Origin of the sequence: Blautia sp. TM10-2 (assembly GCF_003480845.1) — a bacterium.
In the GTDB taxonomy this organism is placed as follows: Bacteria; Bacillota; Clostridia; order Lachnospirales; family Lachnospiraceae; genus Fusicatenibacter; species Fusicatenibacter saccharivorans.
The window spans coordinates 1-204,291 of the sequence record NZ_QUJZ01000002.1 but is presented as its reverse complement, the minus strand read 5'-3'; the positions used below and the strand labels follow the sequence as shown (position 1 = coordinate 204,291).

The 204,291-nt window shown below is 48.7% G+C and carries 185 protein-coding genes, 2 tRNA genes, 5 pseudogenes and 1 riboswitch; of the genes and pseudogenes, 34 read left to right on the top strand and 158 right to left on the bottom strand.

Translation table 11 applies throughout. The features are described 5' to 3' along the window. The 31 genes and pseudogenes from DXD92_RS18880 to DXD92_RS02855 all read right to left on the bottom strand — a co-directional run. Positions 1–445: pseudogene (locus DXD92_RS18880) on the bottom strand (VirD4-like conjugal transfer protein, CD1115 family); the annotation flags it as partial. Beyond that, entirely contained in the window at positions 442–912 is a 471-nt protein-coding gene (locus DXD92_RS03000; RefSeq protein WP_015567070.1) for a PcfB family protein, read from the bottom strand. The gene DXD92_RS03000 and the pseudogene DXD92_RS18880, both read right to left, overlap by 4 nt. A gap of 91 nt (positions 913–1,003) precedes the next feature. Beyond that, a complete protein-coding gene (locus tag DXD92_RS02995; RefSeq protein ID WP_118640021.1) occupies positions 1,004–2,053 on the bottom strand; it encodes a hypothetical protein in 1,050 nt (349 codons plus the stop codon). A gap of 14 nt (positions 2,054–2,067) precedes the next feature. Beyond that, positions 2,068–2,781, bottom strand: a complete 714-nt coding sequence (locus DXD92_RS02990) for an antirestriction protein ArdA (protein ID WP_118640020.1) — start codon at positions 2,779–2,781, stop codon at positions 2,068–2,070. A 4-nt stretch (positions 2,782–2,785) separates the two neighbouring features. Beyond that, complete coding sequence (locus DXD92_RS02985; protein ID WP_117854411.1) at positions 2,786–3,871, bottom strand: DNA cytosine methyltransferase; 1,086 nt, start codon at positions 3,869–3,871, stop codon at positions 2,786–2,788. Then, on the bottom strand, positions 3,858–4,214 hold the full coding sequence (locus tag DXD92_RS02980; RefSeq protein ID WP_199696567.1) for a DUF7768 domain-containing protein: 357 nt from the start codon (positions 4,212–4,214) through the stop codon (positions 3,858–3,860). Before DXD92_RS02980 ends, DXD92_RS02985 begins: the two co-directional genes overlap by 14 nt. A 309-nt stretch (positions 4,215–4,523) precedes the next feature. Then, positions 4,524–5,897, bottom strand: a complete 1,374-nt coding sequence (locus tag DXD92_RS02975) for a ParB/RepB/Spo0J family partition protein (protein ID WP_330427561.1) — start codon at positions 5,895–5,897, stop codon at positions 4,524–4,526. A 51-nt stretch (positions 5,898–5,948) separates the two neighbouring features. Further along, a complete protein-coding gene (locus tag DXD92_RS18875) occupies positions 5,949–7,532 on the bottom strand; it encodes a helix-turn-helix domain-containing protein (RefSeq protein ID WP_243104822.1) in 1,584 nt (527 codons plus the stop codon). Then, complete coding sequence (locus DXD92_RS18870; RefSeq protein WP_243104821.1) at positions 7,492–7,638, bottom strand: PucR family transcriptional regulator ligand-binding domain-containing protein; 147 nt, start codon at positions 7,636–7,638, stop codon at positions 7,492–7,494. Before DXD92_RS18870 ends, DXD92_RS18875 begins: the two co-directional genes overlap by 41 nt. A 134-nt stretch (positions 7,639–7,772) precedes the next feature. Beyond that, positions 7,773–8,249 (bottom strand): RrF2 family transcriptional regulator, encoded by a 477-nt coding sequence (locus tag DXD92_RS02960; protein WP_082424891.1) that lies wholly within the window; start codon positions 8,247–8,249, stop codon positions 7,773–7,775. Between the two features lie 156 nt (positions 8,250–8,405). Next, positions 8,406–9,095, bottom strand: a complete 690-nt coding sequence (locus DXD92_RS02955) for a Spy0128 family protein (RefSeq protein ID WP_055227179.1) — start codon at positions 9,093–9,095, stop codon at positions 8,406–8,408. Next, entirely contained in the window at positions 9,082–9,984 is a 903-nt protein-coding gene (gene srtB, locus DXD92_RS02950; protein WP_199671264.1) for a class B sortase, read from the bottom strand. Before srtB ends, DXD92_RS02955 begins: the two co-directional genes overlap by 14 nt. 100 nt (positions 9,985–10,084) lie before the next feature. Then, the gene (locus DXD92_RS02945) at positions 10,085–11,290 is read right to left on the bottom strand and encodes a DUF7601 domain-containing protein (RefSeq protein WP_118640017.1); all 1,206 of its coding nucleotides are present in this window, start codon (positions 11,288–11,290) and stop codon (positions 10,085–10,087) included. A gap of 56 nt (positions 11,291–11,346) precedes the next feature. Continuing rightward, positions 11,347–11,889 (bottom strand): signal peptidase I, encoded by a 543-nt coding sequence (lepB, locus tag DXD92_RS02940; RefSeq protein ID WP_118640016.1) that lies wholly within the window; start codon positions 11,887–11,889, stop codon positions 11,347–11,349. Positions 11,890–12,071: 182 nt separating this feature from the next. Next, positions 12,072–18,149, bottom strand: coding sequence for a Cna B-type domain-containing protein (locus DXD92_RS02935; RefSeq protein WP_243037537.1), 6,078 nt, complete (start codon positions 18,147–18,149; stop codon positions 12,072–12,074). A gap of 33 nt (positions 18,150–18,182) precedes the next feature. Beyond that, positions 18,183–19,250, bottom strand: coding sequence for an HD-GYP domain-containing protein (locus DXD92_RS02930; protein WP_118600675.1), 1,068 nt, complete (start codon positions 19,248–19,250; stop codon positions 18,183–18,185). A gap of 220 nt (positions 19,251–19,470) precedes the next feature. Continuing rightward, complete coding sequence (locus DXD92_RS02925; RefSeq protein WP_158579541.1) at positions 19,471–19,953, bottom strand: PucR family transcriptional regulator; 483 nt, start codon at positions 19,951–19,953, stop codon at positions 19,471–19,473. Then, on the bottom strand, positions 19,950–20,978 hold the full coding sequence (locus DXD92_RS02920; RefSeq protein WP_118640014.1) for a hypothetical protein: 1,029 nt from the start codon (positions 20,976–20,978) through the stop codon (positions 19,950–19,952). The genes DXD92_RS02925 and DXD92_RS02920 overlap by 4 nt, the downstream gene beginning before the upstream one ends. Before the next feature lie 385 nt (positions 20,979–21,363). Then, the gene (locus DXD92_RS19615; protein ID WP_242856687.1) at positions 21,364–21,714 is read right to left on the bottom strand and encodes a hypothetical protein; all 351 of its coding nucleotides are present in this window, start codon (positions 21,712–21,714) and stop codon (positions 21,364–21,366) included. Further along, positions 21,711–21,929, bottom strand: coding sequence for a hypothetical protein (locus DXD92_RS02910; protein WP_055227196.1), 219 nt, complete (start codon positions 21,927–21,929; stop codon positions 21,711–21,713). Before DXD92_RS02910 ends, DXD92_RS19615 begins: the two co-directional genes overlap by 4 nt. Continuing rightward, on the bottom strand, positions 21,922–22,149 hold the full coding sequence (locus DXD92_RS02905; RefSeq protein WP_008705329.1) for a hypothetical protein: 228 nt from the start codon (positions 22,147–22,149) through the stop codon (positions 21,922–21,924). The genes DXD92_RS02910 and DXD92_RS02905 overlap by 8 nt, the downstream gene beginning before the upstream one ends. A gap of 594 nt (positions 22,150–22,743) precedes the next feature. Next, positions 22,744–23,214 carry a type III toxin-antitoxin system CptIN family toxin gene (gene cptIN / locus DXD92_RS02900; RefSeq protein ID WP_118640013.1) on the bottom strand — a complete coding sequence of 157 codons (471 nt, stop codon included), beginning with the start codon at positions 23,212–23,214 and terminating at the stop codon, positions 22,744–22,746. A 251-nt stretch (positions 23,215–23,465) separates the two neighbouring features. Continuing rightward, positions 23,466–23,801, bottom strand: a complete 336-nt coding sequence (locus tag DXD92_RS02895) for a hypothetical protein (protein ID WP_118640012.1) — start codon at positions 23,799–23,801, stop codon at positions 23,466–23,468. Between the two features lie 49 nt (positions 23,802–23,850). Next, complete coding sequence (locus DXD92_RS02890) at positions 23,851–24,267, bottom strand: YjdF family protein (protein ID WP_118640011.1); 417 nt, start codon at positions 24,265–24,267, stop codon at positions 23,851–23,853. Positions 24,268–24,483: 216 nt separating this feature from the next. Continuing rightward, complete coding sequence (locus DXD92_RS02885) at positions 24,484–24,798, bottom strand: hypothetical protein (protein ID WP_199696566.1); 315 nt, start codon at positions 24,796–24,798, stop codon at positions 24,484–24,486. 13 nt (positions 24,799–24,811) lie between these two features. Next, positions 24,812–26,161, bottom strand: coding sequence for a plasmid recombination protein (locus DXD92_RS02880; protein WP_118640010.1), 1,350 nt, complete (start codon positions 26,159–26,161; stop codon positions 24,812–24,814). 169 nt (positions 26,162–26,330) lie between these two features. Further along, positions 26,331–26,570, bottom strand: a complete 240-nt coding sequence (locus DXD92_RS18675) for a hypothetical protein (RefSeq protein ID WP_015515202.1) — start codon at positions 26,568–26,570, stop codon at positions 26,331–26,333. A gap of 108 nt (positions 26,571–26,678) precedes the next feature. Further along, positions 26,679–27,659: an AAA family ATPase gene (locus DXD92_RS02870; RefSeq protein ID WP_118640009.1), complete on the bottom strand. Its 981-nt coding sequence runs from the start codon at positions 27,657–27,659 to the stop codon at positions 26,679–26,681. A 100-nt stretch (positions 27,660–27,759) separates the two neighbouring features. After that, complete coding sequence (locus DXD92_RS02865) at positions 27,760–28,137, bottom strand: plasmid mobilization protein (protein WP_118143265.1); 378 nt, start codon at positions 28,135–28,137, stop codon at positions 27,760–27,762. After that, a complete protein-coding gene (locus DXD92_RS02860) occupies positions 28,134–29,219 on the bottom strand; it encodes a site-specific integrase (RefSeq protein WP_118640008.1) in 1,086 nt (361 codons plus the stop codon). Before DXD92_RS02860 ends, DXD92_RS02865 begins: the two co-directional genes overlap by 4 nt. A 15-nt stretch (positions 29,220–29,234) precedes the next feature. Further along, a complete protein-coding gene (locus tag DXD92_RS02855) occupies positions 29,235–29,423 on the bottom strand; it encodes a DNA-binding protein (RefSeq protein ID WP_118640007.1) in 189 nt (62 codons plus the stop codon). A gap of 205 nt (positions 29,424–29,628) precedes the next feature. On the opposite strand from DXD92_RS02855, the gene DXD92_RS02850 reads away from it, so the two are divergent. Genes DXD92_RS02850 through DXD92_RS02840 form a run of 3 tightly spaced genes read left to right on the top strand, consistent with a single transcriptional unit; the run spans position 29,629 to position 32,248 of the window. Then, entirely contained in the window at positions 29,629–30,102 is a 474-nt protein-coding gene (locus DXD92_RS02850; RefSeq protein ID WP_118014012.1) for a GNAT family N-acetyltransferase, read from the top strand. Between the two features lie 24 nt (positions 30,103–30,126). Further along, positions 30,127–30,705 (top strand): helix-turn-helix domain-containing protein, encoded by a 579-nt coding sequence (locus DXD92_RS02845; protein WP_118640006.1) that lies wholly within the window; start codon positions 30,127–30,129, stop codon positions 30,703–30,705. Continuing rightward, positions 30,602–32,248: a hypothetical protein gene (locus DXD92_RS02840; RefSeq protein ID WP_226981547.1), complete on the top strand. Its 1,647-nt coding sequence runs from the start codon at positions 30,602–30,604 to the stop codon at positions 32,246–32,248. Before DXD92_RS02845 ends, DXD92_RS02840 begins: the two co-directional genes overlap by 104 nt. An 81-nt stretch (positions 32,249–32,329) precedes the next feature. On the opposite strand, the gene guaA is transcribed toward DXD92_RS02840, so the two are convergent. From guaA to DXD92_RS02760, 18 genes are all read right to left on the bottom strand, one after another. After that, positions 32,330–33,874, bottom strand: a complete 1,545-nt coding sequence (gene guaA / locus DXD92_RS02835; protein WP_055218727.1) for a glutamine-hydrolyzing GMP synthase — start codon at positions 33,872–33,874, stop codon at positions 32,330–32,332. Positions 33,875–34,033: 159 nt separating this feature from the next. Next, complete coding sequence (locus DXD92_RS02830) at positions 34,034–34,912, bottom strand: aldose 1-epimerase family protein (protein WP_055218725.1); 879 nt, start codon at positions 34,910–34,912, stop codon at positions 34,034–34,036. Positions 34,913–35,002: 90 nt separating this feature from the next. Beyond that, positions 35,003–35,482, bottom strand: coding sequence for an S-ribosylhomocysteine lyase (locus DXD92_RS02825; RefSeq protein WP_022462125.1), 480 nt, complete (start codon positions 35,480–35,482; stop codon positions 35,003–35,005). Positions 35,483–35,510: 28 nt separating this feature from the next. Further along, the gene (locus DXD92_RS02820; RefSeq protein WP_022462124.1) at positions 35,511–36,011 is read right to left on the bottom strand and encodes a GreA/GreB family elongation factor; all 501 of its coding nucleotides are present in this window, start codon (positions 36,009–36,011) and stop codon (positions 35,511–35,513) included. 150 nt (positions 36,012–36,161) lie between these two features. Next, positions 36,162–38,171, bottom strand: a complete 2,010-nt coding sequence (locus DXD92_RS02815; protein ID WP_118640005.1) for a carbohydrate-binding domain-containing protein — start codon at positions 38,169–38,171, stop codon at positions 36,162–36,164. Continuing rightward, positions 38,171–38,419 carry a hypothetical protein gene (locus DXD92_RS19610; protein WP_330410107.1) on the bottom strand — a complete coding sequence of 83 codons (249 nt, stop codon included), beginning with the start codon at positions 38,417–38,419 and terminating at the stop codon, positions 38,171–38,173. Before DXD92_RS19610 ends, DXD92_RS02815 begins: the two co-directional genes overlap by 1 nt. Then, positions 38,391–38,624, bottom strand: a complete 234-nt coding sequence (locus DXD92_RS19605; RefSeq protein WP_330420985.1) for a hypothetical protein — start codon at positions 38,622–38,624, stop codon at positions 38,391–38,393. The genes DXD92_RS19610 and DXD92_RS19605 overlap by 29 nt, the downstream gene beginning before the upstream one ends. Before the next feature lie 287 nt (positions 38,625–38,911). Next, positions 38,912–39,685: a polyphosphate polymerase domain-containing protein gene (locus DXD92_RS02805; protein ID WP_118640004.1), complete on the bottom strand. Its 774-nt coding sequence runs from the start codon at positions 39,683–39,685 to the stop codon at positions 38,912–38,914. A 277-nt stretch (positions 39,686–39,962) separates the two neighbouring features. Beyond that, a complete protein-coding gene (locus DXD92_RS02800; RefSeq protein ID WP_055218718.1) occupies positions 39,963–41,060 on the bottom strand; it encodes a glycoside hydrolase family 172 protein in 1,098 nt (365 codons plus the stop codon). After that, a complete protein-coding gene (locus DXD92_RS18430) occupies positions 41,053–41,229 on the bottom strand; it encodes a hypothetical protein (protein ID WP_158581100.1) in 177 nt (58 codons plus the stop codon). Before DXD92_RS18430 ends, DXD92_RS02800 begins: the two co-directional genes overlap by 8 nt. 66 nt (positions 41,230–41,295) lie before the next feature. Beyond that, entirely contained in the window at positions 41,296–41,709 is a 414-nt protein-coding gene (locus DXD92_RS02795; protein WP_118640003.1) for an ATP-binding protein, read from the bottom strand. Continuing rightward, entirely contained in the window at positions 41,679–41,975 is a 297-nt protein-coding gene (locus DXD92_RS19245) for a response regulator (protein ID WP_118640087.1), read from the bottom strand. Before DXD92_RS19245 ends, DXD92_RS02795 begins: the two co-directional genes overlap by 31 nt. A 185-nt stretch (positions 41,976–42,160) precedes the next feature. Next, positions 42,161–42,412 (bottom strand): hypothetical protein, encoded by a 252-nt coding sequence (locus DXD92_RS02785; RefSeq protein WP_022462118.1) that lies wholly within the window; start codon positions 42,410–42,412, stop codon positions 42,161–42,163. A 12-nt stretch (positions 42,413–42,424) separates the two neighbouring features. Continuing rightward, a complete protein-coding gene (locus DXD92_RS02780) occupies positions 42,425–43,006 on the bottom strand; it encodes a xanthine phosphoribosyltransferase (protein ID WP_055218716.1) in 582 nt (193 codons plus the stop codon). A gap of 97 nt (positions 43,007–43,103) precedes the next feature. Next, positions 43,104–43,721: a nucleotidyltransferase family protein gene (locus DXD92_RS02775; RefSeq protein WP_055218714.1), complete on the bottom strand. Its 618-nt coding sequence runs from the start codon at positions 43,719–43,721 to the stop codon at positions 43,104–43,106. Then, positions 43,712–46,051 carry a xanthine dehydrogenase family protein molybdopterin-binding subunit gene (locus tag DXD92_RS02770; protein WP_082424482.1) on the bottom strand — a complete coding sequence of 780 codons (2,340 nt, stop codon included), beginning with the start codon at positions 46,049–46,051 and terminating at the stop codon, positions 43,712–43,714. The genes DXD92_RS02775 and DXD92_RS02770 overlap by 10 nt, the downstream gene beginning before the upstream one ends. Then, positions 46,048–46,518: a (2Fe-2S)-binding protein gene (locus DXD92_RS02765; RefSeq protein WP_022462114.1), complete on the bottom strand. Its 471-nt coding sequence runs from the start codon at positions 46,516–46,518 to the stop codon at positions 46,048–46,050. The genes DXD92_RS02770 and DXD92_RS02765 overlap by 4 nt, the downstream gene beginning before the upstream one ends. After that, positions 46,518–47,327, bottom strand: coding sequence for an FAD binding domain-containing protein (locus DXD92_RS02760; RefSeq protein WP_118640002.1), 810 nt, complete (start codon positions 47,325–47,327; stop codon positions 46,518–46,520). The genes DXD92_RS02765 and DXD92_RS02760 overlap by 1 nt, the downstream gene beginning before the upstream one ends. Positions 47,328–47,519: 192 nt before the next feature. Here DXD92_RS02760 and DXD92_RS02755 point away from each other — a divergent pair. Beyond that, positions 47,520–47,601, top strand: a tRNA-Tyr gene (locus tag DXD92_RS02755). 3 nt (positions 47,602–47,604) lie between these two features. Then, positions 47,605–47,690, top strand: a tRNA-Leu gene (locus DXD92_RS02750). Positions 47,691–48,091: 401 nt separating this feature from the next. Here DXD92_RS02750 and DXD92_RS02745 read toward each other — a convergent pair. The 11 genes from DXD92_RS02745 to DXD92_RS02695 all read right to left on the bottom strand — a co-directional run bounded on the left by DXD92_RS02745 (position 48,092) and on the right by DXD92_RS02695 (position 58,944). Continuing rightward, the gene (locus DXD92_RS02745) at positions 48,092–50,182 is read right to left on the bottom strand and encodes an alpha-glycosidase (protein ID WP_118640001.1); all 2,091 of its coding nucleotides are present in this window, start codon (positions 50,180–50,182) and stop codon (positions 48,092–48,094) included. A gap of 416 nt (positions 50,183–50,598) precedes the next feature. Next, on the bottom strand, positions 50,599–52,461 hold the full coding sequence (gene ftsH / locus DXD92_RS02740) for an ATP-dependent zinc metalloprotease FtsH (RefSeq protein ID WP_022462111.1): 1,863 nt from the start codon (positions 52,459–52,461) through the stop codon (positions 50,599–50,601). 9 nt (positions 52,462–52,470) lie between these two features. Beyond that, entirely contained in the window at positions 52,471–53,007 is a 537-nt protein-coding gene (gene hpt / locus DXD92_RS02735) for a hypoxanthine phosphoribosyltransferase (RefSeq protein ID WP_022462110.1), read from the bottom strand. Continuing rightward, positions 53,004–54,425 (bottom strand): tRNA lysidine(34) synthetase TilS, encoded by a 1,422-nt coding sequence (gene tilS / locus DXD92_RS02730; RefSeq protein WP_118640000.1) that lies wholly within the window; start codon positions 54,423–54,425, stop codon positions 53,004–53,006. The genes hpt and tilS overlap by 4 nt, the downstream gene beginning before the upstream one ends. A gap of 15 nt (positions 54,426–54,440) precedes the next feature. Next, positions 54,441–55,922, bottom strand: coding sequence for a SpoIIE family protein phosphatase (locus DXD92_RS02725; RefSeq protein WP_055218705.1), 1,482 nt, complete (start codon positions 55,920–55,922; stop codon positions 54,441–54,443). 74 nt (positions 55,923–55,996) lie between these two features. Continuing rightward, a complete protein-coding gene (locus DXD92_RS02720) occupies positions 55,997–56,326 on the bottom strand; it encodes an FtsB family cell division protein (RefSeq protein WP_118639999.1) in 330 nt (109 codons plus the stop codon). Between the two features lie 100 nt (positions 56,327–56,426). Next, positions 56,427–56,834 carry a spore cortex biosynthesis protein YabQ gene (gene yabQ / locus DXD92_RS02715; protein ID WP_118639998.1) on the bottom strand — a complete coding sequence of 136 codons (408 nt, stop codon included), beginning with the start codon at positions 56,832–56,834 and terminating at the stop codon, positions 56,427–56,429. A gap of 2 nt (positions 56,835–56,836) precedes the next feature. After that, the gene (gene yabP / locus DXD92_RS02710; RefSeq protein WP_022462105.1) at positions 56,837–57,115 is read right to left on the bottom strand and encodes a sporulation protein YabP; all 279 of its coding nucleotides are present in this window, start codon (positions 57,113–57,115) and stop codon (positions 56,837–56,839) included. 87 nt (positions 57,116–57,202) lie between these two features. Further along, on the bottom strand, positions 57,203–57,442 hold the full coding sequence (locus DXD92_RS02705) for an RNA-binding S4 domain-containing protein (protein WP_022462104.1): 240 nt from the start codon (positions 57,440–57,442) through the stop codon (positions 57,203–57,205). Between the two features lie 10 nt (positions 57,443–57,452). After that, positions 57,453–57,725 carry an HU family DNA-binding protein gene (locus DXD92_RS02700; RefSeq protein ID WP_022462103.1) on the bottom strand — a complete coding sequence of 91 codons (273 nt, stop codon included), beginning with the start codon at positions 57,723–57,725 and terminating at the stop codon, positions 57,453–57,455. A 241-nt stretch (positions 57,726–57,966) separates the two neighbouring features. After that, positions 57,967–58,944 carry a CotS family spore coat protein gene (locus tag DXD92_RS02695; RefSeq protein ID WP_022462102.1) on the bottom strand — a complete coding sequence of 326 codons (978 nt, stop codon included), beginning with the start codon at positions 58,942–58,944 and terminating at the stop codon, positions 57,967–57,969. 247 nt (positions 58,945–59,191) lie between these two features. On the opposite strand from DXD92_RS02695, the gene DXD92_RS02690 reads away from it, so the two are divergent. Then, positions 59,192–61,057, top strand: coding sequence for a beta-N-acetylhexosaminidase (locus DXD92_RS02690; RefSeq protein WP_118639997.1), 1,866 nt, complete (start codon positions 59,192–59,194; stop codon positions 61,055–61,057). Positions 61,058–61,129: 72 nt separating this feature from the next. On the opposite strand, the gene DXD92_RS02685 is transcribed toward DXD92_RS02690, so the two are convergent. Beyond that, complete coding sequence (locus DXD92_RS02685; protein WP_243104820.1) at positions 61,130–62,458, bottom strand: CCA tRNA nucleotidyltransferase; 1,329 nt, start codon at positions 62,456–62,458, stop codon at positions 61,130–61,132. Positions 62,459–62,599: 141 nt separating this feature from the next. On the opposite strand from DXD92_RS02685, the gene DXD92_RS02680 reads away from it, so the two are divergent. Continuing rightward, the gene (locus DXD92_RS02680) at positions 62,600–64,009 is read left to right on the top strand and encodes an AI-2E family transporter (protein WP_055227267.1); all 1,410 of its coding nucleotides are present in this window, start codon (positions 62,600–62,602) and stop codon (positions 64,007–64,009) included. A 75-nt stretch (positions 64,010–64,084) separates the two neighbouring features. Here the strand turns inward: DXD92_RS02680 and DXD92_RS02675 are convergent, their stop codons facing one another. The 8 genes from DXD92_RS02675 to DXD92_RS02640 all read right to left on the bottom strand — a co-directional run bounded on the left by DXD92_RS02675 (position 64,085) and on the right by DXD92_RS02640 (position 70,380). Then, positions 64,085–64,615, bottom strand: coding sequence for a glycoside hydrolase family 30 beta sandwich domain-containing protein (locus DXD92_RS02675; protein WP_118639994.1), 531 nt, complete (start codon positions 64,613–64,615; stop codon positions 64,085–64,087). Between the two features lie 94 nt (positions 64,616–64,709). Continuing rightward, positions 64,710–65,198, bottom strand: a complete 489-nt coding sequence (locus DXD92_RS02670) for a deoxycytidylate deaminase (RefSeq protein WP_118639993.1) — start codon at positions 65,196–65,198, stop codon at positions 64,710–64,712. Between the two features lie 43 nt (positions 65,199–65,241). Next, positions 65,242–65,871: a uracil phosphoribosyltransferase gene (gene upp, locus DXD92_RS02665; protein ID WP_117509471.1), complete on the bottom strand. Its 630-nt coding sequence runs from the start codon at positions 65,869–65,871 to the stop codon at positions 65,242–65,244. A gap of 24 nt (positions 65,872–65,895) precedes the next feature. Next, complete coding sequence (gene rpiB, locus DXD92_RS02660) at positions 65,896–66,339, bottom strand: ribose 5-phosphate isomerase B (protein WP_055218692.1); 444 nt, start codon at positions 66,337–66,339, stop codon at positions 65,896–65,898. Continuing rightward, positions 66,336–66,794: an arsenate reductase/protein-tyrosine-phosphatase family protein gene (locus tag DXD92_RS02655; RefSeq protein ID WP_055218690.1), complete on the bottom strand. Its 459-nt coding sequence runs from the start codon at positions 66,792–66,794 to the stop codon at positions 66,336–66,338. The genes rpiB and DXD92_RS02655 overlap by 4 nt, the downstream gene beginning before the upstream one ends. Before the next feature lie 2 nt (positions 66,795–66,796). Further along, the gene (locus DXD92_RS02650; RefSeq protein ID WP_022462093.1) at positions 66,797–67,846 is read right to left on the bottom strand and encodes an L-threonylcarbamoyladenylate synthase; all 1,050 of its coding nucleotides are present in this window, start codon (positions 67,844–67,846) and stop codon (positions 66,797–66,799) included. A gap of 100 nt (positions 67,847–67,946) precedes the next feature. Then, positions 67,947–69,896, bottom strand: a complete 1,950-nt coding sequence (locus DXD92_RS02645; protein ID WP_118639992.1) for a fructose-1,6-bisphosphatase — start codon at positions 69,894–69,896, stop codon at positions 67,947–67,949. Positions 69,897–69,924: 28 nt separating this feature from the next. Next, positions 69,925–70,380: a putative ABC transporter permease gene (locus tag DXD92_RS02640; protein ID WP_158554976.1), complete on the bottom strand. Its 456-nt coding sequence runs from the start codon at positions 70,378–70,380 to the stop codon at positions 69,925–69,927. 150 nt (positions 70,381–70,530) lie between these two features. Between DXD92_RS02640 and DXD92_RS02635 the strand changes: the two genes are divergently transcribed. Beyond that, positions 70,531–70,758 (top strand): hypothetical protein, encoded by a 228-nt coding sequence (locus DXD92_RS02635; protein ID WP_117509474.1) that lies wholly within the window; start codon positions 70,531–70,533, stop codon positions 70,756–70,758. A 45-nt stretch (positions 70,759–70,803) separates the two neighbouring features. Then, positions 70,804–71,121, top strand: coding sequence for a hypothetical protein (locus tag DXD92_RS02630; protein WP_243104819.1), 318 nt, complete (start codon positions 70,804–70,806; stop codon positions 71,119–71,121). Positions 71,122–71,216: 95 nt separating this feature from the next. Here DXD92_RS02630 and DXD92_RS02625 read toward each other — a convergent pair whose 3' ends face one another. From DXD92_RS02625 to DXD92_RS02580, 9 genes are all read right to left on the bottom strand, one after another. Beyond that, positions 71,217–72,437 carry an ATP-binding protein gene (locus DXD92_RS02625; RefSeq protein ID WP_118639991.1) on the bottom strand — a complete coding sequence of 407 codons (1,221 nt, stop codon included), beginning with the start codon at positions 72,435–72,437 and terminating at the stop codon, positions 71,217–71,219. Next, complete coding sequence (locus DXD92_RS02620) at positions 72,434–73,381, bottom strand: glycosyltransferase family 2 protein (protein WP_118639990.1); 948 nt, start codon at positions 73,379–73,381, stop codon at positions 72,434–72,436. The genes DXD92_RS02625 and DXD92_RS02620 overlap by 4 nt, the downstream gene beginning before the upstream one ends. After that, the gene (locus DXD92_RS02615; protein WP_118639989.1) at positions 73,378–74,352 is read right to left on the bottom strand and encodes a 1-aminocyclopropane-1-carboxylate deaminase/D-cysteine desulfhydrase; all 975 of its coding nucleotides are present in this window, start codon (positions 74,350–74,352) and stop codon (positions 73,378–73,380) included. The genes DXD92_RS02620 and DXD92_RS02615 overlap by 4 nt, the downstream gene beginning before the upstream one ends. A gap of 359 nt (positions 74,353–74,711) precedes the next feature. Continuing rightward, positions 74,712–75,830 (bottom strand): M20/M25/M40 family metallo-hydrolase, encoded by a 1,119-nt coding sequence (locus tag DXD92_RS02605; protein ID WP_243104818.1) that lies wholly within the window; start codon positions 75,828–75,830, stop codon positions 74,712–74,714. 35 nt (positions 75,831–75,865) lie between these two features. Next, positions 75,866–76,624 carry an amino acid ABC transporter ATP-binding protein gene (locus tag DXD92_RS02600; RefSeq protein WP_022462084.1) on the bottom strand — a complete coding sequence of 253 codons (759 nt, stop codon included), beginning with the start codon at positions 76,622–76,624 and terminating at the stop codon, positions 75,866–75,868. Beyond that, positions 76,611–77,363, bottom strand: coding sequence for an amino acid ABC transporter permease (locus DXD92_RS02595; RefSeq protein WP_022462083.1), 753 nt, complete (start codon positions 77,361–77,363; stop codon positions 76,611–76,613). The genes DXD92_RS02600 and DXD92_RS02595 overlap by 14 nt, the downstream gene beginning before the upstream one ends. A gap of 15 nt (positions 77,364–77,378) precedes the next feature. Next, complete coding sequence (locus DXD92_RS02590) at positions 77,379–77,879, bottom strand: GNAT family N-acetyltransferase (RefSeq protein WP_022462082.1); 501 nt, start codon at positions 77,877–77,879, stop codon at positions 77,379–77,381. Between the two features lie 95 nt (positions 77,880–77,974). Beyond that, positions 77,975–78,898 carry a transporter substrate-binding domain-containing protein gene (locus tag DXD92_RS02585; protein WP_118639987.1) on the bottom strand — a complete coding sequence of 308 codons (924 nt, stop codon included), beginning with the start codon at positions 78,896–78,898 and terminating at the stop codon, positions 77,975–77,977. A 102-nt stretch (positions 78,899–79,000) separates the two neighbouring features. Further along, positions 79,001–80,239 carry a glutathione S-transferase C-terminal domain-containing protein gene (locus DXD92_RS02580; RefSeq protein ID WP_118639986.1) on the bottom strand — a complete coding sequence of 413 codons (1,239 nt, stop codon included), beginning with the start codon at positions 80,237–80,239 and terminating at the stop codon, positions 79,001–79,003. A gap of 750 nt (positions 80,240–80,989) precedes the next feature. Here DXD92_RS02580 and uxuA point away from each other — a divergent pair. The 4 genes from uxuA to DXD92_RS02555 all read left to right on the top strand — a co-directional run bounded on the left by uxuA (position 80,990) and on the right by DXD92_RS02555 (position 86,620). Continuing rightward, a complete protein-coding gene (gene uxuA, locus DXD92_RS02570) occupies positions 80,990–82,066 on the top strand; it encodes a mannonate dehydratase (protein WP_118639985.1) in 1,077 nt (358 codons plus the stop codon). A gap of 15 nt (positions 82,067–82,081) precedes the next feature. Next, positions 82,082–83,716 (top strand): mannitol dehydrogenase family protein, encoded by a 1,635-nt coding sequence (locus DXD92_RS02565; protein WP_117801473.1) that lies wholly within the window; start codon positions 82,082–82,084, stop codon positions 83,714–83,716. 17 nt (positions 83,717–83,733) lie between these two features. Continuing rightward, on the top strand, positions 83,734–85,128 hold the full coding sequence (uxaC, locus tag DXD92_RS02560) for a glucuronate isomerase (RefSeq protein ID WP_118600729.1): 1,395 nt from the start codon (positions 83,734–83,736) through the stop codon (positions 85,126–85,128). Between the two features lie 238 nt (positions 85,129–85,366). After that, complete coding sequence (locus DXD92_RS02555; protein WP_118600731.1) at positions 85,367–86,620, top strand: HlyC/CorC family transporter; 1,254 nt, start codon at positions 85,367–85,369, stop codon at positions 86,618–86,620. A gap of 79 nt (positions 86,621–86,699) precedes the next feature. Here DXD92_RS02555 and DXD92_RS02550 read toward each other — a convergent pair whose 3' ends face one another. Further along, positions 86,700–87,668 carry an AraC family transcriptional regulator gene (locus tag DXD92_RS02550; RefSeq protein ID WP_117761070.1) on the bottom strand — a complete coding sequence of 323 codons (969 nt, stop codon included), beginning with the start codon at positions 87,666–87,668 and terminating at the stop codon, positions 86,700–86,702. Positions 87,669–87,912: 244 nt separating this feature from the next. On the opposite strand from DXD92_RS02550, the gene DXD92_RS02545 reads away from it, so the two are divergent. Next, on the top strand, positions 87,913–88,344 hold the full coding sequence (locus tag DXD92_RS02545) for a MerR family transcriptional regulator (RefSeq protein WP_055227315.1): 432 nt from the start codon (positions 87,913–87,915) through the stop codon (positions 88,342–88,344). A 119-nt stretch (positions 88,345–88,463) separates the two neighbouring features. Here DXD92_RS02545 and DXD92_RS02540 read toward each other — a convergent pair whose 3' ends face one another. From DXD92_RS02540 to DXD92_RS02530, 3 genes are read right to left on the bottom strand one after another with little or no spacing between them, the layout of a single operon-like run. After that, the gene (locus DXD92_RS02540; protein WP_055227317.1) at positions 88,464–90,272 is read right to left on the bottom strand and encodes a DUF6320 domain-containing protein; all 1,809 of its coding nucleotides are present in this window, start codon (positions 90,270–90,272) and stop codon (positions 88,464–88,466) included. A 13-nt stretch (positions 90,273–90,285) separates the two neighbouring features. Then, entirely contained in the window at positions 90,286–91,278 is a 993-nt protein-coding gene (locus DXD92_RS02535) for an alpha/beta hydrolase (protein WP_117761068.1), read from the bottom strand. Positions 91,279–91,296: 18 nt separating this feature from the next. Beyond that, positions 91,297–92,415 (bottom strand): DUF362 domain-containing protein, encoded by a 1,119-nt coding sequence (locus DXD92_RS02530; protein WP_117761066.1) that lies wholly within the window; start codon positions 92,413–92,415, stop codon positions 91,297–91,299. A gap of 246 nt (positions 92,416–92,661) precedes the next feature. On the opposite strand from DXD92_RS02530, the gene DXD92_RS02525 reads away from it, so the two are divergent. Together DXD92_RS02525 and DXD92_RS02520 are read left to right on the top strand one after the other, a co-directional pair. Beyond that, on the top strand, positions 92,662–94,014 hold the full coding sequence (locus tag DXD92_RS02525) for a 5-bromo-4-chloroindolyl phosphate hydrolysis family protein (protein WP_117761064.1): 1,353 nt from the start codon (positions 92,662–92,664) through the stop codon (positions 94,012–94,014). Between the two features lie 73 nt (positions 94,015–94,087). Next, on the top strand, positions 94,088–95,236 hold the full coding sequence (locus DXD92_RS02520; protein WP_117761062.1) for a toxic anion resistance protein: 1,149 nt from the start codon (positions 94,088–94,090) through the stop codon (positions 95,234–95,236). A 79-nt stretch (positions 95,237–95,315) separates the two neighbouring features. Here DXD92_RS02520 and DXD92_RS02515 read toward each other — a convergent pair whose 3' ends face one another. The 18 genes from DXD92_RS02515 to gpr form a co-directional block, all read right to left on the bottom strand. Further along, complete coding sequence (locus DXD92_RS02515; protein ID WP_117761060.1) at positions 95,316–95,828, bottom strand: dihydrofolate reductase; 513 nt, start codon at positions 95,826–95,828, stop codon at positions 95,316–95,318. Continuing rightward, on the bottom strand, positions 95,825–96,706 hold the full coding sequence (gene larE / locus DXD92_RS02510; RefSeq protein ID WP_330376945.1) for an ATP-dependent sacrificial sulfur transferase LarE: 882 nt from the start codon (positions 96,704–96,706) through the stop codon (positions 95,825–95,827). Before larE ends, DXD92_RS02515 begins: the two co-directional genes overlap by 4 nt. Before the next feature lie 111 nt (positions 96,707–96,817). After that, positions 96,818–99,433 (bottom strand): L,D-transpeptidase family protein, encoded by a 2,616-nt coding sequence (locus DXD92_RS02505; protein ID WP_117761058.1) that lies wholly within the window; start codon positions 99,431–99,433, stop codon positions 96,818–96,820. Between the two features lie 187 nt (positions 99,434–99,620). Then, a complete protein-coding gene (locus DXD92_RS02500) occupies positions 99,621–100,721 on the bottom strand; it encodes an LCP family protein (RefSeq protein WP_158565815.1) in 1,101 nt (366 codons plus the stop codon). Positions 100,722–100,848: 127 nt separating this feature from the next. Beyond that, on the bottom strand, positions 100,849–101,949 hold the full coding sequence (glf, locus tag DXD92_RS02495; RefSeq protein ID WP_118639984.1) for a UDP-galactopyranose mutase: 1,101 nt from the start codon (positions 101,947–101,949) through the stop codon (positions 100,849–100,851). 12 nt (positions 101,950–101,961) lie between these two features. After that, complete coding sequence (locus DXD92_RS02490) at positions 101,962–102,234, bottom strand: HPr family phosphocarrier protein (RefSeq protein ID WP_022462230.1); 273 nt, start codon at positions 102,232–102,234, stop codon at positions 101,962–101,964. 11 nt (positions 102,235–102,245) lie between these two features. Further along, the gene (locus DXD92_RS02485) at positions 102,246–103,562 is read right to left on the bottom strand and encodes a CdaR family protein (protein WP_158581751.1); all 1,317 of its coding nucleotides are present in this window, start codon (positions 103,560–103,562) and stop codon (positions 102,246–102,248) included. Then, positions 103,559–104,446, bottom strand: coding sequence for a diadenylate cyclase CdaA (gene cdaA, locus DXD92_RS02480; protein WP_330410111.1), 888 nt, complete (start codon positions 104,444–104,446; stop codon positions 103,559–103,561). The genes DXD92_RS02485 and cdaA overlap by 4 nt, the downstream gene beginning before the upstream one ends. 56 nt (positions 104,447–104,502) lie before the next feature. Beyond that, positions 104,503–105,681: a hypothetical protein gene (locus tag DXD92_RS02475; RefSeq protein WP_118639982.1), complete on the bottom strand. Its 1,179-nt coding sequence runs from the start codon at positions 105,679–105,681 to the stop codon at positions 104,503–104,505. Further along, positions 105,678–106,109: a hypothetical protein gene (locus tag DXD92_RS02470; RefSeq protein WP_117509502.1), complete on the bottom strand. Its 432-nt coding sequence runs from the start codon at positions 106,107–106,109 to the stop codon at positions 105,678–105,680. The genes DXD92_RS02475 and DXD92_RS02470 overlap by 4 nt, the downstream gene beginning before the upstream one ends. Before the next feature lie 89 nt (positions 106,110–106,198). Next, positions 106,199–106,918: a ComF family protein gene (locus DXD92_RS02465; protein WP_158568322.1), complete on the bottom strand. Its 720-nt coding sequence runs from the start codon at positions 106,916–106,918 to the stop codon at positions 106,199–106,201. Between the two features lie 66 nt (positions 106,919–106,984). Beyond that, a complete protein-coding gene (gene recD2 / locus DXD92_RS02460) occupies positions 106,985–109,240 on the bottom strand; it encodes an SF1B family DNA helicase RecD2 (protein ID WP_118639981.1) in 2,256 nt (751 codons plus the stop codon). A gap of 6 nt (positions 109,241–109,246) precedes the next feature. Continuing rightward, positions 109,247–110,245 (bottom strand): rod shape-determining protein, encoded by a 999-nt coding sequence (locus tag DXD92_RS02455; RefSeq protein ID WP_118639980.1) that lies wholly within the window; start codon positions 110,243–110,245, stop codon positions 109,247–109,249. A 168-nt stretch (positions 110,246–110,413) separates the two neighbouring features. Continuing rightward, the gene (gene uvrA, locus DXD92_RS02450) at positions 110,414–113,242 is read right to left on the bottom strand and encodes an excinuclease ABC subunit UvrA (RefSeq protein WP_118639979.1); all 2,829 of its coding nucleotides are present in this window, start codon (positions 113,240–113,242) and stop codon (positions 110,414–110,416) included. Positions 113,243–113,366: 124 nt separating this feature from the next. After that, positions 113,367–114,500, bottom strand: coding sequence for a radical SAM family heme chaperone HemW (gene hemW, locus DXD92_RS02445; RefSeq protein ID WP_118639978.1), 1,134 nt, complete (start codon positions 114,498–114,500; stop codon positions 113,367–113,369). Positions 114,501–114,588: 88 nt separating this feature from the next. Continuing rightward, positions 114,589–116,403 carry a translation elongation factor 4 gene (gene lepA, locus DXD92_RS02440; RefSeq protein ID WP_022462217.1) on the bottom strand — a complete coding sequence of 605 codons (1,815 nt, stop codon included), beginning with the start codon at positions 116,401–116,403 and terminating at the stop codon, positions 114,589–114,591. 95 nt (positions 116,404–116,498) lie between these two features. Continuing rightward, complete coding sequence (locus DXD92_RS02435) at positions 116,499–117,905, bottom strand: stage II sporulation protein P (protein WP_243002019.1); 1,407 nt, start codon at positions 117,903–117,905, stop codon at positions 116,499–116,501. 23 nt (positions 117,906–117,928) lie between these two features. Beyond that, positions 117,929–118,816, bottom strand: coding sequence for a GPR endopeptidase (gene gpr / locus DXD92_RS02430; RefSeq protein ID WP_118639977.1), 888 nt, complete (start codon positions 118,814–118,816; stop codon positions 117,929–117,931). A 181-nt stretch (positions 118,817–118,997) separates the two neighbouring features. Between gpr and rpsT the strand changes: the two genes are divergently transcribed. Beyond that, positions 118,998–119,261, top strand: a complete 264-nt coding sequence (rpsT, locus tag DXD92_RS02425) for a 30S ribosomal protein S20 (RefSeq protein ID WP_118639976.1) — start codon at positions 118,998–119,000, stop codon at positions 119,259–119,261. 169 nt (positions 119,262–119,430) lie between these two features. Here the strand turns inward: rpsT and holA are convergent, their stop codons facing one another. The 11 genes from holA to argC all read right to left on the bottom strand — a co-directional run bounded on the left by holA (position 119,431) and on the right by argC (position 131,860). Next, on the bottom strand, positions 119,431–120,414 hold the full coding sequence (gene holA, locus DXD92_RS02420) for a DNA polymerase III subunit delta (protein WP_055227342.1): 984 nt from the start codon (positions 120,412–120,414) through the stop codon (positions 119,431–119,433). A 71-nt stretch (positions 120,415–120,485) separates the two neighbouring features. Next, positions 120,486–122,759 (bottom strand): DNA internalization-related competence protein ComEC/Rec2, encoded by a 2,274-nt coding sequence (locus DXD92_RS02415; protein ID WP_118639975.1) that lies wholly within the window; start codon positions 122,757–122,759, stop codon positions 120,486–120,488. Further along, positions 122,756–123,679: a GerMN domain-containing protein gene (locus DXD92_RS02410; RefSeq protein ID WP_055227346.1), complete on the bottom strand. Its 924-nt coding sequence runs from the start codon at positions 123,677–123,679 to the stop codon at positions 122,756–122,758. The genes DXD92_RS02415 and DXD92_RS02410 overlap by 4 nt, the downstream gene beginning before the upstream one ends. Before the next feature lie 12 nt (positions 123,680–123,691). Beyond that, on the bottom strand, positions 123,692–125,170 hold the full coding sequence (locus tag DXD92_RS02405) for a sensor histidine kinase (protein ID WP_022462210.1): 1,479 nt from the start codon (positions 125,168–125,170) through the stop codon (positions 123,692–123,694). Beyond that, a complete protein-coding gene (locus DXD92_RS02400; protein WP_022462209.1) occupies positions 125,115–125,804 on the bottom strand; it encodes a response regulator transcription factor in 690 nt (229 codons plus the stop codon). The genes DXD92_RS02405 and DXD92_RS02400 overlap by 56 nt, the downstream gene beginning before the upstream one ends. A gap of 17 nt (positions 125,805–125,821) precedes the next feature. Beyond that, on the bottom strand, positions 125,822–126,526 hold the full coding sequence (locus DXD92_RS02395) for a helix-hairpin-helix domain-containing protein (protein WP_118639974.1): 705 nt from the start codon (positions 126,524–126,526) through the stop codon (positions 125,822–125,824). 113 nt (positions 126,527–126,639) lie between these two features. Next, positions 126,640–127,071, bottom strand: coding sequence for a DMT family transporter (locus tag DXD92_RS02390; RefSeq protein WP_117509610.1), 432 nt, complete (start codon positions 127,069–127,071; stop codon positions 126,640–126,642). A gap of 292 nt (positions 127,072–127,363) precedes the next feature. Continuing rightward, positions 127,364–128,554 (bottom strand): aspartate aminotransferase family protein, encoded by a 1,191-nt coding sequence (locus tag DXD92_RS02385; protein ID WP_022462205.1) that lies wholly within the window; start codon positions 128,552–128,554, stop codon positions 127,364–127,366. After that, complete coding sequence (argB, locus tag DXD92_RS02380; RefSeq protein WP_118640085.1) at positions 128,541–129,437, bottom strand: acetylglutamate kinase; 897 nt, start codon at positions 129,435–129,437, stop codon at positions 128,541–128,543. The genes DXD92_RS02385 and argB overlap by 14 nt, the downstream gene beginning before the upstream one ends. 107 nt (positions 129,438–129,544) lie before the next feature. Continuing rightward, positions 129,545–130,768, bottom strand: coding sequence for a bifunctional glutamate N-acetyltransferase/amino-acid acetyltransferase ArgJ (gene argJ / locus DXD92_RS02375; RefSeq protein WP_118640084.1), 1,224 nt, complete (start codon positions 130,766–130,768; stop codon positions 129,545–129,547). A gap of 51 nt (positions 130,769–130,819) precedes the next feature. Continuing rightward, a complete protein-coding gene (argC, locus tag DXD92_RS02370) occupies positions 130,820–131,860 on the bottom strand; it encodes an N-acetyl-gamma-glutamyl-phosphate reductase (protein WP_118639973.1) in 1,041 nt (346 codons plus the stop codon). A gap of 282 nt (positions 131,861–132,142) precedes the next feature. Between argC and DXD92_RS02365 the strand changes: the two genes are divergently transcribed. Continuing rightward, entirely contained in the window at positions 132,143–133,375 is a 1,233-nt protein-coding gene (locus DXD92_RS02365) for an argininosuccinate synthase (protein WP_055218598.1), read from the top strand. Positions 133,376–133,472: 97 nt separating this feature from the next. Here DXD92_RS02365 and DXD92_RS02360 read toward each other — a convergent pair whose 3' ends face one another. From DXD92_RS02360 to DXD92_RS02350, 3 genes are read right to left on the bottom strand one after another with little or no spacing between them, the layout of a single operon-like run. Further along, positions 133,473–135,290, bottom strand: coding sequence for an N-acetylmuramoyl-L-alanine amidase (locus DXD92_RS02360; protein WP_118639972.1), 1,818 nt, complete (start codon positions 135,288–135,290; stop codon positions 133,473–133,475). A gap of 15 nt (positions 135,291–135,305) precedes the next feature. Beyond that, complete coding sequence (locus DXD92_RS02355; protein WP_118640083.1) at positions 135,306–136,490, bottom strand: iron-containing alcohol dehydrogenase; 1,185 nt, start codon at positions 136,488–136,490, stop codon at positions 135,306–135,308. A gap of 23 nt (positions 136,491–136,513) precedes the next feature. Continuing rightward, complete coding sequence (locus tag DXD92_RS02350) at positions 136,514–137,353, bottom strand: carbon-nitrogen hydrolase family protein (RefSeq protein ID WP_055218595.1); 840 nt, start codon at positions 137,351–137,353, stop codon at positions 136,514–136,516. Positions 137,354–137,996: 643 nt separating this feature from the next. On the opposite strand from DXD92_RS02350, the gene DXD92_RS02345 reads away from it, so the two are divergent. The 6 genes from DXD92_RS02345 to DXD92_RS02320 all read left to right on the top strand — a co-directional run bounded on the left by DXD92_RS02345 (position 137,997) and on the right by DXD92_RS02320 (position 144,987). Further along, positions 137,997–139,760, top strand: coding sequence for an ABC transporter ATP-binding protein (locus DXD92_RS02345; protein ID WP_118639971.1), 1,764 nt, complete (start codon positions 137,997–137,999; stop codon positions 139,758–139,760). A 67-nt stretch (positions 139,761–139,827) separates the two neighbouring features. After that, positions 139,828–141,612 (top strand): ABC transporter ATP-binding protein, encoded by a 1,785-nt coding sequence (locus DXD92_RS02340; protein ID WP_117761029.1) that lies wholly within the window; start codon positions 139,828–139,830, stop codon positions 141,610–141,612. Between the two features lie 241 nt (positions 141,613–141,853). Beyond that, positions 141,854–142,891 (top strand): metal ABC transporter substrate-binding protein, encoded by a 1,038-nt coding sequence (locus tag DXD92_RS02335; protein ID WP_118640082.1) that lies wholly within the window; start codon positions 141,854–141,856, stop codon positions 142,889–142,891. Beyond that, entirely contained in the window at positions 142,891–143,598 is a 708-nt protein-coding gene (locus DXD92_RS02330) for a metal ABC transporter ATP-binding protein (protein WP_022462193.1), read from the top strand. The genes DXD92_RS02335 and DXD92_RS02330 overlap by 1 nt, the downstream gene beginning before the upstream one ends. Next, positions 143,595–144,419 (top strand): metal ABC transporter permease, encoded by an 825-nt coding sequence (locus DXD92_RS02325; RefSeq protein WP_022462192.1) that lies wholly within the window; start codon positions 143,595–143,597, stop codon positions 144,417–144,419. Before DXD92_RS02330 ends, DXD92_RS02325 begins: the two co-directional genes overlap by 4 nt. A 43-nt stretch (positions 144,420–144,462) precedes the next feature. After that, the gene (locus DXD92_RS02320; RefSeq protein WP_118639970.1) at positions 144,463–144,987 is read left to right on the top strand and encodes a VanZ family protein; all 525 of its coding nucleotides are present in this window, start codon (positions 144,463–144,465) and stop codon (positions 144,985–144,987) included. Between the two features lie 97 nt (positions 144,988–145,084). Here the strand turns inward: DXD92_RS02320 and DXD92_RS02315 are convergent, their stop codons facing one another. The 11 genes from DXD92_RS02315 to sigK all read right to left on the bottom strand — a co-directional run bounded on the left by DXD92_RS02315 (position 145,085) and on the right by sigK (position 157,909). Next, positions 145,085–145,795, bottom strand: a complete 711-nt coding sequence (locus DXD92_RS02315) for a peptidoglycan recognition protein family protein (protein ID WP_022462190.1) — start codon at positions 145,793–145,795, stop codon at positions 145,085–145,087. A gap of 101 nt (positions 145,796–145,896) precedes the next feature. After that, positions 145,897–147,354, bottom strand: coding sequence for an IMP dehydrogenase (gene guaB / locus DXD92_RS02310; RefSeq protein WP_117509520.1), 1,458 nt, complete (start codon positions 147,352–147,354; stop codon positions 145,897–145,899). Between the two features lie 69 nt (positions 147,355–147,423). After that, positions 147,424–147,933 carry a DUF6106 family protein gene (locus tag DXD92_RS02305; protein ID WP_022462188.1) on the bottom strand — a complete coding sequence of 170 codons (510 nt, stop codon included), beginning with the start codon at positions 147,931–147,933 and terminating at the stop codon, positions 147,424–147,426. Continuing rightward, the gene (locus tag DXD92_RS02300; protein ID WP_117509521.1) at positions 147,926–148,597 is read right to left on the bottom strand and encodes a hypothetical protein; all 672 of its coding nucleotides are present in this window, start codon (positions 148,595–148,597) and stop codon (positions 147,926–147,928) included. Before DXD92_RS02300 ends, DXD92_RS02305 begins: the two co-directional genes overlap by 8 nt. Before the next feature lie 268 nt (positions 148,598–148,865). After that, on the bottom strand, positions 148,866–150,491 hold the full coding sequence (gene groL / locus DXD92_RS02295) for a chaperonin GroEL (protein WP_022462186.1): 1,626 nt from the start codon (positions 150,489–150,491) through the stop codon (positions 148,866–148,868). Between the two features lie 36 nt (positions 150,492–150,527). Next, on the bottom strand, positions 150,528–150,812 hold the full coding sequence (groES, locus tag DXD92_RS02290; protein WP_022462185.1) for a co-chaperone GroES: 285 nt from the start codon (positions 150,810–150,812) through the stop codon (positions 150,528–150,530). A 347-nt stretch (positions 150,813–151,159) separates the two neighbouring features. Then, positions 151,160–151,981: a GTP-sensing pleiotropic transcriptional regulator CodY gene (gene codY, locus DXD92_RS02285; protein ID WP_022462184.1), complete on the bottom strand. Its 822-nt coding sequence runs from the start codon at positions 151,979–151,981 to the stop codon at positions 151,160–151,162. A 260-nt stretch (positions 151,982–152,241) separates the two neighbouring features. Further along, entirely contained in the window at positions 152,242–154,323 is a 2,082-nt protein-coding gene (gene topA, locus DXD92_RS02275) for a type I DNA topoisomerase (protein ID WP_118639969.1), read from the bottom strand. Between the two features lie 367 nt (positions 154,324–154,690). Then, positions 154,691–155,560: a DNA-processing protein DprA gene (dprA, locus tag DXD92_RS02270; protein ID WP_022462182.1), complete on the bottom strand. Its 870-nt coding sequence runs from the start codon at positions 155,558–155,560 to the stop codon at positions 154,691–154,693. Positions 155,561–155,563: 3 nt separating this feature from the next. After that, complete coding sequence (locus tag DXD92_RS02265; protein ID WP_118639968.1) at positions 155,564–157,087, bottom strand: YifB family Mg chelatase-like AAA ATPase; 1,524 nt, start codon at positions 157,085–157,087, stop codon at positions 155,564–155,566. Positions 157,088–157,282: 195 nt separating this feature from the next. After that, on the bottom strand, positions 157,283–157,909 hold the full coding sequence (gene sigK, locus DXD92_RS02260) for an RNA polymerase sporulation sigma factor SigK (protein WP_118640081.1): 627 nt from the start codon (positions 157,907–157,909) through the stop codon (positions 157,283–157,285). A 136-nt stretch (positions 157,910–158,045) separates the two neighbouring features. Here sigK and DXD92_RS02255 point away from each other — a divergent pair, with 136 nt between their 5' ends. Then, complete coding sequence (locus tag DXD92_RS02255) at positions 158,046–160,097, top strand: HelD family protein (RefSeq protein ID WP_118639967.1); 2,052 nt, start codon at positions 158,046–158,048, stop codon at positions 160,095–160,097. A 58-nt stretch (positions 160,098–160,155) separates the two neighbouring features. Here the strand turns inward: DXD92_RS02255 and DXD92_RS02250 are convergent, their stop codons facing one another. Next, positions 160,156–161,700, bottom strand: coding sequence for an alpha-amylase family glycosyl hydrolase (locus DXD92_RS02250; RefSeq protein ID WP_117761016.1), 1,545 nt, complete (start codon positions 161,698–161,700; stop codon positions 160,156–160,158). Between the two features lie 206 nt (positions 161,701–161,906). Here DXD92_RS02250 and DXD92_RS02245 point away from each other — a divergent pair, with 206 nt between their 5' ends. Then, a complete protein-coding gene (locus DXD92_RS02245; protein ID WP_158581750.1) occupies positions 161,907–162,782 on the top strand; it encodes an AraC family transcriptional regulator in 876 nt (291 codons plus the stop codon). Between the two features lie 91 nt (positions 162,783–162,873). On the opposite strand, the gene DXD92_RS02240 is transcribed toward DXD92_RS02245, so the two are convergent. Next, positions 162,874–163,698, bottom strand: a complete 825-nt coding sequence (locus tag DXD92_RS02240) for a TrmH family RNA methyltransferase (protein WP_118640080.1) — start codon at positions 163,696–163,698, stop codon at positions 162,874–162,876. Between the two features lie 359 nt (positions 163,699–164,057). Here DXD92_RS02240 and DXD92_RS02235 point away from each other — a divergent pair, with 359 nt between their 5' ends. Next, a complete protein-coding gene (locus tag DXD92_RS02235) occupies positions 164,058–164,516 on the top strand; it encodes a DUF2798 domain-containing protein (RefSeq protein ID WP_022462175.1) in 459 nt (152 codons plus the stop codon). 112 nt (positions 164,517–164,628) lie between these two features. Here DXD92_RS02235 and DXD92_RS02230 read toward each other — a convergent pair whose 3' ends face one another. From DXD92_RS02230 to DXD92_RS02155, 16 genes are all read right to left on the bottom strand, one after another. Further along, positions 164,629–165,240, bottom strand: coding sequence for a hypothetical protein (locus DXD92_RS02230; RefSeq protein WP_022462174.1), 612 nt, complete (start codon positions 165,238–165,240; stop codon positions 164,629–164,631). A gap of 139 nt (positions 165,241–165,379) precedes the next feature. Continuing rightward, positions 165,380–166,684 (bottom strand): sirohydrochlorin cobaltochelatase, encoded by a 1,305-nt coding sequence (locus DXD92_RS02225; RefSeq protein WP_117761012.1) that lies wholly within the window; start codon positions 166,682–166,684, stop codon positions 165,380–165,382. A 294-nt stretch (positions 166,685–166,978) separates the two neighbouring features. Further along, a riboswitch (cobalamin riboswitch) is annotated at positions 166,979–167,172 on the bottom strand. A 63-nt stretch (positions 167,173–167,235) separates the two neighbouring features. Further along, the gene (locus DXD92_RS02220; RefSeq protein ID WP_118640079.1) at positions 167,236–168,966 is read right to left on the bottom strand and encodes an amino acid ABC transporter ATP-binding/permease protein; all 1,731 of its coding nucleotides are present in this window, start codon (positions 168,964–168,966) and stop codon (positions 167,236–167,238) included. Beyond that, positions 168,966–170,705, bottom strand: coding sequence for an ABC transporter ATP-binding protein/permease (locus DXD92_RS02215; protein ID WP_118639965.1), 1,740 nt, complete (start codon positions 170,703–170,705; stop codon positions 168,966–168,968). The genes DXD92_RS02220 and DXD92_RS02215 overlap by 1 nt, the downstream gene beginning before the upstream one ends. A gap of 13 nt (positions 170,706–170,718) precedes the next feature. Then, the gene (locus tag DXD92_RS02210) at positions 170,719–171,066 is read right to left on the bottom strand and encodes a nitrous oxide-stimulated promoter family protein (protein WP_022462170.1); all 348 of its coding nucleotides are present in this window, start codon (positions 171,064–171,066) and stop codon (positions 170,719–170,721) included. After that, a complete protein-coding gene (locus DXD92_RS02205; protein ID WP_118639964.1) occupies positions 171,063–171,467 on the bottom strand; it encodes a YbaN family protein in 405 nt (134 codons plus the stop codon). The genes DXD92_RS02210 and DXD92_RS02205 overlap by 4 nt, the downstream gene beginning before the upstream one ends. Positions 171,468–172,172: 705 nt before the next feature. Then, positions 172,173–173,882: an acetyl-CoA carboxylase carboxyltransferase subunit alpha gene (locus DXD92_RS02200; RefSeq protein WP_082424902.1), complete on the bottom strand. Its 1,710-nt coding sequence runs from the start codon at positions 173,880–173,882 to the stop codon at positions 172,173–172,175. A gap of 557 nt (positions 173,883–174,439) precedes the next feature. Beyond that, on the bottom strand, positions 174,440–175,786 hold the full coding sequence (locus tag DXD92_RS02195) for an acetyl-CoA carboxylase biotin carboxylase subunit (RefSeq protein WP_117509541.1): 1,347 nt from the start codon (positions 175,784–175,786) through the stop codon (positions 174,440–174,442). Then, positions 175,783–176,220, bottom strand: coding sequence for a 3-hydroxyacyl-ACP dehydratase FabZ (fabZ, locus tag DXD92_RS02190; protein WP_022462591.1), 438 nt, complete (start codon positions 176,218–176,220; stop codon positions 175,783–175,785). Before fabZ ends, DXD92_RS02195 begins: the two co-directional genes overlap by 4 nt. Positions 176,221–176,246: 26 nt before the next feature. Continuing rightward, a complete protein-coding gene (gene accB / locus DXD92_RS02185) occupies positions 176,247–176,762 on the bottom strand; it encodes an acetyl-CoA carboxylase biotin carboxyl carrier protein (protein WP_055218562.1) in 516 nt (171 codons plus the stop codon). Between the two features lie 36 nt (positions 176,763–176,798). Beyond that, positions 176,799–178,034, bottom strand: coding sequence for a beta-ketoacyl-ACP synthase II (fabF, locus tag DXD92_RS02180; protein WP_118639963.1), 1,236 nt, complete (start codon positions 178,032–178,034; stop codon positions 176,799–176,801). A gap of 16 nt (positions 178,035–178,050) precedes the next feature. Next, complete coding sequence (gene fabG, locus DXD92_RS02175; protein WP_118639962.1) at positions 178,051–178,791, bottom strand: 3-oxoacyl-[acyl-carrier-protein] reductase; 741 nt, start codon at positions 178,789–178,791, stop codon at positions 178,051–178,053. A gap of 28 nt (positions 178,792–178,819) precedes the next feature. Continuing rightward, positions 178,820–179,740: an ACP S-malonyltransferase gene (gene fabD / locus DXD92_RS02170; protein WP_118639961.1), complete on the bottom strand. Its 921-nt coding sequence runs from the start codon at positions 179,738–179,740 to the stop codon at positions 178,820–178,822. Continuing rightward, a complete protein-coding gene (gene fabK, locus DXD92_RS02165) occupies positions 179,737–180,675 on the bottom strand; it encodes an enoyl-[acyl-carrier-protein] reductase FabK (protein WP_022462596.1) in 939 nt (312 codons plus the stop codon). Before fabK ends, fabD begins: the two co-directional genes overlap by 4 nt. A 30-nt stretch (positions 180,676–180,705) precedes the next feature. Next, positions 180,706–180,933: an acyl carrier protein gene (gene acpP / locus DXD92_RS02160; RefSeq protein WP_022462597.1), complete on the bottom strand. Its 228-nt coding sequence runs from the start codon at positions 180,931–180,933 to the stop codon at positions 180,706–180,708. A gap of 51 nt (positions 180,934–180,984) precedes the next feature. Continuing rightward, complete coding sequence (locus DXD92_RS02155; RefSeq protein ID WP_117509543.1) at positions 180,985–181,914, bottom strand: beta-ketoacyl-ACP synthase III; 930 nt, start codon at positions 181,912–181,914, stop codon at positions 180,985–180,987. A gap of 244 nt (positions 181,915–182,158) precedes the next feature. Between DXD92_RS02155 and DXD92_RS02150 the strand changes: the two genes are divergently transcribed. Both DXD92_RS02150 and DXD92_RS02145 read left to right on the top strand, forming a co-directional pair. Further along, positions 182,159–183,580: a TldD/PmbA family protein gene (locus DXD92_RS02150; RefSeq protein ID WP_118639960.1), complete on the top strand. Its 1,422-nt coding sequence runs from the start codon at positions 182,159–182,161 to the stop codon at positions 183,578–183,580. Further along, positions 183,580–184,860: a metallopeptidase TldD-related protein gene (locus tag DXD92_RS02145; RefSeq protein ID WP_117813607.1), complete on the top strand. Its 1,281-nt coding sequence runs from the start codon at positions 183,580–183,582 to the stop codon at positions 184,858–184,860. The genes DXD92_RS02150 and DXD92_RS02145 overlap by 1 nt, the downstream gene beginning before the upstream one ends. A 90-nt stretch (positions 184,861–184,950) precedes the next feature. Here DXD92_RS02145 and DXD92_RS18425 read toward each other — a convergent pair whose 3' ends face one another. The 5 genes and pseudogenes from DXD92_RS18425 to DXD92_RS02125 all read right to left on the bottom strand — a co-directional run bounded on the left by DXD92_RS18425 (position 184,951) and on the right by DXD92_RS02125 (position 189,456). Continuing rightward, complete coding sequence (locus DXD92_RS18425; protein WP_158579545.1) at positions 184,951–185,094, bottom strand: hypothetical protein; 144 nt, start codon at positions 185,092–185,094, stop codon at positions 184,951–184,953. Between the two features lie 51 nt (positions 185,095–185,145). After that, positions 185,146–185,232, bottom strand: a pseudogene (locus DXD92_RS19440) (DNA-binding response regulator); the annotation flags it as partial. Further along, positions 185,225–187,213 carry a DUF4118 domain-containing protein gene (locus DXD92_RS02135; RefSeq protein ID WP_118639959.1) on the bottom strand — a complete coding sequence of 663 codons (1,989 nt, stop codon included), beginning with the start codon at positions 187,211–187,213 and terminating at the stop codon, positions 185,225–185,227. The gene DXD92_RS02135 and the pseudogene DXD92_RS19440, both read right to left, overlap by 8 nt. A 235-nt stretch (positions 187,214–187,448) precedes the next feature. Continuing rightward, complete coding sequence (locus DXD92_RS02130) at positions 187,449–188,096, bottom strand: potassium channel family protein (protein WP_022462603.1); 648 nt, start codon at positions 188,094–188,096, stop codon at positions 187,449–187,451. A 19-nt stretch (positions 188,097–188,115) separates the two neighbouring features. Then, on the bottom strand, positions 188,116–189,456 hold the full coding sequence (locus DXD92_RS02125) for a TrkH family potassium uptake protein (protein ID WP_117804786.1): 1,341 nt from the start codon (positions 189,454–189,456) through the stop codon (positions 188,116–188,118). A 537-nt stretch (positions 189,457–189,993) separates the two neighbouring features. Here DXD92_RS02125 and DXD92_RS02120 point away from each other — a divergent pair. Together DXD92_RS02120 and DXD92_RS02115 are read left to right on the top strand one after the other, a co-directional pair. Beyond that, complete coding sequence (locus DXD92_RS02120; RefSeq protein WP_118639958.1) at positions 189,994–190,473, top strand: PTS sugar transporter subunit IIA; 480 nt, start codon at positions 189,994–189,996, stop codon at positions 190,471–190,473. A 210-nt stretch (positions 190,474–190,683) separates the two neighbouring features. Then, positions 190,684–192,153: a PTS transporter subunit EIIC gene (locus tag DXD92_RS02115; protein ID WP_117804788.1), complete on the top strand. Its 1,470-nt coding sequence runs from the start codon at positions 190,684–190,686 to the stop codon at positions 192,151–192,153. Positions 192,154–192,523: 370 nt separating this feature from the next. On the opposite strand, the gene DXD92_RS02110 is transcribed toward DXD92_RS02115, so the two are convergent. The 3 genes from DXD92_RS02110 to DXD92_RS19435 all read right to left on the bottom strand — a co-directional run bounded on the left by DXD92_RS02110 (position 192,524) and on the right by DXD92_RS19435 (position 194,599). Continuing rightward, positions 192,524–193,465 carry a TlpA disulfide reductase family protein gene (locus DXD92_RS02110; protein ID WP_118639957.1) on the bottom strand — a complete coding sequence of 314 codons (942 nt, stop codon included), beginning with the start codon at positions 193,463–193,465 and terminating at the stop codon, positions 192,524–192,526. Positions 193,466–193,548: 83 nt separating this feature from the next. Beyond that, positions 193,549–194,463 (bottom strand): 4Fe-4S binding protein, encoded by a 915-nt coding sequence (locus DXD92_RS02105; RefSeq protein ID WP_118639956.1) that lies wholly within the window; start codon positions 194,461–194,463, stop codon positions 193,549–193,551. Next, complete coding sequence (locus DXD92_RS19435; protein ID WP_055218540.1) at positions 194,456–194,599, bottom strand: CD1871A family CXXC motif-containing protein; 144 nt, start codon at positions 194,597–194,599, stop codon at positions 194,456–194,458. Before DXD92_RS19435 ends, DXD92_RS02105 begins: the two co-directional genes overlap by 8 nt. Before the next feature lie 133 nt (positions 194,600–194,732). On the opposite strand from DXD92_RS19435, the gene DXD92_RS02095 reads away from it, so the two are divergent. Next, positions 194,733–195,380 carry a response regulator transcription factor gene (locus DXD92_RS02095; protein ID WP_022461282.1) on the top strand — a complete coding sequence of 216 codons (648 nt, stop codon included), beginning with the start codon at positions 194,733–194,735 and terminating at the stop codon, positions 195,378–195,380. Further along, complete coding sequence (locus DXD92_RS02090) at positions 195,377–196,549, top strand: sensor histidine kinase (protein WP_118639955.1); 1,173 nt, start codon at positions 195,377–195,379, stop codon at positions 196,547–196,549. Before DXD92_RS02095 ends, DXD92_RS02090 begins: the two co-directional genes overlap by 4 nt. Before the next feature lie 140 nt (positions 196,550–196,689). Here DXD92_RS02090 and DXD92_RS02085 read toward each other — a convergent pair. The 3 genes and pseudogenes from DXD92_RS02085 to DXD92_RS02075 form a co-directional block, all read right to left on the bottom strand. Beyond that, positions 196,690–196,872: pseudogene (locus DXD92_RS02085) on the bottom strand (AAA family ATPase); the annotation flags it as partial. A gap of 502 nt (positions 196,873–197,374) precedes the next feature. Beyond that, positions 197,375–197,653: a DUF4160 domain-containing protein gene (locus tag DXD92_RS02080; RefSeq protein ID WP_055227426.1), complete on the bottom strand. Its 279-nt coding sequence runs from the start codon at positions 197,651–197,653 to the stop codon at positions 197,375–197,377. Continuing rightward, positions 197,646–197,900 carry a hypothetical protein gene (locus DXD92_RS02075; RefSeq protein ID WP_330415425.1) on the bottom strand — a complete coding sequence of 85 codons (255 nt, stop codon included), beginning with the start codon at positions 197,898–197,900 and terminating at the stop codon, positions 197,646–197,648. The genes DXD92_RS02080 and DXD92_RS02075 overlap by 8 nt, the downstream gene beginning before the upstream one ends. Positions 197,901–198,133: 233 nt before the next feature. Here DXD92_RS02075 and DXD92_RS02070 point away from each other — a divergent pair. Further along, positions 198,134–198,673 (top strand): annotated as a pseudogene (locus tag DXD92_RS02070) (helix-turn-helix domain-containing protein); the annotation flags it as partial. Between the two features lie 258 nt (positions 198,674–198,931). Here DXD92_RS02070 and DXD92_RS18670 read toward each other — a convergent pair. From DXD92_RS18670 to tnpA, 4 genes and pseudogenes are all read right to left on the bottom strand, one after another. Beyond that, on the bottom strand, positions 198,932–200,857 hold the full coding sequence (locus tag DXD92_RS18670; protein WP_199696565.1) for a hypothetical protein: 1,926 nt from the start codon (positions 200,855–200,857) through the stop codon (positions 198,932–198,934). Positions 200,858–201,731: 874 nt separating this feature from the next. Next, a pseudogene (gene tnpC, locus DXD92_RS02060) lies at positions 201,732–203,348 on the bottom strand (IS66 family transposase). Between the two features lie 152 nt (positions 203,349–203,500). Then, positions 203,501–203,854: an IS66 family insertion sequence element accessory protein TnpB gene (gene tnpB / locus DXD92_RS02055; RefSeq protein WP_118639954.1), complete on the bottom strand. Its 354-nt coding sequence runs from the start codon at positions 203,852–203,854 to the stop codon at positions 203,501–203,503. After that, on the bottom strand, positions 203,847–204,188 hold the full coding sequence (gene tnpA / locus DXD92_RS18665) for an IS66 family insertion sequence element accessory protein TnpA (RefSeq protein WP_173841882.1): 342 nt from the start codon (positions 204,186–204,188) through the stop codon (positions 203,847–203,849). Before tnpA ends, tnpB begins: the two co-directional genes overlap by 8 nt. Positions 204,189–204,291 lie beyond the last annotated feature (103 nt).

Below are 204,291 nucleotides of genomic sequence, written 5' to 3'. Positions count from 1 at the left end.
CGGAGGAGCCGATGACACAGGCGTTTAGGTTCCGGGCATTGGCGGGTATCTTCGGACGGGTGTTCATGGTAAGGAACTCCGTCCCGGTCAGAATGACATTGTTCTGAAATTTAGGGTCAACAAACGGCTTTATATCCTCCTTTGTTCCAAAGCGGGCGGTGCCGTACTCCGCATCCCGCCGGAATTTTTTCGCCTGCCTGATCTTTGACTGTATCAGCAGATACATCCCAGCCGCACCGGCAAGGCCCACCAGCAGGTCAATACCTCCCAGCCCCGGCCAGTAGGTTTCAAAGGCTTTGGGGAAGGTATCAAGCATCCCCATGAGCTTTGTCCCGAAGTCTGTGCCGGGAGCGATCCGGTAGGCCGTCCCGATTTTGGAGAAAAACCAGAACACAAAGAGGTACGGCAGGTTTGGGAGCACATATTTTCTGATCTTGTCACTCAACGTCCGTCCTTCACCGCCTCTCTGGTCCGCTGCTTTTCCTTTGCCTGCGTCCTGATTTGCTCCGTGAATTTCCGAAGCTGACCGAGGATGGAAGCCTTGTCCTGCTCTTTGTTCAGCACCTTTGCGCTGTACTTCTGGAAGGCCGCCGTGATAGCGTCCGCCTGATTGGCTTTGAAAAACAGCAGGTAATGACCGGGGCTCACTTTATGGAAAGCGTAGTCCACATGGAACTCCTTCGCGATCCGGTCAAAATCCTTTGGAGCTCCCACATAGGGCATGGCACTTTTGCCGCCATAGTGGTTCATCAGCTTTTTCACGCTCTGGCGTCCCTGCGGGGTCAGCGCCTTCCGGTGGTGCTTTTGCAGCGCCCGCGCTACCTTCCCAAGAGCGGCAGCCAGCACTTTTCCTGTGAGCTTCGTTGTCCTGATCGAAAGGGCAACCGTTTTTTGGTTTACTTCTTCCTGCATAAAACCTCCTTTCCGTCGGGGTTCCCGCTATCCGGGAGGCCCCCGTACAATCTCGGGGAACAGAAAACCTCGGGCCAATGTGGCCCAAGGCTTACCGCTCGGCATCCCTGCCGGACGGAGCTTTCTTTTCCGGCTCCGTCTGGACTTTTTCGCCCTGTTCCCGCATGGTTTGCAAGATAGAGGGCTTCTTTTGAAGCTGGGAGGGCTTTTCGCCGGACAGCGGCTTGATACATTCCAAGCGGTCAGCCGCCCGGATGGCGTTGTCCGTGAGCTGCCTCTGCCATGCGCCCACGCTGGGAGCCCAGCGGAAACCGTTGCTTTTCAGCTCGGCCCGGGTGTCCGCGTCAGGCTTTCCGTCAAAGAACACCTGCAAGCGGTTGTCCTCCCGGTTCATTTCCACACGGCCCCCATCGAACTCCCAGCCGGAAAATTCCTGCTGTGCCTGTTTGGAAAGCTGTTCGATACGGGCCTTTACCCGGCGGATCTCCGCATTGTTGTTGGTAAGCTGGTAACTTTCAAAGGGCCTCGGGTCGCTCCGCCAGCTTAACGCCATGCTTGCTTTCAGCTTTTCAATCTGGTCCGGCGACAGCAGCGCACAGCCGTCCAGCTTGCCCTGCTTGCGGTAATAGGCGTTGACCTCCTTCATAATGAGCTGGGAGCGTTCCAGCCCGTCCAGCTTCTTCTGGAGCTTTTCAATCGCTGCCGGGTCATCGGCGCTGATCCCGCCCATGCCGGTGCTGCGTATCTTATCCAGCAGCCCTTGAATATACTGCCATTCCTCCATGTTGCTGTCCCGGGCCCGGTTCTGTTTTTCTTTCTTTCCCACCGGGAAATTGGCAGGTCCGGCGATCATCATAGAGGGAACCCTTGCGTCAATGGCAAAGCCCTGGTTCATGTTTTCGGCCAGCTTGCGGGCGTAGGCGTCTAACAGATGGTCGATCTTCTCATGGTACATGGGGTCCACCCGGGATTTCTGCTTTTCCGCTATGGCGGCGGCCTTGTCCACCATTGCCCGGTATTCCGCCGTTGCGCTCCCTTCCTTGTAGTCGGAAAAGCTGTTCATTTCTTTTGCCCGGCGGGCGGCCCCTTCATTGATAGGGTAATAGTTGATGGTATGCACCTCCTTCATGCTTCGGGCCATGCTGGCCCGAAGTCCTACCGTTCTTCATGGGAAGGCCCCGCCTTGTCCTTTTTCGGAGCGGGCGGGGCTTCTTGAAACCGTTTGAGTGCAGCGAGAATGGAGTGGACAGGCTCGGCCTTTTCAGGATAGGCAAATATCCGGTGTTCCGGCGGAATGTCCTGCGGCCCGTGGTAATACTCCTTGAAGCCCTCCGGGACTGCCGAGACATACCCACCGGGAGCGAATATGCCGCCCTCGTTGATACGCACATCCCGCCCGTATGCCTCATAATCGAAGTAGTTCTGAATGTGCTCCGGTATGTCGATGGTCCCAAGCTCGTCGGCGTAAAGACGGCCCAGCCCTTCATCATCGGAAATATCCGGGTAAAAGCGGTAAAGGTCAAGGTTCTGCGTCAGGTTTATCAAATCCTTCACGCTCCTTGTGTGGTTTCCCAAGACAAGAGCGGCTTCAAAGGTTTCCAGTCCGCCCTTATCCCGTACTTCCAGCAGGGCGTGGCCCAGCTCGTTCAGCTCGTCGATGTTCTCACATTCGTAGAGATGATCGTAGAGCCCCAGCACATCACTGTCAAAGCTGGTAAAGAACACTTCGCTGTACCGTTTTCCGTCTATCCCGATTTTGGCAAGGGCGGCCTGCAACTCCTGTGTCGTCATGGGGAAATGTACCGTTGTCCCTACCTCGATCCCCATCAAGGGGTACAGGGCTGTATTGGTTATATAGGCTTCAAACATGGGCTTATTCCTCCTTTCCGGCCCTGCCAGCCAGCACCTCATAGATCCCGGCCATAATGTAATCGGCGCAAGGGAGGGCAATCGCATTTCCCAGCGCCTTGTAGCGTTGCAGAGGCCGGATCTCCATGCCGTCCGCCCCGTACTTTGTCCAGCCCTCCGGCAGCCCCATCAGCCGTTCGCTTTCCGTTTCCGTCAGAAAACGGATGCAGCCGCCCTCCGGGTCGCCCTCATACCAGAAGGCAAAGGGCGTTACATCACTGGCTAAAAGAGTGGGAAAAGGGTCAGTTGGTAATCCGAAGCTGTTTCGGAAGGCCGTTTCTTCCTGCCTTTTTGCCGCTCCCCGCATACGGAAGCACTGAAAGGGGTGGATGACTGGTATCTGCCGCCCTGTTTCAAAAGAAGCTGTTCGATCTCCTTCGGCGGCGGCCCACCCGCCCTCTCCGCAAGGCGGAGGAAGTGGGAGCATTGGACGGGGCTTAAATAGTATGTCTGCGGCACGTCTGCCTCCAAAATCCGCCACGACGAAAATCCGCTGCCTTCGTGCCAGCCTTCGGGAGCCTGCCCAATACTGGGCGTCCATGAGCCGCCAGCACACATCAGGCGTTCCCCCTCGCACCATTCCGGCGTTTCCCCATCTTCCCGAAGGAGGCATTGGAACTTCGGTGTCCGAGAAGGCGGATAGGACGGCTCTAAAGTCCATCCGGTCATTTGTAGAAAACGCTCCCATGACGTTTTCCCAAACAGCGATAGCTGGATATAGGTTATCAGTAGCATCCCTCATTTCCTGTATGATACGAAACGCCTGATAGAACAGGCTTGATTTTGCCCCGGCAAGGCCGGAGCGGTTGCCGATCAGAGAAAGGTTCTGACAGGGAGAGCCGAAGGTTATCACATGGACCGGCGGGATTTTCCCGCCGTCCACCTTCGTAATATCTCCCAAATGCGCCATATCGGGAAAGTGCCTTTTGGTTATGGAGATGGGCGCTTTTTCAATCTCGCTGGCCCATACCGGACGGATACCACACCGGGAAGCAGCCAGAGGGAACACGCCGATCCCGTCAAAAAGGCTCCCCAGCTTAATGTCCGGCATAGCCCGGGGTGCCGTGTCCCTTCACGGCAAGCACCCCTTCCAGCGTTGTCGCCGCAATGCCCAGCCGTCCGGCAACCGCAATATCGTTTTTCACATCCTCGTCCACAGCGCTGCCGCAGACGATCAGGGTGTGGGAGCGCCGCAGCATATCCCGGCGCATATCGATCCCGGCCTTATGTTCCTCGGGAACGCTGTCATTTAAAAACAGCGGCAGATACAAGAGTGGGCAGATCGGGGAAAAGCCCGCCTCATAAGCAAGGCGGCAGTAGTGGGCCGCCAGCTCCATATCAATATCCGGCTCACCGCTCCATGCGGCGGTCAGGTATGCTAAAGGTCGTTTCATTGGTTGAGCCTCCATTTCTGTTTTGGTTTAGGGAAAAGCAAGGTATCGCCCAACCCCTCCGCCCCTTCCCCCGGGAAGGGGAACGGCTCTGGAGAATTTATATCCCCGTCGCTTGACCGGGAAAAAGCATAACCGGGAGAAATCCGTCAAGGGTGCCTCCGGCACCGCCTGCGGCGGCGCTGCCCTTGACTGATTTTCCCGGCTATGCTACGGAATAACTGGCGACGGGGAATAATTTATATCTCCAGAGCTTCGGGGCGCGGGGCAGAGCCCCGCAATCCTCGGGCCATGCTGACCCGAAGTTTGGGCTTACTTTTCCTGTTCGGTTTTCTTCTCCGGCTTTTCGTGTTCCTTCTGCTGACCCTTCCAGTCGTCCAGCAGCTTGATGATCTGGTCCTTCATTTCCCTCGGCGTAGTTTCCTTGCCGAAATACTTGCTCAGTTCCGCACCTGTCAAAATCACTTTGTCTACCTCCTTTTTGTCCTCCATCATAATGCCGTCGATCACATCCCCATTGAGCAGCTTCTTTTCGTCCAACTCACGCATACGCTTTGCCTGCGCCTGTGAAGGCGAGGACTGCTGGCTGTCAATGGCGACGGCGATATAGTTCTGGTTCTTCTTGCCGATATAGGAAAGCTCCACCGCCGTAGTAAAGCCCAGCTTTTTTTCATCCATCAGCTTCATCAGGTCTGGAACCAGCTCATTCAGCCGGATATACCGCTGCACCTGTTTGACGGCCATCTTATTGCGCTCGGCCACGATCTCGTTGGAGCGTTTGCCAGCGTCCTTCGGGTCAATTTGGCCCGAAGTGCGGGAGCCCTGGTGCTTGATAGCCTCAAGCTGCATTTTTAAGGCTTTGGCCCGCTCACTGGGTAGGATTTCTTCACGCTGGTTGAGATTGTCCTCGACCATCTGGGTGATGGCTTCATCGTCTGTCAGGTTTCGGACGATACAGGGCATATCCGCATATCCGGCAAGCTCACTGGCTTTCTGGCGGCGGTGGCCGGACACGATCTCATAGCCGCCATCCTCACGGGGACGGACGATAGCGGGCTGGGTAACGCCCTTGTCCTTGACGCTGGACACCATAGCCCGCATTTCTTCATCATCCCGAACCTCAAAGGGATGGTTCTTGAAGGCGTGGAGTTCATTCAGCTTGATATAGACGATCTGCTCCTTGCCCCGGCGTGGTGCATCCTGCGGCTTTTCAGGTTTCTTCGGAGTGGGAGCGGTCTGCACCGTTGGAGCCGTTTTTTTCTCCGGCTCCTTTTTGACCGTCTTTTCCGGTTTCTGTGCGGGGGCTTTGGACTTCGGGGCTGCGGCCTTGTCCTTATCTGCTTTCGGGGGACGGCCCCGGCGCTTCGGCTGTTCCGGCTCTTTGGGTTTTTCATCTGCTTTTTTCGGAGTCTCCGGCTGCTTTTCCGGTTTCTCCACTTTTGCCGGGTCAGGCTTTTCCCCGCTGGGAGCTGCCGCCCGTTCCTCGACTTTCTTTTCCTTCATAATTTCAGCGAAGTTATAGACAGAAACCTGTGGGTTCTTTACCTCCGGTTCCGTCTTTTTTTCCGGCTCCGGGGAAACGGAAACCTTCTCCGGCTCTTTTGGGGGAGCGGGAGGCGTTTCCTTGCCCGGCCCGCTATCCGTTACCGGCTGTTCCGGCGTTTTTGTGGTTTTATCATCTGCCATAAGCATTTACCTCCTGTTTTTTGGCATGAAAAAAGGGGCTCAACTTTTCAGTCAAGCCCCCGTGGGAAGTTCCTCCTTTCTCCGCCATGATACAAAAATACCGCCCGTAGTCTCGTTTGGGCGGTACTTTGTGTAAGATTGGCAGTCCATTATTAAGTTTTTTATTATGTTCCCTTTGTACACCGTTGCAACAGTTCGATAATGAATAAACATTAATTCAGAAGTCTTTTTTAAGCTTTGGTTGACATTCAGATAACATTCCAATGTATCAACCAGCTCTCCATTTTTCTGAATATCGTACTGGCGAAGTTTATTCAATGACTCCGGTATAAACGCTTGCAACTGATTTATATCTTTCATCTTTTCCAGTATCTGATAAAAGAATCCTACCTTTGTACTATCTATAACTGACTTATCCTCGTCTCCGATTATTCGTCTAATAACTTTAATATATTTAAGCGCAATTTTAGAAGATTTAAAAGACTCCTTCAATTCATGGTATCCTGTGACAGTTTTACCTATACCAATCAGAAAATCTATTTCAACTCCCCTATTAACTAGAAATTCTTGTATCGTTTTCTGCAGTTTCTCCAGTTTTTTACGAAATTCCAATCCGGTTTCCCGTTCCGTTTCTCTGTGAATATATACAATCTGGTTGGTTTGCAAAAAAATAGGCTCCCTCGGTAAATAACGTATAATTTCGTTTTCGACCAATTCTGTTTCTTTTATCTGGGCATTGGTAAATTTTTCCATATTCTTTATTGCATCCATACGGAAAGTGACAACCCGATATATCTCTGCATCATTAAGACCAAGCATACCTGCAACTTCATTTTCTTCATCATTTGACAGCGAACCATTCAGCATACGATATTCCAAATCTCTTAGATGTCGTTTTTCAAGATTCTCTTCTAATACATGTCTGATCAAACTAAACTGTAATGTAATGATAATATTCTCTAACGCGATAAAATCTAATTCCCTCAATGGTTCATTCTGTTCTGAAACAACAAAATACATTTCCTGTCTTTCAAATATATTGAGCTTCTTAATATATTCAATATAGTTAGTATTTTTTCTTTTTTGACACAAATATTGATATCTGGTTATAATTCCAGACTTATATTCCGCAATATTTTTTTCAATTCTAAAATCCTGTGTTTCCGAATTACTTGAAAAAAGACAGGTTCCATCTGCGTTATATAAACCGACCGGATTCCCGAGCATGGTACTGATCAAGAAAAATATTCTCTCTATAGATTCCCTTGAATCTATCACGTTCAGTAAAATATTACTTAAATTATCATGTGTCATCTTAAAATATTTCAGTTTTGCAGTTTCAATATCACACAACTGAAGTAGTATATGCTTAATAATCCCCCAAAAATACAAATCCTCAGAAATTTCTATCACGGGCAAATGATGTTCCTGCGAAAATTCCATTAAAATATCAAACAGTCTTTTCAGGTGTTCAGTTCTCTGACAGCACTTTACTATAAATCCACTTATCTGCTTTTTATCCAATTCTTTTAAATGATGCAAAAAAACATCTTCCTCTGTGGCTTCATAGGCTCGCATACTTGTCAGGAGCAGCTCACCCCCCCCCCAGGAATTTTTCCATATCTGGCACTTCAATGATTCGGACTCCTTTAATTTCACGACCAATTCCAGAATCATCACTTATCAGTTGCATTTCCGAGAAATTGTTTGATTCAAGCAAGTCCTTTACTGTATACCCCATTTGTATTCCCTTCCTTTTACAATTGATTTGATTTATCTTTATTTTGCCTTATTATGTTATGCTATATCTATTTTAATATATTGGTGGAGTTATTTCTATAATTGTTTTTCATATTCTCTAGTTTGTTTTCTTAGCTATTCTGATAACTCATCGGCATCTGGTTTTATAATCTCCGAGACCTTTATGCCCTTTAGTAGATTGTCATAAGTTTGCTGCACATCCAGCAATATTTTATGTACTTTACAATGCTCTGTTGCATTTCTGGAACAAAACCCATCCTCTTCTAAACAACGATTTAATTTCATGGTTACTTCCGTGGAGGATATTATGTCAAACAGAGAAATATCTTCTGTTTTTTTCACAAGTGAATACCCACCTTTTATTCCTTCGCAAGCTGTAATTATATTCGCTTCTTTTAATTTTTTTGTGATCTTTGGAATATAGCTTTCTGGAATCTTTAATTCGTAAGCTAACTCAGACGCAGTGATTACTTCACCACGACAAGCCAGATAATATACTATTCTGATCGCATAATCCGTTGTAATTTTTAATTGCATAATTGCTCCTCTCCAAAACAGGAAAAATCCCGAATTATTATCCTTGCGCTTCATCTTTTATCGCCTCAAGTCTAATAAATTCGGGATATTGTATAACCTTTCATTTCCATATCTGTGCCTGATGCTTCAACTACTACATTTAAGGATAAAAAACATATAGAAAGAATCAAAATCCAAGAACATAAAATTTTTATGTATTTTTTCCATATATTATGCCTCATCTTGTGATTCTCCCTTATTTCTTTTCTGTTTTTTATGGATTAAAACACTTAGACAAATCAGTGAACCAAACAGCAATAAGAAATATCCCATAACAGGACTGTCATCTCCAGTCTTTACGCTATTGGTTTTTCCTAATCCATCCGAATAGGACGGACCAGATGGTTGTGACGGGTTTGAGGGCTGTGTTAGATTCGGCTTTTCTTCTCCCATATAACTGTTTTTAAAAGAGATCGCTTCTATTTTCTCCCCCTTCTCATTTGCTACAATTGTGACAACTTTTAACTGATTCGATTCATTATAGTAAGCCTCGACAGTCACATAGTACCTGTTTTGATCATATTTATAATCATCCTTTTTTTCTGTCGTCTGATAAATGTTATAATGATACTGTCCTGCTGTTTTTACATTCAGTATAATCTCTGTTGCTGCATTCTTTTCCATTGTCCAGGAATACTGCATATTGCGGCTTCCGGCTGGCATTGGTGCGTCGCTTTGATCGGTTGTCATAATATAAGAAAATTCATCTGCAATGCCTTCCACTTCACTGTCAAAGATCTGTCTCACCGGAATTTTCACTACAGTACAGTTATCAGATGCAAACGCTGATATCTGCATGCTCAGAAAAAGGAGCATAGTCACCAATATGACAGCTGTTTTCTTTAAATCAAGAATTTTCATGTTTTTTCTTTCCCTTCTTCTTTAATTTTCTATCTATCAGCAATAGAACGATAATTAGCAAAAGTATCCAGTAGATAACCGGCACCTGAATCATCTTTTCTTTCAATTTATCAATTCCAGTTCCCAGATTCTTGGCTTTCTCTTTCTCAGGATAGACCTGATCCGTAAGCCTTCCTACTAATATATTTCTTCCATTTGTCATGTCTGAGGTACATGTTATCAGAAGAACCAAATGGTCATTTTCAGTAAGTTCAATGTTTCTTTTATGTAAAGCATTGTCCGATATTTCCTGCAGATACGCCTGTTTTGCTGCCGGTTCCTCTGAACTGACACTGAACAGCCGCTCATTATAAGCATCTGCCTGAATCAATGCATAAAATTCAATTCCATGATCTTTTCCATCAAAAAAAAGATTTCCGTATGGATGTTCGTCAAAATACTCCTTATCTGCGAATAGCCCCACATCTCCAAACATCATGTGTTTTTCCATATGGTGTCCATAAATCATATTGTTAAAATCGGAAAAATCCGGTTTGTTTGCACAGTGCAAAAATATGGAACCACTTAAAGAATATTTGCCTTCGGCATCCGTATTCATATAAGTATCATCATCTTCTGCCTGAAGCAGCGGATAATTAACGTTTGTTTCATTTATTCGAATCCAGCCAATAATATCCGGATTGATTTTCTGCAATTCTTCAAAAGATTTCGTATGTTTTTCTGTTGGAATATAGGCTTCGTAGTTCTTCGCATCAGCCGCCTGATATACCTGATTGGAATCCCATAACATATAGCATGACAGGAACATTACCATAAGAATCAGCAATAACGCTATAAAATTCACCATATGATCGACTATTTTGACTAAAAACTTTGCTGCTTTTTTCATATGAAATATTCCTGAAGTTTCCTTTCTTATTGCAAAAGGGAATGCGACGGAGTATCGCCGCACGCATTCCCTTTGTTGTTACTTTTATGATTTTATGTAATTATTTCTGTACTTTTTTGCGTTTGAAAGCAACGAATCCAAACAGTGCTACAGCACAAAGAGCAACCATCAGAACGTATGGAAGAGTGTTCATGATAATACCGGTTGTTGGTACGTTGTTGAATCTGTTGGTTACGTCAACAGTGTTCTTTTTCTGTCCAAGTTTATAACCAGTTGCAGCTTTGTCATCCCATACTTTAATCTCATCATTAAATTTTGTTGCAGCAACAGCTGTTTTGTTTTCATTATTAATTACAACAGCAGCACTTCCTTTGTAGTTTGCTTTTGCAGCCTCAGTTACGGTAATCTTTGTTCCTACTGGAAGCTTTGTGAACTTCATATTCTTACCAGCTTCCAGTGTAAATTTGTGAGTAGTGCCCTTTTCAAGAGTAATTTTTTTACCATTTGCATTTACACCACCGAGGGTATTCTCGTTTGTTCCTGCTGGGAAAGTAAACTCTGCTGTGAAGCTAAATGTGTCATTTGTTGCAGGTTGAGTTGTATTACCTGTCGTCACGTTCTTTTCAACCTTTTTAGATACATTTAAGGAACCAAGGTTGTCATAATCTGCATCAGGATCAGTACCCGGATTTGATGGATCTGTACCTGTACCAGCTTCCTGAACATAAGTGTTTTCGAATTTAAATCCGTTATCTTCTCCATTACCAATATCTACTTTTACAGGACTTGTTTCAGCGGTACCCTGGTCATTCTTAATTTTGTTAACAATGATATTGGAAATCTCATAGCCTCCAGCTGTTGTATTGGAAACATATACATCCATAAGATACTCTGCTTTGGACATGAGCATTTTTTCTTTCTCACCCGTATCGTCAAGACCCAATGAGTTTCCTATTTCTGTTACTTTGTAACTATACTTACCAGCTTCACTATATTCAGGAAATGTTACAGCCCATCTTCTAGTTAAAGTACCTGTTTTATCACTTGTTGTAAATTTAGCATCGTCAATTGTTACATCTGCTTTAGTCTCTACTAAGTTATCAACATCTCCTCCGTTTTTCTGCTGTTCTGCTTTAAATGTAAAGTTAACGTTCTTTTCTACTTCAGTGTTAAAAACCTTTGTAATATACGCTTCCTTTGTCGGTGTGCTTGCCCCTTCTGCAAATACCGGCATTGCCAGTCCCATTGTCATAGCACCTGCTGCGACAATAGCGAGCATTTTCTTAGTGAATTTTTTCATGCTCATTTTAGTTCCTCCCTTGTGAATTCTTTTGTTTTTTATTTGATTAACAGAGCAGGTAATTAAATTCCCCTGCTCCGAATAATCGCAATGACTTTTCCCTTGACATCTTTTATATCAATACAACCATAGATTCGGCTGTCCGATGCCTGTGGTCTGTTATCTCCAAGTATAAATACTTGGCCGCTCCCGACTGTGACCGGGAAATCCACTCCATCTTTGAATTGGGTGGTATCAAAGTAAATGTCCTGAGATATCTGTTCTGCACCATTTATCTTCAGTCCGCTTTTTGTAATGTCAACGGTGTCTCCTGCTACTGCCACAACACGTCCGGTCGTGGTTCTGCCATCAGCTTCAAACACTGCAACATCACCGGAGATAAACCTTTTATCCAATCGGTAATACATGACCAGATCACCGTCTTTGATTGCCGGTTTCATGGAGACATCATTTATTCTTACAATTCCATAGAGAAATGTAAAAATAAGAAATACTGCTAAGATAATAAATGCAATCTTCAATAACAACTGAACAATATCCTGTGCTACAGATGTTTCCTGTATTATATTGTTGTTTTTATTTGACCGTTCAGTTTCGTTCTTCATCCTATCCTTCCATAAAAATGGATGCCCATAACCCTTCTAGGGGATTTATTTGTTTTAGGTCAACTCAGACATCCACGGTACTAGTTTGTACCCTTTATTATAGTGGTTTATTTTTTTATTCCAATGCAACAAACATGTAAAAAGGCGGATGTATTTTTGCAAGTTTTGTTCCATAGCAGTGTCTATTCCATTTTCCGTCTTCTCCAGAAAAACAGAACCATAACGATACTTATAGCGAGTAATAGCCATACATGCCTGCTTGTTCCCAGACGAACCCCTGTTTCCGGTATTGATTGTGTGTTTTCGTTTGTGATTTTTAACTCAATCACATCTCCTCGTGCAGCCTCAATCCGCTGTTTCATGACAGCCGTATTTTCATTCGATGTTGCCTGAACTGGATTTGAATACTTATCATTCTCTTCTTTTTTAGAAATCGAAACAGCGTATTTTGATGTATCAACAGTTTCTGTTATTATGATATCCGAAGATATATCTACATTTTGTAATGTAACTTTATCTCCATGTTTCAAGGATGTTCTAAGTGTCTTACTACGCAGCTTTTGACCATCTTCCCAATAGAGAATTTCCATATCAAATGGCTTCTTGCGGTTTCCAAGTGGACCAGTGACTTCCTTTGTAATCTCAACCGTCACCCCGCCTTTTTGCGGATGATTGACGATATGTCTGTCCGAAACAGCTCTCCAGGTATTTGTCGTCGGTGATTTCTCATATAGGAATAAAATATCGGATTCTACATCGACCATATATAAATTAAAGTTATCCTGATACTGTGTTTTGGTTTTATCTGCTTTGTTCTTTTTGTTCGGAGTAACAGATTCTACCATCCAGTATCTGCCATCTGGTATCTCCTCCGATAACTGAAGCATTCCATTCTCATCAGTCAGTTGCAAGTCAAAATCAGGATTACACTTCTGACCATCCTTTTTCAGAACGATATCGTCCTTGCTCTGTGTATTGTCATAATCTACTGTATATCCTGTATCATCCGCATATTCTTTCGTAACATCATCATACGGTACTTTGTAGAACAGAAAACCTGCACCAGCAAGTCGGTTTCTTGGAAGATCATCCGTCTTTAAGAAACTTCGTTCAGCAAGATTGAAATGCAGATTCTGCACTTCCAGTTCCATCTTGGAAACATCCTTGAACTCATTCTCATCCTTCGGGAATATTTGTTGTCCATTTGAATCGAAATACTGAATCTCTGGATAAATAACTTCATAATATAGGAAACCATCCCCGTATTCCGAAGAATAATGTGTCTTTCCTATCTCAATTTCTTCCACCTTATATTCCACCGGATTTCTGTCCTGGAATAGTGGAACATTGTCGACTGTGTGTTCCCATCCGTTCTCTTCATTCAGCAGGAATTCCTGTCCTGTAGAAATTCCATTCTGATACAATCTGATTTTCACCTGTTTTTCCGTCAGTGCATCATTTGGATTTTCCCATGTCTTTTTGATATGCAGAGTGCCTGTTTTAGCAAAATTTCGGATATTAAGGCTGGTATCTCCTCGCTGAAACAGAACAGATTTTCCGTCTATCTTACCATCAACTGGTGCCTTAACAGCCTCCTGATTTTCGTTAGCCTCCCTATCCACCAATTTTGCATCAATGATTTTGAATGCTCCATTGGCAATCTCAACGGTGATCTGTATATCTCCTGTGTCTACATATCCCGTCGGTAAGTTTGTCTCTCGCAACAAATACGTCTCAGTTGCTGTTCTGTTCTGTTTGTTTTCATCTTGTAACGGAATGTGAAGTTGTGCGATTCCGTATTTATCAGTTGTTACCGTTTCCTCCTCAACACCGTTCTTACTGACAGCAAAATTGATCTTCTCCATTCCATGTCCGGTAGACTCATCAAATTTGTTCAGTGTGAGTATTCCCTCTTTCTGATAACGGTTCTCCAATTCAATAGTAAGAGTCTCACCACCGCGTCCAATTCCACGTCCTGTGAATTGAATTCCACTTTCTGGATATGCTTCCCATGAATTTACATTATCTCCTTGTTCATGAGAATTGCGGACATTGTACCAACCTGAAAATTTCACATTCGAATCTTTTGGCTTATAGTTGTACTCTTTTAATGTGTATTTCCAGAATGAGTCCGCCTTAACGATCCACGTACAGCTTGTATGTGTATCATCTGTCCATGTACCTACAACTTCTATTGGAGCATCCTCCGCTTGCGGAGCTTCTGCATCCGGTTTCTGGCTATCTTCTGAAGGAAGCACAAGTTTCATATGCTCATGAAATGCAGGTGGCTGAGGTTTTCCATCTAAAAGCTTTTCATCCATATCTACCTGGATATAATAATCTTTCTTGACTTTCTCTATTGCTTCCGGCATTCCGACAAAATCTTTCTTTACTGTCAGGTAACCATTTTTTGCTACAATACGTCCGTCAATATGCCACCCATCGGACATTTCACTTTTGAAAGAATACCAATAAATGGTGAAGAATTCGGTATCTAATTTCGATGGCGGAATCTCCCTGTCTCCGATACGAATCATACGTCCGCTTTCACGAATTGTCTGGAATACCTCTTCATCGGAAGGAATTCTATCTATCTTGTAGATATAGTCTCCATTTCCAATATATCCCTCATCTGGTTTAGTTCCCTGCAAAAGTTCTTGCACTCTCTTATTTCCATCCGCATACTGTTCCCACGTAGATGGATTCTTATTTCCAAGAACTGGAACATCATGCAATATACTTGCCTTCACATTACAGTTTGCCACGGCAACCGCACTTGTATAATCGTCTACATTCGTGGTTGGTAATGCTACCGAACCATCTTCCGGCATCGCTGACTTACAGATATAAAACTGTACCTGTTTTCGATTTTGGTTACTAACCTTACGCCACGCTGCATAGAGGGTGATTGGCTGTCTTGCACTATTATTTATAAGATCAGAAATAGAATCCCCTGCACCGCATTCCTGCCACTTTCCGTCTTTGTTTCTGTAATCCCAATGATCGAATTCATACTGTTCCAACTCTTTGCTGTCATTATCTTCATGATCATAAACTAGCGGATATGGTGACTTAACGTTATGTTTTCCAGCTTCTATTTCATTCTCATAATCATCTGTATGTCTTGTCTTATTCTCAACCTGAGGGGTCAACTTAGCTTCCTTAGGAAGTTTCTTCATATAACGAGTTGTATTATAGATAACCCTGACTGCCCCAGACTCCAGCGGTTTGTCTGCGATCACCTCATAAGATGAGTTAACCTTCGGAATTTCAAATTTTACCTTATCATTTCCGGACGGTTCTGGAAGAACCTCATTTTCGTCCCTGTCATTAGATGTACAACTCCAGACAATCTCCTTGCCATAATACTCACCTTCTAAACTTGCCCTCTTTGGTACTTCCAAAGTATATGCTTCCCCATGGCCTACATACTGTCTCTTAATTGCTTCTCTTTTGGTCAGATTCAGTGGATCCAACACTTCAATCAGATGAAAACTTTCCTCTACACTGAAATGTCTTCCTGCCAGCCCAACCTGAGAAGAAAGTCCTGTCAAACGATCAAAATAATTTTCGATTCTGTCTGGATTCAGTGGGTTTGGCTGTGAGAAATAATAGACAGATACATCTTTCCCGTTTTTCAGGACAGGAATATACCATGTACCATCGTTGTCCTTATAAGGGTGCTGTACAAACACACGGCTGTCTGTCGCATAACCAAACAGAATCTTCTCTTTCTGATCTGCGCCGGGCTCCAGCTTGCTCGGAGTGAAACCAAACTCACTGTAAATTTTAGAAATCGTATCATCTGGTTTAGCTCGCAAATAATAACGACTGGCTCGGCCACTGTTTGCTTTGATTATGTAATGTTGCTCAGCATTGAGGTTCTTTATCAGCTTATAATGTCCATCGATAAATACATAAAAACTGATATTTGCTTCTTTTACCGCAGCCGGCTTTTCTGTATTATCAGGAACAATCACATATGGACGTACTGCATCATCTGGCTGAATAGTAAAGCTCATGGTATGCTCTGCTTCATTTTTACTCCATGTAACCGCTGAAAGAGTACCATCTTCCTTTCTGCATTCCCAGTTTATATCCTGCGTTTGTTCTTCTACACGCGGCTTTGTACTAACTGTTCTTGTAAGTGTTGACTTTCTTGCAACAAAATCAATTGCCGGAAGATCACGCAAAGCTGTTTGGCTGTAAACCTGTCCATCTTCATCCTGTACTGTCACACTGTAAAAACCGTTATATCTATCATCGTCGTGTTCTAGTAAGGTCTTTGCACTCATTGTGGCAATATTCTGTCCGTCTGGCAGGTAATACACATCCATCGGCTCTCCGGACTTTCCTATATAAATACATTCATGACCTTCTATCGTGTATTTCCCTGCATTATGGATTGTATCGTAATCTCTCTTGGAATAATAAAAACGCTCTTTTGCTCCATTTTGAATAGAACCATCGTAATGAAATTTTTCAAAATGCTCTTTTAACTCATCATTAGAAATATAATAATAAACTGTTCCCGGCTTTGTTGTAGTATCTTTTATAACAGGAATTTCTTCGTTTAGAACATTATATCTCTCATTATTTACAAAAGTATAGAATTTAATGTTCAAGGTTGCTGGTGCAAAAGTGTTGCATGCAACCGTATATGGTTGCTCTATCTTTCCAATAGAAAAGGTTAGTTTATCGCCCTGTTTCACCGGAGCAATTGTTTTATTTTCATCCTCACTGGCACAAAGCCAGTCGCTTTCCTTCGTATCTCCTGGATCAACGGAAATTGTGACCGCAGAATCTTTCTTATAGTAACTCACAGTTCGATTTCCATCCGGATTGATCACTGTAACCGAATAGAAACTGTTCTCATTCTGCTTAATCTGGTCTGAATCATTATCCGGAATTTTTTCGCCATCAGATGCTCCTTTTGGCATATAGTAAACATCTGTCGGTACCGTTGTGTCCTGATTGTCCAGGGTGTAGGATACATATTGCTGTCCTTTATAAGTTACCACTGTCGCCTGTGCTAATGTCTTCTCACCACGGACTGTATATGGAAAATAATTTCCGGACTGTGTTTCCTCTGCATTCAAGCCGAACTCTTTATAAATCTCAGCAAGATCACTGACAGATAAATAGCATCTGCCCTGACGGTTCCATTTATACACTTTTTTCAGTGAATCAGCCGGCAGCTTTCGAACCTCATTGTCTGCATATATATAAAACTGAATATCAAAGGCTGTCTGGTCCGCTCTCTGGAGCACATAAGACTGTGTGATCTTTCCGATTGAGAACCTTGTCCGGTTCCCTGATTCCCGTACACCATCTATTACCTTATCATCTGTTCCCATACAGGTCCATTCGATCTGGTCTGTCTGATCCGGCAATTGTGGATTAAAGTCAGACACAACTTCTTCCACTACAGTTCCTGTTAATGCATAACGAATCCGATCCTGCCCTTCTCCCTTTACCTCTACGGAATAAAACGAGTTGTCCTTTTTTACAGAATCTTTTAAATTTAATGCAAGGCCTTTTCCATTTGGAAGGTAGTAAACATCTATCGCTTCCCCTTGTTTATTCTGTCCATCATTGTAAGAAACATATGTCTTTCCGGATTCTGTGTCTGTATAAACTTTTCCGTATTCTATCCTGCTTTTTCCCCGGTATGCAGATACAAACTTATTTTTTGCATCTGGATTCTGACCATCGCTGTTTTTTACAAATCCAAATTCTTCATATATCAGGAGCAGGTCCTCAATGGAAACACCATAGTAGGTAGTTCTTCCGTCTTTCCATGTTGCAATGCCGGTAATGTCATTATGCTGAAGCTTTACCTTGTTTCCATCAATAATAACATAGAAATCAATATCAAATCCTTCGGAAATCTCCTGAAGCCTTGGTGATTCCTCTTGTGCAATCTGCTCCTCAACGGCTTTTTCTTCTTCTGAAAACTCTCCCGGGGATGGAGTAATTTCTTCCTCCGGAATCTCTTCTAATGGCGGGGTGATTTCCTCTCCAGGAGTCTCTTCTGATGGCGAAGTATTTTCTTCTTTCGACGTCTCTTCCGACAATGATGTACTTTCCTCAGGAATAGATTCTTCTGTGTGCAGTTCACCCTCTTGAGTACTATTTATATTTGGAATATTCTCTTCTTCCACTGAAACTGCCAAAACTGTCGTTCCTGCGCTATTCATGCACAAAACCAATAAAAGTGTCCAGGCTATCCATCTTAGCCATCTCTTTTTCCTCTTCACACAAATTCCTCCTAAAAACATATTTTCATTTTCTTAGCTATCTGCCTTTTTTATCCATTCCTTCTGCATTGCCGCTTCCAGAAAACAATGAAGCAGCGGTTGGGAGAACGAGCCACATTCCCCGTTCAGGATCATTTGCAATGCTTCTCCATGAGTCAGTTTACTTTTATAGGGGCGAGGACTGATTAAGGCATCATATGCATCAGCCAGTCCCACAACCTGTGCACAAAGAGGAATTTCTTCTCCATGCAAACCATCCGGATACCCAGCTCCGTCATATCGTTCATGATGATGTCTGCAGATTTCATAACTAAGCGCATTTAATTTGTCTATAGTAAGACCTTTTGGAAACTTCTTTGTCATTTCAGCTCCAACCAGTGGATGTTGTCTCACGGTTTCCATCTCTTCATCTGTCAGCCTGCCATTTTTGTTCAGAATTTCAACAGGCACCCTGATTTTTCCAATATCATGAATTGGCGCCAAATGTGATACAGCTTCTACTTCTTCGTCTGTAATTCCATATTCCGGATAATTTTTCTGCAGTTGGAGATACATCTGCTTTGTAAAGAAAATAATATTGTCCTGGTTTTCCGCTTCTGATAAATTATTATGATCCAGAACTGTAGACAATAATGACACCATATTCCAATATTGCTTGGTCTTATCGCGCTCGTTCTTCTGGAGTTCTCGTTTCATTTCCATTACGGATCTGTAGGTTCTTTTTACATTATGTAATGTAATCATTGCTATATTATCTTTTATATCCACATATTTCTTAGCCCTCATCTTTATATAAGATTTTTCACTCTCTATTCTGCGGTATACGATATCCTGCTCTGCATAGCCATGAACCAGATTTTCTGTTAACTTATCGCTTAACAGGAAATCTCGTAGCTTTGATTTATCAGCATCATGAATAAATCTCTCTATATATATCTGAATAAACGTATCATAATCTTCTGTCTTCCTTGCTATTTCAAAGACCTCTTGATTATGTGAGTAAATGCATTCATACCTATTTGTTTTTAGATTTAATTTTAATGCTACATAAAACCTGTCAAAGTCCTTATCTGTGCAAACCATTGGTTTTTCCTGCTCCATAACTCCACCTCTTACGTAACTCAACCCTTAAAGGTACTAGTTTATGTCAAAAAAATATTCCTTAATACTATTTTCACATATAATAGTATATCGTTCTTTCTATTTTTTATAATGCACAAAATTTGCAAATATGGTGTGTGTATTTTGCAAGAAGTGTTCCATTATATGAATTTTTCCAAAAAGAAAAACGAACCACACTAACCATGTGATTCGTTATCTTTTATAACAATTCCAATATTTTTAATATTATAATTCCGTTTCGAACAGCTAATATCTCAGCCACATTGTCAAAATCCATTCCTGTCAATTCTACTATTTTCTGCAAACGGTATGAAACTGTTCGAGCATGCACGCACATTAACTCTGAAGTTTTTCGAATACTTTGTTTATGATTCAAATAGCATTCCAGCGTATCAATCAGTTCTCCATTTTTCTGAACATCATACTGATGAATCTCATGGACTGTATCTGGTATATATGTTCTTAATTGCTTTTCATCCTTAATATTTGTAAAAACATGAAAGAATCCTAATTTTGAACAATCCACTACTGACTTCTGTATATCACCTGTTATCTTTCTAATGACATCAATGTATTCTATTGCAGTTTTAGAATCTTCAAAAGAATCTTTCAAATCATGATAACCTTTAACACTTTTTCCTATCCCAATCAGGAATTCAAATTGTTCTTTTCTATCTGTCAATTGATCTTGCGTTTCTTTTTGAAATTTTTCCAGCTTTCTTCGAAATTCCCGTTTTCCTTCTTTTTATTTTCCTTGTGAATATATATGATTCGATTTGTATTACAAAAAATATACTCTTTAGGTAGAAATTTTAAAACTGCTTTTTCTACAATCTTTGTCTCTTTTCTTTGTTCAGCACTGAAATTTTCTTTATTGTTTCCAGATTTCAAATAAAATGTGATAACCCGATATTCATCTGTTGCATTAAGATCAAGCAGATTTGCAACATCCTCTTTCTCTGATTCTGACAGCGATCCATTTAGCATTCGATATTCTAAATCTCTATGATATTTCTTTTCAATACTCTTTACCGTTTCATTTTGAATTAAAAAATATAATAAAGCTGAAACTGCCCCCTCTAATGTTATAAAATCTAATTCCATTAATGGTTCGTTTATCTCTGATATTAGCAAATAATACTTACTCTGACCGAAAATGTCGATTTCTTTTATATATTCAACATTATTTCTTTTTTGACGTATATATTCAAGCTGCGTAATGATATTAGGCACATATTTTGGGCTATCCTTTAAAATTTTTAATTCAATTGGTTCTGATGTACTTGAATACATATTATGAAATTGTGCGTCATACAAAGCAACAGGATTTCCAAGCATAGTTTCCAGACCACAAATCAATTTCTCTATTGCTTTCTCTCTAATAGCTCTTCCAGCAAAATACTGACTGATTTCATCTCGAGTTAATTTAGAATAAATAAATTTTGCAACTACGATATTACTACATATTTGAGATAGTACATACTTAATAACCAACCAGTAACTGATATCCTGTGGAAGTTCCAAAACAGGTATATTGTGTTCTTCACAAAAACATACCAAAGTTTCAAACAACTTATTTAAATGAGCTGTATTCTGCTTTCTTTTCACAATAAATCCACTTATCTGCTTTTTATTTAATTCATTTAAGTGACTTACCATCATATGATCATCTAGTTTTTCATAAGCGGGCAAAGAAGTTAGGAGCAACTCACCCCCCCCAGAAAATTTTCCATGTTGGGAGCTACAATAATTCGAACTCCTCTTATTTCTCTATTGATTCCTGAATTGTCACTAATTAATTTCATCCCTGGGAATTTGTTTGAGTCAATAAAATTTTTTATTGTGTATCCAATTCGTGTTGTACCTCCGTATTTTATAGTATATGTTTATCTAAAACCTAAACATCTGCCAATGATATAGCGGTATTATAGCAAAAAGTAATATTATTTTCCACCTTAAGTAATCTGTATTTTCGCAAATAAATACAGCAAAACTTTATTTATACACTAAAAAAAGATGCAGGAATCAACTTCCCACACCTTCATTAGTAGCCTGGTATCCGCTATTCTAGCACCCCTGTTTATCTCACACCTCAATCAGCTCCTCTCTCCGGCTTATCTTTTCCCTGTTTTTCTTGAATAATCTTCTTATTGATTTCAAGCCGTTCATGAATGGATAATTTCTTATCTTTTCCATCTACCATCTGCTTCTGCTGTGCCGTTTTTCTATCTGTCTTTCCTGCATCCTTAACCACTGCATTCGCTTCGGTACTTGTTACTCGCTCATCTGCTCTTGGGCTTTGTCTGTACATATACATCTGATCGTTTGCTTTCAACTCCTTGTTGTACTCTCGCATCAAATTGTAGGCATACGCTTTAGAAACACCAAGAATTGCCCACACATCATCCACATCCATATACATTTTTTCCTGCACTATACTCATATCGCTTTATCCTCCTTCAAATATTGCTCAACATGTTCCAGACCATAAATCTTGTCCTCTACATAACGGGTTGGCACCCGACCGAGAATCACATAATAGTTCTTACTTGCCAGATCAGCATTCATTCTTTCCACCACCCGGTAAGCAAAAGAAACTGATAACTCAAAGAGTTCGGCAATGTCTTCCACTGATAAATACATTTTTCTTTTACGCATGAAACCATTCCTTTCCTTCTTCCTGTGGAATCTCACAGGTATCTTCTACCCCGTAGAAACGCTTCACAAAATACTTTGTCGGAACTTTTCCTCTAAGCGTCAAATATCCCTGTTCTTCCAGCTCCTTATTCAGATTGCCAATGATCTCATAAGCCGATGTCTGTTTCACCTCCAGAAGTTCACATATATCAGCTGCCTTTAAAAATAATTTGTTCTGCATAATCAGTACCTCCTGTATTTTGAATATTTATCTCTTCATATACTCTGTACTGGCAGATGCAAAATCGGACATCATTTTCCGAAATTTAGCAAATTATTTTAATTTTACAGTTTCCATATGTGTTATCTCTGAATCATGGAGTTTATATCATTGAAAAAGGGTATAAAAAAACAGTCTGCCCTGACGGAAAATATTTCCATCAAAACAAACTGTTCTTCATATTCACACTAATTATATTTTCTGAGCATAGTTACTTTTTGCGAAAATCTCAGATAACTCCGGAAAGAAAACAAAGAAAAAAAATATTTTTTAACTCCATTTGCACTCCACTGGAACATCCAGACAGCCCGCAAAGCCTTTATTTATGGGCTTTTTCGCAATTTAGTCCGCTACTCAAACTCCCTGTAACCATAACATAATCGTTAAATATATAATTGTCTTTTGCAGATTTTTATATTCATAATATCCAAATTTCACGCCTTATTCATAGTTTCCGATCAAACAGGTATCATACAGGTATCACGAATATTTCTCCTTAATTGCTCTATCTACATGGTGCTAGCACCATGTAATTATTACACCAATAAGGAAAAGCTATCGGCGCTCCCTCAACTTCTCTAATATCGCCATAACGTCTGGCTGCGTTGGAGTAAACTTAATACCTCGCTTCAACATCCCCATAACTTTTCTCGCTTTTTGCTCAATCTCTCTGGCGGTATGCTCACTCGTCAACATCAGATGATTTCCGGCGATTGTATATTCCCGTTCTATGTATTCTTCTGTTATCGGAAACATATCTTGTATCAGAAATGCGCTCTCCCGGCTGTCGTCCAGTTTGGCGATATGAAGAATGTCGCAAGATTTCCCGGTTTTTTCTTTTTTCTCCATAATCCGTCTGTATTTGTCAATGCGGCTAGACAATGGTATCATCCAGTATATCCCGGTACTTGTATCTTCAAGGCAGTAATAACGTGGTCTGTTTCCTGCCTTATTTCCTTTGAGATACGGATCTGGCATATCTTCAAAAAATTTATCCTTGATAATGTAAAAGCCTGTTTTCTTCATTTGCCTGTCCTCATTACGGAAAAGTCCCTCGCCTTGCGGCGAAGGACTATACTTTCGACCCAACCATTTATATACCGCATATCGGTCAGCGGTAAACTTTCAACCCGACCATTTATATACCACATATCGGTCAGTGGTAAACTTTCTTTGTACCTACATACTAGCAAGCGCAAAGAGGAAAGTCAATAGAGCTTTCCATTAAAATTATATGCTAAGGACCACTAATATATACTTATCCCACAGTAAAAGAATTACCGTCTTTTATTGCCTGCTGTATTCATGCCTTGCGAAATTTGTCTTTTTACCTCTGGCATCTTCATCGCCTCAGAGATAAGCGTATTCATCATATCACTACCTAATTGATTTTCAAACTGTTTTTGTTGCAACTCTAATTGATTCTTATGTTCTAACTGCAATTTATCAATTTCCATTTTATGCTTTTCTTTTTCCTTTTCCAAGTCCAACTCATAAGTCTTTTCAAGTTTTTTAATATCCTCTCTGCTCTGCTTTCTTGCAACAGCATAACTTGCAAAGCCAGAAATCAAAGCACAAACTACTGATACTATGTACGGCAAATAATTTTCCATATGGAATCCCCCTATCTCAAATGCTTCTGTAGAAAGATAGGAACAGGTATTACCTGCCCCTATGCTTCTTTTTCCTTTTCTGCTGTTTCAGTTCAAACTGCCGCTGTTTCTCTGCTTCCCGTTGTTCCCGGCTCACAGTCTTACGTTCAGTTTTTAACTGCTCCTGCTGTAATTTCAAAGCCTGTTGCGACTTCGTGCCTATCCCGGTATTCTGTACCTGTTTCCGCACTTCTCTCTGTACCCGTTTCGGATTGCGACCAGCTTCTTTTACATCAGTTGCCACAGCCGGACTAAACCGCAGCCGATAGTAATTTTTCAGGATAAAATCGTATACCTCATAATCTTTCGGCTCCGCCCCAAATGTAACCTTGCATACAGATAATTTTCCCTCCGATATGCGTTCAAACACACCTATCCAGAATGGTTCCTCAAAAAATACTGTCAATCTGCCCAATGCTTTGTCCATGACAATTCCTCCTTAAAAATTGTACTGAACAAAGAACGGACGACCCAAGGAGGGAGGGCTACTTACACCAAAGCGGTGCGACCGGACTACCTACCGGCTCTATAAGAGATGTTATCCCTTACGTTGTGTTTTTATCTCTGTACTTTGATTTTAGCATACTATCAGCGATTTTGCCACAAGAAATAAGGGGCACAGCCGCCGCCATGCCCCAAATCACTACCGTTCCAATACTCTTTCGATTTTCTGCTTTTGCCCTTTCAAATCGTTCTGCTTCTCATACAAGCTGTCACGTTCTTTACAGAGTGACTTCATGCGCTCCAACTGCGCCCGCACTCCCTCCCGGCAATCCGGCTCAATCCGCTTATATTCTCCGGTCAGACTACGTATCTCATTATTATTTGATTTTATCTGCTCCGACACGCATATCCAGTCAATCAGATTGCGTACTTCCATATCCATATCATACAAATCCGTCTCCGAAAGAATTTTCGCGCATAGCCGAACCATAACTTTTTTCTCCATATCTGTCACTCTATCAATCCCCCTATCTGTTCATTTCAAATGCACGTTTCGGGCGCTTATTTGCCTTTTCTGCCCGTTCCAGAGCCTTAGACCGCTCAACTATCGACTGCACCTGTTCTCTACCAAAATAACGCTCTAAACGCTCCAAATCTGCCGTTTTCTCCTGCAATCGGTCAATAATGTCACTCTGCTCCATGATCTTATCTGTCAGGCAGCTGATCTGCTGTTCCTGCCGGGTAACTTTATCTTTCAGTTTCTTTCCCTGTTCCGCAAGTTGAACGCATTTAATCGTCAGTACTTTTATCGTCTCTTTCAATTTCTCCACAAGTGGAGAGGCTTTTTTATCCTTATAAGCCTTTGCAGACATCAACGCCGCCGGTTCAGGCAACTGCCACTTCTCGTCCTCGTCATAGGCGTGTATGTTCCGTTCCATGACCGCCTTAGACTGAACCATTTTCTCAATATCCTGTTGCAATTTCTTCTGTTGCTTCTCCAATTTCACATTATCAGACAGCAGCTTTTTCTTGTCCTCTGCCAGCATTGTCGCCTGCTCCTTCAGCAAATCACTTGTTTCCGAAAGTTCCGACACTTCCTGCCGGATTGCTTCGCCCTTCTGCCGTATCTGCTCTGTTTCCTGCACTGCTTTTCTATGCTGAATCTGAATATCTGATAATCGCTCTTTTCCGTCAGAAATAGATTGCTCCAATTCTGCGACTTCCTTTGCCCGCTCCTTTTTCTCAAAGTCCAAAACAGATAAATGCTTTTCATGTGTGCCTTTCTTCTCCCACTCAATCCCATGTTCCAGCATGACGGCGGCAAGCTGTTCTTTCTCATAAGCCACCCACTGATTTAATTCCGTTTCCCGCCTTGTACCGCCTTTAAATCCGAGAGCAGATAACGCCTGTTTCAAAGAAACTCTTGTATCAAGTCCCCGCTTGCTTCCTGTCGTATACGGTACAAAATCTATATGCAAGTGGGGCGTTGCTTCGTCCATATGAAGATAGGCACTAAATACTCTTAACGTAGGATTTCGCCGCTGGAAATCCCGCATATATTTATCCAGCACCTTTGCCGCAAGCTGTCCGTTCTCTGTCTTTGCCCCCATGTTGTCCTTATCCCCGATTTGCAAAATAATTTCATGGAATGGCTTTTCCTGCTTGCCGGAACGGATTTTCTCATAATAATCGTCAATCCGGCGGTCACTTCTGGTCTGCTTCTCATTGTACCAGGCGAGTGCTTCATCAAATAATTCGTGATATACGTCCTTAACATTTTCATTGCAGTATTCCACGTTCAGACAGCTTCGCTCCGGGTCAGTATTCTTTGCATGGAATTTTCTGCTATTATGGTTAACAGAGCCTTTTCCTGTCATAAAGCTGATAGTTCGCTTCAATCAATATCCTTTCTCCCTTTCCGGGCAATCAGCGCCGGATACGGCGCATAAGCTTTGTTACTTTCGTAGAAAGTAACGCAAAAGCACTTTTGACAGCCGTTCCATCCATCAAAAGCTGCCTTTGCGCCCTGCCGGGGGCTTTTCCGTCCTACGGACGGGGCGGCTGTTGCCGCCGCTTTACTTCCGCCGCTATAGCTTTTCGGATAGCCGAAAGTACATTTTCTATCGTATATTCATCCCATCCGGCAAGCCATATCAGCATCCGCATTTCTGCCTCAGTCAATTCTATATCTCCGAATATTTCATTGAGTTCGGCAATCCTCCGGGCTTCACTCTCGTAAAAATATTTGTTCACATTCCGGGTTCCCCATTCTGGCTGTCGTATCATATTCGCCCTCCTTTTCAAGACCGCAACAACGCAAGGTCTATATCTTTTGCAACCTTGCAGACACCAAGCCCGCAAATTCTATATACTCTGCATTGTTGCGCTATTGCCTTATTCCGGCTTGATTTTATCCAGTTCCCAATACCACGAATTGTTTATCCGCTTTGCTCTGATACTCAATTCCTTTTTCGCATTTTCAAGCGTCCGTCTGGATATACCCTGTTCCTCTGCAAGATTGAAAATCTCATTGCTCTGCATGGCATTGTTTGTTTCTGCCACTTCCCGGAGCAGACGCTTCGCCTGTTCCAGCTTATTCGCTTTCGGAGCGATACCGCCCAACACTTCATCAGCGGTAATCTCATAATCTCCGAGCCAGTGAAAACCGTCCTCCGACAACTCAAAGGCTTTCGGGTGCCCAAACGCCGCCAGATTGTTTTTTATCTGGACTACCGCCCTTATATTCGCTTCGCCCTCCACTCTGCCGACCAGCAGGACGCTCCTTGCCACCGCAAAGAAATCAATGGAACCCATGCCCCGATATGCTGCCTTATTTCCAGCCGCTTTGTTCATGTGCCCTACAAGTACAATGGCACATTGATATTTCTCCGCCAAAGTCGCCAGCTTCTTTGTCATATCCCTTGCTTCATTTGCCCGGTTCATATCCATACCGCCGCCGAGATACGCCTGTATCGGGTCTAAAATCAGTAGCTTCGCCTTTGTCCTTATGACTGCTTCTTCCAGACGTTCATCTATCATGGAAAGTGATTTTATGCTCTCGTCAATGACGGAAATATTTTCACAATTTGCTCCTGCCGTTTCCAAACGGGGCTTAACCGTATCTGCAAGCCCGTCCTCCGCACTCTGGTAAATCACATTCAGCGGCTCCGTCAGTTTCATTTTGCTGTCCAGACCCTCGCCTTTTGACAGCTTCGCCGCTATGTTCAGCACAAGAGTTGTCTTACCGTCCCCCGGATCGCCTTGTACAATCGTCAGCTTTCCATAAGGGATAAACGGAAACCACAGCCACGCCACCTCCTGCGACTGTATCTCCGACATTTTAATCATCTGTAATTCTGTTCTCGTTTCTACCATAATGTCCTCCGTTTTTGAAAAATTCGTTGTCACCGGAAGAAACCTCTGCTATACTTGAATTGTGATTGTTGATAACAGAGGTTTTCCAGTTATCACAGCCCTAACAGTTGCCGCTGTCAGGGCTTTTTTCTTCGCCTTGCCACAGATACCTTGCACCGTCCAACATCCAAAGAATTGCTTTCAGCATATCTTCATAGGCTTCCCGCAAATCTCTGATTTCTTCGGAAGTAATCCCCGGCTTTTTGCCATCAATTTGCTCCGCCAGTTCCACCAGCCGATTCTCCATTTCCTGCAACCGTTCCACAATCTGATAAACTGTTTCTTTCTTGCCTACCACGCACACCCGGTTATAAATGCAGGAACGGACAAAATAATCTTTTTTCTTCATGCCGCTTGTGAAAATCTTTGCTTCGATTTCTTCCCTCTCTCTCGGAGAGATACGGAAACTGATTGTCGGATATTTGTGTGTGCCGCTCATTCCTCTGCGCCCTCCTTAAATTCTTCATCCAGCAATTTTGCCATTTGTGTCTGTTCCGTCGGGAACATATGAGCATAGCGATAAGTAATATCCACGCTTTCATGCCCCACCCTGTTTCCAATTGATACCGCCGAAAATCCCATGCTGATAAGCAGTGATACATGAGAATGTCTCAAATCGTGGATTCTAATGCGTTTCACTCCCGCTTTTTTCGCCCCTCTTGTCATTTCATGGTGCAGAAAGCTTTTTGTCAGATGAAAGATACGGTCAGTGGGAAGAATCCCGTATAATCTGCCGATATAATCTTTCAGTTCTTCACATAAGAAATCCGGCATACTTACATTTCGTTTGCTTTTCGGAGTTTTCGGGTCTGTAATTACATCTTTACCCTCCAATCGCTGATAAGATTTTGTTATCCGAATGACTTTGTTATCAAAATCAATATCCTGCGACGTGAGAGCTAACAGTTCGCCCACTCGTAAACCGCACCAGTACAATATCTGAAACGCATGATAGGAATATGGTTTGTCCTTTACCGCTTCAATGAATTTCAGATATTCCTCTTTTGTCCAGAACAACATTTCCTCCGCTTTTCCCTTTCCCAACGGCCCCGCCTTTACAACAGGATTGCTTTTCAGTTCATAGAACCGTACCGCATGATTAAACAGTGCACTCAATTCTGATTGCAGAGTTTTCAAATAAGTCGGAGCATAGGGCTTTCCTTTTTCATCACGATAGGAAATCTGTTCATTCTGCCACTGGATAATATCTTTCGGACGAATATCACGCATTTTCTTATCCTTGAAATAGGGCAGTAGCTTTGTCCTCAAGATATGCTCTTTCGTCAGCCAGGTATTGTGTTTCAGTTTCGGCTTCATATCTCTTGTGTATGCCTGAACAAATTCCTCAAAAGTCATATCCAAGTCAGCCGCTTCTTTCATACGGAAATGCCGTTCCCACTCTGTTGCTTCCCGTTTGGTCTTAAATCCCCTCTTAACTTTCCGGCAATTCTTACCAGTCCAGTCATAATAGTGAAAGGACACATACCATGTTCCCCGCTGTTCGTCTTTGTACGCCGCCATAATCTCACTCCTTTCCTAATTCGCCTGTGCCATGCCATAAAATTTTTCTTCATAGTATTTTCTGCTCACTCGTCCGGCGATTGTGATAAAACCTTTTGCTTCCAGTTCTTCGTTCATCTGCCGCACCAGCTTATAAGCAAATGGTTTGGAAATGCCTAATTCCTGCGCCACTTCTCCGGCTGTTACAAATAAATCATTTTTCAAATACACGTCCTCCTTTTAGATTTTTAACTTTTTTGTTAAGTTCTATATTTTCAGTATACTTAACATTTCTGCTATTGTCAATAGCTTTTTTGTTAAGTTTATCTTTTTTATTAAATTTAGCATTTCTGATAAGTTTTTGTTGCCGTATTATTTTAGGTATGCTACAATGTAGGAAACGGGATAACTATTTTCACAGGAGGGCTTTATGGAATACACGATACGAGAAATGACGGTAATGGAATATCCTCTATTGAATGAATTTCTATACGAAGCTATTTTTATTCCAGACGGTATAAAGCCGCCACCGAAAAATATTATCGCTTCTCCCGAATTACAAATTTATGTTGACCGCTTCGGGGCATCAAAAGCTGATTTCGCATTAGTCGCAGAAGTTGAACAAAAAATCGTTGGTGCTGTCTGGGTACGCATTATACACGATTACGGACATATTGATGATGAAACGCCCTCTCTTGCCATCTCTCTATACAAAGAATACCGGGGACAGGGGATAGGAACCGATATGATGAAAGAAATGCTATCTTTGTTGAAAACACATGGTTATAAACGTGTTTCACTTTCTGTTCAAAAGGCTAATTATGCGGCTGAAATGTATCGAAAAATCGGCTTTGATATTATACGGGAAAACAAAGAAGAATGGATTATGGTGTGTAATTTGTAAATTTTAAGGAAAGGACACAGAATTATGACACTGGGAGAACGAATTAAGAGAATCCGCACATTTCGGGGATTAACACAACGGGAACTAGGATTGAAGCTGGGATATGAGGAGCGCAACGCTGATGTTCGTGTAGCACAATATGAATCCGGCTATCGTGTTCCCAAAAAAGATACTCTCATGGAAATTGCCAAAATTTTGAATGTCAACTATATCAATTTTATTACCGAAGCCCCCGGCTGCGCCGAGGACATTATGCAGACTTTTTTCTGGCTTGACGAGGACAACCGCAATACCTTTCATCTGTTCCAGCTTGTCCGCAATCCCGGCAAGTGCAACGCTTCTGATGATAAGTCTGTTCGCTATAATGATAGTGACGAATGGCCTGCTCATGCCCCTGTCGCTATGTGGATTGATTACGGTCTTGTAAATGAATTTCTACGTGAATGGTGTCTGCGGAAAGAACAGCTAAAAAGCGGAGAAATTTCAGAGGACGAATATTTTGAATGGAAAATCAACTGGCCTGCTTCCAGCAGTAGCGTTGATGAAAAGGGAAATGACAAGAAAAATAACAGTTATGATTGGAGAAAATATAATGGATTATAATAATATTTATAATTTTAAAAACCCTATTCGGCATTTTATAAATATAGACAATATAATTTTCCCAACAAGTCCAGCTTCCATAGACATTGATGATACTTGTTGGACAAAACCTATCAAATTTACCATACGAAAAAATGATAATAGCTTTCGCACCTTGAAGCTTCCCAATATTATTTCTTTAACTTGTGCTTATGAACATTTTAAAACATTTCCACACTTTGATGATCCGCAACAACTTGACACTTCTCATAAACGATTATCTGTTCGATTAAATACAGGGGATTTTGCGATTGGGGAATATGATGTTCAATTAGAAAATGACTTTGAAGAGCTATGTGTCTATGACAATCTAATCAAATTAGATATAAAGGAATTCTATGGGCGATTATATACTCACTATTTAGATTTTAATGGCTTACCTGACCGCTATATTACAAATATGAATTTTGGAGCTACAAACGGCTTGATTATGGGTAACTATTTATCTCTATATTTTGCTGAACAACATTTAGCAAAAATAAGTTATGTTCTTGAAAATGCGCTTGTAGAGCAAAATATCGTTTGTGATTTTACATATTTTTCCGATGATTTTTATTTCTTTTGTAACAAAGAGGACGTAAGTAAAATAATCCAAATATTTTATTCTGTTTTAGATCAATTCGATTTGCAAGGAAACGAAAACAAATATGAAATATGGGATTATGAAAAATTTAATTCTTATAATGTAATTGCGAGATATTGGAAAAAATTAATTGCACATTGTAATACACATTACAGCAGCGAAAGTTCGCAAAATAAATTGGTTTTTATAAATCAAATTGTGTACCGTATATCTCAATTATACGATGAAAAGCAAAAAAGAGTATTTATTAACAACTTTTTTAAAACAAAATATTTCAGAACACTAAATTTAGAAAAATTCATCACAAAAGAATATGACTACCATCAATTATGTTATATTTTTAGAACTTCTCCAGAATCACTATTATATTGTATTGACAAGTTTAGCTATATGAATAACTTTGATAAAAATAAAGTAAAGAAATTTTTCAAGATACGGTTTAAGGAATCCCTAAAAACTTCGTTTCATGAAGAACAACTATACTATTTTTATGCAATTAGTGAATTAGGGCTTACAGATATATTAGCAGAAAATACTGAATTAGTTTTGTGTTCAAAAAATCAAGTGCTAATTTCATATTATCTTAGCATTCACTTATTTTCTGAACAGGATATTAATACTTTAAAGAATAACACAGATGAAGCATATTGGTTTCAAAATTATCATTTAATTCTATACACCCCTAATTTGTTAACAGATTTAGAAAATAGTATATTATCCTACCTAATTCCCGAAAAATGTCGTCCCGTACCAAACGAAAAATCATCTGCTGTCAGACGCAGAACAACCTATATGGAATTTTATAAAGAAAACTTATCTAACGGAAAAGAACTTATTCAAAATATAAATGATATAGAAATTGCTATCCATGAATATCTAGATCTAAGATTTGAAGAAGAAGAAAATCTATTTTTTCAATAAAACAGGTATCAAAAAGGTATCACGCCACATACTAAGAGCCGGAAAGTCCGCTGTTTATGCGGCTTCCCGGCTCTCTGTTTACTATTCAAACTCGATCGTTGCCGGTGGTTTTCCGGTGCAGTCGTACATGACGCGGTTGATGTGTTTGACTTCGTTTACGATTCGACTGGTTGTTCTTCCGATGACATCCCACGGGATTTCGGCGCTTTCGGCGGTCATGAAATCGGTGGTGGTGACGGCGCGGAGGGCGATGGCGTAATCGTAGGTTCTTTCATCTCCCATGACTCCGACGGAGCGCATGTTGGTCAGGGCTGCGAAGTACTGGCCGATTTCGTGGGCGATTCCGGCTTTGTCGATTTCTTCGCGCCAGATCGCGTCGGCGTCCTGTACCATTTTGACTTTCTCGGCGGTTACTTCGCCGATGATACGGATGCCAAGTCCCGGGCCCGGGAATGGCTGACGGAATACGAGGTATTCCGGGATGCCGAGCTCAAGGCCGGCTTTTCTTACTTCGTCTTTGAAGAGGTTGCGCAGCGGCTCGATGATTTCTTTGAAATCTACGTAATCCGGCAGTCCTCCGACGTTATGATGGGATTTGATGACGGTGGATTCTCCGCCGACGCCGCTCTCTACAACGTCTGGGTAGATGGTTCCCTGTACCAGGAAGTCTACAGCACCAATTTTCTTTGCTTCTTCTTCGAAGACACGAATGAACTCTTCGCCGATGATTTTACGTTTTCTCTCCGGCTCTTCTACGCCTTTTAATTTTGCATAGAAACGCTCCTGTGCGTTGACGCGGATGAAATTCAGGTCGTATGGCCCGTCCGGTCCGAAGACTGCTTCTACTTCATCGCCCTCGTTTTTACGCAGCAGACCGTGATCTACGAATACGCAGGTCAGCTGGTTTCCGACTGCTTTGGAAAGCATAACAGCTGCTACGGAGGAATCGACTCCGCCGGACAGTGCGCAGAGGACTTTTCCGTCGCCTACTTTTTCGCGGATAGCTTTGATGGATTCTTCTACGAAGGAGTCCATGTGCCAGTCGCCGGCGCAGCGGCAGACATTGTATACAAAGTTGGAAAGCATTTTCTTTCCTTCTTTGGTGTGCAGAACTTCTGGATGGAACTGGGTTGCATAGAGGTTTTTCTCTACGTTTGCAACGGCTGCTACCGGACAGTCATCCGTATGGGCGATGATCTCGAAGCCCGGAGCTGCTTTGGAGATGTAGTCGTTGTGGCTCATCCAGCAGATGGTTTTTTCGGATACGTTCTCAAACAGTGCGGAACTGGTATCTACGGTTACCTCAATTTTTCCATATTCTCTGACCGGTGCTACTTCTACTTTTCCGCCGAGCAGATGCATCATCAGCTGTGATCCGTAGCAGATGCCGAGGATCGGGATTCCAAGTTCAAAAATTTCTTTTGTATAAGTCGGGGAATCCGGCAGATATGCGCTGTTCGGGCCGCCGGTGAAGATAATACCTTTCGGCTGAATTTCTTTGATCTTTTCGATGTCTGTTTTGTAAGAATAAATCTCACAGTAAACGTTGCACTCACGTACACGTCTTGCAATTAACTGATTGTACTGACCGCCAAAATCAAGTACGATAACCGTTTCTCTTTTCAAGAACGTTCCCTCCTGTTTTTTCTTCTGTGCATGATGAACTACATGCGTTTTTTGGTTTGATGCTAATTATAGTAAAGAAACCGTAAAATTTCAACCCCTGAAGTACAGGAATCGTGTTCTTTTCGCTGTACTTCGGAGGTTTTTCTTTTTTTCGGGTCCTTATTCTCCGATGGTGATGGTGTAGCCTGCCTGGAAGGTTTCCCCGGCTTTCAGGTGCTGTTCGCCGTATTTGTCTTTTAATTCGCCGTCAAAGCCGACGTTGTCGCAGCGGCCGATCCATGGCTCGAGGCACACGAACGGGGCATCTGCTTTTGGCTTGGACCATACGCCGACGCTCGGGAAGCCTTTGCAGGTGAGAGTGACATACGGTTTTCCATCCACTTCTACGCCGACGCGCTCGACCTGGGTGTTGTCGAAGATCAGGGCGTCCTCGTCGAAAAGGGTTCTGGTGTACGGGATTCTGCCGTCCTGAAGTTTCAGTTTTCTCGGATGTGCGACATCGACGCCTGCTGTTTCCGGGTCGATCAGGACGTATTCGAGTTCGGTCTCGGTGTGGTTTTCCAGGCCTTTGTTGAAGACGATGTCATACTGTTCCGGAATCATGAATGCAGGATGTCCGCCGACGGAGAAGTACATGTCATCATCACCGGTGTTTTCTACGTTCCAGGTGATGGTCAGGGTTCTGCCGGAGAGTTCCTGGGTTACGGTGAAGGCAAAATCGAACGGGTAGACTTTTTTTGTTTCTTCGGTCGATACCAGGCGGTGTACTGTTTTGTTTTCGGTGTTTTCGATGCACTCGAATTCGTTGTCGCGGGCGAAACCGTGCTGGCCCATCGGGTATTTGACTCCTTTATGGGTGTAGAAGCCGCCGTTTACTTTTCCGACGAACGGGAACAGGACCGGTGCGTGGCGGTTCCAGAAGGCCGGATCGCCGATCCAGACTGCCTCACGGTCAGCCGCTTTATCGTAGATGCTGCTAAGTTCTGCGCCGTGATCGCTGATCTGCACGCGCAGGTTTTCGTTTTCCATGGTTCTCATACTCTGTTTCCCCCTGTTTTCTTTCATTTTTTGTAACTATTCAGAGCCATGCGAAATTGCATGGCGCTGAATAGTTACCATTTTTAGAATTTATTCCGGATAGACGAGACGGGATTCATCAATTCCGTACAAAACCTCATCCAGGTATTTTTTGCCAAGGTAATTTGCCATGGACAGATTCATATCCAGATAGTTTCCGCAGTCTTTCGGGGATGCACCCGGGACTTCGCCCTTGAAATCGCGGATAAATTCATACATTTCTATTACGAGTGAAACGATATCTTTCGAGCTGTAATCACCGGCCAACAGCAGGTAAAATCCTGTACGGCAGCCCATTGGACCAAAATATACGGTTTTATCTTTCCATTCTTCGTGATTGCGAAGGAACGTTGCGCCAAGATGCTCGATGGTGTGAACCTCAGCGGTATTCATAACAGGCTCATCGTTTGGAGATGTCATGCGCAGGTCGAAGGTTGTGATGACACTGTCACCTACGTGATCTTTTCTTGAAACGTAAATGCCTGGTTTAAGTTTGATATGGTCGATCGTAAAGCTTGCAATTTTTTCCATGACTGGTATTTTCCTTTCTTTCTGTCCTTTAATAGCTGCGGAGTTCATCATCGGTATCCGCAGTGTTTTCGATGGATTTGATGATGAGATCATAACTATAGGCATCGCTTACTTTTACAGTGACGCGGTCGCCGACTTTATGACCCAGAATGGCTTTTCCTAATGGCGAGTCGATACTGACGTATCCTTTGAGAGAATTACCACGAACGGTGGTGACAAGTTTGTAGGTTTCTGTCTCATCATCTTCTTCGATGTAAACCTGAACGGTATTGTTGATGCCGACTTCATCGTCCTTTGAGGTATCTGAAATAACGTGAGCGGTTTTAATCATTTTTTCCAGATAGCGGATGCGGCTTTCGTTGCGGTTTTTGTCCTGTTTAGCAGCTTTGTATTCAAAGTTTTCGCTGAGATCGCCCTGAGCGCGGGCTTCTTTTACAGCCTCGAGTTCTTTTGGACGGACAACCAGTTTGCGGTAGTCGATTTCTTCCTGCATTTTTTTAATATCGTTTTCGGTCAGTTTATCATACATGATTTTTCTACCTCTTTTCTTGTGAGGTTATTTTAGCACAGAATACGGCAAATTGGAAGTAGGAAGACAGCCACGGTAGAATCATGAGTAGAATCACTTTCTTACGCACCGGAACAGCAAATGTTCCGGTGCTGAATGAACTATAACGGTTCACTCAGCCGTGTCGCTTGGTTTTGAAGGCGGAGTTCCTTTGTTGTCGCTGTTATTTGGCATTTTTCCACCTTCGGGATCGCTCATTGTTTTAACAGACCGGGTTCCGGCGGTGGTGATGATGTCCGTGAGGGTGATCTCTTCGTTGTCGGTACCGGCAGCCAGAGTATACGTTGCGTCCAGTTTCATTTCTGGGCAGGTCAAAACGATGCTGGCGTAGGCTTTTTCGGGTGTGACCGTGAAGAGGGCACTTCCATCGCTGTCTGTCAGTGTGATGGTAGTGTCAGCGGACTGGGTTTCCGTACAGTAATAGGTGATAACGGGCTGGGTGGAAGCTTCGTCGAAGCTTTCCGTCATGCCGGCACTGCCGATAGCAGCTAAGGTTCCGCCGGTCACAATTGCACTTCCGTCGTAATCGAGGGCACTGTCACCATCGCTGGTCGGCCCGTACACGATCGTAGTTCCGCCGGTCACGAGAAGACCGCCGTTGGAATCAAGACCATCACCATCGGCGGATACGGTCAGGGTTCCGCCGGTAATTTTAATATAAAGCTCAGAGTTGCCTCCGCCGCCGGGGCCTCTCTGCATCATCTGTGGAGCATCGCCGTCAGACGGAGCGTTCCCCGGATCGAAGTCCTGCGGCGCATTTCCGCCAGACGGAGCGTTCTCCGGATCGAAGTCCTGCGATGGCTGCATATCGCTGCCGTTTTCTGTATCAGGCGGCATTTGCGGAGGTTCCTTTCCGTCTGCCGCACCGGATATGCTGCCATCATCACCGGAGTTTACGACAGCACTGCTATCGTCGTTTGAGCTTGCGGCATTGCTGTCATCGTCACCGGAACCGGCAGCATTGGCGCCATCGTCGCCGGAATTTGCGGCATTGATGCCATCGTCGCTGGCGTTTATGGTAATGTCACCGCCGTTGACCACGACGCGTTTTCCTTCCAGGCCTTCGTTGCTTTTTTCAACAAGGATCGTTCCGCCACGAATGACGGTGTCGAGCTCCGCATGGAAACCGTCATCACCGGAGTTTACGGTGATGGTTCCGTCATCGACAACGATGCTGCCGGTTGCATGGAATCCATCCTGTTCTGCCTTAACTGTAAAAACGCCACCGGCAATATAGATATTTCCAAGCTCTGCGTCATCCGTATTCTTCGCTTTGACCGCACTGTTTGCAGCATCAATGTCAAAGCTTCCATTCAGAATTTTAATCTGATCTTTGGCTGTGATCCCGTTGTCCGCAGCGACGATTTTGTAGGTTCCGCCGGTAATCACAAGGTCATCTTTGGATACAATCCCGTGTTTGTAGTCTGCCTCGATGGTCAGACTTCCTGTCCCGTTGCAGACAAGATCTGATTTGGAGAAGATAACGCCGTCTACCGTGTTGTCATCAATCTGAGTGTACTCGTTTCCACCGCCAAGCGTGTTGCTGCTGTTTTCAGCAAGCGTGATGAAAACTTTGTCCGCTTCGCGAACGTAGATGGCAGCATTCGTCTCACAGTTGATATGGACTCCATCGAGTACGATCTGAACCTTGTCGAAATCGGATGCGTCTACGATAATCTGGCCATCCTCAAGTGTTCCGCTTACGATGTAAACGCCTTCTTCCGTAATGGTAATTGTGCTGCCGTCTGCTTTGGCTCCGCTGCCGGAGACGGTAGCTGTCGTCTTATTAAGTGTAATTTTTACGGCTTCTGATGCTTTATAGCTTCCGCTCTTCTCACGGTCTGTGAATTCGGTATCGATGGTGGATTCGGTCAGTTCCAGATCGAAATCAATGTCGGAGGCACTTTCTATTGCATTTTCCGAAGCTATGCTCTCTGATGTGGCCGCCGCGTTGTCGGCAGATGTTTCGCCGGTTGACTCTGTACGGGCAGATTCGGCATTTACAGAGCTGGAAGATGTCACTGCTGTGCCGCATCCGCCGAAGGCCAGCAATGATACAAGAAACAGACTGACGACCGCGCCGGTCTCTTTTTTTCTGTTTTTATTTCTGTTTCGATTCATTATAATTCCTCCCTTCCGGTCTGTGCACGACTGCACAGGATTTCAAGGTTTCCGTTTCTGCAGCGGAGCTGGTCAATCATGTTTTTCTCTTCGCCTTCCTCGCGGAATACGATGCGATACTCCAGCTTGAAAAGACTTCCCATATTCGTGGTTTTTACCTGTACAAGCTCGCAACGGGTCAGATACCTGGCAAAGATATCGTCAAAAACACTGGTATAATCAAGGGACTCCGGTTCCAAGATTTCCATTGACGAGCATGATCACCATCTGTACGATCACAGGCATCAGAACAAGCGTGACAGCAAAGCTTTTGGTGCATTCACTTTTGTACCTGTAAACAGCAGCGATCAACAGTCCCAGAATCAGAGACACTGCTGTGCAGGCAAGGAACTGACCAAAGGTGAAGGCGGCGATTGTTTCTGTAAAAACGGAACTGAATATTGTGTTAAGCATAGCAAATTCCTCCCAGTATTTTTTTATTTTCTTGTCTATTCAGAGCCCCATCTCGATTCCGCTTACGCTACATCGCGATGTTGCTTCTCGCCATATGAAGTTCCAGAAAAACCGCTCATTCATGCAAGCATGATTCGCGATTTTTCTTCTATTTTGCATGGCTCTGAATAGTTACATTTTCTTTTTTTGTGAAGCAGATTATGTTTGAAAAAGGCTTTTCGCAAGCTGTAAGTCCACCCACTGCTTCTTGCTTTTCGCAATGGCCGCAGAGGACTTACCTGATTCAGCTAACGGAATGCTGTTTTTGATACGGTTTGCCGGATATCTGTGAATGGTATGAAAGCTTTTTCTTCTGATGCTTTCTGATTTTCGATCTGATAGGCAAAGCCGTATTTAGAAAATGATGCCGGATAGATTGCAAGATCATCCAGAATTTTGCTGAACCATAGGGGCACAGCACCTGGTGTTTTCACCTCCATGAGATACCAGCCTGGTTCTAAAAGTCTGGTTCCTTCCGTTGGACCGTCAAGACACAGATTGTCGGTACGCCATCGGATATTAGTGTCGAAGGTGACACGAAAGTTCCTGTCTTCCGTGCCGAAGCAGGCGATACGGTCGTAGGCGATGTACATAGCGGGAGCAAGCCCCCGGTAGTAGTTACGAAACCAGGTGATTTCGTGAAGAATCTGGCTGTCAAAGCCCGGTTCTGATTTTCCCGCAAGATAGGGAACCGCTTCTGATAATATCATGCGCTCGCGGCGTTTGTAGACGATTCCTTCATATTTTTTCTTTAGTTCTACGTAGATGGGGCTGGTCTCTTTGGCCGGACCATAACTGCGGAGTCGCAGTTTTTCTTTGTAGACGGGTTTTTCCAGCGAACGGCGGATGAGCTGGTGATCCGGGGTATCGTAATAGAGGCTGCAGATGGTATCAAGGCCGTATTCATCCATCTGCAGATGACCCGGAAGGCTCTTGCGAAGCTTGCGAGCCATGATCGGGGAAAGCATGTATTTTGTTTCATACCGTTGGAAGGTCATGGGAATCTGTTGGCTTTGCATCATAATCGATTGATCCTTTCGTTTGATTTACTTCCGGAAATGTTTTTTACATTTTTAAGTATAATGAGGAAACTTTAAAGGAACCTTAAAGAATGGACGGAAAATGTGAAAGGTTTGTGAAAAGACGGACCTCTGTAATCCGGATCGCTTTTTGAATACCATATAAAAAAAGAAAGAGCCGTTTCCGGACAAATTCGTTGGAAGCGGATTTGTTCGGAACGGACTCTTGTAGCCGATATGCAAAGTCATGAAACATATAAAATAGGAAAAGCGTCAAAAATCATCTTGGCCAGCGCTCTTTTCTGGACATGAGTGGCGCGAATGGTACATGAGGATGCGTCTGGTACCAGTAAGCTGTGGTAGCGACATCATCCTGACGTTCAAAAAGACCTCCATGACTGACGCCAATCTGCTGAAGGGTTACCTTAAGATCCTTCTCAAAAAGGATAGGATCAAGAAGGTGCCAGCGGTAGAAGCTGCGCTGTGGCATCTGATCATCATTGTGGTAATCATTATGAAGGAAGGTATCGTGGGTAGAGTAGTAAGGATAGCCAAGATACGGAGTACAGTACTGATTTTCGACGGTTTGGCCATTTTGCTGTGTTGCAAAGCTCCAGGCACCGCCGAAATAATCTTCTGTTCCGGTTCCGCAGATGGTTGGATAATCCTTGTCTCCATCGATGTAGAATTTCATCTCACCTTCTCCGTACCAGTAGCGTTCGAGGCTGGTCAGTGCAAGATAAGTTCCAACGTACTGGCCTTTCCCTTTGATGTTGTCGAGGACAACGTAGTCTTTTGCCTTTTCCGTGATACGCTGACGACGCCACTGGGCATGGAAATAGGCAGCATCTTCCGGAACCGTTGTCAGGCAATAGTCGATCTGATAAAAGAAGGCCGGAATCGGCTCATCACACTGATTTTCAATGGTAATACGGGCGTTTTTACGGAACGGCATCGGGAAATAGCTGTTGAAACCACGGGTCGGATTGACAGCAATCGGGACGGAATTTACCTGATAGGAAACACCGAAACCGCAGCAGAAGAAATCGCCAAGCGGGCATTCAACGGATGGGAATTCTTCATCGTCCCAGTACATGCGCAGAACAAGATCCCGCAGAACATAACGGTTGCGTTCACTGGTACGGTCTGTGACGGTGATCCAGATGTGCTGAATGATGCCTTCTCCCTGGATCTCACCAAGTGTTACGGTCTCTCCTGCTTCTATTTTCGGGATGCACGGGGAACCTTTTCTGGACGGACCAAGATCGCTGGATGCCATGCCGCCTTTTCCTTTTTCTCCGTTCCGGTTTTCCCAGTTGATGGAACGGGACTGTCCGCTTTTCAGCTGGAAAATGTTTTGTAAACCACAATCAAACATCATATATTCCTCCTTTTGTTTTCTTTTGTTTTCTTTTGTTTTCTTTTGTTTTCTTTTGTTTTCTTTTGTTTTTTCTCTCTTGGAAGCTTTTGATTTCTGCTTTTTTGTGTGTCTGCCTTTCCTGCCCTGCCGTCATTTTTCCGTTTTTCCGGAATTTTGTTTCTTTCATCCTTTTGCCGGAAAGACTGCTTTAAAACAGATGCCATCTCGTGTCCGCTCTGCGGTGATTTTTCCCTTATGTGCCTTTACAATTGCAGCAGCCACGGAAAGGCCGATTCCATAGCCGCCTCTTTCCCCTGGCCCGCGACGCATCCGCACGGTAGAAGAGGCCAAAGAGGCGGTTGAGATCACCTTCCGGCAGGGTATCGCAGGTATTCTGCACCGAAAATTCTGCTTTTTTGCCGTTTTTTCGCCAGAAAATGTGGATTTTTCCACCCTCCGGAGTGTATTTAACGGCGTTATCCACAAGAAGAGAAACGAGCTGGTGGATTCTTGCGGCATCCCCTTCCATATGGACTTCTTCTGCAATATCGCTCTGCAACGCGATCTGTTTCGTAACCGCAGAGGCTTCAAAGGACGTTACGGCATCCATGATGGTTTCTGACGCATTCCATGTTTTCAGCTCCAGTTCTCCGCCACCTTCCTCCATTTTGCAAGCGTCAGAAGCTGTGTTACAAGACTGTTCAGACGCTCAATCTGGTGATGAATGCTCTCCGTCCACTCGCTTAAGACCTCCAGCCCGCTTTTTCCCGGCATCATAATATCCAGGATCATGCCGTCATAGTTTCCGCTCTCTGCCCAGTCCGCAGCATCAATTCCATTATAAACAACATCTACAGAATAATGGTTATGTGTAAACACTGCTTCCAGCGCGTGCGCCATCTCTTTTTCATCTTCTGCCAGCAGCAGTCTCATATCGGTTCTCCTTATTTTGGTAATTTTCAGGATTCTCCGCCGGCGGCGGGTCGCTTCAGCGACATAATTCCCCCTCCGCCGCAGTGCGATCCTGCCCGGAGGGCTTTTTGAATTTACAGAAAAATTCAAAAACATCCGACCGGCACTTTTGCATGGGTGCTCGCAGCCGGATGTTCGGTTTGCATTCATTTTCTTTTTTTCTCTGCCCGTCTCCGCAGCAGCTCTTTTGCGCCTGCGTACAACAGAAAATATACCGTCAGAATCATGACAACTACAATCCTGTTATCTTTCAGGCTGAAAAAAGAGGTCACATTGACTGCCGCCAGAAACAGCAGCAGTGACACACTGAGATCAATTTTTTCTTTTCTGTCGGCCAGCACCATTCCTGCGGCCGCCAGAACCAGAAGAACGGCAATTCTTGCAATCAGATTTGCCATTTTGACGCCTCCTTACTGTTTCCGGAAGGTAATTTCCCCGGTTTTATCATCCATACCATCGACGATGGCAAGAGATTCCAGATGAATGCCGCGGTCACGCAGCAGTTTTCCTCCGATCTGGAACCCTTTTTCGATGACAACGCCTGCTCCTACGAGCTCTGCACCGGAATCCTGTACCAGGGTTGCCAGTCCTTCCAGCGCTTTTCCGTTTGCCAGGAAATCATCGATCAGGAGAACTTTGTCTCCTTTTCCCAGAAATTCTTTGGAAACAATGATATCATAAACTCTTCCATGGGTGAAAGATTCTACTTTTGTGGTATAAACATCGCCGGCGATATTTTTGGTCTGCGTTTTCTTTGCAAACACAACCGGAACATTAAAAATTTCAGCCACAACACAGGCAATTCCGATTCCAGATGCCTCGATGGTCAGGATTTTCGTGATCTCCTCTCCCGCAAAACGACGCTGAAACTCTTTTCCGATTTCCCGGAACAGATTGACGTCCATCTGATGATTTAAAAAGCTGTCCACCTTCAGGACATTTCCCTCGCGTACTTTTCCGTCTTTGCGGATTCTGTCTTCCAATAACTGCATTTTTTTGAAGCCTCCCGAATTTTTATTATACCCATTGTACTTACTTCTCACTGGAAATGCAAGTCCAAATCCATCAAATTTCGCACTGTCTCAAATTTTATTCATGGCAGCCGCCGGTGTCTCTGCAGCAGAGATCCTCTTTCCGGTCCAGATCCTTTAATTCCCACGCGGCTTCGACCAGGAACGGAATTACCGATTCCCAGTGCCGTTTCAGCACCTTTTTCCCGCCGCGGTCGCCGGAAAGTTCTTTTAGTTCTGAAAAATAAGGTTTTGAAAACCACGCCGGATTGCCGCTCTCGCCGCCGCAGAAAACGCAGCCAAGTGGAGCCTTCTGCATCTCCATGGATTCCAGAAAGCGCTCCGCCGTCTCTTCCTTCAGGTACGGCTGATCCGCCACAAAACACGCACAGGCATCGGCATTTTGCTTCTCCGCCGCCTCGATTCCCGCGCGGATTGTATAGGAAATTCCTTTTTCGCTGTCCGGCGAAAACACCGTCTGCAGACGCCCGGCTTTTACCAGCGGCGCAAGCTCCTCCAGAATCCTTTCATACTGCGTCACAACCAGCAGTTCCCAGTTCTCATGCCTTCCGGCAATTTGGGCCAGCCGGTCCAGCAGATGGCGGTACACCGCCTTTCCATCCAGCGGATAGAGCAGCTTATTTTCCCCGAACCGTCTGCTGTTCCCGGCTGCCAGATAAAGTATCGTTACTCGCATTCTTTTTCCGCAATTCCCATTGCAATCTGCTCGCTCGTGATCGGCAGTTCGCGGAACCACAGACCCGTCGCATTGTAGATTGCATGTGCCAGCGCCGGAGCCGGTGTGTTGATGACGATCTCGCCGATCGATTTTGCACCGAACGGACCGGTCGGCTCGTAGCTGCTCCGAAACTCGACGCGCAGCTTGCCCATATCGAGGCGGGTCGGCACTTTATACTGCATAAACGAATTATTGATCATCTGACCCTTGTCCGTGTACTGGATATTTTCAAACAGCGTCATGCCGATGCCCTGCACCAGACCGCCCTCGACCTGTACGCGCGCAAGGTTCGGGTTGATGACGGTTCCGCAGTCGACAACGGCGGCATAATCGAGAATCCTGACCTCGCCGGTCTCTTTATCCAGCTCGATCTCGACCGCACCAGCCATATAAGGCGGCGGCGATACCGGAGAGCAGTTGCTTTCCGTCGCTTCCAGCGCGATGCCGTTATTGCACATGGCCGCTGTTGCGATTTCTTCCATCGTCATGCTGCTTCCGCTCTTTTCATGCACGACGCCGGTACCGGTAAATTCTGTCTCATCTTCCGGCACGTTCATCCGCTCTGCCGCCAGGGCACAGATTCGTTTCCGAAGCGTCATGCAGGCTTTTTCCACCGCTTTTCCGGTAATATACGTCGTACTCGATGCATAGGAACCGGAGTCATACGGGGACGTATCGGTATCTGCGCCGACAACGGTAATGTCATCCACATCACACTCCAGACACTCTGCCGCCATCTGGGACAGAATCGTATCGCAGCCGGTTCCCATATCGGCCGCTGCGATCAGCATCGTATAGCCGCCGTCGTCGTTGACTTTGATTGTTGCCGATCCGACATCGAGATTGGAAATACAGGAGCCCTGCATCGCCATCGCAATGCCGACGCTGCGCACCTTTCCATTTCCCATATCACGGCACGGATATTTCTCATCCCAGCCGATCATCTCTTTCGCACGCTCCACACACTGGTCAAGCGCACAGCTGTTTGCCGTTTCGCCATAGTAAGCCGGCATGAACTGTCCCTCACGGACCATGTTCTGCTCCCGGATCCGGATCGGATCGATGCCAAGACGCGCTGCCATCTCACTGACAGCAGATTCTACGGCAAAGATACCCTGCGTCGCACCGTATCCGCGGTAAGCACCGGCTGACATTACGTTGGAATACACAACATCATACGCAAACCGGTAAGCCTCAAGAGATCCATACATCGGAATCGATTTGTGGCCGGAAAGGCCGACCGTTGTCGGTCCATGCTCGCCGTATGCACCCGTGTTGGAAAGTGTATACAGATCGATCGCACGGATTCTTCCGTCCTTCATCGCACCGAGGCGGATCGTTACTTCCATCTCATGGCGCGGTGTGGATGCTGTCTGGGACTCTTCTCTCGTAAAGATCATTTTCGACGGTTTTCCGGTTTTCCAGGTTACAAACGCCGGGAAAATTTCGGCAACCACCGTCTGCTTCGCTCCGAATCCGCCGCCGATTCTCGGCTTGGAAACACGGATCTTCGATTTCGGAATGCCGAGTGCATTGGACAGAATGCGGCGCGCATGGTAAACGATCTGGGTCGAGCTCAGCACATTCAGCCGTCCGTAGGTATCCATAAAGCAGTATGTCCGGAACGTCTCCATCATCGCCTGCTGGGCTGCGCGTACATGATACGTATGCTCTACAACCTCATCGCACTCTGCGAGCACGGCTTCCACATCTCCGTTGTGATCTTCCGCACTTGCACAGAGATTTCTCTGATTGTCCGCACCGACCGGACAGAGCGATTTCCAGCTTTCCTCCGGATGCACCAGCAGTTCATTATCCTTGGACTGATGAAAATCCAGAATGGCCGGAAGCACTTCGTACTCTACTTTCAGGAGCTTCCGCGCACGGTCCACGCATTTTTCATCTTTTCCGGCAATAATCGCCACCGGATCTCCCACGTAGCGCACATGCTGATCGAGGATCAGACGGTCATACGGGCTTGGTTCCGGGTAGGTCTGTCCTGCCATTGTAAAACGCTGTTTCGGCACATCCTCCCAGGTATAAATCGCCTCAATGCCCGGAACACGCTCTGCTGCCGTCTTTTTCACGGATTTTACGATTGCATTGGCATGCGGACTCCGCAGTACCTTGACAATCAGACAATCCTTCGGCGCCAGATCATCTACATAAACCGGCTTTCCGGTTACCAGCGCGAGGGCATCCTTTTTGATCACCGGCTTATTCACACTGCAGAGCTGATCGGTTCTTCCCGACCAGTCCGGTTCATAGATATGATTTTCTCTGCTCATGACGCACCTCCCTGCTGCTTTTTCCAGGCAAGGAAATTCAAAATTCCCCGAAGCTGTCCTTCATATCCGGAACAGCGGCAGAGATTTCCCGCCAGATATTCTTTAATTTCTTCCTCACTCGGATCCGGATTTTCCCGGAACAGCGCAATCGCATTCATAATCATCCCCGGATTGCAGAACCCGCACTGCTCGGCGCCCTGTCCGGCAATAAAGGAACCAAATTCTTCTGCTTCCTCCTGCAGGCCTTCCAGCGTATCCACCTTACATCCATTCGCCCGCGCCGCAAGCACCGAACACGACAGCACCGGTTTTCCCTCCAGAAAAACCGTACACAGCCCGCAGTTCGACGTCTCACAGCCGCGCTTCACACTGTAGCATCCCTGGCTTCTCACAAAATCGATCAGGAGCATGTCTGCATCGATCTCCGCTTCCGTCTTCTTTCCATTTAAGATCATCGAAATCTTCATCACTGCTCCTCCTTCTTCTGAATTTCTTCCATGCATCTGCGCAGCAGCACCCGTCCCAGATGATGACGATACTCTGCACTTCCGCGCATATTACTGCCATATGTAAACTGATCAGAAATCTCCGAAGCCGCCGCCTTCAGCTCCTCCGCAGATGCCTTTCCAGCCGCCAGCTTTTCCGCCAGCTCCGCCGGAAGCTCTACACGTGCCGCCTTCGCCGGTCTTGCCCCAAGCACCGCACATCCTTTTCCGTCTTCCACCCGCACCGCACACGTCAGCACCGGGAAATCCGTTCTGGAATTTCGATGACTCTGATAAACCGTAACACCCTCATGCTTCTTCACAATCAGCCTTACCAGCACATCCCTGTCTCTCTTTGAACAGGCAAACTCCGCCAGCGGCATCCGTCCCGCATAAACCAGCTCCACCTCCGTATCCAGCGCCAGAAACAGCGTCAGCACATCCGAAAATCCAAATCTGCCGAAAATACTGCCTCCCACCGTAGCCAGATTCCGGAACTGCACCCCGACAATACTCCGCACACTCTCCCGTGCCGCACCGTCGGTATAAGCATTCAGCCCCTCATGCTCCTCCATCTGCCGCAGCGTCACCATGCATCCGATGGAAAACTCCTCTTCCGACTCTTCAATCTGATCCAGTCCGAGTCCGGAAAGATCAATTGCCGTCTGCACCTGTCGCTCTCCCATCTTCGTCCAGAGCATTCCGCCTAAAATACAGGCGCTTCTCTTCTGATTCAGCTCATACGCCTCTTCCAGCGACCCCGCACGGATATAATCCTTAATTTTAATCATAGTTACCCTATGCCCTCCATTTTCAGGTTGTTTATTTCTCAATATAGAAGCCCATATATATCATATTATACCTGACCGGCTCCCCCCTTTCAACTTTTTTCTTATTTTTTCAAAAAAACACTTGCATTTTTGCTCCACATCCAGTATAATCAATCAATGTCGGAAGTCATTCTGACACAAAACAAAATACATGGACGGATTCCCGAGTGGCCAAAGGGGACAGACTGTAAATCTGCTGCAAATTGCTTCGATGGTTCGAATCCATCTCCGTCCATATGCCGCAGTGGCGGAACTGGCAGACGCCCGGGACTTAAAATCCCGTGGGTAGTGATACCCGTACCGGTTCGATCCCGGTTTGCGGCACGATTAAGAGCTCTGATTCATACGAATCGGAGCTCTTTTTCCATTCTCCCCCAAAAATCTTACGCCGATCCGCCCTAGCGGATCCAGCCCCATCTCCCGTTCCCACTACCAGCCTCGCCGCCGCGCGCCCGGTGGTCTTGCGTGATGCGCAGGGCAGCATTGGAAAAGCGGGTTGGAAAAACCAGAAAAAACGGAAGCCTTTCGAAAGACTGAAATCTGGTGCTCAACACCAGATTTCAAGGCATTCTGAGCTGGGAAATCATCAGATTTCCCGGCGAATAATGCCGGTGTCTGTCGAAAGACCTCCGTTTTTTCTACGTTTTTCCCCCGCTTTTCCACCGCTGCCCTGCGCATCACGCAAGACCACCGGGTGTGCGGCGGCGAGGCGTCCCCCAAATCCGTCACTCCTCGCATCTATGCAGTACCACTCCCGATAACGGCAGCAAATCCATCTCCAGTATGCCCGCCGGTGCCTCGATTTCTTTCTCCTCCGAAGAAAATCCCACCGCATCCGTCGCAAACACCTGCGTCAGCTTCGCCACCGAACTCCGGTTAATCCCGGTAAGCCACACCGGAATCTCCACATGCACCCTCTCATTCCGGTTATTAATTATCACAATCACCTGCTCCTCCTGATTAAACCGTCCATAAGAAAGCACATTATAATCATGGCACAAAAATTTCAGCGATCCCATCGCCAGCACCGGAAATCTCCGATGCACCGCAATCATTTCTTTATAGAATCGGATCAGCTCCTGATCCTCCTGTCCCCAGGGATACGTCCTCCGGTTATCCGGATCCGTAAACCCAACCTGGCCGGCCTCATCCCCATAATACAGCGTCGGCGCCCCCGGCCACGTCATCTGAATCACAACCGCCTCGCGCAGCACCGCCTTATTCGTATTCTCCGCAGCCGCATACGGCCCAACATTCGCCACACGCCCCACACGATGATTCGTTCTCGTGAGGAACCGCGAATGATCATGATTATCCAGCTCATTCATCGCCGTATACAGCGAAGGCGCATAAAACGCCGGCATATGATACGTCATCGCCCCGATAAAACTCTCACTGTTTCCGAGAAGTCCCTGGTTAAACTCATCACTGTGCTTCTCCATACCCGTGAGGAACCAGGAAACCGGCTCCATAAACGCATCATAGTTCATCACCGTATCCCACTCGTCGCCCTGCAGCCAGCTCATCGCATCGCCGTAGTGCTCAGCCAGAATAATTGCCTCCGGATTCGCCTCCTTCACAACGCGCCGGAACTCCTTCCAGAACTTGTGGTTAAACTCCGGGCTGTGTCCTAAGTCAGCGGCCACATCCAGCCGCCAGCCGTCCGCATTAAACGGCGGAGAAACCCACTTCGCGCCGATGCGCATAATATCCTCCATCAGCTTCTCCGAACCCTCGTAGTTCAGCTTCGGCAGCGTATCATGGCCCCACCAGCCGTCATAAAACTCATTGTACGGCCAGTTATGCTCATTATAAAACTTAAAAAACGTGTGATACGGACTGTCCTGCGCCACATACGCGCCCGGCTCATAGCCCTTTCCGGCCTCATAAATCCGCTCGCGGTCCAGCCACTTGTTAAACGAACCACAGTGGTTGAAAACGCCGTCCAGAATCACCTTCATGCCGCGCTTGTGCGCCTCCTCCACCAGGTGGATAAACAGTTCATTGCTCGCCTCCAGGTTCGCCTTGTTCGTCACACGGTCAATATACCGCGTTGCCCGCGTATTGTCCTTGTCGCCCGGCCAGAGCAGATCGCCTTCGTCGGAGACAATCTTTCCGAAATGCGGATCAATATAGTCATAATCCTGAATATCATACTTATGGTTCGACGGCGAAACAAACACCGGATTCAGATAAATGACCTGCACACCGAGATCCTGCAGATAATCCATCTTGTCAATGACGCCCTGCAGATCGCCGCCGTAGAAATTGCGGACATCCATCTGCTCCGGGAAGCGGTTCCAGTCATCCACCTTGTTGACCTGCTCACCGATGTAGCTGTACTCTCCCGTCAGCACATCGTTGGACGGATCTCCGTTGCAGAAGCGGTCCACAAAAATCTGATACATGACAGCGCCCTTCGCCCAGTCCGGCGTATGGAAGCCCGGGATAATGCCGAAAGAGTACATCTCCTGCAGCTCTCTTGTGACACCGAGCTTGTTGTAATAACAGACCACGTGGCCTGCCTGAATCTCAAAAAAATAGCGGATCGGCTCATTTCCGACCGGAATCTCGATCTCGTAATAATCAAAACCGTTCCGGACCAAACCGACCTGCATCTGTGCACGGGTGGAACCGCTGATGAAATAAACCGCATCTACATTATTTTTCAGGGTACGGAACCGGATCTTCACCGTGTCGCCCGGGTTCGGCTCAAACGGAATCTGATACTGCGGGGATTCATCGCTGTAGAGCGCATGCTTGTTGAACATCGCCCGCATCTGTGACATATACTGCTGCATTCTTGTTTTATCCATGAACTAACGCCTCTGTCTTTCTCAATCATTCATTCCTTATATTTTACCCCACACCGCCATGTAATACAACCTTTTTCTGAACACATGTAACGATTGTGTTTATTGGATTTTTATATAGTAAAAGAGCCAGCGGGGTACGCTGGCTCTTTTGGAGAAGGTATTTCTCTTATGGGGTGTAGCAAAAACTATATAATGTATTGGGGGGTTTTTACAGTTATTATAGTACCATACGTCCCTCGAAAAGTCTGCACAAATCGCGATTTTTTTTCATTTGATTCTTATTCAAAATAACGATGAATTTTTCCGGCGTTTCGGATTTTCTGTTTTAATTTGCACAAACGCCCGTAAAATCACAGAAAAAACCTGCAAAAAACTTTTTTGTTCTCTGCAGGTTTTCTATTGCAAATAAAAAGATATCAGATTTCTCCAGAAACTTCCGGTGCTGTTCCTGTCATCTGTGCTTCCTGCTCAAAAATGGCTTCGAATTCAGCACGGCTCAGCTTCTCTTTTTCCATCAGCTGCTTTGCACACTCATGCAGCACATAGGAATGCTCCAGAATAATCCGTTTCGCCTGATCGTGGCATTTCTCGATCATCTGGCGGACTTCCTCGTCGATGGCTGCGGCTACATTCTCGCTGTAGCTCTTCGTATGGCCCCAGTCGCGGCCGATGAAGACCTCGTCCGAGTCAGAATCGTAAGCGACAAGACCAAGGTTCTCAGACATACCGTACTTCGTAATCATGGAACGCGCGGTAGCCGTCGCCTGTTTGATATCCTGGGATGCGCCCGTTGTGATATCGTCGAAGATCAGCTCCTCTGCCACACGGCCGCCGAGGCATACGGTGATGTACTGCATCATTTTGCCTCTCGTCTGGAACATATCATCGTTCTCCGGCTGCGGCATCGTGTAGCCCGCTGCGCCAGGACCTGTCGGGATAATGGAGATCGTATAGACCGCCTCCATATCCGGCAGCATATGGAACAGGATCGCATGGCCTGTCTCATGGTATGCGGTGATCCGTTTTTCTTTATCCGAAATGACTTTACTGCGCTTCTCCGCACCGATGCCCACTTTGATGAAAGCAGACTTGATATCGGACTGGCGCACAAATCTTCTGCGGTCCTTTGCCGCCATAATCGCTGCCTCGTTCAGCAGGTTCTCCAGCTCTGCGCCGGTGAAGCCTGCGGTCGTCTGCGCGATCTGTTTCAGATCCACATCCTCGGCCAGCGGTTTGTTCTTTGCATGGACTTTCAGGATTTCCTCACGGCCCATGACATCCGGCGGTCCTACAACCACGCGGCGGTCAAAACGGCCCGGACGGAGAATCGCCGGATCCAGGATATCGACACGGTTCGTCGCTGCCATCACGATGATGCCCTCATTGACGCCGAAACCATCCATCTCAACGAGAAGCTGGTTTAAGGTCTGCTCTCTCTCATCGTGGCCGCCGCCCATGCCGGTGCCTCTTCGTCTTGCCACGGCGTCGATCTCATCGATGAAGATGATGCACGGCGCATGTTTTTTTCCTTCCTCAAACAGGTCGCGGACACGGGAAGCGCCGACGCCGACGAACATTTCCACGAAATCCGATCCGGAAATGCTGAAGAACGGCACGCCTGCCTCTCCTGCAACAGCTTTCGCCAGAAGGGTTTTACCGGTTCCAGGAGGGCCCACAAGAAGAACTCCTTTCGGGATTCTCGCACCGACCTGTGTATATTTCTCCGGTGCTTTCAGGAAATCGACCACCTCAACAAGGTCTTCTTTTTCCTCTTTTAAGCCCGCAACATCGCGGAACAGGACTTTTTTGTCTTTGTCGGTGGACATATGGGCGTTGCTTTTTCCAAAATTCATCATTTTGTTTCCGCCGCCTCCACCGCCGCCCATGGAGCGGTTCATCATCGACATGCCGAAAAGAAGGATCATACCGAGCAGCAGGGCCGGCAGGACGGACGTCATGAAAATGCTGTCTCTCTGGACATTCTGCACGGTGTACGTTACATCAGCATCCTCCAGAAGGCTGATAGCTGCGTTTACGTCGGTCACGTTGACCGTATAACTGTCACCGCCCTGCTCCTGTACCACGACGGAGCCGGTCGGCACTTCTTTGTTCTGGACAATCTGCGCGGATGTCACTTTGCCGTCTTTTACGGCGGTTTCAAATTTCTGCTGACTTGGGCTGCTGCCTGCGCTGATTTTTCCGGTGATGTAGAACATGGCAAGCACGATAATCACCATAAACGCCGCGTAGAGTCCAAATCCACTGCGCTGTCTGTTCATATTTTCTTTTTACTCCTCGTCTTCGTGAAACTCCACTACTCCGATGTATGGAAGATTCCGATATTTCTGTGCGTAATCCAGACCGTAGCCTACGACGAACTCGTCCGGGATATTAAAGCAGGTATAATCTACTTTGACATCGCGCACTCTGCGCTCCGGCTTGTCGAGCAGAGTACACAGGTGTACGGATTTCGGATTTCTCTTTTTCAGGATGTCGATCAGATAGTAAAGCGTTCTTCCGGAATCGATGATATCCTCCACGATCAGAACGTCTTTTCCTTCCAGCGGCTGATCCAGGTCTTTTACAATACGGACAACTCCGCTGGACTTGGTGTCATCGCCGTAACTTGATACGGACATAAAGTCAAGGCTTACCGGCACTGTGATGCGTTTTGCCAGCTCGCACATAAAGAATACGCCGCCTTTTAAAACGCAGATCAGGTGCACTTCTTTTCCTGCGTAATCGCGGTTGATCTGGTCTGCTACTTCTTTAATTCGTCTGTCTACTTCTTCTTCGCTTAATAATACTCTGATTGTCTCTTTCATCTGTTTTCCTCCTTACCAACGCCAATCTGTATCTGCAGAACTGCTTTCGTGTCTTCCCCGACACGGCCGCTCTCTCCTCTGCGATACCCCACGACCCACCAGATCTCCGGTCCGTCGGCGAGCAGCAGAATGGAATCCCGCTCCTCTTTCGGTATCTTGGCATCAATCATATAATCTTTTAGTTTCTTTTTCCCGCCTTTTGCGGTTACTCTCAGATAATCTCCGCTTCTTCTCGTGCGGAGGACAAGACCGTCTTTTATTTTATCACAGTCAAAGCATTTCGTATACTTTTTTTCTTCAATTCTTTCGGGAAAAACCGATGTTTTTTTCACAATCGTGACTGGATTTTCTGCAAATGTGAGACTTTTTTCCTCTTCCCACCCGGCCGGAACCGGAATTGGAACTTCTTCGCCGCTTTTCCTTTTCCGTTCTTCTTTTAAATGCACTCCCTGCTTTTCCAGGCGGAGCGTCTCGTATCCGCGCACGGCGGTGATTCCATACGGCAGGCAGACACTTTTTCCGACCTGCTTTTCAAAAAGTTCCCGCACAGATTCCAGATGCTCCCTGGTAAGATCCTTCCGTTTTCCCGCCAGCTGTTCCAGAACGCGCCGGATCACGTAGCGCTGCAGAAGAGGCGCTTCGCTGCTCACCGCATCACGCAGCACAACCGCATTTTTCTCTGCGGATGCATACCGCTCCATCAGCTGATCCGTCTGCTGCTCCAGATATTCCTCCGTTTCCAGCAGGTCCAGCGATGTCTGTGCCATATGCGCGGCGGCACGCGGATTGACCTCTTCGGTCAGATACGGCAGCACATGGTGGCGGATTCCGTTCCTCGTGTAAGCATCCTCTGCATTCGTGCTGTCCTCACACCAGGAACACTTCCGGCTTTCCAGTTCCTGCCGGATCTCTTTTCGTCCGACGCAGAGAAGCGGACGGATCACATTCCCCCGCACGGGGCGTAAGGAGGCAAGTCCGGCCAGCGACGTTCCCCGTGCCAGGTGATGCAGCATCGTCTCCGCAACGTCATCCTGGTGATGGGCGAGCGCAATTTTCACTGCCCTCTGCTCCTTTGCGCACGCTGCAAAAACTTCCTGCCGCGCCGCGCGTCCCGCCTCCTCCGTCGAGAGATGCTTTTCTTTTGCGATCTTCTCCACGGGACAGGAATAGAGATAGAACGGAACATCATATTCCCGGCACAGATTTTCTGCAAATGCCGCATCCCGCCCGGCTTCCGCGCCGCGCAGGTTATGGTTGACGTGGACAGCCAGCAGCGAAAAGCCAAGCGGCTCCTGCAGTTCCCGCAGCAGATGAAACAGGCAGACGGAATCCGCGCCGCCGGAGAGGCCGAGCAGCACGCGTTCGCCTGCCGTTACCATATGATACTGTTCCATAAAGGCTCTTACTTTCTCTCGCATCCTTCGTTTTTACTCCTATTTTTTCCAGATTCTGGCGACCAGAACCGTCATATCATCCCGTGCGCGGCAGCCGCCGAGGCGCAGCACGCGTTCCAAAAGCTCCCGGGCAAATTCCCGCGGCTCGCTGTTTTTCACTTCGAGAAGAAGCTGCTTCATCTGCTCCGTCCTGTCCCCGGGCAGCGCGTCCAGCACTCCGTCCGTCATCATCACAAGATAATCACCGTCGTACAGCTTTTTCGTTGTGGTATCAAAATCCGTCTGGGAAACAAGACCTGCGGCAAGACTGGTCGACTCCACAACCTCCACCCACGTATCCCGCCTAAGGAACGTCGGCGATGCACCTCCTTTCAAAAAGCTGCAGACGCCTGTGTAGAGATTAATCGAAGCAACATCAAACGTGGAAAACATCCCTTCCTTTGGCTGCAGCAGAAGCATCGAATTGATCATCCGTGCCGCCATGATCCGCGGGAATCCGGCGCGCAGGAACTGTTCAAACAGCTCCACCACCGTCTCGCTCTCCCTGTTTGCCTCGATCCCGGAACCCATGCCGTCCGACAGGCAGAGGACAAACTGGCCGTTTTCGCAGAGCACACTGTAATTGTCCCCGGAGATACTCTCCTGCTCCTTGGTGATGCGTCCCACACCGTAGAGAACCTGGAATTTCACATCCTCCTGAAACAGCACCGTCTGGTATTCTCCGCTTAAGACCTGTGCCCCGTCGCGTACCGCAACCATCGGGATTCCACACAGGGAACCGATCAGTTCCGCCGTCTGGCGAAGCGTGATCCGGCAGTGACGGCCCGCTTTGACCGTCATATAGATCTGTAAATGCTCTTTCGGCCGCTCCTGGAGCCAGATTTTCTGGACGAAAGCCCCGTTTTTCTTCATCTGGCGGCAGATTTTTTCCGAGAGCTCATCCGGCAGACTGTTGAGGCTGTACAGATCACACGCGGCGCGGTCCATAATCCCGGCGACTTCACTTAACTGTTCTGCCACCACGCGGCGGCTCTCCGCCACACGCCCCGACCAGAGCGCCGTCTGGCGTTCCTGCTGGTAGCGGTTCCAGAACAGTTCCAGAAAGCGGGAGCCGTTCAGGCAGGAGGCGTTCCATTCGCCTTTTGCACGGCTGATCTCGTCCTCATCCCCGTCGGCGATTGTCTGAAGAAGTTCCTGGCACCGCTCGCGCGTCAGGTTTCCGTACTGCTCCCAGCACCACGACGCCTTCGCACAGCGGCTACAGACTTCCTGCTGTTCTTTTTCCAGAATCTTGTCCACCCGGCCCGTCTCCGGCATCACACTTTTTGACGGCATCTGGTAAAAGCTCTCTGCCAGAACGCGGAACGAATCGGCGTAGTGCTCCATCTGCAGTTTCTGCGGATGATTGTCATAGACGGCCGCTTCCCGGCGGCTTCTTCTGGCTTCCAAAAAAATTTTAGCCATGTCCCCTGCTGACAGCAATGCGCCGATCAGGAACATGGCAATGATCCACTCCGGCATGTTCCGCTCCTCCTCTCTTTGTTCTGGACTTCAAAGGGGACTGCGAAATCATGCCCTTTCTTTATCTGTTTTGTTTATTTCGACTGGGATTCTTTAAATAAAATCTCATTATCCTTTACCATGCCAAGTTTTTCTCTTGCCGTTTTTTCTATGTACTCATCGGTCTGCATGTATTCTTTCAAGGCGGTAATATCATCGGTGCGCTGCTTCTCCTCTTCAATCTGGCTGTCCAGACTGGAAAGACGGGATGCATTTGCATTGACCTTCTGCTGAAGGCTGATTCCCTTTACGGTAAGGACTGCAACCAGGCAGCATAGGACTATGGTAATTGAGAACTCTGTTGTACGGCTCTTCTTTCTGACTTTTTTCTTTCGGCCAGAATTCTTTTCTTCCCTTTCTTTCATTCTTTTCTTTACCCTTGCTTTCTATTTTCCAACCATCTGCAGCCAAACTATCTGTTGTTTTTCGTCCGCAGACTTGTTTCTTTTGTTCTTACATGTGTAGTTACATCTTACCGTTCTCCCCATGAAATTTCAACCTTTTTCTCCGTTTTTTCATACTTTTTACCAGCCATTTTCCTGGAAAAGCGAGGATTCGCCCTGCTTTTTTGATTCCCTTTGCCAGAAGTTCCGGAAGAAAGCGTCCAAACGATGCGTGGTACAATGCAGCGCCCCCAAGGATGCCGCCAAACAGATACCCACGGAGAATGCCGCTGTTCTCTCCGTAAATCCGTACAAACAGATACAGCGCTGCCGCAATCCAGTAGCAGAGGTCCTCTGCAGATACCGCCGCATGGCTGTGGCGGATCAATTTCCGCGCTGTCTTGATCAGATCGTACCAGAACCCCAGGACTGCCCCCTGCCAGATGGAACAGGCGAGCAGAATCAGCTCCCGGGTGACATACGCACTCATTTTTACCGGAACAGCCGCGCAAGCGCAGACCCCTTCTTCTGCAGCGGCCCATGTTCCGTATAGACCAGGCTGTCGATGCTGCCTTCGATATCCGCCTCTCCCTTTTCCAGCTCCAGGCGGCCCACATGCAGCTCTTTTCCGCGGATGGTAAGAACACCGCAGACGGTCACGAGCAGAACTTCGTTCTCATCAAAGCTTTTCACATCCTGCACGCCGCCAAGAGAAAGTGTTTTCCGCTGTTCCAGCAAAAGGCGGTGCACCTGTTCGTTCATCTCCCCCATGCAAAAAACCTCCATACAATGGTCTATACACCCATTATATGAAGGTTTTCTCTTTTTATTCGCTGCACATGAATCCTGCCGCACTTCTTATAAGTAGCGGTAAAGCTCCTGTGCTTCTTCTTTTTTCACGGTTTCCTGCACATTCAGCACTTCTACCCTGACGGATTTACTTCCGAACTGAATTTCCAGTACATCTCCTGCCTTGACCTGTGCGGATGCTTTTGCCGGTCTGTCATTGACGAGGACACGGCCTGCATCACAGGCTTCATTGGCTACGGTACGCCGCTTGATCAGTCTTGATACTTTTAAAAATTTATCTAAGCGCATAGATTTTTACTTAGTTCATCATGTCCTTTAAAGCTTTTCCTGCTTTGAATTTCGGAGTTTTGGAAGCTTTGATTTCCATGGTCTCGCCAGTCTGCGGATTTCTTCCTTCTCTTGCTGCTCTTTCGGACACTTCGAAGGTACCAAAGCCTACCAGCTGAACTTTCTCACCTTTCTTTAATTCTTCAGATACTACATCGATAAATGCTTTTAAAGCAGCCTCTGCATCTTTTTTGGATAAATTTGTCTGCTCAGCCATAGCTGCAACTAATTCTGTTTTGTTCATGAGTTTTACTCCTCCTGTATCTTACATTTGTTTTTTACATGATACGCGGGCCCGCTGATACACACGACCTGCCCTGCCGGCTGTTTTTCTTCCGGATGATCAGTCTGTTACGTTGACCGGCTTTTTCGCGTAGCTGTATATATTTATATACTAATGCGTCTCTCTTGTCAAGAAAAAAGTCCCCCATACCAGCGGTTTTATGGCGATTTCTGCCAAAAACAGACTCTTTTCCACCGCACGGTTAAAAGAAGGATCCCTTAACAAACCGCAGCCAGTCTGCCTGCTGCGCATTGAGTGTTTTTAGTTTCTCCGTATTCCGCCCGGATATCCACGATTTTCTGCTTCCGTAGTAGCGGTTTGCCAGTTTCCAGTATTTCCACGGATAGGAAAGATAGAGGCGGAGTGTCTCGATTTCCCCCTCATCGAGCGGCCGTCTGGCGCTGTAGGCGTTTAAGATCCGTTCTGCCGCGCGCTCGCTCCAGCCGTGTTTTTCCAGAATTTTCCGCATAAAATAGCCAAGATCTGCCACCTGGAGATCGAAGTTCCACTTGTCGAAATTGACCGCCGTTTCGCCTCTGCCGTTTTCCAGCAGAATATTGTGCTGGCTGAATTCCCCGTGGCAGACGGCGCCTTCTTCGTCCGCCCGCTGCCGCAGTTTTTCATAGGAAGAAGCTTTCATTTCCGCGGCCGCCCGCTCTCCCTGTTCCAGATACGGACCGGCGCTTGCCAGCAGCAGTTTTTCGAACTCATTTTTCTTCTTTTTTGTCTGCAAATACTTTCGGATCTTTCGAATTTCCACATTGTGGCGGATGCACTCCTCCACGAGGGATTCCCTCCGGTATTCCATTTTCACCGGCAGATGAGCTGCCGTATGTAACCGCGCCAGCGCGTCCGAGGCGCGGATAAGATCCTCACTGTTTCCCGTCTCACATTCCCGGCCCGGGTACCAGTTCCGCACAATGTACGTTCCTCCGTCGTCCCCGCGCGTTGCAAGCGCTCCCTCTTCGTTCCGCAGAATCTGATCGCACCGCAGGAGCCCCGACTCCGTGATGCGGCACTGTAGAAGATACCGCTGCTCCAGTTTTTCCGCCGCCGTCCCGAACTCGCTGATCAGCTTATCCCCCTGTTCGGTGTGGCACAATAAAGCGCCCCGCACCCGCATTGTGCCGGAAGCCGTAAGACCGTAATGGGACAGCACACTCAATCCATAATCATACAAGAGCCTGACTCCTTTCCCTGTTGTGATCGTTTTTGGGGTCACGATTCAATGTATGCGTATCCGCCCTATTCCATGCATACTGGTTTCTGTTTTTTCTTTCATCCCAAAAGCAATGTTAAAAGTATTTTCTTTTTCTCTTATTTTATTGTTTTTAATTTCACCGCATGGTAAAATATTCCAAACTTGACAGGGTGAAAACACCTGTTATGGGGTTCTCTAAAATCATTTTATTTTAAGGAGGGTTTTTATGATTTTCTTACCACAGCCATCTTCCCTTTCCTACGGAGAGGGCACCTTTACAATTCACTATGACAGCCGCATTTTTCTCGACTCCGAGAGCCCGGCTGAGCTTTTTTCTGCAGCACAGCTTCTGCAGCAGGAGATTGAGACACAGACGGGATTCCGTCCTGCCATCTGCCGCCGTCATCAGCCGGTGGGATCACACCTGATCTATCTGACTGCCTCTCCGGAATTATCCCGTGAGGCTTATACCCTCGCTGTCACACCGGAAAACATCACGATCTGCGGATCTCTGGAAAGCGGCGTTCTCTACGGCGTGCAGACACTCCGTCAGATGATCCGCCAGGCAGGTGCTGTTCTTCCAACCGTCCTGATCTCCGACAAACCGGCCATGGAAAACCGCGGCTTCTACCACGATGCGACCCGCGGACGTGTTCCGACGCTTTCCTATCTGAAACAGCTTGCCGACACCTTGAGCTTCTATAAAATCAATCAGCTTCAGCTCTACATCGAGCACAGCTATCTCTTCGACGATCTGACCGAGATGTGGCGCGACGATACGCCGCTCACTGCAGAGGACATCCTCGAGCTGGACCGCTACTGCAAGGGACTTGGCATTGATCTCGTTCCGTCGCTTGCAAGCTTCGGCCATCTGTACAAGCTGCTCTGCACGAAATCGTATGCACATCTGTGCGAACTGGAAGGCTCTGCTTCGGCTCCGTTCTCCTTCTATGACCGCCAGGCGCACCATACGCTCGATATCACAAACCCGGAGAGCCTCTCCCTTGCCAAACACATTCTTTCCGAATATATGCAGCTCTTCTCCTCGAAGTATTTCAATCTCTGCGCGGATGAAACGTTTGACCTTGGAAAAGGGGCTTCCCGCGCACTCGCCGAGGAAAAGGGAACCACCGTCATCTACACCGAGTTTGTGACAGAGCTTGCCAACTATATCACTGAATCCGGCCGCACGCCGATGTTCTGGAGTGATGTCATCAGCCAGGAGCCGGAAGTTTACCATCTCCTGCCGAAGAACCTGATCTGCCTCCACTGGGATTATGCGTCAAATGTTTCATCGGAGCGTCTGACCCGCCTTGCCAATTCCGGTGCCGAGCATCTGTATGTATGCCCTGGCGTACAGGGATGGAACCAGCTCATCAACAAGTATCATGAGGCGTATGAAAACATTTCCAGAATGGCGCGCTACGGCCATGAACGCCATGCAATGGGACTTCTGAACACTGACTGGGGCGATTACGGCCACATCAATCACCCGGACTTCTCCCGCATCGGCATGATCTACGGCGCGGCGTTCTCCTGGAATGCAGACATTCTGCCGGAGGAGGAAATCAACCGCCAGATTTCCGTGCTGGAATTTGGTGATGCTTCCGGAAAACTCGTTTCCGTGCTCGATCTTCTCTGCCATCAGGATGCGTATCCGTGGCGCACTGCCGTTATGGTACAGGAAGCACTCGAACTGCATCAGGACAAAGAAGAGGCTGCCGAACTGCTCCGCTCCTGCGCGGAAGGCGATGCGGATGCAGCAAATGCTTCAATCGACGCGCTCTGCGCCGTTCTGTATGAGAAAGCCGGCACCGTCCGCCCGGAGAACCGTCCGATGATCTATGCGTACCTGCTCGCCGCAGACGGCCTGAAAGTGCTGAACCGCCTGCTGCCGTTCCTGCGCGCTTCCCTTCTTTCCGAGGGCACTCTGCCGGAGAAAGAAGACTGTTTTGCACTCGCCGGAGATCTCGAACGGTGGCTGCACAGCTATAAAGAGCTGTGGCGCACCGTCTCCAAGGAGAGCGAACTGTACCGCATTGCCCATGTGTTCTGCTGGTATGCGGATCTGCTGCGTGATCTGAACGCATAAAACCAGCAAAAAACAAAAGAGAGCCGGGGACGGATTGTTCTGTCCCCGGCTCTCTTGTTTGCCGTTTTGGCTTTACAGCAGTGTTTTTACGTACTCTGTCAGGTATTCTTTTGTATTCTTCGCCGGATCTTTCATCACTTCTTCCAGCGCCGCGTTCAGGCATTCGCCGATTTTCGGGCCTTTCGGGACACCGAGTTCCATCAGATCTTTGCCGGAAACGGCCAGCGTTTTCAACGTAAAGCAGTCGCCGTTATCGAGAATTTCTCTGACGCACTCCCTTACCTTTCCGATCCGTTCCAGGGTTTCCTCCCGCTGGTACAGGCTTTTGGCCATCGTATCGGCTTCCTGCACGATCATCAGTTTTCCGAACAGCTCCTGGCCGAGTTTGTTCAGAATACGGCGGATCACCGGTTTCTCCGGAGCCATGCGGCAGTCATGCCAGCGGATCAATGCTGCGACCTGGCGGATGGTTTCGTTGTCGAATTTCAGACGGCGCAGAATCGCTTTCGCCATTTTCTCCCCCGCCGGTGCGTGGCCTTTAAAATGATCGATGCCAGCCTCATCCGTTGTGCGGCACGCCGGTTTTGCAATGTCGTGGAGCAGCATCGTCCAGCGCAGAATCGGATCTGCCGGAACGTGCTGCAGAGCGGCAATCGTGTGCTCACCGACATTATAGCAGTGGTGCGGATTGTTCTGCGGCGTTTTCATCAGTTCATCAAACTCCGGCAGCACAATTTTTGTAATACCCGCCTCATAGACGGCCTCCATGTACTCCGGCCGCTTCGAGATCAGCAGTTTATTCAGTTCCACACGGATCCGCTCAGCGCTGATTTTTTCAAGCGTCGGCGCGAGTGCTATGATGGCATCCAGTGTTGCCGGATCGAGTTTGAAGCCGAGCTGTGCGGAAAAGCGGAGGGCACGCAGGATCCGCAGTGCATCCTCACTGAACCGCTCGGTCGGATTTCCGACACAGCGGATGACTTTGCGCTGTAAATCCCTGATTCCATCGAACAGATCCACAAGCCCCTCTTCGTTGTTGTATGCCATCGCATTGATCGTAAAATCACGGCGGCGCAGATCCTCGGCGAGGCTGGAGGTAAAGACCACTTCTTTCGGATGGCGGCCGTCCTCATACTCTCCGTCGATGCGGTACGTCGTGACCTCGTGCGCGCCGCTTCCGGCCAGAACTGTTACCGTTCCGTGCTCCAGTCCCGTATCCACGGTGCGGTCAAAAATTTCTTTTACCTGCTGTGGGGAAGCAGAGGTTGTAATATCCCAGTCGTCCGGCTCCCGCGCAAGAATCGTATCGCGCACACAGCCTCCGACCGCGTACGCCTCGAAGCCTTTCGCATGCAGGGAATCGATTACCATATTTACGCTTGGCGGCATTTTTATCTTCAAATTTGTTATCTCCTTTTTCTAAATCTGCTTTTCCAGTATAGCAGTTTCCTTTTTTTACCGCAAGTGTGGTTGCGGTTGTATTTTGGGGATTGCATGTGTATAATAGAGGTTAATAAAATTCGAAAGGGGATTTACATTTTTATGAAACTGGATCGTTACCGAAAATATGTCCGGGCCGGCGTTACTGCCTTTCTGGTACTTGCAGCGTCCATGATTTTTTACTACCTGCTCTTCCACCAGACTTCTGTGCGGACCGCCTTTCACAATGTCCTCAACATTCTCTCCCCCCTGATTGCAGCCCTGATTCTCGCCTATGTGATCAGCCCGATCATTAACTTCATAGAACAGCGGATCATCGCCAGACTCTTTGCCCGGCACGGAAAAACACAGTCGGTACGCTGTAAAAAGCTTGTGCGGGCGCTTTTGATTCTTCTGACGTACGTCTCCATGCTTTTCGCGCTGTACGGACTCATTGCGACCCTGATCCCGGAGCTGTTCTCAAGTATCACAAACATCGTCTCCAACTTCTCCAACTACGCAAACAACATTCAGGATTTTGCCACAAAAGTGCTGGCGAATTACCCGGAGATGCAGCAGACGGCAGACCAGTACATCTCCACGTTCTCCGCAAAGCTTTCCAACTGGCTGACCAATGACCTGATGCCGATGCTCCGTACGTTCCTTCTGAACCTCTCCGGACAGCTCGTCAACATGGTTACGTTTTTCAAAAACATTCTGCTTGGCGCGATCGTTGCGATCTACATGCTGTACAACAAGGAAAGCTACATTGCCAAGCTGAAAAAAGCAGTCTACGCGCTGCTCGGTCTGGATCACGGAAATGCCGTGATCCGCGACTGCCAGTATGTGAACCAGGAATTCAGCGGGTTCCTCGTTGGAAAAGTCATCGATTCGATCATTATCGGTGCCATCTGCTATCTTGTGACGAGCCTGATCGGCACCCCGTACGCACTGCTGGTCAGCGTAATCATCGGTGTGACGAATATCATTCCGTTTTTCGGCCCGTTCCTCGGCGCCGTTCCGTGTCTTCTGCTGATCCTTCTGATCGACCCTCTGCAGGCACTGTATTTTCTGATTTTCGTCGTTCTCCTGCAGCAGTTTGACGGAAACTTCTTAGGACCGAAAATCCTCGGCGAGACGACCGGCGTGTCCAGCTTCCTTATCATCATCTCGATTCTGATCGGCGGCGGCTTCTGGGGTGTCTTTGGCATGATCATCGCCGTTCCGGTCTGTGCCATTATCTGCACGGTCTGCCGCAACTTCGCCAACCGTCGTCTTGAAAAACATCACCTGCCGGATGACGATGCGTTTTACTTCCACATGGACCACATTGATCCGGAAACGAGACAGGCGATCCCATATCAGAAAAAGAAGATCGACGAGGCCGAAGTCTTCCACTTTCCGGGCTACCGGCTGCGCAAAGCGCTGACAAAGCTGACCACGGAAGAGTCTCCGGTTGATGCGCCGTATACACCGGCAAAGCCTTCGACCGAAGAGAAAAACTCAGATTCTTCCGATTCCGATCAAAAATAAATCGTATCTTACAAAAATGCCTTCTGTGCAGACTGTTTCCATTCTGCACAGAAGGCATTTTCTTATTTTTGCTTTTTATTTCTCGATTACAACCGTGCTGAGTGTCTCTGCCGGAAGATCGACACGCATGATATGTCCGTTGACACGCAGGAAACAGCCGGAATCCTCTTTTGTGCGGTTCAGCAGGATCACAACGTAGCTTCCGTCTGGATTGACTGCGGCCGTTACATCCAGGTTTGCTCCGTATTTGCTCCAGCCGATGCGTTTTGCACCCGGAGCAATATATTTGGAAATATGGCCGATGTAGTGGTACATGATCGGTTTGCGGTAATGGAAATCATCATCCACAATCAGACCTGAGGTGAATCCCATCGGTACGTGGCGCGGGCCGTCGTCTTTGTCTACGAGGAAGTTCCAGTCGATCCAGCGGTTCATGCCGGCGTTCAGGTTTCCGATCATATCGTGTGCATAATCTGCGGCGTCAAGGTAATCGACGTACTCTGGTGTCTGGAAGTTCACCGGTCCGTAGCCGCCGTCGTCGATGCTGTGGAAAAAGCGGATGCCGATATCCCCGTTTGCCGTAATCCATTCGAAATTGCTCTCCATGGTGCCCTCCCGTTTCTTGTCTTTTCGTGTATACAGACGAAGCGCGTCTGAACTTTCTGTTCGTTCAGGCGCGCTCCTTCTATTATCTTTTCTGCTACAGGGACATGGTAATTTCCCGCCCTGTGCGGTGGTATTTCTGAAAAGTGACTCCGGACGCCTTCATCATCCGTTTCGATGCGATCACGGACGGGCTGTCCGCGTACTTGTCGCAGTCGTAGATCACCGTTTTGATTCCCGCCTGGATAATCGCCTTGCAGCACTCGTTGCATGGGAACAATGTCACATACAGCTTGGCTCCCTCGAGGCTTCCGCCGCGGTAATTCAGGATGGCGTTCAGTTCACTGTGCGTTGTGTAAAGATACTTGTTTTCCAGCGGATTTTCACTTGTCTTTCCCCACGGGAACTCGTCGTCCGAGCAGCCTCTCGGGAAACCGTTGTATCCCATGGACAGAATCTTGTTGTCCTCGCTCACAATGCAGGCTCCCACCTGTGTGTGCGGATCCTTCGAGCGCATACCGGCAAGCTGGGCAACTGCCATGAAATATTCATCCCAGGAAATATAATCCTCTCGTTTATCGCTCATACCTATTTCCCCTGTGTTTTCTTAACGTACTTTGCTTCCGCTCTTATTTCGTACCGAAGATACGGTCTCCTGCATCGCCGAGGCCTGGTACAATGTAGCCGTGCTCGTTCAGATGGTCATCCAGTGCTCCGACGAAAACATCGACATCCGGGTGAATCTCATGCATTTTCTCGATTCCTTCCGGAGATGCGATGATGCACATGAAGTGGATCTTCTTTGCGCCTTTTTCTTTCAGCATGGTGATGGCTGCCGTTGCAGAACCGCCGGTTGCCAGCATCGGGTCGGTTACAAATACTTCACGGCTTGCGATGTCTGACGGAAGTTTGCAGTAATACTCAACCGGTGCCAGGGTTTCCGGATCACGGTACAGACCGATGTGTCCGATTTTTGCTGCCGGAATCATAGCCAGCATACCTTCTACCATACCAAGACCGGCACGGAGGATCGGCACAACTGCCATTTTCTTTCCTTCGAGCTCTTTTACGGTTGTTTTGCAGATCGGGGTTTCAATTTCAACGTCTGTGAGCGGCAGCTCTCTGGTTGCCTCGTAGCACATCAGCATTGCAATCTCGCTGATCATCTCGCGGAACTCCTTGGAGCTTGTGTCTTTCTTTCTGATAATACCGATTTTGTGCTGGATCAGCGGGTGATCCATGATGACTGTTCTTGCCATTTTCCCTTCTCCTTTGTTTAAAATTTATTCATTTTCGCCTTCATGCTCAATCAAGTGAATACGGCGTTCGTGACGCTCTTCTCCGGAAAATGGAGTGTTCAGGAAGGTTTCTACGATTTTGATTGCAAGGCCAGGGCCTACAACGCGTCCTCCCATCGCCAGTACGTTGGCATCGTTGTGCAGGCGGGTTGCCTCTGCGCAGAAGCAGTCGGTGCAGAGTGCTGCACGGATTCCTTCCATTTTGTTTGCCGTGATAGAAATGCCGATTCCGGTTCCGCAGATCAGGATTCCCTTATCACACGTTCCGTTCTGGATCGCATGGCCTACTTTTCTGGCGTAAACCGGATAATCAACTGCCTCGTTGCTGTAGCATCCGAAGTCCTGATATTCCAGTCCCTGTTTGTCCAGATATGCTTTTACCTCCTGCATCAGCTCATATCCGCCGTGGTCGCATCCTAAAGCTATCATTGTTCTTCCTCCTCTTTCAGCCGCGCAAGAACACCTTCAATCAGGAATTCCAGCGCTTCATAACATTTTCCGTATTCGGTAAGCGGTTCCCCGTAAAGGGCGGGGATGTCTCCTGCCAGCCGCAGAAATCCGGCGATCGTCTGCAGATGGGGCGCATCCGGGAAGTCCTCACGGATCTTTTCCCTCTGACTGTCCTCCATCACAAGAAGCAGCGTGTCGTCGTTGATGTCCTCCGCGGTAAGCGGTGTGGTGGTGTGGTCTTTGGCCGAAAGCCCGTTGCGCGCAAGCACTGCCTCTACCTTCTGGTTGACCGGCTGCGGAAACAGAACGACAAGCCCGCGGGAACCAATTTCCATCGGCCACGGAAGCTCTTTGCTCTGCAGAATCGCCTTCGCCATCGGTGCGCGCGCGGTATCGTCCGCGTCCACAAATAAAATCCTGCTGTAATGTTTCACTGTTATACCTCTGCTACTTTGTGGCCTGCGGCTTTTAACAGGCGGTTCATGATCGCCTGCCCCATACGCGGGGTGTCGAAAGCCTCGGAATAAATCACTTCCACGCCGTCCTCATCGAAGTCGCGCAGAATCGCAAACAGGTGATGCGCGATCGTCTCATCTTCGGCGCGCAGCCCGATGCTCTTGATATCTCCTGTGGTGTACTGCTCCCGCGTCTCATCGGTGCAGATTACGCCCACTTTCTTTCCTGCCTTTTCCTGTTCTGCGGCAAGGCGGTTGATTTCCGGAATCACCCGTTCCATCTCGCCCTGGATAATCGTAAGGTCTGCCTTCGGCGCATAATGTTTGTAGCGCATGCCCGGTGCCTTCGGACGCACATGGCTGTCCTCCGCAAGGATTCCCGGATCGACACGCACGGTTCCAAGCACTTTTTCCAGCATCTCTTTGTTGTAATAGCCCGGGCGGAGAATCGTCGGAATCTCCTCTGTAAAATCGACGATAGTGGATTCGAGGCCGATCTCGGCGTCTCCTCCGTCGATGATACAGTCAATTTTGTCCCCCAGGTCCTCGATCACATGCTCGGCTTTCGTCGGGCTCGGCCGGCCTGATGTATTGGCGCTCGGCGCTGCGATGAAGCCGCCTCCGGCTAAGATCAGTGCGTTTGCCACTTTGTTGCTCGGGTAGCGCACGGCTACGGAGGTAAGGCCTCCCGTCGTCTCGAGCGGAACGGCATTTGTTTTCTCAAAAATCATCGTCAGCGGTCCCGGCCAGCATGCAGCTGCCAGTTTGCGTGCACTCTCCGGCACGTTTGCCGCTACGGTTTCGAGGTCCTCCATTCTTCCGATGTGGACGATCAGCGGGTTGTCCGACGGACGGCCCTTTGCCGCATAAATTTTCTCGGAAGCTTTGGCATCCAGCGCATTTCCGCCAAGACCATATACGGTCTCGGTCGGGAATGCCGCCAGACCGCCGTTTTTCAGAATCTCTCCTGCTTTTTCGATCGCGCTCTGATCTATGTTATCTTCTGTCATCCTGGCAATCCATGCCCTCATATGTTTCTTCCTTCTTTCCATCTGTTCCTGCGCACAGTGTTTCCATCTGCGCACACTGTTTTGATTATACCATTTTCCGGCGCAGTTGAAAACCCTTGATTTAAAGAAGCTCTTTTAACTGAGCCGTGCGGTACGCCTCGATCAGTTCCTTTAATTCACGGATGCGCTGCCGGATCTGCCGTCCCTGATCCGTATCGCCGACTAACTGGCGCTTCATGTTGTACCGCACCGCCACCTGGCGGGAGACAATATCCTTCTCCTCCTGGATTGCTTTTTCTGTCGATTCAAACGGCTCGTGCGCGGTGAGGCTGAGGCCGTACGAGTTGTAAATCAGCGTGTAACCCGCGATGCCGGTTTCTTTGTGGTACGCCCTGCAGAAGCCGCCGTCGATGATCAGCACCTTGCCGCCGCATTTGACCGGGCTTTCACCAGCACTCTGGTGTACCGGGACGTGGCCGTTGATAATATGTACATTTTCACCGGCAAGCCCGAACTCCTGTAAGATCCGGTCCGCCGTCTCCTCTTTCTCGATCAGGCGGTAATACGCGTTTTTCACCTCGGTCCAGGTCTCTTTTTCTGCGAGGAAATACCGCTCAAATGTTGTCATCTTGTCGCGGCCGTACAGCGGGGAATTCGGCGCAGTCCACAGATACCACAGCGTATTGCGGCCCTGCTCCCGTTTTTTCGGATCGCGGCTTACAAATGCGCGGCGCACGTTGTGCTCGAGGATATCGTACAGTGCTTTTCCCTTGTATTTCTTTCCGTCGACCTGTACCTCTTTTAAGGTGCCGTCCTCATTCATCGGCATGCAGCCGTGGTACAGCAGATTTCCATTGTAGACGCGGTAGAGGCTTCCTTTTTTGAGCAGGAAATCGACGTGCGCCTGCAGTTTTTCGCTGTTTCGGAAGGCGAAGATCAGCTTATCGAGCACTTCTGCCTCTTTTTCTGTCAGCTCGTCCGGATGCGCCGGGTCGATCGTCGGAAAGCTCTTGTCGCGCAGAGCATACGTTTTCTCCCCAATCGCCACCGTTCCGTTCTGGTAATCGATCTTTTCCAGCAGACGGCGGTTTTCCATGCCGTACTCCGGGTTCTCACGGATCAGACGGTTCTCGAGCTTTAACTGCATTACGGTGATGGCCTTGTGCATGCGGCGCTCCAGCATCTGCTGGGAATTTCCGCTGTCCTCGCCGCCTTTTGCGGCAAAGCATTCGCACGGATCATCGCCGTACGTCTCGAGAGCAAAGGTGGCAAGCGGAAGCATATTGATGCCGTAGCCGTCCTCCAGCACATCGAGATTGCCGTAGTGGAGGCAGATGCGGATCGTGCTGGCCACGCACGCCGGCTGGCCGGTCGCAGCGCCCATCCAGAGCACATCGTGGTTGCCCCACTGGATATCGAGGGAATGGTAATTCATCAGGCAGTCCATGATTTTATACGGCTCCGGACCGCGGTCAAAGATGTCGCCGATGATGTGGAGATGATCAACAACGAGCCGCTGAATCAGCTCTGCCACGGCAATGATGAAGTTCTCGGCGCTTCCGATTTCGAGGATAGTCTGGATGATCGCCTCGTAGTATGCTTCTTTGTCGAGCACCTCCGGCTTTTCGGTGATCAGCTCCTCGATGATATAGCCATAATCCGCCGGCAGGGCTTTCCGCACTTTGGCACGGGTGTATTTGGAAGAAACGATTTTGCAGACGTCGATCAGGCGGTACAGCATGACCTTGTACCAGTCATCGATGTCCTCCTGCTGCTTTTTCTCCATCTCCAGGCGCTCTCTCGGGTAATAGATAAGGGTTGCAAGCGCACGTTTTTCCGAAATGCCGAGCGTGTGGCCGAAGACATCGTCAATCTTCTTTCGCACGGCACCGGAACCGTTGCGGAGTACATGAGAAAAGGCTTCGTATTCGCCATGAATATCCGAAAGGAAATGCTCCGTGCCTTTGGGAAGGTTGATAACGGACTGCAGATTGATGATTTCGGTCGCTGCTTTTTCGATGGTCGGGTACAATTCTGCGAGATATTCCAGATAATTTTTTTCGTTTTCCATGAGGACCTCCTGCCTGGGTTGTTTTTTCTTATTTTATAACGAACTCCCCTTCGGCACAACCCTTTTTCTTCTTTCGATACACCGGGTGCGTCCCCTCATGGAAGATATAATAGCTCACATAGTCCGTAAGAAAAATCCCAACCGCCGAGAGCAGATACCAGATCCCGAAAAAACACGGGCAGATTAATCCTTCGCAGATGGAAAACGGCAGCGTACCATAGTCCCACATGCGGTAATGCAGCACCCTCAGGGAAAACATCCCCGAATACAGTTCAATGGCCGTAATCAGGACGGCGGATACCATCATCTGAAACGCCAGCGGAAAGCGGCGCAGCCCGGCGTCTTCCAGCATTCCGATTCCTGCAAGGGACATTCCTCCGGCAATGCCCATCAGGCGGAAGCTGTAACCCCGGTAGGTGACTTCGATGGCAATATAAATACAGTAGCCCAAAAGAAAAAACAGCAGATACTTCTTCGCTTTCATTCGTTTTTCTCCCATTCTAATTGAGAATCTTTTCTCTTATTCCCAGTATCTCTGTCTTTTCTCTTTTTATCCGCTTGCATTTTTTCTTTTCCATGTTACAATACTTTCATGTTTCGAAAGAAGTTTCGAATAGAAAGGACAGAAAAAAGAATGGCATTTAACCCAATAAAGTTAATGGAATTAAAAAATCTGAGAAACCGTTTCGCCCAAAACCACCCGAAGTTCGTAAAATTCATGAGCGATCTCGCATCCTCGCAGATCGAGGAGGGAACGATTCTCGAAGTCACGGTGAAAAAACCGGACGGCCGAACGATGGTTTCCAATATCAAGGTGACTGCTTCGGATCTTGAAATGCTGCAGGCAATCAAACAGATGTAACATATTTTTCGTGGCAAAAAGCCGCTTTCGACGAGCGGCAGGCTTTTGGACACACGATATTCCTCGAGATACTGCGTCACCGTCTTTCCCGTCATTTTCCGGAAGCGGCGGCAGCAGACCTCGCGGGACAGATGCACCTGCTCACCAAGCTTTTCGAGCGAAATCACGGATTCTTACCATTACTCCGATGCATTCCTGACGATCGAAGCGCCGTTCTACTTCCTGCTCGGCCTTCTCGCCGTCTACCGCACCTCGATTCAGAGTACGCAGAACGGACGCACACCGTTTGCCTGGTTCGGTGCAATTGCACTGCTGATTCCAGTCTACTATCGGATGATGATGAAGCCTGTAAAAACAGTGTAATCAAAATTGGTCCACCGGATATTGATATGCCTGGCAACGCAAAACCCGGAATCCTTTCGCTCCTCTTCTGAGGTCTTGAAAAGATTCCGGGTTTTTTATTTTGCTGTTTTCTCTTCCCAGATTGTCTCCAGATTTTTTCCATCAATCCAGATACAGCGGTACACCCGCTTCATCTGCTCATCCAGTTCCGCTTCCCGGTCCGTCTTTACAATCACATGGCCGATCCGGTCAGTTCCATCTGCCATGGCAGAAACTTCATGCCCCTCCGGATAATCCAGGACAAGCTCCAGCCCTTCCTGACGCAGACGTTCGACCTGATCCCGGTCGATTTGTGTGATGGTTCCGCTTACCGGACTCAGCAGCAGTTTTGCCATGCACGGGCAGCTTTCCGTCTGCTGAAAATCCGTTTCTTCCCCGAGGGCGCTTTTGATCATCTGCTCATAAAAATCAAATCCGTAATACGTTGAAATCAGTTCCGGAATGCAGGTTGCCCCGGTTCTTCCGCCCATTTCAATGATCCAGACCTTCTCTCCGTCCACAAAGACATCCGCATTGACGGAGCACTGATCGGCACCGGATGCGGTGACGGCCAGCTGCATCTGGCGGGCAATTTCTTCCCGCAGTGCCCCGCTGCATCCATACGGAAATGCATGGCCGACCGGAACGGTCGTGTGTGCACCGCGGTATACAAATTTCATGTGCGGTGCCAGAAAGACCAGTTTGTGGTTCTGCACAAATCCATCCACGCCGATCTCCGTTCCGCGGAGGAATTTTTCAACCAGCACATAATCTCTTGCCGAACCGTTTCTCGCATTTTCATACGCTTCTTCGATCTGTCCGGAATGCTCCACCACGGTAATTCCGCGGCTTCCTGAACTGTCCACCCGTTTTACGACAACCGGGTATCCAAGCTGTTCTGCGGCTTTTTGTGCCTCCTCTGCGCTTCTTACCCGCATCCCGTCTGCCGCGGAAACGCCGCCCTGCCGGAATGCGTCTTTCATCTTTGCCTTATCGGTCAGAATTTCCGCCGCCTCATACGGAATGCCGGACAGATGCATCTTTTCACAGACATAGCCGATTGTGCTGACGGCCACATCGGTTCCCGATGTACAGATTCCGTCGATCTGTTCTTTTTCCGCCGCCGCAAGAATCGCTTCTTTATCCCGCGTATTCAGTTCATAAATTTTATCTGCAAGTGCAAACCCCGGATAATCGCCGGGAATACTCACTACGATCGTGTAAAGACCCATTCTGCGTGCAGTCCGGATCAGCGGCACCTGGTAAATACCGGCACCTAAAATCATGATTTTTTTCACTTTTTTTCTTCCTCATCAGATACGTTAATGGTTTCCCGCACAATATACTGCGGCGTGCGGTTCAGAATCAGAATCATCTTTCCGAGGTATTCTCCGATGATGCCGAGCACCATCAGAATCAATCCGGAAAAGACAACGATGGCGCAGATTGTAGAAGACCAGCCAACCATCACGTTCGGATCGATGAGCTTTCGGATGGCAATCATGATGGCTGCCAGAAAACCGCCGGCTGCAGAAACTCCGCCGAGAACGGACGATATGCGAAGCGGAATTACAGAATAGTTCCAGTAGGCAAGCCACAATTTGATCAGTTTCTTTAACGTATAGTTGGAAGTTCCCACTGCACGTTTGAAATGCTCCACCTCTACATTTCCGATTTTGTGTGTCGTGCGGTAGAAAATGCCGTCAATATAGGGATTGAAGCTGTCGTATTTTACCACCTCGTCCTTGATCTGGCGGGTAATCATCCAGAAATTGCTGGAAACGATGTCTTTTGGCCGTCCGAGAAGAATCCGGGAGGAAACTTCGTTCAGTTTGCTGGTGACATTTTTCAGGAACGAATTTTTTCGTTTCGGATAGCAGCCGTAAACCAGATCGTATCCTTCTTCCATCTTGTGGATCAGTTTGCTGATCTGGGACGGATGTGTCTGCATGTCATCGTCCATGCCGAGAATAAAGTCTCCTTCGGTGTAGTGGAGTGCCGCCATCAGCGCATTGTGCTGGCCGAAATTGCGCAGCAGGTTGATGCCCTTGACATTCTGATACTGCTCACCGAGCTTCTTGATCTCCCCATACGTATTGTCTTTCGGGGAACCGTCGTTCACCAGGACAAATTCGCAGTCATATCCGTCCATTTTCTTGAATTCTTCCATCACCATCTCTACAACTTTCCGGATCGTTGCCTCGGAATTGTAGCATGGGATGACTATTGAAATCAGTTTCATTTTTTTCCTCCATCGGTATCGTTCAGAATGCAGTCATAGAACAGCGGCGTGCCTCCGGTATGGATAAAAAGCACATCGCAGTCCTGTAACTGATGTTCTTCTATGTACTGCTTCATTCCCCAGAATGCCTTTCCGGTGTACGTCGGATCCAGCGGAAGGCCGTTCCGGCAGAACTCTTCCCGGATCACCTGTAAAATCCGCTCATCGTACTGGCCGTATCCGCCCTGGCGGTATCCCATTTCCAGATGAAGTTCACTCTCCCATCCTTCCGGCAGCACGAGATGATTCTTCGCAAAATAATCGGAAATGCCGCTCTCCATGATGCGGATGGCGCGGTCGTACTCTCGGGATGAAATCGAAAGGCCGATGATCTGCTCCGTTCCCTGCTCGAGCAGTTTTCCGCTTACCAGGCCGCACTGGGTCGAGCCGGTTCCGGATGCCGCAAAGATATGAGAAAAAGAAATGTTCTGTTCTTTCTCCCACGCAAGAATCTCGCGGTAGCCGTCCACGTAGGCCTGTACCGGTGTGCCTTCATTGCCCGTTCCGAATTTATCCCCGAAAATATAATATGGGTGATATCCCTCTTCTGTCAAACGGTTCATCGTCTGCTCGACGGTCTGTGCAATCTCTGTTTTTCTGCACGGAATGACTTCGGCTCCGAGCCATTTCATCAGACGGCTGTTGTTTGTTTCGATCGGTTGTTCCTCGTTTTCTTCGGAAGAACAGATCATATAGCATGGAATTTTCTCGGCACAGCACAGATTGGCCAGCACGCGGCAGAGGTTGGATCTGCTGTTTCCGTAGATGATCATGCAGTCTTTGTTTTTCTCCTGCATGTCACGGAAAAAGGCGCGTCCGATCCGCACTTTATTTCCGCCCAAGGAAAACGGGAGAAGATCCTCTCTCTTGCAGTACAGTCGGACATTTCTGTCGTTTGGAAATTCCAGTTTCTGAATTGGTGTATGTATCATTGTTTTTCCTCTTTTATTCTTGATTCAACTCACAGTCGGTATTTTCACGGAGTCTGACATGTCGAAAATAGTTCGACTGTGACTTGCCTCATGTCAGTGGAGGATACCGATTTTTCTCCGCCCGCCACTGCCGTTATGTTTCTTTTAACAATTCATCCCACCGCTTTAGAAGCGGGGGACTTCTTGTCTACTGGTGTTAAATTCCGGCATGCACCGGAAGCTTTTCCCTATTATAGACTATTTTTCTCTGCGTGGCAAGCCGTGCCGGAAACAGGAAAAGCCCGCCGGTTTTTGTTTTCACATCTGCCGGCGGGCTTTGGGGATTTTTTACGTATTCTGTTTTTTCGTCCGGGATCTGTTCAGGCTTCCTGCGGTGCGGCAAGATTGGCCACAATCTGCGCCACCTGGGCTATCTCCGGGATTTTTGTGTACTCGGCGCAGCTGTGTACCTGATTCATCGAGGTTGCGATGACAAGCCCTTCGATGCCGTGCTGTGCAAAGACGTTGTTGTCGCTGCCGCCGAAAGTTTTTTCGAATGCAGCGGTCAGGCCTTCTTCTGCAACGGCGCTCTCGTAATGCCTTGCGGCATCGCTTGTCAGCGGCGTCTCATACGCATGGATATTCAGTTTTTCTTCCCAGACCAGCTTCGCACCAATCTTCCCTGCTTCCTGCTGGAAGATTCTGTGATATGTTTCCAGAAGCTCCATGGCCGTCTCGTGGTTCAGGCTTCGAATTTCGCCTTCGATCACGCAGCTTTCCGAAACGATGTTGGTACCGGAGCCGCCGCCGATTTTTCCGATGTTGGCAGTGGTGCTTTCATCCACGTGGCCCTGCGGAAGCTGTGCGATTGCGCGGGCGGCCGCCTGGATGCTGTTGATGCCGTCCTCCGGGTGGAAACCGGCGTGGGCGGCTTTTCCCTGGATTTTCGCCGCGAAGGAAACGAGTGTCGGTGCCGCGTAGGCGGCTGCACCGATCGCGCCGCTTAAATCCAGAACGTATGCTTCTTTTGCCTGCACCTGGCTGTAGTCGAAGGCATTTGCGCCTTTGCAGTACAGCTCCTCACCAGTCGAGATCAGAATTTCGATCGGGCGGTGCGGTGTTTTGGTCTCGATGAGGTGGCGGACAGCTTCATAGATGGCTGTCACACCGGCGAGGTCGTCGGCGCCAAGAACTGTCGTGCCGTCGCTCGTTACGGTTCCATCCTCATGGGAGACGGCTTTTTTGCCTTTTGCAGGCTCAACAGTGTCCATGTGGGCCGCAAAGAGAACCGGGGCTCCTGCAAGGCTGCCCGGAATGCGCGCGAACAGATTGCCCGCATTGGAGCCGGTCTGCTCCTGCGTATGATCTTCTGTAAGCGTAACCCCGATTTCGGCGAATTTTATTTTTAAGGTGTCCGCCATCTCGCGCTCCTCTAAGGACGGCGAATCGATAGATACCAGCTCCGCAAAAAAATCAGCAATTCTTTTCTCATCTATCATAATCTTTTCTCCTACTCTTTGGCTGTGTCCGCAATTTAAATAACATACTCAGGCTGCGCCATAATATGCATCTTGCTGAAGAACTCCCGTGTTCTCTGATTCTGCGGATGCTCGAATACTTCTTTCGGTGTTCCGTCTTCTACTACGTGTCCTTTATCAAGGAAGATCACACGGTTCGACACATGGCGGATAAAGTTCATCTCATGGGAAACCAGAAGCATTGTATATCCCTGTGCCGCAACTTTTTTAATAACATCCAGAACCTCTCCAACCAGCTCCGGGTCAAGGGCTGAAGTCGGCTCGTCGAGCAGCAGAATCTGCGGTTTCATGGCGAGGGCTCTTGCGAGCGCCACCCTCTGCTGCTGTCCGCCGGACATATGTTTCGGATAATGGTTTGCCCATTTCTCCATGCCGACCAGTTTCAGTTCTTCTAATGCAATGGCTCTGGCCTCGTCTTTTTTCATCTTCTTGACAACAATCAGGCCTTCCATCACATTTTCCAGTGCGGTTTTCTTCTCAAACAGATTGAACCGCTGGAACACCATTCCTGTGTTCTGTCTTAAATACAGAAGCTCTTTCGGTTTCCGCTCGGAAAGGCCGATCACCTTGTCCCCGATCGTCACCGTTCCCTTCTCCGGTGTCTCAAGGCGGTTGACGCAGCGCAGAAGCGTTGATTTTCCGGTTCCGGAAGGACCGATGATTCCCACAACATCGCCCTGTTTGATCTCGAGGCTGATGTCGTCGAGCACCACGTTGTCGTTATATTTTTTTGATAAATGATCAATTTTTATCATTTTTCTTACCCTCCCCGTTTGCGGACGCCAGCTCTACCTGGTCCGGAATCCGGATTTTATTTTCAATTACGCGGATGATCTGCTCGATCACCAGCGTTACCAGCCAGTAAATGATGGCCAGTGAAACGTAAACTTCAAAGTAGCGATACGTTCTTCCTCCAATAATCTGGCCCTGTGCGGTAATCTCGACAACGGCGCAGGTAAAGGCAAGAGACGTTCCTTTGATGATACTGATAAAAGAGTTTCCAAGGGTCGGAAGCGCAACCTCAAAGGCCTCCGGCAGAATGATGCGGCGCAGTGTCTGCGGATACGTCATGCCGAGTGCATGTGCTGCTTCGATCTGGCCCGGGTCAACGGACTGCAGGGCTGAACGGATAATCTCAGCCATAAAGCCCGACTGGTTCAGTCCCAGAGCGATCATCGCATAGACGAAACCGGAAATATTGGCAACCGCCAGATTCGTTCCGAACTGCTGGTTGATTGCCTTGAACATCATGGGAATACCAAAGAACGCAACGTACAGCTGTACGATGACCGGCGTGCCGCGGAGCAGTGAAATCAGAAGATTCGTAATCTGCGTCAGCACTCTGATTTTTTTCATTTTGATGATCGCCATCACAAGTCCCAGTCCCAGTCCGATCAGCATAGAAACCACGGCCAGTTCCAGCGTGATCGGCAGCTTTGTCAGCAATTCTGGTATGGATGAAAATACCAGTGAAACGTCAAATAATTTTCCCATGATTTTTTTCCTCTCTTACACGTATTTTTCTACCAGTACACAGGTAAAGCCAAGATTTTTCTTCGGCTTTTTCGGCTCTTCGTCTTTCTTCGGTGCATGGTGGTCGTATACCGACAGGTCAGCATCCGGATTCAGTTTGTAGCCTAATTTCTCATAAAAGCCTGCGGCGCGGTCCTGGCTCGTGATGACGATGTGATCGACATCGTATTCTTTCAGCCATTTCTCAGCGGCTTCGATCAGCACGCGGCCGTATCCGCTTTTCTGTTTTTCTCTGACAACACAGACACGCTCGATTTTTCCTGTCTTTTCCGCCGGAAATGCGATGCGGCAGCCGGCTACCGGCTTGTGATCTTCTGTCAGCAGAATCGCCTGCAGATCATCTTTGCTCTCGTCCTGTCCGAATTCCAGTTCAATCGGAATGTTCTGTCCCAAGCAGAACGCATCGGTTCTGACGTAATCATATGCTTTGTATTTCCACTCTTCGCTTCCCTTTTCTACCCGGTAAATTTCTGCCATGTTTTTCGCTCCTTTTAGAATCGGGAAACGGATGTTCTCGATCCGCTTCCCGTCTGTTTTGTAATCTCTTCTGTTTTTATTTCGAAAACGATATTCTAGTTTGGTGTCTCATCAAAGTATTTCTCGTCCGGGCTGGTGTCCACGCCGAGATACTCGGTTGTGATCTTGGAAAGAGTTCCGTCTTCTTTCATCTCTTTTAAGGCTTTGTCAACATCCTCGCGGAGTGCTGCGCCCTCTTCGTTCTTTCCAAACAGGAAGTAGGTATTGTTCTGCGGGAACAGGAAATCTTCGGTCTCCTCGTCGATCTCGTTTGCTTCCAGCTGACCTTCCAGTCCGAACTGCGGAAACAGGTTGTCGATGATCGGTCCGTCGTCGATTGCCACATCAGCGGTTCCATCTACGATGTGCTGGTAGCGGACCTGGAAGTTTGCATTGGAATATACGATATTGACCTGGTGATCCGGGTTGTCTGCATTCCATTTTTCCAGTGCATTTGCGGTAAGGCTTCCTGCACTCAGCTCAATTTTGTATCCGCGGTCTGCCAGATCGGTAAGAGAAGTCAGCGGCTCATCGCCGGTTCTCTGAATGTATTCGTTGAAGCTGGTTTTATATGGTAAAGAGAAGTAGTAGGATTCTGCTCTCTCATCGGTATATCCATAGTTGTTGACTGCGATGTCGTACTGACCGCTCAGCACACCCTGCAGTGCATCTGCCTGCTCAATTTTCAGTTCATACTGCGGAAGGCGGTTGAACACTTCTTTTACGATATCGATATCGACACCGGTCAGCTCGTTGTCATCATTTACGTAAAAGTACGGTGCCAGTGTGCCGCTTGTTACAGCTTTGATCACTTTTTTCTCACCGGAATCCGATGCGGAGCTGCCTTCTGCGGAAGATGATGCTGCGGAACCGCTGCTGCTTCCTGCATTTGCTGATGCATTGCTTCCGCATCCTGCAAAGCTTGCTGCCAAAAGGCCCGCCGCTGCCAATACTGCCCATAATTTCTTTGTCTTTTTCATAATAAAATCCTCCTCATTTCCTCGTTCTTTTCAGTTCCGGCCGCACCCCGGCTGCCTGAGAGTGTTCCACCAGAGCGCTCCGGATTCTTCTGTCTTATCTCTTTATAAAAGTCCTTTCAGCGGATTAATCGATGCATCCACGGAAAGTACGCCGTTCTTCGGGTTTCTGTCTTCCCATTTCGGGCTGTTCCAGATGGTTTTTGAGATTTCTCCTGCGTAATCCTCGTAGGTCTCTCCCTCCGGATGGCGAAGGAATACTTCATCCGGTGTTTTGCTGAGTGTTCTTCTCGATCCATCGTCTTCCATCAGCTTCTCGAAATCTACTTTTGCAAGGATTCGTTCGTTGTATCCGCGGAAGAGAACCTCTCCTAATTTCTTTCCAGGTCTCGAAAGTGCCAGCACCTGCGGATCGCTTCCGTGACGGAAGGCCGGGATCGCATACAGCTCTTTTAAGTAGCACCAGATATTTTTGTAATCACGAATCGGTTTCTTCACCGGTCCTACGTTGTGGAAGTAGCTGACATCCCAACGGATCAGAGTGACGTAAGCGCGGACATCGCTGTCGGTGATGTAGTCGCCGAACAGGAAACGGTTCGTCTCCAGCCGTTTGTCCAGCTTATCGAGGGATTCATAGAAATCTTCGTATGCCTCATCGTATGCTTCCGGTGACTGGCAGAATGCCATGCGGTAATGGCCGTTGTTGACATGCGGGAAGAGCCAGTCGTTAAACTCATCGATCTCTTTCCGGAATTTTTTCGGGTACAGGTCCGGCGCATCTTTTGGCTGGAATGGACGGAACTGCACTTCGAGATAGTTCGTAAGGCGGTGATAATCGTTGTTCACAGCCTTTTTCTCTTTGACATCCACCAGGGTCGGTGTCGTTGCTCTTCCTTTGAAGTCCGGGTTTGCTCTTTTATAGAACTCACTTAAGAAGTAAGCGCCTGTCGCCGGATCCTTGAAATCCGGATACTGTCCGAATGCATGTCCGTAACGGTTTGTCTCGCCGGATGGAGAAACTCTCGTCTCCGAGATCACATCCTGCAGTCCTAAAAGCTCCCGCACGATGATCGGACGGTTGGACCAGTTGCATCCGGTTGCCCAGTAGATCCCGAAGCGGTTTGCTTCTGCTTTCAGGCCGCCTTCTTTATCGCCGAATGGCTGGATAAATGCATTTGGCTGACGGATGAAAGCGCCGCGCTCATCGATCTCTACAAGGGTTTCATTTGGTCTTGGGTCTACTCCGACTTCTGCTGCAAACTGTTCTGCCAGCGCATCTGTGTATTTGATTTCTTCGGTTTCTTTATTTTCAACTGGGGTGAAGCTGCATCCGCATCCGCTCATGTTTTTGTCCTCCGTTTTCTATGTCTGTTTATTATCTATTCTTATGTTGTTCATTCGCATTTCTTTTAAAAAAGGTTAAAAAAATAGCAGGCATTCGTTCCGGCCTGCCCGCACATGCAATTTCTGCTATGCTTTTTCTGCCTGCGAATGTTTCTTATTTTTCTTTATTCTGATTGGAGCTGCAGCAACAGCAACAACACATCTCCATCATTCTGTTCTCCTGCATTCGTCTGTTGTCTGTTTTTTTCATTTGCTGTTCTCCTTTCCTACTAAGTCGATATGTTTAATGTGTTTCTCGATTACATGGCATATTATAATGCATATTTTTTCTATGTGCAACCCCTAAAACGCCTTTTGGTAATTGTTATTTTGATGAATCGCTTATAGGTTTTTCCTATTGGTTAGTCATACCAGAAAGATATTACTTATCACACCTGTAGGCTGATTTTGCTTTTTCCCGGCCAACCGCCGCAACTTTTGCAATGTGCTCAACAATTCTTGCCATGGCTTTTTTCTTAAGAAACGATACAATAAAAAGCAAAGAACACCACTTGCAAAATACAATGTACTCTCGGAATCTTTCTGTGCTTGTTTTTGTGAGATGATTTTTTGTCAGTTGTGCCCAAATTTCTGAGGCGTACGCGGTGCGTACGTTGATGAAATTCGGGTGCAGCTGGCGGAAAATCAGCCGCAAAGGCAAGTGCAGAAAGATTCCGAGAGTACATTACAAAATAAAGGAGAGTTTTTCTTATGGAAATGACATTTCGCTGGTATGGTTCCAAATTTGATACCGTTACCTTAGAGCAGATCCGCCAGATTCCGGGCGTAACCGGAGTCATCACAACTCTGTACGACACTACCCCGGGCGAGGTGTGGACACGCGAAGCGATTCACGCGTTAAAAGAAGAGATTGAGGCCTCTGGACTTCACATCTCCGGCATCGAGAGCGTCAACATCCACGACGCCATCAAAATCGGCAGCCCGGACCGTGAGCAGTACATCGATAATTATATTGAAACGTTAAAGCACCTCGGCGAGGAAGACATTCACCTTGTCTGCTATAACTTCATGCCGGTCTTCGACTGGACCAGAACAGAACTCGCACGCGTCCGTCCGGACGGCTCGACCGTACTTGCCTACAAACAGTCCGCCGTAGACGCACTTGTTCCGGAAAAAATGTTTGAATCTATCGCAGGTGATGCAAACGGCGCAATTCTTCCTGGCTGGGAGCCGGAGCGCATGGCAAAAGTGAAAGAGCTCTTTGACGCTTACCGCGATGTGGATGATGAGAAACTGTTTGCCAACCTCAAATACTTCCTCGAACGCATCATGCCGGTCTGCAACGAGTACGACATTAGAATGGCCATTCACCCGGACGACCCGGCATGGAGTGTCTTCGGTCTTCCGAGAATCATCATTAATAAAGAAAACATTCTGCGCATGATAAAGATGGTCGATGACCCGCACAACGGCGTGACCTTCTGCTCAGGTTCCTACGGAACAAACCTGGAGAACGATCTGCCGGATATGATCCGTTCCTTAAAGGGCCGCATCCACTTCGCTCACGTCCGCAATCTGAAATTCCACAGCCAGCAGGATTTCGAGGAGGCCGCACACCTTTCCTCTGACGGCAGCTTCGATATGTATGAGATCATGAAAGCGCTGTACGACATCGGCTTCGACGGCCCGATCCGCCCGGACCACGGACGTATGATCTGGGGCGAGAAGGCAATGCCGGGCTATGGACTGTATGACCGCGCACTCGGCGCGACTTATTTAAACGGACTCTGGGAAGCTATTGACAAGAGTCACAAACGTGGAATTTAAAGGAGGTTTTTACTGATGTCTCTTAACTTAACAGCTGCCGGACTGGCAGATCAAAAAGCGTGGGAAGCCGCAGGCTATGCGCTTCCATCCTATGACCGCGAAGCAATGATCACCCGCACGAAAGAATCTCCGTGCTGGGTGCATTTCGGAGCCGGAAATATTTTCCGTGCCTTCCAGGCAAATACAGCACAGGAACTGCTGAACAACGGTACCTTTGACCGCGGTGTCATCGTTGCGGAAGGCTTCGATACAGAAATCATCCGTGATATGTACCAGCCGCACGATAATTTAAGCATTCTGGTGACCTTAAAAGCCGATGGTTCTGTCGAGAAAACCGTTGTTGGAAGCATCGCAGAATCGCTGGCTGCCGATACGGCGGATTCTCCGGATTTTGCCCGGTTAAAAGAAATCTTTACCAAGGATTCCCTGCAGATGGCGACGTTTACGATCACCGAAAAGGGATATTCTCTGAAAAACGGTGCGGGCGAACTGCTGCCGTCTGTTGCTGCCGATTTTGCTGCCGGACCTTCTTCCGTTACCAGCTATATGGGAAAAGTTGCTTCTCTTTTATATGAAAGATTTCTTGCAGGCGAAAAACCGTTTGCGATGGTCAGCACCGACAACTGCTCCCACAATGGCGAAAAACTTTCCCTTGCCCTGACAGCCTACGCTTCTGCATGGGAAGAAAACAAGCTGGTACAGCCAGGCTTCCTCTCCTATCTGCAGAACCCGGAAAAAGTCAGCTTCCCGTGGACCATGATCGACAAGATCACCCCGCGGCCGGATGGTTCCATCGAAAAGATACTCGAGGAGAACGGCCTCGCTGATGCACAGTCGATCGTCACCTCCCGCCACACCTACGTTGCTCCGTTCGTCAATGCAGAGGAATGCCAGTACCTCGTAGTCGAAGATCATTTCCCGAACGGACGGCCGCCGATGGAAAAGAGCGGATGGATCTTTACCGACCGGGAAACTGTCAACAAAACAGAGCGCATGAAGGTCTGCACCTGCCTGAACCCGCTGCACACCGCACTCGCTGTGTTCGGCTGCCTGCTGGACTATGAACTAATCAGTGAGGAGATGAAAAATCCGGTACTGAAAAAGCTCGTGGAGCGCATCGGATATATCGAAGGACTTCCGGTTGTCACCGATCCTGGTATTCTCTCTCCGAAGCAGTTTATCGATGAAGTGCTGAACATCCGCATCCCGAATCCGTTTATGCCGGATACGCCGCAGCGAATTGCAACCGATACGTCACAGAAGCTGTCGATCCGGTTCGGTGAGACGATCAAATCGTATCTTGCTTCTCCGGAGCTGTCACTCTCGGATCTTCAGGCAATTCCGGCTGTATTTGCGGGATGGCTGCGGTATCTGATGGGCGTGGATGACAACGGCGATGCATTTGATCTGAGCCCGGATCCGCTGCTTGCCACGGTCCGCCCGTATGTGCAGGATCTGAAACTCGGCGCACCGGCTGACCGCGAGACCCTTTCCAAAACTCTGGCTCCGCTGCTCTCCGATGCTTCGATTTTCGGTGTGGATCTGATTTTCGCCGGACTTTCTGACCGTGTACTGGATGCTTTTGTCTCGATGCTTCAGGGACCTGGCGCTGTGGCAGATACGCTTGCTGCTCTGACCGCTCAATTCTAAAGGGGAGGTATTTCCATATGAAACCTTTTATGGACGCTGACTTTCTGCTGCAGACCGATACGGCGAAAACACTGTACCACGAGGCGGCTGAAAAAATGCCCATTTTTGACTATCACAACCATCTGAATCCACAGGAGATTCTCGAAGACCGCCAGATGGAGAATCTGACACGCGTCTGGCTCGGCGGGGATCATTATAAATGGCGTGCCATGCGTGCGATGGGCTTTTCGGAAGATCTGATCACCGGAAACGCCGATGATTACGACAAATATCTGGCGTTTGCCGAGACGATTGAGAACGCGATCGGCAATCCTTTATACCACTGGACACATCTGGAGCTGCAGCGGTACTTCGACATCACGACACCGCTCTCCCGCGCAGCAGCGAAGGAGATCTGGGATGAGGCGAATGCAAAACTGCAGACGAAGGAGTTTACCGTGCGCAATCTGATTCTGAACCAGCATGTGTCGCATCTGTGCACCACCGACGATCCTGTAGATGATCTGCACTGCCATCTGGCATTACAGAAGGAAGACTTTGCCTGCCGCGTTCTGCCGTCCTTCCGCCCGGACCGCGCCGTTCATCTCGAGAAGCCGGATTTCCCGGAATACGTGGAAAAGCTTGCCGCTGCCGCCGGCAGGACGATTGCATCCGCGGAGGATATGGTGCGTGCCCTCTCCTGCCGCCTCGACTTCTTCCTCTCCGCCGGCTGCGTTGTTAGCGACCACAGCCTCGAGGGCTGCTTCTATGTGCCATGCACGGCTGCTGAGGCGAATGCCGTATTTGAAAATCGCATGAACGGCGGTGCTCTCACTGAAAAAGAGCTCGGCATGTACAAGGGCTTCCTTCTGACGAACCTCGGATGGCTGTATCACAAGCACAATATCGCCATGCAGCTTCATATCAAAGCGCTCCGCAACAACTCGAAGCGGATGTTCCGTGCACTTGGTGCCGATACCGGTTTTGACAGCATGAACGATTTCGCCTTTGCCCCGATGCTCGGTGCTTTCTTAAACGATATGGACGAGGATGACGCACTGCCGAAAACCGTGCTCTACTCCCTGAACCCGGGCGACAACCCGATGCTTGCAAGCATGGCCGGAAACTTTGCTGCGCCTGGCATCCGCTCAAAAGTGCAGTTCGGTACCGCATGGTGGTTCAACGATCACAAATACGGCATGGAATCCCAGCTTGCGACGCTTTCCAGCATCGGCATGCTCTCCACCTTCATCGGCATGCTGACCGACTCCCGCAGCTTCCTCTCCTTCCCGCGCCACGAATATTTCCGCCGGATTCTCTGCAATCAAATCGGAAACTGGGTGGAAAACGGGGAGTACCCGGCAAACCTGGAGTTTTTGAAAGAGATGGTGGAAAATATCAGCTACAACAATGCGGTTTCGTATTTCCTGTGATTTTCGCATGCCTTATTGACAATTATTCCCACATACCGTACAATAAAAGGGATTACTGATCAACGAAAGGATTACAGAAACATGGACGACTCAGGCAGTATGCCTCGACGATGCTTTATTTTCATCATTTGATAAACGGAGACATAATCTATCTTTGATTCCGCCAGATTCAAGATAGGTTATGTCTTTTTGTACATTTTTTGCATCGTGTCCCGGTTTCCTAAGAAAGGAAAAACAAATGAACAGCGACATTGTGTCACTCATCATCATTCTTATCTGCGTCATGCTCTCAGCCTACTTTTCGGCGACGGAGACTTCTTTCACCTCGCTGAACCGCATCCGCATGAAAAATATGGCAGAAAAAGGCGACAAGCGGGCGGAACTGGTGTTAAAGTTGCTGGAGAACTTTGACAAGCTGCTCTCCACGATTCTCGTCGGCAACAACATCGTCAACATCGGACTCAGCTCCCTTGCCACGGTGCTTTTTATCAAGCTTCTCGGCGGCGACTCCGGTGCGACGGTTTCCACGATCGTAACCACTATCGTGGTCCTGATCTTCGGCGAAGTTTCCCCGAAAAGCATTGCAAAAGAATCCCCGGAGACGATCGCCAAATTTTCCGCACCGTTTCTCCACATTCTGATGATCATGCTGACCCCGGTGACGTTTCTCTTTTCCCAGTGGAAGAAGCTGCTCTCCCGCATCTTCAAATCCTCGGAAAACCACGGCATCACCGATGAGGAACTGATGACCATCGTCGAGGAGGCGACCCAGGAGGGCGACATCGACGACCAGGAAGGCGATCTGATTCAGAATGCAATCGGCTTCATGGAGATGGAGGCCGCAGAGATTTTTACTCCGCGTGTCAACGTCATCGGCATTCCACTCGATGCGACGAAATCCGAGATCGCTAAGACTTTCTCCGACACCGGATTTTCCCGGCTGCCGGTATATGATGATGATATCGACCACATTGTGGGAATTGTGTATCAGAAGGATTTCCACAACCACATTTACCACACCAACAAACCGCTAAGCAGCATCATCCGCCCGGCGCTCTTTGTAACCGAGAATACGAAGGTCGGCCCGCTGCTGAAAAAAATGCAGGCGAAGAAATCGCATATTGCCATTATCATTGATGAATTCGGCGGCACCGACGGTATCATCACCATGGAAGATATCCTCGAAGAGCTCGTCGGCGAAATCTGGGATGAGCATGATGCGGTTGTACAGGAAATCCAGAAAGTTTCCGAAAACGAATACCTCGTGACCGGAACGGCAAGCATCGACAAGGTGTATGAAGAGCTCGATATTGACAAAGAATTTGACGTCTTTACGGTCAGCGGATGGATCATGGGGATCCTCGAGCGCGTGCCAAAGGAAGGCGATCATTTCGTCTCGGATGGCCTCGACGTAACCGTACTGAAAATGGCAGACCGGAGAGTCGACAAGGTACGGATCGTGCGGCTGCCGAAGGATGAAAATGAACAGTAAGTAATTGATACGATTTACACGCAAAAAACGGATCGAACATCTGATTTTAAAGTCAGATACTCGATCCGTTTTTCTTGTCCTATTGTATTTTCTTCTCCACCCGGTACTTCTTCGGCGATATTCCATAGCGCTCTTTGAAAATCCGATGGAAATAACTCATGTTCTCATACCCGACCCGCTCGCCGATGTCTGCCACGGAAAGTCCCGTCGTTTCCAACAGATACGCGGCCTGGGTCAGGCGTTTGTTCTGAACGAGTTCGGTGTAGTTTTTCCCGGTCAGGCGGCGGATCATGCGGCTTAAGGTGTAAAAATCGTAGTGCAGTTCTTCCGCCAGTTCCGAAAGGCTGCCCTCCCGGTAATGTTCCTCGATATAGCGGTATACGCCGAGCAGCATCTCCTGTTCAAAATACTGCTCTCCCACCTGCACGCGTTCGGTGTAGTTCATGAGTTGCAGAAATAAAAGGCCCATCGTAATCTGATTGATGCTCCGCTTATTGCTCTGGTGATGTAAGAGCGTCCAGACGAGATTTTCGATCAGATTCTGCACCGGAAGGACATCCGCGATTCTGTAATGCAGATAACAGAGCGGTACCTCCCCGCTTTTCAGACAGCCGACGATAAAATCCTTTAACTGATTCTCCTCTGCCCCGATCATTCGCAGCGTCTGGTCAAAAAACTCCGGCAGAATCAGAAAGTTGACCGCGATATCGTCACGCCCTGCCGGTTCAATTTCCTGCACTGCATTCTGATTCAGAATCAGCAGCTCACCCGTTTTCAGCTCGATCCGGTCCCCGTTGATGGTGTGCACGGTGCTTCCCTGGCACATGTAGATCATCTCGACATAATTGTGGCTGTGCGCCGGAAAACGAATAAACCGCGTGTGCGGCCGAATATCAATCAATTTTCCCCGCTCCAGCAGCTTTCCCGCATCCATCACAAACTTCTGCCCGCTCGAATACCGCTCCTTTTCCACTTCCGTCTTGCCGTCCAGAATCGCCTGTTCCTCCTCCGTAATCCGGGACAGGTCTGCTATAATTTCCTGTTTCACGATGATTCCTCACATTTTTCACGTTTTTTCTGCTTTCTATTATATTCCATTCTGGTGCAAATAAGCAATGTACTTTTTCTTCTCACTTTCTGATAAATATTCCTTTCCTACGCATCAAAACAGCAAGTGCTGCACTGCCAAGTGAAACGTAACGAAGATTCTCTCTTTACAATTTCACTTTCTTAAAGTATACTTTAAGAAGTTATTCTACTATTCAAACTCTATCGTTCAAGGAGGTTTTTCCATGGAACAGCAGACCTACACCATTCGTGAAATGTCCGAGCGTTTTGGACTTCCGGCCTCTACGCTTCGTTATTATGAGGAGATCGGACTTTTGACGGATGTCATTCATACCGAAAGTAAGAAACGAATTTACACCCAGCAGCACATTGACTGCATGACCGCAATTCTCTGCTTCAAACGCACCGGGCTTCCGATTGCGGGGATTCAGGAGTTTTTCCGGCTTGAGAACGATATCCCGGGAAATATTGACCAGATGGTTGCCATTCTCAAGGAACATGAGCAGAATACACGCGAGAAAATCGAGCGCATGGAATCTGATCTCGAACATATTCAGCAGAAAGTGCGGTATTACAGCGCGGTTCGCGATGCGATTAAAAATGGGGATGAAATGCCGTCGTGGGATTCCTGCGGCTGTGAGGAGAAGGCGCAGTAGATATCTCTCCAGGCTTTTCCGCCGCAGACACACACAAGTTTCAAAAGAGCAGGTAAGAAAAGGGACCAACATCCACTTTTCTTACCTGCTCTTCTTATTTTTTCTATCACCTTTTCCCTTCATACCCGGAATTTTTTCTGCATTTCCCGCATAAAATCTTTTCCGCGGAAAAAAAACAGCCCGATCAGATACAGCACACTAAGGCCCACGCAGATCACGGACGGCCAGGTAATGCGGACAGTTCCCGTCAACCACAAAATCGCCGGAACGATTCCTGCTGCTCCGGACTGCATCAGATAAAAAAGATATTCACTGACCTCCATTTTGTACGCTCTTGCCAGAATCTGCATCGTCGCGCCATTCATAAGAACGGCGAGCGGAATTGCGAAATCGACAGACCAGCCGATCCAGCCCGTCGCATAATCCCACAGAATCGCACCGATCATAATAAAGATCAATTGCCACATACTGTTTTTGAGTGGATTTTTCCGTTTCTGATATCCCACCCGGATCAGAAGCCAGGCGCAGAACACACCCGCTGTCGCATAACCTGCCCACCACATCTGCGGCGTTGCAAGGAAATTCATCATCCAGCAGAGTACGACAGCCGCGATGCAGGTGAAAGAAAAAATTTTCAATCCCAGTTTGGCCGTCCCGTGCGGCTGTTCTTTCTGTCCCGGAAAATCATTTTCCTCCTGTTCACAGGCGATGCCCTCTTTCTGCAGCAGATGCATCAGGTTCCGTTCAATATTGGAATCAGCGATTTTAGATGTGATTCCAAGCACCATGCTGTCACCGTAGGAACAGGAACACATCTGTACTTTGTCGGTGCTGGTGAAAAATCCGAACCGCTCAATATATGTTTCATACTCCGGCGGCATCTGAATCCGGCCGATATTGGAATAGACGGTCGTAATGCTTCGTCCGCCGAGCGTCGTGCCCGCCATCAGCGCCAGATTTTTGATTTCCAGCGGCACGGCGCGCAGCACCGGATTCCGCTCAATCCGCACCAGATCGTTCATACGTGTGGAAATCTCCTGCTTCAGCGCCTCTTTCTGCATCGCGGCTCCCGTGATCTGCAGGGCATCCTCAAACGATGCCTCCGGCCCAAGATCACAGGCAATCTCGATCCAGCTCCAGAAATTCGTCATCGATGCGGATGGGAAAAAGTTGCGGAGATTGGCTGGAACCATCAGAGAAACCGGCTTTTTCAGCCTGCTTTTCGGGATTTCTTCATATACCGCATATACCAGCGCCGCCGCAAGGTACGCCGTCACCGACACGCCATGTGCTTTTGCGCACTTATGAACTGCTTCCGCGGAAAGCAGAATCTCAGTAATTTCCATCTCCTCCTGCTCCAGATACTCGCCTTTGATCTGGTATGCCGGGCGGCTTTTTTCTTTTTCATTTTTCTTTCCGGTGTAATACTGTGAAAAGCTGTCCTCCTCGAAATCTGTCTCTGTCAGCATGTCTTCGCTGACCTTTGAAAAGATTTCCTCGGGATGACACAAGATCAGATAATTGCTCACCAGTTCTTTCAGAAACAGCATCGCACCGGTGCCGTCTGTCAGGGCATGGAATACTTCGAAATTGATTCGGGTTTTATAGTAAGAAACCTGGAAAAGAAGCGTTTTGTGGTCGGGTACGTAAATCTCACTGCACGGCGGACGCTTTTCCTCTTCTACTTTTGCTGGCAGATCGCGCTGCTCCAGATAAAACCAGAAAAGACCTTTCCGCAGTACCATGGAAAACACCGGGTAATGCTCCATTGTCTGCTCCAGCGCTTTCTGCAGCAGATCCGCCTGGATGTCCTCTTTCAGCTGGCAGTAAAACCGGAAGACTCTCGTATCCTTTTTTCCGGTGGCCGCCGGAAATGCCTGTGCCGCGTTGTCCAGCTTTCTCCAGCGCGAAGAATGTTCTTTCTTCATTTTCTATGCCTCCTTACGCCTTCCCGTGTGTCAATTGTTTCTTCACTGCTGCTATGTTTTCCAGTTCTTCGTCTGCATTTTTCTGCTGTTTTTCTTTCCTTAAAAATGCATTCATATACTGAAAACTTTCCTGCACATATAGGTGTTCAATGCCAAGCGCAAAATAGCCGTGCAATGCGCCCTTGATCCGATGATGTTCAACCAGATTGCCAGCCCTTTTCAGCTTTTTCGCATAATCCTCGCCCTCATCACGCAGCGGATCGTACTGCGCCGTCAGTACCAGCGTGTCCGGCAGTCCCTGCAGATTTTCTGCCAGTACCGGTGCAAAGTACGGATTTTTGCGGTCTTCTTCGGTCCGCTGATACAGAATTACATAATCTTCCATTTTGACACTGGTCAGAAGGTATCCGGTTCCATTGGTTTTCACGGATTTGTACGGTGATTTCTCTGTGTAACAGGAATTTACCGCCGGATAAATCAAAATCTGTTTCCCCGGCAGCAGTTCTTTTTTGTCCCTCGCCATCAGGCAGACCGCAGCCGCAAGATTTCCTCCTGCGCTGTCGCCCATGATCGTGACATTTTCCGGCGTTACCTCCGGCAGAATCTCCCCGCGCAGCATTGCCTGGGCGGCGGCGTAGCAGTCTTCTAAGCCTGTCGGGAAACGATGCTCCGGTGCAAGACGGTATTCTACCGATACAACAATCTGCCCCGTCGACTGCGCCATGCGCGCGCAGACACGGTCGTATGTCTCCACACTCTCGGTTGTCCAGCCGCCGCCATGGAAGAACAGAATCGCTTCTTTTGCACCATGCTCCTCCATTTTTTCATCCGGGAAGAACAGCCGAATCGGAACCTTGTAGTCCCCATTATATATTTCCATATCCAATTTTCGCAGAAAAATACGAATCGGATCCAGCTTCTTGATATCGGCAAGCCGACGGGCGGATTCTACTTCAATTCCGCCGTAGGACAATACATTTAAAATGGCTTTGACTGCTTTTTTCATTCGCTCTCTCCTCTGTTGCTATTTTTCTGCTTCTGTTTTTCGTCTAGTTGCAATGTACTGCTTCAAAAATTCATACATCTGCTCATCGGTCGGTGGGCAGCCTTTCAGATTGTATTTAAACCCTGAAGTACAACTTCCCACACCAAGCGCCCCGCTCTTTCCCCGGTATCCCTGCCCGATGCAGATTTTTTCGTGGAGTTCCTGCAGCAGTCCTTCCTCCTTCAGCCGGTCGAGCGCCGGGATCAGATAGCCGTAGCAGGCACTGCAGGACTCAACTTCCTCTACGGCATCCTGCAGTTCCACGATCTTCCGTTTTTCCGGAATCACTCTTTTTTCACCAATTTCGCCAATTTGGCGGATTGAAAGCCGTGTGAGATCAGCGCTGCCCACGCCCAACTCTTCTGCCATTTTGACATACGGGACATCTTCTGGCTTATAATGCAGTTCCGCGCAGACATATGCATCGATCAACACCGGATCTAACCCAGCGAAAAGGCGATTCATAATAAACGGATTACCGCCATCCTCAAAGTCAAGGTCTCCGCAGATATTATCCACCAAAATAAAATCCTGATGAATCCCCAGCCCCAGATGCGCAATTGGCCGATGAAGTCCCATGGCATGAAAATGACGTTTTTCTTTATTCGGCAAGAGACCTTTCATATTTTTCAGTGCGCAGGTAATTTTAGTCTGGCAATGGCCTTTCATGACCGGGACATTGATCATAAAATCCACCTTTTTCGCACATTCGCAAATCTGAAGTTCCATATCACCACACTGCACCGGCATGCTTTTTTCCTTCTGCGCATCGATAAGCGGAACGCCGTACTGTTCCGAAAGCATACGGTATCCACAGACCTCAAACGATTCCTCTGTCTTATCCCCGACCCAGGAACCTTCCATGATTTGAAGGTTAGTAAATCCGTTTTCCTGAAGATATTCGATGATCCCCGCAACCACCTCCGGATGTGTCGTCCCTCCAAACTCCGCCGGGACAGGTGCTACCAGATTTGGCTTAATACCGATGAGACTGACCTTCGAAGGAATGAGCGTAGCTAAGGCACATTTGTTCAAAAGCTGTTTTGTCATTTCTTTATATTCCATTCCCTGTATCTGGATAATTTCGTTTTTATTCATTTAGTATTGCGGCCCCTTTATTCTGATTTGATTTTTTCTGACATTCGATATTCTTTAGTATATAATAGTTACTGCTTTCTTTCAACTCATCCAAAAACAAAATCATTTCCTGTGAACTGTAACCATTCCCGTCAGCTCCAGCTTCATAGAAAATTAAGCACTGTATGCTTGTAAGATTTCCAATCGCATTGTATAATAAATGGAAAACGGTACACAGAAAAAGTACCTCATCAGAAAGGAACTGTCATGAGTTTTGAAGATGATTTAAAGGATGTCGGCGACAGTATTGGAAAGCTTGTGGATAACGCTGTAAATTCTCAGGATTTTCAGGAATTAAACCGGAAGATTTCAGACACCATCAACCAGTTTGTCTACCCAAACCGGAAGGGACCATTCCGTGCAAATGGCACACAGGAGCCGTCCCGCGGCTATTCCGCAGATACTTCCTACAGCAGCCAGCATTCTTCCCATAATAATACAGCGCAGCAGACCGGACCGCATCACTATTCCTACGGGCCGGGAGGCACGATGCCGGGTAAGAGCGCGAACCCGGTTCCCAAACCTTCCCATACCTGGCAGACCTCCCAGAATACGGAATGGAACAGCCGCATACAAGAACGCCGTGTACTGCGCGAGCGCTTTATGCCATCCACCGATCTTGCACTTGTCGGCGGATTTCAGACGGCCGCCGGCTGGGGTGTCACCGGACTGTTCGGCTGCTGCACAGCGCTTAGTCTGTATTCCTTATTTGCAGGTCCAGACAACAGCGCGCTGATTCCTTCTCTTATTTTTGCCGCATTTACCATCGGCGGCGGCATTCTTCTGAAAAAGGGAAGTAAAAACCGGCGTCTGGTCCGCCATTTCCGCCAGATCTGTACGCTGATCGGCACAAAGGAATATATTTCCACGAAAGAACTCTGCGACAGTATGCACTGTGAGAAAGGTGAGCTTCTGACCGATATTACGACCATGATTGATAAATCCATGCTGCGCCAGGGCCACCTCGACGAGAATGGTACCTGTCTGATGGTAACAAATGACTGCTACGACCAGTACCGCGCAATGCTCGCCAGCCAGAAGGAACAGCAGATTGCTGAGCAGAAAGCACGTGAACAGCTGGAGGCCTCCGGTGTAACGCCGGAATACCAGCAGATGCTGGAAGAATGTGAATCTTATATTCAGAAGATCCATCAGTGCAACCTGGATCTGCCGGGTGAAGTCATCACAGCCAAGCTGAGCCGTCTCGAAACGGTTGTTACCCGGATTCTCGAGGAGGCAAAAAAGCGCCCAAAAGAAGCCGCCGCCCTGCGGAAATTTATGGATTACTATATGCCGACAACCTGGAAGCTGCTCGACGCTTACCGTTCCTTTGAGAACGAACCAATTCAAAGCGACAATATCCTCCGAACCAAGAAGGAAATCGAGGACACACTGGATACCATCAATGCCGCATTCGAAAAGCTGCTTGATGATCTGTTCCAGACAACGGCATGGGATATTTCTTCTGATATCTCTGTTCTGCAGACGATGCTGGCGCAGGAGGGACTGACAAATCAGGCAGGTCCGTCAAAGCAGGATATTGAGCCGCTTCACATGTAACTATTCAAAGCTATACAATTGAAATCAAATCACCGGTTACGTTTCCGTACCGAAGAAAAGGAGAATAGAAAACATGAATGATTTTGTAAAGGACACCACTGAAATTCCAAGCTTAAGTTTCGGCGCTCCGGAGCCGGAACCGGAACTTCCGGTACAGCAGCCGGAAGAAAAGAAAGAGGTCATGGATGATTCTGTTCTGTCCGACGAACAGAAAGCCATGGTGAATGCCTTTGTTTCCCAGATTGATCTTGCCAATACAAACGGCATTCTGCAGTACGGTGCCGGTGCACAGAAGAAAATGGCAGACTTTTCCGAGAAAACGCTGGAGAACGTCAGAAGCAAAGATCTCGGGGAAATCGGCGATCTGCTCACCTCTGTTGTGACAGAGCTGAAAACGTTTGACGCAGAAGAAGAAAAGGGACCATTCTCTTTCTTTAAGAAAAGCACGAACAAAATCAATGCAATGAAAGCGAAGTATGACAAGGCAGAGGTGAATGTCAATAAAATCTGTGACGTGCTCGACGGCCACCAGCGGCAGCTTCTGAAAGACATTGCCATTCTGGATCAGATGTATGCACAGAACCTGAATTATTTTAAAGAGCTAACCATGTACATTCTCGCTGGAAAGAAAAAGCTGGAGCTGGTACGTTCCACAGAACTCCGTGATCTGCAGAATAAAGCGCAGATGACCGGAAAGGCCGAAGATGCACAGGCTGCCAAGGATCTCGAAGATCTCTGCAACCGATTTGAGAAGAAACTGTATGATCTGGAACTAACCCGTATGGTTTCGATCCAGACAGCGCCGCAGATCCGCATGATTCAGAACAGCGATTCTGTAATGGCCGAAAAGATCCAATCCACACTCGTCAACACCATTCCGCTCTGGAAAAACCAGATGATCATTGCACTCGGCGTTCATCACTCGACTGAGGCTGCCAAAGCACAGCGCCAGGTTTCGGATATGACAAATGAGCTTCTGAAAAAGAATGCGGAGAATCTGAAGATGGCAACGATCGAGACTGCAAAAGAATCTGAGCGCGGTATCGTCGATATGGAAACCTTAAAACAGACGAACCAGAGCCTGATCTCTACCCTCGATGAAGTGATGAAGATTCAGGAGGACGGCCGCCAGAAACGTGCCGCCGCTGAAGTTGAGCTGGTACAGCTCGAAAATGATATTAAGAAAAAAATGCTGGAGCTTTCTGCAGGCGGACAGCACTGATACTTTTTGTATTCTATATAAAAAAACGGAGAAGCCGCTTTTTCTGTGGTTTCTCCGTTTTTTACGTCCTGTCTTACCCTTATCTCGGGCGTTCTGCCTTTTCATTCTTTCTTCGGTATTCCGTGAAATAAAATTCAATATCAAAGCAGGTCTGCTCATCGCCCTCTTCTACCATCTCCCAATCCGGTGATTCGTCAAGATCCTCAAAGAAGGTATCCGCCTGATACGTCATGTCAATTCGTGTGACGTATGCCGTATCACAGTATGGGAGAAGCTGACAGTAAATTTCTCCGCCGCCCGCAACATAAATATCGTCGTCCTCATACGGCTTTAACACTTCCATCAGCTCTTTGATACTGTGGACAACGGTTGCGCCGCGGACATTCCATTCCGGATCACGGCTTAAAATAATATTCGTTCTGCCTTTTAAGGGCTGCCCTGCCGGGAGTGTAGCAAGTGTCTTTCTTCCCATCACGACAACGTGTCCCATCGTAGTTTCACGGAAGAACCGCAGATCAGACGGAATACTTACCAGCAGCCGTCCCTGATATCCCAGACCCCATTTGCGGTCCGCACTTAAAATTGCTTTCATTTTGTTTCCTCTTTCTGTGTTATTTTCTCATCCATACTGCCGGAACGGAACCCTTCCAGATCCATCGTCAGGTAAGAAAAGCCGAGCTTTTTCAGATATGCAATCATTTCTTCTCTCTTCTCAAGCACTTCCCCCATACGCTCCGGTGCAATTTCAAGACGCACCACATCGCCATGTACACGCAGGCGGAGATTCTCTTCCGCACCGAACAGCGTATGAAGCCATGCTTCGCCGTCCGCAATCCGATCCAGAACGTCATAGTTAATTTCTGCCCCGTAGGGAAGGCGTGTCGCCATACATGGAGTGGATGGACGGTGTGCTACGGAAACGCCGTACTTTGCGGCAAGTGCTTTTACCTCTGTTTTTGTCACATGACACGCTGCAAGCGGGCTGATAACACCATATTCTCTCAGCGCTTTTCGCCCCGGCCGGTAGACATGAAGGTCATCCTCATTTGTTCCGTCGAGTACCTGGGTGACACCGTGATCGCGGGCAAATTCCAGAAGTTTCCCAAATAGATAGTGCTTACAGAGATAGCAGCGGTTTTCCGGATTGTAACGGATTGCCTCCTGCTCCAGCTCATCAACAAAAAGGACCTCATGAACAGCGCCAACCTCCTTTGCTACTCTTGTCGCTGTCTCCAGGTCGCAGGGCGGATGCAGCCGTGTCTGAAAGGTTACTGCATAAACCTTTGTTCCATATTTTGCAGATGCATCCATGACAAGCTTCAGCAGCAGACTGCTGTCCACACCGCCGGAGAATGCCAGACAGAGATCCTGTTTTGCAATCTCGTCAAGTTGGGTAAGCAATGCCTTTTCCTTATTCTGCATATCTGTTTTCTGTTCTGTCCGGTTCTTTTTCTTTTCCTGTAATTCCATCGTATCTGTCTTCCTTTCCTGTAAAATGGCCGATGTCTTCTTATCAGAAAATCCATCGGCGGCACTGCTGCCCCGATGGATTTTCTCATACAGGTATTCCTGTTCTATTTTTTATCGATATGTCGGATCGCTTCCGAAAGCACCGCCTGTCCAGGTATAACGGGTCGGGTTTGTCAGCGGATAATCCAGATTGTCGCCAATGCGGACCGTTGTTCCGCTGCTGACGTTATCATAAATCCATTTTGCATCGATTGCAGTCAGTCTGACACAACCATGTGACATCGGTGATCCCAGGGAATTGAAGTCTACGGCAGAGATCATATTCAGATCCGGTGTGCTGCTTGCTACGCCATGGAAGTAAACAGCGTCATAAATCTGTGATACATATGGTGCCCAGCACACATAATCTTCACCTCTCATTTGCTTCTTTTTCAACTGCCAGCCGATTTTATATGTTCCTGCTGCAGTGTAACTGATTGGATTTCCTACGGAGCAGATCATTGATTTGATCGGGGTATCGTAAGAACCGGTTGCACTGTTATAGCCGTAAATGGTGACACGTCCGCGGGTTCTGTCTACTGTGATGTATTTGGATGACGGATTGAAGATGCTTGTCACATCCTCCATCAAAGAACCGTCTGCTTTGCGGTAACGGCGGTATTTTCCGATGTACTCCCATCCTTCCGTGATTCTGCGTCCGGAAGCATCGAATTTGTACTGTTTTCCATTGATCGTAGCGGTGCAGTTCTGATATCTTCCGCCCCAGCTGCGGAAATAATACTGAGAACCGTTCAGTGTCAGCCACTGATCATGGTACATGCCGCCCCAGCTCTTGAAGTAGTACCAGTTCTTATCATGAAGAATCCACTCGTCATGTGCCATGCCGCCCCAGCTCTTCATGTAATAATAGTTACCGTCATGGTAAACCCAGCCGGTCAGCATTTTTCCATCTTTATCCAGATAATAATAATTTTTATCATAGAGGAACCAGCCTTTTTGCGTCCGTTTGGTTCCATCTGCATTAAACCAGTACCAGGTATCGCCGGACTTGCCCCATTCGTTTTTATACATACCACCCCAGCTCTTGAAGTAGTATTTTCCATCGAGCCATTCATTGGCAAGCATGGTTCCATCGGATTTCAGATAATACTTATTTCCTTTGTAGGTCAGCCAGCCGCTGGTATATTTCTTTCCATTTCCGTCAAAATAATACCATACATTGTTGACTTTTGCCCATGCGTTTTTGTAGGCCGCACCCCAGCTGCGGAAGTAATAGGTGTTATCCAGCCACTCATTAAAAGCCATTTTTCCATCGGCTTTCAGATAATAGCTGTTTCCATTGTAATCCAGCCAGGAATTCGTCAGCAGTTTTCCGCCGTCTGCAGTTGCCCAGTACCAGATTGTCTGCGTGCTGGTTTTAATTTTTTTCCATCCTGTTGTCGTCGAAACGGCTCCGTCAGCACCAACGTAATAATAATTTCCATTATAGCTTCCAACATCGTTGACACACATGCCGCCCCAGCTCTTGAAGAGATACATGGTTCCGTTCACATTCAGCGCGTTGTCTTCCATATGACCGTCTTCATGGAGATAATATTTATTTCCATCGTAATTGAACCAGCCTGTCCGTACGCCGCCCCAGCTGCAGAAGCTGTACCATTTTCCATCAATCTGTGCCCAGCCGGATTTATTTTTCTGATTACCGGTTTCCATCTCGAAACTTCCATCTTTCAAATTTCCGTTTGCATCAAAGGAAGCTGGTTTCATATAGTAGATTGCTGTATCTACCTTTTGCCATCCTGAAAGAAGTTCCCCTGTTTCCGCATCCACTAAGTACCAGTTAGAGCCAACCGTCAACCAGCTTACCGTACGATCTCCCTGCTGATACGCATTGTGATTTCCAAGAGATACAGTGCTGTCTTCTGCATTCAGATAATAGGTATGCGTTACATTGTTTTCATCAACAACAGTCTGGAAACCTGCCTCTTTTACGCGGGTTCCATCATTGCCAAACAGATATGTTACATCTCCTACTTTCTGAGTTGTGCTCCAGACTGCATAGCCTTCTTCATCGGCATAGTAATCATCCACACTGCCATCCTCAAATTTGATGGTAACAAGTTCATTTTTTTTCAGTTCCGGTGCAAATACTTTTCCTTCACAAATACCCTGCTGTCTCGAACCAAGTTCATCTTTTGCAGGATCTTCCCCTTCTGTCTCAAAGTAGTAGATTCCGGTTTTTCCATCTTCATCCGTCAGCTCTACTTCACCGGTCAGCATATAGCCATTTTCGTCAAACGCATAATCGACGCCGTCGATTTCTATTGGTCCGGTAGCAGCTACCACCTTATTATTCTCATCCAGAACTCCGTACTGAAACTGTTTCTTTCCATCTTTTTCAACGCTGTTCCAGCCTTCCTTCAGATTACTTACTTCCGGAGCCGGAGTTGCGCTCGGCGTCGGTGTCTCGGAAGGGGTCTCAGTTGGTGTTACGGTTGGTGTTGCGGTCGGTGCCTCGGTTGGAGCCGGAGTCTCACTCGGTGTAACCTCTGGGGTCTCAGTTGGCGCCGGAGTCGGAGTCGTTTCTTCGTCTTCGGCCTGAGCTACAGTATCACTTTCCGAATTTACCGGTAATGGACTGGTTTCTGTAGAAGCTGCATATGCACCGGCTGGTGTAACACTTACCATGACGCCAAGTACGGCTGCGGCCAGAAACTTTCTTTTCATTCTTATTCATCCTCCCATTTTTTTACTCTTATACAATTTATAGCTTACTACATTTTTCCATCTATTTCAAGTTATCCGCCGGTAAAATACCTTACAAATTTCTTATGGTTTTTTCCTGTTTTTCGGGCAGAAAAAACCTCCTGACCCCGGTTTTCTGACCGGAAACAGAAGGCTTTTTACTGTTCTTTTATTCGTTTACCGTGGTAGATCCATAGATCTCTGTCTGAAGTCTCGAGATGGTTGCTGCGAAGTCCGGAACAAGCATCTCACCCTTGCTGGAGTACAAGTCGTCGTACGGTACACGGCTCTGTACAATCTCGTAGGACAGAATTGTCGGCAGCTCTCCGATCAATGTCATCAATGTAGACTGATCAATGTTATGGGTAACACTTGGAAGAATGGTATCCGCCAGTGCACTCAGTTCTGTTACGCTTGACGATTTCATTTTCTGCATCATCTTGCTTAAAACCTCTCGCTGACGCTCCGTTCTCTGATAATCAGAATTTCCAACGTAACGGATTCTTGCATATGCAACTGCCTGATAGCCATCCACATGCTGCTCTCCGCCTGCTGTATACTGATGGGCGGAAGCATCCACATTACGGAGTCTGCACATTTCATCAACATATTGGTTCGCTACACGGATTTCATCATCGCTCGGCGAAAGCTCGATTCCGCCGATGGCATCGATAATGTCAATCATGGAATCGAAGTCAACACTTGCATAATTGTCAATCGGCAGTTTGTAGTTGTCCTCGATGGTTCGTACAACCAGCGGACCGCCGCCATATGCGCAGGCTGCATTCAGTTTTTTCACACCGACATCCGGGATATTTGCATACAGGTCACGCATAAAGGATGTCATGTGGATCTGTTTTGTATCTTTATTGATGGACATCAGAATCATGGAATCGGAGTTTCCATACCACGTTTTGTCACGACGGTCAACACCGATCAGCAGAATGTTGTACACGTTATTGTTGTTTGGAAGTTCAATGTCCTGTGTCTCATTTAAAATCTCAGACTGCAGGGCATCCGTCTCCTCATCAGTCAACCCGGTACTTTCTGTCTCAACCTCTGTGGATTTATTGATCGTGATTTTATCATCGCTTACGTAGTTACTCTTGCTGTAATAGTGATTGATTACAGCATAGACACCGACGAGCACAACCAGTACAACTACGAGAAGGATGGTGAGCACATTAACCCAGCCGAATTTCTTCTTTTTCTTTCCTGAGGAATGGCGTCTTTCCGGGATTTCATCCTCGTCATCATATTCTTTTCTCATAACGACCTCTTTCATTTTCTTATTTTCCGGTATTTTCCAGCCGGATATCGTTTATAATATAGTCAAAAAACGGACTGCTGTCAAGTGTGCAGTCCGTTTTGATTGATTTCCGTTTGCAGTTTTTTTCCTACCGCTGCATTTTCTCCCACTGGTTCAGTGCAGCCTCAATGACTTTGTCCATATCGTAATACTTGTATTCTCCAAGTCTTCCGCCAAAGATAACCTTCTCTTCTTTTTCCGCAAGTGCGGCATATTTCTGATAAAGTTCCTGGTTTCTGGCATCATTCACCGGGTAGTACGGCTCCATCCCCTCTTTCCAGTCGGTGGAATACTCTCTGGAAATGACGGTCTTTTTCTGGGTTCCGAATTCGAAATGCTTGTGTTCGATCACACGCGTATACGGTGTCTCCCGATCGGTGTAGTTTACTACAGCTACGCCCTGATAATTGTCGGTATCCAGCACTTCTGTTTCAAAGCGCACCGTACGGTATTCCAGCTTGCCAAGTGCATAATCGTAAAACGCATCAATCGCTCCGGTGTAAATCACCGTCTCACCCATCGCCAGGTACTTTTCTTTATCTTCCAGAAAATCAATACCTGTCTGTACATCCGCTTTTTCAAAAAGCCGCTCTGTCAGAACGTTATAGCCTCCAATCGGAATTCCCTGATAAAGGTCATTGAAATAGTTGTTGTCATACGTAAAGCGCACCGGAAGCCGTTTGATGATAAAGCTCGGCAGCTCACTGCAGTCTCTTCCCCACTGCTTTTCTGTATAACCCTTAACCAGCTTTTTATAAATATCTTTTCCAACCAGTTTGATCGCCTGCTCTTCCAGATTTTTCGGCTCTCCCGGAACAGCTTTTCTCTGCTCTTCGATGATTGTTTTCGCCTCTTCCGGTGTGCGGATTCCCCACATTTTACTGAAGGTATTCATATTGAACGGCATATTATAAATTTCGCCTTTGTAGTTGGCAATCGGCGAGTTTGTATAACGGTTGAATTCTGCCAGCGAATTGACAAACTGCCACACCTCTTTATTCGAAGTATGGAAAATATGCGCTCCATACTTGTGTACATGAATTCCATCGATTTCTTCGCAGTAAATATTTCCGCCTGTATGATCTCTTCGTTCCAGTACAAGACAGCTTTTCCCTGTCTGACCGGCAAGATAAGCAATCACTCCGGAATACAGACCGGCGCCAACCAGAACATAATCATATTTCTTCATTGTTCTTTCTCCTTACAGTTCTTCCCCAAGTCCCGTCCGGATGGAATTGACAAGGAACTGCAGAGCTTCCTCCTCGTCCTCTCCCTCGCAGAACAGCTCAATTTCGTCTCCGCATTTGACGCATGCGCCAAGGACGCTTAAGACGCTCTTTGCATTTGCTGTATTTCCATCTCCGTAGTGGAATGTAATAGATGATTTAAACTGCATCGCCTGTTTGCACAGGGTTCCGGCCGGGCGAAGATGAAGGCCGGTTGGATTTTTCACGGTCACTTTTCCGCTTACCATTGGTTTCCCTCCTAATTTGTTCCTGTCGTTTTATTTGCTACTGCTTTTTCTTTGATATGAATCGTTGTCTTGACACTGTCTACGAGCTCATAGCCATCCGGCAGTGTGATTTTTACCGGTACCTCGTAATCCCCGACACCCATTCCATTCAGATCTATGGATGCGTTGATCTGGGAAGTATCTAATTTGGCCAGATTTTTGTCCGATGCTTTAATGCGGATTGCAAGCTGTGTCTGATCATACAGAACGGTATAAGTGGACTGAAGATTGCCCGTCTCGATCTGATCGACATCAAGTTCAAATTCCCTGCTCTCATTCGGCATAACCGTTACGTGAACGGTAACGGATGCAGACGAACTGGAAGATACTTTCAGATCTGTCACATCGGCGAGAACATCGCTTAAGTCAACCGTCGTCTCCACATCGGAGCGCTGTCCTGCAACGGAGGTATAGTCTTCCGGAATTTCAATCGTATTGCCTTCATCCGCCAGCTTTGCAAGTGCCTCATCGGATCCGGCAACGGTGATTTCCTCCGGTGTGGTATAGATATTTTTAATCTGATAGCCGTCTGCCGGAGTTCCGCTGTACAGTGCACTCAGCTTAATACCGGATACACGGCGCCACAGTTCAATATCCACATCCACCTGCGGGGAGCCGCTGTCGAAATTCAAAAATTCCATCTGGGATTCCGGCATCTCATCCTGGTTTTTATCAATAATCATCAGATCCGCCGTGACGGTTCCGGAATTCCGCATATTGGTTACATCTACTTTTGCCACCACACTGCTGATCTTATTGATCAGGGACGTCGGGCCGGAAATGGTGATGCTCTCCGGATCGGAAGTCATCGTTCCCACTTCGTAATCTTTTGCCGGTTTCGTATTTCCTGCGTCAATTGTGATCGGGAATTTTTCGCTGTCCACATCCTCGATTTCCACAGGGATCGTTGCTGTCACTGTGCTCAGTTTTTCCTGTTTTACCATGGAGCACGCTGCCTTGATCGGCACATAAACCGGGTTTGTATCCATCGTCACAATCTGGGTCAGATCGGCCGTGACAGTGATATCCGATGCTTTCAGCCGGCTGACAACCGAGTTGTTGTCCGTGACAGTAACCGTGACCGTCTGGTATTCCTCCGCAATCTGGTATGTTTTCTTTCCGGCTGCGATGTAGGCTTCATTGGTCACCTGCACGGGGACATCAAAGCGCTCTTTCACAATCGGGTCATTCACACTGACCACAACGTACCAGATTACAATGGCAATCAGGATAGAAAGAATTTTCAAAGGGAGATTGTTCAGAAGCTTTTTCAGAATTTTCTTTTTCATTTCTTCTCTCCCTCCACTTTCTGACGCATTCCACGGATATGCCATCCTTTCTTCTCTTCCGGTTTTTTCGCGAGCTTCTGGATTTTGTGAAGCTGCTCCCGAAGGTCGCTCGGTGTTACTGCCGTGTGGAGTTCTCCGCCGGAAGCATACGACACATTTCCGGTTTCCTCGGAGACAATAATCGTAAAGGAATCCGTCACCTCACTGATGCCGACACCTGCACGGTGGCGTGTTCCAAGATTCTTGTTCAGATCCATGTTGTCGGACAGCGGCAGGTAACATGTTGCTGCCGTGACACGGTTGTTCCGTACAATCACGGCTCCGTCGTGCAGCGGCGTATTGTGTTCGAAAATATTGATCAGCAGCTGGCTGGTCAGAACGCCGTCAATCGGGATTCCGGTCTTTTCATATTCCTCCAGGGTGATGGTCTTTTCGATGACGATCAGCGCTCCGGTCTTTACTTCTCCCATTTCAAAACTGGCCCTTACCAGTTCATTGATGGTTTTGTCACTGAACCGTTCATTTTCCTCCTGGCCGCTCGCAAAAGAAATGGCAGACAGCGGATTCTTTTCTCCAATCTGCTCGACCACTCTTCGAAGCTCCGGCTGAAAGATAATTACAACCGCTGTGATCGCCGCCCCGCCGATGTTTCCGAACAGCCACAGAATCGTCTGCATTTTCAGCACGTTTGCAATGATGACAAAGACACCAATCAGAAAAATACCTTTCATCAGCGTATAGGCCTTTGTATTCTGCAGCCAGCGGATCAGGTGATAGACGAAAAATGCAATGAGCAGAATCTGCACAATATCAATCAGTTCAATTTGTTTTGGCAGCCCGTAGTCTGCCGTTCTTGTGACAATCCAGTTCCACACGCCACGCACACTGTCACTTCCTTTCTTTTCCCACGGCCGGTTTTCTTCTGATTTTCAAAATTCTTTTAAAGATCCTTTAAGGTGTCCTCCAGCATGCTCTTATAATCCACATCCTGATAATCGCCCTCGTCCAGCGGCGGAATTTCTTCTTCCTGAATTTCTTCTGTTTCGTTTATTTCTTCTGTTTCGTTTATTTCTTCTATTTCTTCTTTTTCCTCGATCTCATCAAGATCCCTGCTGTTCCCGGATTCTTCTGTATGTCCAAGATTTGCCAGAGCATCGAGTTCCTCGTCTGTCAGATCCGGTTCTTTTTTCTTTTCATTCCGAATATAAGTCACACAGCGCTGTGCCTTTGTCACATTGAATTTTGGAACGGCTTTTACGTAGTAATAATAATCGTCGTCATCATATTCCAGGTATTCTGTCCGGGTGTAGTCTGCACCGAACAGGAAAAACTCCAGAACAAATCCAACCAGACAGCCGGCCGCCGCCCCGATCAGAACCATCGGGAGTGCAATCTGTACATCCAGTGCCAGGCTTCCGGCAATCATAATAACCGCATAGGCAACCGAACCTGCCACAATGGAAATCTGCCATGCATAGTCCGCACTGCTGTGGCGGATTGCATTGACAAGAAGTACGGTCAGTGCGCAGGCGATCAGAACCAGCAGCATTTCCTCATTGCGGAAGAGGCCGTTGAAAAATTCCTGTACGACTGCCGTGATCTCCGGTGCTTCCGCCGCATGAAGCAGCGGCTCCATTTTTCCGTGAATCATGTCGCACATATAGTAGACAACGACACCGCAGGCTGCTGAAAATGCAGAGAGCGGCGTGCCGGCAAGACCATAGGCAACCGGAACGGCAGATGGCACGTGAAGCCAGAATGCGAGCGGTGTCAAAAGGAGTGCCGGCGCATCCTTCGGCACAAAGCGAAGATATAGAAACCAGAGCACCAGCAGAACCAGCGCCGCAAGACCCGCGACTACCATGTGAAGTGCAAAGCAGTGACCGATGATCACCAGCATTGCAAGGAAAACCATTCCATTCAATGGCAGGATGGCGCAGATCAGTGACAGAATCAATACCACATACATGCTGTTCAGCATCTTCAGATAGCCGAGATTGGAATTAATACCACGAAATACAGCAAGAGCGAGCAGAAATTTCACAATCGGAAGTACGATTCCGCTGCAGGAGCCGTAAAACTCTTTTAATTTTTCTTTCAGTTCGATCAATACTGTCATGTTTCCTTCCTCCTGCGCCCGGATTTCTTCCCGCTTTTTTCCTGTTCCTCATATATGTTCTGCAGGTCATCCAGCTCTTTTCCATACCATTTCAGCTTTTTCTGTGCTCCCTGGTAACGGATCGTGCTGATCACATACACGGCAATGGAATAGACTGCCAGAAAACACAGATAGGACGCGATCAGACACCCTGCTGCAAACTGCAGGTCGATTGTGTCTATCTCGTCCACCAACCATTCAATATGATATAAGACTGCAACCGCAAGTACCAGAATGTATCCGATGGAAGCCAGAAAAAAATTTTTCAGAAGCTCTTTTCCGATGTAATCACTCCGAAAATAGCGGCCGATTCGTAAGGCATTTTTTTCTTCTTTTTTTTCAAAAAAAGCCAGTTTTGTCATCTGACGAATCCTTTTTTCGTCCAACATGCCTCTTGGTCTCCTCTTCCCGTTCTAAATTATGTTTATTTTACCATATGTTTCCGATATTGGAAAGCTATTCTCAAAATATTCACACACTATTTTACAATTGCCGCACAAACAAAATCCACCTGTTCTGCTCCATTCACTTTCAACAGTGACGCAATGGCATCAACCGTGCTTCCCGTTGTGTAAATGTCATCTACCAGAAGAATCCGGCAGTATTTCATCTGTCCCGGCTTTGCCAATGCAAAAGCTCCCTCCAGGTTTTTCCGCCGCTCGGCGGGACTAAGCTCTTTCTGGCGTTTTGTTTTTTTCACACGGCGGATCAGGCGGGCATTCATGGGAAGTTCCATTTCTTCTGCCAGCTTTTCTGCAAATACCTCCGCCTGATTGTAGCCGCGCTGCCGCTGTCTCGCCGGATGAAGCGGCACCGGAACGAGCACCTCCGGATTTCTTCTCTGGATCTGCTTTCCCACATAGAAAAACGCCGCGTGAGCATAAAATCCAGCGTATTCCTGCCGTTCATGATATTTGAACCGCATCAGGGAAGCCTCAAGTTCCCCGTGGTAACCGTACGGCGCAAAACCGCGGTCGAAGCTGTGTCTCGTTCTGCTGCAGTCCCGGCAGAACTCTTCCTCACTGCCCACGGGTTTCCCGCATTTTTTGCACCGCGCACCCAGAATCGGATGGATCTTTTCCACACAATTCCGGCATAGATACAGTTCCTCACGTGACAGCAGTCCGTCACAGATGGGACATCGTCTCGGATAAACTGCGTTTAAAAGCCAGTTTCCTGTTTTATTTTTTTCTTTCATGTAACCTGCGCTTTCCCTTATCCACTCTGCCGGATGCAGCCGCATCCATGCCCCGGAAAAACGTGTTTACGCGTTTTCTTCCTGCATTTCCCAGATTCTTCTGGCGAGCGTTGTATACCGGTTCGCCTCGATATGATTTCCGATCATTGCCTGGAATGTCACATCACTTCCGACGATGGTGACGCACTTTCTGGCTCTCGTCACGGCCGTATACAGAAGATTCCGCGTCATCAGCATGCGCGGGCCGCCGAGCAGCGGAATCACAACCGCCGGGTACTCGCTTCCCTGCGCTTTATGTATCGTTGTGGCGTAGGCGAGCTCCAGCTCGTCCGCCTGTTTGAACGTATAGTCTGCGAATTTTCCTTCCTCAAACTCCACGGTGATCACCTCGGTATACGGGTTGATACTCCGGATCATGCCGAGGTCTCCGTTGAATACACCCATACCGCGCTCCGCCACGATTCCGTTGATGCCGCGGATTTCCCACTCCATCTGGTAATTGTTGCGGATCTGCATGACCTTGTCGCCCTCGCGGAGGATATTACCTCCATTTTCCCGCTCGGCTTTGTCCGGTGCGGGCGGGTTCAGGTATTTCTGCAGAATCTGATTCAGATTTTCCACGCCGAGTGCACCTTTCCGCATCGGAGTCAGAATCTGGATATCCTGCGGGCGGGCATCCACATAACGCGGCAGTTTCTGGGACACCAGCGTCACCAGCACTTTCCAGATCACGTTGACATCGTACCGTTTCAAAAAGAAGAAATCTTTGCTCTTATTGTCCAGTATAACCTCTTCCCCATTATGGATCTTATGTGCATTGACAACAATATCGCTCTGGGATGCCTGCCGGAAAATGTGCGTCAGGCAGACAATCGGAAAGCATTCCGAACGGATCAGATCCCGGAGGACACTGCCCGGGCCGACACTTGGAAGCTGGTTCTGGTCTCCCACCAGGATCAGCCTTGTTCCCGGCACAATCGCGGAAAGAAGGGCATGCATCAGGTGGATATCAACCATCGACATCTCATCAATGATGATGACATCCGCGTTGAGCGGATTATCTGCGTTCCGCTCAAAATGCACATTTGCCGAGGAATCATCCACATTTCCCGTCAGTTCCAGAAGACGATGGATCGTGCATGCCTCACAGCCAGTTGCCTCTGTCATTCGTTTCGCCGCTCTTCCGGTCGGCGCTGCCAGGAAAATGTCGAGGCCTTCTGCCTCAAAATAATGGATCATCGCATTGATGGTCGTCGTTTTTCCGGTTCCGGGACCTCCGGTCAGGATCATAAGACCGCTGTATGCCGCCTCAACGACTGCCGTCTTCTGCATCTCATCCAGCTCGATCTGATATTTTTTCTCGATCTTTCCGATCCGCTTTTCGATTGCCTCACGGTCTTCCTCGCATGTAATATTCAGCTCATGCAGCATGCGCGCCGTACTCAGTTCCAGATAATAATACTGGCTGGCGTACACAATCCGCAGCGGCTCATCCCCTTCCCGTTCGGCCGGGAGCTCGCGGATGACCGCTTTTTTGTCGATTGCCATATCCTGCAGAGATTTCTGCATCCGCTCCGGTTCTACGCCGAGAAGTTCCTGCCCTCTCCGAAGCAGCACCGGTTCCGGCAGATAGACATGGCCTTCTGCCGTCGCCTGATTCAGCACATACGAAAGACCGCTCTTGATGCGGAATTCGCTGTCCACGGCAATCCCGATTTTTCCGGCAATCTCATCCGCCGTCCGAAATCCCACGCCTGCGATATCTTCCGCCATTTTATACGGGTTTTCCTTTAAAATCCGGTACACATTGTCCCCGTACTGCTGATAAATCTTTGCACCGAGATTCAGTGCAATGCCATATCCCGAGAGGAAAATCATCGCATTCTGCATTTCGGCTTTTTCTGCCACCTGCTGTGCAATTTCACGCGCTTTCCGCTCGCTGATTCCCTTTACCTCCGCGAGGCGCTCCGGCTCTTCCTCGATGATCCGAAGCGTATCGTCACCGAAGCGGCGCACAATTCTTGCCGCCAGCGCCGCACCGACTCCTTTGATCGCACCGGAACCGAGATACCGCTCCAATGCAACAGAATCCTGTGGAACTTTCGTCTCATAGGATTCAATGCGGAACTGCTTTCCATAGGCAGCATGTTTAATATAATCTCCGGAAGCCTCGATCAGCTCGCCCTCTCCGATCATCGGAAGCGTGCCGACGCATGTCAGCTCGCGCCCCTTCATGCTCAGATTCAGGACGGTATAGCCGTTCTCCTCATTTCGGAAAATAATGTGTTCTACGTAGCCTTCTACTTTTTCTTTTTCACTCATCTTTTATCAAAACTGGCTTTCAAATTCATTCATCACTTCGCGGTACTGGCCGGTTCCAAGGGCAACGACGCTCGCCGGATTTTCTGCTGTCACGGTATTGATGCCGGTCCGCTCCTGGATCAGCTCGTCCATTCCGGCAAGGAGACTGCCGCCTCCGGTCAGGATAATGCCGCGGTCGGAAACATCGGATGCCAGTTCCGGCGGCGTTTTTTCCAGCACGGCACAGATCGCGTCCGCAATCTGGTTTGTCGTCTGGGCAAGGGCACCTCGGATTTCGTCGGAGGAAACCGTAATCGTCGCTGGAAGTCCGGTGATGACGTTTCTTCCCTTGATCTCCATCGTTTTCTCCTCGGCCCGCGGATAAGCGGAACCAATCCGGATTTTCACTGCCTCTGCGGTCTGTTCTCCGATAAATACGTTGTATGTTTTCCGTACATAGCGGATGATATCCTGGTCAAATGTCTCACTGGAAATCTTGACCGAATTAGAAACAACGGTTCCCGCAAGCGAGATCACAGCGATATCCGTCGTGCCTCCGCCGATGTCCACGATCATATTTCCGCATGGTTTCGTAATGTCAATTCCGGATCCGATTGCCGCTGCCACCGGCTCCGGCACGATCAGCACTTCCCGGGCTCCCGCCTGGTACGTTGCCTCCTCCACAGCCTTCCGCTCTACTTCCGTCACACCGGACGGCACACAGACGCTGATTCTCGGTTTCCGGAATGCTCTTCTTCCCATTGCCTTCTGGATAAAGTAGCGCAGCATGCGCTCGGTGATCAGAAAGTCCGTGATCACGCCCTGCCGCATGGGCCGGACCGCCATAATATTGCCCGGTGTCCGTCCAATCATCTGACGCGCTTCTTCTCCAATTGCCCGTACTTTATCTGCATCTTTATCATACGCAACTACGGACGGCTCCTTTAATACAATGCCTTTTCCCTTGGCATAGACCAGGATGCTGGACGTCCCCAGATCAATTCCGATATCGGTCGTTGCAGCCATAGTAATCCCCTTTCCTGTTCTCTTTTATTTTTCTTTATTTTAATCTGTTTGAAATTTGTATAGAATAAGTTCGGGTTCAAAACACCCGAAACACAAAAGGATCGAATGTGTTCTGAACCCAACCCGCTTCTTATTATATACAATCCCTTTTAAAATGGAAAGGATTTTTTAGAGATATTTTTCGACATATTTTCCGGTGTAGGATACCGGGCTCTTGGCCACTTCCTCCGGCGTTCCGCACGCAATCACGGTTCCGCCGCCGTCTCCGCCCTCCGGTCCGATATCAATAATATAGTCCGCCGTCTTGATGACATCCAGATTGTGTTCGATAACAACGACGGTATTTCCGCCCTCGGACAGGCGGTGCAGAATCTCCACCAGTTTGTGGACATCCGCAAAATGAAGTCCCGTCGTCGGCTCGTCGAGAATGTAGATCGTTTTTCCCGTGCCGCGGCGGCTCAGCTCTGCTGCGAGCTTGATACGCTGCGCTTCTCCACCGGACAGCGTGGTGGACGGCTGGCCGAGGCGGATGTAGGAAAGGCCGACATCGTACAGGGTCTGTAATTTCCGGAAAATCGATGGTACCGGCCTGAAGAATTCCAGTGCCTCCTCGACCGTCATATTCAGCACATCGTAGATGCTCTTTCCTTTGTATTTGACTTCCAGTGTCTCACGGTTGTACCGTTTTCCATGGCAGACCTCACACGGCACATAGACATCCGGCAGGAAGTGCATTTCGATCTTCAGGATACCGTCGCCGCCGCAGGCCTCGCATCGGCCGCCCTTCACATTAAAACTGAATCTTCCCTTCTTGTAGCCGCGCGCCTTGGCATCCTGCGTTGCCGCAAACAGGTCGCGGATCTGATCGAACAGACCTGTGTACGTTGCCGGATTGGAACGCGGTGTTCTTCCGATCGGGGACTGGTCGATGGCGATGACCTTATCGAGCTGTTCCATACCGATGATGTCTTTGTGTGCACCCGGAATCGTCCGCGCACGGTTCAGATCTCTTGCCAGCCGTTTGTACAGAATTTCATTGACAAGGGAACTCTTTCCCGATCCGGAGACTCCGGTCACGCAGGTCATGACACCGAGCGGGAATTTCACGTTGATATTTTTCAGATTGTGCTCTTTTGCTCCGACTACCTTCAGCCAGCCCGTCGGCTTTCTGCGCTCGGACGGAACCGGAATTTTCAGCTCTCCGCTTAAGTATTTTCCGGTGATGGAATTCGGATTTTTCATCAGATCTTCCGCCGTTCCGATCGCCACCAGCTCTCCGCCGTGCTCACCGGCTCCCGGACCGATATCGACAACGCAGTCAGCGGCGCGCATCGTATCCTCGTCGTGCTCCACGACGATCAGGCTGTTTCCGAGGTCACGCAGATGTTTCAGCGTCGCGAGAAGTTTGTCGTTGTCTCTCTGGTGAAGACCGATGCTCGGCTCGTCGAGAATATAGGCGACACCGACAAGACCGGAGCCGATCTGCGTTGCCAGACGGATTCTCTGCGCCTCACCGCCGGACAGCGATGCCGTTCCACGCGCCAGGGTCAGATAGTTTAATCCGACATCCGCAAGGAAGCTCACACGCGCACGGATCTCTTTTAAAATCTGCTTTCCGATCAGCAGCTGCTGTTCGGAGAGTTCGAGGTTCTGCATAAACTTCTGCAGATTGTCGATGGAAAGGGATGTTACTTCAAAAATATTTTTATCTCCGACCGTCACACCAAGCGACGTCGGTTTCAGACGCTGGCCATGGCACGCCTGGCACGGGGTCACACGCATGAAGGTTTCGTATTCCTGTTTTGTAGAATCCGATCCGGTCTCACGGTAGCGGCGCTCTACATTTTTGATCAGCCCCTCAAAAGCCACATCGTACACACCGACGCCGCGCTGACCGCGGTAATGCACCTTGACGGATTTTCCGTTCGTTCCGTAAATCAGGATATCGTGGATTTTTTTCGGATATTCACAGAACGGAGTGGAAAGGGAAAAATCGTACTCCTCTGCGAGCGCATCGAGAATGGCTCTCGTATAGCTCGATTTGTCCGTGCAGGACTGCCAGCCGAGCACGGTGATGGCTCCGTCTGCGATGGATACGGTCTTGTCCGGAATCATCAGATCCTCGTCGAACTCCATCTTGTAGCCAAGGCCGGCACAGCTCGGGCAGGCGCCGAACGGGTTGTTGAAGGAAAAGCTTCTCGGCTCAATCTCCTCCATGCTGATGCCGCAGTCCGGGCAGGAAAAGCTCTGGCTGAAGTTGAGCTGATTTCCGTCCATCGTGTCGACCACCAGAAGGCCGTCCGCCAGATCCAGTACGTTCTCGACGGAATCCGTCAGACGTTTCTCAATGTCCGGTTTGACTACAAGACGGTCCACAATAATGGAAATGTTGTGTTTCAGGTTCTTATCCAGCGTAATCTCCTCGGACAGCTCATACTGGCTGCCGTCGATCATCACGCGGACATAGCCGCTGCGTTTTGCCTGTTCGAGCACCTTTTCGTGTCTTCCCTTGCGGCCGCGCACAACCGGCGCGAGAAGCTGGATTTTCGTCCGCTCCGGGAGTGCCATGATCTGATCGACCATCTGGTCCACCGACTGGCGGCTGATGACTTTTCCGCACTTCGGGCAGTGCGGAATACCGATTCTCGCGTACAGAAGACGGAAGTAATCGTAAATCTCCGTCACGGTTCCGACGGTGGAACGCGGGTTCCGGTTCGTCGATTTCTGATCGATCGAAATAGCAGGCGGCAGGCCTTCGATGCTGTCCACATTCGGTTTTTCCATCTGTCCTAAGAACTGGCGCGCGTAGGAGGAAAGGCTCTCCATGTACCGCCGCTGGCCCTCCGCATAGATCGTGTCAAACGCAAGCGAACTCTTTCCTGAACCGCTGAGGCCCGTAAATACAACAAACTGGTTTCTGGGGATATCGACATTCAGTGCTTTCAGGTTGTTCTCCCTGGCTCCCCGTATTCTGATAAACTCTTTTTTCTCTGCCATAACTGTTCCTCTTATTAATTGGAATCCCTGTCCGGACAGGGACAGGAATCTTGTCTCGTTTTCTCCCATTATAGCACACCGCCGTGCGTTATGCAAACATTTGTTCTATTTCTTTATCATCTTTTTACAGCAGAAAATCTGCCAGAATCACATTGCTGACGGAAATCCCATCGCGTGTCAGAGCCAGGCGCCCGCTGTGTTCCTGTAAAAGATGCATCGCTTCGTATTTCTTCAGAACCCCGCCGTATACGGCATGGATCTCCTTTCCAAACTTCTCCTCAAACTCCGCCGTCGAGATCCCTTGTGTCATTCGAAGGCCGAGAAACATAAATTCTTCCATGGCATCCTGCCGGGAAAGAATTTCCTCATCCTCACGGATCTTTTCCAGTGCTCCGCACGCTTTCAGATACAAAGATCGATCTGCAGTGTTCGTCCACCGGCGGTTTCCGAATAACGATGCCGCGGAAGGCCCGAACCCCAGATAATCCGTCCTTTTCCAGTAGCCGATATTGTGGCGGCATGCGAAGCCCGGCTTTGCATAATTGGAAATCTCATACTGGAAAAAGCTGTATTCTGCGAGGATTTCCGCCGTTCTGGCATACATTTCGCGTTCTGTGTCCTCATCCGGCAGATCCAGTTTCTGCTCCGCAAACGGGGTTCCCGGCTCCACGATCAGGCTGTAGGCGGAAATGTGCTCCGGAGAAAGCTCCGCGATCGTCCGAAGACTCTCTTCCCATTTCTCTTCACTCTGCTCCGGCAGACCTGACATCAGATCCACGTTGATATTCGCAAACCCGGCATCCCGTGCCAGTGCAAAACTCTCCTGAAATTCCGCAAACGTGTGGATTCTTCCCAGCCGTTTCAGCTCCTCATCGTGAACCGACTGACAGCCGATACTGATCCGGTTGAAGCCGCTCTTCCTGTAACATTTCAGTTTTTCCGCATCCAGCGTTCCCGGATTGGCCTCCAGCGTAATCTCAGCATCCTCTGAAAAAACGTACTTGCTCCGCAGTTTTTCCATCACACGGGCGAGCATTCCGGCATCCACTGCGGATGGTGTCCCGCCGCCGAAAAAGACGGAAATCACTTCACTTTCTGCCGTCTCTTCCGCTGCATCGATTTCTGCCAGCAGAGCCTCTTCATACTCCTTCTGCATTGCTTTCGTGCCCGGTCCCGAGACAAAATCACAGTAGGCGCATTTCCGGATGCAGAACGGGATATGCACATAGAGTTCCAGTGGTTTTCTTTTTTTATTCATTCTGCTTTTCCTCCGTACGATCGAAAGACCGGCCCCTGCGCTCCCGCAACAGCAGGCGGCGCCGACAGGCCGGTCTCATTTTTATTTCTTAATTTTCATCCAGTTTCAGTACGCTCATAAAGGCTTTCTGCGGAATCTCCACGTTTCCTACCTGGCGCATCCGCTTCTTACCTTCCTTCTGCTTCTCCAGCAGCTTCTTCTTTCGGGAAATATCGCCGCCGTAGCACTTGGCAAGGACGTCTTTGCGCATCGCGCGGACGGTTTCTCTGGCGATAATCTTCGATCCGACAGCCGCCTGGATCGGGATTTCGAAGAGCTGCCGCGGAATCTCTTCTTTGAGCTTCTCGCACATCTTTCTTCCGCGCTCGTAGGCAGATCCCTCGAATACGATGAAGGACAGCGCATCCACTTCTTCTTTATTGACGAGGATATCGAGTTTTACAAGCTCGCTTCTCTCATAGCCGAGCAGCTCGTAGTCGAATGACGCGTAACCTTTGGAGCGGGATTTTAAAGCATCAAAGAAATCGTAGATAATCTCATTCAGCGGGAGATGGTAATGAAGCATCGCACGCGTCGTCTCCATGTATTCCATTCCCTGATACTGGCCTCGTCTCTGCTGGCAGAGCTCCATGATCGGTCCGATGTAGTCGGTCGTCACCATAATCTCTGCTTTTACCAGCGGCTCTTCCATATAATCAATCTCGGACGGGTCCGGCAGATTCGACGGGTTGGTCAGGTCAATGACGGTTCCGTCGGTTTTGTGAACCTTATAGATAACGCTCGGTGCGGTCGTCACGAGATCCAGATTGTACTCACGCTCCAGGCGCTCCTGAATAATTTCCAGGTGAAGCAGGCCAAGGAAACCGCAGCGGAAGCCAAAGCCCAGTGCTGCCGATGTCTCCGGCTCGTAGAAGAGGGATGCATCGTTTAACTGCAGTTTTTCCAGCGCGTCGCGCAGATCGCCGTACTGTGCGCCGTCGGCCGGGTACATGCCGCAGTATACCATCGGGTTGACTTTTTTGTAGCCCGGCAGTGCTTCTGCACACGGACGGTCGGCATCGGTCACGGTATCACCCACGCGGGTGTCGCGCACGTTTTTGATACTGGCGGTGATATAGCCTACCATTCCGGCGGAGAGCTCATCGCACGGGATCAGACGGCCTGCGCCGAAGTAGCCGACCTCGACAACTTCCTCGACAGCGCCTGTCGCCATCATGCGGATTCTCGTTCCTTTTTTCACGCTTCCTTCCATTACACGGCAGGAAATGATGACGCCGCGGTATGCATCGTAAACAGAGTCGAAAATCAGTGCTTTTAACGGTTCCGTCGGATCACCTTCCGGTGCCGGAATTTTCTGTACGATCTGTTCGAGCACCTCGTCCACGTTCAGGCCGGTTTTTGCGGAAATCCGCGGAGCATCCTGCGCTTCCAGTCCGATGACATCCTCGATCTCTGCAATTACACGGTCCGGCTCGGCGCTTGGAAGGTCTACTTTGTTGATGACCGGGAACACATCCAGGTCATGGTCAAGGGCGAGGTAGACGTTGGCAAGGGTCTGCGCCTCGATACCCTGCGATGCATCGACAACGAGCAGCGCGCCGTCGCATGCGGCAAGGCTTCGGGAAACCTCATAGTTGAAGTCAACATGGCCCGGGGTGTCAATCATGTTTAAAATGTACTCCTCGCCGTCGGCCGCTTTGTATACGGTACGGACTGCCTGTGCCTTGATCGTGATGCCGCGCTCACGCTCCAGATCCATATTGTCCAGCACCTGATCCTGCATCTCACGCTCGGTCAAAAGGCCTGTTTTCTGAATAATACGGTCCGCAAGGGTTGATTTTCCATGGTCGATATGGGCAATAATACAAAAATTACGAATTTTACTCTGATCTATTCCTGACAAGTTTTTTCCTCCTGCTTTTTCACGGGTTAAATATCAATTTTATCTCATGTCTATTTTGTATGATACGAAATTCCACTCAAAAAAGCAAGATAAATTTATCCGCCTGATGCCGGACTTTTGCCCGACAGAACCTTATGCAGGATATCCGCAAACGGCCCCATTGCATTTTTCACCTCCTCGACCGTATTCGTCTGCGCACCAACCTCGAGAAGAACAGATCTCGGGCGGAGATGGAGGTTGTAGCGGTAGCCTTTTAAATAGATACAGCGTGAAAAGCCGGGATAATACTGTTTTGCCTCATACTCCATCTGAAAGGAAAATGCAAGGTTTTCCGCCTGATACGGATTGGGCAGGCTTGTCAGTTCGCCGCTTTCTTTCGTGCGGGAAAGGCCGTTGAAAAACATGATCTGCGCGGTCGGCTTTCCGTTGATTTCTGTCACAAGACGTTTTGAACCATTGACCCCGTCCCGGTGCAGGTCGATCACGACCTGAATGGACGGGTGTTCTTCCAGCGCCGCTGCGATGACCGGCTCCGCGTAGTTGTAGGCGCGGCTCCGCTCGAGACAGCCTTCTTTCATGTCAAATGCCTCTGTAATATGAAGCACTTCGTATCCGTACTGCTTTTCCAGAAGCTCCTGCAGATCATCACCGAGGCCGATTACCGTGTCCGCTCTTTCTCCCGGACGGGAATCGGCGAAGGTTTCCTGCGAATGGGTATGATAGATCAGAATCTGCGGGCCTTCGGCATTTTCCGGCAGGGTCAGGTCTTTTCCGAGCAGGGTGCTGCCGTCGATCTCGCCCGGCAGGACCGAAGTGTTGGGATCGACAACGAAGAAGCGGTTCAGGAGCGCCTGCGGGTCAGCAAGAAGGTCAGGGGAAATTGTCTCCTGAATCGTGTCGGCCTCCGGGTAGAGAATCTCACGCGGTGCGCCGCCGGTTTCGATGGTCTCCTCCGGGACAGACTGCGGCGCTTCGGGTTCTGCCGTTGATGCCGACTCTCCGGCTGCCGGTTCTGTGATTCCTGTTTCCGTCTGCTCCGGCTCCGTGATTTCCATTCCATCTTTTTGAGTTTCATCTTTTTGAGTTCCATCCTTTTGATCTTCCTCAGTTCCCTGCTCTTTCGATTCTGTCTGCCCTCTTTCTGCTCCCGGTCCCGGATTCGAATCCTGCTTCGCCGTATCCGTTTCCGCTGCTTCTGTCCCGGCAGACAGCGTATTTTCTGCCGTGCTTCCCTCCCGAAGCGCCGGTATCTGATCCCGCACTGCCGCGAGGAGATTTTCCATCCATCCCCTTCCGTCCTCTTTTCCGTCATAAAAAAGAAGCGGCATCATCACATCCACGGATAACTGCTCCGCCTGTGCTGCCGCCCGCTGCAGCAGAACTTTCCCCTCTAAGAAATGATTTTTCCGGAGAACCGCTGCACTGCGGAACAGCAGTATACTGCAGGACAGGAAAAGACATCCCCATCCGAACCATCGTCCATTTCGCCTGGCATTCCACATATTATCACCATATTCATGATATGTTACAGTTCCCCGGAAAATGCCTGATTCATACCTGCCGCAAGAACCCCGGCCAGGCGGCGGACCATCTCGTCGATCTCTTTTGTCGTCACGTAAAGGCTTTCGAGCGCCGGTGAAATGACTTCTCCCAGAAATTCATCCATCTCGGACTCCTCCAGCGATTCCAGAACGCCTGCGACGGCATCGTGGACGATCGTTCCTGCCCCTACAACGGTCGGCACACCGATTCCGATGACCGGCACGCCGAGCGTCTCCTGATTTAAGGCATTGCGGTGGTTTCCGACGCCCGAGCCCGGCCAGATTCCGGTGTCGGCAAGCTGGATCGTACAGTTCAGCCGGTGAATACTGCATGCGGCAAGGGCATCCACGGCGAGAATCACATCTGGATGGGTCTGTTCTGCCGTTCCGCGCAGGATTTCCACTGCCTCCATGCCCGTCTGTGCCATAACGCCGGGAGCAAGGGCACTCACTTCCCGGCCCTTCTTTCCGTAGGTGCGCACCAGATGGCGCGTAACGTTAAGCTGCTCCACCGTCTCCGGCCCGAGCGCATCCGGCGTGATGCCGCGGTTGCCGAGGCCGGCCACAAGAACGGATCCGCACGCTTCCGGCACCATTTCCATCAGACAGTGGGAAAACTCCTCCGCCGCTTTCCGGCTCTCCTCCTCGTCTGCCGTCAAAAGCAGCGGCGCTTCGATCGTCACATACGTCCCTTTCGGCTTTCCCATCATTTTTGCACCCTGCTCCGATGTGATTTTCATAATGGTTGTCTGAATTTCCGCCTTTCTTTTCTTCTTCTCAATCTCGACCCCGGAGATCTCCACATGGTCCCTCTCAAATTTTTCCTGATTCTCCATCGCCAGGTCTGTCCGCATCCTATACTTTCCTATCATACTTTTCTCCTTCTCCTGTATTTTTGTTGTAGTTTTTGCAATTTTTTCAAAAATATGTATTGACAAAACATGCGAAATATTATAGGATAATAAAGCATGTTTCAGTGGAGCGCCCGTGTCTGTTCCATTGAATAACATCCCTTAAATCACATTAATTTTAAAAATATTGGAGGTGTACAGTTTGGCTAACATTAAATCCGCAAAGAAAAGAATCCTGGTAAATCAGACAAAGGCAGACCGCAACAAAGCAATCCGTTCTGCAGTTAAGACTTCTATGAAAAAAGTAGATGCTGCTGTTGCTGCAAACGATAAAGAGGCTGCTGCTGATGCATTAGTAAATGCGATCTCTACCATCGACAAGGCTGCTTCTAAAGGCGTTTATCATAAAAACAACGCTGCCAGAAAAGTATCCAATCTGAGCAAAGCTGTAAACTCAATCGCATAATAAAGATATAAACCAAAGAGAACTTAGTCATACCGTCATGTGGCTGGGTTCTTTTTTTATGCTTACCAAAAGAGTGCGCCGCGACAGATCTTTTGATAAACACAGAACAAGGCGTACCGGTACAGGAAAACTGGCCGATACGCCTTGTTCTTTTTAGAAAACTCTGCTCTTACGCCGCCCTGCTGTATTTCGTAATCAGCAGCTCCACGCTCAGCAGATCGGAAATTTTTCCCGTCTTCACGTCCTCTTCCATCTGCACGCAGTCATTGACCGCCGCTTTTAATTCCTCCGCCGCATACTGGCGCGACATGGGAATATAGTTCCGCACAACGAAGCTCTGCAGTCCCGTCCGTTTTGCGATCGTCGCCTGATCGCAGTGCTCTGCCAGCAGCTCTTTGACCTGCAGCAGCAGATTGAACTGGCGTGCCAGCAGAAAGAGAATCCGCATCGGCGGCTCCTTTAAAGCCAGCAGATCCTGATACAGATCGAGCGCTTTCCGCTGCTTCTTCTCCGTTACCGCGCGGATCATCTCGAAAATCCGGTTCGTAATCTGCGTTGTGCAGACTGCCTCGATATCCGCCCGCGTGATCACATCTCTTCCCATCGTATAGCTGAGCAGTTTTTCCAGCTCCTGCGAGATATTTCCCATATCCGTGCCCGTCTTTTCCAGAAAATCTTCCATATCCTGGCGCGTGATCTTTTTTCCCTCTTTTTTCATCATGCCGAGTACCCAGGTCATCAGCGTCTTTTCGTCCTGACGAGCAAATTCCACTGCTCTTCCCTGCTTCTGCACCGCCTTGTACATACGGTTCCGCTTATCGACTTCCTCCTCCACGAAGATCAGCACCAGATAATCCGGCAGGGATCCCATGTAGTCTGCCAGCGCGTCGGCTTTGTTTTTGAAAAATCCTGTATTTTCCAGCAGAATCACACGGCGGTCCGCAAAAAACGGCATCGTCTCCGCAAGGTCAATCACTTTGGGAATCTCGGTTCCTTTTCCCTCAAAGCGGGAGAAATTCATCGTGTCGTCCTCCGGCAGCAGTGCATTTTTCAGCTTGTTTTTATACTGATGCTTCAGATAGGCTTCTTCTCCGTAGAGCAGGTAGGCCTGCTTAAAATTCTGCGTTTTGATATCTTCTAAAATGCTTTTCATTCCATCCTCTTTCTTTCGTTCCGGCAGAAGCACGTTTGCGCAGTGCCGCAGCAGCCGGAGCTTTTGACCATTCAGGAGACGGGAAATTCCACATCCGACCGGTATCCGTGAACCGCCAGGCGGTCACGCTTCAGCTGTACTGTCACGGCTCCATCCACCGGTGTTCCGTAGATATGGCTTTTGCAGGCACGAAGCCGCTCCAGCAGCTCCCGGTGCGGATGGCCGTACCGTCCCGGCCACGCGCAGGAAATCAGGCTGATCTGCGGCTGTATGCGGTTCAGAAATGCCTCGCTCGTTGAATTTCTCGAGCCGTGGTGCGCCACCTTTAAAATCTGGCACCGCTCTGCCGCCCCCAGGACCTCTTCTTCTCCGCTTCCCTCCAGATCTCCCGTCAGAAGTGCGCGGCAGGCACCGCAGGAAAGCTGTAATACAACACTTCCGGCGTTTTCCTCTCCCGTATAGTCTTCGCCCGCTCCCGGATGAAGTACCGATACGGTGAGTTCTCCTGCACGGATCTCGTCTCCCTTTTTTAGATATTCTACCATAATTCCCGCTTTTTGTGCGGCTAAAATAAAAGGATTTTCTTTTTCGCTTCCTTTCATCCACACAGGCAGGAACAGATGGCGGATGCGAAGCGCCGTTTTCTGCTCCCCGATCAGCTCCAGCAGTTCGAGGATTCCGTTCGTGTGATCTGCGTCCGGGTGCGTGACAACAACGGCATCAAGAGCGGCAATGCCGCGCTGTTTCAGATATGGGAGAATCCTTTTTTCCCCGACCGCAGACGCACTGCTGCTCCCGCCGTCATTCAGCATCACAAAACGGCCGCTCTCCACCACCAGCGAATCGCCCTGGCCGACGTCCAGCGCTGTAATGGAAAACGTTTCCCGGGGACGGTAAAAAAGCAGAACACAGGCAAAAAACATGGTAATACCAAAGAGCATCCGCTCCCGCTTTCGTGCCTGCGCACCTTTTCGTTTTGCCCCATCCGGATTCATCTCCCGTTTTCGTTTTCGCACATACAGTATCACCAGCAGACCGGTCAGAATGATTCCATATCCTGCCATCTGCCATTTTTCCGGCTGACCGCAGATCCACACATTTCCCGGAATCTGTGCGACCGCCGCTGTCATCTGCCGCAGAAGTGTGAGCAGGAACCGCGCCGGAAGCAGAACAACACTTCCCGCTTTCACGCTTGCCAGTCCCGCCAGAAGCCCCGCAGCACCCGTCAGCAGCACCGCCGTCATGACAGCTCCTGCAAACAGATTCGGCAGAAACGCAAAGAGCGGAATCTCATAAAAATACCACGCCTGCAGCGGGATCATGACAAGCTGCAGGGAAAGGTACACCATCGCAGCCTCTTTTCCTTTCACCGCAAGCTTTTCCAGCCCCGTTTTTTCCCCGCGTCTCTTCCGTTCCGCCTTCTCCCCCGCCAGAACCGGATAAACCCCGGAAATGGCTGTTACTGCTCCAAACGAAAGCCAGAACCCGCTCTGCTCCAGATACGAGGGGTTTTCTGCCAGCATCAGAATTGCCGCAAGAAAGAGCGCACTTAAGGAATCATACGTCCTTCCCACTGCGACAGCTCCCATCCGCACCGCAAACATCACCACTGCACGCACGGTCGCCGTTCCGCTGCCGGTAAACATGCCATACAGCACCATACCGGCGGCCGCTGCCAGAGACGCGGAAGTTTTCGGCAGATGCAGCGCCATCAGCAGCCGTCGGAGTGCCATGCCGAGCAGCATCAGATGCATGCCGGAAACGGAAATCAGGTGCAGCAGACCGCTCTGCTGATACGCCAGATACGTCTCCTCCGTGAGTTCCGACCGTTCCCCGAGCAGCATCGCAGAAAGCACACCTGCCTCCTCCTCCGGCATCATTTCTTTTAAAACGGCACAGCACCGCTCCCGCTCCAGCCGGAGCGCTTCGCCGAGATTCCACCGCCCGGCATCCACAACTTCCTCCCGCTCCGAAATCACGTAAAACGCACATCCTTTTCCCTCATAATATGTTTTCTCATCAAACATCCCCGGATTGCGCGGGCTTTCCGGCTTTTTTACAGTTCCGTACACCCGCACAGCGGCTCCGACCGGCAGATCTCCCCGCTTTGCGAGCAGATAAATTTTCCCTTTGCTTCCCTCCCCGCGCAGCACATACCCGCTGCTGCTGCTCTTTTTCTCATACGTTTCAATTGTCCCTGCAATCCACACCTTCCTGCCCTGCTGCGCTTTGTTTTCGTATTTGGGGTCAGAAAAAGGCGTGCCAAGAGGCACGCCCGCAATCCGCAGCAGCACAAGCACCAGCATGAATCCAAGACACGCCAGGCACATGGGCCGTTTTCTCATGTATCTTTTTCCTCCAGATAAGACAGGTCTTCCTCGTAGAACTGATTGAGTTTCATCGTTTCACGGAAGGTTACATCGCTCTCTCCGTTGATGGAAAACTGCACCTTATCCACCTTACAGTTCGCCGTGATGGAATCCACCACCGCGTAAATCGGAATCTGCTCCGCCACACTCGAAAGCGCAGAATCCTTAAAAGATTTGTCAAAATTCACATAGGCAATCCGATCGGATGTCGTGACACTTAAGACATTCATCGTATCCGGCAGCACTGCATAGTGGCCGTCTTCTTTCGGTCCCTTCATCAGCTGCTCCACCACGACACGCTCCAGCGGAATGTTCGTGCTGTACGGCACCCGCCGCGTCTCCTTCACAAGATGATCGCCTGCTTCATTTGCAAAATACAGTGTCAGCGTCGCATACTGATACTGATAAATTTCCCTTCCGGAATTTTCCAGAAAGCTGTCCGCCGTCATCGTTCCGATCTCGCGTCCTTTGGAATCCTTTAACGGATCCCCGTCGATCAGAAGCGTCACGCGCTCCACCTCCGGAACCTGCACAAAGGTACGCACCAGTCCTGCACGCACCAAAACCTCCTGCGGCCGCGCAAGCTCTCCGTACTCTCCGCTTAAGTTCAGCGTAAGGAGCCCGTTCTCCAGCGTATACGTCTTGATGGAAATCCCATTGGAAAGAAGTGCCTGGTTTCCGTCCTTGGCAGGTTTCTCCTGCAGCGCGTCAACCAGCTCCTTGATCAGTTTCTGATCCGTTCCTTCTTTTGGTTCATACGGCTCCTGCACCAGTGTTGTGCCGGTTTTGTCCAGGCAGTACAGGTGATACGCCGACTCCTTCTGGCTCTTCTGCCACTGCCCGCAGCCGCTAAGAAGCAGCACGCCGGCCAGCAGTACGCCAAGTATCCGTTTCATGTGCGCCACCTCCTACATCACGTAATTCAGAGGAATCCGCACGGAAAATGTCGTTCCCTCGTTTTCTTTGCTGTATACACGGATCGCTCCCCGGTGCATGACAATCGCGCTCCGCGCAATCGCAAGGCCAAGGCCGGTTCCGCCGATTTCCCGCGAGTGGGACTTGTCCACGCGGTAGAAACGCTCGAAGATATGCGCAATCGACTCCTCCGGGATGCCGATGCCGGAGTCTGCCACCGTCACGTAGAAATATTTGTGATCCGCATTTAAGGATACACGCACCCATCCATTCTCGTTGTTGTACTTGATGCCGTTTTCGATCAGGTTCGAGAACGCCAGCGAGAGCTTCGTCGCATCCACCTCCGCATTGACCGGGCGGAAGCTGTCGAGAATGAGCTCCACATTTTTCTGTGCGGCAATCGGATGAAGCCGCTTCAGCAGCTGCTCTAACAGCTCGTTGATATTGACCTGGGTGATATTGAGGTCTGCCACCTTTTTATCCATCTTGACCAGCGACAAAAGGTCGGTAATAATCTGGTTTTCGCGGTCGATCTCCGAGGTAATATCCTGCATGAACTCCTGATAAAGTTCCACCGGAACGCCCTCCTGCCCGTTCAGCGAATCCGCCAGAACCTTCATGGACGCAAGCGGCGTCTTTAACTCATGCGAGACATTCGAAACAAATTCCTGGCGGGAATCGTCGAGCGTGCGGACGCGGGTCAGCATCTTGTTGAATGCGTCCGTGATCAGCTCTGTCTCGAGGTAATCCGGAACAGAAATGCTTTCGTCGAGATAGCCGTCGGTGATGTCCTCGATGGAACGGGTGACCTTCTGGAACGGCTTCATCAGAATGCCCGCGAGCAGATAGCCAAAAACCAGCACGAGAAGCGCAATGATCGAAAGAATCGTCATTCCCTTCGTCTCCAGAATTTTCATATTCGCACGGATCTCATCCGTCGAAATGCTGACGAGCATAACGCCGAGCGTCTCCTTCGTCTCGGTATTCTGAATCCGCACCGTCATTTCCAGATAGCTGTTTTTCCGGTCGTACTGGCTCGTCTCCTTGCCCTGAAAGCTCTGGATGACCTCCTGCGAGATAATCGTCTTTCCGCGGTCCATATCGTACGTATCTTTGATGACGCGGAAATCCTGGTCGATAATCAGGATTCTGCCGCCGTAGATATTTGTCAGCATACTGAGCTGTCCGTTGATGACATCCGATCCAGGATCTTCCATGTAATTCTGCTGGATGAGCTGGTTGCAGATAATATCGCACTGATTTTTTACGGTAATGCTGCGCACCGATACCGCACGGTCCTCATAGCTGTTTACGATGCTCTTCTCAAGGATCACACACGGTACAATGCCGATGATCACAAGAATCACCGTGATGCGGAAGCGCAGACTCCGCAGAAACTTCCATTTTTCTTTGTTTTTAAGCCTGGAAATAGTAACCAACTCCCCACTTTGTGTGAACGTACTTCGGTTCACTTGGATTTTTCTCAATCTTTTCGCGCAGACGGCGGATATGTACATCTACGGTGCGCACGTCGCCCGGGTACTCATAGCCCCAGACAATATTCAGCAGGTTCTCTCTGCTGTACACCTTGTTCGGATTGAAGACGAGAAGCTCGAGCACATCGAACTCCTTCGCAGTCAGATTGATCTCGCGGTCTCCGATGAAGACTCTTCTGCTCTCGCAGTCGATCCGCAGGTCTTTCACCTGTACGACTTTTGCTTTCTCTTCTTTTGGCTCCTGGCGGGCCGCACGGCGCATGATGGCCTTGATGCGTGCTTTTACTTCCAGAATGTTGAACGGCTTTGTGATGTAATCATCTGCGCCGTATTCCAGTCCCAGGATTTTGTCCATGTCCTCGCCCTTTGCGGTCAGCATAACGATCGGAACGTTGGAAAATTCACGGATCTGCTGGCAGACGGACAATCCGTCCAGCTTTGGCAGCATCAGATCCAGAAGGATCATATCGTATTCTTTTTCTTTTGCCATGGAGAGTGCTTCCTCGCCGTCGTATGCGCAGTCAACCTCCATGCCGTCCTGCTCCAGGCTGAAGCGGATTCCTTTTACGATCAGTTTTTCATCATCAACTACAAGAACTTTCTTTGCCATTTCTTCTCCTTCTTGTTCTAAACCTCGATAGAACCCCTTATCTTTTCAAACATCTTTTCCTTGATGCCCTCAATGTTCATAATCTCCTCAATCGAACCAAACGGGCCGTTTGCTTCGCGGTAGGCGATGATGGCATCCGCACGGCTCTCTCCGATGCCGGAGAGTGTCATCAGTTCTTCTTTTCCGGCCGTGTTCAGGTTGACTTTGCCGGAACCGGAAGCCTGCTCCGTGCCGCCCGTATTCTGCTGCGGCGTTTCCGTGATTTCCATGTTTTCTGCCTCCTCGCGCGTCCAGACGGTGATCTGCTCTCCGTCTTCGATTTTCCGTGCAAGATTGAGGATTTTTTCTTCAGCATCCGGCAGAAATCCGCCTGCCGCTTCCACAGCCTGCACTACGCGGCTTCCGCCCGGCAGCGTGTAGACACCGGGGGAAGCGACCGCACCGCAGATATAAACCTGCACCGTTTCTTCCGGTGCTGTCTCCTGTGCCTCACGTTTTTCCGGAATGCCTGTGGTTTCTCCGGCGCTTTTTTCGGAAACCGTCTGCTCCTCATCCACTTCCTTCTGATTCCCGAAAACGGTTTCCGCCGTGCTCCCGCCTGTGCTATCTGACAGTTTGTATTCTGTATCCCTGTGGTTGCATCCGCAGAGCAAAAAAACCAGCATCGCCGCCAGTATTTTTGCATGTTTTCTGCCTCTGTTCTGCTGTTTTTTCAATTTCATGCTGTGTACTCCCTTCCGCTTCGCATCTGACGCGCAAGGGTCCCTTGTGTACGCATAACTACGTTTCTATTGTATCGGAGATGCCGCAAAAATACAAGTAGAAATCTGTACCTTTATTTCCACTGAAACACTACAATTCCCACAACTGCCACTGCCATGCCGAGCAGCTTGCGCACGGTGAAATCTGTCTTTTCCATGCCGAAAAGTCCGAACAGTTCAATCAGCCACGCCGCCGCAAGCTGGGAAATGACGATCAGCATCGCCGCCTTCGCCGGGCCGAGCCCTGCCATACTCCAGATAACCGTGATCGTGATAAACGCGCCAATTGCCCCGCCGAGCAGCAGATACCACGGCTTTACGCGGAACAAATCCCCGATCGGCTCCCTCCCGGTGATGCACCATGCCGCAAGACAGACGGCAAACGCACTAATCTGCACCCAGCCGGCCGCCAGCCATGTACTCGTCTGTTTCGTCACCTCTGTGTTGAAAACGCCCTGAATACTCATCAGTGCGCCGGAAAGCAGCGCTGTTAAAATTCCCGCCATTGATTTTTCCTCCTGCTGTTTTTTTATGTACTCTCGGAGTCTTTCTGCGCTTGATTTTACGAGAAGATTTTTTGTCAGCTGCACCCAAATTTCTGAGGCGTACGCAGTGCGTACGTTGATGAAATTTGGGTGCAGCTGGCGGAAAATCGGCCGTAAAAGCAAGTGCAGAAAGGCCCCGAGAGTACATTTTATACTATTCCTTTTTTCCCCGTTTTTATACAGAACTCAGGGACAGCAGGAAAACAGCCGCCCGGTCTCCTGCCTAGGAAACCAGACGGCTGTCTATTCCACATTACTGTAATGCTTTCTCCAGTTTTTCAATCATCTCATCGATGTCATCTTTCGTAATCACAAGCGGCGGTACCATACGAAGAACGTCGCTTCCGGCGGAAATCACAAGAAGTCCGTTCTCAATCGCGCGGTTGATGACTTCTCCGACCGGACGGCCCGTTACGACAAGGCCCTGCATAAAGCCTTTTCCACGGCGTGCTGCGAGGCAGTCATATTTTTCCACCAGCTCGTCCAGCTTTTTCTCCAGATACGGAGCCGTCTCTGCTACATGCTCTACGACATGCTGTTTCTCATAGCATTCAAATACAGCATTGACAGCCGCGCAGGCCAGCGGGTTTCCGCCGTATGTCGTTCCGTGGTCTCCCGGAACGAGCGAATGCTCTGCCGTCTTTTTATTCAGCACGAAGGCGCCGACCGGAACGCCGCAGCCAAGTGCTTTTGCACACGTCATGACATCCGGCTGTACGCCGTAATCCTGCCATGCGAACAGTTTTCCCGTTCTTCCCATACCGCACTGGATCTCGTCGAGAATCAGCAGGATGTCGTGCTCGTCACACAGATCGCGCACGCCCTGTAAAAATTCTTTCGTTGCCGGATAGATACCGCCCTCGCCCTGTACAGTCTCCATGATGATCGCACATGTCTTGTCGGTAATCTGTGCCTTTACGCTCTCCAGATCATTAAAATCCGCAAATTTAATGCCGCCGATCAGCGGTTTGAACGGATCCTGATAATGCGTATTTCCTGTTACAGAAAGCGCTCCAAGGCTTCTTCCATGGAAAGAATGGTTCATCGCGATGATCTCGTGATCGTTGCTGCCGTCTTTTAAGTAAGCGTATTTTCTCGCTACTTTGATGGCTCCCTCGATCGACTCCGTACCGCTGTTCGTAAAGAATACTTTATCCATGCCGGATGCCTTCGCCAGCTTTTCTGCCGCGGAGCCCATCGGAACATTGTAGAACAGGTTGGAAACATGGATGACTTTGTCCACCTGGTCTTTCACTGCTTTTTTATAATCGTCATTGCTGTAGCCGAGCGCATATACCGCGATACCTGCTGCAAAGTCCAGATATGCTTTTCCGTCGGTGTCATACAGATGAACGCCCTCGCCGTGGTCGATCACGAGCGGGAACCGGTTATAGGTGTGGAGCACGTACTGCTCGGTCTGTTCCATATACTCATTTGTCTTCATGATTGAATTTCTCCTTGTTTTCCCCTAAAATCGCCGTACCAATTCCTTTGTTCGTAAAGATCTCAAGCAGCAGGCAGTGCTGGATTCTTCCGTCCATGATGTGGACTCTTGAAACACCGTTCTCAATCGCGTCGATACAGCCCTGGAGCTTTGGAATCATACCGCCACCGACATTTCCGTTGGTGATGAGATCTCTTGCTTCCTGTACGTGGAGCTCGGAAATCAGGCTCTCCGGGTCCTTCGGATCTTCGTATACACCCTCGATATCGGTCAGGAATGCCAGTTTTTCTGCATTTAACGCCTCTGCGATCGCGCAGGCTGCGTCGTCTGCGTTAATGTTGTAGGTGTTGAAATCATCGTCCATGCCAACCGGGCAGACAACCGGCAGGAAGTCGTTGTCCAGAAGATCGTACAGCACCTTCGGATTTACATTTTTGATATTTCCAACGAAGCCGATGTCCTCTCCCTTGGACAGCTTTTTCTCTACGTTTAAGAGACCGCCGTCTTTTCCGCTGATGCCGACTGCGTTGACACCGAGCGACTGAATCATGGTGACAAGCTCTTTGTTGACCTTATTCAGCACCATCTCTGCCACTTCCATCGTATCCGCATCCGTTACACGAAGGCCGTTGACAAACTTCGGTTCCATGCCGACCTTTCCGACCCAGCGGCTGATTTCCTTTCCGCCGCCGTGTACGATGATTGGTTTGAATCCAACCAGCTTCAGAAGAACAACGTCCTGAATAACGTTTCTCTTCAGCTCTTCATCCACCATCGCGCTTCCGCCGTATTTGATGACAATGATTTTGCGGTTGAACCGCTGAATATAAGGAAGTGCCTCGATCAGCACATTTGCTTTGTCCAGATACATCTGATTTACCATGATTTTTTCCTCGCTCTCCTCTTTTGATTCCTGGTTCTGCTGTACCGGAAACACGATTTCCCGGCACGTTTTCGTTGTATTCCCTCAGAATTTCATCCGAATGTTTTTTAAGAACGGTAATCCGCATTAATTTTTACATAGTCATAGGTCAGGTCGCAGCCCCATGCCGTTGCTGTCGCCTCTCCCATGTGGATGTCGGCGATCGCAGTTACTTTCGGCTCGGAGAGGATCTTCGTTGCCTCCTCCTCGCTGTAGTCAACGGCAACACCTTTCGTGATAATCTGCAGTTTTCCGGCTGCGCTCTCAAAGTAGAGATCTACATTTTCCGGATCGAATTTTGCTCCGGAGTAACCCATCGCGCAGAGGATTCTTCCCCAGTTGGCGTCATGGCCGAAGATTGCCGCTTTCGTCAGACTCGATGTGATGACGGATTTTGCCAGTGTCACGGCCTGCTCTTTGCTCTCGGCTCCCTGAATCGTCACTTCGAACAGTGCGGTTGCGCCCTCGCCGTCGCCTGCGATGTGCATCGCCTGTGTTTTATTGACTTCAAAGAGTGCTTCTTTGAAAATCTTGTAATCCTCGTTTTCTTCCGTAATTTCCGGGTTTCCGGCAAGACCGTTTGCCAGAAGGAGAACGGTATCGTTTGTGGAAGTATCACCGTCTACGGAAACCATGTTGTAGGTGTCCGGTACGACTTCGCTCAGTGCTTTCTGCAGCATCTCTTTCGAAATATTGGCATCGGTTGCCACAAAGCTCAGCATGGTGCACATATTCGGATGGATCATGCCGGAGCCCTTGCACATGCCGCCGATCGTTACGGTTTTTCCGCCGATTTCGATCTGAACAGCAACTTCCTTCGGCTCGGTGTCGGTTGTCATGATCGCCTGTGCTGCTGTAGCTGCGGCTTCTCTTGTAGCTGCAAGCTGCGGTTTCAGCATTTCCACGCCGGCTGCGATCTTATCGATCGGGATCTGTTTTCCGATAACACCGGTCGATGCAACAAGAACGGAGTCCTCTGGAATGGAAAGTGCAGCTGATGCTGCCTCTGCGGTTTTTCTGCAGTAGCCATAGCCCTCCTCGCCGGTGCATGCATTGGCGATTCCGCTGTTGCAGACAATTACCTGTGCATGCGGGTGATTATATACGATCTCCTGGTCCCATTTGACCGGGGCTGCTTTTACGATATTCGTAGTAAAGGTTCCTGCTGCTACGCACGGTACCTCGCTGTAGACGAGTGCCATATCCTTTACGCCCTGTTTTTTAATTCCTGCTGCGCCGCCTGCTGCCTGAAAACCTTTCGCAGCGGTGATGCCTCCTTCGATCTTTTTCATTGTCTTATCCTCGCTTTTCGTCATTTAAGTCTTCTGTTTCGTCTTTTTGTTTTACGGGAACATCGGAGGCATGCACAGGCCTTCGTTTTCCGGCAGTCCGAACATCAGGTTCATGTTCTGTACCGCCTGTCCTGCTGCGCCTTTGACCAGGTTGTCCATCGCACCCATCATGATGATTCGTTTCGTTCTCGGATCGATCTTGAAGTTGACATCCACATAGTTGCTTCCCTCGACCCATTTCGTCTGCGGGCAGACATCCTTATCGAGAACACGTACAAACTGCTCGTTGGCATAATACTTATCATAAACGGCTTTAACCTCTTCGTAAGTCACATCTTTTTTCAGGGATGCATATGCCGTTACGAGAATGCCGCGGTTCATCGGAACAAGATGCGGGGTGAAGTTCAGGGTGATCGGGTAGCCGGCTACATAGGAAAGCTGCTCCTCGATCTCCGGTGTGTGGCGGTGGCCGGCAACACCGTATGCCTTGATGTTTTCATTGACCTCACAGTAGAGGTTGTCCACTTTCGCTCCTCTTCCTGCTCCGGAAGTTCCGGATTTTGCATCGATGATGATGGTGTTGCCATCAATGAGATCTTCCTTTAATAAAGGATAAATCGAAAGAGTTGAGCAGGTCGGATAGCATCCCGGGTTTGCCACGATGCGCGCCTGTTTTACTTTCTCACGGTTGATCTCGCACAGTCCGTAAACCGCCTCGTCGATATACTGCGGGGATTTATGCTCGATCTTGTACCACTCTTCATACGTTTTTACATCTTTAATACGGAAATCGGCGCTCAGGTCGATGACCTTTACTTTCGAAAGAATTTCATCATTTACCAGGGAAGCACAGAGTCCCTGCGGAGTTGCTGTAAAAATGACGTCTACTTCCTTTGCAAGCTGCTCCATGTTGTCGTCCTTGCAGACATCGTCTACTAACTGAAACATATTCTGGTAAACCGACGCATATTTCTTATCGATATAGCTTCTGGAACCATACCATTTAATCTCCACATCTTTGTGTCCCAGGAGAATACGCACCAGCTCGCCTCCTGCATATCCTGTAGAACCGATAATTCCTGCTCTGATCATACCTTTTTCTCCTTTTTTCTTTCGCCCGTTTTCTTGTCTTGCCGGACATTTTTTCTTTTTTCTTTATGATAGCTCAATTATTTTCTTTTTTCAATGAAAAATCTTTGTTTTCTGCTGTCATATACCGTCGATTGCATAAGTATACACCTCAAATGTATATTATGCAAGTTTTTTTTGAGTTTCTGAAAAAAAGCTTGCATAATCCTGTCGTATGATGTATATTTTAGTCATTGACGATGCACCGCGCATATAGGTGCACGAGAAATCCAAGGAGGATCTTACATTATGAAAGAAAAAGTTGTACTTGCCTATTCCGGCGGACTTGATACTACTGCCATTATTCCGTGGCTGAAAGAGACCTTTGACTACGAAGTAATCTGCTGCTGCATCGACTGCGGCCAGGGAAACGAGCTGGTTGGCCTCGATGAGAGAGCAAAACTTTCCGGCGCTTCCAAATTATATATCGAAAACGTTATCGACGAGTTCAGTGAAGACTTCATCATGCCGTGCGTAAAAGCAGGCGCTGTTTATGAGAACAAATACCTGCTCGGTACTTCCATGGCACGTCCGGTTATCGCAAAGAAACTCGTTGAGATCGCAAGAAAAGAAGGTGCTGTTGCCATCTGCCACGGCGCTACCGGTAAGGGAAATGACCAGATCCGTTTCGAGCTCGGCATCAAAGCCCTTGCTCCGGATATCAAAGTAATCGCTCCTTGGAGAATGACCGATGTATGGACCATGCAGTCCCGTGAAGACGAGCTGGCTTACTGTAAAGCACACGGCATCGACCTTCCGTTTGATGCAAACCACAGCTACAGCCGTGACCGTAACCTGTGGCACATCAGCCATGAGGGACTTGAGCTTGAGGATCCGTCCAACGAGCCGAACTACGACGATCTTCTCGTACTGACCACTCCTCCGGAAAAAGCTCCGGACGAAGGCGAGTACGTAACCATGACCTTTGAGGCCGGCGTTCCGAAGACCTTAAACGGAAAAGAAATGAAAGTTTCTGAAATCATCACCGAGCTGAACAAGCTGGGCGGAAAACACGGCATCGGTATTGTTGATATCGTTGAGAACCGTGTTGTCGGCATGAAATCCCGCGGTGTTTATGAGACTCCTGGCGGGACCATCCTGATGGCTGCACATGAGCAGTTAGAGGAGCTGATTCTCGACCGTGAGACCCTGAAAACAAAGAAAGATCTCGGAAACCTGCTTGCTGAGGTTGTTTACGAAGGAAAATGGTACACTCCTCTGCGCGAGGCAATCCAGGCATTCGTTGATGTCACCCAGAAATATGTAACAGGCGAAGTAAAATTCAAACTGTTCAAAGGCAACATCATCAAAGCCGGCGAGTCTTCTCCGTACAGCCTGTACAATGAGTCTCTTGCTTCCTTCACCACCGGCGATCTCTACGATCACCACGATGCAGACGGATTCATCACACTGTTCGGTCTGCCGCTGAAGGTTCGTGCGATGAAAATGCAGGAGCTGGAGAAAAACAACAACAAATAAGATCTGATCCTATGGATTCCCAAAAGAAAGCGGACTCGCTCCGCTTTCTTTTTTTGCATGCAAAAAGGACCCGCCCATTTCAGACAGGTCCCTTTGTTTATTCGTAATATGCGTCGATTCCGTCCGCAATTCCCTGTGCCATCTTGTTTCGGTAATCCTCGGTTGCCATCAAACGGTCCTCGGAAGGATTGCTCATGAAGCCAAGCTCAATGATCGTGACCGGAATGGTACTCCAGTTGATGCCGCTCATGGAATCGGTGTAAATCACATCGCGGTTCTTCGCACCGGTGTCTTTGCAGAATGCTGCGATCATCTTCTGGGAGAGCTTCTGGCTCTTGCTGATCATATCACCGGAAAGATACGTATTTCTGCTGCTCGGTGCCATCGTGAGTGCTCCGTAAACCGACTGGTTCGAATCGCCGTTCGCGTGTACACGCACGAGAATGTCTGCTCCGTTCTGCGCGGCAAGTTTTGCACGCTCGGAGTTGCTGATATTGACGTCGTGCGTCTCGCGGATCATGTAAACATCGTAGCCGCGCTCCTCAAGGATATCGCGTACCTTTAAGGATACCGCAAGGTTCAGCTCATACTCATTGATGCCGGTTGCCACACCGCATGTTCCGGAAGCAACCTTCGCCTTATAGGTCGATGATCCCGGTCCGATCGGCTCTTTCTCGCTGTTTCCTCTTCTCTGGTGTCCTGCGTCGATTGCCACACAGATATTTTTGCTGTTCCGGCGGACACCGTTTTTATCAACGTAATAGCCGTCGATGTAGGTATCCTTATAGATGCCTCCCCAGCTTCGGAAGTAATACGTTTTTCCGTCCACTTCCTGCCAGCCGTTCTTGTAAATACCGCCCCAGCTCCTGAAGTAATACGTTGCGCCTTTGATCGTTACCCACTGGCTCTTATACATGCCGCCCCAGCTCTGCAGGTAATACCAGTTATTATCATACCACAGCCATTCACTGTGCATCATTTTGCCGTCCTGCCTCAGATAATACCAGTTCTTGTCATACAGCAGCCAGCCTTCCCCTTTTGGGGTTCCGTTGCTGTCCATGTAATACCAGTCACTGCCCTTGGCCGCCCAGGCGTTCACGCGCATGCCGCCCCAGCTTTCAAAGTAATAATCAACGCCGTCAATCGTCTGCCAGCCGGTACTCATCACACCGTCTGCGTCTACATGGTACGTTCTCTTATCATGCACAAACCACTGATTCGTTCTGAGGCTTCCGTCCTCATTCAGATAGTACCATGTTCCGCCGACTTTTTTCCAGCCCTGGAATCCGGCTCCGCCCCAGCTCTCGAAGTAGTAGAGCGTTCCGTCAATCTTCTGCAGTCCGGTGCTCATCACACCGTTTTCATCTACATGGTATGTTCTCTTGTCGTGAACGAACCATTCATTCGTTTTGACGCTTCCGTCCTCGTTCAGATAGTACCATGCCCCGCCGACTTTTTTCCAGCCCTGGAAACCGGCTCCGCCCCAGCTCTCAAAATAATAGAGCTTTCCGTTGACCATCGAAAGACCCGTGCACATGATTTCGTCTGCATTCAGATAATATCTCCGGTTCAGATGGGTGATCCACTCGCTGGCGGCCATCGTGCCGTCCTCTTTTCTGTATTTCCAGCTTCCGTCCTCCTGTTTCACCCAGCCGGCAGGAAGTTTCTCTTCCGGCTCCTGTTCGTTGTCCTCACCTGGAATCGTAACAGCCGGCGTCTCGTTTTCCGAAGTACCGCTCTGCTCCTGCACTGCCGCTTCCTCATCCGAATTCTGCTCGGAACTTTCCGTCTCATCCTGCTGCCAGGTTACGGCCGTGCCGTCATTTTCTGCTGCGCTTACCCTTGCTGGAAGCGCCCAGCCTCCTGCCGCAACGACCGCTGCGATCAGCAGTGCTGCGATTTTCTTTTTTGCCATCTGGTTTTCCTCCTTTTATCGCGCCATCTGGTAAATCTCATATACTTCCTGTGCGCCCAGCTTGCGGATGCGGGACAGTTTTACAGTGTCCTGCTGTGTTGCATCCATGGAAAGGGCACGCAGATCCTCATCCGACGGGTTCGGGATATCAAGCTCATGCAGGGAGGTCGGCATGCCGAGCGAATGGAAGAACGCTACTGTGCGCTCAATGCCTTCCGTTGCCCGTTTGTGATCGCTTCCCTCTGTGATGCCCCAGACTTTTTCTGCAAACCGTGCAAACCGCCAGAGAACCGTCTCCTCATCGTACTGGTATTTCGCCCAGGCACCCCAGACTGCCGCCAGGGATGCGCCGTGTGCTACATCGTATTTTGCACTTAACGCATGGCCAAATTTATGTACCGAAAAATCTTTGCCGCGTCCGCACTCCGTCAGTCCATTGTGTGACAGGCTTCCGCACCACATGATTTCCGCCATCGCATTGTAATCGGATGGGTTTTCCAGAACCTTCGGTCCGTTTTTGATTACGGTACGGAGGAGTCCCTCTGCAATCTCGTCCGTCATCTCGCACTGGCTCTCCGGAATGAAATAGCGCTCCATCGTGTGCATCATGATGTCGGTTACGCCGCAGGCAATCTGGTATTTCTGCAGGGTTGCTGCCAGCTCCGGATTCATGATGGCAAATTTGCAGCGGTTGAACGGCGTGTTGATGCCGGCCTTTTTGCCGATTGCCTCGTTTGTCAGAACGGCTGAATCGCTCATCTCGCTTCCGGCTGCCGGTATCGTCAGAACCGCTCCTACCGGGAGAGATTTTGTCAGCGGTACTTTTTTCGTCCAGATATCCCAGAGTGCCTCCTCCGGATTTGCAGCTCCATGCGCAACGGCTTTTGCGGTGTCAATCGAGCTTCCGCCGCCGACGGCAAGAATAAAGTCTGCCTGCATTTCCACTGCTTTTTTCACACCCTCCTCGGCAAGGGCAAGTCTCGGGTTTGGTTTTACGCCGCCAAGCTCTTCAAAGGCAAGGCCCTCTTTTGCAAGAGATGCTTCCACTCGGTCCAGAAGACCGCTCCGTTTTGCACTTCCGCCTCCGTAAACGACGAGCACCTTTGTGCCGCCCCATTTCTTTACCTCAGCGCCTGCCTGGTTTTCGGTCTCTTTTCCGAACACGACTTCCGTCGGGGTATACTGTATAAACTGATCCATCTTCTTATTTCCTCCCTGCATTTTTATTCTTCATAAATCCGTACGTTTCCCGAGCTTACACGGTAAAGATCGTCTCTCCTGTTTTCCAGAGACGGGATTTCATTTCTTGTCCGCTCCAGCACTTCCGGATCCAGCTCTGCGATGAGTACCTGCGGGGTATCATCTGCCTCCGCAAGAATTTCGCCGTCCGGCGCAATGATCATGGAATGGCCGTACGCCTCAAACCGCGCTTTCTGGCCGCACTGGTTGGCGGCGAGCACGTAGCATCCGTTTTCAATGGCGCGCGTGCGCAGCAGTGCTTCCCAGTGGCGCTCTCCCGTTGCTTTCGTAAAATCCGCCGCTATCAGAAATGCATCTGCTCCGGAGGATGCCATCAGCCGGTACTGTTCCGGAAAGCGGATATCGTAGCAGATGCTCATGCCGAACAGGCCAAGCGCCGTGTCCGCAAGAACAATTTCATTTCCCGGGCAGATCTCGTGTGATTCTTCGTAGGAGACACTGCCCGGAATATTTACATCAAACATATGTATTTTGCTGTATTCTGCAATCGTTTCTCCATCTGGTCCGAACAGAAACGACGTGTTGGACGGACGCCCCGGATGGCGCCGTACCGTCATGCTGCCGCAGTGCAGATAGACACCGTACCGTTTGGCAAGGCTGGAAAACCGGCGGCTGACGTAGCCCGGCACTGCACTTGCGTGCCCCGGCATGTCTGCTCCCGTGTATTCTGCGGTCTCCGGGAAAAGAATCAGCTTCGCTCCCTGTTCCGCCGCCTCCCGCACATACTGCTCGGCCATGCGCATATTTTCATTCATATCCGGCCCAGAATCCATCTGCACCAGGCCTGCAATTATTTTTTCCATCTTTTTGTCCCCTCGTTTCACATGTTAGCTTGTGATTTTTCCGCTTATATTCTCGTTTATTATATCGCATATTCCCCGAAACAGCTACCCAAATTCGCAATTTTCATACCTTTTGCAGCTTTTATTTTTTAATTTTTGAAAATAACAATTGACAAATCTGGAAAACAGGAGTAGCTTAGAACCATAAGCTGTCGTGTTCGATCAGATGCGGCAGAAAAAATCATGAAAGGAGAACACCACTTATGATCAATCTTATTTATGCATCCAGCGTAAAACAGAATAAACTTCGTATGGCGATCAAACCAGGTGGCTGCCCTTCTTTCGAAATTCTTTGTAAGCATTAACTCTGCATAACAAATCTCTATGCATTCTTTATGCCTGCTATTTCGCACAGAAGGCGCGGTACGTCGATACTGCGGCTTTTTTTATTGCTATAAACAGTACGAAACCGTTCTTTCCGGCTTCGCTCCGTTTCCGGCAGGCAGATTCCGCGGTCTTCTTACCGCATCGATTCCCTTCTTTTATATACAAACGCAGCCTTCGCTTTCGTTTCCCGTTGTTCCGTTCCCACACTTACGGAGCTTTTGAAAGCCTATGTTCTGCCAGACACCCAAACGACATCAATGAGGAGGTTTTAACATTCATGAAGAAAAATCCAATCGGTAAGTACCTGCTCCAGAACTGGTACTACTACGTTTTCGCTTTTGGTTCCATGGCCTTAAGTGTCTTTCTCGATATGCTCGCGCCGCTTGTCACGCTGCACATCGTGGATGACGTGCTGGTCGGTCACAAAATGGAACTGCTCTGGAAATACCTTGCCGCCTTTCTTCTGATCGGTGCCGCAAAAGCCCTGTTTCAGTACATCAAAGAATTTTTATTCGATGTCAGCAGCGTCCGCGTCGCCAGCCAGATGAGGGACAACCTGTTCCGCCACGTCCAGCGGCTTTCGGTGGAATACTTTGACAAAAACAATACCGGCGAACTCCTCGCCCGCGTGCGCGATGACGTCGACCGGATCTGGGATATCCTCGGCTTTGCCGGCATGCTGATCTTAGAAGGCCTGATCTGTATCATGATGGCAATGGTCAGTATGGTCAAACTGGATCTGCCGCTGACACTCGTCTCCGTGGCGATCCTTCCTTTCGTCGCAGGCATCGCAATCCGCCTCGAAAAAGAACTCGACCGTGTCTACGATGCGATCAGCGAGGAAAACGCCGTCATGAATACCGTTGCACAGGAAAATCTCGCCGGTGTCCGCACCGTCAAATCCTTTGCACGGGAACCGTATGAGGTCAAAAAATTCCGGAAACACAATCAGAAATACTGCGATCTCAACATGGATCAGGCGCGCGTCCTGATGAAATACGATCCCGCCATCTCGTTTCTTACGAAGCTGATGCGCGTGCTCGTCCTTCTCGCGGGCGGCTACGGTGTTATCCACGGACGCATTACGCTCGGTGTTTTAACGGCCTTTATGGAGTACACCTCCAAGATCACCTGGCCGATCGAAAACGTCGGCTGGCTCGGCAACTGCTTCGCTTCTGCGATTGCTTCCAACAAGAAGCTGAACAAAATTCTCGCAGAGGAGCCGCAGATCGCAGAACCGGAAAATCCGGTGGAGCTTTCAAAACTTCCGGGTGACCTGGAATTCCATCACGTCGATTTCTCCCTGCATGACACACCGATTCTGCAGGATATCGACTTTACCTTAAAGCAGGGCCACACACTCGGCATCATGGGTATGACGGGTTCCGGAAAAACAACCATCGTCAATCTGCTCGAGCGTTTTTACGATGTCACCGACGGTTCCATCTGTCTCGACGGCCACGACATCCGCACCCTGCCGCTGCGCACCGTGCGCGATACTTCTTCCGTCGTCATGCAGGACGTCTTCCTGTTCTCAGATACCATTTCTGAGAATGTCCGTCTCGGCAGCCGCAGCACGATGAAATCCGAGGAGGTACATAACGCTGTCTCCGCTGCATGTGCTTCCGAGTTCGTCGACCATCTTTCGGATCAGTACGAAACCGTCATCGGCGAACGCGGCATGGGACTTTCCGGCGGTCAGAAGCAGCGTCTTTCCATCGCACGCGCCCTGGCAAAACAGGCTCCGATCCTCGTACTGGATGATTCCACCTCGGCGCTCGATATGGAGACCGAATACGAAATCCAGAGCCATCTCGCCGAGAAAAAAGATGTTTCCAAGATCATCATTGCCCACCGCATTTCTTCGGTGCAGAATGCCGATGAGATCCTGTATCTCGATCACGGACGCATCGCCGAGCGCGGCACGCATGAGAGTCTGATGGCACAGAAAGGCCTGTACTACTCCACCTGGGAGGCTCAGTACGGTGATTACCATAAAGCAAAGGCAGCCCTCGAGCAGGCACTTCCTGCCAATGCTTAATTCAATTTAATCTGTTACCCGACAACTTCTGTATTTACTTACCCGTTAAGAGAGGAACAATACGATTATGGCTATCAATTCCAGTAAAGTAGATGAAGAGCAGAAAGAGGTCTTAAAGAGCGCGACCATCCGCCGCCTCTTCTCCTACTTAAAAAATTATAAACGCCAGGTTGCCGTCGTTCTCGTGGTTCTCGCCGTTACCATCGCGATTTCCACTGTGAACCCGCTGCTCCTGGAGTACGCCATCGACGTCAATATTGCGCAGAAAGACTGGCGTGGGCTTGTTGCCCTCTGCGTATTCATGGTTGTGATCAACCTGGTTTACGCGGCCGGTGTCCGCCTGCGGATGCTTCTGATGGCGCGCATTACCAACAACATTCTTCTGGAAATCCGTGACGAGCTCTACACGCATATCCAGACCTTAAGCTTCAGCTTTTTCGATACCCGCCCGGCCGGAAAGATTCTGGCGCGCATCATCGGCGATGTCAACTCGTTAAAGGATGTGCTGAACGACGGTGTCACAAAGCTGATTCCGAACATTCTCACGATCATCGCCATTCTGGTGATCATGATGATCAAAAACATCTGGCTCTCCTTAAGTGCGATTCTCGTGCTGCCGCTGATCGCTATCGGCATGTATTTTATTCAGATCGTCGCACATAAGAGATGGCAGACGTTCCGGAAAAAATCTTCCAATGTTACGGCGTATATCCACGAGGACTTCTCCGGTATCCGCATCATCAAGAGCTTTACCGCAGAGCAGGAATCGCAGGGCGAGTTTGACCGGCTTCTTCTTGAGCATCAGAACTCCTTCATCCATGCGGTCCGCCTAGCGGATGGTTTTTCCGCTGTGATCGAGGTGACCTGGGGCATCGGAACGTTTCTTCTGTATTTTATCGGTATTTCCGTGCTCGGCGTGGATGCCGTTCCGATCGGTACGTTCACGGCATTTGCGATGTATCTGACGATGTTCTGGGATCCGATCCAGAACCTGGCCGGTTTTTACAACAAGCTGATCACGAACCTTTCCGCTGCGGAGCGAATCTTTGAGATCCTCGACACACCAGCGGAGGTTGCCGACAAGCCTGGCGTCACAGAACTGCCGCCGATCAAAGGAGAAGTAACGTTCGACCATGTCAGCTTTGCCTACTCCGATGATCCGGACACGCTGGTTTTAAAAGATGTCAGCTTTACAGCGGCTCCCGGTGAGACGATCGCACTCGTCGGCCCGACCGGCGCTGGAAAGACGACCATTGTCAATCTGATCAGCCGTTTCTACAATATTACTTCGGGAACGGTCCGCGTCGACGGCCACAGCCTGACGGATGTCTCCATCAACAGCCTGCGTGCCCAGATGGGCGTGATGACACAGGACAACTTTCTCTTCTCCGGCACGATCCGCGACAACATTGCGTATGGAAAGCTCGATGCCACGGAGGAAGAAATCATTGCCGCCGCAAAGGCCGTGCATGCCCATGACTTTATCATAGAGCTGCCGGACGGCTATGACACCGAGATCAGCGAGCGCGGTGCCCGTCTTTCCAACGGCCAGCGCCAGCTTCTCGCCTTTGCCAGAACGATGGTGTCTGATCCGCGGATTCTGATTCTCGATGAGGCGACGTCCAGCATCGACACACAGACAGAAATTCAGGTGCAGCAGGGAATCGAAAGCCTGTTGAAGGGCCGTACCTCGTTCATCATTGCGCACCGTCTTTCTACTATTAAAAATGCGGACCGGATTTTTGTGATCGACCACGGAAAGATTTTCGAGCAGGGAACCCACGACGAACTGATGGCAAAACAGGGCGCGTACTACCAGCTCTACCAGGCACAGTTCCGCAGGGTATCGTAATCCGGTTTCACAAAACGTATCAAATATCTGCAAAAAGCTGCTTCCCCGCTTCTGGCGGACGCAGCTTTTTGTGTCTTTCCTTGACAAATGAATCACCCCTGCTATATGATGGTAACTGATCTTTTTTCGGAGGGTTACACTCTCCGTCTGCCGCTTCCCACTCCTGCGGCATTTGTTACTGAACGGTCTGATACGGAGCTTTTTCACAATGCTTCCGTATTTTCTTTCAGAAAGGAGTATCATGACGTTTTTTTCCAGAAAACATTTACGCCTTCTCCTCCTTCCTGCGCTCCTTCTTCTGACGGGCTGCGCAGGTTCCGCAAAGGAAACGGCGGATTCCACAGAGAACGAAAAACTCTCCGCCGTGGCGACCATTTTTCCGCAGTACGATTTTCTGCGTGCCATCGGCGGCGATCACCTCGATCTCCACATGCTGCTTTCCCCGGGCGCAGAAAGCCACTCATTTGAGCCGACACCGGGCGATATGATCACAGTTTCCGAATGCGATCTCTTCGCCTACGTCGGCGGCGATTCCGATGCCTGGGTGGAAACGATTCTCGATTCCGTCGATACCTCGAACAAAGAAGTCGTCACGCTGATGGACTGCGTCGACACCGTTGCCGAGGAAACGGTCGAGGGAATGGAGACCCACGGCCACGCACACGATCATGAGGACGAGGATACGGACCACGACGAGGATTCCCACGATCACGACGAGGATTCCCACGATCACGAAGACGAATCCCACGGCGAACAGGACGAGCACGTCTGGACTTCACCGAAAAATGCAATGCGGATTGTCCAGAAGCTCTGCGATGCGCTCTGCCGCCTCGACCCGGAAAACGCGGACGATTATCAGGCAAACACTGCTTCATACCTCGCTTCGCTTACCTCCCTCGATGAGGAATTTTCCGATGTCACAGCGAATGCCAGCCGCCACACCATCGTTTTCGGCGACCGTTTTCCGTTCCGCTATTTCGCGGACGCCTACGGCCTCGACTATTACGCGGCATTCCCCGGCTGCTCCTCGGAATCCGAGGCGAGTGCCAAAACACTTTCTTTTTTAATTGACAAGATCAACGAAGAGCAGATTCCTGTCGTCTTCCACACCGAGCTGTCCAACGAAAAAATGACGGACTGCATCTGTGAGGCGACCGGCGCGAAAAAGCTGCTGCTTCACTCCTGTCACAACGTATCCAAAGATGATTTCGAAAACGGCGCCACGTATCTTTCCCTGATGGAACAGAATGTCGCCGCACTAAAGGAGGCTCTGAACTAATGGCTCTACTTACCTGCAGTGATGTCACCTTCTCCTACGAGGGCATCCCGGTCCTGACCGATGTCAACTTTGCCCTGGAAGCCGGCTCCTACCTCTGTATTGTGGGCGAGAACGGTTCCGGAAAAAGTACTCTGGTCAAGGGACTGCTTCACTTAAAAAATCCGTCCACCGGCTCGATCACAACCGGCGACGGGCTTCATCCAAGCGAGATCGGCTATCTGCCGCAGCAGACCGCCGCACAAAAGGATTTCCCGGCGAGCGTCTGGGAAGTCGTGCTGTCCGGCCGGCAGAACCACCCGCATTTCCCGCCGTTTTACACAAAGGCAGACAAAGAGGACGCGCTCCGCAATATGGAGCTTCTCGACCTCCTTCCATTAAAGAAACGATGCTACCGTGATCTCTCCGGCGGCCAGCAGCAGCGTGTGCTTCTCGCTCGTGCGCTTTGCGCCACAAAGAAACTGCTGCTCCTCGATGAGCCGGTCACTGGCCTTGACCCGGTCATGACAAACGAAATGTACCAGCTCATCCGCCGCATCAACCGCGAGCAGAACGTTACGATCATCATGGTTTCCCACGATATCCGCAATATTCTGCCGGACGCAACGCACATTCTCCAGCTCGACCAGAAGCAGGTCTTCTTCGGTCCGATGGACGAGTATCTGAAAACCGAGGCGGGAAAACAGTTTTTAGGAGGTGCTGACTTATGATTTCAAATCTGCTGAAAATGCTTTCTTATCCGTTTATGCAGCGTGCCCTTGTGGTCGGCATTCTCGTCTCTTTGTGTGCCGCACTGCTTGGCGTCAGCCTCGTGTTAAAGCGCTACTCCATGATCGGCGACGGCCTCTCCCATGTCGGATTCGGCTCTCTTGCAATTGCAGCGGCACTCGGTTTTGCTCCGCTTGCCTTCACAATCCCTGTCGTCGTGCTTGCCGCCTTTCTGCTGCTCCGCATGAACGAATCCAGCAAGATCAAAGGCGACGCCGCCATCGGCCTGATTTCAAGCTCTGCGCTTGCGATCGGTGTCATCACGGTTTCGTGGTCGAGCGGCATGAACACCGATGTCAACAACTACATGTTCGGAAGCATCCTTGCGATGAGTGATGAGGACGTTGTTCTCTCCGTGGTGCTCTCCATCGTCGTGCTGATCCTGTTCGTCCTGTATTACAACCGTATTTTTGCCGTCACTTTCGACGAGACATTTGCCAAAGCAACCGGTGTCCGCGCAGAGGTTTACAACATGCTGCTGGCATTCTTAACCGCCATCACCACCGTCCTCGGCATGCGCATGATGGGCGCGCTTCTGATCTCCAGCCTGCTGATTTTCCCGGCACTGACCTCGATGCGTCTCTGCCATACCTTCCAGAGCGTGGTGATCTGCTCCGCGGTTCTCTCGGTGGTGTGCTTCCTTCTTGGCATGTCCCTCTCGTTTTTCCTGTCCTCCCCTGCCGGAGCGACGGTCGTAATCGTGAACCTGCTGGCATTCCTGATCTTTTCTGCGATTGCCAGAATCCGCGAGCATACCGCATAAAAAGTTTCCGATCTGACCTGCTTTGTTTTACTGGAGGTATTTTATGAATCGAATTGTAATTGCACTGTTAAAACCGTTTTCCTTCATCCCGGCGATTCTGATGATGTCGCTGATTTTCTCCTTCTCTTCCCAGAACGGAACGGAATCCTCACAGCTCAGTGAAAAAGTGGCGCGCAGCATTTTCATCACGATCGACCACGTCATGGACCGCGGATGGGATGATGAGAAGATCCAGGAACTGGCTGACGAGTATCAGTACCCGGTGCGGAAGCTGGCTCATATGACAGAGTACTGTCTGCTTGCAATCTGTGTTTCGCTTCCGCTCTACGTCTACGGCCTGCGCGGCTTCGCGCTCACGTTTCTTGCCGGCATCCTCTGTGTCGCCTTTGCCGCGAGCGATGAATTCCACCAGACGACGGTCGCCAACCGCGGCCCGTCGGTAAAGGACGTCGGCATCGACAGCATCGGCGTTCTCTTCGGCATCACGTTTGTACGGCTGTTCTGCTGGATTGCACTCGGCGGAAATACGAAAAAAAGAAAGCGGCGCAGACGGCGCTACTATTACTAAAAATATTGGATAACAGAAAAATCCCCGTTGGAAAAATCATTTCTCCTGAAACTGATTTTCCCAACGGGGATTTTTTCATTTTTCTTAAAAACAGCTCTTAGGAAAGTGAATCCGCATACGCCTGAATATCTGCCTTCATCTGAATCCAGGCATCCTCATGCTCCACGTAGTACAGAGGGCAGAGCTTTTCGGTTACATCATAGTGACGGATCACATCGTCCGAAGTCAGATTGAACCGCTTGCATAAGAAACCGGCGAGCTGGACCACAGAATTGTATGTCTCATCGGTAAATTCACCGCTGTCATCCGGGTGGCAGCATTCAATCGAGATCGTATCGAAATTACGCTGGTTCGATGCATACGACCATTCACTCGTCGGGATACACTGAACGACTTCTCCCTCGATGCCGACGACGAAATGGCTGCTGGCCTGCGCCTCCTGCGTCTCAGGCAGGTTTTCAAAGTAATCACGGTTCTGCATCGCCGTGCTTCCCGGGTTTGCGGTGTAGTGAATAACGATACCGTCCACCTTTTTCAGCCTCGTCTGCGGTCTGGACCAGCTGTTCGGCGTCAGAAGCTCCACATCAATCGGCGGAGCGCCGGTCCAATCGGTGATATCGTTGTCCTCATAATCAGAACCGGAATAGTCAACGGCCGTGATATCACTTGCCGTTTTTGCCACACGGCGGATGCCGCTGTAAATGCCGACGCAGATCAGCACCACCAGAACTCCCGTCAGAAACATTCTGCGGTGAAGCTGGCGCTGCCTCTGTTTTCTTGTCATTTTTCCCCGTCTCTTCTGTGCCATATGTTCTCTCCCCGCTGCAAATAAGCGCCCCCTCATTTGAAAAGGCAGAAGCTGAAAAGTTTCTGCCCTTTCCCCCTTCTGCCTTTTGCGACTTTTTATTCTTATTTATCGTCCACGCTGTAGTTCGGAGCCTCTTTGGTGATGTGGATATCATGCGGATGGGACTCTTTTAAGGATGCTGCGGAAATCTTCACAAATTTTCCGGTCTCCTTTAAGGTCTCAACATCTTTCGCTCCGCAGTAGCCCATACCGGAACGAAGTCCGCCGATCAGCTGGAATACAGTATCCTCTACGAGGCCTTTGTATGCTACACGGCCTTCCACACCTTCCGGAACCAGTTTCTTGGCGCCGGTCTGGAAGTAACGGTCTTTGCTTCCGTTCTCCATGGCTGCGATGGATCCCATTCCACGGTATACTTTGTATTTTCTTCCCTGGAACAGTTCGAAATCTCCCGGGCTCTCATCGCATCCTGCGAAGATGCTTCCCATCATGCAGACATTGGCACCGGCTGCGATAGCTTTTGTCATGTCTCCGGAGTACTTGATACCGCCGTCGGCGATGATCGGAGTTCCGGTCTTCTTTGCTTCCTCATAGCAGTCCATAACGGCTGTGACCTGCGGTACACCGATACCTGCAACGACACGGGTCGTACAGATAGAACCAGGTCCGATACCGACTTTAACAGCGTCTGCTCCGGCTGCGATCAGGTCTCTTGTTGCCTCTGCGGTTGCCACGTTTCCGGCGATTACCTGCAGATCCGGATAATGCTCTTTGATGAGGCGAAGTGTTTTGAAGATATTTGCGGAATGTCCGTGAGCGGAGTCGATGACGATCACGTCTACGTGTGCTTTTACCAGCGCATCGACACGATCGAGCACGTTTGCCGTGATGCCGACTGCGGCACCGCAGAGCAGACGTCCCTGCTCATCCTTGGCGGACAATGGGTACTTGATGGTTTTCTCGATATCTTTGATAGTGATCAGACCTTTGAGGTTGAAATCGTCATCGACAATCGGAAGTTTTTCTTTTCTGGATTTTGCAAGGATTGCTTTTGCCTCGTCCAGCGTAACGCCTACTTTTGCAGTGATCAGGTTTTCGCTGGTCATGGACTCTTTGATTTTCTTGGTGAAATCAGTTTCAAACTTCAGATCACGGTTTGTAATAATACCAACCAGTTTTCCGTTCTCGGTAATCGGGACACCGGAAATACGGAATTTTGCCATCAGATTATTGGCATCTTCCAGAGTGTGCTCCGGAGACAGATAAAACGGATCGGTGATAACACCGTTCTCAGAACGTTTTACTTTATCTACTTCTTCTGCCTGCTGCTCAATCGACATATTCTTGTGAATAATACCGATTCCTCCCTGACGTGCCATGGCAATTGCCATACGGTGTTCTGTAACCGTATCCATGCCGGCGCTCATCATCGGGATGTTCAGCTTGATCTTCTTGGTCAGATGCGTAGTCAGATCTACCATGTTTGGGGTTACTTCAGAATACTGCGGAACCAGAAGCACATCATCGAAGGTAATACCATCACCAATAATTGTACCCATTTTCTTATCTTCCTTTCTTCTTAAGTCTTTTTGATTTATCACCTAGTTTAACAAAAAACGAAAACGCTGTCAATCCATAAATACTTTTCTTGGTGCGCGGTTGCGGATATCCTTTAACATCACCTCATCCGGCTCGAAGATGACCATCTGCATTGTGTTGTCTTTTGAAATAACAAATGCATACGGTTTGTGACCCTGTCCTTCGATTCCGGAGGAATAGTTGTAACGTTTGATACTCTGGTTGTTTTTGTAGGAATCAAGCTGATGGGACTGGTACGGAGCCAGGATTTCCATGTTGGAAAGCTCATAGCTTGCGGCTCTTTTTCTTCTTGACTGCGAATAGATACGGTCGATATCGAGCTCGCCGTTGACGTACAGATACTCAAACTCTACCGAAAGCTTCGGGATAAAAATATAGTCTACGATTCCAAGTACCAGCGCAAGAAGCAGAATCAGCGGATTCATCATAATTCCTGCGGCTGCAAAAAGAACGGTAAAGAAGATCAGAACTCCTTTGATCGCCTTGTCTTTTCCTGTCTGCTGTTTTTTCACCAGCACTTCTGTGTACAGATCACTCATTTACTCCATCCTCCTCAAGATATTCGATCAGTTTTGCTGCATTGTCCGCGTTCTTTGTATTGACCAACACGGTCAGATAACACGGCTCATAGTACGTAAGGCCCATATCCTGGTACTTTTTCAATTTGGAAATGTCGAGGCAGGTATCTCCCGCCTTTATCCCGTACTTCTCACACGTCGCTTCGTCAAACAGTGTGGACAGATCCAGAAAATAATCGTCTTTGCTGTAGTTGTCGTACACGGCCTGTGAACAGATCAGAACATCCATGCTCTGTGCGGCAATCACGGCTGTGAATTTCATCAGCGTGTTGTAATCCGCGTTTTCCAGGTTTTCACCGAAGCTGTAGCTTGTATCGATGCTTACCTTTTCGTACTTATCTCCGGTTCCGAGCGCTTCTTTTAGGTCCTCCTCGATCGGACTTACATCCTGCAGTCCTGCGTAATCCACTACGGCAATGCTCACGAGGTCATAATACTTCGCATTTTCATGGATATTCACAATCGTGCCGATGATGAAGATAACAGCGATGATGCCGAAAATGACAGCCTTGTAGTATTCCCAGATATAGGCCAGTTTCTCTTTAAAATTCATTTTCGACAGCTTCTCTTTTTCGAGCTGCATCTTCTCCTTCCTTGTCATGTCGGATTCATAACGACTTGCCATGTGTGTTTCTTCTCCTTTGTTGTATTTCCCCCAACATCCTACAAATCAGTATAGCATAAAACGCCGGAAGCGTCCATATACGCCGCCCGGCGAAAGCATGAAAACTTTCTGAAATTTTTTGTAACGATTCAGGGCCATGCGAAATGGAAGAAAAACTTTCCACTAAAAAATCGGCCGGCAAAGACAGGACTTCGGAACCCATGTTCCGCTACGGTCTTTGCCAGCCGGTTTTCTTATTTTGTTTTACCAGACATTTTTATCCCGGAAATTACATCATTCCCATTCCGCCGTCTGCGCCTGCCGGCATAGCCGGAGCCGGCTCTTTGATGGTGGAAACTACGGACTCGGTGGTCAGAAGGGTTGCGGAAACGCTGGTAGCGTTCTGCAGTGCGCTTCTGGTAACCTTAACCGGATCAAGGATACCAGCCTGGATCATGTCTACATACTCTTCGTTGTATGCATCAAATCCAACACCTACTTTGGACTCTTTTACTTTGTTGATAACAACAGCGCCTTCCAGACCTGCGTTTGTTACGATGTGGAACAGAGGAGCCTCAAGTGCTTTCTGTACGATTCTTGCACCGATCTTCTCGTCGCCGTCCAAGCTGTCAATCAGCTCTGCAAGCTGTGTTGTTACATGGATGTATGCAGAACCGCCGCCTGCGATGATACCCTCTTCTACGGCTGCTCTCGTTGCATTTAAAGCATCCTCCATACGGAGTTTTTCTTCTTTCATCTCGGTCTCGGTTGCTGCACCTACACGGATAACAGCTACGCCGCCTGCCATTTTTGCCAGTCTCTCCTGCAGTTTCTCTTTATCGAACTCAGAAGTGGTCTCCTCGATCTGGGATCTGATCTGGCCGATTCTTGCTGCGATGGCATCTTTTGCGCCGGCACCGTCAACGATAACGGTGTTCTCTTTCTGAACTTTAACAGATTTTGCACGTCCGAGCATTTCCAGAGTAGCGTCTTTTAATTCCAGACCAACTTCCTCGGAGATCACCTGGCCGCCGGTCAGGATTGCGATATCCTCGAGCATTGCTTTTCTTCTGTCGCCGTATCCCGGTGCTTTGACAGCTACTACGTTGAAGGTTCCGCGCAGTTTGTTGATCACGAGTGTCTGGAGAGCCTCGCCCTCTACATCCTCAGCGATGATCAGCAGTCTTGCGCCGCTCTGTACGATCTGCTCCAGCAGCGGAAGAACTTCCTGAATGTTGGACAGTTTCTTATCGGTAATCAGGATATATGGATTGTCGAGAACGGCTTCCATTTTCTCCATATCGGTGCACATGTAAGCGGAGATATATCCACGGTCGAACTGCATACCTTCTACCAGCTCCAGCTCGTTCTGCATGGTCTTAGACTCCTCGATGGTGATAACGCCGTCTTTGGAAACTTTTTCCATAGCATCAGCTACCATCTGGCCTACTTCTTCGCTTCCGGAAGAAACAGCTGCAACTTTTGCAATCTGCTCTTTGCCTGCTACCGGCTGGCTCATCTCTGCAAGGATCTGAACAGCTTTATCGGTTGCTTTCTTCATTCCCTTACGAAGAACGATCGGGTTCGCACCTGCTGCCAGGTTTTTCATTCCTTCGTTTACCATAGCCTGTGCCAGAACGGTTGCGGTTGTGGTACCATCACCTGCTACGTCGTTGGTCTTTGCAGCAACTTCTTTGATGAGCTGTGCGCCCATGTTTTCAAAGCCGTCTGCCAGCTCGATCTCTTTTGCAATCGTAACACCATCGTTTGTGATGAGCGGAGCGCCGTACTGTTTGTCCAGAACAACGTTTCTTCCTTTCGGTCCAAGGGTTACACGTACGGTATCTGCAAGCTGGTTTACACCATTCTGAAGAGCGTTTCTTGCCTCTGCTCCATATTTAATCTCTTTTGCCATGATTGTCATGCCTCCTGATTTTTACTTGATTATTCTTTATTTTACAACTGCCAGAATGTCATCCTGTTTTACGATGATGTACTCTTCGTCTTCCAGTTTGACGTTGGTTCCTGCATATTTGGAATAGATTACCTGATCTCCGACTGCAACTTCCATTTTTACTTCTTTGCCGTCTTCTACTTTTCCAGGTCCTACTGCGATAACCTCAGCCTGCTGCGGTTTCTCCTGTGCCTGTCCCGGAAGTACGATACCGGATTTTGTGGTTTCCTCTGCTTTTAACTCTTTTAATACAACTCTGTCACCTAAAGGTACTAACTTCATTTATGTTTCCTCCTTCAAGATTTCATTCAGTTTTATTTATTAGCACTCAGTTCATTCGAGTGCTACTTGATGGTTCTTACTATAGTGTTTTCCACCTCATTTCGCAAATGCATGAATTTTGTAATTCTCTTTTTTTTTCTCGTGATAGCTCTTAATTTCTCTTATTTTCTCGTTTTTTCTTATTTTGGCAACTTTTTCATATTTTATACTCTCTTTAGAATCTAATTATAGTTTATTCCTAAAAACGGGAATGATACCATTTTTTTCCGCTCCCCGAATGCTTTTTTGCACAAAAAGAAACGGCGCCATTCTTAAACGGCTCCGATTCTTTTCTACATTCCACTTTTTTATTTTTTCGCCTCGTCCGGATGGGCATCGCCCTTTCCTTTCAGGTTCTTTCTTGCTTTGATCTCGTCGAGTTCATCAAAGATATAATCATTTAATACCTTGATATACGTTCCCTTCATACCGCTGGAACGGGACTCGATGACGCCTGCGCTCTCGAATTTGCGGAGGGCATTTACGATGACGGATCTTGTGATGCCGACGCGGTCTGCAATTTTGCTTGCAACCAGAATGCCCTCATCCCCGTTCAGTTCATCAAAGATATGGATGATGGCTTCCAGTTCGGAGAAGGACAACGTGTTGAATGCGGATTTAACCACCTGAACCTTGCGGTTTTCCTCCACATTTTCCTCGTTGACGGAACGCATCATTTCCAGTCCGACAACGGTTGTGCCGTACTCACTGACGATGATATCGTCGATATCGTACTGCGGGGTGCAGCGGTACATAAATACGGTACCAAGGCGTTCTCCGGCGATCTCGATCGGGCAGATAATTGCGGTGTAGCGCTCTACACCAGGCCGCTCAAAGCCGAGGGTCTGTAAATTGACGTTCTCTTTTGTGGAGAGTACGCCGAGGAGACGCTCGTTTAATGCGGCATCGACATAACCGCCCACCTTATCCTCGATCAGCTCCGTAATTTCTTCCACGCCCGGGCAAAGGCTGATGCCCAGCACTTTTCCTTTTTTACTGATCACCAGGATATTGGAACTTAACGTTTCCATCAGGACTTCACAGATATCGTTGAACACGACCTTCGTGGAGTGATTGTTATGAAGCAGTTTGTTGATTTTTCTGGTTTTATCCAGCAGTTGTACGCTCATGTTCTTCTCCTTTCTTTATTTTCTGCATTTTTTTGGCGTATCCGCCGAAAAAAATGCACACTGATGCCTTTTTCAGACAACCCTTAAAACTAAGCTCATTCTATCATGTAGTTTTCCGGAAATCAATATATTTTTCAGAAAACTATAAATTTTATAAAAATTCATGCTAAATTTTTTCGGATCTTCCTGTTTTTCCGCCTCGATAAGCAAAAAAAACGGCCTGCACCAGTTTTTCACCAGTACAGACCGCTTTGTCATTCTCAGTCTTCGTCTTTCTTTTCGCGTGCTTCTACATAGCCGCACTGCTCGTCCGCGCAGACCAGCTTATTGCCTTTTTCCAGCATATAGCCGCCGCACTGCGGGCATTTCTTGGCAGACGGTTTCTGCCAGGACATGAAATCGCATTCCGGATTGTTTTCGCATCCATAATATTTCCGTCCTTTTTTCGTCTTGCGCAGGATCACTTCTTTTCCGCACTTCGGACACGGAACACCGATCTTTTCCAGATACGGCTTCGTGTTCTTGCAGTCCGGGAATCCCGGGCAGGCGAGGAATTTTCCGTGCGGGCCGTATTTGACCACCATGTTGCGGCCGCAGTTCTCGCAGATGACATCCGTCACCTCATCCTCTACCTTAACTTCTTCGAGGTTCTTTTCTGCCTCTGTGACCGCCTCATAGAGATCCGGCCAGAAGTTCTCGACTACTGTCTTCCACGGAACACTTCCATCTCCAACCCTGTCGAGCAGAGCTTCCATCGTTGCCGTAAAGTTGACATCCACGATGCTCGGGAATGCCTCTTTCATCATGTTGTTGACCACCTCGCCGAGCTCTGTCATGTAAAGGTTCTTGTTCTCCTTTGCCACGTAACGGCGGTTGATGATCGTTGTGATGGTCGGCGCGTACGTACTTGGACGGCCGATGCCGAGTTCCTCGAGTGTTTTGACAAGGGAAGCCTCGGTGTAGTGTGCCGGCGGCTGTGTGAAGTGCTGCTGCGGATCCATCTTTTCCAGTGCCAGCTCCGTTCCTGCCTCCAGGCTCCGGACAGCGGCGTTTTTCTCTTTCTTTTCCTCATCCGGATCGGTGTAAACGGACATGAAACCATCAAATGCCAGACGGGAGGAAGCTGCTGTAAAGAGATACTCTCCTGCATTGATCCGTGCGGAAATTGTCTCATAGACGGCCGGCTGCATGCGGCTTGCCACAAAGCGTTTCCAGATCAGCTGATACAGGCGGAACAGATCTCTTGGCAGGGATTCTTTTACCATTACCGGTGTATTCGTCACATCGGTCGGACGGATGGCCTCGTGCGCATCCTGTGCCTTGCTGTTTTTATTCTCCGTCGTGTCCCCGCTTGCGGTATATTTTGTGCCGTACTGCTCCTGGATAAAGGAACGTGCTGCCGCATCGGCCTCCTCGCTGATTCGTGTAGAATCGGTACGCAGATAGGAAATCAGAGCGATCGTTCCCTTTCCTTTTACTTCCACGCCCTCGTAGAGCTGCTGCGCCAGACGCATCGTCTTCTGTGTGGAGAAATTCAGCACCTTCGATGCTTCCTGCTGCAGGGTACTCGTGGTGAACGGAAGCGGCGCTTTCTTGGAACGCTCTCCTTTTTTCACTTCGGATACGGTAAAGGTCTCATTTTCCAGTCCCTTTAAGATTTCATCGAGCTGCTCTTTCGTCTCGATCACCATCTTTTCACTGCCTTTGCCGTGGAATTTTGCAACGAGCGGTTTCTTCTCGCCTGGAATTTTCAGATCTGCTTCCAGTGTCCAGTATTCTTTCGGAATGAACGCATTGATCTCATCCTCGCGGTCGCCGATGATGCGCAGTGCAACGGACTGCACACGGCCGGCGGAAAGTCCGCGTTTGATTTTCTTCCATAACAATGGGCTGATTTCATAACCTACCATACGGTCGAGGCAGCGGCGCGCCTGCTGCTCGTCCACCAGGTTCATATCGATGTCGCGTGCCTGTTTGATCGACGCTTTGACTGCTGATTTTGTGATCTCGTTGAAGGTGATGCGGCGCATCTTGTTCTCATCGAGATTCAGCGCAATCGACAGATGCCAGGAAATTGCCTCTCCCTCGCGGTCAGGGTCAGTTGCGAGATAAACTTTATCTGCTTTTTTTGCGGCTTTTCGAAGAGATGCCAGAAGCTCTCCTTTTCCGCGGATGGTGATATATTTTGGTTCAAAGTCATGTTCTACATCAATTCCAAGCCGGCTTTTCGGCAGATCGCGCACATGGCCCATAGATGCTGCAACTTCGTAATTTGCCCCGAGATACTTTTTCACCGTCTTGACTTTTGCCGGTGATTCCACTATTACAAGATATTTTGCCACCTCTGATGCCTCCTGAATACATATTTTTATAACTGTCCAGATCTATATTGCGTTTTTCATATCGCATAGTTCTGCATCATTACAAATTCCAGAATAATTCCTAAATTAGTCGTAACTTCCACTGACTATACACCAAAAAGTTTTTTCTTGCAAGTGTTTTCCATTTTTAAAATGTACCATTTTTCGATGTTTCCCGACAAAATAACAGGATTTTTTCTATTTTTTAACGATTTTTCCTGATTTTTTTCTTTTCTTTTTCCTTTTTCAGACATGCACGCGGCGCAGAAGAGCCCCCTTTTTTCTTTTTCTTCTATTATAATTGTACACTGGGCGGAATATCACAAAACCTTTCTTTTCCTCGTCCCTTTTACGATAACGCCATGTACACGCCCGGCGGATTTTCCGCAATAACGCCGTCAATTTCGAGTGCCAGCAGAATGCCGGTCAGCTCCTGCAGCGGGATTCCGGTGCTGCCGGCAAGCTGTGCAAGATTCTGCGGTTCTGCCGCGAGTGTTTTCAGAACCATTTCCGCCTCTTTTCCATAGCGCGGACGCGGTGCGGCTCTTTTTGTCCCGGCCTTTTTCACGCCCAGCTCCTCGAGAATCGTTTCGGGTGAAATCGCAATTTCCGCTCCCTGCGCAATCAGGCGGTTGCAGCCGCGGCTTGTCGCATCCGTTGTCCGTCCGGGCAGGGCAAATACCGTTTTTCCCTGCTCCAGCGCGTAGTCCGCCGTAATGAGCGAGCCGCTCTTCTCTTTTGCCTCAATTACCAGAACGACATCTGCCAGCGCACTGATCACGCGGTTGCGGATCGGGAAATGCCACGGAAGCGGCTCTGCGCCCGGCGGAAATTCGCTTAAGACACCGCCTCCGTTTTCCAGCATCCGCCGCATCAGCGGGTAATTCTGTTTCGGATAGCAGATATCCACGCCGCAGCCAAGCACGGCAAACGTCTTTCCCTTTCCGCGCAGTGCCCCCTCGTGCGCCGCCGCGTCGATTCCGCACGCCAGTCCGCTGATCACCGCCACGCCGTTTGCCGCCAGCACCTGCGCGAAAAAGGCCGCCTGGCTCTTTCCGTACGCCGTACATATCCGCGCGCCCACAATCGCCGCTGTTTTCTGCTCATCCGCCGGCAGCGCGCCCCGCACAAAAAGGCGGGACGGCATGTCCGCGAACGGCATAAGCCGCTCCGGATAGCCCTCCTGCCCGCGGCCGACTGTAAAGATTTCCATCGCCATATGTCAGATCCTCCATATACTTTTGTCGGCGCTCCGAAAGCAGATCGCCTCGCTGATATGCGGCACGCCGATTTTGACCGCCCCGTCCAGATCCGCAATTGTCCGCGCGGTGCGGATAATTCCGTGGTAGGAACGCGCGCTGAGGCGCAGGCGGCGGAAGGCATCCTCTAAAAGCTCTTCCGCTGCCTTTTCCAGGATACAGTATTTCTCGATCTGGCCTGCTTTCAGTTCGCTATTGAAATGAATCGACTCCTGCCGGTAGCGCGCCGCCTGAATTTCCGCCGCTGCCGTCGCTTTTTCCCGCATCTTGGCCGAGGATTCGCACCGCTCCTCGCCGTGCAGATCCTCGTAGGAAAGTGCTTCCACCTGCACGCAGAGATCCATGCGGTCGAGGAACGGCTGGCTGACTCTCGAGAGATACCGGCTGATGTCGCCGGGTGCGCAGGTACAGCGCGATAAGTCGGGGTAAAAGCCGCAGGGGCAGGGGTTCATTGCCGCCACCATCAGAAATGACGCCGGAAACACATAGTTTCCGCTGACACGGGAAATCACAATCCGGTGCTCCTCGAGCGGCTGGCGCAGGATCTCAATGGTTGCGCGCGTCATCTCCGGGAGTTCATCAAGGAAGAGAACGCCGCGGTGTGCCAGCGTAATTTCGCCCGGGGACGGCTGTTTTCCGCCGCCTGCAAGAGCCTGCGGCGACATCGTGTGATGCGGAGCACGGAAGGGCCGCTCCCGGCGGACACCCTCTCCTTTGGCAAGCATTCCGGCGATGCTGTAGATCCGCGTTACTTCCATCTGCTCCTCCTCAGACATCGGAGGCATGATCGTCGGAATCCGCCTTGCGATCATGGATTTTCCGCTGCCCGGCGGCCCCAGCATCAGCAGATTGTGAAATCCGGCCGCAGCGATAAGCGCCGCCCGCCGCGCCGCCGTCTGGCCCTGCACTTCGGAAAAGTCCGGCTCTTTTCCGTCCTCCTTCTTTTGATTTTCTATAGACGGAAGCGACGGCATTTTCCCTTCACAGCAGTAGTTCAAAAGCTCCTGTAAATTCTGGATTCCAACGACGTGAAGCCCGCCGACCAGACCCCCTTCCGCGGCATTTCCGGCTGGAACAAGAAGCGTTGTGCATCCAAGCTCCCGCGCCTTCGCCGCTGCCGGAAATACACCGCTGATCTCCTGCACATGGCCGTCAAGGCCGAGTTCGCCGAGCACCATCGTTTTCCGGAGTGACCCGGGCGGAATCCGGCCGAGCGTCATCAGAACGCCCGCTGCAATCGGAAGATCGAAACGCGATCCTTCTTTTCGGACGTCCGCCGGGGATAAATTAATCGTAATTCGTTTCGGCGGCAGGGAAATTCCCATGTTTTTGAGGGCTGTCCGCACGCGGTCCTGCGCCTCCTTTACCTGGGCACTCACGTAGCCGACCATCGTAAACTGCGGCATGCCGTCACTGACATCCGCCTCCACCTGCACCGGAATCATCTCCATGCCCGAGACGGTGGCTGATAATACACTGCAATACAAAGAAAACCTCCTTTTCTTTCAGTAGCAGGTCGTATAGTTCCTATTTATTTTTCATTTTGGGAAAATGTCCGGCAAGAACACCGGGAAGATATTATCTTTGATTTTTGTTCGAAAAAGTAAGGATAAGGAAACCTTTTCTGCACCTGATTTCCTTACCCTTTATTATAGAAGCAGTCCGTTTGAAATGTCAAGCATTTACGAAGCGGCAAACCGTAACCGCAACTTTTCAATTGCATTCTTCTCGATCCGCGACACGTACGAACGGCTGATGCCGAGCCGGGCAGCGACCTGTTTCTGTGTGTATTCTGCTTTTCCGCCAAGGCCGTACCGGAGAAGAAGCACCTGTTTTTCCTGCTCTTTTAATTCCGAATCCAGATAACAGTACAGCCGCACCGCGTCCTCTTTCCGGTTGTACTGTTCCGCGATATCCTCCCCGCCGCCCTCCACGATGTCGAGCAGATGGATCTCATTTCCCTCCTTGTCGGTTCCGATCGGCTCGTAGAGGGAAATCTCCCGTGCCGTTTTCTTTTTGCTCCGAAGATACATCAGCAGCTCATTATCAATACAGCGGGCGGCGTATGCGGCCAGCCGGTTTCCTTTTTTCGGATCATATGTCATCACCGCCTTGATGAGGCCGATCGTTCCAATGGAAATCAGATCGTCGAGATCATCGGGCAGGCCCTGATACTTTTTCACAACGTGCGCGACCAGGCGCAGATTCCGCTCGACCAGAATGTCTCTGGCTTTTGTATCGCCCCTCTGATACGCATCCAGACAGCTTTTTTCTTCCTGTGCAGACAGTGGTTTTAAAAAGGGTTCCAAGAAAAGCGGCACCTCAAAGGGGATTTTTCTTTATTTTATGTTTGAATTGCAGGAAACGTGCCTGTCTGCTATACTGATAAGATCAGCCGGGTTTTCCGGCACTCGACATTATATTTTTAAGAGGAGGTTTCCTTTTATGACAGACCAGAAAAACGGACAGGAATATCTTTCTTTTGTGCTGGAAAAGCTGCAGGCGCGTCTTGCCGAGATCAGTCAGTCTCTGCTGGACGGACAGAAAGAAATTGAAAATATGCACGATTATTACTGGCAGAACTATACCGAGATGGACCAGTACGGATATGAGGATTACGACAATCAGCAGGCGCTGCTGCATCAGGTGAATGCGAATCAGGAGCAGCTTCTTCTGCGGAGCCGCTTCCGGAAAATGCTGGATTCTCCGTTCTTCGGGCGTGTGGATTTCTGCTATGACGGGGATGATGAGCCGGAAATTTTCTATATCGGCATCGGCAATTTTGCGGAGCGGCCGGGCGAGCTGCCGCTGATTTACGACTGGAGAAGCCCGGTCAGCGGTCTTTTCTACGATTTTGACCGCGGGCCGGCTTCCTATCTGGCGCCGGGCGGCGAGATGACAGGGGAAATCTGTTCCAAGTGGCAGTATAAGATCCGGGATGGAAAGATGATTTACGGATTTGAGAGTGATGTGAAAATTGATGATGATATTTTAAAGGCGGAGCTTGGCAGCAACGGCGAGGTACAGCTGAAGAATATTATCCGCACAATTCAGAAGGAACAGAATGCGATCATCCGCAATACGAAGGACCGGATTCTGGTAATTCAGGGAGCGGCGGGAAGCGGCAAGACATCGGTGGCGCTGCATCGGATTGCCTACCTTTTGTATCATGACAGACAGAATCTGAAGTCTTCGAATATTCTGATTTTATCGCCGAACGGGGTATTTTCGGATTATATTTCACATATTCTGCCGGAGCTCGGTGAGGAGAATATTCAGGAGATGAGTTTTGATCTCTTTGCTTACCGCAAATTACAGGACACGGCGGCGGACTGTGAGGATCGCTGTGATCAGATTGAGCGGGAGATGCGGGATCCAAAAGCCGCAGAACGGTTTGCTTTAAAACAGTCGCAGGCGTTTGTGGACCAGATGGAGGGATTTGCGCTGGAGCTTGAGGACGAGCTGATGAATTTCTCAGACGTTTCGTATAAGTCGTTTGTGAAGTCAGAATCGGAGATTATTACGCTGTTTTATGACAAGTTTGCGGATATTCCGCTGCTCTCGCGGATGGATGCGGTGGCGGAGACGTTTATTGACGAGATCGAGACGCTGCTGAACCGGGATCTGCCGGAGGAGGAGCGGATTCCGCTCATCGAAAAATTCCGGAAGATGTATGGGACGATGGATTTTTATGTTCTCTACAATCGTTTTCTGAAGAAAGAGGGATATCAGACGCTGCCGCGGCGGCCGTTGGAGAAGCGGAAACTGCGGTATGAGGATGTGTATCCGGTTCTGTATCTGAAGTACCGCCTGTCGCGGCAGGCGGAGCGGTCGAATATTAAGCATCTGGTGATTGATGAAATGCAGGATTATTCGCGGCTCCAGTATCTGATGATCCGGCGGATGTTTTCCTGTAAGATGACGATTCTCGGCGACCGGGCGCAGACGATGGCGGATCAGCAGCAGGATGTACTGCAGTTTTTACCGGGGATTTTCGGGAAGGATCTGCGGCGGATTGAGATGCGGAAGAGTTACCGGAATACGGTGGAAATTGCGTCGTATGCGGCAAATCTCATTGGCGTGACGGATCTGGAGCTGTTTGAACGGCACGGAATGCCGGTGTTGGAACGGGATGTCACGGATCTTGAGGCGGCTCTGCGGGAGGCAGTGGATACACTGTTTCCAGATGAGAAAACGTATGAGACAGCGGCGGTGATTGTACCGGATGAGAAGACGGCGGAACGGACTTATTTGATTTTGCGGGAGATTCTGTCGGAAAAAGATTTTGACTGTGAGAAGCGGCTTTCTTGGCTGAACCGTGACAGCTCCAGTTTTAAGAAAGGACTGACGGTTACCACATTTTATCTGGCGAAAGGGCTGGAGTTTGATCAGGTGTTCTCGATTTTCCCGAAGGACGAGAAACGGGAGATAATGATGCAGGCGCAGTATATTGCAGCGACCAGGGCATTGCATGAGCTGAGAGTGTATCATATTTAAAAACAGGGAGATCCTCCGAAAAAATTCGATTGGATCTCCCTGTCATTTTTATTTTCGATCAGATATGATAGAATCCTGCGGACTGTGCCGGGATGGTGATGGTTCCGTCTTTGGATTCTGCTTTTCCTCCGATCGTGTAGAGGGCATCCTTCAGCTCTGCACTGTATGGGAAGGACTGCTCTTTGTCGGATGGGTTGATGATGACGAGGACTTTTTCACCCTCAGCCTCACGGACGTATGCCAGCGGATACTGGTTTTTCTCTGCATAAACGAACTCGATGGTTCCGCGGCTTAAGAGTGCTTTGCTGCTCTGGCGGATCTGGATGAGTTTTTTAACTTCGTGGTACAGGGAATCCGGATCGGCCATCTGTGCTTTTGCAGTCGGACGGTCTTTGCCCGGATCCATGGTGATGTAGAGGTCGCTGGCCGGTGCGCTGGAAAATCCTGCGTTGGTGCTGTCATCCCACTGCATCGGAGAACGGGAACCGGTGCGGTTGTATCCGCCCTCAACGGATTTCAGGCCTTCGACGTAGCGCATACCGATTTCATCACCGTAGTAGATGAACGGCGCACCTGGCATGGAAAGAAGGAAAGCGAAAGCAATTTTCAGCTCATCCCCCTGCAGACGGCGTGCCAGACGGTCCATATCATGGTTTCCGGACGGGATGCAGATCAGGCCTTTCTGTGCGGTCTTATTGTAGTTGGTTTTGTAGGTCTCTACAAACTCAGAGATATCTCCTTTTCCGCGTTTGGAGAAGAATGGCTCATCGCAGCGGAACAGATCGTTGTAATGGGACGGTCCAAAGTGAAGCAGGAAGTCCATGTGGAAGCCGCCCTGTAAGGATTTGTCCGGCTCGCCCCACTCGGATACCATGGCTGCATCCGGGAACTCGGCGTCGAGGAATTTCCGTACCTGCTGCCACAGGCGGATGGTTCCTTTGCCTTCCTGATCGTTCTTTACCAGGGAGCCCGCCATATCGACACGGAAGCCGTCGCAGCCCATGTTCAGCCAGAATCTCATGACATCTTCCATCGCTGCCAGCGTTGCCTGCGGTCCCTCATCATCAAAGGACTGCTGCCACGGTTTTTCCGGATCCGGCTGATAAAAGCCGTAGTTCAGGGCCGGCTGGTTGGAGAAGAAGTTGATGGCGCAGGCGCCGTCACGCTCGGAAATGCCGCGCAGGCTTCCCATTCCTTCCGGTGCTTCCCATACGTTATTGGTCCATACGTAGCGGTCTGTAAATTCATTGCGGTCTGCTTTCATGGATTCTTTGAACCATGGATGCTCAACAGATGTATGGCCCGGAACCAGGTCGAGCAGAACGTGCATGTCACGTTTGTGTGCCTCTTCGAAAACTCTCTTCAGATCCTCATTCGTTCCGTAGCGCGGTGCAACGCGGCAGTAATCTGCGACATCGTATCCTGCATCACCAAATGGGGACAGGAAGCACGGGTTGATCCAGATGGCGTTGCAGCCCAGCTCCTTGATGTAGTCTAATTTTTCAATGATACCCTGGAAATCTCCGATTCCGTCGGCGTTGGTGTCGTTGAAGGACTGCGGGTAAATCTCATAAAATACTGCGTTATCTAACCATTTTGACATTTTTTCTTTCCCTCTTTCGCTCTTTCGCTCTTATTTCTGCTGTATTTTCGTCGTTGCAGCAAGTGTTTCTATATGATATATTACTACTGTATCCGCTGAAATACCAGTAATTTCCTATTTCATTCTAATACTATTCTATGATTTTATGCATGCCGCGCTCTGCCATTTCCGGCATTTTACGGACATGCTTTTTGGAGGAGGATTTTATGATGCTTTCTGCTGCGAAAGAAAAACGCCAGCACGGCTCCATGCAGGTTCCCTACAGTTATTATGACTGCCGGATACTCGACTATTTTCCCGGCGTACCGCTGCACTGGCACGGGGAGATGGAGCTGAATTATATCAAACGCGGAACGGGGTATTTTCAGTATGAGGACCGTCTGCTTACGGCGCATACCGGTGATATTTTTCTGATTCAGCCGAACCTCGTACATGCCATTCTGCCCGCCGAGCAGGAGTCGATGTTTTATGATACGATTGTTTTCCACAAGAATATGCTGATCGGCGGGTATGACGACCGCAGCTACACGGAAATTCTGCAGCCGTTTTTCTCCGCCCGGCGCCGCATCCAGGCACCGATTTCACCCGAACATTCCAGTTATGCTGCACTTTCTGCATCCGTCCAGCAGATTTTCCGCTGCATCCTTGAAAACTCTGCTGTCTCCGATCTTCTGCTGAAAAGTGAGCTGCTCCGCTTCTTCTATCTGCTCGCCGCATCGCCGGAACTCTGCACCGATCGTCCCGCCATGCCTGCGGCTGCTGAAAACCTGCGGCCTGTGCTCGCCTATATCCAGGAGCACTTCGCCGACCCGATTACCATAGAGGAACTTGCCAGGCTGTCGCATTTGAGCAAAAGCTATTTTATGAGCTGTTTTAAGCAGACCTTCGGACTCGGGGCCGTTGAATATCTGACACAGTTTCGGATCAAAGCCGCCTGCGAGGCGCTGCGCAGTACGACGCAGAGTGTGTCCGAAATCGCGTACGACAATGGTTTCCGCAACCTTTCCAACTTCAACCGGCAGTTCCGAAGCAAAGTGGGATGTACGCCGCAGATGTATCGGAAGGAATTTCAAAATTCATAAATTCAAAAAGGGATGCATCAAAATATGCATCCCGAAAATCTATCTCTGATCCTATTTTTATTCCGTAATCTCCGGTACCGACGGAACATCTTTATCTTCTTCCCGCCAGCTCCCAGAATGCGACAGCGCTCGCCGCAGCGACGTTCAGTGAATCCACACCGTGTGTCATCGGAATCAGCACGGTTGCATCTGTTTCAGCGATCGTATCACTTGCCAGTCCGTCACCCTCGGTTCCGAGCAGAATGGCGAGCTTTTCATGCGTTTTCAACGACGGATCATCCATCGGAACGGAGTCTTCTTTTAATGCCATCGCAACGGTATAAAATCCAAGTTCCTGCAGTGCAGCAATTCCCTGCTCCGGCCAGTAACTGCCGCCTGGCAGCACGGTCCATGGGACCTGGAAGACATTTCCCATGCTCACGCGGATGGCGCGGCGGTACAGCGGGTTGCTGCAGCCTGATGTGAGAAGCACGGCATCGATGCCAAGCGCGGCGGCAGAACGGAAAATCGCACCGACATTCGTCGGGTTCACGACATTTTCCAGAATCGCCACGCGGCGGGCATTCCGGCAGATTTCCTCCATAGCCGGAAGCGTGCGGCGGTGCATCGCGCAGAGCATGCCGCGCGTGAGGGCAAAGCCTGTGAGCTGTTCCAGCACCTTCGTCTCTGCTGTATAGACCGGCGCGTCCGGGCAGTGCGCAAAGAGTGCTTCGTTTGCGGCAAGCTCTGCGCTTCCGGCAAGGAACGAAACCGGTTCATATCCGACATCCAGCGCACGCTCGATGACACGCGGACTCTCCGCAAGAAAAAGGCCTGGCTGCGGTTCATAATAGTGCAATAACTGCGGTTCTGAAAGACGCGCATACACGTCGAGCTCCGGCGCCGCAAAGTTTTCGATTTTTCTGATCTCTGACATAATATTGATTTCCTTTTGCGTTTTCTCTTTGTTTTCACTATGTTCTATTGTAGCAATCCCGCTCCCGTTTCGCAATCCATTCTTTTTCCCGCCGGTGCCGTTCCCCGCACCATTCGCCAAACCGTGCTTCCAGCACGCATCGAATTTTCTTGTTTATCTGTCTTTTTTAAAAATTTCTCAATTTCCTCTTGCCAAACGCCGCCAGAGACGTTATAATAATCGACGGTTCAAAATTAAAAACTGCAGAAAAGATTGGTATCAGATTGGAAACGGCACAAGTGCATTGCTTGGTTAACGAACAACACATGTGTCTTTTTTGCGCCCATTTTTCAAAATTGCAAAGAAAAGGAGAACAATCGATGCCAAAAACAAAATTTCAAAACGTTGTATTTACCCTCATGATGTCCTTTCTGATGGTCTATGCCATGATCTGCTACAACATTTCCATGAACATCGGCGGAATGACAAATCAGGTCTTTCTGATGGCGTTTCACGAGATGATAATCATGTGGCCGGCCGCTTTTATCCTCGAGTTTTTCCTCGTGGATCATCTGGCTCACAAATTAGCTTTTTGCATGGTAACACCGCAGGATCGTCCGATCGTAATCACGCTGGCAATTTCCATTATGATTATTGCTATTATGTGTCCGATTATGAGTTTTATTGCAACGCTGCTGTTTAAAAATGCCGGAAAGGAATTCGTTGCTGTCTGGCTCCAGACCACGTTTTTAAACTTCCCGGTTGCCTTCTTCTGGCAGCTCATGTACTGCGGACCCTTCATCCGTTTTCTGTTCCGCAAACTGTTTCCGGAAAAATAAGAAAAGATATCCACAAAGGCGAACCGCTTTTCCCCTCTCTTTCCACAATTTCTGTGGACAGACGGTGCAAAATGGTTCGCCTTCTGTGGATATCTTTTGTTTTCTTCCGGGATTACTCCTGCGGTACCGGATTGGATACGCTGACTACATGATCATACCAGGTTCCTTTTTTACCAATGATCGCAACATTGAAATCCTCGTCCAGTTTTTCTACCGGGATATCAAAGCCGTACACTTCATCTGTGGTTCCGTCAGAATACGTTACCTCATCTGTGGTCGGCTCGATCAGCTCTGCGCCGTCTGCCTGTGCTTCTTCTTTTGTTCCCACAAAGACATTGACAATGTTTTTGGATACCAGGCTGACGTGGATGGTCATTTTTCCGTCTTTTACCGTCAGGACACCCTTTCCTTCTTTTGCTTCATTGACATGGAACATATTGCTGTCTGTATTGAAGTCTGCCGTATACGTACCGTCTTCCAGCTCTGATGCGCTGCTTTCTCCTGCAGTCTCCGCTGCCGATGCGCTTTCTGCTGAAACATCTGATGTGGATGTACTGCTCTCTGCCTTAGATGCATCCTGTACAGAAGCGGAAGATGCGTCTGCCGCAGAAGACGCAGATACTGCAGATGCAGAAGATGACGCTGCATCCTTTCCGCCACATGCGCCGAGCATGGATACAGTCAGTGCTGCTCCAAGAAAAAGAACTGCCAATTTTTTTCTCATAATAAAATTCCTCCTTGTATCACCTTGAAGCGGATCTTTTTCATCCGCTCAACTTAAAATCCGACAGCACACTGAGTCTCTTCAGCCGTACTGCCGGATCTTATTTTACTCTATTTTACGTTCGGAATACAACCCCTAATTATTCAGCATCGTCCTGAACGCCGTTGCCGTCCATAGCTGCCTTGGTGTGCTGTACATACAGCTGCTCAACAGCATCAATTCTTCCAAGACCTTCGATCTGAGTGTTGATCTCATCGAATGCACCGGATGCCTCAAACTGGCTCTTCCAGGAATCCTCATCCTCGCCTGCCATATCGTTGTTTGCGTGGTCACCTGCAACAACCATCAGCGGACGAAGAATTACTTTCTTGTATCCGGCTGCTTTTACTGCCTCGATCACATTCTCGCAGGCGGTCTCTTCCGGCTCGCCCTCAACGGTTCCGATGAATACGTTTTTGTATCCAAGAGTATCCATCTGTGTCTGCATCTGGCTGTAAGTTACTTTTGCATTGTGGGAAGTACCATGTCCCATAAATACGAAAGCAGTGCCGTCCTCTGCTGCTGCATCCAGACTGTCATAATTTGCAGATTTTACTGCCTGTGCCGTGATTGCTTCTGCAACGGCCTGTTTGTCCTCGTTGATTACGGTAGCGTCACTTCCAACCTCGCCAAGCAGCGGCTCTGCGATGGTTACGGACTCAAATTTATCTTTATAGCTATCTACTGCTTCTTTCAGCTCGTCGTACTCTGCGCCGTGCATCAGATGAGTCGGCTGAATAATCAGTTTTTTCACGCCATTGCTTACAGCTCTTTCCAGTGCCTGATCTACGTTGTCGATCTTCTCGTCATCGCGGGCCTGTACATGGTTGATGATGATCTGTGCAGTGAAGGCACGTCTTACGGACCAGTCCGGATATGCAGCCTGCAGAGCTTTCTCAACGCCTCCGATATCCTCAGCACGGCTGTCGTTGAAGGAAGTACCAAAGCTTACAACCAGAAGCTCATTCTCGCCGATCTCGTCTCCGTTTAACGGATCATCCTTGGAAGCATCCCCTGTGTCTCTTCCGAAGTAATCCGGATCTGCGTTCTCACCTTCTACGAGTTCTTTCTGTGCGTCTGTCAGGGCATCCCATGCCTCTTTTGCTTCTTTGCACTGCTCGTCGGTGTTATCATTTCTTTCCTGTACATAAATTGCGTCAATCAAAGCTGCCACTTTATCTGCTGCCTCCTGGTCTGCATCTGCGGATACCTCTTCAGATGCAGAAGATGCGCTTACGCTGCTGCTTGCTGCTGTGGTGTCTTCCTCAGATGCGGAAGATGCACTTACGCTGCTTGTTGCTGTGCTGCTTGCGCTGCTGCTGGATGCGTTGCTGCTTCCGCATGCGCCGAGCATAGATGTTACCATAGCTGCTGAAATTAAAGCGACTACAAGTTTCTTTTTCATTTTTGTTTTCCTCCCATTTGCTGGTATCTTTGCAACAACCAATATCGGGGACGTTTTACATTTCAAACTATGAGAAACACGCTCCGCGAGTTTCTCAAGTTATCGCGGCAGTCGCTAAGGTCTCGTGCAAGCACGGACTTTGGCTCGTTGCCCGCGTAAATAGAAAGAAGCCCTTTCGTTTTTCAACGAGGGGCTTCCAGTATTTTCATCACAAAGAAAACCATCTCACCCGCTGTGGGGCAAATGTCCGCTTTCCTGTTTTGTACTGCCAGTTCCTCGTGGCACGAACGTAACGTTCCTGTACTGCGAAAGGCAGGTCTCCCGGCTCATTGCTTCAGGATTTGACTCCAGCGCATCGGTCTCCTTCCCGGTTTCCCAGTGGATCATTCCCCTGCTTGCAAAATACGGTGACGAGTTCGTGCAGGATTCACACCTGCTTCCCTTTTCACCGGACACGCATGTCCGACACCTTACACATCGATATTTAATTGTTTTTTCTTTAACGACTGTTAGTGTAGCACATCGTCTTTTCTCTGTCAAGTGCTGTAAAATCAGGAAATCCGGCCATTTTCCATTTCATATACCACATCCGCGACGTTCATCGTGGACACTCTGTGCGATACGAGCACAATGGTTTTCTCTTCTGCCGATTCTTTCAGGGATTTCAGAATAATTCCTTCATTTAAGGAATCAAGATTCGATGTCGGCTCGTCCAGCAGGATCATGGATGCGTCATGCAGGAATGCCCGCGCGATACCGATCCGCTGTTTTTCTCCGCCGGACAGCGTATCGCCGAGTTCTCCGACTTCGGTGTCGTAGCCGTTTGGCAGTGTCATGATGAAATCATGTATGGACGCCTTCTTCGCCGCCTCCATAATTTCTTCCCGCGTCGCGCCGGGTTTTGCAATAGCGATGTTGTTCGCAATCGAATCGTGGAACAGATGTGTCTCCTGCGTCACATAGCTTTCCATATCGCGCAGATACTTCGTCGGGATTTCGCGGACATCGGCTCCGTCCACGGAAACGCGCCCCGTCTGGACATCCCAGAAGCGCATCAGAAGTTTTAAGATCGTCGATTTTCCGGAACCGCTCGCGCCGTGGATGCCGGTGATTTTTCCCGGTTCCAGTTTCAGCGAATACTGATCCAGAATCGTCTCGTCTTCGTAGGCAAACGTTACATTCTGCGCCTCGGCTCCTGCAAATGCGTGGTCACCGCCGGATGCCGCATCTCCCGGAATTTCTTCCACCAGCGGCGCTTCCTCGAGAAGGGAAAGCACACGCTCGCCGCTTGCCAGCGTCTGATTCAGGTTATTCGACAGGCTGGACAGCGCCACGACCGGGCCGAAGGAACCCATCATCGCGATTGTGCAGGTCAGGACTCCCTCAAATCCGATCCCGCCTTTCGTGTAAAGATAGATCGTCAGTGCCAGCATGCCGAACGATGCCAGAAGAATCACCATGTTGGTGACAGACCGCTGGGAGCCTTCCATGCGGCTTAAGTTTTCCTGCACAGAAGCCAGTTCTTTCGACCGCCCTGACATCTGCTCTTTCCGTTTTTCGCCCTGTCCGTACTGAATCGTCTCGTCGAGGCCACGCAGGGAATCCAGCACGAAGCTGTTCAGCTCGCCAAAGCCTGTCCGGAACTCCATTCCTTTCTGGCTTCCGCGCTTTCCGTTCCACATCGGGATCACAACGCCGACCGTCAGATACGCCGCAAGTGCAAGCAGCCCTGCCAGAACATGGTATCTTCCAATGAAGCATACCATAATCAAAGAAGTTAATGCTGCAATCGCAATCGGGGAAATCGTATGCGCATAGAATACTTCCAGAAGTTCGATATCGGTTGTGATAATCGAAATCAGATTTCCTTTGTCCCGTCCTTCCAGCTTCGCCGGGCAGAGCTTCCGCAAAGCTGCAAACACTTTATGGCGGATGATCGCCAGCAGTTTAAAAGCAATAAAGTGGTTGCAGTACTGCTCCGCATAATGCAGAATGCCGCGCAGCACCGCGATCACGATCATCACCGTGAGTATCGTTTTTACCGGGGTATGTACAAGCCACATGTTTTGCACCGAAAGGCTCGTCCCTGCCGCGCCCGTCAGTAAGCCATGCACGATGACCTGTCCTGCCAGAATCGTCAGGAAGATCGCACATAAATATCCCATTGTTCCAAGAATAATTGCCGCCATCATAATATGAAGCAATGGCTTCACCAGCCCGATCAGGCTTCCCATAATCCGGAGGGCGCTTCTGCGTTTTGCTGTATTTTTCTTCTCGTGCATCATGCATTCCCCTGCTTTCCATAGTTTTCCAGTACCATCTGGCTGTCGTACAGATGACGGTATGCGCCGTTCTGTTCCATCAGTTCCGCATGCGTTCCACGCTCGCAGATGGTACCGTTTTTCAGGAAATAAATCTGATCTGACTGTACGACGTTCGCAAGGCGGTGGGAAATCAGCAATACCGTTTTCGTCTTTGCGAGTTCATGAATCACATTCATGATCAGCTCTTCACTCTCGACATCAATATTCGATGCGGCTTCATCAAAGATATACACCGCACTGTCGCTCCGAAGCAGCGCCCGCGCAATCACAAGACGCTGGCACTGGCCGCCGGAGAGGTTTCCTGCTTTTTCGAGAAGCTCTGTCTGCAGTCCGTTCTGTGTCTGTAAGAATCCCAGCAGATTGACTTTCTGCAGAACCGCCTCCATCTCCTCCTTCGTCGCATCCGGTTTCGCCATGCGCAGGTTCTCTTCTACGGTTCCTTTAAATAAGTAACTGTTGTGGCGGACCAGAACAACGTGCTTCATCAGATCCGTCTCATTGACTTCCGAGAGCGGCACGCCGCCCAGGGTGATGCTTCCCGCATATCCGCGGTTCTTTGCCGCAAGGATGCCCGCGATCGTACTCTTTCCGCAGCCGGATTCGCCGACCAGTGATACAAAACTGCCCGCCGGGAGCGTCAGGTCAATGCCTTTTAAGATTTCCCGGTCCTCTTCATAGGAAAAATGTACATCCTCCAACACGACATCCAGCGGTCCGTCCGGCAGCGTCCGCTCTCCCGTCTGCGGCTCCGGCAGATCGAGGATTTTGAAAATCTTGTCACTCGCCGCCATGCCGTTCATCGCGATGTGGAAGAATGATCCGAGCAGACGAAGCGGCAGGAAAAACTCGCTCGCCAGCAGCACAATGCAGAGCGTGCCGGACACGGTGAGGTTTCCTTTCAGAAATTCCGATACCGCCACCGCCATGCCAACCGCCGCGCCGCCGTATGCTACGATGTCCATCACGCTCGTTGAGTTGAGCTGCATCGTCAGAACTTTCATCGTGATCCGGCGGAAGTTCTGGGATTCCACATCCATCTCGTCGGCTTTCTGCTGGTCGGCCTGATAGATTTTTAAGGTCGTCAGACCCTGCAGATTTTCAAGGAACGAATCGCCGAGCCCTGTGTAAATACTCCAATATTTGTTCAGCAGCTTCTTCGCAATCTTCTGCACAACCACAATCGAAATCGGGATCAGCGGCACACAGATCAGAAGAATCACGCTCGCTTTCATGCTCACCCGGCAGAGGATGGCGAACAGCGTGAGCGGCGCAATCAGGCTGTAGAACAGCTGCGGAAGATACTTTCCAAAATAGGTTTCGAGCTGCTCCACGCCTTCCGTGGATACCTGTACGACCTCCGAGGATGATACCTGTTCGCTGTAGGATGCCCCCAGTTTCAGCATTTTCTCATAAATTTTTTCACGCAGAATCCGTTTCACATCCACACACGCAAGATACGAAGACCTCGCACCCATCCGCTCGCAGAAAAAGCGGATCACAACAACAATTGCCAGCATAAAAACCGTCCGTTTCACAGCCGTCGCCGTTACCGCGCCATACACAACCCGCTCCAGCAGATCGGCAATCGTAAATACCGCGATCACCTGCGACAGAAGCGCCGCCCACTGCCACAGAATCGTGTACACGATATACTTTTTCGCGTGGGACAGCAGCCCCACCAGTCTTGTTTTAATCATAAGTACCTCTCTTTTATGCTTTTGCTTTTCGCTTCTCTCTCATGCTGCAGATTAAATGCCAGATAGCTAAAATCGGATGATACAGCAGCATCCTCGGCCCCGAAAACCGCATAACGGCGCGGATCTTTTCCCGCATTTCCGGCTTGTAGCAGTGTACTTTGCAGTTTGCGCAGAATGTTTTCTGTTCCATGAAGGGACATTTCTGGCTCCGCTGTTTTGCATAGTCCGCTAATTTCTGACATTCCGGACACATCCCGCCGGATGCATGCCCCTCTTTTCCATGGTTCTTCCGGCAGTACAGGCGGATCATCTCTTCCACGACGTACTGTTCTTTCTGCCGCTTTTTTTCTACTTTGTTCATTTTGTTTCTCCTAGGATATGATCTTCTGTTTTTACGGTTTTGACCCGCAGGAAGAAATACAAAATATGGCACATCCATACCACAGCAATACAGATTCTTCCGATCGGCACATTCTTCATAGCAAAAAAGCCGATCGCCATCACAACCGTTACCATCCCGATGATTTTACATTTCGTTCCTACCGTCATCGCCCGATGCTGTACGAAGCTGTCGAGATGCTTCTTATATAATTGGGTCCCAATAAACCAGGTGTGCAGCCGTTCCGAACTTTTCGCAAAGCAGAACAGGGTTGCCATATAGAATGGAACTGTCGGCAGAATCGGAAGCACAATGCCGATGGTGCCAAATCCCAGGCACAGAAAGCCGAGTACGATCCAAAATATTTTAAATGGACTCTTCATAATTTTCCTCCTTTCTCACCGAATATTAAAATAGAAAAATAGCCGCTCATGGTTCTTGCGAATACATGAGCGGTTAGTTGTCGCTTACGCTAGTTATAGATTAACATTATTTAACTTTCATGTCAAACACATTTCACTCCTGAGAGAACGCTCCTCTGCTTGCAGAATAACTGCTGTTATTTCAACTCACGAAGTGTGATACATCATACTCTAAATAATTCCGCCAATGTTTGAAGATTCAACTCACGGAGGGCGACAAAGGAATCGGGCCGGTTGTGTGGGGACGCATCATTTCAACTCACGCCCTCACGGAGGGCGACGCTGCGCCTTCAGTTCATCCGTCAATCCATTGATGTTATACTCAATATACGGGTGCTGCCATAACGGTAGGCGGTTAGTCCTTCTACGGAGGGACTGTGACTCTCCGATTACATAGAAACCCTTTATATGGGAATTCCTTGGAAAGGAGGGCTAAGCCATGAGTATTATCGACTTCATAGCAGTTGTAAGTTTCGGCTTAACCTGCTTTAGCCTTGGATACAACTTCGGCAAAGATACTGCGAAATCACAAAAATAGCCGCCCAGTCCTGCAAACTTTGGCGACTATTTTTACATAAACCAATAAATATGGACTAACCGTCTATCGGTAGCACTCTTTTCAATATCATAATATCATGCATTTCAGAATATGTCAAAATCTTCTTTTCACATATCCCGAAATCTCCGATACCTCTCCTCTACCAGTTCTTCCCCATCCATCTTCTCATACTTTTCCAGGAATCTCAGAATTTTGCCTCTCAATTCTTCACACACCACTGGCATTGTGTCCACCGTAAACTCCCCCGGCTCTTCCACAATCTCTTCTACAATTCCCAGTTCCTTCAAATCCCCCGCCGTCAGCTTCATCACCTCGGCGGCCTCCGGCGCGCGTTTGCCGTCTTTCCACAGGATGCTTGCAAATCCCTCCGGCGACAGGATGGAGTAGATGGCATTCTGCATCATCCACACTTCATCCGCCACGGCGAGTGCCAGTGCACCGCCGCTGCCGCCTTCTGAAATGACAATAGAAAGAACCGGCGTTTTTAACGCTGACATTTCATACAGGTTCCGCGCAATCGCCTCGCCCTGGCCGCGTTCTTCGGCTTCCATTCCGCAGAAGGCGCCTGGGGTGTCTACGAGACAGATAACAGGCCTGTGGAATTTTTCGGCCTGTTTCATCAGACGCAGGGCTTTGCGGTAGCCCTCCGGGGACGGCATGCCGAAATTGCGGCGGATGTTTTCTTTCGTATCCGCGCCTTTCGCCTCGGCGATGACCGTGACCGGTGTGCCGTCAAACGATGCAATACCGCCGATGATCGCCGCATCATCGCCATACAGTCGATCACCATGAAACTCAATAAAATCAGGAAACAGCTCCCGAATATAATCTTCTCCCACCGGTCGGTCCTTTTTCCGCGCTTTCTGCACACAGTCCCAAGCCGATGTTTTCTCTCCCGTTTCTGGTGCTGCCAAAGACCGCTTCACGTCTCCATCCCCCAAAGTCAGCACTTCCGAGGAAACTTCGATATCTTTCCCATGCATCCGCAGAATCTCCGACAGCACCTCTTTCGCCTCTTCTCTTGGCAGAATCCGATCCACAAACCCATGCTCCACCAGAAACTCCGCCCGCTGGAACCCTTTCGGCAGTTTCTGTCCTATTGTCTGCTCAATAACCCTCGGTCCCGCAAACCCGATCAGCGCATGCGGCTCCGCCAGAATAATATCCCCCAGCATCGCCCAGCTCGCCGTCACGCCGCCCGTCGTCGGGTCCGTCAGCACACTCACATACAAAAGCCCCGCATCACTGTGTCTTTTCAGCGCCGCCGACGTCTTCGCCATCTGCATCAGAGAAACAATCCCCTCCTGCATCCGCGCCCCTCCCGAGCACGCAAACAAAATCACCGGCAGCGAGAGCTTCGTCGCCCTCTCCACCGCCCGCGTAATCTTCTCCCCAACAGCCTCACCCATACTGGCCATCATAAACCTGCCATCACAGACCCCGATCACCGTCTCCATCCCGTTGATCCGTCCCTTACCAGTCACAACAGCCTCCGTAAGCCCTGTTCTCTCCTGCAGAGCCCTCACCTTCTCTTCATACCCCGGAAACCCCAGCGGATTCCCCGCCGTCATCCCCTGATCCCATTCCTCAAAACTCCCATCATCCAGAAGAAACTCAATCCTCCGATACGCATGCACCCGAAAATAATTCCCACACTTCGGACAAATATAAAGATTCCTCTTCACATCCTCCGTAAAAATAGCCCCCTTACAAGCATTACACTTCTTCAAAATCCCCTGCGGCGCCTCCGGCACCACCCCATCCGCCGTGTGCTCCTTCCGAAACACCGTCTTCTTAAAATACTTACCCAGCATCATACCACCATCACTCCTTACGTCATAACACTTTCACTCTATTGTCACCATAACAATCTTCCAACCACACACCTCACCCATCGAGGCATTCATTCTCTCTTCACCGCTCACTCCTGTCATCCCAGCCGCACCGCCCCGCGGTGTCGCTGACCACACTCTCCCAGTCGTGTGTCTGATCTCAGCCGCCCGGCAGTACAGCAGAGGGGGACGGCGCATTTGCAGGAGGAACTATAGCAAGACCCGAAAATAATGCAAAAAAGGCAGTGCTGCAGAGCGCGAATTGCAAGGAACAGATTTGAAGGCGTACCGGGGTACGACGAAAATCTGTGACGCAGTAATTCACGCTCTGCGGTGCTGAATTTTTTGCATTATTTTCGGGGATTGCTATAGAAACACTTAGGCTTCCAGAATTTGCGTTATTTTCAAAAATCCAACTGTCTGAGCGACAGCGAGTTTTGGATTTTTGAAAATGGTTTTAGCAAATGCTGGAGGCCTTAGTATTTCTTTCCTCTGAAACCGCGCCGTCCCCCTCTGCTGTACTGCCGGGCGGCGTCCGTCTCTTACAATCTCTCCGTCAACCGCTCCACAAACTCAATATCCGCCCTCCCGGCCAGATACTCCTCTTCATTTAAAATAGAATACAAATAATCAACGTTAGTGTCGACTCCCTCGATGACGACTTCCCCCAGCGCACTCCTCATCCGCGCAATCGCCTCCTCACGCGTCCTCCCATGCACAATCAGCTTCGCCAGCATCGAATCATAAAACGCCGGAATCACATACCCGTCATACGCCGCCGTATCCACCCGTACTCCAAACCCGCCCGGCAGATGCATCTCCGTAATCTTCCCCGGACAAGGCCTGAAATTCTTCGCCGGATTCTCCGCATTAATCCTGCACTCAATCGCATGCCCCGAAAGCCGGACCTCCCCCTGCGTCACCGACAGCGGCATCCCCGAAGCCACCCGAAGCTGCTCCTGAATCAGATCCACCCCCGTGACCCACTCCGTCACCGGATGCTCCACCTGAATCCGCGTATTCATCTCCATAAAATAAAAATTCCCGTCCGGCTCCAGCAGAAACTCAATCGTCCCCGCATTCACATAATGCGCCGCCTTCGCCGCCCGGACCGCCGCCGAGCCCATCCGCTCCCGCAGCGTATCATCAATCGCCACACAAGGCGACTCCTCAATCATCTTCTGATGATTCCTCTGAATCGAGCAGTCCCGCTCCCCAAGATGAATCACATTCCCGAACGAGTCCGCCATAATCTGAAACTCCACATGACGCGGATGACGAATCAGCCGCTCCACATACATCGTCCCGTCCGCAAACGAACTTTTAGCCTCCTTCTGCGCCGTCTGAAACGCACTCTGGAACTCCCCGCGCGTCTCCGCCATGCGCATACCCTTGCCGCCGCCTCCAAGCGCCGCCTTAATCATCACCGGAAAACCAATCCGGTCGGCCTCAGAAAGACCCGTCTCCCAGTCAAAAACAGGTTCCTTCGTCCCCGGAATCACCGGCACACCGGCTGCCTGCATCGTATTTCGCGCCTCAGACTTATTACCCAGACGGTCCATCACCTCAGGCGACGGCCCAATCCACGTAATGTGGCACTCCTGGCATCTCCGCGCAAACGTGCTGTTCTCCGACAGGAATCCAAATCCCGGATGAACCGCATCCGCCCCCGTCACAAGCGCCGCACTCAAAATACGTTCCATATTTAAATAACTGTCCTTCGACGGCGCCGGCCCGATGCACACCGCCTCATCCGCGAGCTGCGCATGCAGTGCCTCCCGGTCCGCCTCCGAATAAACAGCAACCGTGAGAATTCCCATCTCACGGCATGCCCGGATAATCCGGACCGCGATCTCCCCACGGTTTGCAATCAAAACTTTTCGAATCATTGTGCTGCCCCCACCATAAAGGTCAGTTCCGCCTGCGCGACCACCTTGCCGTCAACCGAAGCAACCGCTTCCCCGACGCCCATCGGTCCCTTGTGGCGGATAATTTTCGTCTCCAGACGAAGCTTGTCTCCCGGTTTCACTTTTCCCTTAAAGCGGCACTTGTTGATGCCGCCGAAAAATGCAATTTTTCCCTTATTCTCGTCAAGAGAAAGAATCGCAACCGCACCGACCTGCGCCAGCGCCTCGATAATCAGCACGCCCGGCATCACCGGCTCCTGCGGAAAATGACCCGCAAAAAAATCCTCGCGGTACGTCACACATTTGTATCCAATACCGAATTCGCCCGGTTCAAAATCTTCTATGTAATCCACCAGCAGAAACGGATGTCTGTGTGGAATAATCTCCTGAATCTGTTTCGTTGTCAAACTGTTCATTCGCTGCTTCCTTTCTCGTCCCGGCTTTACGCTTTTACCCGGAACAGCGGTTTTCCGTAATCAACCATCTCGCCGTTTTTCACCAGAACCTCCGCAATCACGCCGTCCACTTCGCTCTCAATCTCATTCATCAGCTTCATGGCCTCCACAATCGCTACAACCTGTCCCTTTTTCACGGTGTCGCCAACCTTCACAAACGGCTCGGCATCTTCTGCCGGAGCTGTATAAAACGTTCCGACCAGCGGGGATGTCACAAAAACGCCTTCTTCTGCTTCGCTGTGATCCTCAGCCGCTGTACTTTTTCCTGCCGTTTCTTTTCTCTCCGGCATGGCTGCTTCTTTCGCTGTCACGCCATTTGCTCCGCCCATCATCTCTGCCATCTGCAGACCGGCACCGGATGGAACCCCGCTCATCTGCACCTGCACCGGAGCTGCTTTTCCATGCTCCATGGCAATCTTGATCCCATCAGCCTCGTAATCAAACGCGGTCAGCGAAGAATCCGAAACTTTATCAATCAACTGTAAAATCTGATCTAATTCCATCTTATTTTCCTTTCTGCACCGGAACACGATGCCGCTTTATTCATATTTCTGAAACAGCAGCACCGCATTGTGGCCGCCAAAACCAAGGGAATTGCTCATTGCCAGTTTCACATCGGTTTCCACCGGAGCGCCGATGCAGTAATTCAGATCGCATTCCGCATCTGCTTCCTTTGTTCCAATCGTCTGATGCACGAAGCCGTCCTGAATGGATTTCGCACAGACAACAGCTTCCACACCGCCTGCCGCGCCGAGCAGATGACCGACCATCGATTTCGTCGAGTTGACCAGCACATAGTCTGCCGCATCACCGAAGGCTTTCCGGATCGCACGCGTTTCAAACAGATCGTTGTGATGTGTGGACGTTCCGTGTGCATTAATATAAGTAACTTCTTCCGGTTTTACTCCCGCTTCTTCCATCGCAAGCTCCATCGCACGTGCCGCACCGCTTCCATCTTCCAATGGAGAAGTAATGTGGTACGCATCGCAGGTTGCGCCGTATCCGACTACCTCTGCATAGATCTTCGCGCCGCGCTGTTTCGCGTGCTCCAGCTCCTCAAGTACGAGAATGCCGGCGCCCTCGCCCATGACGAAACCGTTCCGGTCCTTATCAAACGGAATCGAAGCCCGCAGCGGATCTTCCGACTCGGAAAGTGCGGTCAGTGCCGAAAAGCCTGCCACGCCGACCGGCGTAATTGCGCTCTCCGCACCACCTGCCACACAGATGTCCGCGTCGTTGTACTGAATTGCGCGGAAGGCATCGCCAATGCAGTGCGTTCCTGTCGCACACGCCGTCACCACGCTGGTACATTTTCCTTTCGCGCCGAGTGCAATCGCAACGTTTCCCGCCGCCATGTTCGCAATCATCACCGGAACGGTAAACGGGTTGACGCGGGACGGATTTCCGGCATCAATTTTGGCTTTCGCCTGTTCGCATGCATTCAGATCACCGACGCCGGAGCCCACCAGAACGCCGACGCGGAACGGATCTTCATTCTCCATGGAAATGCCGGCATCTGCAAACGCTTCTTTTGCTGCTGCAACGGCATACTGGGAAAAGGTTCCCATTCGTCTTGCCGCTTTGAAATCCATGCGCTCTTTTGCCACGAAGCCTTTGACCTCGCCTGCCAGATGTACTTTATATTCTGCTGTATCAAATTTCGTAATCGTTCCGATTCCGCAGGCTCCCTTGCGGACGCCGTTCCAGAATTCCTCCACGGTATTTCCAATCGGGGTTACCGCACCCAGCCCTGTGATGACTACTCTTCTCTTCATTCCAACTCTCCTTTTCTTAGATCACCATGCCGCCGTCGCAGTGAATCACCTGTCCGGTGATGTAAGCTGCCGCTTCGGATGCCAGAAATGCAGCCAGGTTTGCCACATCCTCCGGCTTTCCGAAATGGCCGAGCGGAATCTGGGATACGGATGCTTCTTTCACTTTATCCGAAAGAACCTCCGTCATATCGGTCTCAATAAAGCCCGGCGCAATCGCATTGACGCGGATGCCGCGGGATGCCAGTTCCCGTGCCGCTGTTTTCGTCAGGCCGATCACACCTGCTTTCGATGCCGCATAATTTGCCTGTCCGGCGTTTCCTGCCACGCCGACCACAGAAGCCATGTTGATGATGCAGCCGCTCTTCTGGCGGATCATCGGCCGTGCCGCAAAGCGGATGCAGTTGAACGTTCCCTTGAGGTTTGTCTCAATGACACGGTCGAAGGCTTCCTCCGACATGCCCATCAGAAGACCGTCCTTTGTGATGCCCGCGTTGTTGACCAGAATATCGATTTTCCCATACAAAGCAAGAATTTCCTTCATCCACGCTTCACACGCCGTAAAATCCGATACATTGCACTGCATCACACAGCCGTCTCCTCCTGCCGCGCGGATTCCCGCAAGCACGGTTTCGGCCGCCTCTTTCGAACCATTGTAATTGATGACGACAAAGGCTCCCTCCGCCGCCAGTTTTTCTGCAATCGCACGCCCGATTCCGCGGGATGCGCCCGTTACTACTGCTGTTTTTCCACTTAACATCTCATTCTCCTGCTGCATAATCCACTATCTATAATAAAGTTTCGCACACCTGATGCATTTCCTCATAGGTGCGGATATTGTAACCCTTTACCTCCCGGTTGATTTTTCTCAAAAATCCGGTCAGCGTTCTTCCCGGTCCAATTTCCACGAAGGTGTCAACGCCATCCGCAATCATCGCCTCGATGCTCTGCTGCCACCGCACACCGGATGCCACCTGCTGAATCAGAAGGCCGCGTGTCAGTGCAATGTCACGCACATACTGACCGGTTACATTCGTTACATACGGAATCTCGAGTTCCATAAAACCGACACCCTCGAGCGCCTCCGTCAGTCCCTTGGATGCGGATTCCATCATCGGGGAATGGAACGGGCCGCTTACGTTCAGCGGAAGTACCCGCTTTGCGCCTGCTTCTTTTAACTTTTCCGAAGCCTCTGCCACTGCCGCCTCATATCCGGTGATGACAATCTGACCCGGGCAGTTGTAATTGGCAATGTAGGCGCCGGAAATCCCGCTCAAAATCTCTTCGATTTTTGCAGCTTCCATGCCGAGCACCGCCGCCATCGCGCCCTCGCCTGCCGGAACGGCCTCCTCCATCAGGATGCCTCTTCTGCGGACGACCTTCATCGCATCCGCCATTTCCATACCGCCGGCGGACACAATCGCGTTGTACTCGCCAAGGCTGAGGCCCGCTGTCACATCCGGCGTAAGGCCGCACGCCCGGATGGACTGCTCCATCGCCATTCCGGTTGTCAGCAGTGCAATCTGGGTAAACTCTGTCTGATCCAGATGTTCATTTTCCTCAAAACAGAGTCTTTTCATATCAATCCCGATCAGCTCGGATGCCATATCGTAGACGGCTCTCGCTTTCGGACATGCTTCATAAAAATCCGCGCCCATGCCGACACACTGGGAACCCTGTCCAGGAAACATAAATGCTGTTTTACTCATAACCGCGCCGGTGCTCCTTTCAGAAGTTCTTCCATCTCATTCATCATCTGCTCTATGATTTCTTTGCAGCTTTTCTCGTCTTTTACCATACCTGCAATCTGACCGGACATCACGCTTCCGGTTTTGACATCGCCGTCCACAACGGCTCTTCGAAGACCGCCGAGCGTCAGTTTTTCCAGCTCTTCGAACGGAGCTCCCTCTTTTTCCAGTTCCAGATAATGGCGTGTCATCTCATTTCGGATCGCCCGCACCGGATGACCGGTTGTGCGGCCTGTCACGCGGGTATCAATATCTTTCGCCTTGATCACCAGCTGCTTGTAATTTTCATGCACAACGGCCTCTTTCGAAGCGACAAAACGCGTTCCCATCTGAACCGCCTCGGCACCCAGCATAAAGGCTGCTGCCATTCCGCGTCCGTCCGCAATTCCACCGGCCGCAATGACTGGAATTTTTACGGCATCTGCCACCTGCGGAACGAGTGCCATCGTTGTCGTCTCGCCGATATGGCCGCCGGACTCACATCCTTCTGCCACAACGGCATCTGCGCCTGCGCGCTCCATTCGTCTTGCAAGAGCCACGGAAGCGACCACCGGGATGACGCGGATACCAGCGTTTTTCCACAGTTCCATATATTTCTCCGGATTTCCTGCGCCCGTCGTAACGACTTTTACGCCTTCCTCGGCAACCACTTTTGCCACCTCATCCGCATACGGGCTCATCAGCATGATGTTGACGCCGAACGGTTTGTCCGTCAGTTTTTTTGCTTCGCGGATTTCATTCCGAACCCACTCTGCCGGTGCCGCCGATGCTCCGATGAGGCCAAGGCCGCCGGCCTCGGAAACTGCCGCTGCCAGATGATGCTCCGCCACCCAGGCCATGCCGCCCTGAATGACTGGATACTGAATCCCGAGTAATTTTGTCACTTCTGTGATCATGAATCGCTTCCTCCTGCTTCCCGATCTTTCTTAGTTTTTGTGCTGCTCCAGATACTCTGCAACATCACCGACAGTTACCATCGTTTCCAGATCCTCGGTCGGGATTTCCACGCCGCAGGTGTCCTCGAGGGACATGACCATTTCAAACAGATCCAGGGAATCTGCTCCGAGATCCTCTTTGAAGGAAGTCTCCGCTGTGATGGTATCGATGTCTGCTCCCAGTGCTTCTGCTACGGTTTCTTTTACTTTTTCTAACATGTTTTTGTCCTCACTTTTTTTCTTATTCTTCTTATTTTATATGGGCGTTTCTTACCATTCCAGGTACGCCGCGCCCCAGATCAGTCCTGCTCCGAAACCGGAGAGAACGATTCTCTGTCCTTTTTTGGCTCTGCCGGACCGGTTCCACTCATCCAGCAGAATCGGAATGCTCGCCGCACATGTATTGCCGTATGCTTCGATATTCCGCGGAAATTTTTCTTTCGGTGCTTTCAGTCGTTTTGCCACGCCGTCGATGATGCGGCTGTTTGCCTGATGAAGGATAAACGCATCAATCTCTTCGACCGCCATGTCGGCTTCCGCGAGCACCTCGCGGATGACTTCCGGCACGCGGGATAAAGCAAACTGGAACACGGCACGGCCGTCCATCTGCAGATACGTTCCCTTTTCGCAGGTCAGCGACACGCCTTTTTCTCCATCAGAATGGATCTTTTCGCACGCTTTTGTCTCCTGCTCCTCTGCCGTCAGCACAACGGCTCCCGCGCCGTCCCCGAACAGAATGCAGGTTCCGCGGTCACTCCAGTCCACCAGGCGGCTCAGGGCATCCGCGCCGATCAGCAGCACGTTTTTTGCCTTGCCGCTCCGGATATACAGCTGGCCCAGCTCATACACCGCAAGAAATCCGGTGCAGGCGGCGCTGACATCGAGACAGGCGGCACGGAAGGCACCGATTTCATCCTGCACAAGACAGGCGGTATTCGGAAAGATGCTCTCCGACGAGGAGGTTCCGACAAGAATCAGATCCAGTTCTGTCGAACAGATCCCGGCATTTTCCAGCGCTCTTCTCGCCGCCTTTACTGCCATTTGGGCAACCGTCTCCTCCCCGGCTATGTGGCGCGCACCGATTCCCGTCCGCTCCCGGATCCAGATATCGCTCGTATCCACCATCTTTTCCAGATCTTCATTTTTCCATATCGTCTCCGGTACATACGAACCGGTTCCCGCAATTCTGCCGTTTTTCACCTTACTGTCCTCTTGCTTATTTCATTCTCAAACATTTTTCTTTTCAAATGTTTTGATATTCAAAGTATATCATCAAAATTCATTTTGTCAACCTTTTTTTATTGCTTTTTCCATTTCCCACTTCTATAATGAAACTATGTTCGGGATTTTTTCGAAACTATTTTTTCCGGATTCTATTATTTTGAGCCCCGGCGCAGGTTCTCTATCGAACACTCCGGCAGGCTCCAGAAAGGACACCAAACTTATGCAGGTTCCAATGTCATCCTATCTTGTGGAAATCAAACCACAGATTCAGGAACTGATCCGTCTGCTCGAGCGCGAATTCGATTATGTCAGCGTGCTCTGCACCGATGTCAAAGGTACGACCTACCGCGTCAGCATGCATCAGACCACCGTCGGCGATTATCACTTCTGTGAACGCGGCTTCGTTGTCCGTGCATGGCAGGACGGTTCCTACACCGAATATTCCTTCAACAACCTCACCGATGCCGCAGATCTTGCGGAGGAAATTACTTCCGCGCTGAAATCCGAATTTCAGGCATTAAAGGCACTCGGCATTGCGCAGATGGAGTCTCCTCTCGTGCAGGAAGAAGCCATCGCAAAAACGATGCAGAATGAAATCGAGATTGACCCAGAGACCGTCTCCGCAGAGGAGATTCTCTCCCACCTTCGGAAACTCTGCAACGCCGGCGCTGCCCATGAAGGAATTCTGGAATTCCAGAGTACCGTCAGCTTTGCCCGTGTCAACAAGCTGTTCCTCTCCTCCAAAAAGGATCTGATGCAGTCCTACGCTTTCTCGGAGGGCTCCCTTTCCGCAATCGGCACAGAAAACGGAAAACAGAATATGTCGTACCGTTCCTGCTCCGGCCTGAAAGGCGTGGAAATCTTAAATGAGATGGATGCGATTGTTGAGGAAATCATCGCCGTTCTGTACGACAAGCTCCACTCCGATCCGGTCATCCCTGGCATGTACGATGTCATCACCGCACCGGATGTCACCGGCGTGATTGCACACGAGGCATTCGGCCACGGTGTCGAGATGGATATGTTTGTCAAAGACCGCGCACTCGCCAAAGAGTATATCGGCAAGCCTGTTGCCTCCCAGCTCTCCTCCATGCACGACGGAGCAGTCGGCGCACAGCAGGTCAGCAGTTATCTTTTTGATGATGAGGGAACGCCCGGCACCGACACCACGGTCATCGACCACGGTACACTCGTTACCGGCATCAGCGATCTCGTAAGCGCACTCCGCCTTGGCACCACGCCGACCGGAAACGGAAAACGCGAGAGCTTCGAGCGCAAAGTCTACTCCCGTATGACCAACACCTACTTCACCGCAGGCACAGACAAACTCGATGATATGATCGCTTCGATTGAGCACGGCTATCTTCTCGAAAGCGTTCAGTCCGGTATGGAAGACCCGAAACACTGGGGCATCCAGTGCATGGTCGGACTCGGCCGCGAGATCAAAGATGGTAAGCTGACCGGAAAAGTCGTATCTCCTGTCACCCTGACCGGCTACGTTCCGGATCTCTTAAAGAGCATCTCCATGGTTTCCGACAAAGAAGAGCTCTTCGGCTCCGGCATGTGCGGAAAAGGTCACAAAGAATGGGTCAAAGTCAGCGATGGCGGCCCGTATCTGAAATGTAAAGTGAGGTTAGGCTGATGAACGAATTATACGATGTATTAAAAACAAGCAAAGCCAGCGACTTTCTGATCCGCGAAGAGCAGACCGAATCCCGCGAGGCATTTTTCATCGGTCAGAAGCTCGACATGAGCCGCGCGAAAAAAGTAACTCATACGTTTCTGACCGTCTTTGTCGACAGTGAGGATGGAAAATTCCGCGGAAGCGCAGAAAAAGAGATCCACCAGGGCATTTCCCGCGAAGAAATGAAGCAGGAAATTGACCAGGCGCTGTTCGCCGCACAGTTTGTGCAGAACCCATGGTACCCTGTTGCAGAGCCATCGGATGCCCAGGCAAGCGCCGACACGGCTGATGCTTCCCGCGATCTTACCGCTGAACTCGTAAAACTGGTGCAGGCTATGCAGGAAATCAAGGCGGAAGAGGATTCCCGTGTAAACTCATATGAGATTTTCGTCAACCAGAAGCAGACACACATCCGCAATTCCCGCGGTGTCGATGTCACCTTCTCCGGCTTTGACTGCGAGATCGAGGTTGTCACAAACTCCCGCAAGGATGATCATGAGATTGAGATCTACAAGGATCTCCGCTTCTCCGACAAATCTGCCGAGAAGATCATCGCCGAAGTGCGCGGAATGTTCCACACCGGCCGCCAGCGTCTGAATGCTGTTCCGACCCGGCAGAATGAGCATGCTGATGTTCTCCTGACCGGAAATGCCGTCGGCAGCTTCTTCCAGTATTTTGCCATGCATACCAACGCTTCTTATCAGTATATGGGCGTTGCAAAAGCAAAAATCGGTGAAGCCATCACCGGTGCGGATGCGGATCCGCTGAATATCCGCCTCGTGCCGACGCTCGACGGCTCTGCCAAAAACGCGCCGTACGACGAAACCGGTATGCCGGTAGCCGAGCGCGTTCTGTTTGAAAACGGCATCTGCCGCTCCTACTGGGGCAGCCTTCAGCATGCCCATTATATCGGCATGAAGGATACTACTTCCATGAATAACATGGTAGTTGAAGGCGGTTCGAAAACACTCGACGAGCTGCGCAGCATGCCGCATATAGAAATCACCGATTTCAGTGCGTTTGATATGGATGCCGTAAGCGGCACCTGCGGCGGTGAGATCCGGCTCGCGTATGAGAGCGACGGAACCACCTCCCATCCGACAACCAGCGGATCACTTTCCGCCCGTTATGACGATGTGCTGAAAAATCTGACTTTCTCGAAAGAGACACAGCAGATAAACAACCGCGTGGTGCCGTGTGCGGTACTGCTGCGGGATGTGACGGTGGCGGGAGAATAATTTTTCATTCTGCAGCATACGAAAAAGGAGCATCTCCAGGTTTCAAGTTCGAAACCGGAGATGCTCCTTTTTAATTTTCTGTGTTTATGTTCAGTCTTTTCTTCGTCTTCTGGATTTCTTTTTGCTTCCAAAATCCGGAACAACGACCAGGGTGTTAAGACCCAGATAAGTTTCAACATCTTCTGCCGTTTTGATATTGTCATTCAGCACAGTCTGCAGTGTCAGAATTGCCAAAACAAGAACAAAATTTCTAAACAGTAATGGGGTCTGACCCCAATGTGGTTATTTATAATCGTGTGTTTTCAGTGTTGTCGTAATCAGGTTGTGGACCGGCGTATCGTCTTCCACGGCCAGTATCAATGTCTTATTCATTTAAATTCACCTCACTGAGCGGCAGCGTAAAACGAAAATGACAGCCGTGCGGAGCGCAGTCACGAAGCACCAGTTCCCCGCCATGCGCATTTACAATGGAGCGGCACAGCGCCAGCCCAAGGCCAAGGCTTCTGCGGCTGTCACTCACCTTATTTTTTCCGGAATAGAACATTTCAAATACATGCTCCCTGCACTCCGCCGGAATGCCGGGTCCATTATCCTCCACCGCAATCCATACGTTTTTTTCTTCTTTTCCGGCTGTAATCCGGATCTTGGATCCTGCCTGTGTATATTTTACTGCATTGTTGATCAGGTTTACCAATACCTGTACAATCAGCTTTGCATCCATGCGGGCGAGCAGTACATCTTCCCCGCAGTCCACCGTAATTTTATGTTCGTTTTTCCGCCGTTCTACATGGCGCAGCGCCTCACGGACTACATCCTCAACCACCTGATCGGATAACTGCAGTTTTACACTTCCATCTTCTATTTTCGTAAGCGCAAGCAGATTTTCCACCAGTTCAATCAGCCATCCGGCATCCTCATAAATATCCGAAAAAATCTGTTTCCGCATCCCTTCGTCCAGTGCGTCAAAGTTACTGATCAAAGAGTCTGCATTGCCGAGAATTGATGTCAGTGGTGTGCGCAGATCATGGGAAATCGTCCGCAGCAGATTCACCCGAAGCTGCTCATTTTTCGCCATGACTGCCGCCTCTTCTTTTTCTCTCGCACTTTGTTCCCGATCCAGTGCCATGGCGCACTCTCCCAGAATAGAAAGCAGGATACTGTTCTCAAACGCATCCAGTGGCTTTTGTCCGATGAAAATGCCGATCACACCATATCTGTTCTGTGCCGCATAGATGGAAAGGTACAGATACGGTTCTTCAGAAAAACGTTCTGTCATAGCTCCCGCCCGTTTCCGGTTTTTCAGAACCCACTGCAGGATTTCCTGTTCTTTCACATTAAAAACTTTTTCTGATTTTATTCCTGTTTCGGCGTTATAAAGAGTTCCCTGCACAATGCCGTTTTTCTTTTTTTCTACCGGCGCCACAACCAGATTTCTTCCCAGAAGCTTTATCAGCTGCGTTGCCGTAATATCAAAAATTTCTGACGCATCCTCTGCCTTTTGCAGAAGCTGGCTGGTATTAAAAAGAATCTTGGTTCGAAAGGCATCTCGTGCAGAAAGCTTTGCATTTTCTTTCAATTTTAAAGCAAGCGTACTGGTCAGGATTGAAGTGCCAAGCATGATCGCAAAGGTCACCGGATAGCCGGAACCATACGCATACAACGAAAGCCTTGGCTCTGTCATAAAATAATTAAACAGGATAACACTTGCCACAGAACTGATTACACTACAGGTATAACCGCTGGTCAGAATAGATGTCAGCATGACGCCAAACAAATATACGGTAATGATATTGGCATCGGTAAAACCGAGCCGAAAAAAGATTTCTCCAATTCCGGTCGCAGCAGCCAGAATCAGAACCGTAAGCATCAGTTCTTTCCAGGAAGGCAACTCCATCCACTCCAGAAATTTTTTTCGTTTCTGATATCTCCGGTACACGTCTGAGTCTGGAATGATGTGAATTTCCAGATCAGGCACAAGATCCGTCAGACGCTCGGTCCACACCCTTCGCTGATGGAAATAGCCCTGCTTCATCATGCTCTTTCCAATGACAATCCGCGTCACCTCGGAAATTCTTGCGTATTCTGCAATCTGCAGGGCAATATCCTCACTGTGTGTCGTTACAATTTCTGCCCCGCTCTGCTCTGCCAGACGAACATGCTTCTGCAGCCTTGCCAGATCCTCCGGTGTTTTTTCTGTTTTTTCTGCTGTCTGCACATACAATGCCGTAAAGCCGGCCTGAAACGCCTGTGCCATCTGCGCCGCAGTCCGAATAATTTTTTCATTGGATGGCGAAGAGGACAGACACACCAGGATATGCTCTTTTTTTTGTTTTTCTTTTTCCAACTGTCTCACCCCACCTCCTATTGTAGATCATAAATGAAGAGAAAGCTATAGTCAGGAAATCTTTTTTTCTCCCGTTCCCTGTTCTTGTTTTCTGTTTTCCGTGAAATTTTGTCCCGTTTCCGGTTCCTCTCTTCTGTTTTCCGTGAAAAATGTCTCTATCTGATCCACGAGCACACCTCCAGACAAAAAACCGACCAGGGTAACGAAGAGCAGTCCTACACTTAACACAGAAATCACCTCTCTTTCAGATTCGAAAACATTTCTGGATCGCTTTATATTCACCAAGAACCAATATGGTAGCATCGCCATCCAGAACTGTCTCCGGAGACACCGCAACATCTGTTTTTCCATATTTTCTTGTTGCCAGAATATTAATACCGTATTTTTTCCGGATATCCAGCTGGCCGACATTTTTTCCAATCCAGTTCTCCGGGATTTCAACCTCAAAAATCGCATACTGACTGTCAATTTCAATATAGTCAAACACATGATCCGAGCTGTAACGAATTGCTGTCCATTTTGCCATCTGTTTTTCCGGATAAACAACCTGATCCGCTCCGTTCCGCAACAGGAATTTTTCCTGTACATCCCGTTCTGCCCGGGACACGACCCATTTTGCGCCCAACTCCTTCAAAAGACACGCGGTTTCCAGCGAATCCTGAAAGCTGCTTCCGATCGTCACAATACAGACATCATAATTTCCCACACCAAGGGATCGCAGAAAGTCTGCATTGACACTGTCACCGATCTGTGCATTTGTCACATACGGCATCACGGCGTCGATCCGTTCCTCATTTCGGTCTACCGCCATCACCTGATGTCCAAGCTGATTCAGATGCATGGCAATATGTCTCCCAAATCTTCCTACTCCAATCAGTAAAATATTTTTCATCTCATCTCTTCCTCTCTTCTTATCCTACATTTATTTTTTCCAGCGGCATTTTTGCATGTGCGCTCTTTCTCCCCGGCATCGCAGCATAAACAAGCGTCAGACCGCCAACCCTTCCAAGAAACATCAGTGCGATCAGAATTCCTTTCGAAAGAACACCGAGCTGCGGCGTAATTCCAAGCGTCAGGCCAACCGTTCCAACAGCAGATGCTGTCTCAAACAGACACTCAGAAATCGGCAGATTTTCTGCCACACTGATCACCATTCCTCCCATCAGCACCAGAAAAAGATACATCATCAGAATCGTAGATGCATTTTTTAATACCTCCTGGCCCACCCTGCGTCCAAACATCTGTGTGTCCTCTCTCTGACGGAACGTAGCAGACGCATTAGCTGTCAGCACGGCAAATGTGGTAATTTTCATTCCGCCAGCCGTTGATCCCGGTGCTCCGCCAATCATCATCAGAACAATCATAATCGCCTGGGAAGCACCTGTCATCCCGGAAAGATCTGCCGTATTAAATCCGGCCGTTCTTGTTGTCACGGACTGAAACAATGCGCAGAGCGTCCGCTCCTTGACCGGCATTCCGGCGAAATCCCGGAAGAAAAAGAAGGCCGCCGGAACAAAAATCAGAAACAGACTTGTAAGCAGGATCACCTTGCTTTGCATGCAGTACTGACGAAAATGGTATTTTTTTGTATAGATATCATCCCAGGTCAGAAATCCGATTCCACCTGTTACAATCAGCCCCATAATCGTAAGATTAACCAGTGGATTTCCCACATAAGAAGTCAGGGACGGATACAGATGATCCGTTTTTCCAAGAAGATCAAATCCTGCATTGCAGAATGCGGATACAGAATGAAACAACGCCATCCAGATTCCTTTTCCGCCGTAATCCCGTAAAAAAACAGGCAGAAGAAACAACGCCCCCAACAGTTCAATTCCAAAGGTTCCTTTGAGGATAAAACGCGTCAGGCGCACAATTCCGCCCACCTTCGGGGCAGAAATCGCATCCTGCATCGTGCTTCGCTGCATCAGGGAAATTTTTCTCCCGGAAAGCATCGCAATCGAAACAGCGATCGTAACCACACCAAGACCGCCGATCTGAATGAGCAGCAAAATCACGCTCTGTCCAAAGACGGACCAGTAGCTTCCTGTATCTCTGACTGCCAGTCCTGTCACACAGGCGGCTGATGTTGCAGTAAACAGTGTTTCTGTAAATGGCGTTACATTTCCTTCCCGCGAAGCCACAGGAAGCATCAAAAGCAGTGCTCCTGCCAGAATTACCCCCGCAAATCCAAGAATGATAATTTCAAACGACGACCATTGTTTCCTGTATCGCAGTTTTATACTCCACATTTCTCTTTTTACTCCTTCTTTTTGATTCCTCCTTATTTTAGAGACTTCCGCTTTAAAAACGTATAAATACCTTTTCCATGGCATTAAGATTGTATAAAGATTTTTCGAATTTCAAACCAAAAAACAGGAACCGCCCAAAAGTTTCCCACAACAGTAATGGGGTCTGACCCCAATGTGTGTATATTCTTCTTTTATCGCAGTAACGCATTAGTTGGTTAAACTACCGATTTTTCTCCTTTTGAAAGTAGATTCTTTTGTCATAAATATCAAAAAAAGTATTTGCAAATCCTTACGTATCAGTTATTATGCATATAATCTATTGAGAAGTTCGTGCAGAATTATGCAATTTTGTTTTTAATAAATACTCTGTTTCCTTTTCCAACGGCATTTTGTTGACTTTTTACGTCAAACAGAACGGATCAAAGGGTAAAACACCAAATTTTTTCACAAAAAATCACTCAACGTAATTACAGATGAACTCGGATCCCTATCCCGAAAAAACATCGCACCTTATTTTCGAAAGGAGATATCAATTTTATGTTTCATTTTCTAAAAGGAAAGAACAAAGAAAATGTTCTTTACGCACCTTGCAAAGGAAAAGTAGTTCCGCTTTCCGAAGTCCCGGATCCTACCTTTTCCGAAAAAATCCTGGGGGACGGATTTGCAGTGATTCCGTCTGAGGGAAAAATTTATGCACCGACAGACGGTGAAATAGCCATGGTATTTGATACTCTTCATGCCATCACGCTCATAAGCAGCTCCGGAACCGAAATCCTGATCCACATCGGCCTGGATACGGTTACACTAAAGGGCGCACCGTTTACCGCACACGTTGCAGCCGGCGATCAGGTCAAAAAAGGAGATCTTCTGATGGATGTCGATCTGGACAAGATCACCGGGACCGGATTGAACACAGTCACTCCGGTACTGATTTGCAATACCGATGATTACGGGAAAATCAGCTTGAAAAAAGAGGGCGAAGTTTCCTTAGACGAAGCCGTTCTCAGTATTTCCTGATCTTTTTTTGATCTTTCGTCAGATGAATCTTCATCCTCTTCTTTTATGAAATGTACGCTTGAAGTCTTTTCTCACTTGCTTTTGTGAAATGCACTCTCAATGTCTTTTCTGCACTTGCTTTTGTAAGTATATTGGATGGATTCGGTAAATTCACGTATCTAATTGGAGGTATCCAGTTATATAAATTATCTTTTAAGGAGGGAGAAATATATGAAATTTCTTCAGAAACTAGGGAAAGCCCTCATGCTTCCTGTAGCAGTACTGCCGATCTGCGGTATCCTGATGGGTATCGGATACCGGCTGTGTCCGGCAACGATGCAGGGCGGCGAGATCTCGGGCGCAGTAAACCTGATCGGTCTGTTTCTCGTAAAAGCAGGAGCAGCTCTGATCGACAACATGGCAATTCTCTTTGCAATCGGCGTTGGTGTCGGTATGTCAGAAAAGAATGACGGTACCGGCGGAATCGCAGCTCTGGCATCCTGGCTGATGATCACAACACTTCTTTCTACCGGAGTTGTTACAACTATCATCCCGTCCATCGCTGAGAGTGCTACAAAGACGCTGGCCTTTGACAAGATCGAAAACCCGTTCATCGGTATCCTGGCCGGTATCATCGGATCTGCCTGCTATAACCGTTTCAAAGACACCAAGCTTCCGGACTGGTTATCCTTCTTCAGCGGCAAACGCTGTGTAGCAATTGTTTCCGGTGTTGTTTCTATCGTTGTATCTGCTGTTCTGTTACTGGTATGGCCATTACTGTTCGGTGCTCTGGTAGCAATCGGTAAATCTATTGTCAGCCTTGATGTTGTCGGTGCCGGTATCTATGCATTCCTGAACCGTCTGCTGATCCCGACCGGATTACATCACGCTCTGAACAATGTATTCTGGTTTGACACGATCGGTCTTGGTGACTTGAAGCACTTCTGGGCTGGTGAAACATCTGCTGATGTAACCTGGAGCCTTGGTATGTACATGTCCGGATTCTTCCCATGTATGATGTTCGGTATTCCTGGTGCTGCACTTGCTATGGTAAGATGTGCAAAACCTGCAAAGAAAAAAGCTGCGATCGGTCTGGTAGCTTCTGCTGCAGTCTGCGCATTCATCTGTGGCGTTACAGAACCTTTTGAGTTCGGATTTATGTTCCTTGCTCCTGTTCTGTACGTAATCTATGCATTACTGTATGGTATCTTTACTATGATCACAGTTGCTCTCGGCTTCCGTGCAGGATTCAGCTTCTCCGCCGGTGCTATGGACCTCCTGTTCTCATCCTCACTGCCCGCAGCACAGAAAATATGGCTGATCATTCCGCTTGGAATCGCAGCATTCCTCGTATTCTACTTCGTATTCCTGTTTGCTATCAAGAAATGGGATCTGAAGACTCCTGGACGCGAAGATGACGATCTCGAAGCAGAGAAAAAAGTAGAACTGGCAAGTGATAACTATACCGCAATCGCAGCTAAAATTCTGGAAGGCTGCGGCGGAAAAGAAAACATCACAAGCATTGATAACTGCGTTACAAGACTGCGACTGGAAGTGAAAGATATCACTGCCGTAAACGACAAGGTAATCAAATCTGCCGGCGTGGCAGGCGTGATCAAACCTGGCAAAACCTCTGTACAGGTTATCGTTGGAACAAAAGTTCAGTTCGTAGCTGACGCTTTCTCCAAACTTTGTGAATAATATTTACCCAGGTAGTTCAAAAGGAGCATATCGCTGCTGCGGTATGCTCCTTTTAATTGCGCAAAGTTTTCCTTATTTTCTGCCCTTTCGCAGAGCAGGAACCCGGCTGTTGTTTGTCAAATGGCTGCTATCAAAACCAAAGGTCGGATTACTGGTGGTTCCGAAAACGTGTGCATATATGTGGGGAATCGCCGTGTGACCTCAGCTCTTGTTCTAAGCACCGAGCAGCTTTTCGGGACAGGTACAGCACAGTACATCGTTTCGTAAATGTATTTTTTTAAAATCTTGTTATGAAAAGGAGTGCGAAAAAACGTAACTTTGTTTTTTCGCACTCCCATTTTCTCTCCCAAAAAACGCCGCAGCTCTCGTCTTACTTCGCGCTGTCTGCATCAATCACGGACTGGATCTGTTTCATCAGCGTATCATAATTCTCCTGATTGTCGATTCCGCCGAGCATCGGTTCTCCCACAATATTTCCATTTCGATCGACTAAGATTGTGGTCGGAAATGCCATAATATCGGAAGCATACTTTCCTGCAGCGGAAGCAGAGTCAATGGAAAAATTGCGGTATTTCGCACCCTGGCTTTCAAGAACCGCTGCTGCTTCTTTGATCGCATCCTGATTTCCGTCGAAGGTTTCTGTGTTGATGCCTACAACCTCGCCTCCCATGGATTTGATTGCATCGTTTAATTCGTTCAGCTTGGATAACTCAGCAACACAAGGCTTGCAGCCGGTAAACCAGAAATTCACGACCGTTACCGCATTTTTGGAAAACAGACTTTCGTCAACTGTGTTGCCATCATAATCCTGACCCGAAAAATCCCGGAACGGAGATGCCTCTTCGGAATCGTTTTTCGCGTTGCTATCTTCCGATGCTGTATTGCCATTTTCCATTTCCGCTATCTGTTCCTCGATTTTTCGTATCGTTGCAATATCATCCGTCAGTGTATTCAGCTCGTCCTCTGAAAAAGAGTCCTTGTTGGCTTCAACCGTGTCTGCCAGATAATCCCCATAATTTCCGCTCGGATCAGCCGTGCTTTTATTCATCATGCCAAACACCTTATTCCATACATCCGCATGATCTGCAAAAATCTGGTTTTCCTGCTGATATAAATCGTCCAGCTTTGTGCCGGAAGCCCCTGCCGTTTCGGTTCCGGATTCCGCAACAGATCCCGTAACAGCTTCTGTGCCGGATTCCGTCTGTGTTGTCTGCGTTTTCTTTGTGTCTGCAGCCTCTTTTCCGTTGCATGCGGTAAGTAATAATGCTACGCTGAGTGTAAAAACAGGGATAAAAGTTCTTTTGGTTTTCATAAGTTATGGCTCCTTTTAAGATAGTATAATGTAAAAAACAAGAATTCAATATCATCCTTCGATACTTCGTGATCTGCTGCTGATCAATGGTTTCTGATCTCTGACTGTTGATCTCCGGTGTCCTTTTTCTGACACGTTTTTCCCAGAAACTGATAGTGGATCGCATCCTTCGGGCAGGCCTTGATGCAGGCTCCGCATCGGATGCATTCCGGATGATTTGGGGTCCGGCACACGTCGATATCCATTTTACATGACCTGGAACACTGGTTGCATCCGACGCATTTGCTGTTTTCAATCGTGATATGTAAAAAGCTTACCTTATTAAATAAGGAATAGATTGCCCCAAGAGGACAGATCCATTTGCAGAAAGGTCTGTAAAACAAGATGCTGAGCACGACAACCGTAATCAGAATACCGAATTTAAACGAAAACAGCTTGCCCAGTGCAGACCGGATTGCGGCATTTCCGATGGAAAGCGGGATCGCCCCCTCCAGAACGCCCTGCGGACAAATATATTTGCAGAAGAACGGATCTCCCATCCCGATCGAATTCGTTGCAAACATCGGCAGAAGAATCACAAAAACAACAAGGATGATATATTTCAGATACCGCAGCGGCTTCAGTCTGGCCGTAGAGAATTTCTTTCCGGGGATTTTGTGAAGCAAATCCTGAAACCATCCAAACGGACACAAAAAACCACAGATGAATCTTCCCAGTGTCACGCCGAGTAAAATCAGGAACCCGGTTATGTAGTAGGAAAACTTAAATTTGGATGATCCGACAACCGCCTGAAAGGCTCCGATGGGGCACGCTCCCGTCGCGGCAGGACAGGAATAACAGTTTAGTCCCGGTACGCATACCGTTTTCGCTTTGCCCTGATATATTTTGCCCTGAAAAAAATTGGGGATATGAGGATTGGTAAGCAGTGTGGCCGCTGCCTGGATCCACCCGCGTATTCCGGCTATTTTCTTTGATCGTAACTTCTTTTTCTTATCCAATTCCGACACACTCCAGACATAATTTAATTGCTTTCCCAAGCACAGCAGCCGCTTCCCCTCTGACGGCGCCATAGCCCATCATTGCTATGCCTGTGATAACTAAAACAATTTGAGATATTTTTCTGCATTTCAAAATGTGGTTGCTCCTTTGATTTTATTGATTGACCAGCTGACTCTGATATTATACAATAGCTGTTGTAAAATCATTGTTAAGAAATGGGCAGGTGAAAAAAATTTTGAGATTATTAATCGTGGAAGATGAGAAACAAATGTGTGACACAGTTGCCAGAAGTCTGTACGCCGCCGGGTACGAGGTAGATACCTGCTATGATGGCGCGGAGGCTCTGGAATGCATCCTGGCAGAAAATTATGATCTGATTGTCCTGGATCTCAATCTGCCCGGCATGGACGGAATGGATCTTCTAAAAGAACTCCGGAAGGAAAACGAAGAAACGAAGGTGCTGATCTTATCTGCAAGAGGACAGATTGCAGACAAAGTAGAAGGACTCGATGCCGGGGCAAATGATTATATGGAAAAGCCGTTCCATCTGCAGGAGCTGGAAGCGCGGATCCGCAGTCTGACAAGAAGAAAATTTGTGCAGAAGGATGTCTGTCTGGAAAGTGGCGGGATCAAATTCGATACCATCAAACGAGAGGCCTATGCCAACGGAACCCTGGTTTCCCTGACAAGAAAAGAAAACGGAATTTTGGAATATCTGCTTCTCCACCTTGGCAGACCGGTAAGCCAGGAAGAATTGATCGAGCATGTCTGGGATGCCTCCGTGGACAGCTTCAGCGGATCCATCCGCGTACATATGTCTTCGCTTCGGCGAAAGCTCAGGGCGGTACTTGGATACGATCCGATTTTGAATAAAGTAGGCGAAGGATATCAAATACGAGAGGAGTCCGACCGATGAAAAAAATATCACTGCAGTGGAGACTTACCTGTATCATTACCCTGTATATTGCGGTCATCTGTGGATGTCTGACCCTGCTTGTCTATAAAAACGGAATTTATTATATCGATTCCCTGCAGGAGACCGTAGATGCCCGGGGCGATGATGCCGAAGATCAGGACGGGGACGGTGCCACAGACGGTTCCGATCAAATCTATATCAGCATTCCGGAGGACAAGTGGGATGAATTTGCCAGAGATTTCTCTGTTCAGGTGTACAACAATAAAGCAGACTACAAAAGAAACAGCCTGATCCTTTCCGCCTTATTGGCCCTTCTTGGCGGTGTCGCTACCTATTTTATCAGTGGCCATGCACTCAGACCCATTCGTGAGTTCTCCCAAAAAATTGAGGAGGTACAGGCACAGAATCTGGCCGATTCGCGCATTGAAGAAAACAAAGTAAAAGAGCTGAACCAGCTTCGTATTTCGTATAACAAGATGCTGGAACGTCTCGCAGATGCTTTTGAAATCCAGAGACAGTTTACGGCAAATGCAGCGCACGAGCTTCGCACTCCACTGTCTGTCATGCAGGTACAGCTCGATTTATACCATTCCACCCCGCATCCGGGCAATGACGCCGACACCTTACAGACACTGAAAATGGTGACGGAGCAAAACGGCCGGCTCAGCAAAATGGTCAAGACACTGCTCGATATGAGTGAGCTTCAAACAGTAAGCAGGGATGAAACCATTGCCGTTGACGCCCTTGTCGATGAAGTACTGGTGGATCTGGAACCGCTTGCCCAGGAAAAGGAGATAAAACTGATCGGGAACTGTAAAGATACCACGATGGTCGGAAGTGACATTTTGATTTACCGGATGGTATACAATCTTGTTGAGAATGCAATCAAATACAACCATTTCGGCGGACAGGTTACCGTAACCGCATACCGGAAGGGAAAAAACATCTGCCTGTCCGTAGAAGATACCGGAAGCGGAATCCCGGCTGAATTAAAAGAACGCATATTTGAACCATTCTTCCGCGTAGATAAATCCAGAAGCCGCAAGCTTGGCGGAGTAGGCCTTGGGCTGGCCCTGGTTCGTGAAATCGTGCGCGTACATGACGGCAGAATAACCGTTCAGTCCAGCCCGTCCGGCGGAACGATCTTTGAGGTAGTCTTTACACAGTGACATCATCCCAAAAGCCAGTCGATGACATAATCTGTTCTGCAATGTCTGAAGTGCCGATTCCAGCGTATCTTCGTCCATTGCGTATTTTCCGTCCTGCATTCGGACAAGCGCGCCATATCTTTGTTTTTCATTATCCGTTAGTTTCGGAGCATACTCATATTTAAGGTCTTACCAAAACGGCGGGGCCTTGTAAAAAGATTTACCTTTCCCCAGCTGTCAAGAAGCTGTTCAATCAGTCTTGTCTTATCAATATAGTAAAAACCTTGTTGGCGAATTTCCTTAAAATCTTCGATACCAACCGGAAGTTTTAACGTCGCTGCCATTCTTCCACGCCCTTTCCGAAGCTACATTAACAGGCAAAGGATATTATATCCCAGTGCATTTTGATTTTACCATTTTGGAACTCAAATGGCAAGTTGATCCTATCTTCTGCTTTGCCTCGTTTACGGCACATCAATCAGTCCGAAGCGGTAGAACATTCCGTATATGTAGGTCACGCCCCGGATGTCGCCCAGAGCCTTTGGTCCACGCAACTCTAGGGGTCTGACCCTATGAAAATCTGAGTAGACGGGAACTATCGTACTGCTGGAAAACCCTGGTAAAAAGCGAGTAAAACGGCAGCCGTCTCCTTTTCGAGACCCCTGCCGTTTTACTCGCTTTTTCTATTCATTTTCATAGGGCATACCCCCATGTGTCTCGTTTGCTAAGGTCATGGGAATATTAGGAAAATCTTTTAATCTTATCTTTGTATCAGAATTATAGTGATCTTCTTTTGGATTGACCGCCTTGGGACCGGTCCCCGATGTACTATAAGTTACAATATGCTTAACAATAGAATCCTATCTCATCCGTCACAAATGCCTCTTTCCATTTTGCACAAATAAAGAAAAACTGTGCTGATATAAATTCCATCAATTCATTCAGCTCTTTCTTGGAAATTTTACTTCCATTACTTGCCAAAATGCATCCACCTGACTTTGTAAGCCATATTTTAGTCGCATTTGGAGTAGGCTTACCTTTTGATATATGAACATGAATTGGTTCTCCATTTTCATTAGACCAAAAATATACCGTATATCCACATACCATAAACAATTTAGGCAATTTGAATCCCCCCATTCTCCGCATACCGGTATAGCAAATGAGCATTACTATGCAGGAGTTCTTCAAACATTGCTATTTCTTCATCCGAATATCCTTGGCGTTCTGTCCATTTGTAATCAGGCAATTCACACCTTGCCGAATCAAATCCATCTTCTGTTGGTCGTTCAAAGTTTACAATAACTTTTTTCATTCCATCTTTTTCAACAATTTGTGAATGAACAATCTCCGTTTCATCTGCCAGTGTCATATATGGATACATCATACAACGTCACCCCGTTTCTTATTTTTAAACTCATTATAGCATCATAACCTGTCGTTGTCATGTGATTAAAAGCTAAATTCTTTCACTGAAAATTTCAAAAGTAAATTCCATCGTCCGCTTATGCGGTGGAATTTACTCCTACATGAGTGGAGTTTAATCTTTCATATATTCGTGCTATGCTCATGAAGACCTTCTGACAGCAGTAGAAGGAGATCTCTATGAGTAAATATATTCCTGGTAACCAGAAACATCTTTCCCTTGAAGACCGTAAATACATTGAGCGTTCCCTGAATAACGGCAGCACTTTTAAAGATATCGCCCGCTTCTTATGCAAAGATCCTACAACTATTTCGAAGGAAGTGAAACTCCATCGTGTAAGTGATTGGTATCATAAAGGATCCTTCCTTAACGCTCACAACTTCTGCATTCATAGATATCACTGCAGAAAAACAAATGTATGCAGGAAAATCATACTCTGCAACATTAAGTGTACTTCCTGTCCAACCTGTAACCAAACCTGTCCTGATTTCGTTAAAGAACAGTGTAACCGTCTTGATAAGGCTCCTTACGTCTGTAATGGATGTCCGAAAGCCATCCATCATTGTTCCATTGCTCACAAATACCGTTACGATGCTGTCTTTGCAGACCGCAAATACAAGGAATGTCTGTCTTCGTCCAGGGCTGGTATAAACATGACAAAGCATGAACTACGTCAAAAGGACATGGTCATTTCGCCTCTTATTTATCAGGGACAATCTGGAGATTCCACCTATGCAGATGCCTGCTTAAGCCGAATGACATCCAAGGCATATCGTCTTGAATTTCCTGGCAGAGATCGTAGAGTAAACAACGGTAACTAATAAACCTGCTGAGCTTTGCTCAGTTTGAAGCGGAATGGCGCTCCGTTCCTCTGGAACGGATGCGCAGTTCTTGCGGAATATGCACTATTTTAAAAAAATTACAGAATTTCTTTTTTATTCTTTTTATTTGTAATCTTATGTTCATTTCTTCTATTTTCATAAGCTCCCATTCTTTTCTAATTCCCTGCATTTTCCAGAAAGCTCTTCCTCCAACGCTCTCACATCTCTGCAAATCTTTCCTTGGATCTCCTCTGTAAATTTTTCCGGCAATGGATCTCTCACCTTCAGCTCTTCTCTCACTTCGTCCCACCATAGAAACTCTCTATACTTGCAGATCACCTGCTCCACGCATTTTCCTATCCTCGTCTCTTTCCCACATTCCTCTGCCTTTTTCTCATTCTGTAAACTTGCATAATACAAAATCGTGACATTAAGCTCTTCTATCACCTTATTCATTTTCCTGCAGTCTACCTGGGTTCCATGCGAATTTTCTTTTTCTGCCTTACGTTTTCGTTCTTCCTCTTTTCTTTGCGTAGCTATTACTTCATCATATACAAACAACTCACCATCTTGGCTGATATATCCCACTTCGCTCAATACCAGTTTCAACAATTCCGGCGCTGCATGCAGTGTAGATGAAAGCTGCGATAGCTCCCACCGTTCTGCTCTCCTGATATATTCTTCCAATTGCTCAATAGTCGGTTTCTTCTCGATTCTTTTTCCAAATGACTTCTTCAGCCATCCAATACTCTGATAAATAAAAACTACCCGTGACGCCCAGTCGATTGCATCAGCCAGGGAGTTTATTCCCAGCGTGTCCAATATCTGGGAACTGTGATATAAAAATGTTTTCCATCCCTGCAAAACCGCCTGCGCGATCTGTATTCCATCCCCGCCCATATTGTTGGCTTGTACAAGAATTCCTTTTTCCTCTGCCTCTGGAAATGTGCGAAGGAAATCCCGAATCGTCACCCTGTCATATGGGACATTCCATTCGACACCCTCCTCAAATTGGATATACGGAAACATTTTATAGCGTGTATAGCTATCCATATCATCTTTATAATACGTATAAAAAGAAACATGCCGAATCTCATGTCCATGCTTTTTGCAATAAGACACCAGATTTTCCGACAGCTCCTCCTCATGAATCAGGATCATTTCCGGAATACGATATTCCAGGCAATAGTCAATCTGTAAACTGCAGATCTGTCCATTTCCTTTTATGTATTCCTGAAGTTTTTCTTCTGCATACGTTATATTTTCCCGAATTTTCTCTTCATAACCGTCCTCTACCGCTACTCCATGAAGCTGCCCCAATTCATCCTGATAAACTGGCGCAAAAGCAATCTCATCCACTTGCCGTACATATTCTGGATGATCCTGCAATAATTTTCGCTTTTCTTCTCCTATCTGCATCAATGTATACTCAGCATACGAATAAAATGCCCGATACAATCTATGAATCAAAAGAAAATACTTATAAAAAAGCGGGACACAGCAAAGTCTTGTATCTGCTACTCCATACTCTAACAAATCCTTTTTGGCCTTTTGTAACATCCTTTTTAGATTTGTATTCATCTTCAGATGTGTGGTCTCCAGAATTTCTGACAGATCTAAATAAATTTTTTCTTCATCATAATGAATCGGTATATGGCCATGCTGCATATAGTTTCGCAGAAAGTCTACAATTTTATACTCCGAATATTGATCATATGCTTTCGAAATGAAGTTTTTCTTAAAACTTTTATCCTTAGAAATATAGAATTCATCAAATTTCTCCATAGATTCTATCAATGTCCGCCCTGCGCTGACGGCATTGCAAAGCAACGCATTGATCTGAATCACATCTACAGTTTCTCCTCTCTTAGCGAATATACGATCGTCAAATTGTAAAGAGAATTTCTCAAACATATTTTCCAAGTTAAAAACCATCATACTATATAACTCATCCAATTCACAAATATGCTGTGACATGCTGAGATACCGCCGCAATATCTGTTCATGCTCCCATGGCAGTTTCTCAAGCTGTGTTCCTGGAACATTCAAAAAATCCATTGGAATATACGCTCTTGTATTCATTGACATCCCTCCAAACCTATACAATTCTTTCTTGGAAATGCAAACTTTTTGTATACGCAAATAACGCTCACAAACTTCTCAAATTTATTACTGTATATATACCCCGTACTTACAATATAATTTGATTTTAACACCTATGTTCCAGCATAACAATCAATTCATGACTTTTTGTTTTTTTCTTTTTATAATATTTTTTACTCGTGTTTCTTCCTATTATAATATCTTTTCTTTTAGCATTTACTTTCTACTCTTCTGTTTCTTCTCATACAGCTTCCTTGGTCCGTATTTATGCTATTAAAGACTTATATTCCAAGAATATTCAAATGAGCAGGAGGAACATCTTTATAGGCGTTCTATAACAGCACATTTATAGGGTCTAAATGCTAGTATTCTCAACTCACGCCTTCACGGAAGGCGACCAGCTATAATCCCCCCCTCTGGCGCAGAGGTAGCTTCTCAACTCACGCCTTCACGGAAGGCGACTGCAAATTCAAATAATTTTTGCTGCTAAACACTTCTTATTTTTATTAATTCTTTCCAAATTTCTCATTCTAGCTTTTCTTTTTCACCTAGCTTCTCTTCGCTTTTCTCTTCATCCTGTCATTTTCCGGTGCGAATCTCCCTGTATTTTTCTGTTTATTTACCTTTCGCACTCGAAACATGTACACTCTGTCATAATATTTAATTTGCTTCATTATATCTCTCCACTAATTTTCTATCAACTGAAAATATGTTTTAATTTAATCTCTTTGCTTTTTAAAATTAACTTACTAAAGTTTTTTGTTATTTTTTACTGGCATCGTAAGATGCCAGTAATTAAATTTATAAAATTCTAATAATATCCGAACTTTATCTGATAATTGTAAGTAGGTAATCATCCGTATATTGACATTTTATAAAAGCCATCTGATACTGTTTCTGGCTGTCTGCCAAATTCTATATCAGATGGCTTAGTATTATTTTTTAGTTTAGTACGGCAGTATTCCGGAAGATCTTCTGACCATGGAAGCAGTTTCTTTAACTCTTTCTCTTTAGGAAAAGCTCCCATTTTTCTGAGTTCATCCAATATATAAGTCAGATATGCGTATGGTTTCAGATGGTTCAGAAGTGCCGTTTCTGTAATGCTGTAAACAAGGGCACTGGCACCAGCTCCCCGTACACTTTTGGCAAACAGCCAGTTGCGGCGTCCCACTGCAAAGTTTTTCAATGCACGTTCTGCACTGTTGTTGTCTATACTGAGATGGCCATCTTCCAGATAGCGTTTCAGATATGCTTCCTGATTAAGCGTATACAAAATGGCATCACCAATAAGGGAAGACCTGTCTACAGAATCTTCCATCGTATGCAGCCATTCAAACAGGGCATCCATAACCGGACGGGACTGTTTCTGGCGCTCCTCATATTTTTCTTCCGGTGTTTTATTGTGGATCATTTCCTCGATCTTATAGAGGATCCCGATCCTTGACATCGCCTGATATGCAATGGTCTCTTTCAGCTGTTCTTTTGTAAAGTCTTTTTTTTATGCTGTGAGGGCTGCATCAAAACGTCGTCTTGCATGGGTAAGGCACCCGCTTACTATGATACCTTCTCCTAAACTGTGATAAGCCTGATATCCATCACAGGTCAGATACCCATGAAACCTGTCCCCTAAAAAGTTTACAGGATGATATCCCGCACGGGTCCTTTCATAATCGAAGAGTACCATCTGCGGGGAACCACTGAATTCATCTGTGAGATATACCCACATCCAGTTCTGGGTCGTCCCTTTCTGATCCGGTTCTCCGAGTATCTGGATCCGGCTTTCGTCACAATGGATATATCTGCTTTCCAGAAGTTCCTCTTTCATCAGCTGATACAGCGGTTTCAGGTATCTGTCTGCACAGTTTATGATCCAGTTCGCCATAGTCTTTGTGGAGAGATCGAGATCATATCTGGCAAACTCTCTTTCCTGACGTGCCAGAGGCATCCCGTTTACATATTTAGCGTTCATGATACCTGCTACGAGGGAAGGTGTAGCAATGCTCCCACGGATCAGGGAAGGTTCTTTTTCCGGACGTTTCATGGATCCGCATGCCGGACAGTAACGGGCTTCCCCTTCCAGTTTATAGGTCCTGGTCTCAACGATCTCAAAATTGGAAAGATCTTCTTCCTTCTTTCCTTTTCTTTTTTTACGTTTATAAGAGGATGACCGGATCTCTTCAAAAAGTTCCTCTGTTTCCGCATCCGCATTGGCTTCTGCCTCATTGAACAGGTTCATCTGTTCATAGTCTTCGGCATACCTTTCACTGGATGCCCCAAACTGTTTTCTCTGCGCAAGGGTAAGACGGTCAGAGAGCATGGCATTTAAGAATTCGAGTTCTTTCTGTTTATCCTTCAGCAGCTGGATCTCTGTATCCTTCTTCTTTGTCTGTTCCTGTATGATCTTCATCAATGAGATCAGATCTTCACGGCTCATGTTATTCAGCTGTTTATCTGTAAAGATCGGTTCCATGTCCTGTCCTCCCTGCTTTAGCGTTATAAAAAGTATATCATGGTTCCAGCTGTTTTCCTATAAAAAACTGCGTTTCCAGATATAGGAAATACGCTGGGAAATGCCCTGTTTTTCATAATTTTTACGGGATTGACAGCTCCGCTGTCTTATGCTTACAGGATGATCTTTGGATGGTGTTCCTCAAATGCACCCCTGGGATTTAAAGAGAGCCCGTCACACAGCCAGTGGATCTCTTTCAGAGTCACCTGACGGAGTTCATCTGGAGTATCCGGCCATTGAAAAGCATTACGGTCGAGCCGTTTCATCAGGCTCCAGAATCCGGACCCGTCCCATTGAAGGATCTTTATAGAAGTACGCCGACGGTTGCAGAACGCAAACATGCAGCGTGAGTATGGGTCGAGGTGAAATTTTAATTTGATGATGGCGGCCAGACCATTGTAACTTTTTCTCAGATCAGTGACTCCGCAGGAAAGATATACCGTTGTCCCTCCTGCCAGGTCAAGCATGGCGCTGCAGGAATCCCAGTATAGATTCCATCAGTTCCGGTCTGCAGGAATCAGATATTTCAATACGGATACTGTCTGAAATAAAAATACGCACCGATGAAGATTCCTCAGAGAGCAGCTTTCTGGCAGCTTCCTGTTCAGATGGAAGTCTGACAAAGACCATATCCTGTTCAGATTCGGATGCCGGCTCTTCTTTTGCAAATCTGCGGATCCAATATCCCATCGTAGATAAAGGGATACCGTTTTCTGTACACCATTGTTTACATGTTTGTCCACTGGTCTGGTATTGTTGGATACGGTCAGACCAGAGTTTTGCTTTTTCTTCTTTATTCATAGTGATATAGAATACCTCCTGAGTTTTAAGGAGATTGTAGCAGAATAAAAGTAAGTGCAAAATAATTCGACGGATTGTGTTGCCCCAAAAAATATCCCATAAT

Excerpts from the sequence above, each read along its gene's own strand:
- DXD92_RS02785 (WP_022462118.1), bottom strand. The coding sequence starts at position 42,412 with ATGGCAAATCTGATTGCAAGAATTGCCGTTCTTCTGGTTCTGGCGGCC.
- DXD92_RS02330 (WP_022462193.1), top strand. The coding sequence starts at position 142,891 with ATGGCTCTACTTACCTGCAGTGATGTCACCTTCTCCTACGAGGGCATC.
- fabZ (WP_022462591.1), bottom strand. The coding sequence starts at position 176,220 with ATGAACAGTTTGACAACGAAACAGATTCAGGAGATTATTCCACACAGA.
- upp (WP_117509471.1), bottom strand. The coding sequence starts at position 65,871 with ATGGCAAGAACAGTCATCATGGATCACCCGCTGATCCAGCACAAAATC.
- DXD92_RS18430 (WP_158581100.1), bottom strand. The coding sequence starts at position 41,229 with ATGAAAGAAACAAAATTCCGGAAAAACGGAAAAATGACGGCAGGGCAG.
- DXD92_RS02580 (WP_118639986.1), bottom strand. The coding sequence starts at position 80,239 with ATGAGCGGATGCGGATGCAGCTTCACCCCAGTTGAAAATAAAGAAACC.
- DXD92_RS02385 (WP_022462205.1), bottom strand. The coding sequence starts at position 128,554 with ATGAAGACAAATGAGTATATGGAACAGACCGAGCAGTACGTGCTCCAC.
- DXD92_RS02960 (WP_082424891.1), bottom strand. The coding sequence starts at position 8,249 with ATGAAGCGCAAGGATAATAATTCGGGATTTTTCCTGTTTTGGAGAGGA.
- DXD92_RS02515 (WP_117761060.1), bottom strand. The coding sequence starts at position 95,828 with ATGAAAGCAATTTTAAGTGCGGACCGCAAATGGGGTCTGGGATATCAG.
- DXD92_RS02640 (WP_158554976.1), bottom strand. The coding sequence starts at position 70,380 with ATGAAAGCGAAGAAGTATCTGCTGTTTTTTCTTTTGGGCTACTGTATT.
- DXD92_RS02115 (WP_117804788.1), top strand. The coding sequence starts at position 190,684 with ATGAAATTTCTTCAGAAACTAGGGAAAGCCCTCATGCTTCCTGTAGCA.
- DXD92_RS02800 (WP_055218718.1), bottom strand. The coding sequence starts at position 41,060 with ATGTTTGATTGTGGTTTACAAAACATTTTCCAGCTGAAAAGCGGACAG.
- DXD92_RS02540 (WP_055227317.1), bottom strand. The coding sequence starts at position 90,272 with ATGAAGAAAGAACATTCTTCGCGCTGGAGAAAGCTGGACAACGCGGCA.
- DXD92_RS02220 (WP_118640079.1), bottom strand. The coding sequence starts at position 168,966 with ATGCACGAGAAGAAAAATACAGCAAAACGCAGAAGCGCCCTCCGGATT.
- DXD92_RS02985 (WP_117854411.1), bottom strand. The coding sequence starts at position 3,871 with ATGCCGGACATTAAGCTGGGGAGCCTTTTTGACGGGATCGGCGTGTTC.
- larE (WP_330376945.1), bottom strand. The coding sequence starts at position 96,706 with ATGGAATTACAGGAAAAGAAAAAGAACCGGACAGAACAGAAAACAGAT.
- DXD92_RS02455 (WP_118639980.1), bottom strand. The coding sequence starts at position 110,245 with ATGGCTGCAACGACCGATATCGGAATTGATCTGGGGACGTCCAGCATC.
- DXD92_RS02990 (WP_118640020.1), bottom strand. The coding sequence starts at position 2,781 with ATGTTTGAAGCCTATATAACCAATACAGCCCTGTACCCCTTGATGGGG.
- DXD92_RS02845 (WP_118640006.1), top strand. The coding sequence starts at position 30,127 with ATGACACTGGGAGAACGAATTAAGAGAATCCGCACATTTCGGGGATTA.
- DXD92_RS02400 (WP_022462209.1), bottom strand. The coding sequence starts at position 125,804 with ATGGCAAAGAAAGTTCTTGTAGTTGATGATGAAAAACTGATCGTAAAA.
- DXD92_RS18670 (WP_199696565.1), bottom strand. The coding sequence starts at position 200,857 with ATGAATACAAGAGCGTATATTCCAATGGATTTTTTGAATGTTCCAGGA.
- DXD92_RS02995 (WP_118640021.1), bottom strand. The coding sequence starts at position 2,053 with ATGGCCCGAAGCATGAAGGAGGTGCATACCATCAACTATTACCCTATC.
- uxaC (WP_118600729.1), top strand. The coding sequence starts at position 83,734 with ATGAAACCTTTTATGGACGCTGACTTTCTGCTGCAGACCGATACGGCG.
- DXD92_RS02820 (WP_022462124.1), bottom strand. The coding sequence starts at position 36,011 with ATGTATGATAAACTGACCGAAAACGATATTAAAAAAATGCAGGAAGAA.
- DXD92_RS19615 (WP_242856687.1), bottom strand. The coding sequence starts at position 21,714 with ATGAGTATAGTGCAGGAAAAAATGTATATGGATGTGGATGATGTGTGG.
- DXD92_RS02120 (WP_118639958.1), top strand. The coding sequence starts at position 189,994 with ATGTTTCATTTTCTAAAAGGAAAGAACAAAGAAAATGTTCTTTACGCA.
- DXD92_RS02225 (WP_117761012.1), bottom strand. The coding sequence starts at position 166,684 with ATGAAAAAGAAACTTGTAGTCGCTTTAATTTCAGCAGCTATGGTAACA.
- tnpB (WP_118639954.1), bottom strand. The coding sequence starts at position 203,854 with ATGCTTGACCTGGCAGGAGGGACAACGGTATATCTTTCCTGCGGAGTC.
- DXD92_RS02745 (WP_118640001.1), bottom strand. The coding sequence starts at position 50,182 with ATGGATAAAACAAGAATGCAGCAGTATATGTCACAGATGCGGGCGATG.
- fabD (WP_118639961.1), bottom strand. The coding sequence starts at position 179,740 with ATGAGTAAAACAGCATTTATGTTTCCTGGACAGGGTTCCCAGTGTGTC.
- DXD92_RS02680 (WP_055227267.1), top strand. The coding sequence starts at position 62,600 with ATGAAACTGGATCGTTACCGAAAATATGTCCGGGCCGGCGTTACTGCC.
- DXD92_RS02195 (WP_117509541.1), bottom strand. The coding sequence starts at position 175,786 with ATGATTCGAAAAGTTTTGATTGCAAACCGTGGGGAGATCGCGGTCCGG.
- DXD92_RS02850 (WP_118014012.1), top strand. The coding sequence starts at position 29,629 with ATGGAATACACGATACGAGAAATGACGGTAATGGAATATCCTCTATTG.
- DXD92_RS02090 (WP_118639955.1), top strand. The coding sequence starts at position 195,377 with ATGAAAAAAATATCACTGCAGTGGAGACTTACCTGTATCATTACCCTG.
- DXD92_RS02765 (WP_022462114.1), bottom strand. The coding sequence starts at position 46,518 with ATGAAGATTTCGATGATCTTAAATGGAAAGAAGACGGAAGCGGAGATC.
- DXD92_RS02555 (WP_118600731.1), top strand. The coding sequence starts at position 85,367 with ATGAACAGCGACATTGTGTCACTCATCATCATTCTTATCTGCGTCATG.
- DXD92_RS02390 (WP_117509610.1), bottom strand. The coding sequence starts at position 127,071 with ATGGCGGGAATTTTAACAGCGCTGCTTTCCGGCGCACTGATGAGTATT.
- acpP (WP_022462597.1), bottom strand. The coding sequence starts at position 180,933 with ATGTTAGAAAAAGTAAAAGAAACCGTAGCAGAAGCACTGGGAGCAGAC.
- DXD92_RS02615 (WP_118639989.1), bottom strand. The coding sequence starts at position 74,352 with ATGATACATACACCAATTCAGAAACTGGAATTTCCAAACGACAGAAAT.
- DXD92_RS02585 (WP_118639987.1), bottom strand. The coding sequence starts at position 78,898 with ATGAAAAAGACAAAGAAATTATGGGCAGTATTGGCAGCGGCGGGCCTT.
- DXD92_RS19610 (WP_330410107.1), bottom strand. The coding sequence starts at position 38,419 with ATGGAAATCTTGGAACCGGAGTCCCTTGATTATACCAGTGTTTTTGAC.
- DXD92_RS02320 (WP_118639970.1), top strand. The coding sequence starts at position 144,463 with ATGAATCGAATTGTAATTGCACTGTTAAAACCGTTTTCCTTCATCCCG.
- DXD92_RS02340 (WP_117761029.1), top strand. The coding sequence starts at position 139,828 with ATGGCTATCAATTCCAGTAAAGTAGATGAAGAGCAGAAAGAGGTCTTA.
- DXD92_RS02345 (WP_118639971.1), top strand. The coding sequence starts at position 137,997 with ATGAAGAAAAATCCAATCGGTAAGTACCTGCTCCAGAACTGGTACTAC.
- DXD92_RS02595 (WP_022462083.1), bottom strand. The coding sequence starts at position 77,363 with ATGGGAAAATTATTTGACGTTTCACTGGTATTTTCATCCATACCAGAA.
- DXD92_RS02350 (WP_055218595.1), bottom strand. The coding sequence starts at position 137,353 with ATGGAAAAAATAATTGCAGGCCTGGTGCAGATGGATTCTGGGCCGGAT.
- tilS (WP_118640000.1), bottom strand. The coding sequence starts at position 54,425 with ATGCGAGAGAAAGTAAGAGCCTTTATGGAACAGTATCATATGGTAACG.
- DXD92_RS02145 (WP_117813607.1), top strand. The coding sequence starts at position 183,580 with ATGAACGAATTATACGATGTATTAAAAACAAGCAAAGCCAGCGACTTT.
- DXD92_RS02315 (WP_022462190.1), bottom strand. The coding sequence starts at position 145,795 with ATGGCACAGAAGAGACGGGGAAAAATGACAAGAAAACAGAGGCAGCGC.
- cptIN (WP_118640013.1), bottom strand. The coding sequence starts at position 23,214 with ATGAAGAAAACAGGCTTTTACATTATCAAGGATAAATTTTTTGAAGAT.
- DXD92_RS02795 (WP_118640003.1), bottom strand. The coding sequence starts at position 41,709 with ATGGAGGAAGGTGGCGGAGAACTGGAGCTGAAAACATGGAATGCGTCA.
- DXD92_RS02335 (WP_118640082.1), top strand. The coding sequence starts at position 141,854 with ATGACGTTTTTTTCCAGAAAACATTTACGCCTTCTCCTCCTTCCTGCG.
- tnpA (WP_173841882.1), bottom strand. The coding sequence starts at position 204,188 with ATGAATAAAGAAGAAAAAGCAAAACTCTGGTCTGACCGTATCCAACAA.
- DXD92_RS02205 (WP_118639964.1), bottom strand. The coding sequence starts at position 171,467 with ATGAAGAGTCCATTTAAAATATTTTGGATCGTACTCGGCTTTCTGTGC.
- DXD92_RS02620 (WP_118639990.1), bottom strand. The coding sequence starts at position 73,381 with ATGAAACTGATTTCAATAGTCATCCCATGCTACAATTCCGAGGCAACG.
- DXD92_RS02895 (WP_118640012.1), bottom strand. The coding sequence starts at position 23,801 with ATGGAAAATTATTTGCCGTACATAGTATCAGTAGTTTGTGCTTTGATT.
- DXD92_RS02830 (WP_055218725.1), bottom strand. The coding sequence starts at position 34,912 with ATGAGAACCATGGAAAACGAAAACCTGCGCGTGCAGATCAGCGATCAC.
- DXD92_RS02475 (WP_118639982.1), bottom strand. The coding sequence starts at position 105,681 with ATGACAGTATTGATCGAACTGAAAGAAAAATTAAAAGAGTTTTACGGC.
- DXD92_RS02815 (WP_118640005.1), bottom strand. The coding sequence starts at position 38,171 with ATGAATCGAAACAGAAATAAAAACAGAAAAAAAGAGACCGGCGCGGTC.
- DXD92_RS02535 (WP_117761068.1), bottom strand. The coding sequence starts at position 91,278 with ATGAAAAAAGCAGTCAAAGCCATTTTAAATGTATTGTCCTACGGCGGA.
- DXD92_RS02705 (WP_022462104.1), bottom strand. The coding sequence starts at position 57,442 with ATGCGCTTAGATAAATTTTTAAAAGTATCAAGACTGATCAAGCGGCGT.
- DXD92_RS02415 (WP_118639975.1), bottom strand. The coding sequence starts at position 122,759 with ATGAGAAAACGGCCCATGTGCCTGGCGTGTCTTGGATTCATGCTGGTG.
- gpr (WP_118639977.1), bottom strand. The coding sequence starts at position 118,816 with ATGATAGGAAAGTATAGGATGCGGACAGACCTGGCGATGGAGAATCAG.
- groL (WP_022462186.1), bottom strand. The coding sequence starts at position 150,491 with ATGGCAAAAGAGATTAAATATGGAGCAGAGGCAAGAAACGCTCTTCAG.
- DXD92_RS02955 (WP_055227179.1), bottom strand. The coding sequence starts at position 9,095 with ATGAAAATTCTTGATTTAAAGAAAACAGCTGTCATATTGGTGACTATG.
- DXD92_RS02530 (WP_117761066.1), bottom strand. The coding sequence starts at position 92,415 with ATGAATAAAAACGAAATTATCCAGATACAGGGAATGGAATATAAAGAA.
- DXD92_RS02945 (WP_118640017.1), bottom strand. The coding sequence starts at position 11,290 with ATGAGCATGAAAAAATTCACTAAGAAAATGCTCGCTATTGTCGCAGCA.
- groES (WP_022462185.1), bottom strand. The coding sequence starts at position 150,812 with ATGAAGTTAGTACCTTTAGGTGACAGAGTTGTATTAAAAGAGTTAAAA.
- DXD92_RS02645 (WP_118639992.1), bottom strand. The coding sequence starts at position 69,896 with ATGGAAAACGAAAAAAATTATCTGGAATATCTCGCAGAATTGTACCCG.
- DXD92_RS02255 (WP_118639967.1), top strand. The coding sequence starts at position 158,046 with ATGACAGACCAGAAAAACGGACAGGAATATCTTTCTTTTGTGCTGGAA.
- DXD92_RS02725 (WP_055218705.1), bottom strand. The coding sequence starts at position 55,922 with ATGCCGGAGTGGATCATTGCCATGTTCCTGATCGGCGCATTGCTGTCA.
- accB (WP_055218562.1), bottom strand. The coding sequence starts at position 176,762 with ATGGAATTAGATCAGATTTTACAGTTGATTGATAAAGTTTCGGATTCT.
- DXD92_RS19605 (WP_330420985.1), bottom strand. The coding sequence starts at position 38,624 with ATGCTTAACACAATATTCAGTTCCGTTTTTACAGAAACAATCGCCGCC.
- DXD92_RS02600 (WP_022462084.1), bottom strand. The coding sequence starts at position 76,624 with ATGATAAAAATTGATCATTTATCAAAAAAATATAACGACAACGTGGTG.
- DXD92_RS02355 (WP_118640083.1), bottom strand. The coding sequence starts at position 136,490 with ATGGATCAGTTTATACAGTATACCCCGACGGAAGTCGTGTTCGGAAAA.
- DXD92_RS02130 (WP_022462603.1), bottom strand. The coding sequence starts at position 188,096 with ATGAAAAATATTTTACTGATTGGAGTAGGAAGATTTGGGAGACATATT.
- DXD92_RS02880 (WP_118640010.1), bottom strand. The coding sequence starts at position 26,161 with ATGACAGGAAAAGGCTCTGTTAACCATAATAGCAGAAAATTCCATGCA.
- DXD92_RS02870 (WP_118640009.1), bottom strand. The coding sequence starts at position 27,659 with ATGGTAGAAACGAGAACAGAATTACAGATGATTAAAATGTCGGAGATA.
- hpt (WP_022462110.1), bottom strand. The coding sequence starts at position 53,007 with ATGAAAGAGACAATCAGAGTATTATTAAGCGAAGAAGAAGTAGACAGA.
- DXD92_RS02485 (WP_158581751.1), bottom strand. The coding sequence starts at position 103,562 with ATGAAAAAGAAAATTCTGAAAAAGCTTCTGAACAATCTCCCTTTGAAA.
- guaB (WP_117509520.1), bottom strand. The coding sequence starts at position 147,354 with ATGGGTACAATTATTGGTGATGGTATTACCTTCGATGATGTGCTTCTG.
- DXD92_RS02760 (WP_118640002.1), bottom strand. The coding sequence starts at position 47,327 with ATGATTAAAATTAAGGATTATATCCGTGCGGGGTCGCTGGAAGAGGCG.
- DXD92_RS02200 (WP_082424902.1), bottom strand. The coding sequence starts at position 173,882 with ATGATGCTGGGTAAGTATTTTAAGAAGACGGTGTTTCGGAAGGAGCAC.
- DXD92_RS02490 (WP_022462230.1), bottom strand. The coding sequence starts at position 102,234 with ATGGTAAGCGGAAAAGTGACCGTGAAAAATCCAACCGGCCTTCATCTT.
- DXD92_RS02670 (WP_118639993.1), bottom strand. The coding sequence starts at position 65,198 with ATGAGCGATAAACGAGAGGATTATATTTCCTGGGATGAATATTTCATG.
- argJ (WP_118640084.1), bottom strand. The coding sequence starts at position 130,768 with ATGAAAAAGATCGAAGGAGGCATCACCGCTGCGAAAGGTTTTCAGGCA.
- DXD92_RS02150 (WP_118639960.1), top strand. The coding sequence starts at position 182,159 with ATGCAGGTTCCAATGTCATCCTATCTTGTGGAAATCAAACCACAGATT.
- DXD92_RS02235 (WP_022462175.1), top strand. The coding sequence starts at position 164,058 with ATGCCAAAAACAAAATTTCAAAACGTTGTATTTACCCTCATGATGTCC.
- DXD92_RS18870 (WP_243104821.1), bottom strand. The coding sequence starts at position 7,638 with ATGGGGTATACAGTAAAGGACTTGCTTGAATCAAACAATTTCTCGGAA.
- dprA (WP_022462182.1), bottom strand. The coding sequence starts at position 155,560 with ATGGCGATGGAAATCTTTACAGTCGGCCGCGGGCAGGAGGGCTATCCG.
- DXD92_RS02300 (WP_117509521.1), bottom strand. The coding sequence starts at position 148,597 with ATGGCAAGTCGTTATGAATCCGACATGACAAGGAAGGAGAAGATGCAG.
- DXD92_RS02565 (WP_117801473.1), top strand. The coding sequence starts at position 82,082 with ATGTCTCTTAACTTAACAGCTGCCGGACTGGCAGATCAAAAAGCGTGG.
- argB (WP_118640085.1), bottom strand. The coding sequence starts at position 129,437 with ATGGTAAATCAGATGTATCTGGACAAAGCAAATGTGCTGATCGAGGCA.
- DXD92_RS02650 (WP_022462093.1), bottom strand. The coding sequence starts at position 67,846 with ATGAGGGCATGGATTGCCAGGATGACAGAAGATAACATAGATCAGAGC.
- argC (WP_118639973.1), bottom strand. The coding sequence starts at position 131,860 with ATGATCAGAGCAGGAATTATCGGTTCTACAGGATATGCAGGAGGCGAG.
- DXD92_RS02465 (WP_158568322.1), bottom strand. The coding sequence starts at position 106,918 with ATGAAAGAAAAAAATAAAACAGGAAACTGGCTTTTAAACGCAGTTTAT.
- DXD92_RS02930 (WP_118600675.1), bottom strand. The coding sequence starts at position 19,250 with ATGGAGCAGGAAAAACCAATGGTTTGCACAGATAAGGACTTTGACAGG.
- DXD92_RS03000 (WP_015567070.1), bottom strand. The coding sequence starts at position 912 with ATGCAGGAAGAAGTAAACCAAAAAACGGTTGCCCTTTCGATCAGGACA.
- DXD92_RS02245 (WP_158581750.1), top strand. The coding sequence starts at position 161,907 with ATGATGCTTTCTGCTGCGAAAGAAAAACGCCAGCACGGCTCCATGCAG.
- fabK (WP_022462596.1), bottom strand. The coding sequence starts at position 180,675 with ATGATCACAGAAGTGACAAAATTACTCGGGATTCAGTATCCAGTCATT.
- DXD92_RS02805 (WP_118640004.1), bottom strand. The coding sequence starts at position 39,685 with ATGATGCAAAGCCAACAGATTCCCATGACCTTCCAACGGTATGAAACA.
- DXD92_RS02890 (WP_118640011.1), bottom strand. The coding sequence starts at position 24,267 with ATGGACAAAGCATTGGGCAGATTGACAGTATTTTTTGAGGAACCATTC.
- DXD92_RS02910 (WP_055227196.1), bottom strand. The coding sequence starts at position 21,929 with ATGCGTAAAAGAAAAATGTATTTATCAGTGGAAGACATTGCCGAACTC.
- DXD92_RS02770 (WP_082424482.1), bottom strand. The coding sequence starts at position 46,051 with ATGAGCAGAGAAAATCATATCTATGAACCGGACTGGTCGGGAAGAACC.
- DXD92_RS02410 (WP_055227346.1), bottom strand. The coding sequence starts at position 123,679 with ATGAAACGGATACTTGGCGTACTGCTGGCCGGCGTGCTGCTTCTTAGC.
- uxuA (WP_118639985.1), top strand. The coding sequence starts at position 80,990 with ATGGAAATGACATTTCGCTGGTATGGTTCCAAATTTGATACCGTTACC.
- DXD92_RS02690 (WP_118639997.1), top strand. The coding sequence starts at position 59,192 with ATGATTTTCTTACCACAGCCATCTTCCCTTTCCTACGGAGAGGGCACC.
- DXD92_RS02720 (WP_118639999.1), bottom strand. The coding sequence starts at position 56,326 with ATGAAAGAAAGGGAAGAAAAGAATTCTGGCCGAAAGAAAAAAGTCAGA.
- DXD92_RS02865 (WP_118143265.1), bottom strand. The coding sequence starts at position 28,137 with ATGAGCGGCACACACAAATATCCGACAATCAGTTTCCGTATCTCTCCG.
- srtB (WP_199671264.1), bottom strand. The coding sequence starts at position 9,984 with ATGAAAAAAGCAGCAAAGTTTTTAGTCAAAATAGTCGATCATATGGTG.
- DXD92_RS02545 (WP_055227315.1), top strand. The coding sequence starts at position 87,913 with ATGGAACAGCAGACCTACACCATTCGTGAAATGTCCGAGCGTTTTGGA.
- DXD92_RS02075 (WP_330415425.1), bottom strand. The coding sequence starts at position 197,900 with ATGACACTGGCAGATGAAACGGAGATTGTTCATTCACAAATTGTTGAA.
- DXD92_RS02775 (WP_055218714.1), bottom strand. The coding sequence starts at position 43,721 with ATGCGAGTAACGATACTTTATCTGGCAGCCGGGAACAGCAGACGGTTC.
- DXD92_RS02435 (WP_243002019.1), bottom strand. The coding sequence starts at position 117,905 with ATGTGGAATGCCAGGCGAAATGGACGATGGTTCGGATGGGGATGTCTT.
- DXD92_RS02525 (WP_117761064.1), top strand. The coding sequence starts at position 92,662 with ATGAGTTTTGAAGATGATTTAAAGGATGTCGGCGACAGTATTGGAAAG.
- codY (WP_022462184.1), bottom strand. The coding sequence starts at position 151,981 with ATGAGCGTACAACTGCTGGATAAAACCAGAAAAATCAACAAACTGCTT.
- DXD92_RS02825 (WP_022462125.1), bottom strand. The coding sequence starts at position 35,482 with ATGGAAAAAATTGCAAGCTTTACGATCGACCATATCAAACTTAAACCA.
- DXD92_RS02605 (WP_243104818.1), bottom strand. The coding sequence starts at position 75,830 with ATGATAGATGAGAAAAGAATTGCTGATTTTTTTGCGGAGCTGGTATCT.
- DXD92_RS02635 (WP_117509474.1), top strand. The coding sequence starts at position 70,531 with ATGGCATTTAACCCAATAAAGTTAATGGAATTAAAAAATCTGAGAAAC.
- DXD92_RS19245 (WP_118640087.1), bottom strand. The coding sequence starts at position 41,975 with ATGAGACTGCTGCTGGCAGAAGATGAAAAAGAGATGGCGCACGCGCTG.
- DXD92_RS02860 (WP_118640008.1), bottom strand. The coding sequence starts at position 29,219 with ATGGCGGCGTACAAAGACGAACAGCGGGGAACATGGTATGTGTCCTTT.
- DXD92_RS02230 (WP_022462174.1), bottom strand. The coding sequence starts at position 165,240 with ATGAGAAAAAAATTGGCAGTTCTTTTTCTTGGAGCAGCACTGACTGTA.
- rpiB (WP_055218692.1), bottom strand. The coding sequence starts at position 66,339 with ATGATAGCTTTAGGATGCGACCACGGCGGATATGAGCTGATGCAGGAG.
- yabP (WP_022462105.1), bottom strand. The coding sequence starts at position 57,115 with ATGGGGGAGATGAACGAACAGGTGCACCGCCTTTTGCTGGAACAGCGG.
- DXD92_RS02470 (WP_117509502.1), bottom strand. The coding sequence starts at position 106,109 with ATGTTGGACGAAAAAAGGATTCGTCAGATGACAAAACTGGCTTTTTTT.
- DXD92_RS02675 (WP_118639994.1), bottom strand. The coding sequence starts at position 64,615 with ATGGAGAGCAATTTCGAATGGATTACGGCAAACGGGGATATCGGCATC.
- DXD92_RS02250 (WP_117761016.1), bottom strand. The coding sequence starts at position 161,700 with ATGTCAAAATGGTTAGATAACGCAGTATTTTATGAGATTTACCCGCAG.
- DXD92_RS02240 (WP_118640080.1), bottom strand. The coding sequence starts at position 163,698 with ATGTCAGAGATCAGAAAAATCGAAAACTTTGCGGCGCCGGAGCTCGAC.
- hemW (WP_118639978.1), bottom strand. The coding sequence starts at position 114,500 with ATGAATAAAAAAAGAAAACCACTGGAACTCTATGTGCATATCCCGTTC.
- DXD92_RS02325 (WP_022462192.1), top strand. The coding sequence starts at position 143,595 with ATGATTTCAAATCTGCTGAAAATGCTTTCTTATCCGTTTATGCAGCGT.
- DXD92_RS02590 (WP_022462082.1), bottom strand. The coding sequence starts at position 77,879 with ATGGCAGAAATTTACCGGGTAGAAAAGGGAAGCGAAGAGTGGAAATAC.
- DXD92_RS02505 (WP_117761058.1), bottom strand. The coding sequence starts at position 99,433 with ATGAAAAGAAAGTTTCTGGCCGCAGCCGTACTTGGCGTCATGGTAAGT.
- recD2 (WP_118639981.1), bottom strand. The coding sequence starts at position 109,240 with ATGAGTGAAAAAGAAAAAGTAGAAGGCTACGTAGAACACATTATTTTC.
- DXD92_RS02520 (WP_117761062.1), top strand. The coding sequence starts at position 94,088 with ATGAATGATTTTGTAAAGGACACCACTGAAATTCCAAGCTTAAGTTTC.
- DXD92_RS02215 (WP_118639965.1), bottom strand. The coding sequence starts at position 170,705 with ATGATTAAAACAAGACTGGTGGGGCTGCTGTCCCACGCGAAAAAGTAT.
- DXD92_RS02305 (WP_022462188.1), bottom strand. The coding sequence starts at position 147,933 with ATGAGTGATCTGTACACAGAAGTGCTGGTGAAAAAACAGCAGACAGGA.
- DXD92_RS02700 (WP_022462103.1), bottom strand. The coding sequence starts at position 57,725 with ATGAACAAAACAGAATTAGTTGCAGCTATGGCTGAGCAGACAAATTTA.
- ftsH (WP_022462111.1), bottom strand. The coding sequence starts at position 52,461 with ATGAACAGACAGCGCAGTGGATTTGGACTCTACGCGGCGTTTATGGTG.
- yabQ (WP_118639998.1), bottom strand. The coding sequence starts at position 56,834 with ATGAGTGCGTATGTCACCCGGGAGCTGATTCTGCTCGCCTGTTCCATC.
- uvrA (WP_118639979.1), bottom strand. The coding sequence starts at position 113,242 with ATGGCAGAGAAAAAAGAGTTTATCAGAATACGGGGAGCCAGGGAGAAC.
- DXD92_RS18675 (WP_015515202.1), bottom strand. The coding sequence starts at position 26,570 with ATGATACGACAGCCAGAATGGGGAACCCGGAATGTGAACAAATATTTT.
- lepB (WP_118640016.1), bottom strand. The coding sequence starts at position 11,889 with ATGAAGAACGAAACTGAACGGTCAAATAAAAACAACAATATAATACAG.
- DXD92_RS02905 (WP_008705329.1), bottom strand. The coding sequence starts at position 22,149 with ATGCAGAACAAATTATTTTTAAAGGCAGCTGATATATGTGAACTTCTG.
- DXD92_RS02125 (WP_117804786.1), bottom strand. The coding sequence starts at position 189,456 with ATGTGGAGTATAAAACTGCGATACAGGAAACAATGGTCGTCGTTTGAA.
- holA (WP_055227342.1), bottom strand. The coding sequence starts at position 120,414 with ATGAAAAGCATTTTAGAAGATATCAAAACGCAGAATTTTAAGCAGGCC.
- DXD92_RS02395 (WP_118639974.1), bottom strand. The coding sequence starts at position 126,526 with ATGAAATTGAAAAAACAGCAGAACAGAGGCAGAAAACATGCAAAAATA.
- DXD92_RS02980 (WP_199696567.1), bottom strand. The coding sequence starts at position 4,214 with ATGAAACGACCTTTAGCATACCTGACCGCCGCATGGAGCGGTGAGCCG.
- fabG (WP_118639962.1), bottom strand. The coding sequence starts at position 178,791 with ATGTTAAGTGGAAAAACAGCAGTAGTAACGGGCGCATCCCGCGGAATC.
- DXD92_RS02095 (WP_022461282.1), top strand. The coding sequence starts at position 194,733 with ATGTGTGACACAGTTGCCAGAAGTCTGTACGCCGCCGGGTACGAGGTA.
- DXD92_RS02360 (WP_118639972.1), bottom strand. The coding sequence starts at position 135,290 with ATGGCAAAAAAGAAAATCGCAGCACTGCTGATCGCAGCGGTCGTTGCG.
- DXD92_RS02210 (WP_022462170.1), bottom strand. The coding sequence starts at position 171,066 with ATGAACAAAGTAGAAAAAAAGCGGCAGAAAGAACAGTACGTCGTGGAA.
- fabF (WP_118639963.1), bottom strand. The coding sequence starts at position 178,034 with ATGAAGAGAAGAGTAGTCATCACAGGGCTGGGTGCGGTAACCCCGATT.
- glf (WP_118639984.1), bottom strand. The coding sequence starts at position 101,949 with ATGAAGAAATATGATTATGTTCTGGTTGGCGCCGGTCTGTATTCCGGA.
- DXD92_RS02975 (WP_330427561.1), bottom strand. The coding sequence starts at position 5,897 with ATGGCAGATGATAAAACCACAAAAACGCCGGAACAGCCGGTAACGGAT.
- DXD92_RS02110 (WP_118639957.1), bottom strand. The coding sequence starts at position 193,465 with ATGAAAACCAAAAGAACTTTTATCCCTGTTTTTACACTCAGCGTAGCA.
- DXD92_RS02500 (WP_158565815.1), bottom strand. The coding sequence starts at position 100,721 with ATGAGAAAAGAATATGATGACGAGGATGAAATCCCGGAAAGACGCCAT.
- DXD92_RS02780 (WP_055218716.1), bottom strand. The coding sequence starts at position 43,006 with ATGCAGTTATTGGAAGACAGAATCCGCAAAGACGGAAAAGTACGCGAG.